The organism is Kibdelosporangium philippinense, from assembly GCF_021390435.2.
GTDB lineage: Bacteria > Actinomycetota > Actinomycetes > Mycobacteriales > Pseudonocardiaceae > Kibdelosporangium > Kibdelosporangium philippinense.
In genome coordinates, this window is the sequence record NZ_JAJVCN010000004.1 from 582,700 (window position 1) to 813,385 (window position 230,686).

205 protein-coding genes and 8 pseudogenes (2 of these 213 running past the window's edge) are annotated in these 230,686 nt (G+C 64.4%); 108 read left to right on the forward strand and 105 right to left on the reverse strand.

What is annotated here, in order from left to right; genetic code table 11:
- Positions 1-329 carry the 5' portion of a hypothetical protein gene (locus LWC34_RS45535; protein ID WP_233731510.1) on the reverse strand. It extends 385 nt beyond the left edge of the window, so only the first 329 of its 714 coding nucleotides appear in the window; its start codon is at positions 327-329; the stop codon falls past the left edge of the window.
- A 186-nt stretch (positions 330-515) separates the two neighbouring features.
- On the opposite strand from LWC34_RS45535, the gene LWC34_RS45540 reads away from it, so the two are divergent.
- Together LWC34_RS45540 and LWC34_RS45545 are read left to right on the forward strand one after the other, a co-directional pair.
- Positions 516-1,379, forward strand: coding sequence for a helix-turn-helix domain-containing protein (locus LWC34_RS45540; protein ID WP_233731511.1), 864 nt, complete (start codon positions 516-518; stop codon positions 1,377-1,379).
- 5 nt (positions 1,380-1,384) lie between these two features.
- A complete protein-coding gene (locus tag LWC34_RS45545; RefSeq protein ID WP_233731512.1) occupies positions 1,385-1,597 on the forward strand; it encodes a DUF397 domain-containing protein in 213 nt (70 codons plus the stop codon).
- Between the two features lie 86 nt (positions 1,598-1,683).
- Here LWC34_RS45545 and LWC34_RS45550 read toward each other — a convergent pair whose 3' ends face one another.
- A complete protein-coding gene (locus tag LWC34_RS45550) occupies positions 1,684-2,241 on the reverse strand; it encodes a hypothetical protein (RefSeq protein ID WP_233731513.1) in 558 nt (185 codons plus the stop codon).
- A 409-nt stretch (positions 2,242-2,650) separates the two neighbouring features.
- On the opposite strand from LWC34_RS45550, the gene LWC34_RS45555 reads away from it, so the two are divergent.
- On the forward strand, positions 2,651-3,772 hold the full coding sequence (locus LWC34_RS45555; protein WP_233726403.1) for an IS701 family transposase: 1,122 nt from the start codon (positions 2,651-2,653) through the stop codon (positions 3,770-3,772).
- Between the two features lie 84 nt (positions 3,773-3,856).
- On the opposite strand, the gene LWC34_RS45560 is transcribed toward LWC34_RS45555, so the two are convergent.
- From LWC34_RS45560 to LWC34_RS45575, 4 genes are all read right to left on the reverse strand, one after another.
- Positions 3,857-4,693, reverse strand: coding sequence for a hypothetical protein (locus LWC34_RS45560; RefSeq protein WP_233731514.1), 837 nt, complete (start codon positions 4,691-4,693; stop codon positions 3,857-3,859).
- Between the two features lie 501 nt (positions 4,694-5,194).
- Positions 5,195-6,136, reverse strand: coding sequence for a hypothetical protein (locus LWC34_RS45565; RefSeq protein ID WP_233731515.1), 942 nt, complete (start codon positions 6,134-6,136; stop codon positions 5,195-5,197).
- On the reverse strand, positions 6,133-6,759 hold the full coding sequence (locus tag LWC34_RS45570; protein WP_233731516.1) for a helix-turn-helix domain-containing protein: 627 nt from the start codon (positions 6,757-6,759) through the stop codon (positions 6,133-6,135). The genes LWC34_RS45565 and LWC34_RS45570 overlap by 4 nt, the downstream gene beginning before the upstream one ends.
- Positions 6,756-7,055, reverse strand: a complete 300-nt coding sequence (locus LWC34_RS45575; RefSeq protein ID WP_233731517.1) for a hypothetical protein — start codon at positions 7,053-7,055, stop codon at positions 6,756-6,758. The genes LWC34_RS45570 and LWC34_RS45575 overlap by 4 nt, the downstream gene beginning before the upstream one ends.
- A 542-nt stretch (positions 7,056-7,597) precedes the next feature.
- On the opposite strand from LWC34_RS45575, the gene LWC34_RS45580 reads away from it, so the two are divergent.
- A protein-coding gene (locus LWC34_RS45580; RefSeq protein WP_417448671.1) for an IS5 family transposase occupies positions 7,598-8,499 on the forward strand; the annotation gives its coding sequence in 2 pieces (ribosomal slippage) (positions 7,598-7,960 and positions 7,963-8,499; 900 coding nt in all).
- Positions 8,500-8,640: 141 nt separating this feature from the next.
- Positions 8,641-9,540 carry a DUF4238 domain-containing protein gene (locus LWC34_RS45585; RefSeq protein ID WP_233731518.1) on the forward strand — a complete coding sequence of 300 codons (900 nt, stop codon included), beginning with the start codon at positions 8,641-8,643 and terminating at the stop codon, positions 9,538-9,540.
- 61 nt (positions 9,541-9,601) lie between these two features.
- Here LWC34_RS45585 and LWC34_RS45590 read toward each other — a convergent pair whose 3' ends face one another.
- Positions 9,602-10,345 carry a TatD family hydrolase gene (locus LWC34_RS45590; RefSeq protein WP_233731519.1) on the reverse strand — a complete coding sequence of 248 codons (744 nt, stop codon included), beginning with the start codon at positions 10,343-10,345 and terminating at the stop codon, positions 9,602-9,604.
- Positions 10,342-12,441, reverse strand: a complete 2,100-nt coding sequence (qatC, locus tag LWC34_RS45595) for a Qat anti-phage system QueC-like protein QatC (RefSeq protein WP_380210970.1) — start codon at positions 12,439-12,441, stop codon at positions 10,342-10,344. Before qatC ends, LWC34_RS45590 begins: the two co-directional genes overlap by 4 nt.
- A 467-nt stretch (positions 12,442-12,908) precedes the next feature.
- Between qatC and LWC34_RS45600 the strand changes: the two genes are divergently transcribed.
- On the forward strand, positions 12,909-14,297 hold the full coding sequence (locus LWC34_RS45600) for an IS1380 family transposase (protein WP_233722400.1): 1,389 nt from the start codon (positions 12,909-12,911) through the stop codon (positions 14,295-14,297).
- Between the two features lie 8 nt (positions 14,298-14,305).
- Here LWC34_RS45600 and LWC34_RS45605 read toward each other — a convergent pair whose 3' ends face one another.
- Together LWC34_RS45605 and LWC34_RS45610 are read right to left on the reverse strand one after the other, a co-directional pair.
- Complete coding sequence (locus LWC34_RS45605; RefSeq protein ID WP_233731521.1) at positions 14,306-16,105, reverse strand: KAP family P-loop NTPase fold protein; 1,800 nt, start codon at positions 16,103-16,105, stop codon at positions 14,306-14,308.
- Between the two features lie 227 nt (positions 16,106-16,332).
- Positions 16,333-17,289, reverse strand: a complete 957-nt coding sequence (locus LWC34_RS45610; RefSeq protein ID WP_233731522.1) for a hypothetical protein — start codon at positions 17,287-17,289, stop codon at positions 16,333-16,335.
- A gap of 793 nt (positions 17,290-18,082) precedes the next feature.
- Between LWC34_RS45610 and LWC34_RS45615 the strand changes: the two genes are divergently transcribed.
- Entirely contained in the window at positions 18,083-18,331 is a 249-nt protein-coding gene (locus LWC34_RS45615) for a hypothetical protein (protein ID WP_233731523.1), read from the forward strand.
- A 206-nt stretch (positions 18,332-18,537) separates the two neighbouring features.
- A pseudogene (locus LWC34_RS45620) lies at positions 18,538-19,764 on the forward strand (IS4 family transposase); the annotation flags it as partial.
- A 195-nt stretch (positions 19,765-19,959) separates the two neighbouring features.
- Here LWC34_RS45620 and LWC34_RS45625 read toward each other — a convergent pair.
- The 5 genes from LWC34_RS45625 to LWC34_RS45645 form a co-directional block, all read right to left on the reverse strand.
- Positions 19,960-20,172, reverse strand: a complete 213-nt coding sequence (locus LWC34_RS45625) for a site-specific integrase (RefSeq protein ID WP_233731524.1) — start codon at positions 20,170-20,172, stop codon at positions 19,960-19,962.
- The gene (locus LWC34_RS45630) at positions 20,169-20,747 is read right to left on the reverse strand and encodes a tyrosine-type recombinase/integrase (RefSeq protein WP_233731525.1); all 579 of its coding nucleotides are present in this window, start codon (positions 20,745-20,747) and stop codon (positions 20,169-20,171) included. The genes LWC34_RS45625 and LWC34_RS45630 overlap by 4 nt, the downstream gene beginning before the upstream one ends.
- A 110-nt stretch (positions 20,748-20,857) precedes the next feature.
- A complete protein-coding gene (locus tag LWC34_RS45635) occupies positions 20,858-21,154 on the reverse strand; it encodes a helix-turn-helix domain-containing protein (RefSeq protein ID WP_233731526.1) in 297 nt (98 codons plus the stop codon).
- Positions 21,151-21,435, reverse strand: a complete 285-nt coding sequence (locus LWC34_RS45640; protein ID WP_233731527.1) for a hypothetical protein — start codon at positions 21,433-21,435, stop codon at positions 21,151-21,153. Before LWC34_RS45640 ends, LWC34_RS45635 begins: the two co-directional genes overlap by 4 nt.
- Positions 21,432-22,355, reverse strand: coding sequence for a TRM11 family SAM-dependent methyltransferase (locus LWC34_RS45645; protein ID WP_233731528.1), 924 nt, complete (start codon positions 22,353-22,355; stop codon positions 21,432-21,434). Before LWC34_RS45645 ends, LWC34_RS45640 begins: the two co-directional genes overlap by 4 nt.
- Before the next feature lie 258 nt (positions 22,356-22,613).
- Here LWC34_RS45645 and LWC34_RS45650 point away from each other — a divergent pair, with 258 nt between their 5' ends.
- The 12 genes and pseudogenes from LWC34_RS45650 (at position 22,614) to LWC34_RS45710 (ending at position 37,496) form a co-directional block, all read left to right on the forward strand.
- Positions 22,614-23,642 carry a tyrosine-type recombinase/integrase gene (locus LWC34_RS45650; RefSeq protein WP_233731529.1) on the forward strand — a complete coding sequence of 343 codons (1,029 nt, stop codon included), beginning with the start codon at positions 22,614-22,616 and terminating at the stop codon, positions 23,640-23,642.
- Between the two features lie 129 nt (positions 23,643-23,771).
- Entirely contained in the window at positions 23,772-24,455 is a 684-nt protein-coding gene (locus LWC34_RS58415) for a site-specific integrase (RefSeq protein ID WP_308200244.1), read from the forward strand.
- A 173-nt stretch (positions 24,456-24,628) separates the two neighbouring features.
- Positions 24,629-27,223, forward strand: a pseudogene (locus tag LWC34_RS45665) (type IV secretory system conjugative DNA transfer family protein).
- Positions 27,224-27,277: 54 nt separating this feature from the next.
- Positions 27,278-28,333: a replication-relaxation family protein gene (locus tag LWC34_RS45670; protein WP_233731530.1), complete on the forward strand. Its 1,056-nt coding sequence runs from the start codon at positions 27,278-27,280 to the stop codon at positions 28,331-28,333.
- On the forward strand, positions 28,330-29,316 hold the full coding sequence (locus tag LWC34_RS45675; RefSeq protein ID WP_233731531.1) for a C40 family peptidase: 987 nt from the start codon (positions 28,330-28,332) through the stop codon (positions 29,314-29,316). Before LWC34_RS45670 ends, LWC34_RS45675 begins: the two co-directional genes overlap by 4 nt.
- 152 nt (positions 29,317-29,468) lie before the next feature.
- Positions 29,469-30,587: a tyrosine-type recombinase/integrase gene (locus LWC34_RS45680; RefSeq protein ID WP_233731532.1), complete on the forward strand. Its 1,119-nt coding sequence runs from the start codon at positions 29,469-29,471 to the stop codon at positions 30,585-30,587.
- Positions 30,584-30,910: a helix-turn-helix domain-containing protein gene (locus tag LWC34_RS45685; protein ID WP_233731533.1), complete on the forward strand. Its 327-nt coding sequence runs from the start codon at positions 30,584-30,586 to the stop codon at positions 30,908-30,910. The genes LWC34_RS45680 and LWC34_RS45685 overlap by 4 nt, the downstream gene beginning before the upstream one ends.
- A gap of 988 nt (positions 30,911-31,898) precedes the next feature.
- A complete protein-coding gene (locus tag LWC34_RS45690) occupies positions 31,899-33,275 on the forward strand; it encodes a hypothetical protein (RefSeq protein ID WP_233731534.1) in 1,377 nt (458 codons plus the stop codon).
- 229 nt (positions 33,276-33,504) lie between these two features.
- Positions 33,505-33,918 (forward strand): hypothetical protein, encoded by a 414-nt coding sequence (locus LWC34_RS45695; protein WP_233731535.1) that lies wholly within the window; start codon positions 33,505-33,507, stop codon positions 33,916-33,918.
- 3 nt (positions 33,919-33,921) lie between these two features.
- Entirely contained in the window at positions 33,922-34,986 is a 1,065-nt protein-coding gene (locus LWC34_RS45700; protein WP_233731536.1) for a WXG100-like domain-containing protein, read from the forward strand.
- Between the two features lie 537 nt (positions 34,987-35,523).
- The gene (locus LWC34_RS45705; protein WP_233731537.1) at positions 35,524-36,294 is read left to right on the forward strand and encodes a TnsA-like heteromeric transposase endonuclease subunit; all 771 of its coding nucleotides are present in this window, start codon (positions 35,524-35,526) and stop codon (positions 36,292-36,294) included.
- The gene (locus LWC34_RS45710; RefSeq protein WP_233731538.1) at positions 36,291-37,496 is read left to right on the forward strand and encodes a COG3415 family protein; all 1,206 of its coding nucleotides are present in this window, start codon (positions 36,291-36,293) and stop codon (positions 37,494-37,496) included. The genes LWC34_RS45705 and LWC34_RS45710 overlap by 4 nt, the downstream gene beginning before the upstream one ends.
- Here the strand turns inward: LWC34_RS45710 and LWC34_RS45715 are convergent.
- The 4 genes and pseudogenes from LWC34_RS45715 to LWC34_RS45730 form a co-directional block, all read right to left on the reverse strand.
- Positions 37,473-39,080 carry a recombinase family protein gene (locus LWC34_RS45715; protein WP_233728362.1) on the reverse strand — a complete coding sequence of 536 codons (1,608 nt, stop codon included), beginning with the start codon at positions 39,078-39,080 and terminating at the stop codon, positions 37,473-37,475. The genes LWC34_RS45710 and LWC34_RS45715 overlap by 24 nt on opposite strands.
- A 127-nt stretch (positions 39,081-39,207) precedes the next feature.
- A complete protein-coding gene (locus tag LWC34_RS45720; RefSeq protein ID WP_233724684.1) occupies positions 39,208-40,200 on the reverse strand; it encodes a tyrosine-type recombinase/integrase in 993 nt (330 codons plus the stop codon).
- Complete coding sequence (locus tag LWC34_RS45725; RefSeq protein WP_233724685.1) at positions 40,197-41,138, reverse strand: tyrosine-type recombinase/integrase; 942 nt, start codon at positions 41,136-41,138, stop codon at positions 40,197-40,199. Before LWC34_RS45725 ends, LWC34_RS45720 begins: the two co-directional genes overlap by 4 nt.
- Positions 41,135-41,629, reverse strand: a pseudogene (locus LWC34_RS45730) (tyrosine-type recombinase/integrase); the annotation flags it as partial. The gene LWC34_RS45725 and the pseudogene LWC34_RS45730, both read right to left, overlap by 4 nt.
- Before the next feature lie 154 nt (positions 41,630-41,783).
- Here LWC34_RS45730 and istA point away from each other — a divergent pair.
- Positions 41,784-43,250 (forward strand): IS21 family transposase, encoded by a 1,467-nt coding sequence (gene istA, locus LWC34_RS45735; protein ID WP_233723026.1) that lies wholly within the window; start codon positions 41,784-41,786, stop codon positions 43,248-43,250.
- Positions 43,247-44,017 carry an IS21-like element helper ATPase IstB gene (gene istB, locus LWC34_RS45740; protein WP_233723025.1) on the forward strand — a complete coding sequence of 257 codons (771 nt, stop codon included), beginning with the start codon at positions 43,247-43,249 and terminating at the stop codon, positions 44,015-44,017. The genes istA and istB overlap by 4 nt, the downstream gene beginning before the upstream one ends.
- Here istB and LWC34_RS45745 read toward each other — a convergent pair.
- Together LWC34_RS45745 and LWC34_RS45750 are read right to left on the reverse strand one after the other, a co-directional pair.
- The gene (locus tag LWC34_RS45745) at positions 43,992-44,780 is read right to left on the reverse strand and encodes a site-specific integrase (protein ID WP_233731408.1); all 789 of its coding nucleotides are present in this window, start codon (positions 44,778-44,780) and stop codon (positions 43,992-43,994) included. The two genes, istB and LWC34_RS45745, sit on opposite strands and share 26 nt — an antisense overlap.
- 59 nt (positions 44,781-44,839) lie before the next feature.
- Complete coding sequence (locus LWC34_RS45750; protein ID WP_233731539.1) at positions 44,840-45,400, reverse strand: recombinase family protein; 561 nt, start codon at positions 45,398-45,400, stop codon at positions 44,840-44,842.
- Here LWC34_RS45750 and LWC34_RS45755 point away from each other — a divergent pair.
- Positions 45,363-45,662, forward strand: coding sequence for a hypothetical protein (locus LWC34_RS45755; protein ID WP_233724682.1), 300 nt, complete (start codon positions 45,363-45,365; stop codon positions 45,660-45,662). The genes LWC34_RS45750 and LWC34_RS45755 overlap by 38 nt on opposite strands.
- Before the next feature lie 43 nt (positions 45,663-45,705).
- Here LWC34_RS45755 and LWC34_RS45760 read toward each other — a convergent pair whose 3' ends face one another.
- The gene (locus tag LWC34_RS45760) at positions 45,706-46,191 is read right to left on the reverse strand and encodes a helix-turn-helix domain-containing protein (RefSeq protein WP_233724681.1); all 486 of its coding nucleotides are present in this window, start codon (positions 46,189-46,191) and stop codon (positions 45,706-45,708) included.
- A 206-nt stretch (positions 46,192-46,397) separates the two neighbouring features.
- On the reverse strand, positions 46,398-46,637 hold the full coding sequence (locus LWC34_RS45765) for a DUF5372 family protein (RefSeq protein WP_233724680.1): 240 nt from the start codon (positions 46,635-46,637) through the stop codon (positions 46,398-46,400).
- Positions 46,638-46,699: 62 nt separating this feature from the next.
- Here LWC34_RS45765 and LWC34_RS45770 point away from each other — a divergent pair, with 62 nt between their 5' ends.
- From LWC34_RS45770 to LWC34_RS45780, 3 genes are read left to right on the forward strand one after another with little or no spacing between them, the layout of a single operon-like run.
- Positions 46,700-47,587 carry a Mu transposase C-terminal domain-containing protein gene (locus tag LWC34_RS45770; protein ID WP_233731540.1) on the forward strand — a complete coding sequence of 296 codons (888 nt, stop codon included), beginning with the start codon at positions 46,700-46,702 and terminating at the stop codon, positions 47,585-47,587.
- Positions 47,584-48,663, forward strand: a complete 1,080-nt coding sequence (locus LWC34_RS45775) for a TniB family NTP-binding protein (protein ID WP_233731541.1) — start codon at positions 47,584-47,586, stop codon at positions 48,661-48,663. The genes LWC34_RS45770 and LWC34_RS45775 overlap by 4 nt, the downstream gene beginning before the upstream one ends.
- Positions 48,660-51,608, forward strand: coding sequence for a TniQ family protein (locus LWC34_RS45780; RefSeq protein ID WP_233731542.1), 2,949 nt, complete (start codon positions 48,660-48,662; stop codon positions 51,606-51,608). The genes LWC34_RS45775 and LWC34_RS45780 overlap by 4 nt, the downstream gene beginning before the upstream one ends.
- A gap of 3 nt (positions 51,609-51,611) precedes the next feature.
- Here the strand turns inward: LWC34_RS45780 and LWC34_RS45785 are convergent, their stop codons facing one another.
- The gene (locus LWC34_RS45785) at positions 51,612-52,856 is read right to left on the reverse strand and encodes an IS701 family transposase (protein WP_233726375.1); all 1,245 of its coding nucleotides are present in this window, start codon (positions 52,854-52,856) and stop codon (positions 51,612-51,614) included.
- Positions 52,857-53,043: 187 nt separating this feature from the next.
- Positions 53,044-54,372, reverse strand: coding sequence for an IS630 family transposase (locus tag LWC34_RS45790; RefSeq protein WP_233731543.1), 1,329 nt, complete (start codon positions 54,370-54,372; stop codon positions 53,044-53,046).
- Positions 54,373-54,924: 552 nt separating this feature from the next.
- Between LWC34_RS45790 and LWC34_RS45795 the strand changes: the two genes are divergently transcribed.
- Positions 54,925-55,545, forward strand: coding sequence for a hypothetical protein (locus tag LWC34_RS45795; protein WP_233731544.1), 621 nt, complete (start codon positions 54,925-54,927; stop codon positions 55,543-55,545).
- 155 nt (positions 55,546-55,700) lie between these two features.
- The gene (locus LWC34_RS45800) at positions 55,701-55,805 is read left to right on the forward strand and encodes a methylenetetrahydrofolate reductase (RefSeq protein WP_233731545.1); all 105 of its coding nucleotides are present in this window, start codon (positions 55,701-55,703) and stop codon (positions 55,803-55,805) included.
- A gap of 189 nt (positions 55,806-55,994) precedes the next feature.
- On the opposite strand, the gene LWC34_RS45805 is transcribed toward LWC34_RS45800, so the two are convergent.
- Both LWC34_RS45805 and LWC34_RS45810 read right to left on the reverse strand, forming a co-directional pair.
- Positions 55,995-56,927, reverse strand: coding sequence for a hypothetical protein (locus LWC34_RS45805; protein ID WP_233731546.1), 933 nt, complete (start codon positions 56,925-56,927; stop codon positions 55,995-55,997).
- Between the two features lie 1,098 nt (positions 56,928-58,025).
- Positions 58,026-58,349 carry a peptidase inhibitor family I36 protein gene (locus LWC34_RS45810; protein ID WP_233731547.1) on the reverse strand — a complete coding sequence of 108 codons (324 nt, stop codon included), beginning with the start codon at positions 58,347-58,349 and terminating at the stop codon, positions 58,026-58,028.
- Positions 58,350-59,066: 717 nt separating this feature from the next.
- Between LWC34_RS45810 and LWC34_RS45815 the strand changes: the two genes are divergently transcribed.
- Positions 59,067-60,314, forward strand: coding sequence for an IS701 family transposase (locus LWC34_RS45815; protein ID WP_233726421.1), 1,248 nt, complete (start codon positions 59,067-59,069; stop codon positions 60,312-60,314).
- A gap of 513 nt (positions 60,315-60,827) precedes the next feature.
- Here LWC34_RS45815 and LWC34_RS45820 read toward each other — a convergent pair.
- The 3 genes from LWC34_RS45820 to LWC34_RS45830 form a co-directional block, all read right to left on the reverse strand.
- On the reverse strand, positions 60,828-61,064 hold the full coding sequence (locus LWC34_RS45820; RefSeq protein ID WP_233731548.1) for a hypothetical protein: 237 nt from the start codon (positions 61,062-61,064) through the stop codon (positions 60,828-60,830).
- Positions 61,065-61,676: 612 nt separating this feature from the next.
- Entirely contained in the window at positions 61,677-63,134 is a 1,458-nt protein-coding gene (locus LWC34_RS45825; RefSeq protein WP_233722402.1) for an IS1380 family transposase, read from the reverse strand.
- Positions 63,131-63,511, reverse strand: a complete 381-nt coding sequence (locus LWC34_RS45830; protein ID WP_233731549.1) for a hypothetical protein — start codon at positions 63,509-63,511, stop codon at positions 63,131-63,133. Before LWC34_RS45830 ends, LWC34_RS45825 begins: the two co-directional genes overlap by 4 nt.
- 474 nt (positions 63,512-63,985) lie before the next feature.
- On the opposite strand from LWC34_RS45830, the gene LWC34_RS45835 reads away from it, so the two are divergent.
- Entirely contained in the window at positions 63,986-64,939 is a 954-nt protein-coding gene (locus LWC34_RS45835; protein ID WP_233731550.1) for a MarR family transcriptional regulator, read from the forward strand.
- Positions 64,940-65,378: 439 nt separating this feature from the next.
- Here LWC34_RS45835 and LWC34_RS45840 read toward each other — a convergent pair whose 3' ends face one another.
- Positions 65,379-66,104, reverse strand: a complete 726-nt coding sequence (locus LWC34_RS45840) for a DDE-type integrase/transposase/recombinase (RefSeq protein ID WP_233734076.1) — start codon at positions 66,102-66,104, stop codon at positions 65,379-65,381.
- An 18-nt stretch (positions 66,105-66,122) separates the two neighbouring features.
- Complete coding sequence (locus LWC34_RS45845) at positions 66,123-66,317, reverse strand: hypothetical protein (protein ID WP_233731551.1); 195 nt, start codon at positions 66,315-66,317, stop codon at positions 66,123-66,125.
- 345 nt (positions 66,318-66,662) lie between these two features.
- Here LWC34_RS45845 and LWC34_RS45850 point away from each other — a divergent pair, with 345 nt between their 5' ends.
- From LWC34_RS45850 to LWC34_RS59170, 6 genes and pseudogenes are all read left to right on the forward strand, one after another.
- Positions 66,663-67,493 carry a transposase family protein gene (locus LWC34_RS45850; protein ID WP_233728168.1) on the forward strand — a complete coding sequence of 277 codons (831 nt, stop codon included), beginning with the start codon at positions 66,663-66,665 and terminating at the stop codon, positions 67,491-67,493.
- Between the two features lie 183 nt (positions 67,494-67,676).
- On the forward strand, positions 67,677-68,993 hold the full coding sequence (locus tag LWC34_RS45855) for an ISL3 family transposase (protein ID WP_233724452.1): 1,317 nt from the start codon (positions 67,677-67,679) through the stop codon (positions 68,991-68,993).
- A gap of 227 nt (positions 68,994-69,220) precedes the next feature.
- Positions 69,221-69,712: pseudogene (locus tag LWC34_RS45860) on the forward strand (transposase); the annotation flags it as partial.
- Positions 69,713-70,010: 298 nt separating this feature from the next.
- Positions 70,011-70,358 carry a hypothetical protein gene (locus LWC34_RS45865; protein WP_233731552.1) on the forward strand — a complete coding sequence of 116 codons (348 nt, stop codon included), beginning with the start codon at positions 70,011-70,013 and terminating at the stop codon, positions 70,356-70,358.
- Positions 70,359-70,487, forward strand: coding sequence for a hypothetical protein (locus LWC34_RS57490; RefSeq protein WP_284051888.1), 129 nt, complete (start codon positions 70,359-70,361; stop codon positions 70,485-70,487).
- Between the two features lie 231 nt (positions 70,488-70,718).
- Positions 70,719-71,036, forward strand: a complete 318-nt coding sequence (locus LWC34_RS59170) for a helix-turn-helix domain-containing protein (RefSeq protein WP_372496782.1) — start codon at positions 70,719-70,721, stop codon at positions 71,034-71,036.
- Between the two features lie 212 nt (positions 71,037-71,248).
- Here LWC34_RS59170 and LWC34_RS58420 read toward each other — a convergent pair whose 3' ends face one another.
- The 8 genes from LWC34_RS58420 to LWC34_RS45900 form a co-directional block, all read right to left on the reverse strand.
- Complete coding sequence (locus LWC34_RS58420; RefSeq protein ID WP_233731553.1) at positions 71,249-72,292, reverse strand: type VII secretion system-associated protein; 1,044 nt, start codon at positions 72,290-72,292, stop codon at positions 71,249-71,251.
- The gene (locus tag LWC34_RS45875; RefSeq protein WP_233731554.1) at positions 72,289-88,011 is read right to left on the reverse strand and encodes a hypothetical protein; all 15,723 of its coding nucleotides are present in this window, start codon (positions 88,009-88,011) and stop codon (positions 72,289-72,291) included. Before LWC34_RS45875 ends, LWC34_RS58420 begins: the two co-directional genes overlap by 4 nt.
- Before the next feature lie 76 nt (positions 88,012-88,087).
- Positions 88,088-88,267, reverse strand: a complete 180-nt coding sequence (locus LWC34_RS59175; protein ID WP_372496783.1) for a ubiquitin-like protein Pup — start codon at positions 88,265-88,267, stop codon at positions 88,088-88,090.
- A 14-nt stretch (positions 88,268-88,281) separates the two neighbouring features.
- Positions 88,282-88,737, reverse strand: coding sequence for a hypothetical protein (locus LWC34_RS45880; RefSeq protein ID WP_233731555.1), 456 nt, complete (start codon positions 88,735-88,737; stop codon positions 88,282-88,284).
- Positions 88,738-90,486: 1,749 nt separating this feature from the next.
- A complete protein-coding gene (locus LWC34_RS45885) occupies positions 90,487-91,578 on the reverse strand; it encodes an IS701 family transposase (protein WP_443667746.1) in 1,092 nt (363 codons plus the stop codon).
- Between the two features lie 123 nt (positions 91,579-91,701).
- On the reverse strand, positions 91,702-93,315 hold the full coding sequence (locus tag LWC34_RS45890) for a hypothetical protein (RefSeq protein WP_233731556.1): 1,614 nt from the start codon (positions 93,313-93,315) through the stop codon (positions 91,702-91,704).
- A 90-nt stretch (positions 93,316-93,405) separates the two neighbouring features.
- A complete protein-coding gene (locus LWC34_RS45895; RefSeq protein ID WP_233731557.1) occupies positions 93,406-95,409 on the reverse strand; it encodes a hypothetical protein in 2,004 nt (667 codons plus the stop codon).
- A complete protein-coding gene (locus tag LWC34_RS45900; protein ID WP_233731558.1) occupies positions 95,406-96,122 on the reverse strand; it encodes a hypothetical protein in 717 nt (238 codons plus the stop codon). The genes LWC34_RS45895 and LWC34_RS45900 overlap by 4 nt, the downstream gene beginning before the upstream one ends.
- A gap of 250 nt (positions 96,123-96,372) precedes the next feature.
- On the opposite strand from LWC34_RS45900, the gene LWC34_RS45905 reads away from it, so the two are divergent.
- From LWC34_RS45905 to LWC34_RS57510, 5 genes and pseudogenes are all read left to right on the forward strand, one after another.
- The gene (locus LWC34_RS45905; RefSeq protein ID WP_233731559.1) at positions 96,373-96,918 is read left to right on the forward strand and encodes a hypothetical protein; all 546 of its coding nucleotides are present in this window, start codon (positions 96,373-96,375) and stop codon (positions 96,916-96,918) included.
- 66 nt (positions 96,919-96,984) lie between these two features.
- Positions 96,985-98,199 (forward strand): site-specific integrase, encoded by a 1,215-nt coding sequence (locus LWC34_RS58425; protein ID WP_233726034.1) that lies wholly within the window; start codon positions 96,985-96,987, stop codon positions 98,197-98,199.
- Positions 98,196-99,155 (forward strand): tyrosine-type recombinase/integrase, encoded by a 960-nt coding sequence (locus LWC34_RS45915; RefSeq protein WP_233726033.1) that lies wholly within the window; start codon positions 98,196-98,198, stop codon positions 99,153-99,155. Before LWC34_RS58425 ends, LWC34_RS45915 begins: the two co-directional genes overlap by 4 nt.
- Positions 99,152-99,658 (forward strand): annotated as a pseudogene (locus LWC34_RS58430) (tyrosine-type recombinase/integrase); the annotation flags it as partial. The gene LWC34_RS45915 and the pseudogene LWC34_RS58430, both read left to right, overlap by 4 nt.
- A 101-nt stretch (positions 99,659-99,759) precedes the next feature.
- On the forward strand, positions 99,760-100,140 hold the full coding sequence (locus LWC34_RS57510; protein ID WP_235729526.1) for a tyrosine-type recombinase/integrase: 381 nt from the start codon (positions 99,760-99,762) through the stop codon (positions 100,138-100,140).
- 32 nt (positions 100,141-100,172) lie between these two features.
- Here LWC34_RS57510 and LWC34_RS45925 read toward each other — a convergent pair whose 3' ends face one another.
- From LWC34_RS45925 to LWC34_RS45935, 3 genes are all read right to left on the reverse strand, one after another.
- A complete protein-coding gene (locus LWC34_RS45925; protein ID WP_233731560.1) occupies positions 100,173-100,628 on the reverse strand; it encodes a helix-turn-helix domain-containing protein in 456 nt (151 codons plus the stop codon).
- A 221-nt stretch (positions 100,629-100,849) separates the two neighbouring features.
- Positions 100,850-101,422 carry a hypothetical protein gene (locus LWC34_RS45930; RefSeq protein ID WP_233726036.1) on the reverse strand — a complete coding sequence of 191 codons (573 nt, stop codon included), beginning with the start codon at positions 101,420-101,422 and terminating at the stop codon, positions 100,850-100,852.
- A 147-nt stretch (positions 101,423-101,569) separates the two neighbouring features.
- Positions 101,570-102,457 carry an ISL3 family transposase gene (locus LWC34_RS45935; RefSeq protein WP_233731561.1) on the reverse strand — a complete coding sequence of 296 codons (888 nt, stop codon included), beginning with the start codon at positions 102,455-102,457 and terminating at the stop codon, positions 101,570-101,572.
- Positions 102,458-102,577: 120 nt separating this feature from the next.
- Here LWC34_RS45935 and LWC34_RS45940 point away from each other — a divergent pair.
- From LWC34_RS45940 to LWC34_RS45950, 3 genes and pseudogenes are all read left to right on the forward strand, one after another.
- A pseudogene (locus LWC34_RS45940) lies at positions 102,578-103,123 on the forward strand (transposase); the annotation flags it as partial.
- Between the two features lie 455 nt (positions 103,124-103,578).
- The gene (locus LWC34_RS45945; protein ID WP_233731562.1) at positions 103,579-103,776 is read left to right on the forward strand and encodes a hypothetical protein; all 198 of its coding nucleotides are present in this window, start codon (positions 103,579-103,581) and stop codon (positions 103,774-103,776) included.
- Positions 103,777-104,046: 270 nt separating this feature from the next.
- A complete protein-coding gene (locus LWC34_RS45950; protein WP_233724674.1) occupies positions 104,047-104,811 on the forward strand; it encodes a transposase family protein in 765 nt (254 codons plus the stop codon).
- A gap of 88 nt (positions 104,812-104,899) precedes the next feature.
- Here the strand turns inward: LWC34_RS45950 and LWC34_RS45955 are convergent, their stop codons facing one another.
- The 5 genes from LWC34_RS45955 to LWC34_RS45975 form a co-directional block, all read right to left on the reverse strand.
- On the reverse strand, positions 104,900-105,328 hold the full coding sequence (locus LWC34_RS45955) for a hypothetical protein (RefSeq protein WP_233731563.1): 429 nt from the start codon (positions 105,326-105,328) through the stop codon (positions 104,900-104,902).
- Positions 105,329-105,559: 231 nt separating this feature from the next.
- Positions 105,560-106,762 (reverse strand): MFS transporter, encoded by a 1,203-nt coding sequence (locus LWC34_RS45960; protein WP_233734079.1) that lies wholly within the window; start codon positions 106,760-106,762, stop codon positions 105,560-105,562.
- Positions 106,763-107,015: 253 nt separating this feature from the next.
- Positions 107,016-107,672 (reverse strand): transposase family protein, encoded by a 657-nt coding sequence (locus tag LWC34_RS45965; RefSeq protein WP_233731564.1) that lies wholly within the window; start codon positions 107,670-107,672, stop codon positions 107,016-107,018.
- 117 nt (positions 107,673-107,789) lie between these two features.
- Positions 107,790-108,620 (reverse strand): transposase family protein, encoded by an 831-nt coding sequence (locus LWC34_RS45970; protein ID WP_233722715.1) that lies wholly within the window; start codon positions 108,618-108,620, stop codon positions 107,790-107,792.
- A gap of 239 nt (positions 108,621-108,859) precedes the next feature.
- Positions 108,860-109,162 carry a hypothetical protein gene (locus LWC34_RS45975; RefSeq protein WP_233731565.1) on the reverse strand — a complete coding sequence of 101 codons (303 nt, stop codon included), beginning with the start codon at positions 109,160-109,162 and terminating at the stop codon, positions 108,860-108,862.
- Between the two features lie 174 nt (positions 109,163-109,336).
- Here LWC34_RS45975 and LWC34_RS45980 point away from each other — a divergent pair, with 174 nt between their 5' ends.
- On the forward strand, positions 109,337-109,807 hold the full coding sequence (locus tag LWC34_RS45980; protein WP_233731566.1) for a hypothetical protein: 471 nt from the start codon (positions 109,337-109,339) through the stop codon (positions 109,805-109,807).
- Between the two features lie 46 nt (positions 109,808-109,853).
- Here LWC34_RS45980 and LWC34_RS45985 read toward each other — a convergent pair whose 3' ends face one another.
- From LWC34_RS45985 to LWC34_RS46010, 6 genes and pseudogenes are all read right to left on the reverse strand, one after another.
- Positions 109,854-110,807 (reverse strand): ABC transporter permease, encoded by a 954-nt coding sequence (locus tag LWC34_RS45985; RefSeq protein WP_233731567.1) that lies wholly within the window; start codon positions 110,805-110,807, stop codon positions 109,854-109,856.
- A complete protein-coding gene (locus LWC34_RS45990) occupies positions 110,804-111,769 on the reverse strand; it encodes an ABC transporter permease (protein ID WP_233731568.1) in 966 nt (321 codons plus the stop codon). The genes LWC34_RS45985 and LWC34_RS45990 overlap by 4 nt, the downstream gene beginning before the upstream one ends.
- On the reverse strand, positions 111,766-113,094 hold the full coding sequence (locus LWC34_RS45995; protein WP_233731569.1) for a sugar ABC transporter ATP-binding protein: 1,329 nt from the start codon (positions 113,092-113,094) through the stop codon (positions 111,766-111,768). The genes LWC34_RS45990 and LWC34_RS45995 overlap by 4 nt, the downstream gene beginning before the upstream one ends.
- A 16-nt stretch (positions 113,095-113,110) precedes the next feature.
- Positions 113,111-113,224: pseudogene (locus tag LWC34_RS57515) on the reverse strand (ATP-binding cassette domain-containing protein); the annotation flags it as partial.
- 52 nt (positions 113,225-113,276) lie between these two features.
- Complete coding sequence (locus LWC34_RS46005; protein ID WP_233731570.1) at positions 113,277-114,332, reverse strand: ABC transporter substrate-binding protein; 1,056 nt, start codon at positions 114,330-114,332, stop codon at positions 113,277-113,279.
- A gap of 75 nt (positions 114,333-114,407) precedes the next feature.
- Positions 114,408-115,709 carry a Gfo/Idh/MocA family protein gene (locus LWC34_RS46010; RefSeq protein WP_233731571.1) on the reverse strand — a complete coding sequence of 434 codons (1,302 nt, stop codon included), beginning with the start codon at positions 115,707-115,709 and terminating at the stop codon, positions 114,408-114,410.
- A gap of 146 nt (positions 115,710-115,855) precedes the next feature.
- On the opposite strand from LWC34_RS46010, the gene LWC34_RS46015 reads away from it, so the two are divergent.
- The 4 genes from LWC34_RS46015 (at position 115,856) to LWC34_RS46030 (ending at position 119,039) form a co-directional block, all read left to right on the forward strand.
- Positions 115,856-116,962 carry a sensor histidine kinase gene (locus LWC34_RS46015; protein ID WP_233731572.1) on the forward strand — a complete coding sequence of 369 codons (1,107 nt, stop codon included), beginning with the start codon at positions 115,856-115,858 and terminating at the stop codon, positions 116,960-116,962.
- Positions 116,959-117,654, forward strand: coding sequence for a response regulator (locus tag LWC34_RS46020; RefSeq protein WP_233731573.1), 696 nt, complete (start codon positions 116,959-116,961; stop codon positions 117,652-117,654). Before LWC34_RS46015 ends, LWC34_RS46020 begins: the two co-directional genes overlap by 4 nt.
- Positions 117,655-117,892: 238 nt before the next feature.
- A complete protein-coding gene (locus LWC34_RS46025) occupies positions 117,893-118,258 on the forward strand; it encodes a hypothetical protein (protein ID WP_233731574.1) in 366 nt (121 codons plus the stop codon).
- Between the two features lie 223 nt (positions 118,259-118,481).
- Positions 118,482-119,039 carry an RICIN domain-containing protein gene (locus LWC34_RS46030; protein WP_233731575.1) on the forward strand — a complete coding sequence of 186 codons (558 nt, stop codon included), beginning with the start codon at positions 118,482-118,484 and terminating at the stop codon, positions 119,037-119,039.
- An 83-nt stretch (positions 119,040-119,122) separates the two neighbouring features.
- Here the strand turns inward: LWC34_RS46030 and LWC34_RS46035 are convergent, their stop codons facing one another.
- The 4 genes from LWC34_RS46035 to LWC34_RS46050 form a co-directional block, all read right to left on the reverse strand.
- The gene (locus LWC34_RS46035; RefSeq protein ID WP_233723845.1) at positions 119,123-120,391 is read right to left on the reverse strand and encodes an IS110 family RNA-guided transposase; all 1,269 of its coding nucleotides are present in this window, start codon (positions 120,389-120,391) and stop codon (positions 119,123-119,125) included.
- A 218-nt stretch (positions 120,392-120,609) separates the two neighbouring features.
- The gene (locus LWC34_RS46040) at positions 120,610-121,788 is read right to left on the reverse strand and encodes an MAB_1171c family putative transporter (RefSeq protein ID WP_233731576.1); all 1,179 of its coding nucleotides are present in this window, start codon (positions 121,786-121,788) and stop codon (positions 120,610-120,612) included.
- Between the two features lie 4 nt (positions 121,789-121,792).
- Positions 121,793-122,260, reverse strand: a complete 468-nt coding sequence (locus tag LWC34_RS46045; RefSeq protein ID WP_233731577.1) for a toxin — start codon at positions 122,258-122,260, stop codon at positions 121,793-121,795.
- A 44-nt stretch (positions 122,261-122,304) separates the two neighbouring features.
- Complete coding sequence (locus LWC34_RS46050) at positions 122,305-122,730, reverse strand: helix-turn-helix domain-containing protein (protein WP_233731578.1); 426 nt, start codon at positions 122,728-122,730, stop codon at positions 122,305-122,307.
- A 314-nt stretch (positions 122,731-123,044) separates the two neighbouring features.
- Between LWC34_RS46050 and LWC34_RS46055 the strand changes: the two genes are divergently transcribed.
- Positions 123,045-123,782 carry an AfsR/SARP family transcriptional regulator gene (locus LWC34_RS46055; protein WP_233731579.1) on the forward strand — a complete coding sequence of 246 codons (738 nt, stop codon included), beginning with the start codon at positions 123,045-123,047 and terminating at the stop codon, positions 123,780-123,782.
- A 39-nt stretch (positions 123,783-123,821) separates the two neighbouring features.
- Here the strand turns inward: LWC34_RS46055 and LWC34_RS46060 are convergent, their stop codons facing one another.
- Both LWC34_RS46060 and LWC34_RS46065 read right to left on the reverse strand, forming a co-directional pair.
- The gene (locus LWC34_RS46060) at positions 123,822-124,106 is read right to left on the reverse strand and encodes a DUF6355 family natural product biosynthesis protein (protein ID WP_233731580.1); all 285 of its coding nucleotides are present in this window, start codon (positions 124,104-124,106) and stop codon (positions 123,822-123,824) included.
- A 79-nt stretch (positions 124,107-124,185) separates the two neighbouring features.
- Positions 124,186-124,338 carry a hypothetical protein gene (locus LWC34_RS46065; protein ID WP_233731581.1) on the reverse strand — a complete coding sequence of 51 codons (153 nt, stop codon included), beginning with the start codon at positions 124,336-124,338 and terminating at the stop codon, positions 124,186-124,188.
- Positions 124,339-124,441: 103 nt separating this feature from the next.
- Here LWC34_RS46065 and LWC34_RS46070 point away from each other — a divergent pair, with 103 nt between their 5' ends.
- Complete coding sequence (locus LWC34_RS46070; protein WP_233731582.1) at positions 124,442-124,600, forward strand: hypothetical protein; 159 nt, start codon at positions 124,442-124,444, stop codon at positions 124,598-124,600.
- A 6-nt stretch (positions 124,601-124,606) separates the two neighbouring features.
- Here LWC34_RS46070 and LWC34_RS46075 read toward each other — a convergent pair whose 3' ends face one another.
- The gene (locus LWC34_RS46075) at positions 124,607-126,130 is read right to left on the reverse strand and encodes an AMP-binding protein (RefSeq protein ID WP_233731583.1); all 1,524 of its coding nucleotides are present in this window, start codon (positions 126,128-126,130) and stop codon (positions 124,607-124,609) included.
- A 9-nt stretch (positions 126,131-126,139) separates the two neighbouring features.
- On the opposite strand from LWC34_RS46075, the gene LWC34_RS46080 reads away from it, so the two are divergent.
- The 3 genes from LWC34_RS46080 (at position 126,140) to LWC34_RS46090 (ending at position 127,464) form a co-directional block, all read left to right on the forward strand.
- Positions 126,140-126,400: a molybdopterin cofactor-binding domain-containing protein gene (locus LWC34_RS46080; protein ID WP_233731584.1), complete on the forward strand. Its 261-nt coding sequence runs from the start codon at positions 126,140-126,142 to the stop codon at positions 126,398-126,400.
- Positions 126,401-126,490: 90 nt separating this feature from the next.
- Positions 126,491-126,682: a GMC oxidoreductase gene (locus LWC34_RS57520; protein WP_284051889.1), complete on the forward strand. Its 192-nt coding sequence runs from the start codon at positions 126,491-126,493 to the stop codon at positions 126,680-126,682.
- A gap of 11 nt (positions 126,683-126,693) precedes the next feature.
- Positions 126,694-127,464 carry a PIG-L deacetylase family protein gene (locus tag LWC34_RS46090; protein ID WP_372496784.1) on the forward strand — a complete coding sequence of 257 codons (771 nt, stop codon included), beginning with the start codon at positions 126,694-126,696 and terminating at the stop codon, positions 127,462-127,464.
- A 45-nt stretch (positions 127,465-127,509) separates the two neighbouring features.
- On the opposite strand, the gene LWC34_RS46095 is transcribed toward LWC34_RS46090, so the two are convergent.
- From LWC34_RS46095 to LWC34_RS46105, 3 genes are all read right to left on the reverse strand, one after another.
- Positions 127,510-127,746, reverse strand: a complete 237-nt coding sequence (locus LWC34_RS46095; RefSeq protein WP_233731586.1) for a hypothetical protein — start codon at positions 127,744-127,746, stop codon at positions 127,510-127,512.
- A 189-nt stretch (positions 127,747-127,935) separates the two neighbouring features.
- Positions 127,936-129,135 carry a hypothetical protein gene (locus tag LWC34_RS46100; protein ID WP_233731587.1) on the reverse strand — a complete coding sequence of 400 codons (1,200 nt, stop codon included), beginning with the start codon at positions 129,133-129,135 and terminating at the stop codon, positions 127,936-127,938.
- Positions 129,136-129,198: 63 nt separating this feature from the next.
- Complete coding sequence (locus LWC34_RS46105) at positions 129,199-130,254, reverse strand: glycoside hydrolase family 76 protein (RefSeq protein ID WP_233731588.1); 1,056 nt, start codon at positions 130,252-130,254, stop codon at positions 129,199-129,201.
- 461 nt (positions 130,255-130,715) lie between these two features.
- On the opposite strand from LWC34_RS46105, the gene LWC34_RS46110 reads away from it, so the two are divergent.
- Positions 130,716-131,498, forward strand: a complete 783-nt coding sequence (locus tag LWC34_RS46110; protein ID WP_233731589.1) for a DUF4142 domain-containing protein — start codon at positions 130,716-130,718, stop codon at positions 131,496-131,498.
- Positions 131,499-132,105: 607 nt separating this feature from the next.
- Here the strand turns inward: LWC34_RS46110 and LWC34_RS46115 are convergent.
- The gene (locus tag LWC34_RS46115; protein ID WP_233731590.1) at positions 132,106-132,534 is read right to left on the reverse strand and encodes a hypothetical protein; all 429 of its coding nucleotides are present in this window, start codon (positions 132,532-132,534) and stop codon (positions 132,106-132,108) included.
- 181 nt (positions 132,535-132,715) lie between these two features.
- Between LWC34_RS46115 and LWC34_RS46120 the strand changes: the two genes are divergently transcribed.
- On the forward strand, positions 132,716-133,507 hold the full coding sequence (locus LWC34_RS46120) for an SAM-dependent methyltransferase (RefSeq protein WP_233731591.1): 792 nt from the start codon (positions 132,716-132,718) through the stop codon (positions 133,505-133,507).
- Here the strand turns inward: LWC34_RS46120 and LWC34_RS46125 are convergent.
- From LWC34_RS46125 to LWC34_RS46135, 3 genes are read right to left on the reverse strand one after another with little or no spacing between them, the layout of a single operon-like run.
- Complete coding sequence (locus LWC34_RS46125; protein ID WP_233731592.1) at positions 133,504-134,337, reverse strand: DUF2705 family protein; 834 nt, start codon at positions 134,335-134,337, stop codon at positions 133,504-133,506. The genes LWC34_RS46120 and LWC34_RS46125 overlap by 4 nt on opposite strands.
- Positions 134,337-135,239, reverse strand: a complete 903-nt coding sequence (locus LWC34_RS46130; RefSeq protein WP_233731593.1) for an ABC transporter ATP-binding protein — start codon at positions 135,237-135,239, stop codon at positions 134,337-134,339. The genes LWC34_RS46125 and LWC34_RS46130 overlap by 1 nt, the downstream gene beginning before the upstream one ends.
- Positions 135,236-136,336 (reverse strand): hypothetical protein, encoded by a 1,101-nt coding sequence (locus tag LWC34_RS46135; RefSeq protein ID WP_233731594.1) that lies wholly within the window; start codon positions 136,334-136,336, stop codon positions 135,236-135,238. Before LWC34_RS46135 ends, LWC34_RS46130 begins: the two co-directional genes overlap by 4 nt.
- A gap of 34 nt (positions 136,337-136,370) precedes the next feature.
- Here LWC34_RS46135 and LWC34_RS46140 point away from each other — a divergent pair, with 34 nt between their 5' ends.
- Positions 136,371-137,147, forward strand: a complete 777-nt coding sequence (locus LWC34_RS46140; protein ID WP_233731595.1) for an alpha/beta fold hydrolase — start codon at positions 136,371-136,373, stop codon at positions 137,145-137,147.
- Here the strand turns inward: LWC34_RS46140 and LWC34_RS46145 are convergent.
- A complete protein-coding gene (locus LWC34_RS46145) occupies positions 137,144-138,358 on the reverse strand; it encodes a M14 family metallopeptidase (RefSeq protein ID WP_235731103.1) in 1,215 nt (404 codons plus the stop codon). The genes LWC34_RS46140 and LWC34_RS46145 overlap by 4 nt on opposite strands.
- Before the next feature lie 138 nt (positions 138,359-138,496).
- On the reverse strand, positions 138,497-139,825 hold the full coding sequence (locus LWC34_RS46150; RefSeq protein ID WP_233731596.1) for a PKD domain-containing protein: 1,329 nt from the start codon (positions 139,823-139,825) through the stop codon (positions 138,497-138,499).
- A gap of 303 nt (positions 139,826-140,128) precedes the next feature.
- Here LWC34_RS46150 and LWC34_RS46155 point away from each other — a divergent pair, with 303 nt between their 5' ends.
- The gene (locus LWC34_RS46155; RefSeq protein ID WP_233731597.1) at positions 140,129-140,482 is read left to right on the forward strand and encodes a hypothetical protein; all 354 of its coding nucleotides are present in this window, start codon (positions 140,129-140,131) and stop codon (positions 140,480-140,482) included.
- Positions 140,483-140,489: 7 nt separating this feature from the next.
- Here LWC34_RS46155 and LWC34_RS46160 read toward each other — a convergent pair whose 3' ends face one another.
- Both LWC34_RS46160 and LWC34_RS46165 read right to left on the reverse strand, forming a co-directional pair.
- Positions 140,490-141,215, reverse strand: a complete 726-nt coding sequence (locus LWC34_RS46160; protein ID WP_233731598.1) for an aspartate/glutamate racemase family protein — start codon at positions 141,213-141,215, stop codon at positions 140,490-140,492.
- Positions 141,212-141,919 carry a class I SAM-dependent methyltransferase gene (locus tag LWC34_RS46165; protein WP_233731599.1) on the reverse strand — a complete coding sequence of 236 codons (708 nt, stop codon included), beginning with the start codon at positions 141,917-141,919 and terminating at the stop codon, positions 141,212-141,214. Before LWC34_RS46165 ends, LWC34_RS46160 begins: the two co-directional genes overlap by 4 nt.
- Positions 141,920-141,947: 28 nt before the next feature.
- On the opposite strand from LWC34_RS46165, the gene LWC34_RS46170 reads away from it, so the two are divergent.
- On the forward strand, positions 141,948-142,865 hold the full coding sequence (locus tag LWC34_RS46170) for an NAD(P)-dependent oxidoreductase (RefSeq protein ID WP_284051890.1): 918 nt from the start codon (positions 141,948-141,950) through the stop codon (positions 142,863-142,865).
- On the opposite strand, the gene LWC34_RS46175 is transcribed toward LWC34_RS46170, so the two are convergent.
- Positions 142,836-143,828, reverse strand: coding sequence for a TerC/Alx family metal homeostasis membrane protein (locus LWC34_RS46175; RefSeq protein WP_233731601.1), 993 nt, complete (start codon positions 143,826-143,828; stop codon positions 142,836-142,838). The genes LWC34_RS46170 and LWC34_RS46175 overlap by 30 nt on opposite strands.
- 70 nt (positions 143,829-143,898) lie before the next feature.
- Here LWC34_RS46175 and LWC34_RS46180 point away from each other — a divergent pair, with 70 nt between their 5' ends.
- Complete coding sequence (locus LWC34_RS46180) at positions 143,899-144,777, forward strand: hypothetical protein (RefSeq protein ID WP_233731602.1); 879 nt, start codon at positions 143,899-143,901, stop codon at positions 144,775-144,777.
- A 228-nt stretch (positions 144,778-145,005) separates the two neighbouring features.
- Here LWC34_RS46180 and LWC34_RS46185 read toward each other — a convergent pair whose 3' ends face one another.
- Both LWC34_RS46185 and LWC34_RS46190 read right to left on the reverse strand, forming a co-directional pair.
- Positions 145,006-145,518 carry a ricin-type beta-trefoil lectin domain protein gene (locus LWC34_RS46185; RefSeq protein ID WP_233731603.1) on the reverse strand — a complete coding sequence of 171 codons (513 nt, stop codon included), beginning with the start codon at positions 145,516-145,518 and terminating at the stop codon, positions 145,006-145,008.
- 99 nt (positions 145,519-145,617) lie between these two features.
- Complete coding sequence (locus LWC34_RS46190; RefSeq protein WP_233731604.1) at positions 145,618-146,220, reverse strand: TetR/AcrR family transcriptional regulator; 603 nt, start codon at positions 146,218-146,220, stop codon at positions 145,618-145,620.
- A gap of 97 nt (positions 146,221-146,317) precedes the next feature.
- Here LWC34_RS46190 and wzt point away from each other — a divergent pair, with 97 nt between their 5' ends.
- From wzt to LWC34_RS46220, 6 genes are all read left to right on the forward strand, one after another.
- Positions 146,318-147,046 (forward strand): galactan export ABC transporter ATP-binding subunit Wzt/RfbE, encoded by a 729-nt coding sequence (gene wzt, locus LWC34_RS46195; RefSeq protein WP_443667762.1) that lies wholly within the window; start codon positions 146,318-146,320, stop codon positions 147,044-147,046.
- Positions 147,043-147,906 carry a galactan export ABC transporter permease subunit Wzm/RfbD gene (gene wzm / locus LWC34_RS46200; protein WP_233731606.1) on the forward strand — a complete coding sequence of 288 codons (864 nt, stop codon included), beginning with the start codon at positions 147,043-147,045 and terminating at the stop codon, positions 147,904-147,906. The genes wzt and wzm overlap by 4 nt, the downstream gene beginning before the upstream one ends.
- Positions 147,907-148,138: 232 nt before the next feature.
- Entirely contained in the window at positions 148,139-149,113 is a 975-nt protein-coding gene (locus LWC34_RS46205; protein ID WP_233731607.1) for a hypothetical protein, read from the forward strand.
- A 65-nt stretch (positions 149,114-149,178) separates the two neighbouring features.
- On the forward strand, positions 149,179-151,287 hold the full coding sequence (locus LWC34_RS46210; RefSeq protein WP_233731608.1) for an AbfB domain-containing protein: 2,109 nt from the start codon (positions 149,179-149,181) through the stop codon (positions 151,285-151,287).
- Positions 151,288-151,423: 136 nt separating this feature from the next.
- The gene (locus LWC34_RS46215) at positions 151,424-154,864 is read left to right on the forward strand and encodes an ALF repeat-containing protein (RefSeq protein WP_233731610.1); all 3,441 of its coding nucleotides are present in this window, start codon (positions 151,424-151,426) and stop codon (positions 154,862-154,864) included.
- A gap of 36 nt (positions 154,865-154,900) precedes the next feature.
- Positions 154,901-155,146, forward strand: a complete 246-nt coding sequence (locus LWC34_RS46220; RefSeq protein WP_233731612.1) for a hypothetical protein — start codon at positions 154,901-154,903, stop codon at positions 155,144-155,146.
- A 25-nt stretch (positions 155,147-155,171) separates the two neighbouring features.
- On the opposite strand, the gene LWC34_RS46225 is transcribed toward LWC34_RS46220, so the two are convergent.
- Both LWC34_RS46225 and LWC34_RS46230 read right to left on the reverse strand, forming a co-directional pair.
- A complete protein-coding gene (locus LWC34_RS46225; RefSeq protein ID WP_233731614.1) occupies positions 155,172-155,912 on the reverse strand; it encodes a hypothetical protein in 741 nt (246 codons plus the stop codon).
- A 60-nt stretch (positions 155,913-155,972) separates the two neighbouring features.
- A complete protein-coding gene (locus LWC34_RS46230; protein ID WP_233731616.1) occupies positions 155,973-156,299 on the reverse strand; it encodes a hypothetical protein in 327 nt (108 codons plus the stop codon).
- Positions 156,300-157,015: 716 nt separating this feature from the next.
- Here LWC34_RS46230 and rph point away from each other — a divergent pair.
- Positions 157,016-159,589: a rifamycin-inactivating phosphotransferase gene (gene rph / locus LWC34_RS46235; RefSeq protein WP_233731618.1), complete on the forward strand. Its 2,574-nt coding sequence runs from the start codon at positions 157,016-157,018 to the stop codon at positions 159,587-159,589.
- Positions 159,590-159,842: 253 nt separating this feature from the next.
- Entirely contained in the window at positions 159,843-160,100 is a 258-nt protein-coding gene (locus LWC34_RS46240; protein ID WP_233731620.1) for a PLD nuclease N-terminal domain-containing protein, read from the forward strand.
- Here LWC34_RS46240 and LWC34_RS46245 read toward each other — a convergent pair.
- From LWC34_RS46245 to LWC34_RS46260, 4 genes are read right to left on the reverse strand one after another with little or no spacing between them, the layout of a single operon-like run.
- Positions 160,092-160,727 carry a response regulator gene (locus LWC34_RS46245; protein WP_233731629.1) on the reverse strand — a complete coding sequence of 212 codons (636 nt, stop codon included), beginning with the start codon at positions 160,725-160,727 and terminating at the stop codon, positions 160,092-160,094. The genes LWC34_RS46240 and LWC34_RS46245 overlap by 9 nt on opposite strands.
- A complete protein-coding gene (locus LWC34_RS46250) occupies positions 160,724-161,857 on the reverse strand; it encodes a sensor histidine kinase (RefSeq protein WP_233731630.1) in 1,134 nt (377 codons plus the stop codon). Before LWC34_RS46250 ends, LWC34_RS46245 begins: the two co-directional genes overlap by 4 nt.
- A 21-nt stretch (positions 161,858-161,878) precedes the next feature.
- Positions 161,879-162,580 (reverse strand): hypothetical protein, encoded by a 702-nt coding sequence (locus tag LWC34_RS46255; protein ID WP_233731632.1) that lies wholly within the window; start codon positions 162,578-162,580, stop codon positions 161,879-161,881.
- Positions 162,580-163,485: an ATP-binding cassette domain-containing protein gene (locus LWC34_RS46260; protein ID WP_233731634.1), complete on the reverse strand. Its 906-nt coding sequence runs from the start codon at positions 163,483-163,485 to the stop codon at positions 162,580-162,582. Before LWC34_RS46260 ends, LWC34_RS46255 begins: the two co-directional genes overlap by 1 nt.
- A gap of 110 nt (positions 163,486-163,595) precedes the next feature.
- Here LWC34_RS46260 and LWC34_RS46265 point away from each other — a divergent pair, with 110 nt between their 5' ends.
- A complete protein-coding gene (locus LWC34_RS46265; protein WP_233731635.1) occupies positions 163,596-164,093 on the forward strand; it encodes a DUF6630 family protein in 498 nt (165 codons plus the stop codon).
- Here LWC34_RS46265 and LWC34_RS46270 read toward each other — a convergent pair.
- Positions 164,074-165,009, reverse strand: a complete 936-nt coding sequence (locus LWC34_RS46270; RefSeq protein ID WP_233731637.1) for a GlxA family transcriptional regulator — start codon at positions 165,007-165,009, stop codon at positions 164,074-164,076. The genes LWC34_RS46265 and LWC34_RS46270 overlap by 20 nt on opposite strands.
- Positions 165,010-165,128: 119 nt before the next feature.
- On the opposite strand from LWC34_RS46270, the gene LWC34_RS46275 reads away from it, so the two are divergent.
- Genes LWC34_RS46275 through LWC34_RS46285 form a run of 3 tightly spaced genes read left to right on the forward strand, consistent with a single transcriptional unit; the run spans position 165,129 to position 167,076 of the window.
- Positions 165,129-165,767, forward strand: a complete 639-nt coding sequence (locus LWC34_RS46275; RefSeq protein ID WP_233731638.1) for an HD domain-containing protein — start codon at positions 165,129-165,131, stop codon at positions 165,765-165,767.
- 17 nt (positions 165,768-165,784) lie between these two features.
- Positions 165,785-166,699 carry an NADP-dependent oxidoreductase gene (locus LWC34_RS46280; protein ID WP_233731640.1) on the forward strand — a complete coding sequence of 305 codons (915 nt, stop codon included), beginning with the start codon at positions 165,785-165,787 and terminating at the stop codon, positions 166,697-166,699.
- Between the two features lie 41 nt (positions 166,700-166,740).
- Positions 166,741-167,076, forward strand: a complete 336-nt coding sequence (locus LWC34_RS46285; RefSeq protein WP_233731642.1) for a carboxymuconolactone decarboxylase family protein — start codon at positions 166,741-166,743, stop codon at positions 167,074-167,076.
- A 210-nt stretch (positions 167,077-167,286) separates the two neighbouring features.
- Here LWC34_RS46285 and LWC34_RS46290 read toward each other — a convergent pair whose 3' ends face one another.
- A complete protein-coding gene (locus LWC34_RS46290; protein ID WP_233731643.1) occupies positions 167,287-167,787 on the reverse strand; it encodes a DUF3455 domain-containing protein in 501 nt (166 codons plus the stop codon).
- A gap of 688 nt (positions 167,788-168,475) precedes the next feature.
- On the opposite strand from LWC34_RS46290, the gene LWC34_RS46295 reads away from it, so the two are divergent.
- Both LWC34_RS46295 and LWC34_RS46300 read left to right on the forward strand, forming a co-directional pair.
- Positions 168,476-168,835: a histone-like nucleoid-structuring protein Lsr2 gene (locus LWC34_RS46295; RefSeq protein ID WP_233731644.1), complete on the forward strand. Its 360-nt coding sequence runs from the start codon at positions 168,476-168,478 to the stop codon at positions 168,833-168,835.
- Positions 168,836-169,337: 502 nt separating this feature from the next.
- Positions 169,338-170,117, forward strand: a complete 780-nt coding sequence (locus tag LWC34_RS46300; protein ID WP_233734083.1) for an alpha/beta fold hydrolase — start codon at positions 169,338-169,340, stop codon at positions 170,115-170,117.
- 43 nt (positions 170,118-170,160) lie between these two features.
- Here the strand turns inward: LWC34_RS46300 and LWC34_RS46305 are convergent, their stop codons facing one another.
- On the reverse strand, positions 170,161-171,738 hold the full coding sequence (locus tag LWC34_RS46305; protein ID WP_233731645.1) for an alpha/beta hydrolase: 1,578 nt from the start codon (positions 171,736-171,738) through the stop codon (positions 170,161-170,163).
- A 303-nt stretch (positions 171,739-172,041) separates the two neighbouring features.
- Positions 172,042-172,392: an AfsR/SARP family transcriptional regulator gene (locus tag LWC34_RS46310; RefSeq protein WP_233731646.1), complete on the reverse strand. Its 351-nt coding sequence runs from the start codon at positions 172,390-172,392 to the stop codon at positions 172,042-172,044.
- On the opposite strand from LWC34_RS46310, the gene LWC34_RS46315 reads away from it, so the two are divergent.
- The 3 genes from LWC34_RS46315 (at position 172,385) to LWC34_RS46320 (ending at position 174,430) form a co-directional block, all read left to right on the forward strand.
- Entirely contained in the window at positions 172,385-172,579 is a 195-nt protein-coding gene (locus LWC34_RS46315; protein WP_233731647.1) for a hypothetical protein, read from the forward strand. The two genes, LWC34_RS46310 and LWC34_RS46315, sit on opposite strands and share 8 nt — an antisense overlap.
- A gap of 76 nt (positions 172,580-172,655) precedes the next feature.
- Complete coding sequence (locus tag LWC34_RS57525) at positions 172,656-172,778, forward strand: hypothetical protein (protein ID WP_284051891.1); 123 nt, start codon at positions 172,656-172,658, stop codon at positions 172,776-172,778.
- Positions 172,779-172,819: 41 nt separating this feature from the next.
- Entirely contained in the window at positions 172,820-174,430 is a 1,611-nt protein-coding gene (locus tag LWC34_RS46320; protein ID WP_233731648.1) for a sigma-70 family RNA polymerase sigma factor, read from the forward strand.
- Positions 174,431-174,438: 8 nt separating this feature from the next.
- Here the strand turns inward: LWC34_RS46320 and LWC34_RS46325 are convergent, their stop codons facing one another.
- A complete protein-coding gene (locus tag LWC34_RS46325; RefSeq protein WP_233731652.1) occupies positions 174,439-175,743 on the reverse strand; it encodes a serine hydrolase domain-containing protein in 1,305 nt (434 codons plus the stop codon).
- A gap of 199 nt (positions 175,744-175,942) precedes the next feature.
- Between LWC34_RS46325 and LWC34_RS46330 the strand changes: the two genes are divergently transcribed.
- The 9 genes from LWC34_RS46330 (at position 175,943) to LWC34_RS46370 (ending at position 183,915) form a co-directional block, all read left to right on the forward strand.
- Positions 175,943-176,458, forward strand: coding sequence for a SigE family RNA polymerase sigma factor (locus tag LWC34_RS46330; RefSeq protein ID WP_233731656.1), 516 nt, complete (start codon positions 175,943-175,945; stop codon positions 176,456-176,458).
- Positions 176,455-176,811, forward strand: coding sequence for a hypothetical protein (locus LWC34_RS46335; protein ID WP_233731658.1), 357 nt, complete (start codon positions 176,455-176,457; stop codon positions 176,809-176,811). The genes LWC34_RS46330 and LWC34_RS46335 overlap by 4 nt, the downstream gene beginning before the upstream one ends.
- Positions 176,812-176,853: 42 nt before the next feature.
- On the forward strand, positions 176,854-178,026 hold the full coding sequence (locus LWC34_RS46340) for a putative hexosyltransferase (protein ID WP_233731661.1): 1,173 nt from the start codon (positions 176,854-176,856) through the stop codon (positions 178,024-178,026).
- Positions 178,027-178,767: 741 nt separating this feature from the next.
- A complete protein-coding gene (locus LWC34_RS46345; RefSeq protein ID WP_233731662.1) occupies positions 178,768-179,310 on the forward strand; it encodes a DUF4241 domain-containing protein in 543 nt (180 codons plus the stop codon).
- Positions 179,311-179,315: 5 nt separating this feature from the next.
- Positions 179,316-179,471, forward strand: coding sequence for a hypothetical protein (locus tag LWC34_RS46350; protein ID WP_233731664.1), 156 nt, complete (start codon positions 179,316-179,318; stop codon positions 179,469-179,471).
- A 15-nt stretch (positions 179,472-179,486) separates the two neighbouring features.
- Complete coding sequence (locus LWC34_RS46355) at positions 179,487-180,167, forward strand: sugar phosphate isomerase/epimerase family protein (protein ID WP_233731666.1); 681 nt, start codon at positions 179,487-179,489, stop codon at positions 180,165-180,167.
- A 102-nt stretch (positions 180,168-180,269) separates the two neighbouring features.
- Complete coding sequence (locus tag LWC34_RS46360) at positions 180,270-180,827, forward strand: RNA polymerase sigma factor (RefSeq protein WP_233731668.1); 558 nt, start codon at positions 180,270-180,272, stop codon at positions 180,825-180,827.
- A 10-nt stretch (positions 180,828-180,837) separates the two neighbouring features.
- On the forward strand, positions 180,838-181,920 hold the full coding sequence (locus LWC34_RS46365; protein WP_233731669.1) for a hypothetical protein: 1,083 nt from the start codon (positions 180,838-180,840) through the stop codon (positions 181,918-181,920).
- A 210-nt stretch (positions 181,921-182,130) separates the two neighbouring features.
- A complete protein-coding gene (locus LWC34_RS46370) occupies positions 182,131-183,915 on the forward strand; it encodes a Xaa-Pro dipeptidyl-peptidase (protein ID WP_372496785.1) in 1,785 nt (594 codons plus the stop codon).
- 6 nt (positions 183,916-183,921) lie between these two features.
- Here LWC34_RS46370 and LWC34_RS46375 read toward each other — a convergent pair whose 3' ends face one another.
- Positions 183,922-184,800, reverse strand: coding sequence for an AraC family transcriptional regulator (locus LWC34_RS46375; RefSeq protein WP_233731671.1), 879 nt, complete (start codon positions 184,798-184,800; stop codon positions 183,922-183,924).
- Between the two features lie 131 nt (positions 184,801-184,931).
- On the opposite strand from LWC34_RS46375, the gene LWC34_RS46380 reads away from it, so the two are divergent.
- A complete protein-coding gene (locus tag LWC34_RS46380) occupies positions 184,932-186,005 on the forward strand; it encodes an aldo/keto reductase (RefSeq protein WP_233731673.1) in 1,074 nt (357 codons plus the stop codon).
- 2 nt (positions 186,006-186,007) lie between these two features.
- Positions 186,008-187,648, forward strand: coding sequence for a CocE/NonD family hydrolase (locus LWC34_RS46385; protein ID WP_233731676.1), 1,641 nt, complete (start codon positions 186,008-186,010; stop codon positions 187,646-187,648).
- On the opposite strand, the gene LWC34_RS46390 is transcribed toward LWC34_RS46385, so the two are convergent.
- Positions 187,632-188,339 carry an SGNH/GDSL hydrolase family protein gene (locus LWC34_RS46390; protein ID WP_233731678.1) on the reverse strand — a complete coding sequence of 236 codons (708 nt, stop codon included), beginning with the start codon at positions 188,337-188,339 and terminating at the stop codon, positions 187,632-187,634. The genes LWC34_RS46385 and LWC34_RS46390 overlap by 17 nt on opposite strands.
- Positions 188,336-190,201, reverse strand: a complete 1,866-nt coding sequence (locus LWC34_RS46395) for a tachylectin-related carbohydrate-binding protein (protein ID WP_233734087.1) — start codon at positions 190,199-190,201, stop codon at positions 188,336-188,338. Before LWC34_RS46395 ends, LWC34_RS46390 begins: the two co-directional genes overlap by 4 nt.
- A gap of 303 nt (positions 190,202-190,504) precedes the next feature.
- Between LWC34_RS46395 and LWC34_RS46400 the strand changes: the two genes are divergently transcribed.
- From LWC34_RS46400 to LWC34_RS46410, 3 genes are all read left to right on the forward strand, one after another.
- Complete coding sequence (locus LWC34_RS46400; protein WP_233731680.1) at positions 190,505-198,826, forward strand: LamG-like jellyroll fold domain-containing protein; 8,322 nt, start codon at positions 190,505-190,507, stop codon at positions 198,824-198,826.
- 66 nt (positions 198,827-198,892) lie between these two features.
- The gene (locus LWC34_RS46405) at positions 198,893-199,744 is read left to right on the forward strand and encodes an IS5 family transposase (RefSeq protein WP_233722595.1); all 852 of its coding nucleotides are present in this window, start codon (positions 198,893-198,895) and stop codon (positions 199,742-199,744) included.
- A gap of 10 nt (positions 199,745-199,754) precedes the next feature.
- Complete coding sequence (locus tag LWC34_RS46410) at positions 199,755-201,188, forward strand: polymorphic toxin-type HINT domain-containing protein (RefSeq protein WP_233731682.1); 1,434 nt, start codon at positions 199,755-199,757, stop codon at positions 201,186-201,188.
- Between the two features lie 420 nt (positions 201,189-201,608).
- Here the strand turns inward: LWC34_RS46410 and LWC34_RS46415 are convergent, their stop codons facing one another.
- The 6 genes from LWC34_RS46415 to LWC34_RS46440 form a co-directional block, all read right to left on the reverse strand.
- On the reverse strand, positions 201,609-201,953 hold the full coding sequence (locus LWC34_RS46415; protein WP_233726031.1) for a tyrosine-type recombinase/integrase: 345 nt from the start codon (positions 201,951-201,953) through the stop codon (positions 201,609-201,611).
- Complete coding sequence (locus LWC34_RS46420) at positions 201,854-202,597, reverse strand: tyrosine-type recombinase/integrase (protein ID WP_233726032.1); 744 nt, start codon at positions 202,595-202,597, stop codon at positions 201,854-201,856. Before LWC34_RS46420 ends, LWC34_RS46415 begins: the two co-directional genes overlap by 100 nt.
- Positions 202,594-203,553, reverse strand: a complete 960-nt coding sequence (locus LWC34_RS46425; protein WP_233726033.1) for a tyrosine-type recombinase/integrase — start codon at positions 203,551-203,553, stop codon at positions 202,594-202,596. Before LWC34_RS46425 ends, LWC34_RS46420 begins: the two co-directional genes overlap by 4 nt.
- On the reverse strand, positions 203,550-204,764 hold the full coding sequence (locus tag LWC34_RS58435) for a site-specific integrase (RefSeq protein WP_233726034.1): 1,215 nt from the start codon (positions 204,762-204,764) through the stop codon (positions 203,550-203,552). Before LWC34_RS58435 ends, LWC34_RS46425 begins: the two co-directional genes overlap by 4 nt.
- A 209-nt stretch (positions 204,765-204,973) precedes the next feature.
- Positions 204,974-205,258 (reverse strand): hypothetical protein, encoded by a 285-nt coding sequence (locus LWC34_RS46435; RefSeq protein WP_233731684.1) that lies wholly within the window; start codon positions 205,256-205,258, stop codon positions 204,974-204,976.
- A gap of 679 nt (positions 205,259-205,937) precedes the next feature.
- A complete protein-coding gene (locus LWC34_RS46440) occupies positions 205,938-206,351 on the reverse strand; it encodes an STAS domain-containing protein (protein WP_233731686.1) in 414 nt (137 codons plus the stop codon).
- A gap of 86 nt (positions 206,352-206,437) precedes the next feature.
- Here LWC34_RS46440 and LWC34_RS46445 point away from each other — a divergent pair, with 86 nt between their 5' ends.
- The 3 genes from LWC34_RS46445 to LWC34_RS57535 all read left to right on the forward strand — a co-directional run bounded on the left by LWC34_RS46445 (position 206,438) and on the right by LWC34_RS57535 (position 207,522).
- A complete protein-coding gene (locus LWC34_RS46445; RefSeq protein WP_233731688.1) occupies positions 206,438-206,848 on the forward strand; it encodes a hypothetical protein in 411 nt (136 codons plus the stop codon).
- An 86-nt stretch (positions 206,849-206,934) separates the two neighbouring features.
- Entirely contained in the window at positions 206,935-207,345 is a 411-nt protein-coding gene (locus LWC34_RS46450) for an AfsR/SARP family transcriptional regulator (protein WP_233731690.1), read from the forward strand.
- A gap of 48 nt (positions 207,346-207,393) precedes the next feature.
- Positions 207,394-207,522, forward strand: a complete 129-nt coding sequence (locus LWC34_RS57535) for a hypothetical protein (RefSeq protein ID WP_284051892.1) — start codon at positions 207,394-207,396, stop codon at positions 207,520-207,522.
- Positions 207,523-207,588: 66 nt separating this feature from the next.
- Here LWC34_RS57535 and LWC34_RS46455 read toward each other — a convergent pair whose 3' ends face one another.
- The 5 genes from LWC34_RS46455 to LWC34_RS46475 all read right to left on the reverse strand — a co-directional run bounded on the left by LWC34_RS46455 (position 207,589) and on the right by LWC34_RS46475 (position 212,247).
- Positions 207,589-208,518, reverse strand: a complete 930-nt coding sequence (locus LWC34_RS46455) for a phosphotransferase (RefSeq protein WP_233731692.1) — start codon at positions 208,516-208,518, stop codon at positions 207,589-207,591.
- The gene (locus tag LWC34_RS46460; protein ID WP_233731694.1) at positions 208,515-209,810 is read right to left on the reverse strand and encodes an MFS transporter; all 1,296 of its coding nucleotides are present in this window, start codon (positions 209,808-209,810) and stop codon (positions 208,515-208,517) included. Before LWC34_RS46460 ends, LWC34_RS46455 begins: the two co-directional genes overlap by 4 nt.
- 73 nt (positions 209,811-209,883) lie before the next feature.
- Positions 209,884-210,705, reverse strand: a complete 822-nt coding sequence (locus LWC34_RS46465; RefSeq protein WP_233731697.1) for an alpha/beta hydrolase — start codon at positions 210,703-210,705, stop codon at positions 209,884-209,886.
- Positions 210,706-210,866: 161 nt separating this feature from the next.
- Positions 210,867-211,814, reverse strand: coding sequence for a proline iminopeptidase-family hydrolase (locus LWC34_RS46470; RefSeq protein WP_233731698.1), 948 nt, complete (start codon positions 211,812-211,814; stop codon positions 210,867-210,869).
- A gap of 88 nt (positions 211,815-211,902) precedes the next feature.
- Positions 211,903-212,247: a VOC family protein gene (locus LWC34_RS46475; protein ID WP_233731701.1), complete on the reverse strand. Its 345-nt coding sequence runs from the start codon at positions 212,245-212,247 to the stop codon at positions 211,903-211,905.
- A 118-nt stretch (positions 212,248-212,365) separates the two neighbouring features.
- Here LWC34_RS46475 and LWC34_RS46480 point away from each other — a divergent pair, with 118 nt between their 5' ends.
- On the forward strand, positions 212,366-212,650 hold the full coding sequence (locus tag LWC34_RS46480) for a helix-turn-helix domain-containing protein (RefSeq protein WP_233731702.1): 285 nt from the start codon (positions 212,366-212,368) through the stop codon (positions 212,648-212,650).
- Here the strand turns inward: LWC34_RS46480 and LWC34_RS46485 are convergent.
- Both LWC34_RS46485 and LWC34_RS46490 read right to left on the reverse strand, forming a co-directional pair.
- A complete protein-coding gene (locus tag LWC34_RS46485) occupies positions 212,647-213,237 on the reverse strand; it encodes a ClpP family protease (RefSeq protein ID WP_233731704.1) in 591 nt (196 codons plus the stop codon). The genes LWC34_RS46480 and LWC34_RS46485 overlap by 4 nt on opposite strands.
- Positions 213,234-213,848: a ClpP family protease gene (locus LWC34_RS46490; protein WP_233731709.1), complete on the reverse strand. Its 615-nt coding sequence runs from the start codon at positions 213,846-213,848 to the stop codon at positions 213,234-213,236. The genes LWC34_RS46485 and LWC34_RS46490 overlap by 4 nt, the downstream gene beginning before the upstream one ends.
- 349 nt (positions 213,849-214,197) lie before the next feature.
- On the opposite strand from LWC34_RS46490, the pseudogene LWC34_RS46495 reads away from it, so the two are divergent.
- The 3 genes and pseudogenes from LWC34_RS46495 to LWC34_RS46505 form a co-directional block, all read left to right on the forward strand.
- A pseudogene (locus tag LWC34_RS46495) lies at positions 214,198-214,248 on the forward strand (hypothetical protein); the annotation flags it as partial.
- Positions 214,249-214,297: 49 nt separating this feature from the next.
- Positions 214,298-214,459 carry a hypothetical protein gene (locus LWC34_RS46500; RefSeq protein ID WP_233734207.1) on the forward strand — a complete coding sequence of 54 codons (162 nt, stop codon included), beginning with the start codon at positions 214,298-214,300 and terminating at the stop codon, positions 214,457-214,459.
- A gap of 148 nt (positions 214,460-214,607) precedes the next feature.
- Positions 214,608-215,342 (forward strand): trypsin-like serine protease, encoded by a 735-nt coding sequence (locus LWC34_RS46505; protein WP_233731711.1) that lies wholly within the window; start codon positions 214,608-214,610, stop codon positions 215,340-215,342.
- A 36-nt stretch (positions 215,343-215,378) separates the two neighbouring features.
- Here the strand turns inward: LWC34_RS46505 and LWC34_RS46510 are convergent, their stop codons facing one another.
- Entirely contained in the window at positions 215,379-215,867 is a 489-nt protein-coding gene (locus tag LWC34_RS46510; RefSeq protein ID WP_233731713.1) for a MarR family winged helix-turn-helix transcriptional regulator, read from the reverse strand.
- 62 nt (positions 215,868-215,929) lie between these two features.
- Here LWC34_RS46510 and LWC34_RS46515 point away from each other — a divergent pair, with 62 nt between their 5' ends.
- From LWC34_RS46515 to LWC34_RS46545, 7 genes are all read left to right on the forward strand, one after another.
- Positions 215,930-216,274, forward strand: coding sequence for a VOC family protein (locus LWC34_RS46515; protein ID WP_233731715.1), 345 nt, complete (start codon positions 215,930-215,932; stop codon positions 216,272-216,274).
- A gap of 73 nt (positions 216,275-216,347) precedes the next feature.
- Positions 216,348-217,811, forward strand: coding sequence for a S1 family peptidase (locus LWC34_RS46520; protein WP_233731717.1), 1,464 nt, complete (start codon positions 216,348-216,350; stop codon positions 217,809-217,811).
- Between the two features lie 86 nt (positions 217,812-217,897).
- Positions 217,898-220,036 (forward strand): serine/threonine-protein kinase, encoded by a 2,139-nt coding sequence (locus tag LWC34_RS46525; protein WP_233731719.1) that lies wholly within the window; start codon positions 217,898-217,900, stop codon positions 220,034-220,036.
- Entirely contained in the window at positions 220,033-221,418 is a 1,386-nt protein-coding gene (locus LWC34_RS46530) for a vWA domain-containing protein (protein WP_233731729.1), read from the forward strand. The genes LWC34_RS46525 and LWC34_RS46530 overlap by 4 nt, the downstream gene beginning before the upstream one ends.
- Entirely contained in the window at positions 221,415-222,512 is a 1,098-nt protein-coding gene (locus LWC34_RS46535) for a GlnX family signal transduction membrane protein (protein WP_233731731.1), read from the forward strand. Before LWC34_RS46530 ends, LWC34_RS46535 begins: the two co-directional genes overlap by 4 nt.
- Positions 222,512-223,789: an ABC transporter substrate-binding protein gene (locus LWC34_RS46540; RefSeq protein ID WP_233731733.1), complete on the forward strand. Its 1,278-nt coding sequence runs from the start codon at positions 222,512-222,514 to the stop codon at positions 223,787-223,789. The genes LWC34_RS46535 and LWC34_RS46540 overlap by 1 nt, the downstream gene beginning before the upstream one ends.
- A 12-nt stretch (positions 223,790-223,801) precedes the next feature.
- On the forward strand, positions 223,802-224,152 hold the full coding sequence (locus LWC34_RS46545) for a CU044_2847 family protein (protein ID WP_233731743.1): 351 nt from the start codon (positions 223,802-223,804) through the stop codon (positions 224,150-224,152).
- On the opposite strand, the gene fxsT is transcribed toward LWC34_RS46545, so the two are convergent.
- Together fxsT and LWC34_RS46555 are read right to left on the reverse strand one after the other, a co-directional pair.
- Entirely contained in the window at positions 224,149-226,356 is a 2,208-nt protein-coding gene (gene fxsT / locus LWC34_RS46550) for an FxSxx-COOH system tetratricopeptide repeat protein (RefSeq protein WP_233731746.1), read from the reverse strand. The genes LWC34_RS46545 and fxsT overlap by 4 nt on opposite strands.
- Positions 226,357-226,401: 45 nt before the next feature.
- Positions 226,402-227,496: an alpha/beta hydrolase family protein gene (locus LWC34_RS46555; RefSeq protein ID WP_233731748.1), complete on the reverse strand. Its 1,095-nt coding sequence runs from the start codon at positions 227,494-227,496 to the stop codon at positions 226,402-226,404.
- A gap of 288 nt (positions 227,497-227,784) precedes the next feature.
- Here LWC34_RS46555 and LWC34_RS46560 point away from each other — a divergent pair, with 288 nt between their 5' ends.
- The 3 genes in view from LWC34_RS46560 to LWC34_RS46570 are tightly spaced (at most 24 nt apart) and all read left to right on the forward strand, a layout consistent with a single transcriptional unit that may run on beyond the window.
- Positions 227,785-228,603 carry an ABC transporter ATP-binding protein gene (locus LWC34_RS46560; RefSeq protein ID WP_233731750.1) on the forward strand — a complete coding sequence of 273 codons (819 nt, stop codon included), beginning with the start codon at positions 227,785-227,787 and terminating at the stop codon, positions 228,601-228,603.
- A gap of 24 nt (positions 228,604-228,627) precedes the next feature.
- Positions 228,628-229,581 (forward strand): ABC transporter substrate-binding protein, encoded by a 954-nt coding sequence (locus tag LWC34_RS46565; protein WP_233731752.1) that lies wholly within the window; start codon positions 228,628-228,630, stop codon positions 229,579-229,581.
- A 2-nt stretch (positions 229,582-229,583) separates the two neighbouring features.
- Positions 229,584-230,686, forward strand: the 5' portion of a protein-coding gene (locus LWC34_RS46570; RefSeq protein ID WP_372496787.1) for an iron ABC transporter permease. 919 nt of this gene lie beyond the right edge of the window; 1,103 of the gene's 2,022 nt are visible here — the first part of the coding sequence; its start codon is at positions 229,584-229,586; the stop codon falls past the right edge of the window.

The following is a 230,686-nucleotide window of genomic DNA, read 5'->3' on the forward strand; positions in this document are numbered from 1 at the left end:
AAGATCTCCAGGATGTCGGCGCGAATCGATGCGCCGCACAACGTTGTGAGCACAGTGGCTTCGGTGATGGCGAAGCCAGGCGTGAGCAGAAACAGGTGAGCCACCCTCTGGGACTCGGCCAGTCCGTTCAGGCGCCGGTACCGTCCACAGAACTCTGCTGGAGCCGGAGCATCCGGCGAAAGCATCCAGGAGAAGTTGCTGCCCGGGAACCGATGACGCAGCTCGTTCACCGCGCTGTGGGCTCGCTGAGCGCTCGGGGCACCAAATCGCTCGTCGTTGGCGGTGACGACGAACAGATCGTGCTGCGTGATGAGCTGGTCCTCGGCCATCACGACTCCCTGGATGTGTGGGCGGGTCCTCCCTGGCAAGGCCTCAACTACCGAGTAGCGTCACGCTAGACAGTGAGCCGAGTCATATTGAGCACGCTACAACTGAGCGCGCTCAAAATGTAAGTGCTCCGATCGGATGAAGATCGGAGCACTGCAGACCGATGCTTGAGACGAGAGGAGGTCGCAGTGGCGGCATCGCAGAGTCCGACTGCGCTCAAGTGGTGGTTCGCCGTCGAGATGCGGCGGATGCGCGACCGCAAGGGCCTCAGCCGCGAGGACGCCGCACGTGCGATCAAGGGCAGTACGCAGGGTGTCGGGCACATCGAGTCGGGTCGCTCGTTGCCGAAACCCCTGGAGCTGGACAAGCTGCTGGAGCTGTACGGCCAGACCGAGCGGGCCGAGTTCTTCCACGACTTGCGCGACATGGCGAAGAAGGGCAAGGACTGGTGGATCGGCTTCGGCCCTTCGGTCCGCAGCTACTTCAATCTGTTCCTCGGTTTGGAGTCCTCGTCACCGCAGATTGAGGGCTGGGATGCGTTGGTGCCGCCAGGGCTGTTCCAGACCGCGGACTACGCCGAGGGCGTGATCCGAGCTGGCTACGTAGATCTTCCTGGTTCGGACATCCGGCCGTTGGTTGAGTTGCGCATGGCTCGTCAACGCGAGGTTCTGGAGCGCGACCAGCCGGCACGGGTATGGAGAGTGATCGATGAAGCCGCTCTGCGGCGCATCGTGGGCAGTCGTGAGGTGACCAAGGCTCAGCTTGAGCACCTGGCTTCGCTCGCCGAGCGACCGAACGTCGATGTGCAGATCGTTCCGCTGGACGCGGGCGCGCACACTGGAACCGAGGGCACGTTCACGCTGCTGTCCGCGCCGCCGGAGCTGGAGAATTATCCGGGTTGCGTCTACGTGGAGACTCTCGTCAAGGGCTACTACTACGAGGAGTTGGAGGAGATCACCAGGTACCGCAACGCCCTGACTCGCTTGCGCGTGCAGGCCATCAAGCCCGAAGACTCCCCGGCGTTCATCCGCCAGATAGCAAAGGATTTGTGATCACCATGAGGTACGAGGACGCCATCACCGCCCTCGCCACCGCGACCAACTGGCACAAAGCCAGCTTCAGCCAGGGCCAGGAGAACGGCTGTGTCGAGGTTGGGTCTGTGACCGACGTGGTTGGTGTACGTGACACAAAACTTGGAGCTGAAAGCCCAATTCTTGCGTTCACATCTGCCGCGTGGCACTCATTCATCGATGATGTCAAGGCCCGATGACTAGATTACTAAACCGTTGGACACTCGTGGTGTATAGACGGCTTGTTATGATGATCTATACCGATGGGGTCATTTGAGGATTTTCGTCAATCGGAGCTACCAATGATAAAAAGGTCTGCTCCGACACTGGTGGTTGTCGATCGTGCAGCATTTAGCAGGCCTTCAAGTAGGTGTAGGCGCAGGGTATCTTCGCTTATCTGTTCATGATCCAACCCGTTTTCGTGAAGGTGCTTGTAGTGTGCTTCTCTGACGTGAGGTTGGACAATAATGATCTCTGTTCGACTGGTCGCGTCGCGGCGATCGAATGCGGCGAGAAATGCGCTTCGGTCTGACCCTTTGACTCCCGAGTTCCAGCAGGCTGGTTCTTCTATGGGCGGCGATTCAAGTCGTGTGCGAAGCGCAGTAAAATCCATCCATATCAGATTCTTGACGGCTTGGCCTATGACGACTTCATGCGCTGAGGCGGAGATTTTGCGCTGCTCGCTACTGCTCCCTGATTTCTTTACGTGGATGAAGCTTAGGGTTCTCGAAGAAGCTGAGATGTGAAGGAAGTCAGCCGTTTCGCCTGACTGATCGTCGCAGATCAGGTGTCCGTCTTTGTAGTTCTCTACGACCCATGCAAACAGCGACTTATCGCCGTCCACTCCTGTTTTGTTGTGGATCTCTTGCGTGCCCTGGGCGGATGGTTTTTCATGGTCGACGTAGTAGCCGTTAAAATCGCAGAATCGCCAGTTGGGGAATGATGTCCGAGGTATCCGCTCTTGGAATATTCTGCCATCTCGGTATGTGTGGCCGGAGCGGTAATATACGGCGATCAGACCTGCGTCCTGCAGTGACTCTGCTGCTTCGTGTACCGGGTTGGCTGCCCCTTCCTTGGAGTTTATGTCTAGTACGACAGCCGCACAGTGTGATCTTGGTGTGGGGTCGTGATCATGGGTGCGGCCACCGCGTGATCAACTTCGAGGTGTGATTGGACTCGAGGAAGACGCGGTGGCCGCGTCAGAGACTGTAGTAGACGAGGGTTTCGCCCGCTGGCGGGCCGGGTTTGATGACATGTTCGCGCTGGTAGCTGGCCGGTTCGCGCAGGCCGATTCGCGTGCCCGTGCTCAGAAGTACCTACTCGGGCTGCTGTCTGGTGTGGAGCGCAAGAACTCCTGGTCGTTGGCGGAGCTCGCCGGGGACAGCAGCCCGGACGGCATGCAGCGCCTGCTGAACTTCTACCGCTGGGACGCCGAGGCGGTGCGCGACGATGTGCGTGGCTACGTGCTGGCGCATCTGGATGACCCGAGTGGGGTGTTCGTCGGCGACGAGACCGGATTCATCAAGAAGGGCACCAAATCCGCGGGTGTGCAACGCCAGTACACCGGCACCTCGGGCAAGATCGACAACTGTCAGGTCGGCGTGTTTCTGACCTATGTCTCCCGGCATGGCCGGGCGTTGATCGACCGGGAGCTCTACCTGCCGCAGAAGTCCTGGTGTGCCGACCGGGATCGCTGTCGCGAGGCCGGGATCGGCGACGAGGTCGAGTTCGCGACCAAACCCGAGCTGGCCCGCCGGATGCTCGCCCGGCTGCTGGAGGCCGGGGTCACGGTGGGCTGGTTCACCGCGGACGAGCTCTACGGCGACAACCCGGCCCTGCGCGACTGGCTGGCCGAGCAGGCGGTGAACTACGTGCTGGCGGTGTCCTGCGATTACCAGGTGACCACGCCGACCGGGCCGGCGCGCGCGGACGTGCTGGCCGGCCGGGCACCGGCGCGGGGCTGGCAGCGGCTCTCGGCCGGGCGGGGCAGCAAGGGCCACCGCTTGTATGACTGGCTGCTGATCGATCCCGGTCCCGGCGAGCGGCATCAGCTGCTGGTGCGTCGCTCGATCAGCGATCCGACCGATCTGGCCTACTACGTCTGCCACACCGCCGGTCCGGTGCCACTCGCGGAACTGGTGCGCGTGGCCGGATCCCGTTGGGCGGTGGAGGAAACCTTCCAGTTCGCCAAGAACGAGACCGGGCTGGACCATTATCAAGTCCGCAAGTACATCGCGTGGTACCGGCACATCACCCTGGCCATGCTCGCCGCGGCGTTCCTGGCCGTGACCGCCCATACTGAACGCATCCGCACCCCACCACCACGCTATAGGACACCGGAAAAGGGGGCGCCAGAACCGATCCTGATCGGCTGATCCCGTTATCCTGCAACGAAATCCGACGACTCTGGGCCACCCTCACCCGTCCAGTACACCCCCGAGCACACATCCAGCACTGGTCTACCTGGCGCCGACGCCACCAGACCCGCGCCCGTCACAGCCACTACCAGCGACAACACCGCACATATCAACAGACATAACACTGTGCTGCTGCCGTACTAGGACAAAGCCGTTAGGTGCGGCTTGTGGCTGAAGAGTCAAGGTGTACTGCTCCCCGTCCGGTGTGCCGATCGTCAAGGTTGCCCTAGCGGACGATGGGTCGCCAATCACTTTAACTGCATTCTCCTGGAAAAGTCTGGCTGCGGCAAAAGTGTCATCGTCGATGTCGAGAGCCAGCATGGCGGGATCAGTGATCATAACCTCATAAGCGCTAGTTACGCGCGACAGATCGGTAATTGGTCGAGCAAGCATTGACAGGCCCGCTGGCTTCTCGTTCTTTTGATCAGCTTCGAGCGCGGCGAATAGCTCGACGTTTCCCGCGACGAAAGTTGGAAAGTCTGGTGTTGTCCTGAGCCAGACAGAGGAACTCCCCGGTGCTGCGCCGACGGTGCCGGTCAAAACTTTTCGATCGGGATGATCTGTCAATTCGGACCTGCCTGCACCCAGCGCGTAGGACGCGTCTTCATGCGGGCGGAGTGCCTCCCGTAGGTCAAGTCCATAGATATTCTTGATGTCAGCCTTTGTGTGACGCCGAGCATGGGTACCCTGCAGCCACAACGCTTTGGCTTTGCCGCTAAGCAAAGCTGCTTCTATGATCTCGGGGGTGATGCGTCGAAATGGAGCCGTCTTATCCCGATTTAGCCACCGCTGGAGCCGCGAGCGAGTGCTCTCGTCTGTATGTACGGCTACCATGCCGTTTCGTCTGAGAGCCACTGTTAGTAGATGAATCGTGTTCATGTGAGGAGAGTCGACGCTTGCCCACGGTGGTGGCTCACTGTGTTGCCGGATTGAGGCCCAGACTTGGTCTATTCCTAGGGCAGACACGGGACCGAGCCCGTTCAGAGTATCGGTGGCGAGTGGGCCAGCCGCTCCAGTTGCCACCACTCTGACAAGGCGCCCGACACGGCGACGTGCTGGTTTGGCGAGGAGTGTGGTCAGCTCTGCGAATGCCTTGACTGGATCATTAGTCGTACATTCGAGTACTACTACCGACAAGTAGGGGTTCAGGGCTGTCCAACGAAGTGGCTCCGCTGGGGGAGTGTCAGAGTCGCTCATCCGACTACCTCTTAGGCCGTTCGGTGTATTGGTGACTCGTTCGCATCGTTGTGACAGGACGTTATCTAGACGACCGAAGTGTCACCCGAATGGGCGTATGACATACCCCGAAAGGGTTACGGCTGTCCCAGTATCGGCCAGCGAAACGGTGCTGAAGATCCATCTACCCTTATTGGAGTCAGGTCATGGCAGGCCCGTCGTGCGTAGTGCGTCGCGTACTTCGCGGGCTGTGTCGGTGCCGCACCCCAAGGTGCCGCGCAGACGAGTTGCAGACGGGTCGGCTGGCAGTTGACCGGTGGCGATCATCAGTTGGGCCCGCTTCACCAGTAGGGCAGTACGGGTGTTGGTAGCTCGCTCGGTGGGTGCGCCATCTTCAGCGACGTTCTCGCTGTACTCCTGGGGTGTAGTGCCTACCGGTAGGGAATTAAGTTCGAGGCTGGCGAAGGCGCTCCAGATGATCGGCAAGACGGTGACGGCACCGATTGCGACGAGTGGGCCGATGGCGTGGGCAAGCAGTTGCATGGAATCGAAGCGGTCGACCTGCCATGGTGTGTACGGCCAGATGTTGAGCGTGAGAGTCACGGCCAGGGCGCCGAACTCGACCGCGGTCAGATGTCGGTGCTTCAACACCAGACCGTGTGTCGCGAGATAGGCCTTGGCCGTCACTATTGCCAACAGCACAGCAGAGATGACTGGCTCAACTGCCCACGCACCCCACCATGCCGCGTTGCGTTCGGTCATGGTTCGGGTAAGCGTGTAGTGCACGCCGGTAGTCGACCAACCGAGCGCGCCTACGAGCGCAGCCAACGTGACGGCGGTCAGCACGAGCCGGACGCGGGCGGCCTGCCACGCCCGCGCCGCTGGATTCCGTGCGAGCGCATGCAACTGTGCAGCTTCAGCGGCTCGTTTGCGGGAGCGCCGAACCCGATTGGTGTCGACCAACAGCGGGGCAGGGTCTCCTTGAAGTGCAAGCAAAGCGTGCGCTTCGTCGACTTCGGCGCGGAGTTCTTGAACCCGCTTGCTGTTGCCGGGCATAGCGTGGTCGGCCACGTACTTCTCTACCTGCGCCACAGCGCGCTCTACATCGTCGTCGTTTGGCTCGGGTGTCGGCGCAGTGATGGTCATCGTGAGCCTCCGAGCCGCTGCGGTGCGCAGCGCGGGCATGGGGTCGAGCGAATGTGGTCGTGATCGAGCCAGATCACGCGAGCGGAGATCGGATCACCGGGACGGGCGTCGCACTGTCCGCACTCCGATGGCACCGTCGAGCGCCCATCGGGCGCGCTCGACGCGGGATGGTTTCTTGGACGGTTAAAGGACGGTTTGTGCGTCATGCTGACGCCCCCGCTCGTCGCTGCTGACGCCCCCAGTCGCTTCTGTTGACGCCCCCTGCTGGTCAGAGGGGCGTCATGCCGACGCTCCCCGCCCGAGTCTGTGGACAACCCGGTAGACAGCACCAGGTTGTAGACCTGCGGCCGCGAATTGGCTTCCGGGATATGGGCGTCGCGTACGCGTGTGTTGCCCTGGCGGATCAAACCCAGTTCCTCCAGCGACCGCAGTGAACGTTGGACCGTGCGTCGGGACAGTCGGGTGTAGCGCATCATCCGGTCGACTGACGGGTATGCGTCACGGCCGTCGGGGCCGGCATGGTTGGCGAGCGCCAACAGAGTGATCGCCAGCGTCGAGGCGTCCTTGCGGTCGGTGGGGATGGGGGCGTGGTTGAGCGCCCAGTTGATCGCCTCGATGCTCATCGGGCACCGTCCAGGGCGCGGGCGCGGTAGAAGAGGCTGGCGACGGTGCCAACTGTCGATACGTCCCAGCCGGCCAACCATTCGATGATGCGTCGGTCGTACGTGCCCAACTCGACGCCGTCCAACGCTTCGAGCAACGCGGCGACTCGATCATTGTGACGATGAGCGCGCCATTGGTCGCCTGCGAGGTGCTCGATCGAGGGCTCGGGACTGTCCATATTGAACGGTGGGCGGATGCGGCGGGGCGCTTGCTGCAGCGACGCCATGGCCGCCGGACTTGGGGTGGTGTTCTTCATTGAAAGGACCTCTGAGGCTCGGGTCCCGTCTCACGCACGTCTCACAGACTTGTGGGACGGGACCGGATTGGAGGCCCTTCCCTGGACTTTCTCCGGACTTGACCGGCCGAAATGGACTGGGCGGGATGCCCGCGGAAACCCCTTGTCCCGCTGGGGGTCAAGGGGTCGCAGGTTCAAATCCTGTCGTCCCGACGGTCGAAGGTAAGCCCTCTGATCTGGACAATTCACCAGGTCAGAGGGCTTTTTCATGCTCGCGTTTTGATCATGCCTTGACCGTCCACAGTGGTCTGTACTGGCGGGTAACTGGGGTATTGGGAGGATTTTGGGAGGATCGCGTCGCCAGCGGCGAAATGGGGTCGCGTTCGCAAAAGCGAAACCTGCATCCAGGCGGGTGATCCTTAGGACCGCGTTTTAGGCGGTGTTTCGAAGTGCTGACCAGCTGACATGGCGAGTGGTGGCTGTGTCGGCGTGTTGTTGATCAAATAGATGAGGTCTCCGGTAGATCGGTCGTCGACCAAGAAGACCAGTACACCGGAGACCTCGTGGCCAGCGTAGCGGTGACGGGGCGGGCAGACTTGACCGACGCGCAGTGGGCGATCCTGGAACCCCTCGTGCCGGTCGGGAAGAAACCTGGCCGCCCACCACAATGGACGAAACGTCAACTCATCGACGGTATTCGATGGCGGGTCCGGGTGGGTGCGCCGTGGCGGGACGTGCCCGCGGCTTATGGTTCGTGGCAGGCGGTGTATGGGTTGTTCCGGCGCTGGCAGCGGTCGGGTGTCTGGGCTCGGATCTTGTCCCGGTTACAGGCTCGGGCCGATGCCGAAGGGCTGATTACCTGGGATGTCAGTGTCGATTCGACCGTGGCCCGCGCGCATCAGCACGCCGCCGGGGCACGGAAAAAGGGGATGCGCAGAACGAACCGCCGGGTGGTGTCGGCCACGCGGAACCGGCTGATCACGCGCTCGGACGGTCACGAGGTGGATGGACTACCAAGCTGCATCTGGCCACCGAGCAGGGACAGAAACCGTTGTCTCTGGTGGTGACGGCTGGTCAGCGGGGAGACTCGCCACAGTTTCAGGTGGTGCTGGGCCGGATTCGAGTCACTCGCGTGGGCAACGGCAGGCCTCGGACCCGGCCGCGTCGGGTGCTGGCGGACAAGGCTTATGGCTCCCGCGCCAACCGGGCCTATCTACGCGCTCGCGGCATTCGATGCACGATTCCGCAGAAGGTCGACCAGGAACGCAACCGCAAGGCCAAAGGCCGGGCGGGTGGTCGGCCACCTGCGTTCGACCCGCAGATCTACCAGCAACGTCACGCCGTGGAGTGCGGGATCAACCGCCTTAAACGCAACCGAGCCGTCGCCACACGCTACGACAAACTCGCCGTTCGCTACGAGGCCACGGTGACCGTCGCAGCGATCAACGAGTGGCTACGACTTTGAGACACGGCCTAGTAGGTGCCGTGGGCGTCAAGTTCGTGGACGGCGGGTGGGAGCCAGGGCAGCGGTCGAAATAGTCAGCGTCAACCGTGGGGAAGTAGTTACTGTCGCAGGATTTGTCTCCCAGCTTGCGTGAAGGACGCCATGTCCGTGCCGAAGAAGCATCACTACGTGCCGCAGTTCCTGTTGCGTAACTTCGCCGACGACCGCGGGCAACTTGTCGTGCACCGGACCGATCGGCCGCAGCACTTCTTTGCCAGTGCCAGAGATGTTGGGCACAGGAACTTCGGTCACAGCCTGTTCTGGCCGCACCGGGAACCTGACCACACCTCCTTGGAGATCGGGATGGCCGAGATTGAGAGCGCGGCTGCCGGAGTGGTCACGCAGCTGCGCTCCAGCCGAGTCCATTCGGTGACACCCGCTCAGCGCGAGGTATTGGGTTTCTTGATCGCGCTGCAGTGGTCACGCAGCCGGTTCCTGTTGGAGGTCGTGCGCCGAGAAGTGCTAGGGCGTGATACCCCGGTCGACGACTTCACCCGTTCGATCGGGCTGCTCAACATCGTGACTAATGTGTTGGATCCCTGGTTCGCTCGGCAGCGAGACGCGTTCGACCCGAAGGAGCGATTCTGCTCAATCGAAGGCATGCTCGCGGGCTGGCACTGGCGGGTGTATCGGCCGGCCGGACCGAAGCTGGTCGTCGCAGACAATGTGGTGTCGATGTGGGGCGTAGCTATCGGTGAGGTTGCCTCGATGCCCGAAGCATGGACGCGGCACGGCATTGGCGTTGCGCTTCACACTTGTGCTCGGATCACCGTGCCGCTCGCACCGGAGTTGGGTTTGGTTCTCACACCGCGTGGGCAACTCTCGCGAAGGATCACGCCAGTTGAGTTCAATCGGGCAACGATCTACAACTCCCGTGAGTTTGTCGCACATCACTCAGCTGGGCTGTCTGACCAGCGCCTGAAGTGCGCCTTTGACGACGATGTGGAAACACAGCGATGGATTCTGCCGACGATACGGGCGGGCACCACGATCGGCGGGTAAAGGGACAACGTGAGGTCTCGGTCGGAGTTTGTTCGGGTCCTACCCACCCACGGCTGGCTGTTCACGTGCGGTAGCCGAGGAGCCTCTGCTGGTTAGCGAGAATGGTTGCCGTGGCCTGCTGTTCTGACATCGCCCACGTGTGCGCCAGAATCCGCACGACTCTGACGAGGTCAGGTGGTCGGGCTGGTCGGCCGGTGTAAGTGGCGAACGGGCCGTCGGTTTCTAGCAGGACTCGGTCCGGGGGAAGCCGTTGGAGAAGGGCCGCGCCCTTCTGGGTGTTGACCATTGCGGGATTCACGGAGAACGAAAGCCCGGCTGCGAGTGCGTCCTCCGCAGCGCCGAGTGGTCCAGTGAACCAATGCATGATCGCGGGAACGCGTATTTGAGCGAGGCGGGTAATGACATCCCGCTCAGCGCCGCGGCTGTGGACAGTGACTGGCCTGGTTTGCAGGAGGGGTTCGGCAAGTATGGCGTCGAAAGCACGGAGTTGCTGCTGGCGACTTGCCCGCCCGACTTGGCTGAAGTCCAAGCCGATCTCGCCGATCCATGTGGCATCGGGCAGGAGACGGAAGAATCGCACGAGATCGTGCGGCGTCAGATCGCCGGCTCGGAGGGGATGATAGCCCAAAGCGACATCGACCTTAGAGCGTCGGCCCAAGCGGGTGCGCAGCAACCTGTACCTGTCAGGGCTTTCAGTCACAGCGATGATGTGTATACCAGCCGCAGCGGATTCCTCCAGTACCGCAACGGGGTCGTCGTAGGCGTCGATGTGACAATGAGTGTCGACGAGTCCTTGTGTTGTCACGCCAAGGAGTCCACGAGCGTTGCCAACTCGCCTTGGGCGCCAGCGACAAGCCAGTCACGAAGCTCCTGGGTTCCGCGGCGCCACACATCGGTAAAAGCGGACCGTTCTCCAAGTGGGAGCGGCCCGTTGAGTAGGACGTCTCGATCCGGACGTTCAGCGAATGCGCCGGTAATCACGGCCCGAAGGTCGGCGCCTCGCCGCCAGCGACGCTTACGCAAGAGCGCTTCGTCGGTGAGGACGTTCCACGGGTACTCGTTGTCATCCCACCCCACGTGTGCAAGCGAGGCACGCCTGATGAGACAAGGAAAGCAGTAGCCGCAGTTACCTTGCAGGCGACGCTGGAAGCGGGCGGTCTCTGGGTGCGAACAGGAGATGCTCATCGGCGTGAGCCGTTTGAGTAGCTCCGGGTTCCGTGATCCGGCAAGCATTTCGCCCTTGGTCTGCAGCCGGTATGGGTTGAGTATCGGATTGTCGACTCCGACAGTCCGTGCAGCTGCACCGAGTTGCGCCATGAAGTGCGGGTGGGTGGTGCGGGTGCTTGCACTTCCCACGCGTGCGCGCGTGAGGGGCACGTTGATGCCGATGAAACCGTTCTCTGGCACGTAGACCGGCACCGTGGGACCATGTGCTGCGGCGAGTGCCAGTGCTGTGGTCAGAAACAGCAAGGAGCGGGAGCGGGTGGTGTTCTCGCGAGGATGTGGCAACGGGCGTGTCTGGTAGCCGTTGGCTGGCGCTGGCCGCAGGTACAAGGGGCGCCGCGTGATACGCCCATGGCCATAGTGGGCGCCCAGTTCGCTGAAAAGATCCTGTTGGGCGGTGGATGCTTTGCCGCCTTCATTGTGGGACAGCAGACACAAGCGGCGTTGAGGGTCCTCTTCGAGGAGATCGATTACCCCGCAAAGCGAATCGAGACCTCCGGAGAACAAGCAGACGCCATCGATGTCGAGTCCGACAGGTTGCACATTTCGCGGCACACCCGGAAGACCGGCGACGGGATGCCGGGCGGCCTTGTAGGGGTTGATCTGCCAGTGGTCACCTGTGAGAAACCCCAATACTTCGCCGAAGTTGGCCTCACGCCACGCTGTGGTGTCGGCCACGGGAAGCCGTACGGTGATGTCTCTAGTCCACCAATCTGGTGTGTCGCCGCGAAGAGTGACCTTGTCCGCGCAATAGGTTGCTGCTCCCAACATCATGAGATCGGCCGCAGCACGTGGAGCGCGCCAACCCGTGAAGAACTCTACTCCCGCGTCACCGGTTTGAATGGTGGCGGCGGTACGTGCGGGCGCCCAATCGAGAAGCCTCACATCGTCCGGTTCGGTGACGGGCGTAGAGAGATCGGTGCGTACCAGGTAGATAGTCATCGCTGGCCTTCTTCCAAACTCTGGAGGGGTCTCGTATGCGATCCGAACGGCGTCCTCAGCGATCTCTTGGCCTTGCGGACCTGACCAGTCCACAGTGAACGGATCCTCGGGAAGGCGCAGCGACACAAGATCTTGGATGATTTGGCGCATGTTCTCGTCCGCTCGTCGAGCGGCCTGTGGATCGGTGATGCGGCTCAGCGCCTCGGCCACGACAGGCACGCGGTTGTAGACGTATTGAGCCAAGAACATTTCCAGCAGTGACACCAGGTTTTCCCGCGACACCGCCGTATCAGCGGCGTCGGCCAACTCATCCCACATGTCTGCGTCGACGAAGACGTGATCTAGCACGACGCACATCGCGTCACGGGCCGCTTGGGATTCGAGATCGCCGCCGTCGCCCGCCACGAAGGTGACCAGCGCGTCGAGAACGTCATACCTACTGCGCCCAATCAGACTGGCAAGGCCCAGCGATGCGAGCGTGGATTCGAGACCAGCGTCGCCAACTCCACCGAGTAGCGCCCCGAGTCGCTGAATGCCGGTTCGGCCAGCCCGAGCACTTGACGCCGCACCAGAGCTACCACCCAGCACTGGAACGTGGCGCGCGAGCACACGCAACGCGTAGTTGCGTGTGTTAGGCGAACCTGATTTCAGACCACGGATATAGGAGGCCGTCGCGTGCTTCAGAGGGGTCCACGCGCCACCGCGGCCTGCTGTGCGATCCGTCGACGTGCCCATTACCGTTGGCCACTGCGGCTTTGGGCCTCACGTGCCCGCGAGACCACGTTCTTCAAAGCTGCCACGTCGCTGGTCTCCCACTTGTCAAGAACCGCGACTGCGCCCTGGTCCGACTTGGGCAAACGCATGACTGCTCGAGCCACCCACCTCAGTGGCACTGCGTTGGGCGGAATCCGCATGAGGGCATCGCACACCGCGGTCAGGGTGTCGGAGGCGCGATCGACAAGGTCAAGGGCCGCGATGAATGCTGGCCCGCCAGGGTTGCGGTTCAACGTATCCAGCAAGGCATCCAGCAATTCCAGCCGTTCGCTGTCAGGAAGCGCTGCAATGAGGTCGCAGGCACTAAGCCTGAATCCACTGATGAGTGGGTGTTCGGGGCGGCGTGTTACAAGTGAAAGTGCCTTCTGACCTGCGATAATACGAGTTACTGAGGCTCGATTATCACCCGGGGATGGAAGGCACTTTCAGTGAAATTATCGCACAGGTGGTCGCGGGCGGCGGTGCGGTTCGATGAGGAGAATCTCGTGTCCTGCGCCGGGATCGTGCCGGTGATGGCGCTGGCCGAGCGGGCGGGCATGTCGGAACTGGTAGCGCAGAAGGTAGAGATCACGAACGCTCCGATCCCGTCGACTGGGGCCAGCCCGGCAGGCAAGGTCGCCTCGATCGTCGCGGGGATGCTCGCGGGCGCGGACTGTATCGATGACCTGGACGTGATCCGCCACGGCGGGATGAAACGTCTGTTCACCGGGGTGTACGCGCCCTCGACGCTGGGATCGTTTCTGCGCTCGTTCACCCACGGCCATGCGCTGCAACTGGCCGCGGTGCTGCGCGCGATGCTGGTGTCGCTGGCGGCGAAGACCCCGGTGCTGGCCGGGGCGGATCAGATGACCTTTGTGGACATCGACTCGCTGCTGCGCCGCGTGTACGGCACCCAGAAACGAGGTGCGCGGTTCGGGCCGGCCAAAGTCGGTGGCTACCAATTGTTGCTGCGAGGGCTCTCGCCGCTGGTGGTCACGATCTCCACCCGGCTGGCCGCACCCCTCGTCGCCGCGATCCGTCTGCGGGCAGGCAACGCCGGTTCCGCGCGGGGCGCGGCGAGGTTACTGACCCAAGCCCTGAACACTGCGAAAGCCGCCGGGGCACGCGCGGGACGGATCCTGGTCCGCGGCGATTCCGCCTACTACGCCGGCACAGTGGTCAGTGCCGCACGCCGCGCCGGGGCGATGTTCTCGATCACCGTGGCGACCAACCCGTCAATCCAGGCCGCCATCACGGCGATCGCCGAGGACGCGTGGGTCGCGGTGCGCTACCCGGGTTCGGTGGAAGATCCCGATACCGGCGAGCTGATCTCTGACGCCGAGGTCGCCGAGACCGGCTATACCGCCTTCGCCGGAACCCGCCACGTCATCACCGCCCGGCTGGTGGTACGCCGGGTGAAGGACAAGAACTCCGAGAACGCCCTGTTCCCGATCTGGCGTTACCACGCGTTCTTCACCAACACCGAACTATCCACAGTAGACGCTGATCTCGCCCACCGGCAGCACGCGATCGTCGAAACGACCTTCGCCGACCTCATCGACGGCCCGCTGGCGCATCTGCCATCGGGGCAGTTCGACGCCAACGCCGCGTGGGTCGTCTGCACCGCCCTCGCCCACAACCTGCTGCGCGCCGCAGGCAGCCTCACCAGCACCTTCCACGCCAAAGCCCGCGGCGCGACACTGCGCAAACACCTCGTCTGCGTCCCAGCCCGCCTTGCCCGCCCTCAAGGCCGCCCGGTCCTGCACCTACCCGAGCACTGGCCCTGGGCCGAGGCTTTCACCACCCTGCACACCGCCGCCAGCCCACCCGCCGCCTGACCTTTTCTTCACCACCCGCCCGCCAGGGCCCGACCGGAGACCTCCCGTGGACACGCTGGACAAGCCAGCCGTTTCACCATGCCCACCACCAAAACCCAAGATCCACACATGACCAGAACACCCCGGAAGATCAACACAAGGTCTATCGGTGGATTCAGGCTAAGCCGTGTCGCCTCCACCTCGGTTTGAACCTTGGCGAGCAACTCCTGCAGATGCTGGGGTAGGCGAGTGACCGCGACCCCGAGTGTCAGTTTGTCTCGCGAGTAAGTGAAGTAGGACCGCAAGTCGTGTTCGCCGAGCGACACACCGAGGCGCAGCCATGCGCGGACATGAGGCTTGTCCACCCACGCCTGTACATCCTCGGGCATGCCACCATCCAGACCTCGATCGGTAGTATCGGAATCGGGGTTGTCCTGCCTTGCAACGGATCTGCGTTGCCGACGGTCAGACGAAACATCCGGAGGGTCTTCCGAAGTATTCGAGGCAGTGGCAGACCCCGTTCGCGTCGCTTCTTCTGCCAGACGAAGTTCGGGGATCGGTCCTGCGGCTCCCAGCTGCCAGCTGAACAGCCGCCGGAACTCGTTGATGTGTTGCTCTTCCAGGGCCATCAACTTGGCCAGGACCGGTAGCTCCAGCTCGATACTGCGTCGTGCGGCGCTGCGTTGCTTGAGAAGCAGGTTGGTCAAGAAACGCTTGAGCTGCCTGGGGTTTCCGCGTAGTCCGCTTCCGAGCACCTCGGCGACATCAGCTGCCCACGTCAAATCCCGGACTAGAGCATCCGGTACGTCGCCGAGAACGTCCGAGCAGATGCCCAAGTTGAAGGCGACCTGCAGATTTCCCGCCGAGCGTCGCTCTCGGGTCGCGGCGACGGCCTTGGCGAACTGGTCGCCGGCAAGGTGGAGCTCAGCCAGCAGCAAGTTCATGTATGTATCGGCCTCCGGGGCGGACAGCGGCGGGATGGTTACCTTGAGCTGCAGCATCTTTTCCAGGTAGTTCGCGCCGATGCCAACCCCGTCACGGACCAGTTCGGGATACCGGGAGTCGATCGCGGATTCCACCACCGGCTGATTCGCCGCGATCACATAGGCCGTCTTCGAGGTGTTGACGAAGAGCCTGATCGCCTCAAACGTGTCCACGACTGTCTCAGGGAGACAGCGGTCGAGGTCATCGATGAACACCACGATGGCATTGACGCCTGCCAGTTCCTTCACCAAGGCTTGGAACTCGGTACGGAACTGCCCGATGTCAGTGATCGACTCCGTGCTCGCGGGATTCGCTGGCTTGTCTTGCAGAAGCTTGGCGCCCTCGGTGGCGGTCGCGTTGGCAGTTGCCTTGATCATCTCTAGCAATGCGGGAATCATTGTCGGATCAAGCCCTTGTGCGGCCAGTACCGCTGCAGTGGGCAGGACCGGCAGCCCTCCACGGACAGTTCGTCGACTTGCCCGGCCGAAGCCACGTGCCCACCTGCGCAACCGGGACACCTCCTGCTGCGCGGGTGCATCCTCTGAGATTCGAGTGCTGATCGCGTCGAGGATCGTCGTCATCAGCGCGACCTTGACGTCGTCGTAGTCCTCGTACTGCCACGGGCTGAACCACACGCACAGGTACGGAGATGCGACACCGTCACTGTCGGCCTGTTCGAGCTCGCGGCGGGTGATCGCCATCAGGCTGCTCTTACCTGAACCCCAATCACCGAGCAAACCAACCGTGACCGGCAGCAGCCTCGGCTCCGTGACCGCCACGTACAGGCTATCCACCAGGAAGTCGAACCCAAGCAGATCGACGTCAGCCTCGTTGTCCGCCCACATCGCCCGCTCCCATCTCTATAGCAAACGCCCTGCTCGCCGACGCCGCTCGACCAAAAAGGATAAATCGGCGCACGCAGTCCAGGTACACGCTCGCACTGTGTGTCGCCGAAGTGAAACTCGATCGGCACGATGGGCCTCGCACCTGGCGGACGGAAAGACACTGGACGTCGAGGCTGTCAACAGGTATTCGGGCTCGCCATGCGTCAGGCTGTCGATCGCGTTGTTGATCAGGTAATTGCTGACGATTTCGTGGGCACAGACAAAGCCACGTCGGGAGGTGCAAGACCCAAAATTCTGGCGTCCTCAGGATGTGCTTCGTACCAGGCAACAAGTCGCGCGACGAGCTCGTGGCGGAAGCTTGCGGACTGGATGGCCAGCTCACCCTGATTTTGCTGGTCGAGATAGCTGTGGAACTCGGCTGGGAGGTCGGCCAGCAGCCGCTCGACTGCCTCCAGCATCGTGAGGTGCTGCTGTAGCGCTGTGCGCCATTCGTCGGTGGCCAGGACAAGCAGGGTTGGGATGTGAACATAGAGAGTGGTGCCGTCCGCACTGGTGTCTGCAAGCCCAGGGAGGCGGGGGTTGTTCGGCCGGATAGTTGCCTCAACCCGCTGGTAACTGGCGGCGACGTGCAGGACATCTTGGAGATCCTGGCGGGCTGTGACCCAGTCGGCTGTCTGGGCCGACGCGACGGCGTCAATCAGTGCGTGCAGGTCGATCGCGGCCAGACTCTCGGCGACAGCAGCAGGGTCTTGCACGACATCGAGCCCAGCGACAATCAATGCTTCGTGTGCACCTTTCGGCGATGCCATTTCCCCTTCGATTAGGCCTGCCATCGCGGCGCTCACCGCCCCACCGAGGAACGCGCGCACGTCCGCCCGTTTTTTGCCATGTTGCATAGATTGGCGCGCTCGCTGTTCCCAGCGGTGCAGATGTGAACCACGTCGGACTTTGCCGACCACTGCGACCGCGACCGCATCCGCCCGCTCGCCGGGATCCAACGCTGCGCCCTTGATGCTGGGGGCGACGGTGTTGACTGCCTGAGATAGTCGACCAAACAAATCCAGATAGGCGGCCCGAAGCGACTCCAGTTCGATGGGATAGCCGCTGGCAAACAACACCATCGGCGCCTCGCGTAGTGACACACCTGTCGCGACGAGGTCATGGACAGCGATGACCTGATCCACGTAGCCAGGCGGGTTGGCGGTGCGTGACCCGCGAACGCCGCGGACGTACACGACCTCTCGTTGCTGCAGGCAGTGTCGCCACCGCTCCAGCTGGCGGGCCGTGACGGTCACCCCGCGGGCGCGGCATGCCTCGATGACCTCGGCATCAGCCGAGTACTCACGTCGGGGCAGCATTAGTGCAGGTTAGATCACCTACCCGCGATTTGGTCGACTTGAAGAGACGGCGGTGACGACACTGGCCCGGTGCTCGGCAGTTGCGCACCCACCTACGTGGAATGGGAGGTGAATATGATGAAGGAGCAGGTGAAAAACCTCGTGATGCTGGCCGTCGCCATCGCAGGCCTGGTCACGTCCTGGCAGCAGATCGTTACCTGCGCCCGACGACTTGGGCTCCGCTAAAACCCAACTCGATGCCGGCGGGTCGGGACGACCTCGGCCCGCCTTCACCACGTGCACAGATATGCGACAACACGCATGTTGAGAACGATTTCGTCCGGTGTCGTTGTCCATCTTGTGAGGTCTGTCGCTGTCATGCTTGCCGGAAACGGAACACTGTTCCGTGCAGTCGTCGATTGGTCGTGGAAAGCGGCCTATTTGTGCACGATGGACTGTACTTTGCGGCTCACACAGTTCGTCCGCACACGTTGCCCGCATGTCCGGCTACTAACGCGACATGGCAAGGCAGGCGTCGTCAAGTGACCGTCGCTGTCTCCCGCCAACGAGTGTCGAGTTCGGTGGTGCTGTTGGCGGTGGCTTTGTCCCAACGGTCTTGGAGGGTGTCGAGGAGGTGGTGTTGGACTTCGGGAGCGACGTGGGAGTAGACGGCGCGGATTTCGTCTTGGAGGACGTGGCCGAGGCGTTGGGCTTGGGCGATTTCGGGGACGCGGTCGGCGATCATCCAGGTTTTGTGGCTGTGGCGGAAGCCGTGGAATGTCAGGTGTGGTTTGACGGGCTGGATGAGGACGGGTGGGCGTGTGCGGTGGAGGTTGCCGTCGGTGGCGGGGCGCATGGCGCGGCGGCTGAAGTTGGAGCGTCGGAGTAGTTCGCCTTCGGCGGTGATGAATACGTGGGGTGGTTGTGGATGTCGAGGTGAGCGCTGAGGAGGTCGATCACAATGCCGCTTAGTTAAGCGGGTGGTGAGTGGTGCGGAGACATGAAATATTTCTGTCTCCTGTGGATCGATGACGTGTACGGCTTCGGAGAAAACCCCTTGTAGCGCATGGAAATAGTGGCGTATACGTTGCTCATGTGACCGTGCCCGCCACACCATCCCGGCGCTTCACCGACGGGATCAGTATCGGTGTTCTCACACGTTTGTTGGATCGTGATCTGGTGGACGAGGTGCTGGCCGACACGGGTCGACGGGAGAAGCGAACACGGTTGCTGCCAGCCAGGGTGGTTGTCTATTGGGTGTTGGCGCTATGCCTGTTCTTCGAAGACAGTTATGAAGAGGTGATGCGCAAGCTGGTCAACGGTCTGCGGTTTCTGGGTACCTGGCGGGATGACTGGCATGTGCCGACCACGAGTGCGCTTTCCCAAGCACGCCAACGGCTGGGTGCGGAACCGTTGCAGGTCTTGTTCGAGCGGGTCGCGGTGCCGATGGCTCGGCCAGGCACGAAGGGAGCCTGGTTTCACGGGTGGCGGGTGATGGCCGTGGATGGGCTGGTGCTGGACGTGCCGGATACTGATGACAACGTCGCGGTGTTCGGTAAGAAATCGCATGGTGGTGGGGAAAGCCCGTTCCCGCAGGTGCGCGTCGTCGGCTTGGGCGAGTGCGGCACCCATGCGATCGTGGCCGCGGCGATCGACTCGTGGCGGGTCTATGAGCGCGAGTTGCTGACGCGCATTCTGGATGATCTCGAGCCGGGCATGCTAGTGGTGGCTGATCGTGGTTTCTTTGGCTATGAGTTGTGGAAACAGGCGACCGAGACCGGTGCTGATTTGTTGTGGCGGTTGAAGAATAGCGTTGAGGTGCCGGTGCTGGAGTGGTTGCCGGATGGCTCGTTCCGCTCGGAGTTGTTGCCCAGACAGGTCAAGGTGGATCTCAAGCGTGGCAAGCAACGCACCGTGCGTCCAGAGATGCGGCTGCCAATCCGCGTGGTGGAGTACATGGTGACCAACCGTGGTGATCAGCCCGAGACGATCCGGTTGATCACCACGATCATGGATCACGAGTTGGCGGCCGCGGCGGAGCTAGCGGCGTTGTATCGGCAGCGATGGGAGTTCGAGTTGACACTGGACGAGGTCGAAACCCATCAGATATCCCATAGCAGGGTGCTACGGTCGAAATCGGCCGATCTAGTCCGGCAAGAAATCTGGGCTCTGCTGCTGACACATTACGCGGTGCGGGATCTGATGCATGAGGCCGCAGATGACGCCGGACCTGATGATGGGCTGGATGTCGACGAGCTGTCGTTCGTTCGCAGCCTCAACGCTGTCCGCCGCCAGGTTACCAACCAGGCGGGTTTTTCCCCTCATCGCCTGAAGAGGGCGATCATCGAGACGTGTGAAGAGATCAGACAACGCCGCACCCGTGGACGTCGACATCGCTCGTATCCCCGAGTGGTGAAACGAAGTCAGGTCGGTGACAAGCTCATCAAACGCCCCAACCACATCGGCGCACGTTACGACAAACCGGCTGAGCTGCACGTCTTCAGCAAGATCGCTTAACTAAGCGGCATTGAGGTCGATCAGGAACGGTGGGAGGGTGATGGTGCGGGCGGATTCGGCGGTTTTGGGTGGGCCGAGTTCGAGATGGCCGTTGATTTCGTGCAGGGCGCCGATGTCGGGGTCGATGACGATGGTGCCGTCGTCGAGGTGGGTGTTGATGCGTTGGAGTCCGGTTAGTTCGCCCCAGCGTGCGCCGGTCCATGCGGCCGTCACCATGAGGACCCCAGCCCAACTACCGACGAGTGCGGCGGCGTTGTCGGCGATGCGGAGTGCTTGTTCGGGTGTGGCCCAGAGGCGTTCGCGTTTCTTGATGTGGTGGCGTTTGCCGCGCCTGTTGGGGCGGATGGGTTGGTGTGGATGAGTTTTTCGTCGGCTGCGTCGGCGAGCAGCATGGACAGGATTTTGGTCATGGTGGACACGGTGGTGGTGGCGTAGCCGGCGGCGCGGGTTTTCTTTTTCCAGGCGGCGACGGCGATGCCGGTGATGTTGGCGATGGGTGTGGTTCCCCAGCGGGGGAGGATGTGGTTTTTGATGAGGCTGCGGTATTGGGCTTCGGTGGTGCGTGCGACGTCGAGGGCGTCGAGCCAGTCGACGGTCCATTCGGCGAGGGTGATTTTTCCTGCTGCGGGGTCGATCCAGGTGCCTTGGCGTTGTTCGGATTCGAGGGTTCCGGCGTGGGCTTCGGCGGCGGTTTTGGTGGGGAAGCCGGGGATGGATCCGAGGGTGCTGTCGTCGCGCCAGTAGCGGACTCGCCATGACTTGGGGCCGCGTTGTTCTACCCAGGCCATTTGGTTCTCCTTGGAGTGGTTGGGCGGGGTTGTTTGACGGACATATGGACGCTCCATTGCGGACAGAGAGCAAGGGGATCCGGCGAAGTTGTTGTCGCACGAATGGGTTGTCAGCGGCGGCGTGGTCGTCCTGCCGGTGCGCGGGTGGGGCGTGCGCTCGCGGTCACGATCGCGCGGATGTCTGCTGTGGAGAAGCGGAGATGTTTGCCGAGGAAGGTGCACGGGATGGCGCGTGCGCTTGCCTTCCTTCGCAGCCAGCTTTCCTTGACGGCTAGGAGCTGGGCCGCTTGTGCGGGCGTGTAGAGCGGCACAATCGGCTCGTTCGAATCGCCGGTTTCCGGAGTGTCCGTCGCTTGGTGCTGGTGCCCTCTCAGCGGCGTCGTGTCTCGGGGTCGTTCGGTGCTCATGCCGCGTCCTTGAAAGCCAGTGGAGCGGCGGCGAGCAGCTCGTGAAGGTCGTTCAGCAACAGTGTGATCGCGTGGACGGCTAGCTGGGGTACGACACCGTTGTCGAGCGCTCGGAGTTGTGCGGTGCGGGGCAATGGAAGCGTCGTGACCCACCCTGGCCGGCAACCGCCGCCGGGAGCAGCGAGCACACCGATATCCAAGCCGCCATAGCCGGTGCGCAGCGATCCCAGGATCGGTCCAGGGCGCATGGTGATGGCGAGCGTGTCGAGTCCTGGTTTCATGCCGCCCAGCTCGCAGGGGCGTCTGCTGTCGCTTCGCGACACCCGGTTGGGCGTTGAAGCGGTGAGCGGAAGACGAGGACGTCTTCGTGCGCAATCAAATGCAGTGGCAGTCCGGCGTCGCGCTGTTTGCGCACGAAGTCGCGTTGGAAGAAGCTTCCACGCGCGACGAGGTCGTGTTCGGCTGCCCTGGCGAGTAGGGCGACGCAACGCTCGACCGGGATCAGGCCGGCGTCGCGGCCGCAATCGAGGATCTGGGCGGGCAGGTCGATGAGTTCGGCATGCTCGCGCCAAGGACGGATCGTGATGACGATGTGCCCGCCTGGCCGGAGGAACACGGTGGCGTTGGTCAGGACGCGCATGAAGCCGGCGAGGAGTCGATGGTGGCCGATGTTGGCGAGGTTTCCGCGGTCGAGAGTGTTGCCGTAGAGGTGATAGTACTTCTGGATTCCCTCGCCGGGCGCCACGGCGACTCGTCCGTGGGTGGATGGCCCATACGGGGGTGAGGTGACGACGAGCGCGGCCTGCCCGATGTACTCCGGCGGCAGCAGCGCTGTGAGTTGGCGGGCGTCACCGCGGAACACCCGTGCGTTGTGCTTGACGCCGTGCTCGGCAGCGAGCTGAAGGTTGGCGCGAGAGACGTCGGCCCAGTGAGGCTCGTACTCCACACCGGCGGCGCGGCGTCCAAGGTGGACAGCTTCGACGAGGGTGGTGCCGATGCCGCACATCGGGTCCAGAACCAACTCGCCGGGGTGCGTGTAGTGGCTGATGGCGTAGGCCGCGACGGCCGGAAGCATCTTGGCCGGGTGAGGAGTTGACTCGGGTACATAGCGGCCTTTGCGCTGAGTCGTTGGTGCGGTTTGCGCCGTAGTCCACACCGACAGCGCGGGGGCCGGCGTCACGGGTTCGGGCGTTGTCCTCATTGGATGACTCCCGTCTCAAGGGCGGCAGCAGCGGGGGTCGTTGGTCGCGGCTCGTGGTCGTGTTCGGCATCCCGCGAGTTCGTGTGTCCCTGCTGTGAGCCGATGGGGCGGAATATGTCTTGGGCCAAGGGCTTCGTGCCCGATTGGGTGATCTTGGTATGCGTTGACTCAATTTCAAGATTCATGAGCCGATCTCCGTGAAGTCGAAAGGATCACTGGGGTTGTGAAGGCGAGGAACCTGGGTTGGCGCTAGCCGTGGTGAGCGACCTGAGCCAGATGCGGTCGCTAGCGGGCGAGGAGGAACTCGCAGATTTCGAGACCGACGTGCTGGCGGGGCTGGTACTGGCCCGCTCGTCGGCGGGGTTGGCCGACGGCACCATCCGCAAGGAAGTCGGGCAGCTGGAACAGATCCGGTCCTGGTTCGGTCGGCCGCTGTGGGAGATGGGCGCGTCGGACGCCGACGACTACTTTGGACGGATACTGCGTACTTCGCCGAGCGGGACGCGACTGGCGCGATCGCAGGCGCTGACTGTGTATTTCGCGTTCCTGGAGTTGCGCTATCAGGCCGAGTTGCATCGGATGACCGGCCGCGTCGTGACCTGCCCGCTGGATGAGATGAACCGCCCGCGCGGGCGCAAGGACGCCAAGCTGCGGATCCCGCCGAACGAGTACCAGGTTGCCGCGATGTTCACCGGGTGGGCGGCCGAGATGGCGACGTGCCGGAAGTTCGCGCCGACTGCGCGCGATTATGCGGCAGCACGGTTGATGGCTGAGGTCGGGCTGCGGGTGAACGAGCTGCGTCACCTCGACCTCGCTGACATCAAGTGGGACCTGGGCCGGTTCGGCAAGCTGCATGTCCGGCTGGGCAAGGGAGCGCGTGGGTCGGGGCCGCGGGAGCGGATGGTGCCGCTGATCAACGACGCGGGTCGTACGTTGCGCTGGTATGTCGAGGACGTGTGGGGCCACTTCGGCGGTGACCACACTCGACCCGGCGTCCCCTTGTTTCCTTCCGAACGCAAGACCCGTGACGGGTCGTGTGCCCGGCTCGGCGCCGACGCGCTGCGCACCGGGCTGGCGGAGGCCGCTGCCATGTATCTGCCGGACTGGCCGGACAAGCTGACCCCGCATGTGTTGCGACACTTCTGCGCGTCCCAGCTCTACCTGCACGGGATGGACTTGGTGGCCATCCAGGAGACGCTCGGACACGCGTGGATCGCCACCACCATGCGGTATGTGAACTCTCAGAAATTGCATCAGACGGGCGAGAAACCGCAGGTCGCCTGCTGAACGCTGCTCGGCAATGGGTTCGATTGACCGGCTCGACACGCCGTGCAGTCTGCGTGACTTGCTTGATGATCCCGTTAGATGCATGATCCTGGCCTCAGACGGTCGCGTGTGTTGTGACTGGAGGCAGGGATGAGGCGAGGAGATCTGGCGGGTGCGGCGCACCTGCAGCTCGTCTCTGGAGTCGTGCAGCTGCGGCCCGAGGACGCCATGGTGGAAGCCATGCTGAACGGTTGGCGGGCGCAGCAGACGGCGCGTGGCTTGCAGGAAGGGACGATCGTGCCGCGGGAGCGGCTGGTGCGCCGGTTCATCTCGTTCACCAACGAGTATCCGTGGCGCTGGGGTCCGTCGCATGTGGACGAGTGGACGCAGTCTTTGACCGGTGAGAAGCACCTGGCACTGTCGACAATTCGGGGCTATCAAACGGATTTGCGACTGTTCAGTGAATACCTCTGTGACGGCCGCTACGGCTGGGCTACTGCGTGCGAGCAGGAGTTCGGGCCGGGTGAGCACCCGGTGCCGATCTGCCACGAGTGGAACACCATCGCTCACCTCAACGACTACGAAGGCGATCCCGAGGCACGCCCGTTCACCCGCGAGGAATTGCAGCGGTTTCTTGACTACGCCGACGACCAGGTCGATCGCGCGGTCCGGGCCAAACGCAAGGGCGCCTTGGCCGCACCGAGGGCAAGGACTGTTGTCGGCAGGTACTCAGCGCGTGGCTTTCCAAAGCATCGCTTCACCGACCGAGCACTACCTGGTTACCAGCAACCCAGCCGAACTCGCCGGATACGCCGCCGATCCGGACGCCAGTGAATCCGACACGGAACGCCCTTTCGTCGACGTGGACTTCCCTGACGAACCGCAGTTCGCGGGTGAGGAGGACGAGTTCGGCGCATTCGGTGCGGCAGAACACATCCCGCTCGACGTCGCGTGACCCCGGCAGCCGCTTAGTCGACTAAGCAACTCCGCATTTTGGGAGAACCCCAATGCTTCCCTGGATACCGCCTGCCCTCGATCAGCCCGAATTGTCCCTGGCGTTCGGAATCGCACGAGAAGTAATGACCGACGGCTGGCTCGGCAACTATCTACGCGACCCCGGCGGCGCACTGCTGACACTGCTCGGGCACCTCCGAGAGGCGACGATCACCTGGGGGCCGATCGCCATTCCTGTGCTCGCCGTCTGTACCGCGGCACTGGTCATCGGCAGACACAAGTGGACGCGGCGTTGCCACACGCGCCTTCTCGCCGACGCCCGTCAGGTCACCGTGCTGGCCCCACCCATCGTGGATCCCGCGGGCGGCGCCGCATTGTGGTCCAACCTCGTCGGCTTGCTGCGTCCCGCCTGGCGCCGGTGGTTCACCGGCCAACCACACGTGGTGTGCGAGTACCTGTTCTCCGAGGCAGGGGTCGCCATCCGGTTGTGGGTGCCCGGCGTGATCCCACCGGGTCTGGTCGAACGCGCCATCGAGGTAGCCTGGCCCGGCGCGCACACCCGCGTCGGGAAAGCCGAACCGCCCTTGCCGCCAGCATCGGCACTCCAGAAGCGGGTGGTCGTCGGTGGCGTACTGAGGCTGGCCCGCTCCGAGGCGCTACCGATCCGTACCGACTTCGACGCCGACCCGATCCGCGCGTTGATCGGCGCCCCAGTCGGGCTCGGGCGCAACGAGTACGCCTGCGTGTAAATCCTGGCTCGCCCCGTCGCAGGCCGCCGCGCCGTGCGTGCCCGGCGCGCCGCGCGCACAGTCCACACTGGAAGCTCCAGAGGCTTCGTCGGCCGCCTGCTGGATCTTGTCACGCCCGGCGTGAGAAGCAATTCCGGCCGCACCACAACGAAATCCGGAGCACTGCACACGGATCCACAAACCTCCCTGGAATACGCCGCACAGAACCGCGCCATCGTGGCCAAACAACGCGGCTCCCAATACGAAACAGTCATCCGCTACGCCGTCGCCACCTTGCTGCCAACCGACGCCATCGAGACCGAGATCCGCACGGCCCGGGATATCGCCCGCGGACGGGCGCACGCCCTCGCCGCGTCATTCGCCTCCTATACCGAGCACAACCACTACACCCGCCTCCGCGTCCGCCACCCCGGTACAACCCTGGCCGATCGGCGCCTCGGGCGAGGCGACCTGCTGTCCGTCAAGGAACTGGCGGCACTCGCACACCTGCCTACCGACGAAGCCATCCCCGGCGTCCAGCGCGCCGGAGCCCGCGCCATCGCCCCGCCACCGGGCATCGCTACACCCGGCCCTGAGGCTAAGCCGATCGGTGTCACCGATACCGGACACGAACGGCCTGTCGCACTGCGTGTCCCGGACGCGCGCCATCACCTCCACGTCATCGGCGCGACCGGTTCGGGCAAATCCACCCTGCTGGGCAACATGATCCTTGCTGACGCGGAAGCCGGACGCGGCATCGTGCTGATCGACCCCAAAGGCGACCTTGTCACCGATGTGCTGTCCCGGTTGCCGAAATCGGCAGGCGACCGCGTCGTCATTTTCGACGCCGACTCCAAGACACGGCCACCGTGCCTGAATCCGTTGGACGGCGGAGAAACCGACTTGACCGTCGACAACCTCGTATCAGTGTTCCGACGGGTGTACAGCGCGTTCTGGGGACCACGCACCGATGACGTCATGCGCGCCGCCTGCCTGACTCTGCGGACGCAGGAAGGGGTCGCCACTCTCGCGGATCTGCCGAAGTTGCTCGCCGACCCTGCTTTCCGATCACGTGTCACGGCGGGGATCACCGATCCGGTGTTGCGCGGGTTCTGGTCCTGGTACGAGGAACTCACCGACTCTTCCCGCAGCCAAGTCATCTCACCGTTGATGAACAAGCTGCGCGCGTTCCTGCTACGCCCTTTCGTGCGCGACGCCATCGCAGGCAGACACTCCACAGTGGACATGTCTGATGTGCTCGACGGCGGGATCTGCCTCGTGCGCATCCCCAAAGGCAGTCTAGGTGAGGAAACCACCCGGCTGGTTGGATCGTTGGTCGTCGCGCGCACCTGGCAGGCCACCACAGGCCGAGCACGCACACCGCAACGTCAACGCCGGGACGCCTCGCTGGTCATCGACGAATGTCACAACTTCCTGAACCTGCCGTACCCGATCGAAGACATGCTGGCCGAGGCACGCGGCTTCCGAGTCGCGATGACGCTGGCACATCAACATCTCGGCCAGCTTCCCCGCGAGTTGCGCGAGGGCATGTCGACCAATGCCCGCAGCAAGATCTTCTTCAACGCGTCTCCAGAGGACTCCCGCGAACTATCCCGACACACCACACCTCGACTATCCGACCACGACCTCGCCCACCTTGGCGTCTACCACGCCGCTGTCCGGCTGGTGCTCAACGGCGAACAGGCACAGCCATTCACAATGCGCACACAACCGCTTCCGCGTGCGATTTCAGGCCGTGCAAAGGAAATTCGCAAAATCGCGCGACACACTTCGCGCACCAATGCGACGTCCACGGTCGGTGTCCAACCTCCCCGACGACGTCGGCCTCAACCCGCCAGCTCAGCGCAGACACAACCTGTTCGGACACAGACCGCCGACCCGCGGCGAACACAGCCCTGACAGTCCACCTGACGTAATCCTCTTTCCACACAACGACTCCCGGAAGATCGGACCATGATTACCAATCCAACCAAGCAGCGCACACTGCGCGGACACAAGGCAACCCGCCCGAACCCGCGCGCCGCGAACACCACCGACCACCAGGCAGCGCTGGCGTGGCGACTGACCCCACGCGACCGATGGATCATCCGAATGCTGCACGAGCACCGAGTGCTCACTTCCCACCAGATCACCGCCCTGGCCTTCCCGTCGTTCCGGTCCGGCCGGATGCGGCTGCGGGAGCTCTACTTGTGGAGCGTAGTGGACCGATTTCAGCCGTTCATCTCCGTAGGCACCGCACCCATGCACTACGTCCTCGCACCCGCCGGAGCATCGGTGCTGGCCGCGGAGGACGGTCTTGATGTCAAAGACCTTGGCTATCGCCATGATCGTGCCTTCGGCGTCGCGCACTCGCTGCGGCTCGCCCACACCGTCGGCGTCGCCGAATGGTTCACCGCACTGGTCGACCGAGCCCGCCACAGCGACCCGGACGAGCGCACGGCGCTCGCCGCGTGGTGGTCGGAAGCCCGCTGCGGCCGTCACTTCGGGGACCTGATCAAACCTGACGCCTACGGCCGCTGGAGCACTGCTGGCGGACAGATCGAATTCTTCCTCGAATACGACTTCGGCACCGAGGCCCTGTCCAAACTCGCCGGAAAGCTAGCCGGCTACGCGGCACTCGCCGAGGCCACTGGCATCACCACACCATTGCTGGTGTGGCTCCCGACCTCGCGACGCGAGGCCGCCGCCCGTCGACTGCTACACCGGGCCTGGCGCGAACTTGACGACCCGCAGTCCGTCCCGGTCGCCACCGCCGCGGCCGAACTACTCAACCCTCAGATCGCACATCCGAGCCCCGCAGACGAAATCTGGCTGCCCCTGGACGCCGTCGGCGGGACGAGCTATCGCCGGATGTTGCACCGGTTGCTCGATGCCTGGCCGTACGTCCCGCCTCCCAACTCGGCCCCAGGCACTGATTCCGCGGCCAGAACCGACTCGCCAGCACCCACACCGATGCCGCCGCCCGCAACCTCACGCGGCCATACATCGTCAGGCGGTGAAACCTCATGATTCTAAAAGTTGCCGGTGCCATGGTCGGCGTGATTGTGCTCATTCCAATACTGATCGGCAGCGGTGTGCAGGGTGCGATCTCCGCGGTGTTCGGAAGCAGCAGCAGCCTGGACTGCACTCCCACCGGAGACACGTCCAACGGCGTTGCCGGGTATGGCAGAGAACAACTAGCCAACGCGGCCACGATTGTCGCTGTCGGTACAAAAATGAGCGTGCCAGAACATGGACTGGTCACCGCCCTCGCCGCCGCCATGCAAGAGTCCACATTGATCAATCTCGGCCACGGCGACCGGGACAGCCTTGGCCTCTTCCAACAACGTCCGAGTCAAGGCTGGGGCACGCCAGCGCAGATCATGAACCCCACCTACGCCGCCACAAAGTTCTTCGAACACCTACTCGCCGTTCCCGGCTGGCAAAGTATGACCGTCAACGACGCCGCACAGGCGGTCCAACGATCCGGAACACCGAACGCCTACGCCAAACACGAGCCCGCAGCACGCGCCGTGCTCGCCGCGGTCCTCGGAGCAAACTGCACACCGAGCGAGAATGCCCTTGTGGGCACAGGCGATTGCAACGCGATCCAGACACCGAACCGCGCCGCGTTCGCCGCGATCAACTACGCCTGTGGACAACGAGGACTGCCCTACGTATGGGGCGGAGACGGCCCGCACGAAGGCGGCTTCGACTGTTCCGGACTGACCAAAGCCGCCTATGGTGCGGCCGGAATCACGTTGCCCCGCACCGCACACACTCAATTCCACGCCGGTCCACGCGTGCCCGTTGGGCAACCATTGCTCCCAGGCGATCTTGTGTTCTACGGCAATCCCAACACCAAGATCCGCCACGTCGGGCTCTACATCGGGGGAGGACTCATGATCGACGCGCCGGACCGAGGCCAGGTCGTGAAGATCGAGCCCTACCGGTACCCGAGCGATGACTACGCAGGTGCTACCCGCCCAGTCAACCGGGATTTATTGCATTAGATGCAACATTGCGCACGGTTGGGGACCGTTGAATAGTCCCATGTCGGGACAGTTTGACGCCTCTGGCGGTGGGTGTCGGCGTGTCGCTGACCTGCGACGGCCGTAGCGGGTGCAACGATGTTGTATCCGATACAACCTGGAGGTGGGTGATGGTGCGACAGGTTGATCTGCCGGGTGCGGCGCACCTGGTACTCGATTCGGGTGTGCGTTACTTGGATCCGGCGCCGGCGGTGTTCGAAGCGATGCTGGAAGGCTGGGCGCGGCAGCAGAAGAGTCGGTTCCTGAGCGAGGCGGGCACGATTGTTCCGCGGGTGCGGCTGGTTCGACGCTTCGCGGGGTTCACCGACCAGTACCCGTGGGAGTGGACACCGGGCGAGTTGGAGGCGTTCACGGTGGACATCATGTCGGGTGCGCATCCTGCCGTGCAGTCCACAATCCGGTCGTATCACGGGGCTTTACGGATGTTCTGTGAGTTCGTTGCCGATGCCCGGTATGGGTGGCTGGCCGAGTGTGAGCAGCGGTTCGGACAGTTTCCAGTGCAGATTGCGCATGAGTGGAACACCGTCGCACACGTGGTTGACTACGAAGGCCAGCCGGGGCGGCGAGCGCTGACCTACGACGAGGTGCAGGCGTTGTTCGACGCGGCGGACGCGCGTGTCGAACGCGTCCGCCGGCGAGGTCGCAAGGGCGTGTTGGCGGCGTGGCGGGACGCGGCGATCCTGAAGACAGTATACGCCTACGGGTTGCGCCGCCGTGAACTCGCCCGACTGGACACTGTGGACTTTCGCCGCAACCCGCGTGCCGTGCAGTATGGCACCTATGGGTCGGTGCAGGTCCGGTATGGCAAGGCATCCAAGGGAAGTCCGCCGAAGCGGCGAACGGTGTTGACCGTACCGGAGATGGATTGGATCGTCGACGTGCTCACCGAATGGTGCGAGGAGATCCGCCCGCTGTTGTTCCCGGGCTCGCATCCGGCGTTGTGGGTGACCGAGCGGCGGAGTCGGATATCGATGCGGTCGGTCAACGAGGCGTTCCGCGACGCCCGCCTGGATGCCCGGCTGCCGGAGGAACTCGACCTGCATGCGCTGCGCCACTCCTATGTCACGCATCTTCTGGAGTTCGGTTATCCGGCTTTGATGGTGCAGCAACAGGTTGGGCACGCCTGGGGTAGCACGACCGCGCTGTATACGTCGGTGTCGGACGAGTTCCGCAACCGCTTGCTGGAACAGTCCCTGCAAACCCACCCGGAGCTATGGACGGAGACAACGTGACGCGCTCCATGAGCTATGTATGGCATCTGCGCGCGAAGATGGCGGAGAGGGGCCTGTTTCAAACCTCCGAGCTGGTGCCGCTGCTGGCCGAGCGTGGTATCCAGTTGTCGAGGGAGCAGGTCTACCGGTTGGTGACCCAACCGCCGCAACGGTTGTCGATGGACACCCTCGCGGCGTTGTGCGACATCCTTGACGTCACCCCGAATGACCTGATCGAGATCACCGCGGCGGCCAACCAGGTTCGTAAGACCGCAAGCGGCCGCGGGACCCGCCGGGCGCCGACGGCCCGGCGCACCACGATCCGCCGCCCGGACGGGACGTGAGCTGGTCATGGCGCCGCGTCTGTCCTCTCAACCTGGTACTGCGACTGGGGTTGTGACCGAGTGGATCGTTACCCACGTCCGGACCGCGCTTCCCATAGCAAGTGGAGACGTGGCGCGGGCCGCAGTGAGCGTGGCGGCGAGGAGTGCGCGGGGCATGGCGGTGCTGCGCGATCATCTAAAGCAGCATCCCGACGCACTGACCTCTGGACATCCGGACGTCGCACCAGTGGTGTGCAGGTTCATCCGGGCATTGGCCGACGCTGGGACCGGCGCGGTGTTGCCGGAGTGCAGCCGCTGCCACCGGCCGGCGAGGCGTTTACCGAAGCCGGTCGATGGTGGGCGCATCTGTCCGTCTTGTGTGGACATCGAGAACGCCGAGCCGTGCAGTCGGTGCGGGCGATTGCGTCCGGTCGTCACCCGCGACAGCGATGGGCCTGTCTGCCAAACATGCCGCGCACGCGATCACGCCACACACCGCGCCTGCGGCACCTGCGGGCAGGTCGAGCGGATCGTCGCCCGATCCGCCGACGGTGCCGGGATGTGCCGACGCTGCTACCAGGCGCGGCGCGTGCCCGAGCGATGTTGCCGGTGCGGGGAGGACCGCGTGCCGGCCACCCGCACCTCGGATGGCCCAGTCTGTGAGCGCTGTTACCGCACACCCGATCAGCGTTGTGACGGATGCGGACGCATCCGGCCCTTGAAAACCCGGCGCACCGACGTGCTGCCTGCCCTGTGTTCCGGCTGCTATCGCGGACGATCTGCAACCTGTACGACGTGCGGAAGAGTCCGGCCTACCAAGCGCTGCTCCGCACGCCAAGGTGAGGCGACGTGCGCGAGTTGCTGGCCCCGTTCGAGGCGCGTCTGTGCCCGCTGTCAGCGGGTCAAGGCGATTCTGACTCGTTGGCCGATTGGCGACGTGTGCGCCGCCTGCTATGCCTGGGTCCGCAAACACCCCGCGACGTGCACCGGCTGCGGTGCGATCCGACCGTTGATCGGCACTGACTCCGCAGACACACCGATCTGTGGTCCCTGCGCCGGACAGTCCGATCGCGACTACACCTGCCCACGATGCGGCGAGTCCGGCTTCGCCCAAACCATCGGGCGCTGCCTGCGCTGCGAGGTCGGTGACCGCATTCACGAGTTGCTCGCCGACGCCGACGGCGTCCTACGACTGGATCTCCAGCCGTTCGTCACCGCCCTGGCCACAGTCGACTCCCCAAACGCCGTCCTGCAGTGGCTACGGCCGGGCCAACCCGCCGCGCACCTGCTGGAATGGATCCACGCCATCGACGTACCAGTCACCCACGACCTGCTCGACTGCCTCCCACCGGGGCTCGCGGTGCATCGGCTACGCCAAACTCTTGTACACACCGGTGTCCTACCCGAACGCGACGAGTACCTGGAACGGCTCGTGCCCTGGCTGGACAATCTGCTCGCCGACCAGCCAGCCACGCGCGCCCACCTGCTGCGCACCTACGCCACCTGGACTGTGCTGCGCCGCGCCCGCTATCGCGCCCGCAGCAAGCAGTTCACTCCCGGCGCGAACAATTGGGCTCGATCCCGTTTGCGCGCCGCGCTACGGCTGCTGTGCTGGATCGACGAGCAGGGACTGGAGCTGGGCTCGATACGCCAGGACCACATCGACCAGTGGCTGCTCACCGGCCGTCCGGAATCCACCTACCCCGCGCGGGAATTCCTGCACTGGGCCCGGCAACGACGACTTGCCGGGGCCGTAGCCATCCCGAAGAAACGCTCGCGCACCACACTGGCACCGATCACTGACGACGAACGTTGGCAACAGCTGCGGCGCTGCCTGCACGACAACACCTTGCCCACTCCGGTGCGGGCGGCCGGGGCACTGGTGTTGCTCTACGGTCTGCCGGTCAGCCGAGTCGCCCTCCTACGGTGCGACGACATCCACATCGACACCGACCAATGTGCCTGGGTGCACTACGGGCGCCACCGGCTCCGGCTGCCGCCCGCCGTTGCCGCAGTTGTGCTCGCCCAACGCGATCAAGCCACGACCGTCTCCCCGGTTGGCCGCAGCCACCCCGGCGGCGTCGCATGGCTATTCCCTGGTGGCTTTCCCGGGCGGCCCGCACGTGACGCCCTCTATCGAGGTCTCCGCCTCCATCTGCACGTTCACCTACGGCGTGCCCGCAGCGCCGCCCTCGCCGGGCTGGCCGCGGAACTTCCCGCCGCAGTCCTCGCCCAACTACTGGACATCAACATCAACACCGCCCTCACATGGACGCGCCATACGCAAGCCGACTGGACCGCCTACCTCGCCGCACGCCGCAATACCACGGACACGAAACCCTGTCTGACAAACAAAGTCGGGCTAATACGTGGGCCAGCCGAGTAGCTCAACATCGTGCAGCGCTACCGTCCCGTGCACAGCCTGATGCCGGACTGGGCGACGTGCCGCCGTTGACCGGCAAGGTCCTCTGGCAAACCGAATCAGCCCGGCACCCCGCTCATGGCTGCACGGTGGCTTGGCCACTGACATCGCGGCGTTAAGAACTGCGCTTCCGATGCCAAGGAACGGTTAAGGACAGACACCACAATGTCGTTGACCTGGTTGGCTGGTCACCATGCCGAAACCCGACATCGACGGCCCCGCCGGGGGATACCGCAACGCGCCGACTGGAGCACCGGCCGTTGGCGCTGCCGTTCCCGGAGGCTCCACGCCGTGGTCGCCAAGTGGGCAGTTCTCAGTCGATACGGGAGAACTGGCGCAAGCCGTTGCCGCGTTTCGCGGCGCTGCGGAATCAGCCGTGGCTGCCCAGGCCGGTATGCCGAGCGCAACAGGAACCCCGTGGGGCACGGATCCGTTAGGCAAGTCGTTCGAAGGGCAGTACCTCGGACCGGCCGAAGGCGTGCAGGATGCTGTCAGCGCATTGGCCCGGTTGCTTGAGGACACAGCTGACAAACTCGACGCCATCCGGCGCAATGCCGAGACGACCGAGCAGAACGCGATCACCATCGCCACGAGCCTGAGTAGCTGAAGCGTGGCCGCACAGGAGGTTCCGGACGCGGTACAGGGCTTGCTCGCCGTGGTCGTGGGCAACAACTGGCCCGAATACAACGCCGCCGACCTGCAGGCGATGGCCTCACAATGGCGAGCCGCCGGTGAGCATGTGGCCGGCGTCATCGCCCAGATCGAGGCGGGTGCGGCGCACGTCGAGCGGGGCCTGACCGGAACAGCCTACGAGGCGTTCCGCGGGTTCATCGCGCCGCTCATCGAGCCCGGGGGCCAACTGGACGTCCTGCGGCAGGTCTGCTTCGCGCTCGCTGACGCACTGGAGGCCATGCTGCTCGAAGGCGACCTGCTCCGCAAGATCATCATTATCCTGCTGGTGATCCTGCTGATCGAGTTGATGGCCGACGCCATCGCCGCGTGGTTCACCTTCGGTACGACCAGCGCGACGTCCGCAACCCGTCAACTGGCGACCCGGGCGCAGGTGTTCACCTGGATCCGGCGGGCCATCACCCGGCTGGTGACCCATTGCGCGAACTCCGTGCTCGCACAGGTTGGCGTGACGTTCTTCGCCCAGCTGATCCAATACTGGGAAGGCAAGCGGGACAGAATCGACGGCCAGCACATCCGAGCTGCGGCCATCAACGGTGCCGTCGGTGGCGCGGTGGGCTTCGGCATGGGCGGCCTGGGCAGCCTGGCCAAGATCGGCGGCACGCCCAATTCGTGGAAGGGCGCGGCGACGTCGTTCGCCGTCAACGCGCCAGCGAATGTGGGCTGGGGTGCCGCAACCGGTGCGGCGGAAGCCGCCGCCCAAGACGCCGCCACCGGACTGACCGGTGACGAGGTCTACGGTGCCCAGAACGGTGCGTTCAACGGTGTGAAAGGCGGTCTGCACACCAGTTTCAACCCGGGCAACAAGCTGTCGATTACCCCTGGCGACCATCTGAACAACGCGCTCAACAAGCCTTTCGATACACCGCCGCCACGACCGCACCGAACTGAAACAGATCCGCCTCGGCTGGAGACCGGCCCACCGGAAGACTGGGACGCCTGGGGCGCGAGCACAACCCAGGCAATTCTCGACGCAGGCCGCTGACCGAACGGCACCCGATGATATGACGATCTCCTCTGCCGCCGCAGTAACGACGCGTTATGCACCCGCAGGAGCCGCTCCTCCCAGCGGAACTGCAAGCGTGGTTCGACGAACAGCCTGCATCGTGCGCGGCACTACACGCGAAACCTGACCAGACAACAGAACACGAGCTACACGGCTACACCATTACCTTCAACTCCGCAGTCTCGCGAGTGAGCCACGAGGGGCGTTCACCGTGATTCGCGCCTCGTCCGCCGGTCGCGAGCCTGCTGGGCACAACCACTGCAATACCGTTGGAATAAGGCAGGGTTTGAATACTGCTACTTCACCAGTTAAATAGGCTTATTGTAGGTTCCCATGTTTGACTTCATTTTCCCAGTGATTCTTCGTCTGGTTTTCGTCGATGAAAGATCGGCGGGAATGTTGACGGGCGGGACAGCGATGTTGGAACCGTCGCGGACGTCATGCCGTTCGGCCGTTCGGGTGATGTTCTGCTTGTGCCTTCGACTGTTGATCGTGGTCTGGCGGGATGGTCGCCGCATGAGGCAGGTACGCAGTATGCCGGTGGGCGTTGCGTCCGTCCGGAGCGAGAGTGATCTTCTGGTGCGCTATCGCGGTAGCGATGGCGGGTTTGTGGATACGTCGCTGGATCGGCTGTCCGTGGATGACGTGTTGGCCGGGTTGCCGGTGCGGGAGTTCCGTTCGTATCGCGGCCGTCGGCACTATTCGGGCTGGTATTGGTCAGCCACAACAGGTGGCCTTGTGGTGTACGAGAGTCGGCTGGAGTTGGCTCGGATCTTGTTGGCCGACAAGGACTCCGATGTGGTGGCGATCGCGGCACAACCGTTCCTGGTGGATGGGTTTGACGGTGAGCGGACGCGGCGGCATGTGCCGGATGTGTTGCTCGGGCACGCCGATAGGGCGGTGACGGTTGTCGATGTGAAGGCCGCGTCGCGATTGGACGATCCGAAGGTGTCGGCACAGTTCGCCTGGATGAAGCGGTTGTGCGAGCAACAGGGTTTCCGGTTCGAAGTGTGGTCGGGCACGGATCCGGTGCTGTTGGAGAATGTGCGGTTCCTGGCTGGCTTCCGTCGACCGGCGTTAGTTGCTCAGGAGTTGGTGCCGCTGGTGCTGGAGGCAGCGGTGTCGCCGTGCACGATCGCCGAGCTGGAGCGGCAGCTGGCTGGCCCGGCGCGGTGGGACCGGATTCGTCCAGTAATCCTGCATTTGCTGTGGCGGTCGCGGTTGACTGCGAATCTGTTCCGCCCACTGGACGGCGATACGATCGTGCGGACGGGGGTGGCCGCGTGAGCGCACGAACGGTGACGATCGCGGTCGGTGCATCACTGTTGGTGGACGGAGAGATGGCGCGGGTCGTGGAGTTCGATGGCCGCGCAGTGACACTGCAGTTGTCCAATGGCCGCTACAGCAGCATGGCCGTGGCCGAGCTGGTGCGGCGGGCGCGTGGCCCGGATCATGTCGCCAGCGGTGCCGGTGGTGGGAACGACCCGGGTGTGGTGTTGGCCGGGTTGTCGGCGACCGAGCGCGAGCGAGTGGCACAGCGGGCCGCACACGTCCGCGAGGTGCTGACCGGGTACACCTCCGGTCATGCCGAGACAGCGCGCCCCGGTGAACCCCGGACCGCCTTCGCCAAGGGAACCCCGCTAACCGTCCGCTATGCGGCCAAGGCTACTGAGTTGTCGGTGACGGCACGGACAGTCCAGAACTGGGTAGCCGCCTACCGCGACGGCGGAGAGGCCGCGCTGGTCGACGACCGACATCGCCGTGGCTGGTCCACTGTGGATCCAAGGTGGGACGCGGCGGTGCGCTCGGAACTGGCGGCTGGTGTGTCCGCGTCGACACCGACCCGAAGCGCGGTGCTGATGCGCGCGGCAGCACGGCTGGAGCGGGAGCACGGGCCGGGCGTAGTTGCTGTCCCATCCAAGACGACGGCCTACCGTCGGCTGGCGTCGCTCACCAGGGGGACAAACGCCGTGTCCGGGTCGGCGGCGGGCCGCCGGTCGATCGCGGAGCGACCGCAAGGTGTTTATGGGCGGCTGCGGGCGACCCGTCCCGGTGAGTACTTGATTTTGGATACCCAGGATCTGGATGTGTTCGCGATGGAGCCGGTGACCTGCCGGTGGGTACGGGCGCAGTTGACCGTCGCGCAGGATTTGTTCGATCGGCAGATTCTCGGGCTGAAGGTGACCCCGGTGTCGACCAAGGCAGTCGATATCGCCGGTGTGCTGTTCGAGGCGGTGACTGGCCGTGGCTCCGGCCGCCCGGCGTTGGGCCCGATGCACGGGTTGCCGGAGCGGTTGGTGTTCATCGAGATCGGTGCGGATGAGCCGGTGTGGTGTCCACCTGAGACTCTGGTGGTCGATCACGGCAAGGCCTTCCTGTCCGCGCATGTGATCGGCGTATGCGCTCGGCTGGGGATCTCCATACAGCCCGCGCAGCCACGCAAACCTACCGATAAACAGTTGGCATCAGACTGCGCTCCTTGTGGTTGATGTGGTGGTTGTTTCGGTGGGTGGGGCTGGTTTGCGGGGTGGTCGTCCGCGTCGTGGGCGGGCGATGTCGGGGCTGGGGAGTTGGTAGAGGTATTCGTTCTTGTCGTTGGCTCGGCGGCCGGTGAGCAGCCCTTGGTTGCGCCAGGTTTTGACGGTGCTGGTGCCGACTCCGAGGTGGCGTGCGATGTCGTTGAGGGTGAGCAGTCCTTCGTCGCGCAGGCGCTGGGTGTGGCTGCGTAGGTGGTAGGCCTTGCCGATCTGGCGGATGAGTCGGGCGTGCAGGGGCTGGCCGGTGCCGCTGACCATGCCCTTGCTGGTGAGGATGGCGGCGATCTCGGAGTCGGTGTGTTCCTCCAGCAGGGTGTCGATCGCTGATACGACCTCGGCCGGTGTCTGACGGATTTGCCATGCTGCCAACGGGATCGGTAGTGACAAGGTGCGATCCTGTCCTCCTTTGAGTCTGATATGGACAGTGATGGTGCTGTCGGTCCTGGCCAGGGTGGCGTCGGTAAGCAGCAGGCGGATGACGCGTTTACGTTCCCGCATCGGGGTGGCTGGATTCGCCCAGAGTGCGGGGAAGTCGGCGGCCAGCGCGGTGACGGCGTCGCGTTGTGTTTGGCTCAGTGGTCCGGTGTGCTGTTCGCGGGCGCGTTCGTAGGTGTCGGTGGCCTCGCCGAGCTCGCGCAGGGTGGCGTTCCAGGCGGCTTCGAGTTGGTCGGCGACCAGCCGGTTGGCGGGATCGACCGCGAGGTAGCGGCGGCGGGCCAGGTCGGCGTGGTATTGGGCGCGTTTCACGGCGGCGGCGCGGATGCGGTCGGCCTCGTCGGCGCGGGCGGTGAGCTCGTCGGCGACGGCCAGAGCGGTCTCCAAGGCCAGCGGGGTGACCGTGTCCAGGAGCAATCGGCTGACGGCGGTGTCGATCCCGGCGCCGGGGATGCGTTGGCAGATCGTTTTCCCGTGCTGGATGCCCTCGGATTGGCAGACGTATTCGGGGACGTGGTTGCCTTTGCGGGTGTGGTAGCGCACGGTCATCCGGCCGCCGCACTTGCCGCAGACGACCAGCCCTTGCAGCAGGGCGGGGCCTTCGCGGGGTGGGCTGGCGCGGCGGTCGTTGCCGTGGGCGGTGGCGTTGGCGGCCAGACGGGTCTGGTTGACCTCGAACTGTTCCCAGCTGATGTAGCCGGGATGGGAGTCGGTGATCAGCACCGTCCATTCCTCGCGCGGCAGGACGCGGGTGGTCATGGTGCCGTCGGCGCGGCGGTGATCGGTGCGCCGACCGTAGAAGAACGCACCGGCGTAGCGGGGGTTGTGCAGCACCTGCAGTACCCGGGAGTGTTGCAGCTGGCCCCAGACCAGCTCGCCCTTGCGCGGGCCTGTTTTCAGCCTGCGCGGGAACAGCAGCCCGTCAGCGGCGAACGCCTTGACCACGGCCAGCGCTGAACCGGTGGTGGTGAACGTGCTGAACACGCGCGCCACTGAGCCTTGGACGCTGGTGTCGGGATCGAGCACGACGTTGCCGACGGGGTCATAGACCAGGCCGACCGGCAGGGCCTGGACCAGCTCGCCGCGTCGGGCCTTGGACAACACCCCGCCCCGCAACCGCGCTTTCAGGAAATGCAGTTCGGCCTCCTATGCGAACCCGTCCGTTATGCCGACCTGGCGGGGGAAGTTGTTTGCTCCCAGCAAAATCTGGCTACCAAGTTCGTTATAGTCACAGACCGTTGAGGAACGCGAGGATGGTGTCGGGGGGTTGGTAGCGGCCTGGTGGTGCGTCGCGGGGTGCGGTTCGGGCCAACGCCCGCTCCTTGAGTGCAAGATCGGCATGGATGTAAACCTGCGTGGTGGCCGTGTTTTCGTGTCCCATCCACAACGCGATGACGGAGATGTCAACACCGGCGTGGAGCAGCCGCATCGCGGCGGAGTGCCGCAGGACGTGAGGTGAGATCTTCTTCTCACCCAAGGTGGGACAGGATCGCGCTGCAGTGGCTGCATGTATGGAAACCCGGCGCTGCAAGGCATCCCGGCTCATGGGGCCGCCGCGGCGGGTCGGAAACAACGGGTCGGCAGGCAAACCAGCGCGTTCGGCAAGCCAGGCACGAAGCACCATGACGGCGCCAGCGGTGAGTGGGGTAATCCGCTGTTTTCTGCCCTTGCCCAGACAACTGACGTGCGCGCCGGTGCCCAGGTGGAGATCACTGATCCTCAGGCGGGTGAGTTCGGTGGCGCGCAGCCCGGTCTGGCAGGCCAGCATGAGCAGGGCGTGGTCGCGGCGTCCGGTCCAGTTGCTCGGGTCCGGGGCGGCCAGCAGCGCGGTGATCTCGTCCTCGGTGAGGTAGGTGATCAGGGTGCGGTCGAACCGTTTGGGTGGGATTGCCAGGACCCGCTGGATGACCGCGGCCTGGTCGGGATGGTGCAGCGCTGCGTAGCGGAACAGCGAGTGGATGGCTGCCAGTCGGGCGTTGCGGGTGCGGACGCTGTTGCCGCGGTCGGTTTCCAGATGGGTCAGGAACGCGCCGATCAGCGGAGCGTCCAGATCGGTGATGTCCATAGTGGAGGGTTGTTTGCCGGTCTGTTTCTCGGTGAAGATCAGCAATAGCTTGGCGGTGTCGCGGTAGGCGGCGATCGTGTGGCCGCTGGCCTGGCGTTGCCGGGCCAGTCGGTCGGTGAAGAATGCTTGCAGGGTCGGGGCCAGAGTGCCGCTCATGCGCCACCTGCCAGGTGTTCGGCCAGGCGCTGCCCGGCCAGGGCCATCAGTTCCGGTGCGGCAGAGAGGTACCAAAATGTGTGTTTCGGGTCGGTGTGGCCCAGGTAGGTCGACAGCCTGGGCATCATGGCCGGGATGTCGGCGCCCTGGCGGTACCAGTCCAGCACGGTCGCGACCGCAAAACTGTGCCGGAGGTCGTGGATTCGTGGCCGGCAGGACGCTGAGCGGCGTGTGATCCCGCACCCCTCGGCCAGGCGGGCGAAGACAAGGCTGATGTTGCTGTGTAGCAACCGTGTCCCCCTGCTGGAGAGCAACAGTGCTGGGCTGGCCGGTCGTGGCAGCCGTTCCTGCCGACACTGTCGATAGCGGGTCAGGGCTCGCATCGCGCTGGGGTGCAAGGGAACCAGGCGGTGTTTGCCGAACTTGGTGTCACGCACCATCAGCAATTCGTGCTCGACGTCGAGATCCTCGTCATCAAGGGCGATCGCTTCACTGATCCGCAGGCCGCTGATCGCCAGCAGGCTGATCAGGCTTTGGTAGGTGGCGGCCCGAAGGCGCGGACGCAGCATGGCCGCGGCCTGGATGAGTGACCGGATCTCAGCCTCGGAATACAAGTACGGAGTAGCCCGGCAGGGCCCCACGGCGTGGATCACCCCGGCCGGCGGAACCTCCACACAGGGGTCAAGGCTGTGCAGGTAGGCGGCGAAGCCGCGCACCACGCTGACGCGGATCGCCAGCCAATGCAGGGATGTCCCAGCGGGTAGCGTCGCCCAGGCCAACGCGTTCTCGGTGGTGATGGTGTCGATGCCGTCGTGTTCGAGGTAGTCGACGAACTGACCCAGCAAGCGGCCGGCGTTGGCCAAGCGGAAACCCACAGCGCGACGCAAATCCAAGTAGTCCGCGAGCGCGCGGCGCAGCGGGGGACGTGACTGTGTCATGCCGCCTCACCTGGCCAAGGCCGGGCCAGTGCCCGTAGCGCCTCGGTATCAACCTTCGCGTAAATCGCGGTGGTCAGCGGGCGAACATGTCGTAGAGCTTGGCCGATGTCGCTCAGCGAGCCACCTCCACGCAGCATGGCGGTGGCCGCCGAGTGCCGCAGCCGATGAGCGTGCACCACGCCAATACCAGCCCGTCGGCCCGCGGAGGCCACCGCAGTCGTGACAGCGCCGGTGCTCAACGCCCGATACGGAGCCTGCGCACGAACGAACACCGTCCGGCCCTGGGCAGCGGCAGGGCGTCCGTTGCGCAGATAGGCGACGATCTTCTCCCCGACATCAGCCGGCAGCGGCATCCGATCACGCCGATTACCCTTGCCCCACACCGTGATCTCACCGAGTCGCCAGTCGATGTCGTCTAATCCCAACGCGGCGACTTCACCAGCGCGCAGCCCGAGCCGAAACAGCAACGTGAGGATCGCCAGATCCCGCCGCCCTGTCGAGGTCTGCTGATGTCGGCGTACGGACTCATGTGACCAGCCACGTACGGGTTAATGTGTCCACTTTGTAGCGTGTCGGGGTGTCGGTACGCGCTGGTGATCGTCAAGCTGTCGTGCGACCTGGCGGGTGTGTATAGGGACGGCACTGGTGATCTTGGACGAGGAGCGGTGGGCGGAGCTGCGTCGCTTCCGTGGCTTGTATGAGTCCGGCGCGATGAGCATCTCTGCGATCGCGCGGGAGACCGGGCTGCACCGGCAGACTGTCCGCAAATACCTGGCCAGCGACGCGCGGCCAGGACCGCCGCGAGGCAGCAGCCGCAAGGGGACCCGCACGCCGGTGATCGCCGCGATGGCGCCGGTGATCGATGCGTGGCTGCGCTCAGAGCTGCTGCTGAAAGGCACGGTTATTCACGAGCGGCTGGTCGAGCAGTACGGGTTCACCGGCAACTATCAGCGCGTCAAGCTGTATTTGCAGGAGGCCCGTCCCAGGATCGCGGCCGAGCTGGGTATCGCCCCGGACGAGCTGGGGCTCCTGCACCGCCGGTTCGAGGTGATCCCAGGCGCGCAGGCCCAAGTGGACTGGGGGGACGAGGGTCAGATCCTCGCGCATGTCGGCATTCCGAAGGTCTACTCGTTCCACATGACCTTGTCCTATTCACGCGACCCGTTCTGCTGCTTTACCACCAGTCAGGACCTGGAGACCTTCTTCGCCTGCCATCGCCGGGCGTTCGAGCACTTCGGCGGGGTGCCTCGGGCGATCGTCTACGACCGCACCAAGACCGTGGTGCGTCGGCATGTCGCCCCAGGCAAGGCCGTTCCGTTGCATCCGGAAGCCGTGGCGTTCGCCGGGCACTACGACTTCGACATCGACGTGCTGGCCGCATACCGCCCGACCGGCAAGGGCCGGGTCGAGCGCCAAGTCGCGATCGTGCGCGATCACGTCCTGGCCGGTCGTGGGTTCGCCAGCCTGGAGGAGATGGACTCGGCGTTCACCGCCTGGGTCCCGTTGCGGCGCAAGCGCGTCCACAGCACGCACGGCGAGGTCATCGGCCACCGCGCCGCCCGTGACCACTCGGCCCTGCACCCAATCCCAGTCAGTCCGTATCTGGTCACGCAGCGGCATCTGCGGCACGTCGGCAAGGACTGCCTGGTCGCGTTCGACGCCAGCCTTTACTCAGTTCCTGCCCGCAAGGTCCGTCACCGCCAGCTGGTCGAGATCCGCGCCACCGCCGACACCATCAGCCTGCATGCCACATCCATCGACGCGGCCACGACCGGCAACCTAGCCGACGGCACCCTGCTGGCCGTCCATCCCCGGGCCACGACCAGAGGCCAGCGGGTCGTCGACGAAACCCATTGGGACGGTCTGCCCGACGGCCACACCCGCGCGGTTACCACCAGCATCGAGGACGACGACCACGACGGGAAGGTCATCCCGCTGCGGCCCAATACCGCGCCTGAACAGTCGTGGCCCCGGTCACTGGAGGCGCTGCTCACCCGCACCGCCGCCGCACAGATCAAGGTCGAACACCGCCCGCTGTCGGTCTATGAACAACTCACCGGCACCGGACCCAGCAGGACCACAGCACTACCGCAGACGAAGGATCACCGTTGAACGAGCTGGTCACCACCCGCATCCGCTCCACCGCCACCCGGCTCGGCCTGAACCACCTGCCCAGCCAGCTCGACACCTTCGCCCGCCGCGCCGAGGACAACCAGATGGGATACCTCGAGTTCCTCGACCTGGTCCTGGAAGAGGAAGCCGCCGTCCGCGACGAACGCCGCTTCCGCAGCGCCCTGCGCCTGTCGAAACTGCCGCACCACAAGACCCTGGACGACTACGACTTCTCCTTCCAGCCCGAGCTGGATCCGCGGAAGATCAAAGACTTGGCCACGCTCTCGTTCATTGAGGACAAAGGCAACGCCGCTCTGCTCGGGCCGCCCGGAGTCGGGAAAACACACATCGCCGTCGCTCTCGCGGTCGCTGCCTGCCGCGCCGGCTACACCGTCTACTTCACCACCCTGGACGACATGGTCCGCCGCCTGAAAGCCGCCGACGCGATCGGACGGCTCACCAGCACTCTGCGCACCTACCTACGGCCCAACGTCCTCGTGATCGACGAGGTGGGCTATCAGCCCCTCGAACGCGCCGAAGCCAACCTGGTCTTCCAGGTTATTTCGAAGCGCTACGAGAAAGGCTCCGTCATTCTGACCTCGAATAAGAACTTCGGGGAATGGGCCCAAGTCTTCAGCGACGAGGTCCTCGCCACCGCGATCCTCGACCGGCTCCTGCACCACTGCGACGTCATCCCCATCAACGGCCCCAGCTACCGGCTGAAGAACCGACTCGCCGCCATCACGGACACCGCCACCGTCGCTTGACACCTGGACACATCAGTTCGTACTCACCTGGACACATCACCGGATACGCCGACAGCTGATCACACGAGGCCAGCAACGCGACCACCTGGTCGGCTTCCAGCGCTTGAGGCAGACCTCTCAGCGTCCAGCCCGCTACCGAAGGCACGGCTGTGGCCAGCGGCTGGTCGATGACACCTTCCAGATACAGAAACGTAAGCAGGGACCGGAGAGCCGTCACGATCCGCTGAGCAGACCGAGGCCGCTTCCGACACTGCACCACCACGAACGCGGCCACCTCACCCGCGGTCAAGCGCTCCAGATCAACGTCATCTTCGGTCTTGTTCGCCCTCTCTAGCAGGAACGGTTGTACCAGGCGCACATTCAGCGCGACCGTCGTTTGGGCCAGTCCTCGCTCAGTGGTGAGGTAGTCGCGATAGCGGACCAGTAACTGCTCCACCGGGGTTGTCGCGGCCGCAGGGACCCACGCTGAAACCACCCCCAGATGCTGCAGGTAGCCCACCAGCGGCCGCAGCGCTCGTGCGGTGCGCTCGTTGACGTAGCCGGCCGCGCGGCGGTAAACGAAGTAGGTATCCACCGTCGCGGGGGTCAACTCCGACGTCTCCAGACCCTCCCGAGCCAGCCATCGGCTCAGGTGCGCCATCAACCGCACATGCGCCGCCGCGGTCAGCGGCGTGTAACCCAATCGCTCCAGCTCAGCCCGGTAACCATCAGCATAAGGAGCTAACGGTAGGCACACCCGAGCCCAACACGGAACTGTCGTCATGACCTTCTCCTCTCCATCAAGGTGTTGAGCGAAAAGGAGACGCTGATCAAGGACGCTGATTACGCCGAACTTGGTAGCCAGATTTTGCTGGGAGCAAACAACTTCCCCCGCCAGGTCGGCATAACGGACGGGTTCGCATAGGAGGCCTTATGTGGACGTCCACATAAGGCCTCGGACATTGTCCCTTTGAGACCGAGCAGGAGCCGGTCGTTGAAGTTCGCCGGGTCGTAGAGGCCGTCCTCGTCCAGGATGAGGGTGCCGGCCAGCGCGCAGATCTCCAGCAGCCGGTGCCAGTCGGTGTTGTTGCGGGCCAGCCGGGAGACTTCCAAACCGAGCACGATCCCGGCGTGTCCCATGCCGACATCGGCGACCAGTCGCTGGAACCCTTCCCGGTCCGCGGCTGAGGCGCCGGACTGGCCCTGGTCGGTATCGATGACGATGATCTGCGACTCGGCCCAGCCGAGTGCGACCGCCCGGCCGCGCAGCGCGTACTGCCGCGCGGTCGACTCGGTGTTGGACAGGACCTGTTTCAGCGTGGATTGACGGACATAGAGGTAGGCGTCACGCCGCAGGTGCTCGTGGGTGACCTTGCCCGCCGCGCTGGCGGCGCTGGTGTTCACAGTCTTCTCCTTGATCGCGTGCGGGGTGATCGTGTTCGGGCCGCAGCGCTGCCAGTGCCATGCCGGCCAACACCCGCACCAGTTCGGTGGCATGGCCGGTCAGCGCGGCCGTCGTCGGGGCGGGGCGAGGTTCTGGATCCTGTTGTGCGGCAACGGGAATCTGTTGTTGCGCCGTGGTCCAGGCAGCCATGCCGCGGCCGGTCAGCACGCCCCAGCCCAGCCGCCATCCCTCGCCGTGGCCGGACAGCACCGCCGCGCGTAGTTCTTCGTATCGCGCGGCGGTGTCCGCGCCGTGGGTGGGGATGTCAGGGGCTGCTTTTGGGTCGCTCCTTGGATTCCGTGTGGCGGCGAGCCAGCGCCCGCTCGATCGAGCGTGGGTGCACGCGCGTGCCGAACCGCTGCTGGATCAGCTCTGCTAGCGCCGACGATCGCAGCGTGGGGTCGGCGGCCAGGAGTTCCTCGAGATGGTCGACGACCTCGTCGGTGAGTTTGCGCGGACCCTTGGGCCCCGGTTTGGCGGGAACCAGGCCGGCTGGTCCGCTCTCGGCCACCGCGGCCGCGGCCTGGTAGTAGCTCTGCCGGGAGAACCCGAACGCCGCCGCCGCGGTCGTCACCGAGACACCGTCGACTTCGACCCGGCGCACCATCTCGTACTTGACTTGCACGAGGTCGCGGGCGTCGAAGAACTCCGAGTCGGTGAACCGCTCGTCGGCCACCGACTCCGGATGCGGGTTCAGTGTTCGCGACTCACGCAACGTCTCGGCTTTCGGGTCTGCCCGTCGCCTGCCCATGCCTGCTCCACCACCATGATCTTGTCTATCTAACTTTGACGCGATGGGCGGTGACTCTAACCATGCGATGTTGTACTTCTCCAGCAGGACAACCGCTATTCACTCGGTCGTGTGCCTCCGTGAGCAACGAATGATGACCATTGTCGGCATAGTTGCCCTGACATTCGCGGCGCAATCTGGTTGACACGTGGATCAAGCTCAGACGGTCAGGGACGCAGGCTCGCCAGCACATCGGCCAACGCGAGCAGGTCCTGGATCCGGAACGGCGAACGGCCGGCCGCCATCACCACGAACGGATCCGGCTCCACCACGTCGGTCCAAGCCGTGGGCAGGGACTTCAGCTCACCGCGCTCATCATGGAAGCAGACCCGATCCTCACCCCAGTTGTTGCGGCGCGCCACGAACTCGAACTCCTGCCCACGCAACGGATGGAACGGATGCGTCACCCGCACAACTCGTTGCTCACCGGCTCCATCGGGTGCATTCGACGACTCGGTCCAAACCAACAGTGGAACGGTTTTTCAAGTCGTTGCGGGAAGGCCTGATTCAGCATCTGCCGGCCTACAAGGGGCCGGACCTGCACAGCCGTGGACTACGGGTGGAGGAACAGGCGTTCTTGTTCCTCCACGAGTTGGAAGATGTGATTCGCGACTGGATCGTCTCGGTTTATCACCCCACTGATCACGCCGGGCTGGCAGTCGCGGACTGGCCCAATCTGGCGGTCAGTCCAAATGAGATGTTCGCGGCCGGGATCGCGAAGGCCGGCCTGCTAAGGATTCCAGCGACACCGGAGTTGGTGTTCGAGTTCCTGCGGGTGGCCTGGCGCACCATCCAGCATTACGGTGTCGAGGTCGATGGGCGCCGTTACAACGGCCCGGCGCTCGACGGGTACCGCAACGCCCCCAGCCCCCACTGCGGTGTCGCCGCGGGAAAGTGGCCGATCCGGGTCAACGACGACGATGTCCGCTTCGTCTACTTCCAAGACCCCGACGACAGCAGATGGCATCGGCTGGACTGGGAGCACTCTCCGATGCTGGGCACCCCGTTCTCAGCCGAGGCGGCCCGCTACGCCCGAACGTTGGCCACCCGGACCGACCGGCTCGCCGACCCGAATGTTGCACTCGCACAAGTATTGGAGCGGTGGAGCAGCGGCGCGGTCACCGATCGGCGAGAACGTCGCATGGCCGCTCGGCTGTCCGCCGAGCGAGCCGCGATCCCTGGCCTGGCCGACCCGAGACTCGACGGGATCGCAGCGCCACCACAGCACGAACATGACTCGGCGCCACCGGACGCGCAGCCCCATCTCGTTGCGGTGACGGGGGATGATGACGAGGAAACCGACCTTGTGGCAGACATGAACGGCTTCTACGACGACGCGCTGGAGGTGCTGGAATGACGGCACCACAGGCGGCCTACAGCCTGTCCCGCAAGGAAGGCTGGCGCCGGTTCGTCGACACCCCACCCCGCACCCGGCCAGAATCGCTCACCGCGAGTGCGTTGCTGCGACTGGGAGATGACGCTCGCCTGGACTACGACGAGGCCCGACACGACTGGCACGCCAACTTCGGCACGATCGCCACCCCACAGCTGGCCGCGGTGCGCGACGAACTGGAGTTGATCGTCGCCTCGAACCGGCAAGACCCGGATCGGGTCCGTGGTGCCGCGGTCATCGATGGGCAACCCGGGTTGGGCAAGACCACGATCGCCAACCTCTTCGGCCGAGACTTCGACCGTGCCGCGCGACGTCGACACGGACCGTTGACCGACACAGGTGACGAGCGGATTCCGGTGTTTCGGGTTGGCCTGACGTCGAACACCACCCTGCGCACGCTGAACAAGATGATCTGCGAGTTCTACGCTCATCCGGGCGCTGCCCGAGGAACCGCCGCCCAGCTGGCCACCTACGCCCTGGATTGCGTGCTGCAGTGCCAGACCCGGGTCGGGATCATCGACGACATCCACTTCATCGACCAGCACAGCAAAGACGGGCTGGCGGTCAGCAACCACCTCAAATGGTTGGCCAACGAACTGCCGATCACATTCATCTACGCCGGCGTGGGATTGTCCGAACGGCGGTTTTTCGAGGAGGGCCTGTCCGGGCCGTCGGTGGCACTGGCACAGTCCGCACGCCGCTGGACCCGCCTGGACGTCGGCCCATTCGACCGAGGCCAGCACTGGCAGGCATTGCTCAAAGCGATCGAGAAACAGCTCGTCCTGGTCCACGGGCACCCTGGGCAACTCGCACGTCTGGCCGACTACCTGTTCACCCGCACCGGCGGTCACATCGGCTCGCTGATAACCCTGATCACGCGCGGTTGCTTCAAAGCGATCAAGACCGGCGACGAGAAGCTCTCCCGTGACCTGCTCGACACGGTGCGCATCGACGAAGCATCGGAGAAAGCCCGCAAACGGCTTCAGGCAACAACATCCCGGACCCCGACCCGCACCCGCCGACAGCGGGCCGCGTCATGAACACGCACACGGCTGTCAGGGCGCTGCCACTGCGCACGGCGATTACCGATGGCGAGAGCGTGGACTCCTGGCTTGAGCAGTTGGCTCGCCGCCACCGACTCACCCCACGAGCGTTGCTGCCCGCCCTCGGGATCAGCGCTCTCCCTGCATTCACCAGCAAGCTGATCTATGGTGTCGATCCGCGGCTCTGGCGGCAGATCGAACAGGTGACCGGGCTGGTCCCCGGACGCTTGGACACAGCGGTCGGTGACCCGCGTGTCACAGCGATCCGGTTGCGGCCAGGCGGATCCCGGTACTGCCCGCGCTGCTTGGCCGACACCCACGGCCGTTGGCTGTTGTCCTGGCGGCGGACCTGGACGGTCGCCTGCCGGTCTCACCGGATGCTGTTGCACGACAGCTGTGCGGCCTGCCACGCCACGCCCCGTCGCAAACTGCCCGGAGGAGTCAAACCGATCCCGCCGGGCAGCTGCACGCACATTCTCCTGCCGTCCCGGCGACAACGATGCGGCACGGACCTGACCACCGCAGCGGTCATTCCAGTGAACGACGACGTCCTCGACGTCCAACGCTGGATCGACGATCTGATCACCCGCATCGGCCAGCCCGACGGGCATCCCAACCGCGAGTACGCGACCACCGTGCTCGCCGATCTCCCGCTCGTGGTGTCCTGGCTGCTGCTGGACCATCGCGCCGCACTGCTGGCCACCGCTGGCCGGATCAACGCGAATCGCCCCACCGACCGGGACACCGGGTGGCACAGTCTTGACAGTCTCGATGCCGCACTCACCGCAGCTGTTCTGGCGGCGGCGAGGACCATAGTGGACGGCGCAGACCAGGCGGCCGTCACCGCGCTACGTGAGATCTTCGCCAAGCTCCCCACCAAACGCCGGATTCCGCCACCGGGCATGTCCACCGCGCACTGGCAGGCCCTGTCGACCCGGTTCCGCAACCGGTATCTCCGCGCCGCGGATCCTGACCTATTGGCCACTGAACGGCTACGGCTGCGGACCGTGACTCCCGCGGCCCGCGAACCCGGCGGCAAGATCGGCGGGCGCATCCGGCAGATCCCGCAACTGTTGTGGCCCGACTGGTCCGCGCGGCTGCTGCCCGTCAGTGGGTTCCACCCCGAACTGTTCCGCGCCGCGTTCAGCATCAGCCTGCTCATCCCCGGCCATCCCGGCAAGCCCGGCCGGGACCTGCCTGCCCTGACTACCCAGTTCAACCCGCGGGTCCGCCGCGCCAACATCACCACGATGTTCGCCGAACTCGCCGACCAACTCGGATCACCCGGGTTGCGCGATGTGCTCACACTGCTGTGTCGCATCGCTGAGCACCTCGACCAGATCGGCGCACCCATTGACTACCAACGCCGCCGTGAACAGATCCTCACTGAAACGCTCACCTGGGATCAATGGCGCGACCTGGTCTGCTCCGCCGCAGCGCATCCCGGCGACCGCAACCCCAACGGACGGCTTCTGCTGGCCCAACGCCATCTCCACCAGCTGATCACCGGCGCCGATCTCTCCGACCCACGCCACCCACTGGCCTTCCGCAACGCACATGATCGCAACCGCTACATCCTTTTCACCACGAAACTGACCACACCCCTGCGCCAAGCACTGCACGAGCACGCCATTGCTGTGCTAGCCGAACTCGGGATTGACGAACCACTGCTGTGGTCACCACCAGCCGGCCTTGCCGACGGCCTGCAGCTGCCCGGAATCGACATCCACACACTCGACATGACCACCGTCAACCGGCTCGTTGTCGAACAACACCGCTCGCCCGGTGACACGGCGCGAGAATTGGGTGTCCACCTCGAACACATCCGGCTCGCACTGGAACGCCTCGACCGCCCACAACGGCAGTGGGCCCACAACTCCACGCCTACCGCCTGGCACACCGAACAACACGCCGCCCGCGTGCTCACTCGCGACTTCTTCGACCGCGAATACATCCACAAAGGACGCACACTCAATGAACTGGCCGAGACCACCGGGATCGGCCGGCACATCATCGCCCGCATCGCCAAACAACTCGACGTCCCCTTGAACAAGGGCCGCGCCCCGTTTCCCATCGACCCGGACTGGCTGCGCGAGCAGTACGGCGACCGCCTGCGTCCCACCGCCGACATCGCCGCCGAGCTCGGCACCGACCAGATGACGGTCAACCACGCCCTGCACCGGCTCGACATCCCCACTCGCCCGTCCGGCGTCGGCAGCTTCCCACAAATGATCGCCGTTCTCGACAAAGACGTTCCCCGCGATATCCGCGCCGCGGTCGAAGGCGCGTTACACGGCTGGCAACGGCTACACCGCTTCCAGATCGCCATGACGTTCCCCAGCATCGACACCGCCGCCACATACCTCGGCGCTCACCAAAGCTCCCTGGTGCACCAATTCCAGCGGCTCGAACGCGACATCGGCACCCAGCTCTACCGCCGGGCCACATTCCACAAACCCCACCGCCCCACCCCACGGGGCCAAGCACTTCTACGCCACCTCGCCCACCAGCACATCCAGCACCTGATGACCGCCGCCCTGGGCGACCAGATCCGGCCCATGCCCGCCCCGGACACGATCACCGCCGCCCACCAACACCTCTCCCGACAGCCACGCAAACCCCCACCCCGCACACCGATCCCACACACAACCACTCCACGGAAACAACCCCGCGGTACTGCCGCTCACCAGATCCGAATCACCCCCCACGTCCGCACCGTCCTGCACGACATCATCGACCACCCCGGCGAGTTCTACGGCCTAGAAGTGTTCAACCGCACCGGAATCGACCAAAGCACCCTCTACCCGATGCTCCACCGCCTGCACCGCGCTGGATGGCTCACCAGCCACCTCGAAGACGAACAATCCTGGCTCGCCGGAGCGCCACCCGGACGCGGCCCTGGACGCCGCCGCACCTACTACTACTCCAGTCGTAGATCGTGATCTTCATGGTTCCTGGAGCGATTGGTGCTGGTAGTGGGCTTGCTGGGCTCGGTATTGGTGTCGCCTGCGCCAGTGTGAGCAGTGCAGGACGTGCCGGATGTCTGTGGCCGGAGTGAGCACCAGTGCGTTGTAGAGATGGCGGATTTCGTTGAGTGTCAACGGAATCAGCCCGTCCGCAGCGGGTCTGGCGCGGGCGGTGACCGTCACGATCGCGAGGAAGACGTGGGCGAGCAGCACCAGGGTTGTCCAGCGATACCAAGATGTCCACGTGCGGACTTGGTGTTCGTCCAGACCGGTTTGGCCTTTGCCGGTTTGGAAGGACTCCTCGACGGTCCATCGGCGCCCGGCCACCCGCACCAGCGTGGCCAGCGGCACCCTTTCGGGCGCGTAGCAGCGGTAGAAGGCACGTTCGCCGGTGCGGCGGTTGCGCCGGACCAGCAGCCACCGATGCCCGGCGGGCTCGTCATCACCGCTGGTGAGACTGATCCAGGCCCAGTCGTAGAACCGGTGTCCTTTCACGCCTTTGCCCGCGGACAGTCGCTGCCAGGCACGTTTCGGTAGCCGCGCGAGCAGTTCATCGGCCCGATAGGTGCCCGTGGCGGTGCTGACCCGGTGGTCGCAGGCCACCGCGAGCACGTACCCGACCCGCCGTTTCTCCAGATCGCCACGCAGCGTCGGATTGCTGCCGTAGACCTCGTCCGCGGCGACCCACCCGGCGGGCACACCACCGTCGAGGGCACGCAGAATCATGCGCGAGGCCAGCGCGGGCTTGGTCGCGAACCCGGTGTCCTCAGGGACCCCGGCCGCCGCGCACCGATCAGGATCACCGGTCCAGGAGCGCGGCAGGTACAGCTCACGGTCGATCAGTGTGTGCCCGACCTTGGTGGTATAGGTCAGAAACACCCCGACCTGGGCGTTCTCGATCCGCCCGGCGGTACCGGTGTATTGGCGCTGGGTCGCGACCGTGCACGTCCCTTTCTTGACGTCGCCGGTCTCGTCCACGACCAGCATCGCGTCGGTGTCACCGAGATATTCCACCGCGGCATCCCGCACGTCGTCGCGCACCTCATCGGCATCCCACACCGCCCGCGACAGCAGGTGCTGCATCCCGTCCGGCGTCGCGTCCCCGGCGTGCTCGGCGATCGTCCAGCAGTTCTTGCGCGGCAGGTCGGCCAGCAGCCCCTCCACGAACGCTCGTGCTCGCCGGCGCGGTTCCACCCGCTTAAACCGCTTCGCCACCCGAGCCATCAGCCCGTCGAACTTCTCCCGCCAGCCAACGGGATCCACACCCTCAACGGGGTTTACGATGGCGCCCGCGGCCACCACACGATCTTGAGTTGTCCACACAACTGCTCATGATCAACTGGTGGCCGCGTCCGTATTCAGGGACCCTCACCAGCCAAGATCACGAAGTCCGGCTGCCGTACTAGTTGATCTAGTGTCCTGCGTCAGAAATTCGCCTGCAAAATCGGGCGAGTGATTCGAGGATCTCTTCGGCGGTCTTGGTCCAGAGGAACGGTCGTGGGTGGGTGTTCCAGTTCGCGATCCAGGCGTGGACGTCTTTTTCCAGTGCCTGAACGCTTTTGTGGACACCGCGGCGGATCATCTGGTCGGTGAGGAACCCGAACCAGCGCTCGACCTGGTTGATCCAGGACGATCCGGTGGGTGTGAAGTGCATGTGGAACCGGGGATGTTTGGCCAGCCAGGCTTTGATCGCGGGTGTCTTGTGGGTGCCGTAGTTGTCACACACCAGATGCACGTCCAGCCCGGCGGGCACGGTCTTGTCGATCGTGGTCAAGAACTTGCGGAACTCGACTGCCCGGTGCTGGCGGTGCAGTTCGCTGATCACGGTCCCATCGGTGATGTCGAAGGCAGCGAACAGGCTGGTGATGCCGTTGCGGTGATAGTCGTGCGTGCGTCGCTCGGGCATACCCGGCATCATCGGCAACACGGGCTGAGAGCGGTCCAAGGCCTGGATCTGGGACTTCTCATCGACACACAACACCACCGCCCGCTCGGGCGGATTGTGATACAGGCCAACAACATCCACGACTTTCTCGATGAACAACGGATCGGTCGAAAGCTTGAACGTGTCCGCCCGATGTGGTTTCAGCCCGAAATCACGCCAGATCCGCCCGATCGTGGACTTGCTCAACCCCGACTTCTCCGCCATCGACGTGCGCGACCAGTGCGTGGCATTACGCGGCGTCTGCTCCAGCGTCGCCACGATCACCTCTTCCACCTGATCAACGGTGATCGACGGTGGCCTGCCTGGACGCTCCTCATCGACCAACCCCTCCAGGCGCCGCTCGAGAAACCGACGACGCCATTTGGTCACGGTGGTCGGATTCACTCGCAGATCCTCAGCGATCCGCTTGTGGGACAAGCCATCCGCGCATCCCAACACAATCTTGCAGCGCAGTGCCAGCACCTGCGACGACGTCGCTCGCCGCGCCCACCGCTGCAGCGTTTCCCGCTCTTCCTCATCGAGCACCAGCTCAGCCTTCGGCCGACCACCGCGCCCACCGTCGGCAAGCCCGGCCAACCGCTGCGCGGCAAACTTTCGGCGCCATGTGGACACTGTCTTCTCGGTGACACCCACTGCCCGCGCGGCAGCCACGTTCGACATACCCTCCGCGCACGCCAGGACAATCCGAGCCCGCTCACCCGAACGTCGATCCGCCGAACCCGCACGACGCAACAGCTCAGCGCGTTCAGTCTCCGACAGCGCGATCCCCACAGCAGAAGGTCCTCTGTGCGACATGCCCGAACGGTAACAACTAATCCTTAGAATTTCAGACGCGACACACTAGCTAGGTCATCGACATGTTGTCCGTGTCCGGTCCGACATCGCAGACGGCCGAGCGTAGAGAAACCCGTGCGCACTGGGCCACAACCATCAGAGCTGGCAAAGGTTCGCCGGGTATCTGAGGGGCGCTCATCGAACAACCTGCGGGCTGAACTTCACGCGCGGCGCGGACAGCATCCCCGGTACGCCGTCGTCATTCGATGAAGTGGTCATGAGCTCCAGCCGATGTTTCGTCAGACGCATATGTGGGTTCCGCGCGAACATGAGCAGTCTTGGCGGCGTGAGGTGGTGTTTCCACGCGACGTGACCACTCGGTGCGCAGTTGATGTCCGGGGTAGTTGATCACCTTGGTGCAACGTTCAAGCTCGTTCCAGTCCTCCGCGCGGCCGTCGGCTGTCGCATACCGTCGCGGGCGGACTCGGCCGAATCTCCGGCGATCCGCAGTTCGTACCGGTAGCGTGGCCGCTGCACACCATTCGTAGCCATACGAAGACCTGGGGAACCCGAATGAGTAAGCAGGCCGTCACCTACGTGCAGCGGCTGGGCATTACTGACCAGCGGGCCGAGCAGGTGTTCCTGCTGCTAGCCGAGCGTACCAAGATCATGAGCGGCCCGTGGGGTTCGGATCTGCCCGAGGTCATGGGGCTCGAAGTCGGCCCCGCTGACATCCCCGTGCTCGCTGCCCAGATCGGCCTCGACCCGGAAGGATTCCGCGCCCAGTTGCGGAGCCTGAGGCAGCATGTGCGGATGGATGTCCTGGAGCATGACGACGGCGTGTGGGAGATCGTCTACGGGCCTTCGTACACCGACCGCCAGCTCCCAGCCCCTCTGCCCCCAGTCATCGCCGAGGGCAACGTCGGCGGGCTGAACGCCTTCTCAGTGCCGGGCTGGGACCACTTCAGCACCTGGGGTTACGAGGACCATCTCGGCCACTACTACGCGCAGCTCTACCACAACAGCGACAACCGCGATGCCGCGCCCCGGATCTGGATCATGCCGCCCAAGTACATGGTGCGGACGATCGACGAGCTGGCCCAGGCCATCGCGGAGGCCCTCGCGCCGTACGAACGCGTCCCGATGCCGGCCGTGGTCATCAGGATGTATCTGACCAAGCCCCATACCCGCTGAACCAGTAGGAGCCACTGCGCAAACAGGCGGAGCAAGCCGCCATTGGAACTTCAACGGACCCTGCTGACCAACGGGTTTCGGTGACGAACCTTGGACGATGACACCGCGCATTTCGTGGCGAATCCCGTGCCGGCGCGGACTACGCGATCACCCAGATGCTGTTCGACGCCGACGACTACTTGCGGCTACGGGATCGGGTCGTGGCGGCGGGCTGTGACACGCCGATCATCCCCGCGCTGATGCCGGTCACCACAACGTGAACCATCGCCCGCTCTGAACAGCTGTCCGGCGCGCCGTTTCCGCCGCACCTAGCCAACCAGTTCGCCGCCGTCGCCGGGTCCTTGGGCATCGGGACGCCCGCTCCCGAACCCGACACCGCCGAAGGGAAGATCATTCATGCGATGCCCTCGGAGTCGGTGTTCGCCACACCTTCTCCCGCTGCGCCGGCCTCAGCTGGTGGCGGCCGAAGCATCACCGGCTAAGTCCGATCCATCGGTTTCATCCTCCATGATGGGGATACCGGCACGATGCTTGTATAGCTGGGTCGCGGTACAGGCAAGGGACACGGTGGCATCGAGATCCTCACGCAGAACCTTCAAGTTGCATTCCAGCACCAGAAGGCCTGCCTCGTCCGGGTGCTCAGAAACGTGGACGCGATCGAAGACGCCCTGTACCCGACCGTGCGCAATCGAACTCTGATCACTGTACATCCACTGGTAGATGTGCCGAGGAATGGAGATCGGTGTTTCAGATTTCCATTCCGGAGCATTCAGTGCGGTCTCGACCTCGCTGATGATTTCGTGGATCGTGAGTTTGGGCGGAAGTCTGCCAGTGGGGACTCGCAACTCGTCCTTGATGTCGTCGCAATAGTCCTTCAACTGCTGCACGATGGTATCTGCCCCATGCGCCAGTTCTTCGCGTACATCACTGTCCTGGTTTACCTCTTCCAGGAAGGGGTATCGGCGCTCGGCAATGTAGTTGCGCCGGGTCGTGTACCGCTTGCGCTGCTGATCAGCCTCTTCCATACAGACTCGCGCGAGGTTGCGCATTCGCTGGTCATGATCATTGGATGCCAGCAACCAGATGATGCGCCAAAGGTTCTCGTTGGCCGATCGCAGCAAAGTGAACCCCGCGGCATGCGGGCGCTCCGAGTTGCGCACATCCTGGTTGAGTCGGCGAAAGGCGTTGAGATGATCGGCAGCCATGTAGAAAGCGCCGTAAACCGGCGAGGCGAGTGCAACCCCATGCGCGCTGGATCGCTTGACGTCCAACTCGCTGCCGGGCCTGGGTTCCGGGAATCTCGAAAACCAGGCATGAAACGCATGGACCCTTTCGAGGAGATCTCTGAAGATTTCCTCCTCTGCCAGCAACTCATCGTTCACTCGCTGAGTGTAACTACTCACGCAACGCTATATCTCCGAGGATCAGGACCGTTGGTCGGTGGTCGACGCCAGCGGTGCAATCGTCTCCTCCAGCATCGGTGCACGGCACCCTTTAGATCAACCCGTCAGACAATCAATCCTGTCCATTCCGCTATAAAACGGTCGATGTGCAACTTCCGCGCGGTACCTGATCAAGTGGTCACGTCGTGGTCATCTGGCCACGGAACTGGTCATCTGTGTGCGGAAGCTACAGCATAAGTGTAGGTTCCTAGGTTTTTCTTCATTTGATCTTCGATTCCGCAGGCACGATGCTGGTTTTCTCATCTAGTTTACATTGGTGCCGTTTCAACGGTTTTTCGTTTTCCTCGCAGATATCTGGCGTGTGGCGTCGACGGGTCCGTGTGGGTGAATGTGGACGCTCGGCTATCCGCTCCGGTCCTGGCGCTAGGTTCACTCTGTCGAGGGAACTCTGTTGTGCTCCCGTGGGTCCGTTCGTTCCTGACCGTGGGGCATGTGAAGGTGGCCGTCATGCATCCACGGTGTGTGATGACGGCGCTGTATGGGTAAGGTTTGTTGACTGTGCCCGAAGTGAGGGCGCGCGTTGAGGCCATCCAGTCGATGGTGGACAGCGGGGTTTGCCTTCGGTGCGGTGATTGTTTGCCCGAGTGGCCGGACATCTCTCACACGATCGGTGACGCGTGTCTGCCGATCTGCACCCCCTGTGGGAACAATGAAGCGCTTGAGCAGGTCCACAATGGCGGGTTTGTAGGACCGGTTGCGGAGTGGCCGACGTTGCCCGCGCCGCCGCGACGGAGCCGTTTGAGACTGTGAGCTGTACGAGTCTGTGTTGCTTGGTCTTCACGTGTGTGGAGATTCGGCGTGTGTTGTGTTCCACGAACGCGATCGAGGACAGCAAGCCCTGTAGTAAACTAATAACGCAACGACCCCGCTTGTAAGTTGTCTTCTGTGAGGGAAAACAATCTTACTCGACCGGGGTCGTTGCCCTATTTTGAGGCGATCAAGTCGTCAGAATAACGCTCCATGTAAGTGGCTCGCCTTACTGGCTTATTCGCGGACACGAGCCCATGGTCGCGTCATTCAGAAGCATGTATTGACCGATGAAGCCGCGTCGTTGTACCTCCCCATGTCCTTGATGGAAGTTCCACGGCCGAGGCGGGCGATCATCATGCCGTGGAAGTTTGTGTCCTTCCACAGACAAACGAAGTGATCGGTTGGAATAGATGATCCCTTGTAGTAGACAGACGAGATTTTCTCGTTCATCCCGTGCTTGGCCAAGTCCGGGATTTGGAGTGTGTTCGTATACATTCCGCCACCCTTGTAATTGGCGTCGACGTACAGACATAGGTCCCTGCCGCATTTCCACGGAGCGGCGGCGGCAGCCGGTGCCGCGACTGCAGTCATTCCCGTTAGTGTTACCACGGCAGCAGTTATAAACTTGCCGATGCGACGATTCCGATTTCGCAACACGGTCTCCTAGCGATGGTCGGTAAAGCGTGAAAAGCTAAACACCAGTGACACTTTAAGGGAGGTGCTGCTCGACAACCAGGAGGTGATTGCCTTGTTGGCGTAAGCGCGCCAACAAGCGTGTGGTGCTCTCCACACGATCTCAAGGTTGTCCTGTCATGATCAAGGGTGCTGGTCGTGGGCGGTTGAGCGGTGCTGCTTGCCGTGCGATGTGGTCGATCAGCTGGTCATGGCCAGGTTGCGCATCTGCGCCACACCGCAGGTGGCGTACCAGAACGCGTTGGGCGTGCGTTGGGTTGAGGATCAGTACGTGGTCGAGGATTTCGCGGCGTAGTGTGCCGATGACTCGTTCGCAGTGGGCGTTTGCTTCGGGGTGCTTGTGGTGGTCTTGAGGATTTTGATGTTGTTCATGGGTTCGACATTGCTTTCTGCTCGTGGAATTTGTGGTGGATTTCGTGAAGTGCCGCGCGGTGTCCTTCGGGTGTGAGGTTGTAGTACTCCAGCTGTAGTTCGTGATGTTGCTGGAGGGACCCGGTGACATGGGTGCGGCCACCACGTTGATCATGATTGTTTGTGAAGACATACCAAGATCGCGTGGTGGCCGCAGCCGCTAGCGTAGACCTGCGGATCGTGCAGGCGAGTGTGGGGCGGTTGCTGGACCAGGTCGCGGGCCGGTTCTGCCGGGTCGAGTCCCGCCGTCGTGCGGCTCGGTTCGTGACGGGATTGCTGGCGGAGTTGCCGGACAAGAACTGTTGGACCATCGCCGAGCATGTCGGTGACGCGTCGCCGGCGGGGATGCAGCATTTGCTGTCGCGGGCGGTGTGGGATGCCGATGGTGTCCGCGACGACGTTCGGGACCATGTTTTGGAGGCGTTGGCTGATCCCGGGGCGATCCTGGTGGTCGACGAGACCGGGGATCTGAAGAAGGGCACCGAATCGGTCGGGGTGCAACGCCAATACACCGGGACCGCGGGCCGTATCGAGAACTGTCAGATGTCGGTGTTCCTGGTCTACGCGAGCGACGCTGGGCACGCGCTGATCGACCGGGAGTTGTATCTGCCCGCCTCATGGGCCGCCGATCCCGCCCGGCGGGCCGGGGCCGGGGTGCCCGAGGACACGGCCTTTGCCACGAAATCGGTGCTGGCCCGAGAGATGATCACCCGGGCGATCGATGCGGGGACGCCGACGCGGTGGGCAACCGGGGACGAGGCCTACGGCAAAGACGGTCAGCTGAGGGCCTTTCTTGAACAGCAAGGGTTGGGTTATGTGTTGGCGGTGGCCTGTGATCACCAGATCACCGCTGGGCGGGTCAAGATCCGCATCGACCAGATCGCCGCGAACCTTCCCGACGCGGTATGGCAACGCCTGTCGGCCGGACCGGGCGCGAAAGGACACCGCTACTACGACTGGGCATGGATCGACCTCAACACCGAGCACCACGATCAGCCGGGGCATCGGTGGATGCTGATCCGCCGCAACCGCCGCACTCGCGAGCTGGCGTTTTACCGCTGCTACGCACCCACCCGGGTCCGGCTGGGCGAGTTGGTGCGGGTGGCCGGACGCCGCTGGAGCATCGAGGAATCCTTCCAGACCGCCAAGGGACAAGTCGGCCTGGACCAGCACCAAGTCCGTACCTGGATCTCCTGGTACCGGTGGACCACCCTGGCCGTGCTCGCCCACGCCTTCCTCGCCGTGAGCACTGCCCTGACCCGCGCCGCTGCCACTGTCGAGGGCCTGATCCCGTTGACACTCAACGAAATCAGGCGCCTCTACATCAGACTCGTTGTCGAACCAGCCCGCGCCGCCGTGGACACCGAGGCCTGGTCCCGCTGGCGACGAGAACACCAATACCGAGCCCAACAAGCCCATTACCAGCGAAAATCCGATCACGAACCCGCATGATCACGATCTACAGCTGGAGTACTAGATGGCTGCGGTTCCAGGCCAATTTCCTCGCGAGTCCTGACCAATCCGGCCTCCAGCAGTTCCCCGATACCGGCCAGCGGTCGTCAACCCCGGGCCAGTGGCTGACACGTAGCCAACGGTTTTGGTACGCAAGCAGCATCTCAACATCGGTGGTGGGGAACACCGAGCAGGATCACCGCATCCGGCGGCAGCCTTTTCCGAGCTCGCATCGCTGCCTCGCCGTACGACTGTGGGCCACGGCCATCGTCGTAGTGTGATTGGGCATTAGGCCCGATCGCAAGCCGACGACGGGCACGTCGAGGGCCGTTCGGGTGGTTCATTGGCATCATGGTCAGTCGTCATTGTCTATGTGTCCCCTGGGGTTTCCAGGTGTGATTGTTCGTGCAACCGATGTGTGGACGCGTCGTTCCCGGGGCGATCGACTCACTCGTCCGGATCCCTTGGCTGATTGACCAAATTGGTCGCGGCAGATCGGACTTGGCCGAGCGATCAAGATGGAATGTCAGGAACATGCGGGTTAGCGAACGCCACCTCGCTGATGCCTGTACCCATCAGTGCGAAAGTTGGTTGGCCGTGGGCATCAACAAGCAGGATGCGCTGGGTGAACATGGGCGGCGTGGACGCATCGAGGGGTGCCACGTTGTGCGCGCTGGCAAGTTCGAAGAGCGCGTAGGTCACTTCACGGATGGTTGTGAAGTCAGGGTCGGCATCGATCGAGAGGCCCATGACCCGGATCTCAAGCATCCGTGACTGAGGCAATACGGCAATCAAAGTCCGCGCGTGTCCAGGGGCCGCCGTCGTTGCGTAGTTCAGCAATGTCGTCCGCCAGTCGCACCGCAGCTGCCTCCACGGTGTAGCCAAGACCGACTCTGGCACACGCGCCCTGCAACACATAGCAATCCACTATGGACTCAAACCAAGTCACGACAGTTCTTCTCCCGAATGATCGTGCGGCCGTACAACGAACCCGGTGGCGCGGCTATATGGGTACAGGAAGCTTGTGTGTTAACGCCGCATGCGTGTTCCGGAACGACGTCGACGCATGCGGCGATGACATTTCAGTCCTTCGACCTTTATCCAAAAAGGATGGACGAATCCTTCTTGTTGAACAAGGGCCCGTTGCCGCGGACTCAGTGGTGTTCCTCGTGCAAGTTCATCATTGCGGCAGCTGTAAACCTTGATCATTCACGTGGGTGACGTGTCCGCCTGTGCCGGTTCGGATGTTGATCTTGAGTTGGTTGCTGTGTGGTGATGGTCAGGGTTCGAGCCCGGCCGCCGGTGTTGGCTGGGCGCCGGGTTGGGGGGCGGGCCTTTCAGGTCGAGGGGCAGGGACAGGGGTCATCGAGTTGGTGGTGGCAGGGCCAGCGCTGCCCGGAGGCAGGCGGCGAGAGGGTCGGCCCAGGGCCAGGTTTCCGGGATTTTGATCTTGCGTTTGCGTTGGCCGCGGACGATGCGGGCGGCGGTGTGCAGTAGCCGGTAGCGCAGGGTTTTGGGTTCGGCTTTGGCGAGGGTGCCCTCAAGGCAGAGCAGGCGCAGCCAGGCGAGCAGGTCGATGGCGATGGTGGCGGCCAGACACCAGGCCCGGTTGATCTCGATCTTGGTGGAGGGCAGGTGACCGAGGCCGGTTTGCTTGCCGCAGCGGACGTGGTCCTCGACTCGGGCGTGCGGGCGGTGACGGGCTTCCAGGAACTGGACGGTGGCGCCCGAACCGCTGCCCGGGGTGTTGGTGGCCACCAGTTGGTAGCGCCAGCCGTCGGCTTCTTCGAACAGGGACAACTGTGCGCCGGGGTGGGGTTTCTCACGACGACAGATGATCCGCAGATCGGCCGGCCAGTTCTCCAGTTGGTCCCCGTCGGGGTGGTGACGTAGTAGCGCGGTCAGTTCCACCACGCCGGCTTTGTCCAGCGGCCGAGGATCGCCGTGGTGATCGAGCACTGCCTGCCATGCCTTCGCGGGGACACGGCCGATCGCGGCTCGTTCCCGCGCACCGAGTTCCCAGCCGACGCTGTAGTGCGCCTGCCTGCCTGGCTTGGCGTTCAGCGCGGTGATGTACTTGATGAGACCGTGGGAGGCGCCCGCGCCGTCCACGGTGACTAGAAGGTTCCTTCGATGTTTCGCCGGGATCTGGGCGATCGCGGCGTCGAGGACCTCGAGGTGATCAGCTGTCGTGTTGGATCCGGCGCTTCCTGTGCGCAGCAACAGGGCCAGCGATTCGCCGGTGTTGTCACACATGGCCAGCAGCGGATGATGACCGAAGCTGCCCTTGTAGGTTCCCGCGGCGAGTTGTTTGTCCGAGTGCGCGATCACCAGCGAACCATCCAACCGGACCACCACGGTCGTGCCCAGATCACGGTCGGCCACCCGCGACGGCGGAATCCGGCCGTGCCGTCGCTCGATCAACGACCACACATGCTCGCGGATCCGGGCACGCACACGGGCGATCTTGTTGCGCTGCACCTGACCGACCGCGTCCAACGTGCGCCACAACGTCGGATCTGAGGCGACCGGCCCGAACAGTTCGGCCTGATCGCGCAGGACAGCCAGATCCGACAGGACCCGCCCGCCGTCAGCGATCAACACCGCGGTGTCGGCGAACACCCGGCCACGGTCATGCACCGGCATGAACCCACGCCGCGCCATCGCCCGCGACAAGCCTTCCGTCAACCCGGTGCGGTCGGCCAGCAACCGCACCGCCGCGGTCCCGGCATGACTGACCACGCCACGCCCACCGACTTCTACCGCCAGATCCCGCGACCACCCAGTAACATCCACGTCGAAAGTGCTCCAGAGCTTCATGGGTAAGAACAGGCATTAGCAACCTCATCTTCCCAGCTCAGGAGCACTTTTCCCTGTTCCGACACGGCGCCCGAATCAAGATCGCCATGAATACTCAGGGTAAATGCGACGACGCATGGCCAGCCGTCGTCGAGGCCGCGCCACTGGCCGACCCGCTGCCAACGGCCCTGGCAAGCGCGCAGCATTTCAACGTCGACCGAGCGGCTCCCTGTCACCTCATAGGCAGAACCATGCGGGGCGGTCAGACGTACCACGAGGTCGCCGTCGAACGACCTGTCGGCCGGAGTCCTTTCCTCCACCCACATTCCGGTGAACAACGCCACGTCGTCCTCGTCGGGACTGGCTTTGCCGATGATCTCGACCGCAGTTACGAGCATCGCCCAGACGTTGTCAGGGCATCGCATTGGTGGCGTTCCTTGCGACGGGACAAGGACTATCTTGTCCGATTGCAACGCTACGCGTACCTGTGTGTGGCCCTCGTGGGTTGACTGCGATGACCTAACAGGTGTTGTCGTGGGAACTTGTTCCGTCGACATGAGCGCGCGTCCCTTCGTTGCGGCGTAATGGCTTGGAAGTAGCCGACATGTATGGACGCTTCGTTGGCCCGTCGATGTCAACCCAGATGCGCGTCAACGGGCGAAATGGACCCATATGGGGCAACAGTTCCCGATTGCGTCGATCGTCTACACAAGACAGAGCGTCTTGTTTCGCACATACTGCTTGACTTCAACGGCTGAAGGAAGCGTTCATAGTCGCGTAGCCCGAACACACCGGCAGCGCACCGGGGGCCACCCACACCTACTCCGGCCGCGGCATGACAGCCACATCACCAGAAGCGAATCGAGGGAATCATGTTCAGTAAGACCCGCAACCGCGCACCACGCTCCACGGACACCCGCAAACCTGGCACTGCTGGCATCGTCTGGTCGGCCGGGCAACCCGCCGGTGAACCTGAGACCACCACGATCACCCGTACAGACGCCGAGGACAAGCTGTGGAGAACACTGCACGCCAGCCCGACCAGTACTGCCGCCGACCTGGCGGCAGCCGCGAAGATTGGGAAATCTACCGCGCAGAAGATCCTCGCCAGGTGGATTGCGGACCACCTCGTCACACGTACCACCGGAATCGCCGAAGGCACACGTCGCGCCGCCGACCTCTGGGCAATTGACGAAAGCACCACCGCGCAGCAAGCACCTGCCCCGTCGGACACGTCTTTGGCCCGCGATACCAAACCGACGGTTACTGCACATGCGGAACCGGACACCGATGCCGCCCCTACTACTGCGGTTTCAGAGACATCGTCCGCCGCCGACGTCACACCCACCGAGGGCGACGCCACATCGCCAACGGGAACTGATCCAACAGATATCGAACATCCCGACGCGACGGAGACAGACGCTTCAACCGTTGACTCGCAAGAGGCGATCGCCACCGACACTGCACCACAAATATCAACCGTTCCACTCGTCGTAGGACCGAGCGGGCCCATAGACCAGGAAGCTACGACTGGGGCCGCCGCCACCGAGCCGGAGCACCGTGCGGGAGCGGCAGCGAAGACGCCTTCGCGGTTGGCCCCCGGCGCACTGTGCGGGATGGTCGAGGACTACCTGCGTGACCATCCGAGTGAGGAGTTCGGTCCGGTCGCTGTCGCGAACGGGTTGGGTGGGAAATCATCGGGTGCAGTCAGCAACGCGCTGGACAAGCTGGTTCGAGTAGGCATTGCCGTGAAAACCAAGGACAAACCGAGGCGCTTCATGCTCAGCCCGGCTGAAGCGACGGCCCCTACGTCACCCAGTTGCTGAGTTCGGCAATGGCAAAGGATGCGGTTGTGCCGTTGACGATCACCCACCACGCCAACCGCATCCTAATGATCAGCGTCCAGACCATTCGGGTTCACGCGACGTTGCCGACCACGAAGCGCCTCGTCTGTCGGGTCGTACGCCCAGGACAAGCTGCCGCACGTCACCACCGCGAACGCGGCTCGCGATCTGGATCCGATCCGGGAGCCCTTGGCGAGCCGACGATCTCCTACCACAGATTTTCCAACGGGCATCTATCTCGGCGCGGTGTACGCGCAGCCGTTCCCGGAGCGGACCGACCGGATCATGCTCGATAGCAACCTCGGGCCATCCGGATACGACCGAACAGCCATACGGCTGCTCGGTCGTGGACAAACGGTGGCACAATCCACCTTTTCGATGGTCACGGCTGAGCGGTAGTTGTCAAGTCCAATTGAGACGGTTAGTGCCTACGGGGCTGCTGTTGCTCGATAGGCTGGTTGATCCAGGCCACCTCGGGCAACGCTGGTGGCCGAGGTCGGCGGGCGAAGCGCTCCGGATGCGCCGCGTAGGCTCGGTTGAGCGTGACCTGCCGCTGGAGGTGGATCTGCTCGGCGGTGCCGAAGTGCACCGAGGCCGGGGTGTGCATTCCGATCCCGGAATGCCGATGCTCGTGGTTGTAGGACAGGAAGAAACCCTCACAAAACGCGCGGGCGTCCGCGAGTGATCCGAATTGGTCGGGAAAATCGGGCACGTACTTCATCGTCTTGAACTGGGCTTCCGAATAAGGGTTGTCGTTCGAGGTTCGAGGGCGGGAATGAGACCGCAAGACACCGAGATCGGTCAGGAGTTCGGATACCGGTTTGGAGACCATCGCCCCGCCACGGTCGGCGTGAATGGTGTGCGGCTCGCATCTGTTACGTGCGACGGCATCGGCCAGGAAGTCCTTGGCCACGACTGCGTCCTCGGCCGCGGCGACCAGCCAGCCGGTGACATACCGGGAAAAGATATCGAGGATGACGTAGCACTTGTACCAGATCCCTTTCACGGGTCCTTTCAACGCGGTGATGTCCCAGGACCACACCTCGCTGGGGCCATGGGCGACCAGCTCCGGGCGGATCCGGGGTGGATGGGTCGCCTGGCGGCGGCGTTCGGAGACCTGGCCGGTGGCTCTGGCGATGCGGTACATCGTGGACACTGAGCACCATTACCGGCCTTCGTCCAGTTCACGGGCCCAGACTTGCGGGATGGCCAGATCCGCGTAGGCCGGGCTGGTCAGCAGGTCCAGCACCTGTATCCGCTCGGTGTCGGTCAGCGCCGCGGGCGGTAGCCGGCGGGGTAGCCACGGACCGTGTTTGGTTGCTTTCGGGTTGGTGCGTCGATAGCGGGTGGCTCGGGACATCCCGGTCAGCGCACAGGATTTCTGCACGGATATCTGGGCGTGGCGCAGTTCGGTGAACGCGGCCGTCAGGATGTCGTCGGCGGCTCGTCGTTGCCCGCACTCTCGGAAAGTTCTTCCAAGAGTGCGTGTGCTTTTCCCATGATGTCCAGCGCCAGCCGGGTTGTGGTGAGGTCGGCTTCCAGTGAGGTAATCTCACCAAGATTCTGGTTCGTTTGTTGAGCCGCGAAGCTGCTCGGACGAGCGCTGGTCGATGTGCTGGGGAGTGGTGAGACCCGGGGAAAGATGGGCGGGGAGCCCTTGGTAGAACTGGATTGCGAAGATCAAGTCCGGACCAGAAGGCTCCCCGTGATTGCGTATCGTGCCATGCTCGATGTCCCGCGTGAACTGGCCCTCTACCTCAGCCGGCTGCTGCACGCCGAACGCCGCCGACGCGGCACCCGCAAGAACAGCAGGGCGTTGACCTGCTTTCGCCACGCGGTGCTGGGCCTGCGCTGGTTCCGGCAGAACACCGACGTCCCCGCCCTGGCTCGCGATCACGGCATCTCCCGCGCCACCGGCTACCGCTACTTGGATGAGGTCGTCATCGTGCTCGCCGAGCAGGCGCCGGACCTGCATGAGGCCCTGCAGCGGGCCAAGGATGAGGGCACGGCCTACGTGATCCTCGATGGAAAGGTCTTCTCCGCCGATCGCTGTAGCGAGAAAACGTTGAGCGTGAAAGGCGAGCCGATCGACCTGTGGTACTCCGGCAAAGCCCGCGAGCACGGCGGCAACATCCAAGCGCTGTGCGCGCCGGACGGTTTTCCGTGGTGGGTCTCGGATGTCGAGCCCGGTTCACTCCATGACTTGACCGTGGCGCGCGAGCATGTGCTGGGTGCGCTGTACTGGGCCGCCTCGCACCTTGATCTGCCGACGCTGGCCGATGGCGGCTACGACGGTGCCGGCATCGGCGTGCACACCCCGGTCAAACAGCCTGCCGATGGCCAGGTCCTCGACGTGGACACCCGCACACGCAACGCTCTGCTGCGTGGCCTACGGTGTCTGGGCGAACGTGGTTTCGCCCTACTCACCGGACGCTGGCGCAGCCTGCGGCATCTCACCGCCAACCCCAGCAAGATCGGCGACATCGTCAAAGCCGCCCTTGTCCTCACGCATTTCGAACACGGCAAGATCGCGTGAAAGTCGCTGAGATCACCTCACTGTCATGCGATCCATGCCGACTGGGCCCTGTATGGCGGCTCTTCGAACTTGGCCGGGGTTTGACTGGGTCGTGAGGTTTCTGCCCAGTGTGAGGGCCCGTGGCTCTGTGCGTGATCATTTCTGTTGTCTACGCAGGAAGATCACGACAGAAGAGCCACGGGCATGGTTAACGATACGACCCGTCTGCTGGGCCTGGCCGGCCTGGTTGTCGTTCGGGTCGATGAAGCAGCACACGGTGGGCCGGTGGTCCATCTGGTCACCGCAGACGAGCAGGCCCGTGCTTGCCCGGGATGCGGCGTGACAGCGACCAGGATCAAGGAGTGGGTGACCACACAGCCGAGGGATCTGCCGGTGGTTGGCAGACAGGTCGATCTGCGGTGGCGCAAACGTCGCTGGCACTGTGACCAGCAGGACTGCGGCAGGAAGACGTTCACCGAGGCGGTCGAGCAGGTTCCGGCGCGGGCCCGGGTGACCGGTCGGTTGCGGCGGGCGGCCGGTGCGGCGGTGGCCGATGGTGGGCGCACGATCGTGCAGTCCGCTCGGGATCACGGCTTGTCCTGGCCGGTGGTGTCGGCCGCGTTCACCGCCCACGCCGCCGCGGTGCTGCCGGACAGGCCAGACCCGGTGGCGGTGCTGGGGATCGACGAGATCCGCCGGGGCCGTCCGCAGTGGACCTGGAACGACGACCAGCAGTGCTGGGAGGTCACAGTGGATCGGTGGCATGTCGGGTTCGTGGACCTCGCGGGCGGGCAGGGCCTGCTCGGGCAGGTCGAGGGCCGCACCAGCGTGGCCGTGCGGGACTGGATCACCCAGTGGGACCAGGCCTGGCGCCAGGGCATCCGGGTCGTGGCGATCGACATGTGCACCGTCTTCGCCGCCGCGGTCCGCGCCGTGTTACCACAGGCCAGGCTGGTCGTGGACCACTTCCATCTCGTGCAGTTGGCCAACCAGGCCCTCACCGAGGTCCGTCGCCGGGTCACCCTGCAGGTGCGGGGCCGGCGAGGCCGCAAAGGCAACCGGGAGTGGGAACTGCGCAACCGGCTGACCCGCTCGGCCGCCCGGATACACGAGAAACACCTCGACCCGATGATCGACGACCTGCGGGCACTCCCGACGGGGATCGGCACACCGATCCTGACCGCGTGGAACGCCAAGGAAGACCTGCTCGACCTGCTCGACCTGGCGCGCACCCACCCGGACCGGGCCGTGATCTGGCCCCGGCTGTCGCGGTTCTACGAGCGGTGCGCCACAGCCGGCCTGCCCGAACTGGAGCGACTGGCCAGCACGGTCTCGGCCTGGTGGCCCGAAATCCTCGCCTTCCTCGACACCGGCATCACCAATGCAGGATCCGAGGGCACCAACCGGGTCATCAAAACCGTCGCCCGCGACGCCTACGGCTTCCGTAACCCGGTCAGTCAACGTCTGCGCACCCGCTGCGCCACCACCCGCAAAGGCCGAGGATGCCTCAACCCCGCATAACTTCGAAGAGCCTGTATGGCTGGGTATAATAACTCAGGCGAGGCGCCTCGCTATTTATTTCGCTTTAAATATTGCTCTGCGGACCGCCACGGCTAACCGCCGCTGCCGCTCGTTCAGGTGCGGCAGCAGCACGGCGAACCGGCACTTGAGCTGGGACAGTGCCTCTTCCAAGATCGCCATACAACACCAACGAACCCAAGATCAAAAAGCAACAACTTGATCTTTTACGGCTTCACTACCTGCGTAATCTGCTGACCAAGGTGCCGAAGTCGGCGCAGCCGGGCGTGGCCACGCTGGTGCGCACGATCTTCGATCAGGCCGACGCTCAGACAGTGCGTGAGCAGTTTGGCAAGGTCGCCGATTCGCTGGCCGACAAGCTGCCGGCCGCGGCCGAGCATCTGGACGCCGCCCGGGACGAGTTGCTGGCATTCACTGTGTTTCCGCGTGAGTTGTGGAAACAGCTCTGGTCCAACAACCCGCAGGAGCGGCTGAACAAGGAGATCCGCCGCCGCACCGATGTGGTCGGGATCTTCCCGAACCGCGCGGCGATCATCCGTCTGGTCGGCGCGGTGCTGGCCGAACAGACCGACGAATGGGCCGAAGGACACCGCTACATCGGGCCGGAGTTGTTGTCCCGCAGCAGAATGCACCTGCTACCCAACGACGACACGGCCACGGAAACCAAAGAAATCATGGCCACCGAGACCATGACCGCCTAAAGTCCACACTGGATCACGCGGAGCCTTCTCTTACACCACTCCGCAGGGCATGACCGTGGTTGTGGTCGGTTGCTGCCGCTTCGATGCCGCTCCGGCAGATCGGAAGACATGAATGTCGGGCTGCTGAGTCCAGATTAGACGGGCTGCCTGGACTACCCGATCCGGCGCAGGTCCGTGACTGGCTGGCCACTGGCGAGAACGCGCCCGCGCACAGTTTCGGTGAGCGTTATCCGGCTCCATCCTTCGTCGCGAGCAAGCTCGCTCCTGCGTGATGGTGGCGATCGACAATAGTCAACTGATGGCACTCGACGTGACACACCGATTCGTGACAGAACGCGGCGAACTGTGGCCTGATCTGCGTGACACCACAGGCGTGCTCGGCGCCATGTGGGGTGCCACTCGCAGCTGGGTCGACTCCATCATCCGCACCGCGTCCGCTCAGCTGGACACGCTGCTCACGGAAAGAGAGCGCTCAGGTGGTCCCATGCTCGTGGCAGGCGACACGTCCAGGTCAGTCCAAGACTGCTCGACAAATTCACCCGAATCGGTGAACGGATTCGACGTCGTACGTCAAGCGCTCGACCGTCCCGTTGTTGAACGCACTGGGCTCTCCAGGGCATCGATATTCGACAGGAGAACCGCATAAATGCACGACCCCACCGTGCTTGCGGCGCTGATCACCGCTGGGAGCGCTGTCATCACCGCCGTTGGCGGCATCATCGCCGCGTTACTCGTGCGCCAACGTCACCGGTCAAAAGAGGATGACCAGGACTGACCTCTAACACCAAGTGATCATCTGAACAGGTCTGCGTTGTCTCTGTCGGTCGCGTCGTCAGGTCTGACCACCTGCGGCACGACCGACAGATCCACATCACGACCCCACTCGCCGTGTGACCAAGAGATTCGCGAATCTCTCGACTATTACGTCCGTTAACGCGACAATTTGAAGGGCAGTCCGACCGGCGTCAACTTCTGAAGATCAGAAACAGGAGAACAGGATAATTCGATGACTCAGTACCTTGGCGCCTCCCAGATCGCTCGTCAGCTTGGGGTCAGCACGGGCACTGTGACGAAGTGGATCACTCGGTTCGCCGCGTCCGGTGCACCATTTCCACCGCCCGATGTCGAGATCGCCGAAACCGGCGGCCGAGTCACCCGGGGCTGGTCACCCCAGCGTTGGCCCGATATACAGCAATGGGCCGCCGCTGACCGGTACACCACCCGCCGCCCAGGAAGACCACGAGGTCAGCATGCGAACTCGAAACTTCTGAATCGGCATCGAGACGCGCCCCTGCCATCGAGCGACAACGCTGCAGGCGGATAAGACGAATCGACGCCCGGATCACACCTCTTGGGTGTTCAAGGTGCACCAGATTCGCGAGCAAGGGGTGCATGCGTCAGAACCTCGCCCATCCTGATCATCCAACCTGGTCAACTTCCACTCTGCCCTGATCCGAGAGGTAATCAGCCATGTTGCTGTGACTGGCCTGCCTTGAGGAGACAGTTTCTCGATCACCGAGAAGGTTGTCGCCGGGCTCACTGGTCGCTGGTTTCCAGGGGCTGACGGGCCCGATCGTTCTCGGGGTCCTCGGCGATGCTCGTTCGCAACGTATCCGCCACCACACGGAACGGTCGCGCGCCCGCCGGGTTGAGCAGGATGTCGACGTCCTGCGGAAGCGCTTCCACGATCCGTTCCACTGTCACCTGACGCCAGTGCTCGAACGGAGTCCGCCGCCGCTGCACACCGGCGGTCGCAACCGCGACACACGAAACCCCGTCCGGCGCCGGTCCCACCAGCAACTGCCCGTCCTCGGTCACAGCCAGCTCCACGAGCGCGTCCCGCAACGTCGGAATCAACGACTCGGCGCTCTCCATCCCCTGAGTCACCAATTGGATCACCGCGTCAGTCGGATCTGTCGCCCCGTCCTGCGCCGCGGGCTCGTAGTCCGGGTTGGGCGTGAACCGTCCCGGCACCCCGTTGTCGTCCAGCAACCAGCCGCCCACCATCACCTCCGCAGGAGGCATGTCGTCCGGCGATTCCGCCTGCCATACCGGATCCACCAGCAGCGCCCAGTTCGAATCCGGGGTCATGTTCTCAGCCATCAGAAATCTCCTACCTGTTCTTCGTAACGATCGTTTCGCCCGGCTCTCAGGGACGAAAGACACCACCATTCCGCGCCGGCTCACAGTCGCACGGGCTCGCTCAGCGGACACGTCGTAGCTGGACAGCCACCTGCGTACCGTCGCCGCCTGAGCACCGATGTCAGCGGCTACGTCCTCCGCACGTTCGTGGTCCATCAGGAGGCGTCTCACGGCGTTGTAGCGCTGCCCTGCCGTGAACGCCGGCTGTTCCCGCATCCCACTCACATTCGGGTCCGCGGCGCCCTGTGGCACGAACTGAACGGCCATCGGGCCGGGGTCATCTCCCGGTCCGGGCACGGTGGCCATCCAGTGTTCGAGGTTCGGGTGGCCCGGCGGGTCGACCCGCAGCAGGCTGCCCTCCCTTGCCGGATTGGGAGCAGCGAACTCGTACGAGCGGCCGTCAGGGACATAGACGCGGATCCTCAACCCGAAGCTCACCGCGGCGATCCATGGCGCGATGCCGGGCCGTCCTCGTCGGTCAACAGCCAGCCACGCGTACGGAGACCTGGAGTCTGGCCGACTCGGACCGCGTATGCGGCCGAATCCGAATCCGAATCCCCGGCGGACGGCTCGGGCTCGGGGGCCGTGTCACCGGTCGCGATGTCACGCGCCCGGAGTGTTTCCAGGTAGATGTCACGGGCGAACGCGCCGATCTTGTCGCTGGTCGCGCGGATGTCGTCAAGAGTGCGGTGCCGCTGCCCGAACATCCGGAACTCGACGAGCGCCTGCGGGATCGGCAACCGTCCGAAGTGGTCATAGGCGTCCAGGTAGACGGAGTGCATCCGGATCGCCTCGTCCTGACCGATGACCTGGTCCTGGCTGACCGGTTGAAGGCCGTTCCGCAGGTAAAGGGCGAGCGTGTGATCCGGATGCCCCTGCCTGTCGGGATTGAGGTTGAGTGCGAGGATGCCACCTCGCTCCCGGACCGATTTCCCGTACCTATCCGCCATCTCACGCATGTGGTCTTCTCGGTGCACGGCGCGGAAATGGTCTTCGATGTCCATCAGGATCTGGTCCGCGTTGCGGGCGAGGTATTCCCGTGCCGGGGGAGGCAGTGTCTCGTAGAGCGCCGCCAACGAGGTCCGGGACGCCAACAGCGAGTAGTTCGTCCTGTTCTTGTGAGGACGCAACAACGACCTCATGACCATGTAGCCATGGGACGCGACCAGCGTGGCCATGCTTCGTACGCCGTTGACGACCTCGTCGGTGCCCCGCCGGTCAAGCTCGGTGGCCAGCGAGCGGTCGAGCGTGAAGTTCCCGGCGCGGCTGTCGATGCCCAGCATCCTGGCGGCGACGCGGTCACCGAACGCCATGGCGAAGTCGTTGGACTCCTTGACCTTCCTTGGCGCCATCGCGGCGTTGTCCCCGGCCAGCCGGAAGACGTCGCGAAGCCGGATCACCGGTGCCGACGAGGTGAAGTGCAAGGCCAGCCGGTCCCGGTCCAGGCCGGGCGCCGGTGCCGCGATCCTGACCTCGCCCGCTGTCGGCGGATGCTCGTAGCCGTCCCCGACCGGGAAGAGTTCCGTGAGCAGCTTGCGCGGCTCGGCGCCCAGCAGCAGTTCGTAGGCCTTGCGGACCTCGGCGTGCACGACACCAGGCTCGGGGAAGGCTTCTTCTTCCGGGAAGTCCTTGGCGGGATGGCTGACGATCTCCACGATGTCGTGGCTGAACCAGTCGAGCTTGATGTCGAAGTGCGGTCCCGTCACCACAGTCGCGAACTGGTCGTGCTTGTCGGCCAGGGAGACGGCGATCCCGGTCTCCAGTTCGAAGCCACCGCTGTCGGTGTCCCGCACCGGCCCGGGGACCGTGGTGTCGGGTGACGAGTCGGCAGGCCTGGTGGGATCGGCGACCGCGTGGCTGTTCGGTGTGTACAGCGTGCCCAAGTGGCCGTACGAACGCACCGAATCGACGACATCTGTGGCTACGGCGTCATGGACGGGCTCGTTCGAGCGGAGCATCACGAGTGGCCGGTTGATGTCCGAACCGGATGCCATCTGGAAGTACCCACTGGCGCTCACCAGCTTGCCGAACTCCGCGCCGGTCATCTCGACCCTCGCCTGCTGGTTCGAAGGCAGCATCACGGTGACGTCGAAGGTACGGTTGCCGCCCGTACTGGCTACGTAGAACGGGGTGGCCGAGGTGTCCTGGGCCTTGACCGCCGCCGACCGCATGTCCGCCAACTCCACCGCATCACGCGGGAACCCGATTCCGATGACGTTCTGGCGGTTGTCCCGCAACGGGCCCGACAGCACCTGGGTGGCGTCGAACGTCACCTCGGAGCCGGCGACCGTCCCGGTCAGAGATGGGTTCACCACCATCCGGTACACGCCGCTGACCGGCTGACCCGCCCGGTCCGTCGTCGCCTCCACCCCGTAGAACGAGTACTTGGCCGGTCGCTCGCCCTGGTAGTCAGGCAGCTCGCTGGAATCGTTCGGCTCGCTCATGAGCCTGATGCTCTTGCCGGTCGGCGCGTAGACAGCACCGGTGTACCCGGACTCGCGCAGCACACGGACCGACTGCATCGCCGCTTCGCCGTCCGGGTGGCCGCTCAGGCAGGACATGTAGACCAATGGCCGCCCGGGATCGGCGGACAGCGCGGCGAAATTCGTGTTGGCGGCAATCACCCTGCCGTGCTCGGCTCCCGCCATCTCGACGCTTCGCCACTGTGGCGTCGCCCCACGCGGCGCGACGTTGATCGCGCCGACGAAGCCGCCCCGGGTCGCGTGCATGTTGAGGTAGAACGGAACACGTCCGGGCTGCCGCGCGGACCAGGGAGTCGCCACCCGGGCTTCCGGCTCCAGCCACTTGTCGTCCCGGTAGTCGGGGACGTACGCGCGGTCGGACTCGCGTATCGGCCTGGAAGCCCAGTCCTGCGCCCTGCGGCCGGTCTCAGGGTCGGCGGGGAACGTTAGACCGATCAACTGGTTGTCCGCGCCGTGCAGCGGCACGGTGAGCAACTGGTCCGCGGTGAAGCTCACCGGGGTCCCGTCCTCGAATGTTCCCTGGAACCCCGTCGCCGATCCAGCGATCCGGGTGGCCGGCTCCGCGACGGCGGCGCCCGCCCCGGAACCCGCGTGATCACTGTCCCGCATCAACCAGCCGCCCAGGGCGGACTCCGGTTCCGCCAACCCGAAGGTGCTCCGCAGAGTGCCCAGCAACTGCTTGGCGTTGTTCTCCCGCCCGGTGTCGAGCGCCAACTGGCCGGCGATCACGGTGACGATGTCCTCGTGCAGCCTGGTCATCGGGTCTACGGTCACCCGAGTTGACCCAGGGGCCGGGCGCGGGATCCGGGTGCCGTTGCTCACGACGCGCCTGGCCTGGCCGACGTAAGCCCGCTGGGACATGGGACCCCGCCTGTTCTGCGCGGCCGTGGCGTCCCGCACCAGGTCCGTCCAGCGGACCGTACGACCGTCCGGCAGGGGCACTTCGATCCGCAAGTGCAGGCCGACATCGTGGACGCCACGCTGGGCCCGATGGTCCGCAGCCGCTTGAGTCAGAGCGGTATGGACACTTGTGCTCATCGTCGTCACGTCGGCCTTCGGCGCACGCCTTGACGACCTGGCGGCATCGAAGATCGCCTGCTCGTCCGGGGACATGACGGGATCGCGCGTCCACGGTGTACCCGTGTGCACGGTCTCGAAGGTTCCGGTCCTGCCCGGTGCGGGCCTGCTCACGGCATGCCACGACTGGGACCGTTCCTCGTCGATCTGTGTCGTCAGCACACCGTTGGGGGCATAGGAATTCCCGTAGTGGCCCATCGCCGACAGTTCGGACGCCGCCGCGCCAGAGATCGACGAAGCCCCGCCGAGCCCCGCCGAGGACGTCAGATACACCACCGGCCGGTCCGGCTCGACGCTCGACGCCGTCTGGAACCACGGGCTGGCGGCCACCAGCCTGCCGAACTCGGTACCGTCCAGCGTCACCACGTCGAAGCCCCGGGCGGACGTCCGGATCGACACCTGGAACCCGTTCGCACCACCATCACTGGCGACGTAGAACGGACTCTTCCCTGACCACGGCGCCCGACTCGGATCGACTCGGCCCTGTCCCGCGGAGTTCTTGATGATGTGCCGGTCTGTGCCCCGCCGCAGGACCCTGGTGAAGCGGTCGAGGTCCGTCACCCGGCCCGAGTCGTCAGTGGGGAAGGCGAGGCCGATGACGTTGTTCAGGTCGTCCGTCAACGGCTGCACGAGCACGTTCTCGTGCCGGAACCGGAACGGCTGCCCCTCTCGGGACCCCGTGATCCGGGGGTTGACCGCCAGCCGGAAGACACCCGGAACCCGGCGTCCCCGGCCATCGTTGCCCGGCTGCACCCCGGCCGCCGAGATGTTCTGCCAAGGTCCCTGGCTCTCGTTGTAGTGAATCATCTGGGCCATGCCGGTAGGCACGAACACCGGCCCGCGAACCCAGCCCCGCTCCAGGTGTTTGACCAGTTCGGCCGCCGCCTCCCCGGTCGGTGCGCCCAAGTTGCAGGACACGAACACGATCGGCCTACTGGGATCGACGCTCATCGCGCGATGGAAATGGGTGTTCGCCAGCAGTACCTTCGCGTACTCACCCGGATACAGGCCCGCGGTGGCATACGTGCCGTCCGCTTGCCGGACCGAGACCCCCAGGTTCTCCGGGTTCCCGTGTACCGACTCGTAAAGCGGTGTACTCGTGATTCCCCTTGTCGCCCATGGCGTCGCGACCAGCCGGCTCGACTGGCCGTAGTCAGGTGAGTATTTGTAGTTCGTCAACGGCAACGGCCGCGCGGCCCAGGAGACGAACTTAGTCTCTTCCTGGCCATCCTGCTTGGGAAAACCGACTCCCACCGGTTCGCCTCGGTGGTTACGCAAACCGGTGGTGAGCACATCGGCCGAGGAGAACGTCACGGCGTCGCCGGTCTCCGGATCGAATCCGGTGATCTCCACCGAGGGCACTTCTGGCTCGGCCTCGGTACCAGCCTGACTCGGCCGCACCTGCACGACCGCCGGGCTGGTCTCCTGCGCGTCGGCGGCGTCCAGAAGTGCCTGCTGCTCGGGTGAGAGCGCGGGATTGGCCGTCGCCCCTTCGCTGCGCACCGAGACGAAAGTCCCCTGCTCACCGGGCGCCGGCCTGCCCACGCCGTGCCACGACCGCGAGCCCCGCTGATCGATCTCGGTGAACAGCTCGCCGTTCGGGGCGAACGAAGCCCCGCGATGGCCGTACGACGCAACGGAAGCGGCTGCGGCACCGGCAACCGGCGAAGGCCCGTGCCCGGTTCCGGACGTCAGGTACACCACCGGCCTGACCGGGTTGGCGCCGGAAGCGATCTGGAACCACGGGCTGGCGGCGACCAGCTTCCCGAACTCCGTCCCGCTCAGCGTGACCGGCCCCGGTTGCCCGTCAGCCGGGTCCAGGGTCACCCGGAACCCGCCCGCGTCACCATAACCGGCCACGTAGAACGGCTTTTTGTTCGACCACAACGGCAAACGCGCGTCGAACTGGGGGAAACGGCCGCGGCGAGCGTAGTTCTCGAGAACCTCGATGCCCGTGTTCTGATGCGCAGTCGTGGTGAACAGGCTCAGCTCGGTGGCGTTCGCCGGATCGGCACCGGGGTACTGGACACCGATCACCTCACCAGCTCTGTTGGTCAGCACCGCCGACTTCACATCGGCTTCCCGGAAACGACGAATCTCGCCGTCCGGTCCGTGTCCCACGATCTCAGGGTCGACCACGCGCCGGTAGACACCCGGAGCCTGCTGCTCGTCGCCCTCCAGCAACGGCGGCCGGTCGACCGAAGAGAACGAGATGTCCGACCACGGCGTCTCCTCCGAGTCGAACAGCCTCCCGGTATCCGCCCCGCTGGGCGCGTAGAACGGCCCTCGTATGCCGCCGTTTTCCAGCAGCCGCGTCAGTTCCGTGGCCGCGTTCGCGTCCGGATGCGCGATGTGCCCCGACATGAAGACGATCGGCCGTGGACGCGCACCACCGGTAGCGGCGACGAAGTGCTGATCGGCCATCAGCAGCTTCGCGTATTCCGCATTGGACAGGTCTACCAGCCTGGACTGGTCCGAGCCGTCCGGCGCGGGAAGCTCCACGGTGAACACGTTCCCGTTGCCGTTCGCCCACACGTAGAACGGCTTCCCGACTCCTGTCTGCAACGCCCACGGCGTGGGAACACGACCGGTCCTGAAGCCATTGGTCTCCGCGTCGTAGTCCGGCACATACGCTGTGTCGGACAGGCGCAACGGGCGGGATGCCCATGTCGCGAGCCTGCTGTCGTCCTCGCCCCGCTGGGGGAAGCCGATGCCCACCGGTTCGGTACCGGCCTGCAGGACAATCTTGTACGCATCACCCGGCGCGAACCGCACCGCTTGCCCAGTCGCCGGGTCGTGCCCGGTGATGACCACCGGACCGGAAGGGTCGGTCAGCGACGGCATCGCGGCGTGTTGGGAGGAACGCGTGACATAGACAGCGTCACCTTCGCGATCCTCTTGCACGGCGGCGTCGACGACCTTCTGCTGCTCCGGGGGAAGGGAGAATTCGCCGTCCCACGGCACGCCGGTGTGCACCTGCTCGAAGGTTGCCTGCTCTCCCAGCGCGGGCCGGGCAACACTGTGCCACGAATCGTTGCCCGATCCGCTGGTCGGCGAGAACAACCTGCCGTTGGGCGCGAACGAGTCACCACGATGACCGGCAGCGGCCGCTTCAACGGCCGCGGCGCGAGCGATCGACGACTCGGGGTTCCGGCCCGCACCGGAAGTCAGATACACCACTGGCCGGTTCGGATTGTCACTGGACGCGATCTGGAACCACGGGTTGGCGGTCACCAGTTTCCCGAACTGTGTCCCGTCCAATGACACCATCGCTCGTGCGCCACCGCGGTTCGCCGAGACCAGGAACCCGTCCGTATCACCATGGCTGGCCACATAGAACGGCGTATCCAGAGTGGACCACGGCGTCTGAAGCGTTTCCTCCGTGGCGTTGTCGCGGAACTCCTGGCCAAGTTTGCCGTAGCCGGTTGTGGCGAACTGGCTGAGATTCACCCCTATGCCTCGATGTGGCTGGAAGGCGATGCCGATGACGTTGTTCTCATCGTCGACCAACGGCACGGTAAGCACATCGCCGGCCCGCAACGAGATATCCACCCCGCCGAAGCGGCCCACGATCGTGGGATTCGTCACCAGCCGATAAACGCCAGGCACCTCCCGGCCCGCCCGATCCCGATCCGGTTTCACCCCGGTCATCGAGATCTGCCCCCAGCTCCCCTCGCTGTCCTTCCAGCCGATTCCGGTGTCGACTCCGGCAGGGGCGTAGAACGGTCCGCCGAAACCGCGCTCATGCAGCAGTCCCACCAGACCGGATGCCGAGGTCGCGTCCGGATGCCCGGTGTAACACGACGTCAGCACGATCGGACGGCCGGTGCCACCACCCGCCGCGGCCACGAAATGCTGATCCGCCGAGATCAGCTTGGCGTATTGCGCTGAATTCAAGTAGATCTGGGTGTACTGCGGACCGGTCGGTGTCGTGCGCCGCAATTGAACACTGAAGTGCGCGCGCGTTCCATGTGCCTCCACATAGAACGGCGTACGGACACCCTGCGAAACGACCCAAGGTGCCACAACGTTGTCATCCGGGTGCTCGTACGTGTCCTCGGTGAGGTTCGACAGGTACATGGTGTCGGTCAGTCGCGCGGCACGGGAAGCCCAACGTTGCGCCCTGTCCTGCTCCACCGGTTCCAGGTAGCTGATTCCGACCTGCTCGCCATTGTGGTTCAGCAGGGGGAACTTGTGCACTTCGGCCGGCGAGAACGTCACCACGTTCCGGTCGGCGTCCTGCCCGGTGATCATGTCCGTGGTGGTACTGCCGGCGATTGGGGCGACGTCAGCGTTCGACGACCGCGTGTACGCCGTGCGGCCCGGACGTGTGCGCTGATCCCGGTCTGACTGGCTGTTGCTGGTGTACGAGCCGCTGCTGTCCGTCGCGGTCCAACTGCTGTCACTCGACTCGGCCGGCGCGAACGCCGCCCGTCCCCGGCCGCCGCCGGATCCGCCCGGTCCACCGCCAGGAGGCCTACTCGTCAACGGCCCGCCAGGTCCGCCATAGCTGCCAGAAGAAGGCCCCTGACTCGGCTGCGGCAACTGCTCGTCATTGGTCCACACGACCACTCGGCGCCGCCGGTCGGCCGCATCACCGCCGGTCGGCGGATAGGGGCTGGCCGAATTCCCGTCCGCCCGGGAAGTCGTGACATACCGCACAGCGTCCGGATCGACTCCGCGTTCTCCCAGTTGCGTGTTGACCATGTTGGTCACCGTCGTGCGGACCGAGTTCGCGCGGTTGCGTCCCTTCATCTCGGGATCGCGACCGCCGAACGTCGCCTTGTTGCCGCCGCCCTCGAAGTACACCGCAGTCCGATGCGTCCCACGCGCCGCAGCAAGAGCCGCCTGCTTCGCGACCAAGGCCACGAAGTCACGCAGTTCCGCATCCGACTGACCACTGTAGACGTCGCGCTTGTTGTTGAACGGCACCTCGATGTGCGAGGCGGCCGTAGCGGTCGGTTCGAGTCGCCTGATCCGGTCGGACAGAAGATCCGCCTGCTGGACGACGTGTTCAAGCCGCGGGTACTGGGCGCCCAGCAGGTCGGGGGCATCCGGATTCCGGTACGAATAGTTGCGCAGCTCCAACAACACCAGGCCGTCGCCTCGCCGCATGCCGTCGTTGGTGTCGAGATGGTCGAATTCCGTGTGCACATACAGCACGTCATACTGGCTGACGTGCACGGCCGGGTGCGCGCGCAAAGCGTTGTCGAGGTAGTCGCCGATGGTGAACCTGGGACCGTCACCGTGCCCGCCGGGCCACGCGAGAACATTCTGCCTCGCTGACCGCGGCCGAGCCCAGCGGTGCTGGTTGAGTCTCCGCCCGGCTTCCGCCTTGATCTCAGCCGCGTGGGCGTCGAGGAAGGCCCGGACCCTAGGCGGCAGGGCCGCCCGATAGGCCTGCAACCGCAGACGTGACGTCACCGCGGTAAAACTCTTGGGATTCGACTCGTCGACGACCACCTGAACAGCGGCAGCGGCAGCGACCTGGTTGTAAGTTACGGCGCCGAAACCACGCAGCGCCTGAACCTCCGCATCACCGCGCAGCGCTTGCAGCCCTGCTGGGTGCACGTTCGCGAAACGCGCCGCGAGCCAGTCTCCGAACTGCAGCCCGGAATTCAGGTTCTCGTACCGGTGCAGCGTCACGTCCGTTCCCAAACGGTTCGTGTTCTGCCTGAGCTCCTCAAGAATCGCCGGCACACCCGCCGGTGGCACACCCACCGTGTAATGCAGGAGAAGCCTGCGGTCCTCGACCAGGTGGCCGGCCGAGGCCTTCCGTCCGGCGTCGGTGAGTTCGTGCGCGGGAAACAGCTGCGACAGTGGCGTGCGATCCGGCGCGGTGGTGAGTCTCTTGTAGACCTCTCGTACCTTGTTCAGCGCCTCATCACGATTCAGCCTGCCGTCATCACCTCGTACCGCCCAGATCGGTTTCGTGATGATCTCGAACTTCGGGTAACCGCGACCGTCGTCGACGACGACGTCGTACCAGTCGGACCTGACGAGCAACGTCGCGTCCTCGGTGACGCCCCTGACACTCTTGCCACTCTCCGCTTCGATCCCGATCGCCCCGCCGCGCAGCCGGGACAAGCCCCTACCGAGCCGGTCGGCGAGTTCGCGAGCCCGGAGCTCGTCGCTTTCGTGCCAGCGGTGGAGCACACTCAACGCCACCTGAGCCGCGGGCTTGTCCCGGTGTTCGTCCAACCGCAGCTCGTCCGCCGTCAGCGGGCCCCGGCCCGGTGACAACCATTGGGACACCTTCTCCAGCCGCGTCCGGAAATCATCCCGGCCGCGGACCGTCTCCCAATGCCCCTGGTCCCACTCGGTGTTGCTCACTGCCCGGGGGATCGGGTTCAGCTCTGTGGGGGCCTTGATGTTCGTGTTCGCGCTTGTAGAGCTGAAGGCGGGCTTCGGGTCGGATGTCCTAGGGTCCACGTTCGCATCTGCGGAGCGATCAATGTCACTGCTTGTGGAGATGGGAGGGAGACTGGTCTCGTTCTTGATGGATTCGATTCTGGTTGCTGGCTCGGTGTCCGGCTTGCTGGGATCGACCTTCCCGGACTCGGTCTTCGGCGTCGCGTCGGTTCTCCCAGCGGTGTCAGACGTTGCCGAGGTTTCGGCTCTGGAGACTGAGCCCGGCCTTGACTCGAATTCAGCCTTCGTAACAGCTTCCGGCTTCATCGGAGTCACCGCTCGCGTCCCAGGCTCCCGAACCGACTCCGTCGTCATGTTCGGCACATAGCTGTAGTCGGCCTCCAGCACCGGTTTTGCAGCCCAAGCTTGCTTGTAGAGACCTTCATGGAGCAACTGGTCTTCAGTGAAGGTCGTCACGGAACCATCCGAGAACAATCCCTGGACAGTCTCCGCGGAACTGATCTGCGAGGTGTCCGCCGTCAGCGCCTGTTCCGTCACTCCGGTACTCGTGCTGCTGTTCGACCACGAACTCGGCGGACCACCGTCATCGGTCAGTGGCCGGCCGTGGGCGGGAAGACCCGAGGCCTGGTGCCCGTTGACCGACAGCGTTCCGCCGAAGCTGGAATCCGACGAGAACTCGACCAAGTCGTCCTCGTCAACGAGCAAACCCTGCGAATCCGCCGGATTCGGCACCGCAACACCAGCCGACCGCCCCGGCGCGCCGCTGTCAGCCTGCGAGATCGAACGGCGAACCTGTCCGGTGACCGCTGACTTCGGCGCACCGGGTACCAGGGGCACATTCCCCGAGCCCACGGCATTACCAGCCAAAGAAGGCATCACGGTGGGCTGGCCGCTGCTCGTGGTCGTCACGTTGGATTGGGCGGCGTGCCTCGACGCCTTGGCGGTCTCGAGAAGCGCTTGCTCGTCCGATTGCGTCACGGGATCGCGGTTCCACGGTGTGTGCTGCGAGAAACCGGATGGCGCTGCTGTCCATGTCCCGTCGCCGCCAAGCGTCGGACTGTATTTGCTGTCATCTCCCGTACCGAGAACGCCTGCTGGCCCTGGAGCTGCCGTGTGCGGCTCGGCATGCCGGGAAACCGAAACGAACTCACCGGGCACCACCCGTCCGTTCGGACGCCGAGTAGCCTTCACCCCGATCCACGAGTCGGTCTTGGCGCTGTTGACGTCCATATCCACGAGCCCGGTAGGCGCATAGACCACACCGAGGTGTCCCAGATCGGCGAGCACCCCGGCAGCGCGTCTTGCGGCCCCCGAACCGGGAAATCCGGACTGACCGGTCAACACCACGACCGGACGCGTGCGGTCGATGCTCGACATGATCTGGAAGTACGGGATGGCGTGCGTGAGGGTCGCGTACTGGTCACCGGACAAGACTGTCTCGACGAACTGACTATTCGTCTGGATCGTCACGCGGAAGGAATCTCCTCGGCCGGGACCAATCAGGTAAAACGGTTTACGCCCCTGCCATGGCGCCTGCGTATGGTTTTTCGTATCGCGGATTCCGCCTTGCAAGCTCAATGCATACGAGGTATCGATCACGCGGTTCTTGACGGCAAAGTACTCGTTGAACTGCTTTCGGTATTTGGGATGAGGAGGGTAGGAGACTCCAAGCACGCGGCCACGGTCGTCACGAAGCGTGCCATAAACAGCCTGTGACGCCTGGAAGGTGATCGGCGAACCATCGGCTTTACGCGACCCTGTGATCACCGGGTCGGAAACCAATCGGTACACCCCAGGAACCCACCGGCTGGACAGCGGCGGATTCGCCGCTTCGCCCTGCTCCCGACTCGCTCGCTCCGAATAGTCGAAGTTGTCGAACGCCGGGCTAGCGCCCAAGTTCGAGGTGTTCGCGTTAATCGACTGACCATATCCGATGCCAGTCGGCGCATAGACAACCGCCGGATATCCGGCTTCCGCGAGCGCGCGAACGGAATCGCGCCCGCTCGACGCCACCGGATGACCGGCCCAGCACGACATCAAGACGAAAGGCCTGTCCGGGTCCGCTCCGTACGCTTCACGGAATGCGTGCATTTGCGAAAGAATTCGGCCATATGTCTGCCCATCCACGGAAACAGATCGATAGTCGGGGAGATATTCCTCCGGCGCCACGTTGATGCGGATCACATGCGATTTCTCCACTGAATGGATGAGTGTCCAGAACGGAGTACGGCCAGGCTGGCGTACACTCCATGGGGTATCGAGAATCTGCGACCTGAGCTGCGCAGGACCGTCATCGTCAGTATTCTCGGGATAGATCTCGGCCTTGTACTTGTGATCACCCAGGCGGTGACGTTTGCTCGCCCACGTACGCAGATCACTCAGGTCGCCGTCCTTCACGGGGAAAACAAGGCCAACCACCGAGCCGTTGTGATCATTCAAAACATGGGCTTCCACCTGATCCAAGGTGAAATTCACGTTGCCGCCGGAATATGAGTACCACGTACCGGCGAAGTTCTGCGGCGGTGCTGCCTGTGCCTGCAATGAAAGCCCTGCCACTCCAGCAACGAGACCAGCCACATCCACCGGAGGCGCGGACGCCGTCCACGCCTCGCTCGTGTCGGGCGAAGCTGTTCCAGCCAGAGTGATCGGACTCCCGAACCGCCCATCCACCGGAGAGACCGGCGGAATACCGGCGGCGTGCTCAGCGAATTCAGCCTTTGCAACAGCTTCTGGCTTCACCGTGGTCCCGGTCCCTGACGGCTCGGTCTTCGGCGCGATGTTCGTCAACGCTGTGTTGGTGGCCGTCGCGAGTCCGGGGTGTGGCGAGCCAACTATTTCGGGTTCTGTGATGACGTTATCGCTCGTGGTCATCGCGGTGGTGTTCGGTGTTGCCACCGGCTTCGATTCGAGGCCCGCCGAACTGGTGCCAGCGGTAGGCAACCGGGCGCCGTGGTCGTCAGGATCGGCCGGCCGTCGGCGCGGACCGGCGCCGGCGCCGAACATCGGGCGTGGCAGTTCGGACTCCCGGCGGAACTGGTCGGCCAACTCCTGCGCGGGAGTGAGGATCGAATCGCGGTCCTGGCGCAGCTGGAACAATCGGTAGGCGACCTGCAACCGGATCTGGTTCCGCTCGTCGAGCCGCGCGGCCTGCTCCGGGTCGAGACCGACCAAGAAGTGCGGGGGTGGTGTGAACCCGGCCCGGAGCATGAGCTCGTCGGCCTGGCGCAGCAGCTCGTCCACGTCCTCCTCACGCCGCTTGCCGAACACCCGCTCGGCAGTGCGGATGAGCTCCTCCCTGACCGGATCCCGTTCGTCCTGCGCGGACTCCGTGGTGGCCGCGGCGCGCTGAGCAGCTTCGGGCGCGGGTGTTTCCATGCCAGGCCGTTCGCGGTACTGCCGCATGTTTTCCTGCGCTGGCGTAAGGCCTCGCTGCTGCGGGTTCGGTCCGTCGCCCGTCGCGGAAACATTGTCGTCCGTGCCGCCGTACCCGGCTTTGACTGGGTACGCCTGGACCGGCGGGACGTCCAACACCATCTCATCGGGGCGCTCGAATGACAGCTCGTTGCCCGGCCGGTCGCCGAGCGACTGCCCCCCCAGCACACCGAGGGGGCTTGTCGGCCCGGCTTGCGCGTCCAGGCTCTTCGACCCGGCATCCCCGACCAACGTCCGCGTTTCCGCGCCGACGTCCGGGTCCCTGTCGATGGGTTGCGGTTCCGTGCCGTTGTGATCCTCAGCGGCGTTGTCGTCATCGCCGAGGAGGGTCGAGGCGTTGTCGTCCCAGTCGGCCTCCGTTTCGGTAGTGGGCAGGTTGTCGCCGACCACCGCTGTCTCCAGCCCCGGGAGGCCGCCTTCGTCCATCGTTGGACCGTTGGCAGTCTGGGACACGGGAAGGTGCGCCGATGGCGTGGCAGTGGGGCCGCTGCCGGCTGGCGTGTTCTGTCCAGCGCTCGCGAGACCATTGCTGACGGCGTTCGTAGCCGGTCCACTGGACGGTTGTGCGACGTTGGCGGGGTTGGGATTTGCGGCCGGCGTCGCCGGAGGGCTGGTGCTCGGGTCGTTGATCGTCGTGCTCGGGCTATCGTGCGCCGGGGTCTGCGGACCGGAGGACACCGCGGGACTGCTGTTGGGATCCAGCCCTGCTAGTCCGTTGACACTCGTGGCCACGTTTCCCGGTCCATGCGCGAGCCCATTGGCTGGGTCACCGTTCGAGCCAGACATCGCAGGCGCGTTGACCGACGTGCTGACGTCACCAGCCGAGTTCGGCCCACCAGTCACCGCCGGGCCGTTCGACGACGTGCTCGGCGTACCTCCCGCGGCACCAGGCCCGCTGTCCACCGTTTGACCAGTGCCCGACGAACCCAGCCCGCCAACGGCCGCCGAACCACTGCCCGACGCATCACTCACACCAACCGGACCATTCGACAACCCCGCGGAACCACCGCCCGGCCCACCATTCCCACCCGCCGAACCGCCGAAACCACTCACCGCGGGGGCATTCGACGACGTGCCCGGCCCGCCACTCACCGCCGCGTCCGTGGACGCCGGACCAGCACTACCGTTCACCCCAGCCGGGCCACCCGACGACACCGAAGGGCTATTGCCCGACGGTCCAGGACCGCCCTGACTCCCCGACGACACGGCGGGCCCACCGGTCGAACCTGGGCCAGCACCCGACAGGCTCGTCGGCCCACTAACCGGTCCACCAATCGGGCCACCCGAATTACCAGCCGATGGCCCGACGCTTCCCTGCGGCACGACCGACGGCGCGACTGGACCGCCACCCGGAGCGGGCGGCGCCAACGGGCCAGTGCCGGGCGCGGCCGGCGTGACTGGCTGCCCACCGCCGGACAGCGGCGGCTGATTCGTCGACGCGTTGCCCGGCGCCAGCGGGCCCGTGCTGGGCGGCGAGGTGATCGGCTGGGCATGCGGCCCCACCGGACCACTTCCACTGCCACCACCAGTGCCCGACGCGCCACCGTCCGGTGGCTGGTTGCCGTCACCACTCACGTTCGACCGATTACCAGCGCTACGCACCGGGTCTGTGACACCAACTGAACCTGGACCGGCTGCGCCGACAGCGCTCAATAGGCCGAGGTTGCTGAGTGGACTGTCGGGGTTGGTCAGTGCGGGCGGTGGCCCTGCCTCACCGTGCAGGCCTGCCTGCTGTTGCCGCTCATGGACAGCGGTGTGAGCCTTCGTTTCCGCCTCGTGCATCACCGGATCGGTGGCGACACTGTTGACGATGCCGAACCCGATATCCAACGGCGAGCCACCGACACTCAACCCGGCACTACCAGCAGCCACCTCGGCCACGATCCCGGACTGAATCCCGTTGACCAGCTTCTTGTTGTGAGACCCCTTCAGACCAGCGATACGGCCACCGGTACCCGAGACAGACGCCGCGCCACCACCCACCGCGCCCAGACCCGCGGCCGTCGCCAGGTTCTTGGCGGTGAGGTTCCCACCTGCCGCTTTCATACTGATGATGTCCTGCGCTGGCTCTTCAGCGGCTTCCTCGGCCGCTTCATCGACGACATTGAGGCTGCGGCGCCACCAGCTGTCCGGTGGAATCTGTTTGATCAGCTTCGGCACCGTGTACCCCGACGTGGGAATCTCACCCAGCCCCTTCGACACCGACCTCAGCACATCGTCGAAACCGTTCTTGGTGATCTGAACGGCGACATTGTCGAAACCTTTCTTGAAGCCCTCCCATCCGACCCTCGCCGCGATGATCGCAGCGGTCTTGTAACTGATACCCATCCGCACCAACCGGACCATCAACTGCCCGAGCGCCAACACGAACGGCCACGTCGCCCACAAGAAGATATTCGCCGCGATATACGACAACTCCGTCAGCGTCCACACCACCTGGACATAGATCCCGTACCGGCCGGCGTCGATATTGGTGGCCTGCTCGTCGAGCTTCCACGCCTGCATGTTCGCGATATCCGCGATCGCCTGGCCTCTGCCGTCGTTCAGCTCAGCCATGTGCACACGGAACTTCGCCGCGACACTGGGGCTGATGTTGTCCGCGACCCCGTCCACCAGATGCTGCAGGCCTTCGCCGGCCATAAGAATCCGCTGCGCATAGGCCCGGTATGCCGCGGCCTGCTCACGCATCAGGTCGATCTGCCCAGGCGGCAACGGCCCACCGGCGATGACGATCGGCAGGCCCTGCCACCCATCCGAAACGAAATGGCTCTGATCACCAGACGGTTCTGACATAGGACGCAGCCTCAATCACCTAAAGGACGTAGTATCGCTCACGAAACCGTGAAGACAGCGAAAATAAATAACCGATCTACTCGCCACCTCTTTGAACATAGCGCTCAACCACCACAGTGTCGTCAAGGATCCGATCTATATCATTGATGAGCGCGTCGAGTTCATCGTCACCATCCTTTCTTGCAGTCACTTCAGATTCGCTCACCGGGTCTACATCTTCGCCTTTTCGCTGCCGCGTAGCAGGCCGTTGAGGCATGCAGAACACCCTTCTCAATACAGGAAATGAGAGTCATGCAGACCGTCGGACACAAAGAGAAAATCGCCCGCCACTGCCACAGTTTCGACTATTTCCGCCAGCCAGGCATCCAGCTTGACCGACGCGTCACCAACGGACACCCCCAGCTGCGCGGAGACAAGGATACGAATTTCCTGCAAAATCCATACCCATGCCACACGGCGCGCGACGTCGACCATTTCGATCACACCACCACAATCAGGCAAATCGCCGAGCAACATCGCCGCCGTGGACCGTGCCCGCTTCAGCCAATAATCAAGGCCGCCCGAAAGGTTGGCGAGCACAACCCCTAGCGCAGGATCAACCCTGTTACCACACAGCGCGCTGTCAAGTCTGCTTTGATAGTCGGTCAGCTGTCGACGCAACCACCGAACCTGTCGCGGACTGAATACCGTAATGAGCCGGTCACCGCAGTAATCCCAACTGATCATCCGAAGCGGTTCTCCTTCTTCGAGCCTTACGCCATCACAATCCGAGCACTGACCCAATCAACACGGCCCCAACACCCAGCCCATGCAGACCAAGCCCACCATGCAGACCAAGCGGGCAGACCAGGACAAATGGGCCCAGATGTAACGCCGCGAAGACATCGCATCAGGATCGCTTCGCATGCGCACCGCAACCGACAATCAGAGCGAGTCTTGCATTCACTGAATACCTGACTATAAACCCGACGTGGACGCCTCGTTGCACTCTTGGCAGACAATACCGCAGCAATACCCCCACGCGGCAAAGTTGAGTCTATCGCGCACTCCGCATGCACCAAAAGGGCAACAAGTCACGTCAGAAGATTTCAGTCAACACCACTACACCCATGACCAAAATGATTCTTTTGCACAAAACTATCGAATATTGACTGCCATGATCGGCATACTCGAGTGCAGCTTCCCTACACAACAACTGTCGACCGAATTCGGTCGACCTCCCCGTAGCTGACAGCGCGCGCTGTCGTGACGCCGCGATACGAGCCAGCATTCGGACCACCGGTGGTGAGGCAAAACCGGTTTCCCCGTGCGGCAGACAGATCCGCGATCGACAACCGGGTCGGCGCAGCTGTACATCCGTGCTGTGAAAGACCGTCTCGCGTGGCCGGCCGGCATGGATCGATACTCCCGCCGCACAAGAGCCCACCGGATTGAGCACATGGGATTGACACCCGATGATGTCGAACTCAAGCTGCTCAAGACCGTCGTTCGCCACCGGATCGCGGCCAGCCGCGAGAGGAGACTCCAGTCGAGTGGCAAGTAATGGCCGTTGACCTGACCTCACGCACATGTATGGTCATACCTGTACTCAAGATCAGCGCTGGTCAAGCGTCATTAATCGGACAGATTAACCCGATGCGGGCGGTCAACCACCCGATATGACTGACCACCACACCGATATCAAGTCCATAAGTGTCCAGACCTGCCGCACGGAGGCCTGGACACAATTCGAGACTACTGGGCAAGCGTACTCGCCGTCTCGAATCCTGATCGCCGAGCAGCTGGTCGCCTGTGCTGTGGTGACATCCCCACAGCTGCTCGGTGAGGCTCTGCTGTTCACCCCGATATCACAGCGAGCCTCGGCCCGCACCCGTTCGCAGACGGGTGCGGGCCACACACAGAACCCCTTTTATCCAGCACAACTCTTGGTCTCACTCGTCGCGAGGCCGCCTGCGTCGACGTGGTCATTCACGACCCGTTCGCCCCGTGAAGATCACGATCTACGACTGGAGTAGTAGTGAGGCTCCGCCTCGGACCGCCGAGGTGGGTGGCTGAGCTGGGCTTTTAGGTGATCGACTTGATTTTGGCCACGCTCACGCAGGGACCTGCGGTCATGATCGGCAGACCGCCGCCGCCCGCTGCGCCGAAGTCCGATCATCCGTGATGACCGGCCGCGCCACTCCAAAGTGGCTGGTCAGACAAGGAGTCTGCAGATATGGAGCGGGCACACCTGACGCTACGCCACGGAAAAACTTGACTCAAATGTCAAGATTCGATGGGCCTAGTTGATCTAGTACGGCAGCCGCACCTTGTGATATTTGAGGTGTTGTCGCTGGTAGTGGCTGCGGCGGGCTCGGGTTTGGTGGCGTCGTCGCCAGTCTGACCAGTGGTTGGTGTGGGTTTCGGGGTGGACCGGGTGGGTGAGGGTGGCCCAGAGTCGTCGAATTTCGTTACAGGACAACGGAATCAGTTGGCTTAAGGTGGCGAGATCGCCCCTTTTTGGTCATTGCGGCCGCGTTCTCGATATGCGGTGACGGCGAGGAACGCGGCGGCCAGCATCGCCAGGGTGATGTGCCGGTACCAGACGTCGTACTTGCGCACCTGATAGTGATCCAGTCCGGTCTCGTTCTTGGCGAACTGGAACGTTTCCTCGACCGCCCAACGGGATCCGGCTACCCGGACCAACTCGGCGACGGGTACTGGTTGGGTGCTGTGGCAGATGTAGTAGGCCAGCTCGCTGGGCTTGGAGATCGAGCGACGCACCAGCAGGAGGTGCTCGTCAGCGCCGGGGTCGATGAGCAGCCAATCGTAGAGGCGATGTCCCTTGCTGCCCTTACCGGCTGAGAGTCGTTGCCAGCCTCGTTTCGGCGCGGTCGCGGCGAGTTCGTCGGCTCGCTGAGGCCCGGTTGGAGTGGTGAACCGGTCGTCGCAGGAGACCGCCATGACGTAGTTGATGTCCTCGTCCTCCAGCCAGTCCCGCAGTCCGGGGTTGTCGCCGTAGGCTTCGTCGGCGGTGAACCAGCCCACCGTCTGCTTGCCGTGCTTGGCGATGAGTCGTTCGAGCATCCGCCGCGCCAGCTTCGGTTTGGTCGCGAACCCGACCGTGTCCGCGATGCCCGCCTCGGCACACCGCTCCCGGTCACCGGTCCAGGATTTCGGCAGGTAGAGCTCTCGGTCGATCAACGCCCGCCCCCGCGACGACACGTAGGTCAGGAACACGCCGAGCTGGCAGTTCTCGATACGCCCGGCAGTGCCGGAATACTGACGCTGCACGCCGGCGGATTTGGTGCCCTTCTTGAGAAAACCTGTCTCATCGCCCACCACGACCCCGCTGGGGTCGGCGAGAGTGTCCAGCACATAGGAACGTAGATCATCCCGCACCGCCTCGGCGTCCCAGCGGTAGAAGTTCAACAACCGCTGCATGCCATCCGGAGTCAGGTCACCAGCCTGCTCCGCGATGGTCCAGGAGTTCTTACGCTCGGCTGCCGAGAGCAGTCCCAGCAGGTACATCCGTGCCCGGCGACGTGAGTCCGCCTGCGCGAAACGCCCGGCCACCAGCGCGAACATCTCATCGAACCCCGCTCGCCACCGCGTGAGGCGATCATCAACTACAGTCTTCGACGCGGCCACCGCGTCTGCTTCGAGTCCTAACACACCTTGAAGTTGATCACGCGGTGGCCGCGTCCATGATCACGACCCCACACCAAGATCACACAGTGCGGTTGCCGTACTAAAGAGGAACAAGAGCGTCTGCTGGACAAGCAGGCCAAAGGTGCTCTTGGCTTCGCCAGTGAACGCTGGTGACTGGGCCAGTTCTCGGAGAATCTCGTCCAAGAGCGGATCGAGTACAGGGTGCGAGGTTCTGGACCGCGTGAGATCGCCACTGTACGCCAGTCCTTCTACGGTTCGAAGTTTGTCGTCGTCGAGCCCGTCGGCAAGCACGGCCGCCTGCTGCTCTCCGAGTACGCGGGTCAGCGCGGGAGCAAGGGCGTACAGCCTTGTGGTGTCTGGTGGGTGCGGTTCCTCGTCGCCCTGGTCGCCGTCGGCAGGACCTGACGAGGACGATCGTGGTTGCCGATCCCGAGCGCCTGTGGCGAGCACTTCGATACGGGCAAGCAGCAGTTCAGCGGTTGGCACGTCGAACGCGGGCGCCGTGGGCTTAGCGGCTTGGGTGATGGAGCGACTGAGCGCCGCGAGTTGGCTTTGCTTCTGAAGGATCGCGCCTTCGATGGCTGGTTCGATGATTGCCGCAAGGCCTGTGCTGTCCTTGCTGCTCGGTAGCGGACGCATGGAACGGGCTTGTCGATATGCCTGGAGTACCGCATCGAGTGCTTCCCACACGTTGAACCAGACGGGGTGGGACAAGTAGTCAGTGGCAGCATCCAGCACAAGGGCCAGTCTGTGCCAAGCGAGTTCGGCTGCGAGCCTGGGACGGAGCCATGAGGGTTGATGCATGGCGGTCAGCCAGGCGCCTCGCTGTTGGAGCGCCTCGGAAAGACGCTGCTTCGCATCCGTCAGGCGATATGCGTCCTGCGCGCTGAACGCGAGGATTGCATCGCAGGCTGCCGCGTAGGCGCGGGCGTCATGGCGAGCTTCTTCGGCGGCGTCCACCGTGGCGAAACCGGCTCGTGCTGTCGTGAGCGACTCCATTGCGGCGGGCAGAGTCTCGGCTGACAACGCCATACGCAGATGGTCACATGCAAGTTCGAACATCGCGTCAACGGCTGCGGCCTCGTGGTGACGGAGTTGGTCCAGAGCCTGACGGATTGGCCCCACGACAGCGGAATTGTCCGCCCAACGGTCCATCGCGGCGCCGAGTAGCCGCGGAAGTCGCTCGGCGAACTCTTCAGGTACGTCGCTGCTGAGTGACGTTATACGACCAAGTACCGCGAAGGGGTTCACTGCGTCGGCGATGGCGAGGCGAATTGCGCCCTCCAGCCGGCTAGCCGCCAAGAGAGGAGTATCGGCGATCGCGACAGTAAGTCCGTCGAGCAACGCATCGTGCAGGCGTGTACCGTACGTCTGCACTGTGATGGGGCTAGCGAGCAATTCCTCCAGGCTGCTGGCGAGTGCCAACAGGCTGGTTTGATTCGACAGTCCTGTGACGAAGTTGGCTGACGCGCCATCCCAGCCTGGTGGGCTCGCGCCCGCCGCTGCCGCAAGGGCTTGGGCGAGAACCGGTGCGAGCGGACTCGCTGCGATCTCTTCCGCGTGGTCGGCAACTGCAAGTTCGTCGAGTTCAGCCCAGGACGCGACGGCACCGTCCCCCGCGATCACGGCGAGCCGGTCAGTAAGTGCAGTCATTGGTGGCTCCAGCGGGTGGCAGCACCTGGTCTGTCCATATTCGAGCGTCGACTGCTCCCGACCGCGAGGCGCAGCCTCTTCCCGTTTGCTTCACCACAGTGGATCGCCTGGCTTGGCCGCGATGACGCACTCGGCTGGGAGCGTCTCTGCGGCAAGGTGGAAGTCGGCGGTGGTGATCAGCACCTGCAGCCCCTCAGCTGTTGCGAGGCGGTTGAGTTCACGGAAGATCACGGTGGCGTCGGCGTCTTGGATTTCTTCTGCTTTCGGGCTGTCGATGAGGATTAGACCGGGGTGCGTCGAGATGCCGTATCGTGCTCCAACCCGGAGCAAAGCAACGATCACGGCGACGCGGAGGCGAAGCTGCGCGCCCGGGTCCTGGTCCACGAATGGCTTCTCGGCGCCACCACCCTTGATCACTTTCAGCTGGGCAGCTCGGTTGATTTCCACACTCTCCAACGCGGTCATGCCGAATTGGTGCGCCAGATCCACGATCTCCGCGTTCAGGTCAGCGAAGAGCTGGGCTGCCGCGCCCTTGCTCTCGTCCTCTAGGACCTTGGACGCGGACTTCAAGACGGTGAGCGTCACATCTCCATTGTTTGTCGGCGTGTCCGGCAGATTGGGTAGCACCTGAAGTGCTCCTTCCCAGCGTGCCACCTCGATCTCCGCCGCGATCCGGTCACGCGATGCCGTCGCCGCCGTCGCGGTTCGTAGGTTGGCCTGCACTGTCTCCAGTTCAGCTGTCAAGCGGTCGAGATTCGCCTCGGCGGTACCGAGCGCTTGCTTGGCGGCTTTCTCGGCTGCTTTGCTGCCTTCGACGCGGTCCCGCGCTTCGGCCTCGACGGCTTCGTCCTCGCCCTCGGCTCCGGTGACCTCGGTGGTGCACACGGCGCAGCGATGCACATCTCGTTCAGCTTGTCGTCTGTCTCCGCTGATCGGGGTTTCGCAGCGGGGGCAAGCGCTGGGATTCAGGCCGTGGAAGAGTAGGCGTGCGACCTCGCTCTCACGTATGTCGTTGAGTGCCTTCTCGTCGAGCTGCCGGATTCGCCGAGCCTCTCGATAGCCGCGGTTAATCTCGTCCTGTTCGTCTTGGGCGTCGGCGACCTGGCGGGCTAGCCTGGCGGACTTGTCCGCGAGTTCCGTCAAGTCGGGGCCTGGCGCGGCTTTTTGAAGCTGAGTGAGTGACCTGCGCGCTTCGGCGAGGGCTTCCTCAACACGAGCGCGTTCGTCTGCACGCTCGGCGACCGCACGTTTGGTGTTCTCGGATTGTTTGTCGGCTTCGGCTTGGAGCACGTCGTACGTTGCCTTAACACGTGCGAGGACCGCGGTTGCTGGGAGGTCTAGGAAAACCTGTAGGAGCCGCCCGGCCAACCCTGCCATGTTCTGGTTGCCGAGCAGAGGACGGTCCCGGCCGAGCTGCAGATAGATCGCAGAGTAGTAGGAGGGCCAGCCGTGTGTCTGGGTTCGGACGCGTTCCTTGGTAGTCAGCTTGTTGACGATGGGTTGGAGGTCGAGGCGGTCGAGCATCAGCTCGGCCACTTTGACGGCGAAGTCATCCTGGTTATCGGCTTCGATGAGCGTCGAGACACCGCTGCCACCGGCGATCCCGTCTGTGTCAGTGAGTTGGTCGACGCTTGAAGCCGTGAATACCACCCCGGAGAGCAGAGCTTCGGGAGTCAGGCTGAGTCGAAAGCCCATGGGTTGGCCCGCGATGGTCGCGTCTAGTTCGAGCCGGGTCAGCCAGCGACGGACGTCTCCTTGCAGCTTGGCCCGAGGTGCCCCGCGGAGGCACCAGGTGATCAGTTCCAGGACGCTGGTCTTGCCTTTCAGGTTGGAGGCGACCAGGGCCGTCAGGCCGTCGTTGAAGGTGAATGTCTGGTCGATCGGGCCTTCCGGCTGGACACCGACGCGGTTTCCATCAACCCGGAGGCGATGTATACGAACAGGGCGGGGCCGAGCGGGTGGGTAGGCCAGCGGCAGTCCGCGCGTCGTGAAGACGTCCTCCACGTCCTCGCGGGTGGTTTTCGCCCGAGACGCGATCCGAGCAGCAAGAGATCCATCCTGGTGAGATGGCCTATCCGCAGCGGACGAGTTCATGCGACGACACCCTCCCGGCCCGTCGCGTCTGACTCCGACCGCAGGCGCCGCAGACGGTCACGTGCTCGGGCGCTGATGCTCCCGATCCGTGTGCCGCGCTCGGCGGTGGCGTACTCGGTTTGTAGGTACTGGCGGTCTTTCAACTCGTTGCCTCCACGCCCGTCCGCCAAGTCCAGCACCAACTCGATCCGCTCTACGTAGTATCGGAAAGGCGGTGCTTCCACTACGACCGTCCGAGCGACCTCCCGTCCGCGTTCCAGCAGGTAGTAGTCGTGACGCCAGGTCCGATCCACGGTGCCGCGGCGTCGGCGAACCACCAGACCAGCGCTGCGGAGTACCGCCAGAGCGTCGTCCAGAGGTTCGTACGCGCCAAAGTGGTGGCGAAGCATCGGATACCTGCGTACCTCTGGCTCCTCCGAATCCAAGATTTGGCCGGCCAAGTCGAGGAGCCCCGGTTCGCGGCTCGCCTCGAAGTCGTTGAGCAACTCGTCCGCAAGGAAGTCGGGATTGCGTACCCAGAAGTCCAGCTTCTGGAGACGGACCTGGCTCTCCACCACTCCGACCGCACTTGCGAGTGGTATGTCGTCGGCAACCGGCGCTGGCAGCGGTTCGGCCGCACCGTCGATCAACAGGAGGATCCGGACTGCGTCCTGTTCGCGACTCGTGACTGGACCACGGTCATTGCCCGCCTCGCCGCCGCTCAGATCATCCACAGTCCGTTAGAGTAGATGCCGGAGCGTGACGCTGGCATGCTGAATCAAGATCGCAGGTGCTTCGTTACCTGGGCGTGTACGGGCGACGCGTCTTGTGACGATGCGATTACGAAACGCACTCTGACCTGTAGGTCCGCTGATAGCGGCAGCACTACCTCGACCGTGACATGCCGTCAAATTGAGGAGCACGTGCGCCTTACGAGGCGCATACTGTTCGGTTGACTTCCACCGGACATGAACGGCTGGCCCCATGACGCTCAACCTTGCCATCACGTCGACTGAGTCACTCGTGTTTGAACCGGCTCGTCAGACACTGCGACTCTGGCCGGCCGTCGGCGGCGCGCAGATCGAGCTGAGCCTCAGTATCAGGCGAACGACCGAACGCAAGGATGCTCCTCCATACCAGATCTCGGCTGCCATGCTCGTTGGGAAGAACCCGAGCGGAGATCGTCAACTTCTGACGCCTCTCGTGGCAGGCCACCTGGTCAGCCCGGCGCAGGTGGCGACCGAGTTCAGGTTGACGGGCTACATCAGCGTCGAGCAGCTCCGTGTCGTCGAAGAACTGCGCTCGGGAGCGGATTCCATCTGGGTCATCCTCCAGTTCAGTGTGACCTGCGTTGACAGCGACCCAGCGACCCTGGCCGGCGGTACAGGGGAGCTCACGTTCGCGCTTTCCGCGGGTGATGCCTTATGCCGATATCGACATAAGGCATCTTATGCCGATGGTCTGTTTATGCCGATCTTGGTTGTGTTGTGCCTGTTCGGAAGTGCGGCCATTCGAGTGAGGTCCGCATAAGTCTGCGTCATGCGCCGTGGGTTTTCCCGCCTGGGTCAGTGCCAGGTTCAGACGGGAGGAAAGATCGTGACGTGGTCTCGTGCACGGCTGGAGATATCCGGCCCGTTGATGCCGTTTGAGGAAGGTTTCACCAAATGGTTGGGGCATAAGGGGTACGTGCCGACGGCGGTGCGGACACACCAGCGACGCGTGATCCACCTGAGTCAGTGGATGCAGACAACAGGGCTTGAGATCACCGAGTTTGGTCCGGCAACGGTGGAGGCGTTCATCGCGGCGCAGTGCGTGGACGGGCGGTTCAAGGATTGGAAGGCTGGGTCGTGGGCGGCATTGTTGGAGTATTTGCGGTCGATCGGGGTGCCGCTGGCCGCTCCGGCCGGCCACGTGGTGACGGCTGCTGACGCGCTGCTGAGGCGGTATGCGGAGTACGAGGCAGCGGAGCGAGGTCTTGCTGCTCGGTCTATCGAGCGGAACGTGTGTGCGGTCCGGCCCTTTGTGGAGTGCCGGATGCGTGATGGCCAAGGCGGGCTGGAGCAGTTGACCGCCGGTGAGATCACCGAGTTTGTGGTTGAGCAGGCGCGCCAGGCTCCTCGGTCGTTGGCGCATCTGGTGCCCGCGCTGCGATCGTTGTTGCGGTACCTGCAGGTTGCCGGGGCTATTCCGGTTGGGCTGGCTAGCGCGGTGCCGACCATGGCTCGGTGGAAGTTGGCCGGGCTGCCGAAAGCTTTGCCTAGCGGGCAGGTGAGGGCCCTGTTGGCGTCGTGTGACTTGGAAACCGAGATAGGTCAGCGAGATTTTGCGATCCTGACCATGTTGTCGCGGCTGGGGTTGCGCATCGGAGAAATCGCCGCGCTGCGGTTGGAGGATATCGATTGGCGCCGCGGCGAGCTGACCATCACGGGCAAAGGCCCACGCTGTGAGCGTCTGCCGCTGCCCAGCGATGTCGGGCAGGCGATCGTGTCATACCTAGTTGGCTGGCGCCCCAAGACCGATACCCGGCACGTGTTCGTCTGTGCTCGTGCGCCGTATGGTCACATGAGCAGCACCACGGTCACCAACGTGGTGGCCAGGGCAGCCCGCCGGGCGGGCCTGGGCGTGCTGCATGCGCATCGGTTGCGGCACAGCGCAGCCACCGCCATGCTCGGTGCTGGCGCCTCGCTGGAAGAGATCGGCCAGGTCCTACGGCATCGCACTGCCCTCACCACAACGATCTACGCGAAGGTCGACATCGGCTCGCTGCGCAGAATCGCCCGCACCTGGCCAGGATCGCAGGTCGTGGCATGAGCGCGGGCGCGACCACTGGCGTGAGCATGTTGCGGCAAGCCCTGGCCGACTACCTGCGCTTGCGCCGGGCTCTGGGGTCCACATTGGACCGCGCGGAGAAACTGCTGGCACAGTTCGTCACCTACCTAGAACAGCACGACGCGGACGTGGTCACTGTGGAGCACGCGGTGGCGTGGGCCACGCTGCCGGGCGGAAGTGGTTGGTGGCACGCACTGCGTCTGATCGCAGTACGACGGTTCGCCGTTTACCTGCGCAACCTCGACGACCGCACTCAGATCCCACCACCCGGGTTGCTTGCTCATGGCAAACACCGGGCTACGCCATACTTGTACTCCAGCAGGGAGATCGACGCCCTGATCGCGGCGGCCCGCATGCTGCCCACCCCGATCGCGGCGGCCACCTACCCTGCGATGATCGGTCTGCTCGCGGTCACCGGTATGCGATTCAGCGAGGCGATCGCCTTGGACGTCACAGACTTCGACGACCACAGCGAGACGGTGATCGTCCGGGCGGGCAAGTTTGGCAAGAGCCGCCTGCTCCCGGTGCATGCCACCACAGCCGACGGGTTGCGTCACTATCTGGTCCAACGCCAGCGGCTCCTGCGCACGAGGAAACTCGCTGACCGCGATGTCCTGTTCATCTCCGCGGCCGGCACCCGCCTGGATCACAGTGCGGCACAGAAGAAGTGGCGCACGATCCGGGACCTGGCAGGACTGACGCCGCGATCGGCCAACTGCCGACCCCGCATTCACGACCTTCGCCACAGTTTCGCCGTCGCGACTCTGCTGGACTGCTACCGCCGCGGCGCGGACATACCTACCATGCTGCCCACGCTGTCGACCTACCTCGGCCATGTCGATCCCAAGAGCACCTATTGGTACCTCTCGGCAGCACCGGAACTGCTGCAACTGGCCAGCCAACGCCTGGACACCTACCTGACAGCGGGTGACACGTGAGCGCACTGGCCCCCACGCTGCAAGCGTTCTTCACCGACCGGCTGATCCGGCAACGTCAAGCCAGCCCGCACACCATTGCCGCCTACCGCGACGCGTTCAAACTGTTGCTGGCCTTCACTTGCCATCGCACCGGCAGCACACCATCCCGGTTGCGGATCGAGGAGCTGACCGCTCCGCTGATCGGCGATTTCCTCAACCATCTAGAGACCGAGCGCGGCAACAGCGTCCGCACCCGCAACGCTCGCCTGGCTGCCATCCACTCACTGTTCCGCTACGCCGCGCTGCGCCATCCCGACCACGCCGACTCGATCCAACGCGTGCTCGCGATCCCACCCAAACGGTTCGACCGCGCTATCGTCACCTACCTCACCGAACCCGAGATCGACGCGCTGCTGCAAGCCCCAGACCGGAACACCTGGACCGGCCGCCGCGACCGGACCATGCTCGCGGTGGCGATCCAAACAGGGCTACGCGCCTCCGAGCTGACCACATTGACTATCAGTGACGTTCACCTGGGCACCGGAGCTCATATCAGCTGCCACGGCAAGGGCCGCAAACAGCGCATCACCCCCTTGACCAGCGGCACCGTCACCATGCTTCGCACCTGGCTGGCCGAGCGCGCAGCCAGCCCACCGATCCAGTGTTTCCTACCAGCCGCGGCCGTCAGCTCAGCCGCGATGCCCTGGAACGACGCGTCACAAAACACGCCCGCGCAGCCACACAAGCATGTCCCACACTGACCGGCAAGAAGATCTCGCCGCACGTGCTACGGCACTCCACCGCCATGCGACTGTTGAACGCCGGCGTTGACACCACCGTCATCGCTCTCTGGCTCGGCCACGAAAGCGTTGCCACTACACAGATTTACGTTCACGCCGACCTCGCACTGAAAGAACGCGCCCTTGCTCGCACCGCCCCGATCGAAGCAACTCCAGGCCGCTACCAGCCAACTGACACGATCATGGCGTTCCTTGACAACCTGTGATTATGTTGAACCGCAATCTTCGATCGGCCGCGTCACACCCTGATACCAACACCAGACAGCATAACGGGATAGTCCGCATAAGACGACTTATGTCGATATCGGCATAAGTCGTCTCCGGTCCATAACTCGTTGGGGCGGGCGGCTTCGAACCGGCCGAACACCGACGGGCCAGCATCGGCGGCGGGGCCGGTCAGGCCGAGGCGGGTGAAATGGCGCTGCAAGGTGCGCTCGTCCGGCGACCAGCCCAGCTGCGCGCGCAGGATCCGGCGGATCCCGGCCGCGGTCCGCTCCGGATTCTCCCGCCGCAACGCCACCGCCAGCTCCATCACCTCGACCGGGGTGCGCTGATGAGTCTGGCGGGGACTGGGCACCAGCGCGTCGAACCCGCCAGCCCGCCAGTCCCGGATCCAGCGATCCAGGGTCTGACGCGATACCCGTGTCTTTCGGCCGAATGGATCGGTGTGCTCGGCTGCCGCGATCGCCCGCACCAGCCGGCCCGTTCTTTCGTCGAGTGCGCCTCATCCGCGGCCTCGCGGATGAGTTGATAGCGAAACAGTCCGATCGCCCGCGCTCGATCGGTGCGCACCTGTTGTTCATCGTCGGCTGGCGTCACGCCGGTGCCCCTCCATTGCTCGTTCCACAAAGGACGAGCCGAAAAGGACCACGAATGATCACCCCCGCGGCAGAGGCAACTCGTGTTGATCCACAATCACGGCCAGCCCGGAGCCAGCAGCCGCCCGCCCGAGATCGCCACCGCCAGTTCCCATACCGACACCATGGGCAGCACGAACCGCCGGGCCGCAGCCCGCGCTGCCGCCTCGATCGCGCACAGCGCGTCCGCACACGAGCTTGCCGCCGGCTCGGGCATCACCGGGTCCGGATCCAACGCCCGCAACCACACCGTGAACACACCCCGCACCGGCTCGGCCCGCCCGGCAAACCGGCGGATCCAGCCCCGCACCGTGTCCACCGGCCTGCTCAACGCCGCAGCGATCGACCGATACCCGCCACCGGCAGCCTTCGCCGCCAACGCCGACCCGATCACCACCGCCGCGTCCGCCCGCCGCACCAGCAGCACTACCGGCAACAACACATGCGTCACCCCACAACCGGCGCATCGCGACCGGCGTGGCCGCACCCGCACCGGGCCGTGCGGACCGCGGACCGTCCGTTCCCGACCATGACCCCAACCGGTCAGCATCCCGCCGCAGCCTGGACAGGCCAGCCGTCCACTCACAAGCCGACGCTCGACGGCGTCCGCGTCCACCTCTACCGTGACCACAGCGCCTCCGAGCGCCACCGCACGGCCCTCCCGCGGGACTCCGGCAAGAGACACGGGAGGGCCGTCGCCTACACCGACGTGCTCACCGTGCCGCCGAACACGATCAACAGCAACCAACCCGCGCCGCACACCAACCCATGCTCACGCTCAACGCCGGAGCCCTACCCACAGGTGCTCATCTTCAACGCCGCCGAACAGCCTGCCCCGCACCTGCAGGGTGACCCTGCGACGTACCTCGGTGAGGGCCTGGTTGGCCAACTGCACGAGATGAAAGTGGTCCACGACCAGCCTGGCCTGCGGTAACGCGGCACGGGCCGCGGCCTTGAAAACCGTGCACATATCGATCGCCACGACCCGGACGCCCTGACGCCAGGCCTCATCCCACTGGGTGAGCCAGTCCCGCACGGCCACACTGGTGCGGCCCTCGACCTGCCCGAGCAGCCCCTGCCCGCCCGCCAGGTCCACGAACCCGACATGCCAGCGATCCACCGTGATCTCCCAGCACTGCTGTTCGTCGTTCCAGGTCCATTGTGGACGGCCCCGGCGGATCTCGTCGATCCCCAGCACCGCCACCGGTTGCGGCTTGTCCGGCAGCACCGCCGTGGCGTGTGCGGTGAACGCGGCCGAGACCACCGGCCAGGACAGGCCGTGATCACGCGCGGCTTGCACGATCGTGCGCCCACCATCGGCCACCGCCGCACCGGCCGCCTGCCGCAACCGAGTGGTCACCCGGGCTCGAGCCGGAATCTCCCCGATCGCCTCGGTGAACGTCTTCCTGTCGCATCCCTGCTGGTCACAGTGCCACCGACGCTTACACCACCGCAGCTCGACAGGCCGGCCGGCCACCGGCAGATCTCTCGGGCTGGTCGTCACCCACCCCTTGACCCGCCTCGCCCGCACTCCACATCCCGGGCAGATACAAGCCTGCTCGTCCGCGGTAACCAGGTGCACGACCGGCCCATCATGTACTGCGTCCTCGACCCGAACGACAGCCAGACCGGCAAGGCCCAGCAGACGGGTCGTATCGTTGACCATGCCCGTGGCTCTTCTGTTGTGATCGTTCTGCTTCGACAACAGACATGATCACTCACAGAGTCACGGGCCCTTGCCACTGGCTGCCCCCAGCAACATCACGACCAGTTCAAACCCCGGTCAAATTCGAAGAGCCGCCATGTCGTGATCGACATGTGCGCTGTGTTCAAGGCCGCTGTCGCCGTCGCTGTCACCACCGCGCTGCCGCACGCAACGCTCGTGGTCGACAACTTTCACGTGGTGCAGCTGGCCAACGCGGTGATCGACAAGGTCCGAGCTCGGCGCACTGTGCAGGCCCGGGGGCGTCGCGGCCGGAGCGGTGACCGGGAATGGGACCTGCGCAACAAGCTCAAGGCCAACGTCGAGAACCGCTCCCGCGACACGATCCACGACATGGTCGGCGAGCTGGCTGATCTGGACGAGATCGGCCCTGCGGTGTTGGCCGCCTGGGTGGCCTTATACACCGACAGCCTGCCCCTTGCCCATGGGGCGCAGCATAAGACTTTCGGGCATTCCTGTTTGTTCGAAAGTGTAGACTTGTCAGATCTAAATCGCCGATTTAGAAGCGTGCCCGTAAGATCGTTTGGAGCAATAGAGGGACTGTTGTTTCTTGTTGATCGGAGGGGCAAGATTTGTTTACCCGCCGTGTCATCTGTGCGCTCCTCGTGACATTTCTGTCATTAGGTGGTCTGACTGTCATGTCGGGCCGGGCATTCGCAGCAATCACCGCCGCTACTGGATTGCTGGTCCAGCCCGCGTCAGCCACGCTCGTACTCACCCATTTCGAAAGAGTTCGACACACGTGAAAGTCGCTGTGATTACGTCACTGAACTGGGTAAACTTACGGCTGTGGACCCGTCCGGACGGTGATCCCGAGTCCTTCGTATTATTCCTGAATTACTCCAATGACAGTGAAGGAGACGGCGTTGAGTAGGCGTTCTGGTTGGCGAGTCGCAGGTCGGAGCATCTTGGCAGTGGTTATGGCGGCAGGGACATTGTCGCTTGGCGTTGGCTCAGCCAACGCGGAACCGTCATGCCCGAGTGGGAGCACGGCGTGTGTCTGGGAGAGCCAGGGATACACCCAGCGTGTTATCTATTTCGGCAACGCTCGTGAAGAGCGGAGGATGAAGAGCCGCAAGATCGGCGCGTTCGACGACATGGACAACCGGATCTCGTCTCTGATAAGCACGTACGACGGCCATCTCTGCTTCTACGACCTCGAGGATTTCGGCGGCGTGGAGTTCAAGATCGGCCCGAAGGAAAAGTGGGCGACCATACCATGGTGGATCGACAACAAAATCTCGTCCTTCAAGGTGTGTTGACTCTTCCGACTCCAGCGTCATACAGCTTGGCTTGGACGCCCGGCTAGTGATCTTTGGTCGCAGGCTTCTTCACATCTGTGTCAAGTTTCAGGCTGCGGGTGCGAGCCGGGCCCGGTGGGCATACATAGCTACATGTAATAGGAGCACCTGACCAATCTGAGTCATTCTTAGAGCGTTATTCTGGCGACTTGATCACCTCAAAATAGGACAACGACCCCAGGCAAGTAAGATCGTTTTCCTCTCACAGAAGACAACTTACAGGCGGGGTCGTTGCGTTATCAGTCTACTACAGGGCTTGCTGCTGACCAGATCCAGGAGCTTGTCGCGCGCATCTGGCAGATCATCCAATGCCATGAGAACCAAGCGTGGCCTCCGACCGTGGGACTGTATCGCGCTGTCGTGATCACTTTGGTGTACGTCCGACAGAATCTGAACCAGGCGGCCGTGGGCGATCTGTTCGGCGTCAGTCAGTCGACCGTATCGCGGATCTATCGAGGCATTCTCCCATTGATTGGGCAGGCCCTGTGCCTGCACATTCCAAACCTCAAGGAGGCCATCCGCGGCCGGCTCGTCCTGGTCGACGGAACCGATGTCCCGACCGGCAACCGTGCTGGTCACGAAGACAACTTCTCCGGCAAGCGGCGCCGCGCGGGGCTGAACATCCAGGTCGCCGCCGATACGGAGGGAGGCCTGCTGGGAATATCCGCCCCTCTGCCTGGCTCGATGCATGACCGGAAAGCGTTCGCCGAGTGTGACTGGGAAGATCTTCTGGCCGAGACCTCAGTCATCGGTGACCCTGCCTATCAGGGCACTCACACGATTACGCCTCGCAAAAAGCCAAAGGGCGGCGAGCTCTCGGCTGGCGACAAGGTGAACAATAAATTCATCTCCTCACTTCGATCCGCCGTCGAGCGATGTATCGCGCATATCAAGAACTGGAAGATGATTGCGACCGGCTATCGAGGACGCCTTTCCGAGCTCCCCAACATCATCCGGATCATCACATCGCTCGAGTTCTATCGACTCGGCTGGTAACCCTCATGAATAACGCTCCCGGTAAAAGAAATGGTAAGATTTCAAACCGGTCGTCATCAAGTCGCGGCCGACATCGGCCTCGTCCATATCAACCTTGCTCACGGATGCACCAGCCTCCTACCCCACGAGGGCACAAGTGTCTAGTACGGCAGCCGCACCTTGTGATATTTGAGGTGTTGTCGCTGGTACCGTAGTGGTTCTGGGCTCGTTTGTGGGTGACCACGAGGTCGGTGGTGCGGGGGACGGTGGCCAGCAGGTGTGGTCCGTCGTGGACGTGGATGGTGGTCTCGTCCAGGCTGATGGTGAGGACTTTGCGGGCGTGCTGGCGGCCGATCAGGATGCGTTGACGGGCGACCATGATGCCGCCGCTGCTGGGGACGATTAGTTCGACGGTGAGCGGCTGGGCTGCTGGTGGTCCGGCTGGTCGGGCTCCGCGCAGGGAGGCCACGGCCGGGGGGTCAGCGGGGCTGGCCATAGTGCGCAGCAGGGTGCGATCGGTCGGGTCGAGCACTGACATGACACCGGCTTCGAAACGCAGGATGACCCAGCGGCCAGCCAGGGAGAACCCGACACCACCGCAGAAGCGGCGTCTGCTCGATGAGCCACCACACGGGATCTGGTGCTGGTGGCCTGGCGAGGCCAGTGGGGCAGGAGAATCTCCTCGTGGATGGCCTTCACCACGCCCGCGCGGCCGTCAAGGAATAATCTGGACCAGGACGTCGGCAATCGCCGACCTGCGTCTGCGTGGTCACACAGGGGCGAACTTCCGTAGCGGTGACCTGCACAGCCACAAGGTGGGCAATGCTGCGCCGAGTGCGGAGATGGCCAGGGTTGGGGCCAGTCCGATGGCGCTGCCGAGTGCGCCGCCGAGCAGGGCGCCAAGTGGGCGGGTACCGAAGCTGACGGCCATGAAGGCCCCCCTGACCCTGGACCGCAGCTCGTCAGGGACCCGTGCGCTAAATATCGTGCCGACGCTGATGTCCCGGATGGCGTGCCCGAAGTCGACCACTACGTATGCCATCAGAATGAGCGCCGGCCAGCCAATCAGCGGGATTGTCAACAACGGCAACGAAGACAGCAGAACCCCGGAGGTCAAGGTTCTGCCAACGCCGATGCGGCGGGCCACGCGGGCGGCGGACGCGGACGCGAGCAGGCCGCCGACCGAACCGACCGCAAGTGACAGCCCGATTAGTGTGGGGCTCAGGTGCACCTGCTCGACCAGGTACAGCACTACTATCGCGCTGAACATCATCTGGAACAGGTTAGTCGTCGCAGTCACTGACAGGACTTCGCGGATATCTCGTGTGCGCGCAATGTACCTGAACCCCGCACCGACAGATGTCCGCTCTGTTGCCTGCGGTGGCTCAAGTACTCTGATTCCACCGATCAGGAACGCGGACACCAAGAACGACACCGCGTCGAGAAGCAACGCCCCCGGGGCCGATAATGCCGAGACAGCCATCCCGCCGAGAGCTGGACCAACCAGGAATGCCAGGGATTTACTCCCCTCTGTTAGGGCCTGGCCCTCGACATACCGGTCCGGCGGTACCAACGCAACAAAAACGGTGTTCTCACTCACCGTGAAAAGCGTCGAGAAAATGCCAAACACGAAAACCGTGACGAATAGTTGCGTCATGGTTAGCACGTCGAATGCGTGGCTGATCCACAAGCTCCCCAATAGCGCGAGTCGGGCGACGTCGGATGCGATCATCACAGCCCGGCGTCGCCCGAAACGATCCGCGAGTACTCCTGCATGTACTGAGAAAAGCAGACTAGGAAACCATGCTAGGGCGGCGAGAATGCCCATTTCAGCAACACTGGCGTCAAGGGCGACCGCCGCAGTCAGTGGAACTGCGACTGTCGTCACCCCGTCCCCAATGACGGAAACGGTCGCGGCAAGCCATAGCCGCCGAAAACCACTCTCTCTGAGCAGTGGTGGAATTCTAACCATGGTTGCCCTGTCTTGAACATACAATCAGTACGTCGAATTTCACCAGCCTGGGTTCTTGCCTCCTCCGCCCATGGACTCCCACCTCCCTTGAAGGCTTCCGTGTAAAAACAATGACAAGCTACCCGAGCGTCCCTAAACTGGCAACGTCTACCGCAAGGTAATGCCCGAACAAACATTCCACTCTGCCCGAAATTCCCTGAAAGGAAAGGTGAAGGTAACAATTATCTCAAAGGTAGAGCGTTATTCATGAGGGTTACCAGCCGAGTCGATAGAACTCGAGCGATGTGATGATCCGGATGATGTTGGGGAGCTCGGAAAGGCGTCCTCGATAGCCGGTCGCAATCATCTTCCAGTTCTTGATATGCGCGATACATCGCTCGACGGCGGATCGAAGTGAGGAGATGAATTTATTGTTCACCTTGTCGCCAGCCGAGAGCTCGCCGCCCTGTGGCTTTTTGCGAGGCGTAATCGTGTGAGTGCCCTGATAGGCAGGGTCACCGATGACTGAGGTCTCGGCCAGAAGATCTTCCCAGTCACACTCGGCGAACGCTTTCCGGTCATGCATCGAGCCAGGCAGAGGGGCGGATATTCCCAGCAGGCCTCCCTCCGTATCGGCGGCGACCTGGATGTTCAGCCCCGCGCGGCGCCGCTTGCCGGAGAAGTTGTCTTCGTGACCAGCACGGTTGCCGGTCGGGACATCGGTTCCGTCGACCAGGACGAGCCGGCCGCGGATGGCCTCCTTGAGGTTTGGAATGTGCAGGCACAGGGCCTGCCCAATCAATGGGAGAATGCCTCGATAGATCCGCGATACGGTCGACTGACTGACGCCGAACAGATCGCCCACGGCCGCCTGGTTCAGATTCTGTCGGACGTACACCAAAGTGATCACGACAGCGCGATACAGTCCCACGGTCGGAGGCCACGCTTGGTTCTCATGGCATTGGATGATCTGCCAGATGCGCGCGACAAGCTCCTGGATCTGGTCAGCAGCAAGCCCTGTAGTAGACTGAGGTGATCTCAGCGACTTTCACGCGATCTTGCCGTGTTCGAAATGCGTGAGGACAAGGGCGGCTTTGACGATGTCGCCGATCTTGCTGGGGCTGGCGGTGAGATGCCGCAGGCTGCGCCAGCGTCCGGTGAGTAGGGCGAAACCACGTTCGCCCAGACACCGTAGGCCACGCAGCAGAGCGTTGCGTGTGCGGGTGTCCACGTCGAGGACCTGGCCATCGGCAGGCTGTTTGACCGGGGTGTGCACGCCGATGCCGGCACCGTCGTAGCCGCCATCGGCCAGCGTCGGCAGATCAAGGTGCGAGGCGGCCCAGTACAGCGCACCCAGCACATGCTCGCGCGCCACGGTCAAGTCATGGAGTGAACCGGGCTCGACATCCGAGACCCACCACGGAAAACCGTCCGGCGCGCACAGCGCTTGGATGTTGCCGCCGTGCTCGCGGGCTTTGCCGGAGTACCACAGGTCGATCGGCTCGCCTTTCACGCTCAACGTTTTCTCGCTACAGCGATCGGCGGAGAAGACCTTTCCATCGAGGATCACGTAGGCCGTGCCCTCATCCTTGGCCCGCTGCAGGGCCTCATGCAGGTCCGGCGCCTGCTCGGCGAGCACGATGACGACCTCATCCAAGTAGCGGTAGCCGGTGGCGCGGGAGATGCCGTGATCGCGAGCCAGGGCGGGGACGTCGGTGTTCTGCCGGAACCAGCGCAGGCCCAGCACCGCGTGGCGAAAGCAGGTCAACGCCCTGCTGTTCTTGCGGGTGCCGCGTCGGCGGCGTTCGGCGTGCAGCAGCCGGCTGAGGTAGAGGGCCAGTTCACGCGGGACATCGAGCATGGCACGATACGCAATCACGGGGAGCCTTCTGGTCCGGACTTGATCTTCGCAATCCAGTTCTACCAAGGGCTCCCCGCCCATCTTTCCCCGGGTCTCACCACTCCCCAGCACATCGACCAGCGCTCGTCCGAGCAGCTTCGCGGCTCAACAAACGAACCAGAATCTTGGTGAGATTACCTCACTGATAACGCAACGACCCCGCCTGTAAGTTGTCTTCTGCGACAGGAAAACGATCTTACTTGCCTGGGGTCGTTGTCCTATTTTGAGGTGATCAAGTCGCCAGAATGACGCTCTTTGTCTTGAACTTGCCACGACGCCATGAACGGATACTTGCCGTCTGGCACTTCCGTACCACCGACGATATTCGTCTGCGGTGGCGGGGCGGCGTGTGCGACGCCCGGCAAACCGGTGAGGCCGACAGCCACCGCGGCTGCCGCTGCGATCATCGCAAATCTTGTTCGCATATCGCGAAAATCCTCTCGTCGACGGCCCGTGCGGACCGCCGCGAGTTCTATCGGGAACGAGATAAGCGGCGGATAAGCGTTCTTCTTTATCCGCATAGCCCTTTCGGGAGTACGGCGGCGCCGTGACCTGGCGGTCGAGCGGGGCGATCAGGCGGCACGACTACGCCACGTTGACCGTTTCCCACTGCCGAGGTCGACGGGAAACCCCTCCCGCGCGCGTCCATGGCCGACGCACGCTGTCCACGATGCCAAGGGAAAGAGGTTCCGATGGTGAGGAAAGCTCTGGGATTCATGGTGATCGCGTGCCTGGCGATGATATTCAGCGCTGGTACCGCTGGCGCCACCGACACAAGCCGTCCTGCACAGGCCGATGAGGAAGTCCTGGCGTCCTCGAAGTGCTCCGGCACTGCGGGGTACGGGGTGATCCGTTACCAAGTGTGTGTCCGGTACACCTGCAACGCCAGCGCGTGTGCCCATCAGGGGTACCTCGGTGTAATCAACACCGCGTCGAGTGCCCGGACCGTCAGGTGGAACCTTGACTGGAGCCGGATCGGTGCTCCGTGGCGCGACGACGACTCGGGTTCGGTGGCGCTCGCCGCTGGTCAGCAGCAAACCATCGACTCCGACACCATCGTCCGTACCGAGCCCTGCGGTTTCACGGGGCAGCGGCTGCTGACCGTCGGATACGGCTCCGGCACGAGTGCTCCGATCCAGGTCGAACAGTTCATGGCCTGCGCCTAGTGTCGCATGCGCCCTCCGGCACGGTGGAAAAACCGGGTCGGAGGGCCTACTGCCGCAATGCTGCACTCCGCGCGTAAACCCAGGCGAGGGACAGGATGATGGCGCCGTACAGGATTTGTTTGACCGGCTCGTCGACGGTGAGCAGGTTGAGCATTGTGTCGAGTACGGCAAGGATCAGCGCGCCAAGGATCGTCCCGGTGTAGCCGCCGATGCCACCGAAGATCGACGTGCCGCCGATCACCGCGGCGGCGATGGACGGCAGCAGCGATGTTCCGGCGAGCTGAAGGTCGACTGATCCGCTGCGGCCGCCGATGAGGATCCCGGCGACCGCGGCGAGCAGGGCGCACAAGGTATAGACAGCTGTCTCAACTTGCCAGATCCGGACGCCTGCGAGCCTGCACGCTTCCCGGTTGGCGCCGACGGCGTAGATCAGCCTGCCGAGGCCCGTGCGGCGCAGTCCGACAACGAGTGCGCTTCCCAGCAGCAGCCACACCAACAGGTTCCACGGGATGGGGCCGATGATCGTGCCGCCGCCGAGTTCGAGCACGAGTTCGGACATCCGCGTCGCGCCGCCGAGGAAAGTCTGGCTGCCCACGGTCAGCAGACCCGTCAGGATGCCGGACATGCCGAGCGTCATGATCAACGGGTTGACCCCGAACACACCGATGGCCAAGCCGTTCACCAGGCCGACTCCGAGGCCGACGAGCAGCCCGGACGTGATGGCGATGGCGGGCCCCTGCGAGGATTGCACGCCCGCGACATACGCAGCCGCGGTGGCGGTCATCGCGACCGACAGGTCGATTCCGCCGGTGAGCATGCACAGCGTCTGCCCGCCGGCGAGCAACGCGAGCGGCGCGGTGACCAGCAGGGTGTTGCGGAGCTGGTCCAGGCTGAGGAAATTGCTGTCGATCAAGCCGTTGGCCACGATCAAAGCCACCAAAACCCCGGCAAGGGCAAGCATCGAACGGTCGGCGCCAGCGACTCGGTTCAGCGTGGTCATGCCGACCTCCTGGTCCGCAGGAGTCCACCGGCCAGTACGACAAGCACAAGCAGCAGCCCGTTGATGACCTGCCCATAGGATGGATCGACGCCAAGGCCGAGCATGATGTTCGGAATCAGGTACAGGCACCAGACGGCGATCACCGGCCCGAGCAGCCCGCCGACACCGCCGGTCAACGCCACTCCGCCCAAAACGATGGCGGCCACGGAGGTGAGCGTTGACGTCATCGCGATGGTCGCTTGTGGACTGCCGCCCGCTGTGAAGGCGGTGACAGCGATCCCGGCCAGCCCACTGAACAAGCCGGCTACAGTGTATGTGATCACCTTGGTACGCAAGGGATCCACACCGGACAGGTACGCGGCATCGCTGTCACTGCCGACAGCGTAGATCGCGATCCCGGCCCGGGAACGGCGCAATGGCGTCCACATCACCAGAAGCGGGACCAGCAAGCACAGCAAAGCTGGCCACCAGTCGCTGCCGGAACCGAGCACGAGTGCCTGGAATCCCTCGGAAGTTCCGCCACCAGGCGCCCGAAGTACGAACAGTGCCGCGCCGCCCCACATGAAGCTCGTTGCCAGCGTCACGATGATGTCCGGGATCCCGGAAGCGCGTATGGCCAGGCCAGTGAGCGCGCCGATCGTGGCGGCGACGACCAAGCAGCCGACCGCGATCAACAACGAACCGCTGAGGCTGGTTTCTTCCATCAACCGCGCCGACAGGCAGTTGACCAACACCATCACGGCGCCGACGGACAGGTCGATGCCGCCACCGATCACGACAATCGCCTGTGCCATGGCCAAATACGCCAATGCCAGCGTCGAAGCGAGCATTGTCTGGATCTCGAACGCGCCGAAACCTGCGGTCTGGCCAGCGTTCCACGCCAGCAGCATGGCGAACAACACGATCACGGCACCGGTCCACGCGTGCCGGTGGATGACGCGCGACGCGGCGGGGGCTGTCATCGCGGATCGGCAAGCGTGTCGGCGAGGCCGTGTGCCGCGTTGAGCAGCGTGGCCTCGTCAGCCTCGCTCGCAGGCATCTCAGCGGCGACGCGGCCATCGAAGAGCACCAGCACCCGGTCGCAAGCCAGTGGGATCTCACGTAGTTCGCTGGTGAACATCAGCACCGAATTGCCCGCGGCGGCCAGTTCGCCGAACAGGTCGTAGATCTGATGCTTGGTGCCGACATCGATGCCGCGGGTCGGGTCGTAGCACAGCAAACTGGCGAAGCCGCCGACCAGCCAGCGCCCGATGGCCACTTTCTGCTGGTTGCCGCCGGACAACCGGCGGACCTGATCCTGCGCCCTCGTGTCGATGGACAGCCGGTCGATCGTCTCGGTGACCTGCTGTCGCTCACGGTCAGCGTTGATCCATCCCCAACGGCGTGGCGCGGCGTAGCGGGCGATCGCGAGGTTTTCCCGCACCGAACGTTGGGGCAACAGCGCGTGCCGACGGTCGGACGGTACCAGGGTGAGTCCGTGCCGGATCGCTTGCCGGGGATGGCGGGCGACCAACCGTTGCCCGTCAACGAAAATCTCGCCGCCCGCGGCATGACGGTCGCCAGCCAACATCGCGAACAACTCGTCCTGGCCCTGTCCTTCCAGCCCGGTGATGCCCAGTACTTCACCTTTGGCCAACGTGAAGGACACGTCACGCACCCGCCGGCCCCCAGTAAACCCAGCACCGGACAGCTCGCGCACCCGCAACGCCGGTTCGCCTGGCAGTACATGGGAAGTACGCACCACTTGCTGTGGCTGGGTGACCGCCAACGCGGCACGCTCGCCGAGCATGGCCGCCACGATGTGCTGCTCGGTGGCTTCGGCGGTGGGATGGGTGACGACGTTGCGGCCGTCACGCAGCACGGTCACCCGGTCGCAGATCTCCTGGACCTCCAACAGCCTGTGGGAGATGAAAAGCACGGACTGGCCCGTGTCCCTGGCCCGTCGGATCGCGGTGAACACGCGGTCGGCGTAGTCGGCGGGCAGGGCAGCCGTCATCTCGTCGAGCAACAGCAACTTGGGTTCGTGTGCCAATGCGCGCGCCAGGTCGAGCATTCGCAGTAACGGCAACGGTAATCCGCGCGCCAGCGAACCAAGTTCGACATCGTCGAGGCCGAGTTCGCCAAGCCTGCGCCGAAACGCGCCCCGATCGGTACCGGTGAGCCGGAGGTTCTCGGCCACCGTGAGGTCGGGGACGAACGCCGGATCTTGGAAGACCGGCGCGATGCCGCTTGCGCGTGCCTTGGCGGGGGGAGCGGAGCCGGACCGGGCGGCCGGCGACTTCGACAACTCCGCCGTCGGGCTGCAGCACCCCGCTCAGGATTTTGACGAGCGTGCTTTTGCCACCCCCGTTGGCGCCCACCAGAGCATGGACCTCGCCCGGCGTCACTGTGAGGTCGACCGACTGCAGGGCCGCCACCGGTCCGTACCGCTTGGCGACCCCGCGAGTGTCCAAAAGTGACTCGGTGATGTCAGTCTCCCGGGCCCTTGCAAGCAAACAATTGTTCAGGCGTGTAGTCGGTGTACGGCTTCACTTCGACCTGTGAGCTGTACGTCGGATCCCGGTCGGGGAAGTAGTTCTTCCGCAACTGGTCCTTGGCCGACTGGAAGTCCCAGACCTGCGGGGTGAGCAACGCTTCGCGCGGCATCTGCTTGCCGTCCAACACATCCAGTGCGATCGACGTGCCGACCCCGCCGATGGTCGCCGGGTTGGTCACCGCGGCACCGTTGAGCCCGTTGCCGTTCAAGGTGAGCAGCTGGTTGATGAACTCGTTGTTGTCGGCGCCGACGATCGGCACGAACGGCTTGTTCAGCGTCTGGAACGACCGGACAACCGTGTAGTCGATGCCGGAGGTCCAGACACCGTCGATCTTGGTTGACGAGTTCAGCAGATCCAGCGCCTGCTGCCCGCCCTTCGAGTAGTCCCAGCCGGTGAAGACCTCCTTGACCACCTTGATGCCGGGATACTTCGCGATCGCCTCGGTGAACCCCTTGTGCCGGTCGTCATCGGCCGGGACACCGGCGATGCCGCGCATTTCGACCACGTTGCCGTTGCCGCCCAATGCTTTGGCGAGCCATTCGCCGCCGAGCCTGCCGTAGGCAACCTGGTCGTTGGTTGCCGTGTACGCGGTCGGCTCGCTGACCGCCTGGTCCACCGAGACCACCACGATGTCTTTTTCCTTGGCCTGCTTGATAACCGGGTTGAGCTTCTCCCGATCGGACGGGTTGACGATGATCGCGTTGACCCCTTGCGAGATCAGGCTGCGCAGATCGGCGATCTGTTCGGTCGGGCCGCCGTTGCGGTTGGCGACGACAACCTTGCTGACCTTGCCGCTGGCCAGTGCCTCGGCCTTGACCGCGCAGATCATCTCCTCCCGCCAGCCGTTGCCGACCAGCGTGTTGCTCACCCCGATCACGTACTTGCGGTCACCGTCAGTGCTGTTCGGTTCGCCGCAGGCCACAAGGCCTGCCGTGACGAGCCCCAAGATCGCGGGGGTGACTGCCCGACGTGCGCCATTCCAGACCATCTCCGCTTCCCTCCCTTGGGGAGCAGTTGTCCAGACCTGCGAAGCGATCAGCGTAGGGCCGGGTTTTTGAGCAGGTCAAGGACCATCTGGTTGATCGCAGACGAGGCGATCTTCGAACTCGCCGGTCTGTTCGTCCTTGAGGATCAGCTTGATTCGGCCATCCGGCAGGGTCTCCCGTTTGATCACGGTACGTCCGTCGTGCGTGGCGGCGGTGCGTGTCACCCGCGGTGTGCTGCCCGCGCGCCACTGGACATCGATGGGCTCCCATGACCGCGAGGCGACCGATCGGTAGCAGGCGTCCATGATCGCGTTGACCACGTACCCGTCGTAGAACGTCTCGGTCGGCTGGGTGCCTTGGTCGAGCGCGTCGAACATGTCCGTGAACATGTCCACGTAACCAAGTTCGCCGATCTCGTCGCCGACCGGGTAGATCCAGCCGGACTCGGACTCGGCCTTCTCGGCGACGTAACCGCCACCGCCGCTGGAGAACATCTCGAAACCGGTGCGCAGGAAGTGGTTGAGCCAGATCGTGCCCTCGCTGCCCTGCACCTCGTCGTGCAGGTCCATCCCGCCGCGGAACGTCCACGACACCTCGAACTGGCCGATCGCGCCGCTGTCGAACTTCACCAGCCCGACCGCGTTGTCCTCGGCCTCGATGGGGTGCACCAAAGTGTCCGCCCAGCACATCACCTCGACCGGCCGGTTGCCCTTGCCGACGAACCCGCGAATGATCTCGACGCAGTGGCAGCCAAGGTCAACGATCGCGCCGCCGCCTGCCTTCCGCGTGTCCCAGAACCAGGCACTGTGCGGACCAGGATGCGTTTCGCGGGAGCGCACCCACAGCACATCGCCGACCGCGCCACGGCGCACGGCTTCGACGGCCTTGAGCGTCTTCGGTGTGTAGACAAGGTCTTCGAGGTACCCAGCGAACACTCCCGCGTTCTCAACGATGTCTAGGATCCGCTTTGCCTCCTCGGCCGTGCGTCCCAACGGTTTGGTGCACAACACGGCCTTGCCTGCCGCCGCGGACAATGCGACGGCTTCCTCGTGCAGATCGTTCGGCAGGCCGATGACCACGATGTCGGTATCGGGGTGCTCGATGGCCGCGCGCAGATCCGTGGTGTGGTGCGGGATTTCCCAGCGTTGCGCGAACGCTGCGGCACGCTCCGCTGACCGGGAATATGCGACCGTGACCTGGTCCATGCCACGCCGTCCGGACAACGCCGTCGCGTAGAAGTCACCGATGAGCCCGGTGCCGAGCAAGCTGATCCGGTGTGCGCTACCCACCTGCACCTCCTGAGCCGTGTCGTACGTACCTACATACCGAGTTCTCCGTTCCAGCACAATGAGTTCGGTGCTGAACCGGAAGGTGTGCATGGCACTAAACTGATCACAAGTCGATGGCTGGTCATCTTGTTGACTGAGCGTGACGGTGGTGGCTATGCTCTCGTCACGGTCAGTTTAGTGATCAGGCTTGCCGGTCACCATTATCTTGCTGATCAGGGGGAGGTGAGGGGGCATTGTTGTTGTGCCGTCATCCGATCGTCGGCGATGTGGTGCTGACGGTCGCCGTTACGGGGGCAGCCATACAGGTCGCCGATCCAATTGGCCGTGCCCCCGCAGCCGTGGGCTATGGACTTGCCGCATTCACCGGGCTGCCGCTGTTGGTACGAAGGCGCTTTCCCGCTGTGGTCCTGGTTCTGACCGTGCTCGCGTTGAGCGCGTTCTTTGTGCTCCGGTTCCAGACTTCGGTCGGTTTCTTCGGTCCTCTTGTTGCCGCGTATACGGTTGCGGTCGATTACACGTTGCCTGTCTCGGCCGGGATGGTCGCGGTGTCGCTCGTGATCACCAAACTGAGTGTGGTGCTGGGGCATGTAGAGGGTTGGCTTGATGGACTTCCGCACCTGCTCACGCAAGGGATTCTTGCGGTCGCGATCGGACATGCGGTTCGGTCGCGTCGGCACAGCGCATCTCGTGCCAAGCGCGCGGTTACCGAGGAGCGTGCGTGGGTTGCCCGTGAATTGCACGATGTTGTCGGCCATCACATCGCGGTGGTCTCGGTACACGCGAACCTCGCGCAACGCTTGCTGGAGTCCGACTCGGGCGCGTCGAGCAGGGCGTTGCACGCGATCAGCTCCACCAGCAACGAATCGCTCGACGAGTTGCGACGTCTGCTGCACGCGCTTCGCTCGAATGACGAACTCGTCGGTCCAGCCAGTGTTTCGACCGGATTGCTCACATCGACCGTTGTCGACCGGCTCGTGCGGCGGATAAAGGCCGCAGGTGTGCCTGTGAATGTGCGAGTGGTCGGCACACCTCGTGCGTTGCCGCCAGCGCTTGAACTGTGTGCCTACCGGGTGATCCAGGAATCGCTGACGAACGTCGTCAAACACGCGGAACAGGCCACAGTGGATGTTTGTCTCGACTATCAGGACGACTTTTTCGCGGCCAGTGTGGCGAACACAGGCCTGCCGTCCTCCGCAGACCCGCGTACCGGCCGCGGTCTGGCAGGGATGCGAGAGCGGGCAAACCAGTGCGGTGGCGTCGTGCGCTGTGAACCGTTGGCAAGCGGGGGTTTCCGCGTGGACCTACGCCTGCCGCTGATGCCGGAGGCGATGAGATCCCCGTGATCAGCGTGTTGGTCGTCGACGACGAGGACCTGCTTCGGTCTGGCTTCGCGGCGCTCGTGGACACAAGCGCGGACGCGTACGTGGTCGGCGAGGCACGAAACGGCAAGGAAGCCGTGGCCATGGCGGAACAACTGACCCCGGACGTCGTGCTCATGGACATCAGGATGCCAGCGCTTGACGGAGTCGAAGCCACTGCGGAAATCCTGTCACAGTCCGGTGTGGACAAACCAGCGATCCTGATGCTGACGGTGCTGGATGTCGACCAGTATGTCTACGCCGCACTTCGCGCTGGAGCGGCGGGATTCCTGCTGAAGGATACCTCTGTCGACATGTTGCACAATGGTATTCGTGTTGTCGCGAAAGGCGAACGGCTGTTCGCGGAGACCGTCACACGACGACTCGTTGAGGCCTATACCCGGCGTGGAATCCATTCGACCGGATTCGCCGGGCGCCTGGACGTGCTGACCGAGCGAGAGCTCGAAGTGGTCCGGTTGGCCGGTATGGGCATGACCAATGGGGATATCGCGGCGAAACTGTTCATCGGTGCGGCCACCGTCAAGACACATCTCAACCGCGCCATGGCGAAGCTGCATATTTCCAGCAGGGCGCAGATTGTTGTGTTCGCCTACGAAAGCGGACTTGTCGTCCCTGGCCAGATGGAGCTGAACGCGCTCGTTCGCGACGACGGGTAAGCGGTACCGCCAAAGTTTACCTCGGCTACGACGTCGGTCTGTCGATCCTCGGCGCCGGACGCGTCCATACTGATCTCGGCCCGCCTGGCCACATCGTTTACCGGTTGATGTCGATGGAATGCCTCGCCTGTCCACAGTGGAAGGTAGTCCGCGCTGGCGACGGGAATGGCGCCTCACGAAGTCGATCGAACCGAATTGGCCGTTCACTGAGATGACACAACCAAGGAGTGGGAACACTATGAAAATGAAGATCCTTGCTGGTGTGACCACCGCGTTGGCGGCGATCGCGATCCCGGCTGCGAGCAGCGCCTCGGCAGAGCCGGCAACGGCAGGAACTCAGGTTGCCGACAACACCACACTCGCCTGCGGTGCGAATGTGACGTCATGGGGCAACGGCTGGAGACTCACCTGGCACAACTGCTGGGGCGACAACCTCTACCCGGTGGCGCCGGTCCTCTCCAACGGGAAGGGAAACACTTACACCTGGCTCCATCAGTGCAAAGCGTCTCCTGCGGGCAGCATCGTGCACTGGGACACGCCCCGTAAAGAAATCACACCAGAGCCAGCCAGCTTCGTCACCATAACCGGCTGCTCCTTCCCCTAATCGTCAGTAATCAAGGGTGTGTCTGGCGGGCGTCCGCCAGACACACCCGATCAGACGCAGATCTTCCTGGGCGCCAAGAGCATTGCGCGGACAGCGACAACGGAGCATGACCGTCGTCCGGGCCCTGGCGACGTAGCCGGCCAAACGAGTCTGCCGTCATTCCACGAACCAATGGAGGAAACCAACCATGCGAAACAGATTTCTCGCCAGCGCCGGAGCTCCCGTGGCGCTCACCGTCGCCGTGCTGGCACTGCTGTTCTCGATGAGCGGGGTCACCAGCGCTGAACCAGGCGTGCCGGGCCCCAGCGCGAGCCCGCCGGTCGGCACGTCAGACCCAAGAGTGAACAGACCGGATTGTGACTCAAGGATGCATCCGTCCTGGCGCCATTGGGAATTTGAGGCAGCCGACAGCGGCCTCGTCATGGACGTGAAAAACGCGGTCCGGGATGTCATCGTCTGGCGTGACACCAACGGGACAAATCAAACGTGGGTGGTGGAGCCTGCCGCCGAAGGTGGTTCGTACCTGCATCCGTGCTACGACCGAACGAAGTGCCTCGACGTGCCAAATGGCCAGTACGTGAACAACACCCCGCTGATCGTCTTCGCCTGTAACGGGGCGCATAACCAGCGATTCGGGTTTGCCGGTTCATGGATCGTGCCATTCCACAGTCCGACCAGTAAGTGTCTCAATGTCGACCATGGCATCGTTGAAGGACGACGGGTCATCCTGTGGAACTGTGATGGCGCCATCAACAGCCAGTGGCAGTTCCACCCAATGTAAGCACTGATCCGAAAATCGATGGTGAGTGGGCAGGCCGAAGGCACCCGGCGTAGCGCAGCGGAGCCGGGTTGGTAGTTGGGTTGTCAGGCCGCGGGTTCGAGGGTGACGCGATAGCCCAGAGCGGCCAGTTGGCTGATGTGGTTGCGGACCTTGCGTTGAGTGTTGGTGTGCTGGACGAAGTAGTCGGCGCCGAGGTCACGGAACCGGGCGTTGGGGTCGGATAACAGGTGCCACATGATCACGAGAATGGAACGGCCGACCGCGACGATGGCCTTCTTGGCGCCACTGCGGCGAGCGATGCGCCGGTAGCGTTCGCCGAGAAAAGTGTTGGTCCTGCTGGCGGACACTGCGGCCTCGCCCAGGATTCGGGCCAGGTAAGGGTTGCCGTGCCCGGTGGCAGCTTTGCCTTTCTTCTTGCCGGCCGACTCCGACACCCCGGGAGCGAACTTGGCCCAGGAACACAGGTGGCCCGGAGTTGGGAAGCGTGCCATGTCCAGCCCGATCTCGGCGATGGCTACCTGGGCGGCGGTGCGCCCGACGCCGGTGATCTCATCAAGCTGGTCGACCGCTGTGGCGAAAGGGGCGATCAACTCCTCGATCGCGGCATCCACTCGGGCGACGTCAGCGATCCCGGCATCCACCCGGGCCAGCATGGTCGACAACAGGAACGCGTGATGATCGGTGAAAAACCCGGTGAACGCCTCTTCCAGCCTGCCGATCTTGCGCCGCATCGAGGTGCGGGCCAGCTGCGCGAGTACCTTCGGGTCCCGCTGCCCGGCGACCAGCGCGGCCAGCATGGCCCGGCCGGACACCCCGAAGATGTCCGAGACCACCACCGAGAGCTTGATCTGGGCATCTTCCAGGAGCTTTTCCACCCGCTGCTTCTCCGCGGTGCAGACCTCGACCAGGTCACGCCGATACCGGGTCAGATCCCGTAGCCGGCGGATCGGTGACGGCGGGACAAAACTGGGCCGGATCATCTGCCGTTCGGCGACCTTGCACAACCACACCGCGTCCAATCGATCCGTCTTCGGCCGGCCGGGCAGATGCTTGACATCGCGGGCGTTGACCAGCCAGGTCTCGAACCCGTGCGCCTCCAACAGGTAGAACACCGGCTTCCAATAGTCCGATGTGGACTCCATGACCACCCGGGTCACGCCCAGCCCGGCCAGCCGATCAGCCAGCACCAGCAACGACCGGGTCATCGTCGAGTACGGCCGGACCTCCTGCAGCCGCTTACCCGGACGCGCCTCATCGGGCACCCGGACACAACACATCACCTCGGCCTTACCGATATCCAACGCGGCCACCCGCGCGATGATCTCCTCGTTGTCCTGTGTCTGCTCCAACATCGGCCTCTCCCCGAGCGTCCGGCGGGGCGGCTACCCGCGGGAGCCCAGGCAACAACGAATCTGATCCGCGTGCTCGAAGCAACAATCAAGGGCCCACCAAGGGCTCCCAGCGTCCGACTAACGCACGGCCTTCACAGACCATAGAGACAACGACGTCAGCGGGCAGCCAACACCGATTTTCACCCCTCAACGGGCGTCTTCACCAGAGGACAGACTGACTAACGCAGGGACTCCACGATCGCGGAGACGATGGGCGAGCGGTGGTACGCCTGACTGACCTTGACCAGCCAGGCTGTTTCCGCGTCGAAGTCCTGTGCCCAGCGCAGTTGTGGCGGTCGGTGGTCCGGGGGTGCGGCGGCCTTGCTGTTGGTGTGTGCGGACACCGCTGCCGCGATGACGGCGGCCTCAGCGACGGCCTGCGCGTCATCCTCGGTCAGGCCCGACCGCATGGCCCGCTGCTTGGCCAGATGGATGGTGTTCTCGTCCAGATGGTCGCGCAGCGGGCCTACCAGTGCGTCGCGGATGCCGATAACTCGTTGGCGTAGCCGGGAATTCCGGCTTCGCAAGGCCGCGCCTGGCATGGCCGCCCGGGCCGGGGTGAGTGCCTCCCACAGCGGCGTCAGCTGGTGATAGGCACGAAGCCGGTGCCAGTACCTGGCCACGCGTGGTCCCCATGACGGGATCGTCATACCTGTCACCAGGAAGCACACTCCCGGCGCGGAGAACAGGAACTGGATGCCATGCACCCCGTTCTCCTCGTAGGGCAAAGTGTAGCCCATGCTGACGATCGCTTGGTAAATCACCTTGTGGATCAGCATGAGCAGCCAGATAAGGCAGCCAAGACCCATGAAGCGAACGCCGACCCGCAGGAAGGTGCGCTCAATGGCCATGCTTCGCCAACGGACGAGCATGATGTCGACAAGGACGATGATGTTGTGGGTTTCCCAGATCAGGTCGTAGACGAGCACGCCTGGATCGTGCGTGCCGCTCGGCCCGACAATGGGCAGTCCGATACGCAGCGGACCGATCACGTACCCGATCAGCAGCAATGGCAGTGCCACCGCGAACAGCCCATGACCGAAGCGCAGGCGTTTGCGCATACGGCCGATGGGTGTGGACACACGGATGACGAACAGGTGGGCGTAGCAGGACATGGCCATCCACGCGATGTGCTGGATGACCTGAGGCAGGCTGGGAATTCGCCCGAGCAGGTCGTAGGCCAACCAGTAGAACGGCGCCCAGCCAAGCAGATAGACCACGAACAGGTTCACCATCGCCAGCGACAGCGCCCTGCCCGCGGGAACCTTGTGATCCTCACGCCAGGTCGTGGCTCGATAGGCGACCGCGATGGCGATGGTCACCAGCGCGACGAGATGGACAATGCTGGCCAGGGGCATTCGGTTACGGTTCCAGCGCCTGGCTCAGCCGGTCGCTCATCTCGGTGAGTTCCCCGTGCGTGCGGCGTGGCCGTGTGTCGATCTTCTCCGAGATCAGATAAGCCATGGTCTCCGCTTCGGCCTCGTGCTGGTCGGAGAAACCCGCGTGCTGCCGGGCCAGCATGATCTTGAGGGTTGCGTCGCTCAGATCGGGGAAGATGGTGGCCAGCGCCTGCTCGACGGGCTCGGATCCCGGGTGCTCGCAGAGAATATGTCCCAGTTCGTGCAACACGATGTGGTCTTGGTGGACAGGCGTGGTCTCACGCTCGTAACAGATGTAGTCCACGCCGGCTCCAGCCATCCACAGCCCGCATGCGCCCGAAGCCGACATAGGTACCGCCATCAGCACGATCGGCCTGCCCCGCCGTTCGCCGACCGAGTGGCATAACTCTTGTACGTCGCGAGTTTCCGGGAGCGCCAGTTGGCTCACCACGCGCCGGCACCGCCGTTCGACCTGGCGGAGCCCGCGGTGCCACCTCAACTTCGGCGCCTCCCAGCATGGTCAGAGTCGAGCCCTTCCAGCTTGCGAAGCTGCTCGGTCATGGCCGTGACGGTCTCAAGGCTGCCATCGGACAGACCGACCATTCTAGCGGCCACCCGAGCGATGCCGGCGTCACGCAGCAACGCGGCCAAGGCGATCTGAGCACTGACCGGTTCGGAGAGCTCGTCGTCGAGGAAGTAGGCGGCCGAGACACCGAAAAACTTCCCCAGTTTCTCCAGGGTGTCCTTGGTCGGATTGACGTTCTTGCCCGAACGCAGTGCGGAGAGCAGTCCAGTGGACAGGCCGGTCGCTTGTGCCACCTCGGGATGCGTGAAAGGTTTGCGATTACGCGGATGTACTTCCCTGAACAGGTAGTCCACCTTCTCGGCCAGGGTTTGCGGGCCCGGCTGCTTCTTGGTCACGGACTACCTCCCACCACCATGCGGATCAGTAAACTGATCGCTTCATGCAAGGTTATCACCAGCGAGTGGTGACGCGTCGCCAATGACCGCAATGCCGGGCCAGGCAATCGTCGGCCAGCGTGCGTCCTCGCCGACGAAAGCGTCAATGCCAGACCGTCCCGTGACACCTGAGTCACGCCATGGCTCGGCCTTGTGGCCCTGAACAGGCAGGTGCTTTTCGAATGGTCGCGGAAACCACTGTCAAACGCCACTTGGCTGTTTCAGCGTGGCGTGAAATGGTTGTGTACCAGGTGTTCTGTGGAACCATCTGTGACATGGCGGGAAGTCGCGCGGCTGACGTGGAATTCCGGGTACTCGGGTCCGTCCAGGTCCTGTACGGCAACCGGCCGCTGCCGCTTCCGGCAGGCCGGGTCCGGGCACTGTTGGCAGTACTCTTGTTGCGGGCCAACCAGGTGGTGACGGTGGGGGAACTGGCCGACTGCCTGTGGGAGGGAATACGGCCGGTCCATCAGCGTGGGGCCGTCCAGACACATGCTGGCCGTCTTCGCCGGGTGCTTGGCGAGGGGCTCGTGCACACCACTTCGACGGGATACGTGATCCACGTTCAGCCGGACCAGTTGGACCTGACGCGTTTCCGACGGCTGACCGAGCAAGCAGACCGTGTGGCCGATTGTGCTTCGAAGGTCGTACTTCTTGAACAAGCGCTAGCGCTGTGGCGGGACGAACCCCTGGCTGACGTTCGCTTGCTCAGGGACGCGTTTCCTCAGTTGGTCGAGGAGCGTTTGCACGCCGTGGAACGACTGATGGACGCCCGCATGCGCCTCGGGCAGCACGCTCGTGTGGTCGCGCAGTTGACATCGCTCAGCCGGGATCATCCACTGCGGGAACGGTTCTGGGCTCAGCTGATGCTGGCGCTGTACCGTTGCGACCGTCAGGCGGATGCTTTACAGGCTTACCAGACTATTTCTCGCCGTTTGGCCGACGAACTCGGCCTTGACCCTGGTGACGAGCTGCAGGCGTTGCACCATTCGATTCTTTGCCGATCGGTCTGACAACCGGCCACGGGAGCTTTCCCGTGGCCGGTTCCTATGTCAGCAGCCTACTTTCGCGAAGTGTGCGAAGCTGACAACGTTCGACGGGCCGAGATACTTGTCCTGCCACGGGGCGGAACAGTATGTCCATTCGTCTCTGTCGTTCCAGTTGTCGACCTTGATGGTCACCCAGTTGTCGCCGCAGTGGTTGTAGTAGGCGTTGATATCCTTGTAGAAGCCGCACGGTGCATCATCGGCGTTGGCAGTTGACGCCGTGACAGCGAATGGCGCGATCGTGGTAGCCAGTACAACGGCCGCAGCCGCCCACTTCCTGCCGAGTTTCATCAGGACTCCGTAATCTCAACGAACTTCGGGACTGTCCCAGCAGACCACGGGCCGTCTTCATTCCACTGTCATCCGGCCGTCACCCGCTGGCCAAGGCGCGGAGGTCGGCTTCTACGATGGTCGGCAGACCATCGGCGAAATGGGGGATGAGATGGCAGACCACTACGAGGACGTCAGTATGGCGGTCAGGTTCGAGCGGCCGTTCCAGCTCTGGTACTACAATGTCTCGCATCAGGTGTTGTTGTTGCGCAGCAACATGAGTGTCGACAGGTCAACCAGGATCGACGTGATGTTCCGTGGCGTGACGGAGATGCGGCTGCCTGCCAGACTGCTACGTGTTCTCACTGGAAGCGGACGACTTCAAAGGCGGCTACGCGGTCGCGTGGAACATGTACTTCGCTGAGGACAAGGGCATCTACGACGAGGCATCGCTGCTCGACACCGGCGTCGCCATACCGGAGGGCGCCGCCATCCGGGTCGGGCAATACCTCTGACTGAACTCACCGCGGCAGGGCGCGTTTGAGGATTTTCCCGCTGGCTGTCAGCGGCATCGTGTCGACGAATTCGATGATCCGCGGGTACTTGTAGGCCGCGAGGCGTTCTGTGGCCCACGTGCGGAGCTCGACCTCGGTCAGGTCTCCTGAGCGGACAACCACAGCCTTGATCTCTTCGCCGCGGTCTTTGTCTGGGATCCCGATCACGGCTGCCAGTGTCACATCGGGATGATCCATCAGCACCTCTTCGATCTCTCGCGGGTACACGTTGAAGCCACCGCGAATGATCAGGTCCTTCTTCCGGTCGACGAGGTAGTAGTAGCCGTCTTCGTCGCGGCGTCCGATGTCACCGGCGCGAAACCACCCGTCTGCCAACACTTCTGCCGTCTCGGCAAGGCGGCCACGGTATCCGGTGAACATACTCAGGCTACGGACCGCGATCTCACCGGGACCTTCGATCGTCGACCAGTCGTCGTCGACAAGGCGCATCCCGAAACCGGCGATCGGTACACCGACAGAGCCTTGTCGTGGCTCGATACTGGATGATGTGCAGCTCACCACACCGCACGTCTCCGAAAGGCCATATCCCTCAAGCACTTCGACACCGAAATGCTCACGCATCCGGTGGTGGACATCTGCTGGCAGCGCGGCGCCACCGGACAATGCCTTACGCAGCTGTAGTTTCTCCTGTTGTGGAACTTCGAGCACCCGCGAGTACATTGTGGGCATTCCCGCGAAAATCGTGACTTGGTGACGCGCAATCAGTTCGAGCACCACGTGCTCATCGAACCGCGGCACGAGCACGACTGTGCCACCGTAGGCGAAAGCCGCGTTCAGGACTACGGTCTGGGCGAACGAGTGGAACAACGGGAGGACACACAAGAACACGTCTGGCCGGTCCAGGTCTGCGCCAAACGTGTCGTTACCGGCGAGTGCGTTGAGGCGCATGCCACGGTGTGTCAGTTCGGCGCCCTTTGGCTGCCCGCTTGTGCCTGAAGTGTAGAGCACGACCGCAGTGTCCGTTTCGGACATGTCGACGGTGGTGAATTCTGCGGAATGTTCAGCCAACTCGCTTACGAAGTCGACGATGCCGTCAGTGGTTGCTTCGCTCGTTGCGATGTGTACGAAGTGGACACAGGTGTCGATCTTGCCGAAGGCCTTCAAGGCCTCGTCGCCGACTGGCAGCTGGGGCGATCCCTCGAAGGCCACGTAGGCCTTCGCACCCGAATCCTTCAGGTGGTAGGCGATCTCTGTGGCTTTGAGCAAGATGTTGAGGGAGACGACAGTCAGCCCGGCCTTCAGGGCTCCGAGGTAGACGACGGGGAAGTAGAACGAGTTGGGGCATGAGAGGGCCACGGTGCCGCCAGGCTGCAGACCCAACGAGCTCAACAGGTTGGCGGCGCGGTTGGTGAGGGCGTCGATCGCCGCGTAACTCAGCCGCAGCTCGCCGTCGACCACTGCGATCCGTTCTGGGACCTGCGCGGCCGTCGACTCCAGGCTGTCCGAGCGGACTGGTCGCAAGCCAGGCAAGAGTTGACAGTGTGGCTTTCCACCCAGGCGTCACAGGATGCCAGGGACCAGATCGCGGAAACCCTGCGGCTGCGGCTGTCGCAGGTTCACGTGATCACCCCGGATGTCGGCGGCGCGTTCGGGGCGAAGGTGCACGTCTATGACGACGAGTTGCTGGTCTGCCTCGCCGCCGTGCGCACCGGGCGTCCGGTGAAGTGGATCGAGGACCGCGAGGAGCACATGGTCGGTCGTTCCAGCGCGGGAGATTTGCCCCAGTATCACACGCGGTGATAGCGACCATTGCTCTCGTGATCGTCGCTGTCGTGGCCCGGTCTCCACGGACACGGCTCGATCCGCTGACTGTCCGCGATCGAGTCGGACTTGCGGCCCCAGTTCGGTGCCAAGGACATTCGTGAACACCACAACCGTACAATTGGGACATACTTTCATCCCGTAGGCACTGTACGAATGGGTGCCGTGGTGGACGCTGAGCTGCGGGTGCACGGCATCAACGCCACCGTCCTCGCCATCGCCGAGCGGGCGGCGGAGATCGTCCTAGGCGGCGGGCGCTGAAACGCGCAAAGATGGCGGACATGACATTGCCTGTCCTTCCCGAGGAGTCCTTTCAGCGTGTGCTCTGTGTCGTCGCGCATCCCGACGACATGGAGTACGGCACGTCCGCGGCCATCGCTCGCTGGACCGCGCGCGGTATCGAAGTCGGCTATCTCCTGCTCACGCGCGGCGAGGCAGGCATGCCGAACCCTCCAGAGGAGACGGCACGCTTGCGCGTCGCCGAGCAGCAGGCCGCCTGCGAAGCCGTTGGCGTCAAGCATCTGACTGTTCTCGAACATCCGGACGGTGTGCTCGTCTACGGCCTGGACCTGCGGCGGGACATCTGCCGGGAGATCCGCCGGTTCAAGCCTGACGTCGTGCTCGGCGGGAGTTTTGACATCGAGACACCGTTTGGGTTCGACCAGGCCGACCACCGCGCGGTCGGGCTCGCGACGCTCGACGCCTTGCGTGACGCGGGCAACCGGTGGGTCTTCCCGGAACAGATCGACGAAGAGGACCTCGAACCGCACTCTGTGCGCTGGTTCATCATTCCCAAGGCCGCCGGGTCCGGCGCGACCCACGGTGTCGAGGTCACCGGCGAACCGCTGCGCCGTGGGGTCGCCTCGCTCGAGGCCCACGCCGCCTATCTGGCCGCGCTGCCGAACCACCCCGCCCCCAAGGACTTCATCCCGATCCTCGCCGCGATGAACGGCAAGGCCATGGGGGTCAAGCACGCGGTCTTGTTCCGTGCACACGATCTACAGGCACCACCGGAGTTGCCCACCGAAGCCGACTTGGCCTGAGGCAGCAGCCCTTGGGATCATTCCCAAGGGCTGCTTGTGTTCTAGCTAACCGCGGTCGCACTTGGGCAGCCTGAACAGCACCTGAAGCACGACCGGGGTATCGTAGTAATGCCAACCGGTTGTGCCGCCGGGTTGCAGTGTCACCTCGGCGACGACGAAGTTGGTCTCACCCACGCTCTGTTGCGAGATCACGGTGATGGACATGCCTGACCCGGGTGTCGCGGACGCCGCCGTCGTGAGCGAACCCACGGCGGCGATGGTGGCGGCGAACACCGCGATCACCCTGAGGATTGTGGACAACATCACTCCTGTTCCGTTGCGCTGGAAGGGTGCTGGTCGCAGTCAGCCCGACCATCCACCGCAACGGCCAGCGATGCACCATGCGAAAACAGTGAACCCCGGTAGTCCGGTGCGCTGGATGGTCCAGACAACGGTTGAGTTCTGCGCCGATCAATGTCGCGACGTCACGGATCACGTCACGCATCTTGCGGACGTAGTTGTCCCTTGCCCGCGTGACGATGTCGTTCGCTTCGTCGGGCATGCCGAACAGCTTGTCCTTGACCCACTTGAAGGCGCCCCATGGCGACATCGGTGAGCCGTAGAGGTCCGCTTTGTACTTCCGCGTTCCTTCGCGGTCTTCTTGCCGCCGCCCACTTTCTGCCCGGTTCGCACGCGTTGTGCGCTCATCGCGCCCATCGCTGCGGCGCCGAATTGTTTGGCGGCGGCGGTGGATTCGCGGAGTTGTGCGGTTTCGCTCTTGCGGAGTTGGCCGGGCGCCGTGTCTGAGTGCTGTTCGGCGGTCTTCTTCTCCGTCAACGCCTTGTTGAACGTGGGTTCGTTGGACTTCTGCAGCTGGGTCTCGGTGACCTGGGCGTCCGCCATCTGCTGGTTGACTCGGGCAGGCCCGGCGGACATGTCGGTCGCCGACGCCGGGAGTTTGTCCGGTACGGCGTTCGCTGGGTTGGGCGTCGCGGGTCTGCCGGGCGGGCGGTCCGGCGTCATCGGGACGACGGTTTTGATCTCCGCTTTCGACGTGTCCGGGGGAGCCGCGGTGGTGGTGGCGATCTGCTCGGCCGAGTCCTGCTTGCCTTCGCCGACCCGGTGCTGGACGTCGTTCTTGACTTCCTGTGGCTTGGTCGAGTCGGGGAAGTTGTCGGCGTCCTCCAGGGTTTTCGGTGCGTTGTCCCTGATCGCCTGCTCGACCGCCGCGATGAACGCGTCCTGGTCGAACTGCTTGGGCTCCGCCTTCTCCATCTTCTCGGAGTTCGCGGTCTTGCCCTGCGCCACCTCGTCGTCCTTGGGCGGACGTGCCGCGCCCTGCGCCGAATCCGCCTCCGCTCGGGCAGGCGGGTGTGAACGTGCGACGTTGCGCTTCTTGCGTTGCACGTCCTTCTTCAGCGACGCGAACTTCGGGTCTGCGGCAGGCCCTTGACGTTTGGCCGCTGCCCCCACGGCGCCGTTGCCTACTTGATCCTGTGCCGCGGCTGGCGCGCCTTGGAGCGGTTTCGTCCCGGTTTTGAACGCGGCCAAGGCTTGCGCGTTCGACGCCGGAAGACGGCCTGGCGTGCCACGGTGATCGCGCGGCTTGGGCCGGTCCTGTGGTTTCGCCGCAGGCGTCGTCGTGGACACCGCAGGCCGTTGCTGCAGGGCCCGTATTGGGGGCGGTGGCACTGGTTGAGGGTGGCAAGACAAGCGTGTCCCGAGCGTCACCGGCCCGTCGCGCCATCAGGTGCCTTACAAGGCGGCAGCCGCATTCAGGGCGTCCTGGGCAGAGCTCTGCCTTGCGGCGTCAGCGGAGTCGAACGGGCCGGTCCAGACCAGGCCGAGTTGGTTGGCGGAGTTCCTGTTGTGCTCCCAGATGGATGTGGCGTTGAGCCGGATGAAGTCCGCATACCGCGGGCGTGGCGAGAACTTGTTGAGGTAGCCCAAGTTTCGCATGAAGACACCCTTGAACTGCGGGCCATCCGCGCCACAGATCGCGGGTTCGCAAGGCTCACGCAGAATCCCGTTTGGATACACGATGGTTGTGATGGCGGCGTTGGCGATCCGGTGCGCTGTCTGCAGTAGTTCGGGATCCCGGGTCAATGCTGCGAGGTCGGTCAGCGCGCCGAGGATGACGCCTTGGTTGTACGTCCACGTCGGTCTGCCGTTGTTCTTGCACGAGTCGTCAAGGCCGTCGTTCACCAGACCGGCTGAGTTGATCATGCCGCTTGCCGCGAACCACTTCCAGCCTTTACGCGCCCAGTCCAGATACTCCTTGCTGGCCGTGCCCTTCGTACGGGCGGCGAGTCGTGCCGCGACTGAGATGAAAAGCTCGTTGGGAATCGCGTTCTTGTACGTTCGTTCTTTGCTCCACCAGATTCCGCCGCCGCAGACTTCGTCCCAGCCGGTTGTCATGTCGCCGAAGACTGAGCGGGCGACGGTTAGGTATCTGTTGTCTTTGGTCAGGTCGTATGCGTTGATCCAAGCTAGTGCCCACCATCCTTCGTCGTCGTAGTAGCTGTTGAAGAAGCCGCCTTCGATGTTGCGTTCGTAGGTGATTGCGGCGTGCCGGGCGCCTATGTCGAGTCGCTGCTGGCGGGAAAGGTCGATTTCGGCGTTGAACGCGTTGGCCGCGTTCCACCAGTTTGTTGTGTTGTATAGGCCGGTCTGGGGGTTGTACCAGCTGGCGAGGACCGTTCCGCTTGTTCGCGCCCAGTGGTCGTAGCGGTCTGGCTTTGCTGTGGCGACACCGGAGGCGAAGACCAGTCCGACGAGGGCGAGGACGACTGCTCTGCAGAGAGTGATCACACGATCGAGTGAATCAGGGAGGGATTACCCTGGATACCGATGTTGGAGTGAGCAATTCACCGAATTGTCCCGGTTGGGTACGGTTGTCCGTGCGGGCTCTCCCGCAGGGCTCGGCCTGCCTCGCCTGGCAACGATGTCGCCAGGTGGTGATCGCTGCAAGGTCGTCCGGCTTGTGCGTGTCGATTGCTTGACGCTGTGCGCCAAGGACTGTCGGCGGTCATCTGATCCACGGCTGGGCCGAAAGCTGATCGTAGCCGCTGGTTACCGCTGTCCAACGGGTTCCAGTGATGCCGATATCACGCTGGGTGTTCGTGATCTTGGTCTGGCCGCGGTTGAACCCGTCGGCCAGCTGGCTCGTATCCTCCGGTGAACACATGAACCAGGTCTGGCAGGGACCCAGTACGCCATGCGGATGTCCACAATGGAGTCAGCGAGGCTTGGAGCGGCAGGGAGAGGGTGCGGTGAAACGGTCACTCGCGTCGTTGTTTTTGGTGTTGGTCACGCTGTTCACAGCTGGTCAGACGGTCGCGTCCGCACAACAGGGCAACCCACCGCTCAGCCCGCTCGACGCGGAACTGCTCACCAAGGTCAAGCTGGCCGGGCTCTGGGAGATCCCGTCCGGCCAGATGGCGCAGGACCGCTCGGCCGACCCCAGGGTGCAAGAAGTCGGCCGCACGCTGGTGAGCGATCACACGATGCTCGACGACGTGACCAACCAGCTCGCGGCGCAGTACGGACACCCGTTGCCGCAGGTGCCGAACGACTCGCAGAAGAGCTGGCTCACCGAGATGGCCTCGGCGACGGGGGCGGAGTTCGAGAAGGTCTGGGCGATGCGCTTGCGTGCCGCGCACGGCATGATCTTCCCGCTGATCGCGCAGGTTCGAGCGGAGACGCAGGATCCGGTGATCCGCGACTACGCGACAACCGCGAACACGGTCGTGATGAAGCACATGACGATCCTGGAAAGCACCAACAACGTCGACTACGAGAAGCTGGCCGACGCGACCGGCCTGACAATGAACTCGGACTCCGAAGGCACGGGTCTGATCATCGCGGTCACCCTGCTGCCCCTGCTGGTAGGAGTCGCGATTTTCCTGCTGTGGATGGCCACCGGCCGCAAGCGCCGGATGCGGCAGCCAGTGTCCGAGTACTCCGAGTATGACGACGACGATGACGACGACCGCGGCCGAAACCAGAATCGTCGCGATGGCGGCGGCGAAAAGCGAAGCCGCTTGTTCGTGTGACCGGGTTGGATGCCGTGAAGGTCTTCTCACCTTCGCGGCATCCGACGCCAATGCCAGGAACTTAACCAAGTCCACGTGGGCTGCTTTCGAGCATTTCAGGGTCCACTATGGACAAAGAGTCGCCTCTTCAGTCACCTGCGTCACAGTAGCCCCATCTATCACGGAATGCGATGCCGCGAAGGCCACCTTGACTGCACTCAACGCGCTCAACTCGGCCCTCACACCCTCCAACGCCGCGCCCGTGCCACGGCAGCCGGTCCCCAGCGTCGACCTACCCGTGCCAACTACAGATACTCGCAGGTCAACGGACCGAACCTGTCTCAGTCTCGACTAAACTCCGAACTTTAAGTTCCTGGCATTGGCATCTGACGCGTCAGGGGAGGCCTTCGCGCGTCTAGGGCGTGTTTCAAATGCCCGATCGCGATAGCCAGGCCGGATGCGGCCCCTGACGCCACCGCGGCAACGCCCAAAGACAACCAGTATTCGCGGCGTCACCGCGGCGTCGCCAGGAACCACCCCGATCCTGCCTCTCATCGACCGGGACATTCGAAACACGCCCTAATGCCGATGGCCCTGCCACGCCGGTGGGTCAAAGATCTTGTCCGGGTCACTCGGCGGTGAGTTCTTCGAGTTGTTCGGCGGCGGTGCGGTTTCCTGCGGCGGCAAGGCGGCGGAGTTCGTCGAGGTCGTGGCGTTCGGTGGCGAGTTCGATGAGTTGGTCCGCTGCGTCGCTGTGGCCTGCCGCGGCGAGTTGGCGGAGTTCGTCGAGGTCTTGGCGTTCGGTGGCGAGTTCGATGAGTTGGTCTGCTGCGTCGCTGTGGCCCGCCGCGGCTAGCCGCCGCAGCTCGTCGAGGTCCTCTAGTTCTGTGGCCACTTGGATCAACTGGTCCACCGCGTCGCTGTGGCCAGCGGCGGCGAGTTGGCGGAGTTCGTCGAGGTCTTGGCGTTCTCCGGCAAGTTCGATCAGCTCGTCGGCCGCGTCTTTGTCACCTTCGTTCGCTCTGCGGCGCAGGTCGGACAATTCTGAATCGGTCATCTTGATCCCCTTCGAGTTCGGCTCCTATGTCATCGCGAACCTAAGACCCTGATCAGCCCCGCGCAAAAGCGCGCAAGGGGCAAAGTGGGTAAGTCCGAATGGCGTAGATGGGCAGACTTCCGACCGCTCACCGATTCATGCTGGGTGTATTCGGCGGAGATCACGTAGGTTCGGTCTCGCCATGAACACGTACCAGGCGAGCATCACCCGCGTGCACGACGCGATGCTCGGCGGCACGGACCACTATGCCGCCGACAAGGCGGTTCGTGATCGTTTGGTTGCCATCGATCCGGACTTTCCTCTTGCCGCGCGGGAAACCAGGGCTTTCTTGTCGCGTGCGGTCCGTTATCTGGTCGGCGAGGCCGGGTTGACGCAGTTGCTGGACTGCGGGCTCGCGCTTCCTCTTGTTGATGACACTCATCGGGTGGCGCACCTGGTCAACCCGGAATGTGTTGTTGTCTACGTATCCGTTGACCAATTCGCGTTGACGCATGCGAGGCGGTTGTTGGACGACAACGATCGGGCGCACGTGTCGGAAGTGAACCTCAGCCATGCCTACCGGGTGCTTTCCGACCCGATCGTCACGAAGTATCTGGATTTCACCAAGCCACTCGGTCTCCTTCAGGTTCTTTCGCTGCATCACGTGCCCGACCACGACGACCCTTGGCTGACGATGCAGCGATACGTCGACGCCCTCGCGCCGGGTTCGCACGTCGTGCTGATCCATTTCCTCGACCCCGGCGAAGGCCACGAACTCGCGGACACGATGGCCAAGGTCAGCGAGGTCTACCGGGCCGGTGTCGGCACTGGCTGGCCCCGGAGCGCTGAGCGGATCCGTGACCTGCTGCCCGGCCTTGACCTGCTGGAACCTGGCCTGGTCCCGGTCGGCGACTGGCGCCCGGACGCCCCGAGGACCGGTCCGCTCGGCGCGATGCAACGTCTGGTGATGGGCGCGGTCGCGCGTAAGCCCTAGCTTGTGATGTCCTTGGTGGCGAAGTTCGCCCATGCCGCCGCGAACAACAGTCCGATGTAGACCAGCTGGAGAGTCACGCCGCTTTCGATGTTCCGCCACAGAATCGGGTCACGGAAGAAGTCGATCCAGGACAGCCAGTAGTGTGTCGGCAGGTAGGGCTTGATCACGGTAGCCGCTTCGAGGGCCTCAAGGACCGAACTGGTCACCAGAACCGCCAGCGCACCCAGCGCCGCGCCAAGCGCCGAAGAGGTAAGCGTGGACAGAAAAAGCGCGATGGAACCGAAACCCAGCATCGACAGCACGATGTAGCCGACCGCGCCAGCCATCCGCAGCGCGACATCGACCGGCTCAAGTGAGGCGCCGGACAGCGAAGTCACCGCGGCGCCCGTTTGCCCGCCGATGGCCTCCGCACCCGTGCCGAACAAACTGGTTCCGATCAGGTACGAACTCAGCACAACCAGCACCACAGCGCCGAGCACGAAAGCTGCCAACGCGATCAGCTTGGCCAGCAACAACTTCGTCCGTCCAACAGGCCGGACGAGCAAGTATCGCAACGTTCCCGTGGACGCCTCGCCAGCGATCGAGTCGCCAGCGATGACCGCGACCGCAAGCGGCAGGAACACGGGCAGCACCAGAGCCAACGCGGCCGCGGGATACAGCGAACCATTCGTCAACACAGCCGACAGGAACGCGGAACCCTGCCCCGGTGGTGGCGCGATGTCTGTGGTAGCAAGGAAAACAGCCACGATCGCGGGCAAGCCGCAGAGCAACGCGACGCTGAGCCAGACCCTCGGCCGCAGGATCAGCTTGTGCAACTCGACTGTGATCATCACGCGGTCCCGTCGACTCGGTCGGCGCCGGGGCCGGTCGCGGCGAGCACGACCTGCTCGAGTGACGGGCGTTCGGCGGTGATCGATGACACCCGCACGCCGCTGCCGACGAGCCATGCGTTGAGCTCGGCCGAGTCGGCGTGCCGGATGAACAGCCGCGGTCCGTCGCGGTCGTCCAGCTGTCCGTTCAGCATTCCGGCGATCTTGTCCGCGTCCGGGCTTTCCACCACGACCCGTCCGGTCGGTGCCCGCAGTGCGGCCAACTCCTCCTGTAGCACCAGTTTGCCATGATCGACCACGCCGACCTTGGTGCACAGCTGTTCCACTTCGGACAGCAGGTGACTTGACAGGAAAACCGTTGTGCCCGATTCGTTCAGCGCGGTCAGCAGCTCGCGGATCTCACGGATCCCTTGCGGGTCAAGGCCGTTGGTCGGCTCGTCAAGGATGAGGAGCCGAGGTTGACGCAACAGCGCGGCGGCAAGACCGAGCCGCTGGCGCATGCCGAGCGAGTACGTCTTCACCGGCCGTGCATCCACCGAAGCCAGCCCGACCTGCTCAAGGACTTCCTCGATCCGGGCTTTCCGGGTCCGGCGGGCTCCGCCAGAACCGGCCCGGTCCAGCAGCGTGAGGTTGCGGCGGCCGGACAGGTGCGGATACGCGGCAGGCCCCTCGATCATCGAGCCGATCTGCGGCAGCACGTGCGCTGGGGTTTTCGAGCCGAGTACGGAGATTTCGCCGCTGGTCGGGTAGACCAGCCCGAGCAGCATGCGTACCAAGGTCGTCTTGCCTGACCCGTTCGGCCCGAGAAAGCCGTATCGGTCGCCGTCCTGGACGTCCAGGTCGACCGAATTGACCGCGACGATCGACCCGAAGCGCTTGGTCAGCGCCTTCGTGGTGATCACTGCGGGCCCCGCCGTAACGTCGCCAACTCGGCTCCTGCCTGCTCAAGCACCTTCGGAGAAACCAGACCAGCGAGCAGGTACGCCCGCCGTCCCGTGGTTGACCGGACCACAGCAAGCGACAGCGGAGGTATTTCGAGGTGAACCCCGGTGCCGACGGTCCGCGCGCCCGCATTGCTCGCCGCGTTCAACGCCGAGTTCGCGACGTCACGCGGCAGCTGCAGGACAACGAAAGACGACAAGCCCGTTCCGTACACGACAGCGATCCCGGCGAGGTCGGTCATGCGCAGCTCACGGCCGGCGAGCCGGGCAGGCGGCCGGACCACGCCGAACCGCCCAAGCGCCGCTTCGATGTCGGACGAGTCGACGCTGCCGGTGCCGACGTCAGGCGCCAAATTGGGCCGGAGCACCTCGTCGGCCGGAGGCGTCAGGCTGACTTCACGGAACTGGGTGATCAGCATCGGCTCGGCCGCGTTCTTGGCGGTCAGCTCCACGCGTAACGGCAGGCCACTGGTCGGATCGGCCCAGATATCCACATGCCCGATGGTCGTGTCCGGGTCGGTGGGGGTTAGCCGCAGGCCCGCTGCGGAGATTCCGGCGACTCGCTGGGACGGGATGCTGCTGATCGCGTCTCCCGGTGCCGCGCTGAGGATCCTGCGAGCCAGCTCGGGTGGCAGAAGATCGCCTGCTCTCGGCAAGCGGACCGGCACCTCGCCGAACAACTCGGTCGCCCGGTTGTCGCCGGAGTTGTACGTCAGCTCGCCATCAGCCGTCCGGTACACGTCCGTTTCGCCGGTCGCGGTCACCACGTCGAACCGTTCGCGGGAAGGAGCGGCGTACCAGGTGCGGATCCGGGTCGTGCCAGTCAGCAGAGACGTGACGCTGGCGAGTTTGGGCAGTTCAGGGATGGGCAACCGGCCGCTGCTCTCGGCGAAACCCTGGTGCGGCACATTCGCTGAGCGCATCACCAGGTCCCGCAATCGCTGCGGATCCAGCTCGCCCGTGCTCGCGGGCAGGGTGTCGCGGACGAACGGGACCGCGACCCCGAGCGCTGTCAACGCCGCGACCACCAGCCAGCGTCCATGTTTCGGCAGTCCCACCCCTCTTACGATCCACGCTCGACATGATGTGAGTGTGAACGCGAAGCAGTGGTGGCTCGGGTTGAGCAGTCGGCGGCGGCGCCTGCTGGCCAGTTCGGCCGTACTCCTTGTTCTGCTCGCCTGCTGGATCGCGATCCCACGGCTGCTCGATCGTCGAGCTGGCACCGACCGCTCGAAACTGGGCACAGTGCTGCTGATTCCCGGCTACGGCGGCAACCAGGGCTCGTTGCAGGCGCTCGCTGGCCTGATCCGGTCGACCGGGCGCGAAGCCGTTGTGCTGACGTTGCCCGGAGATGGAACGGGTGACCTGCGAGAACAGGTTTCCGTGCTCGAACGCGAGGTCGAGGCCGCGTACGAACGTGGCACGCCGTCCGTGGACCTGATCGGATACTCCGCTGGCGGCGTGGTCGCGCGGCTATGGGCGGCACGCTCGGAACCCCAAGCACGGCGTGTGGTGACGCTCGGATCGCCGCTACACGGAACGCGCCTCGCGACCGGCGGCAGCGCGCTCGCGCCGGACGCGTGCCCTGTCGCGTGCCAGCAACTCGCGGCCGGTAGCTCGCTGTTGCAGTCGTTCGCCCAGCAGCCCGTGCCAGTGCCGTGGATGTCGATCTGGACCGAACTGGACCAAACCGTCATTCCGCCGGAGTCGGCCAGAGTGGACGGCGCTGTCAACGTGTCCCTGCAGTCGATCTGCCCGGCTGCCCAGACCACGCATTCCCAACTGCCCGCCGATCCACTGGTGACCAAGCTGGTACTGCGCGCGATCTCCTTGGATCCGTTGGCCCCGCCCACTCCGTCCGACTGTTAGCAGGTCTGGCCGATCACCCGCTTCGGGCAGTCGGAGTGATCCAGAAGGTGCAGCACGGCCGCACGGTTGCGGGTGGTCTCCCGCGTGATCACCTCGTCTGGAGGGTAGAAGCCCGGGTTGCCGCTGGTCGGGTACATCTCGAAGGTGTACGAGTAGATCCGCTGCGAACCCCACAGGTAGTCACGGATCCCGCCATCGGTGATGTACAGGTCCGAGGCTTGCTGTGGCGTGTAACCGTTTGTCTGCGCCATTTGCTGGCCAAGCCTTGCGTGCGTGTCGTACTCGGCCTGCGTCATGCCAGGTGCGGTGTTGGCGGTGGTGTAGCCGTACGGCCACATGATCAGTTCGCCATAGGTGTGGAAGTCGATCGCGGTGGTGATCTGCTGGCGTCCGCCGACCACCCGGCTACGAACGAAGTTGGCCACGGTCCGTACCTCGGGAGCGGATTCCGCCGCGGCGCCACGGTATGTCTCGCTGCTCGGACTGCCTGAAGAGCCGCCGCAGCAACCCCACTGGTAGGCCCAGTTGCGGTTGGTGTCGGTACCGATGGCTGACGAGCCCGTGTTCGGTTGACGGTTCTTACGCCAACTGCGATACGAGCCAGTGGCGATGTCGTACTCGCCACCATCCGGGTTGACGTCCGGGACCAGCCAGATTTCCCGGCTGTCGACAAGGCCACGGATGCGGCTGTCGCTGGCGTAGCTGTCGGTGAACAAGTTGATGAGGTACAACGCCATCTCGACCGTCAGATGCTCACGGGCGTGCTGATGGTGGGTGAACAACACCTCCGGCTCGGCCTCGTCGGTCGCGACGTTGTCGGAGATCTTCACCGCCCAGATCTCCCGGCCTTGATACGACTGCCCGATCACCCGTTTGCTGATCAAAGTCGGGTGGTCGGCCAGCGCCTTGTTGATCTCCGCGGTCATCTCCGCGTAGTTGTGGTAGCCGGAGTCGGCAGGCGGGAAGTCCGGCGGGGCCGCGTCGTGCGAGCCGTGTGGATCGAGCAGATCCTGTTGCTGCACTTGATAACCGAGGGCCTGGATGTGACGGACCTCGCTCGTGGTCGCGGTGATGTTCAACCCGCCGTGCTCGGCTCCGTTGACGGCGGCACCGGTGCGGGCGATCTGGTTACGCTGCGCCAGAGTCCTGACGTTCTCGACGCGGTACTCGGCTGATGTTTCAGGCTGCGACTGGGCTTGGGCCACGGGCATCGTTGTTGTGGCCACGGCGACGAGCACGCTGGCCACAAGCGAGAAACGTGGTCGGTTCACGCTCCAACCTCCTGCAGGGGGAGGAATATTCAGCTGTCCGGACGATGTTCGCAGCGGCATCGGCCAGCTGACAACCCGTCAAAAGCAGGCCATGGGCCGGACTTTCGTGGCTAACGAGATCGCCTCGTTGTCCAGTTGCAGTGCGTCCTGGACCGGATAAGTCAGTTGGGCCACGGCACGGAACGTCACCTTGCCCGCGACAGCGTCCTCCGGAGTGAACGTGTAGGAGAAGGGGAACCGCACGGTGTTGTCGGGGTGTGCGGGCACCTCGATGGTGAGTTCACCAACGTCTGTCCACGACGACCCACTGTTCTTGTGCAGCTTGACTGTTACCCGCTCGGCGTACCGCGTGTTGGCCACGTGCACCCTGATCTGTTTGCTGACGCCGGCACGCGCTTTGTCCGGAACCTCGAACCGCTCTATGGACACGTCGTGCGTTTTCACCGTGATCTCGCGGGACACCGTGCCGGTGCGACCGTCAGGGGACGCGGCGCGCAGCGTGACTTTGTAGACGCCGTCAGCGGTGTAGCGGTGTTCGACGGCTCCAGTCGTACGTGGCGCCGTCGTGCCATCGCCGAAGTCCCACTCGCCGCTCAACGGCCGGTCGATCGCCTGCCACGACGTGGGTTCGAATCTGACTTTGTCGTAGATCGTCGCCTCGGACGAAGTGTAGATCTGCGGCTGCAGCGCAGGAGCTTCGTCGAAGGTGAACCGCACCGAATCGCCATGCCGTGAAACGACCCGGAAGTAGTAGGTGGTATCGGGATTCGCGCGGAACACAGCGGGACCGTCGCCTTGGGGCCGATGGCAGGTCGTCTCACGCAACTCCGGCAGCGAGTTCCTTGTGTACACGGCGACAACGGAGTGCAAGCTGTCGCCTTCGATCCGTGCGGTCAGCGACCTCGCCTGTCCAGACGTGGTGTACGAATACCAGACCGACGGCTGGTGCTCGTCAGCCTCGACCGAAGCCGTTGTCAGGTCAGGGTTCTGTGTGAACGGCCGCGCGGTGATGCGTTCGGCGGCAGCGAAGTTGTCGTTCGCCGCCGGTGCGATTGTGTTCACCGCGAACGACAACTGGCCGCCGACTGAACCGCGGAACCCGCTGACCATGAAGTGGTACGTCACTCCGGCTGTCGCGCGCAACAACCCGCTCTCGGCCGCTGTGTAGCTGAACCAGACGCTGTTGTCATGGTTGTAGCCATCGCACCCATAGGGATCGTCGGGCGCCTTGCTCGCTTCGCTTGTGTCCTGCTGCACGGTGTACGGCAAGGCCGTGATCGCCGTCGAGTTGTCGAAGTCGTCGTTGGACGGTGGTTTCGCGTGGGCCACTCCAGGCACCAACACCACAGCCATTACGACAGCCGCTGTGGTGATCAGAGAGCGCGCGAAGGCGCGAGCCGACAACATCCATCTTCCCCCTTAGAAACTGCTCCTCGGCAGTGGAATCGTGCGCAACGTGACCGATTCGTTCCAAGTTGCGCCATCTGTCGTGTTCCAGTTGACGTGCATTCCACAAAGGACACAAGTTCCCGGTGGGCGGGACGCTGTGGCGAAGAAGGGTGGTCTGGAGGACGATGAAGTAGCGCCTTGGGGACTTCAACCGCTGAAGCCGCGCTGTTGCCGTTCTGAAACCACGTTACGTGATCATGGTTTGCGGAAGTGTGCAGCCCATAACTGCGGGATGGGCGTCAACAAGGAGGAAGAACCCAAGTGCTTCGATCGATGAAGCGGGCAGCCGTGCTCGGCGTAATCGCGGCGAGCGTGCTGGCAATGGCACCGGCCGCGTCGGGGTCCGTCCCCACCGGCAGGACGTGCAAGAAGGAACCGATCTGCGAGATCGAGATTGACATCTTCCCCGGCGGGACGTTGTCCATCGACGCCGACGCGCACGGAACCGGCCGGGCCAGCTGGGCTGTGGACCACGGTATGCAGCCGGTCTGCTCGACGGGCTTCGACGCCGCCGCGCCCCCGCAGTCCTGGGTCTGCCACAACGTGCCTGCCGGTCACCTCCGGGCAGTGGTCAGCGGTGGAAGCAACCCGTTGAACATCGGCTTGCGCTGGTAAATGTCCGCTATGGACGTTGACCGCCACGCCAGGTAGGAAGTGCGCGTCTGCCCACGGAAACCTCGAAGGCGGCTTTGGCCAGCAGCCGCGTCGAGTCCAACGTGGGCAACGGCGAGACATCGGGGGTGACAAGGAGCGGGATCTCGGTACACACCAGCGCGACCGCGTCGCATCCTCGGTCACGCAACCCTTCGATCACGCGAACGTACTCCGCTCGCGCGGAATCGGTGAACACCCCGTTGACCAATTCGTCGAAGATGATGGTGTTGACGCGATCCCGCTCTGCCTCGGGCGGTACCTCAGCCTGGATCCCGTGCGCCCCAAGGGCGCGCGGGTAGAGCGTGCTGTCCATGGTGTATTTCGTTGCCAGCACTCCAACTCGGCGCCTGCCGTCGAGTGCGGCTCGTTCGGCAACGACCTCGGCGATGTGCAGACCGGGCAGTTCGAAGCCCTCGCCGGGGGCTTCGAGCGCGAGATGTGCGGTGTTGTCGGGGCAGGCGAAGAAGTCCGCCCCGGCAGCAGCCAGCCTGCGCACGCTGATCGCCAGCGTCGCGCGGATCGGCGAATAGTCTTCGGCGTCCCACGCCGGCATGCTGTGGCCCATCGCGATGCAGTCGAGCGTGACGTCCGGGTGCTGGTGCGCGCCGAGTTCGCGGGCGCCTTCGTTGGCGAACGTGCGCAGGCACAACGCCGCCCCTTCGACGCTGTGCGCGAGGATTCCGAAATGCTTCATCGGCGGGCGGACGCGTAGAGGCCAACCGAAGGCAGTGTCCCGGCGGCGATGCGACGTTCCTCAAACCGCCGGATGGCATCGAGGACGCCGGAAGCCCCCGCTGGCACGTTCCAGGTGCCACCGCGGCCGTCAACCAAGCGCCACAACATAGCTGTGGCCACCGTGGTCAAATCCGAGCCGACGCGGTTGAGGGCGTCGATCATGGTTGAGCCGCGGTGGAGGTGGTTGTGGCCTTCGATCCATGCGTCGAGCAGGTCACGGGCGGGGGTTTCGGCGTCGAGCAGGCCAGCCGCGACCAGCAGGGCACGATTGTCGTAGACGAAGTCGGCGGCTGCCTCATCCACGCGCTCCCACGCGAATTCCTCGATGATGATCTGTCCATTCGGGGCAAGCAGGGTGGCTGCGTGGGCCAGCGTGGCATCCAGGTCCTCGGCGTGGTGCAGAGATCGGGTGAACAGCACGACGTCGTACTCGCCGGAGATGTCGTTGACGTCGGCGTGGATGGCGGACACGCCGCGTTCGCTGGCCGCGGCGACCATCTCAGCGTTGCGGTCCACCCCAGTGACTTCGTAGCCCAGGTCGGCAAGGGCAGCGGCCAATGCGCCGCGACCGCAGCCAGCTTCGAGGATGCGTGCCGGAAGCGCCGGGAGCAGCGGCTTGAGGTGGGCGAGGGTATGGGGGACGGCAAGGGCGCTCAGATCCATTCGGCAACCCTATGACGCATGCTGTGGCATGAGCGACGGATTTCATCAGAGGAGGGCACGAATGGCGTCGGTCGGGGTGGTGGGTGTCGGCAGGATCGGTGCTCCGCTGGTGGCGCGTCTGGTCGCGGCCGGTCACGACGTGGTCGCGACGGACATTCGTCCCGAATGTCGTGCTCTGGTTGAAGAATCAGGTGCTCAGTGGGCGCCGGACGCCACAAAGGTCACGGCCAAGGTCGTCTTCACGGTAATGCCCGGAAACCAGGAGCTGCACGACCTTGCCGGAGACCTTCTGTCGCATATGGACGAAGGCAGCGTCTGGATCGACCTGACGAGCGCCTCGCTGGAACTCGGCGAGGAGTGCGCCCGAGCAGCCAGGGAGAACGGAGTCGCATACCTGGACGCTCCGATTGGCGGTGGCGTAGCGGCAATGCAAGAAGGCACGGTCACCCTGTACGTGGGCGGAGATCCGGCCGTGCTGGAGGCGAATACCCCGGTCCTGACCTCGTTCGCCAAGGCGGTCCACCACGCGGGTGCGTCCGGAATGGGCTACCTGACCAAACTGTTGATCAACCTTCTGTGGTTCGGACACGCAACCCTGACAACCGAGGTTTTGCTACTCGCGCAACGTCACGGGCAGTCCCCGGATCGGATGCGGCACCTTCTCCGAGGCAGCGCCGGTGACAGTGCCTACGTGCAACACCACCTGCCCGCGTTGCTACAGGGTGACTACCTTCGCGACTTCGGGCTTGACCGGTGCGTCGAAGAGTTGGACTCGATCGAACGAACCGCCAGTCAAGCCCGCACACCTCACCCGCTCACGTCCGTCATCGCCGAACTGCACCGGGCAGCCCTCGATCGCTATGGCCCGGTCGATGGGGAACTGATGGCGTCCGCGTTGCTCGAAGAACAGGCCCAGCTATTTCTCCGGCCGGTTCGCCCGGAGTGAGCCTGGGTGGGCTTTGGCCGATGGGTCACGCCTGGTTTTGATCAGGCTGGCCACGGTCACGATCACCAGGATTCCGATGATCACGCCGAGGCTGACCGGCGTCGAGACTTCCGGCACCCGCTCGTCGATGTCCACATGCGCCCAGTGCAGGATCAGTTTCACGCCGATGAACGCCAGGATCACCGAAAGCCCGGCCGAGAGGTACACCAGCCGGTCGAGCAGGCCTTTCACAAGGAAGAACAACGCCCGCAGGCCAAGAAGGGCGAAAGCGTTTGCGGCGAAGACGATGTAAGGCTCCTCGGTCACGCCGAACACCGCGGGAATGGAGTCGAGCGCGAACAGCAGATCCACGCCGCCGATCGCCACCAGCACGACGAACAGCGGCGTGGCCAGCCTGCGCCCGTCGACGCGGGTGAAGATCTTGCTGCCGACGTATTCGTCAGTGACCGGCACGACCCGGCGTGCCGTGTTCACGATGATGTTGTTCTCGATGTCCGGATCCTCGTTGCGGTGCCGGAACAACTGCACCGCCGTGTAGATCAGCAGCAGGCCGAACAACAGGAACATGAACGAGAACAGCGCGAGCAACGTGGCGCCGAGTGCGATGAAGATCCCGCGCATCACCAGTGCGAGCACGATGCCGAACGTGAGCACCCTGTGCTGGTGCTCCTCCGGCACCGCGAACGTGGTCATGATGATGACGAAGACGAAGAGATTGTCCACCGACAGGCTCTTCTCCACGATGTAACCGGCGAAGTACTCCGCACCGGCTCCACCGCCGTACACGGCGGCGAACCACACGCCGAAGGCGATCGCGACCAGGACGTAGAACACCGACCACAGGCTCGCTTCACGGAACCCGACCCGATGCGGCCGCACGGTTGCCAGCACCAGATCGACCGCGAGCAACACCAGGATCAGGGCAATGGTGAGGACCCATGTCAGTCCGCTGATCTCAAGCACAGTGGGCAACGGTAATCGAGAAGTGGTCCAGACGCCTGGCGGACGCGATCGACCTCGTATCGTTCGGATCGTGAAGCATCAGTTGGCGCCATCGCCATCGCCAGCGCTGGAGAAGGCATTCCCATGGCGTTCCCCGCGCGATCCCATGAACCGGGTGTACGAACCATTCGCCGACGCCAACGGCAAGGTCCATCCGATGGTCATTGCCCGCGCGGACGAGATCACCGCCAAGATGCTGCGGAACAAGGCGACGCTCAAGGCGATAGCCAGGGATCCCGACGACCACCGGCTGCCTGACACCGTGACCAACAAGCAACTCGAGGCCGTGTGGCCGGTGCTCGAAGCGTCGGTCACGACCGAGATCAAGCGGTTGACCCGCGGTCAAGCACTGAAGTCGCCGCCGGTGCGGATCGCCAGGGTGGAGCCCGAACACGTTCCCGAACACGAAAAGGTGCTTGTTGGCCAATGGGGACTGTTCCTCGCCAAGTGGCCACCGAACCGGTTAACCAGCCGTCGGCCGTCCCTCCTCAACGGACAGATCCTCGGCATGTACATGGGTGCTGTGCTTGACGACCCCGATGACCTCTACGACTGGGAGAACACCTACGAGCGGTACCCGGCGTACGCGTTGGGGCTCGGCACGGACACCAGATACGAAAGCCTGATGGGCGCCGAAGGAGCGGCCAATGCCGCCGTCTTCGCCAACACGGCCACCAAGCTCGTCCCTCGGCGTAACGGTTTCGGGCAGGAATTCGCCATCGACGATGAACGGGTCAACGCGCTGTTCATCGAGTTCCTCGTCCGGCTGCCGCTGCCCGGCGGCGGCTTCAGGTCGCAACTCATCGGTGCCGTGGTCGCACTGGAGAACGCCTTCGACCAAGAGGCCAACCCGTACGGTCTTGTCCTCGTCAGTTACGGCGACACGTATCTGCCGAACCTGAACTCCTGACATCACGTGGGCTGCCGGCGTCGACGAACCCGTGTGTCCGTTCGGCCAGTGCTTCGATCTTGACGTCGGCGGCGAGCGGCATTCGCCTGTGTGCACCGAAAGGATTTCCGCGCGGCCTGCGGTGTTCGGCACTCCAATGTGGATCTCAGCCTCGAACCGGTCCGGTTCGATGATCAGTCCCACGCCACCGACGGTAGGTCGGCGGCGTGGGGCCCTCTCAGAAGGTATCTAGACCTTGCGCCAGCTCACCCGGTTGGTGTCCGGTGGATCGCAGTAGGTCGTGGTCATCCGGCCAGTGTCCGAAGGCGACATCGCGCTCAGGCACAGTTGGCTGCCGCCGATGATCCGTGGCACCTTCGGCCGCCAAGTCCATTCGTTGCCACGGGGGACAAGCGACCACCAAAGCCGCTCGTTGGCCGGGTCGCAGGGCACCAGTTGCACAACCCTGTCCGCTGGCGGAGGCTCGGCGTGCACGCCATCGGCGTTGCGCAGGCACTGGTAGACGCTTTCCAGCATCCAGTAACCGTTGCCGAGGTCGCGCTGAGTCCACTGTTGAAACCAGTTGTCCGGGTTGCACGGAGCCTGGGTCGCGATGGACACCTTGAGCTGCTTGTCGAATGTCCCGTCGAGACACAAGTCGGTGACAACGCTGCGCCACGAGTTGGTCTCGTCTGCTGCCTCGGCCGTGCCGCCGCTGGCGAGTAGGAGCGCGGCAACGCCCACTGTCGCGAGGAATCGCATGGTTTCGCCTCCCGTTGGAACCCCTCGCCTGATGGTGCTGTGGCGTGTTCCTGATTGCCAGGGAGCAGACTCCTAGTGGGCCCGGGTGAGTTTCCCGTCCTAAGAGGACTTCAGGTACGTCATGGTCATCTCGGTGGTCGCATCCGCCCAGGCAGGCCAGGTCAGGCCGTCTGGCCACGAATGGCAGGTGGCGGCGCGGTGCACGCATGAGCCGATGATTGTGCGGGCGGCGAACTGGGCGGCCTCACGGGTGATGTCGTCCAGGTAAGGGTCGGCGGCTGCCAACACGGCCTGCTGGATGGTTTCCAGGGCTTGCAGGCCGCGTTCGAGGCCTTGCGCCGATTGGCCGTTGAGTAGTTGGGGGAAGGCGCGGGTGTAGCCGGAGAACGTGTGGGCCATGGCGTGGGTGAAGGCGCTGAATATGCCGTGGAGCCCGGCTGGGGCCGCGTGGAGTGCGTCGGTGACGCCGGTTTCCAGCTGTTCGAGCAGGTGGTGTTTGACGGCGCTGATCAGCTGTTCTTTGCCGGTGAAGCGGCGGTAGATCGCGCCGACCGACACGCCTGCGTGCTCGGCGACCGAGGCGATGGTGAATTCGTCGATGCCGCCGGTGTTCAGCACGTGTTCAGCCGCCGTCAGCACCTTTTGCAGGGATTCCTGGCTGCGGGCCTGCTGCGGGGGACGAAAGCCGGGCTGAGCGCTCACCCGGGGTACGGTACCGGCCGGGCAAATGCGAATGATAATTTCGGTTCGCATACGATCCGGTGGCGAGAGTGAGTGACAGCGCGTGGTCAATATCGAGGTGTGCGGGGCATACGTCGACTTCCCGGTCTTCGACGCCAGGACGCGATCGTTGAAGAAGGAGGTGCTCGGCAAGGTCGGCGGCACGATTGGCACAGGTGCGAAGGTCCCGATCATCGAGGCGTTGCACGACATCACGCTCTCGGTGGCCGAGGGTGACCGGGTGGCGCTGGTCGGGCACAACGGGGCAGGCAAGTCGACGTTGTTACGCCTGCTCGCGGGCATCTACGAACCCACACGCGGGACTGCGAGGGTTGACGGCAAGGTCGCGCCGGTTTTCGACCTGGGTGTCGGGATGGATCCGGAGGTCTCCGGTTACGAGAACATCATGGTCCGCGGGCTGTTCCTCGGCATGTGCCGCAAGCAGATGCACAAGCGCGCCAACGACATCGCGGAGTTCACCGAACTCGGCGACTTCCTGCACATGCCGATGCGGACGTACTCCGCGGGTATGCGGGTGCGGCTGGCGCTCGGCGTGGTCACCACGATCAACCCTGAGATCCTGATCCTCGACGAAGGACTTGGCGCGGTCGACGCGGCCTTCATCGCCAAGGCACGGCGGCGAATGGTGGAGTTGGTCAACCGGTCCGGGCTGCTGATGTTCGCCTCGCACTCCGACGAACTCCTGCTGGAGCTGTGCACCACAGCCATCTGGATGGACGAAGGCAGAATCCGGATGAGCGGCGGCGTGCACGAGGTGCTCGCCGCGTACAAAGGCGTGAGCGCGTGAACACGTTCAGCCGCGCGTTCGATGACATCAGAGAAGGTTTCGGCCAGCGAGGGCTGTGGAGTCAGCTGGGCTGGCAGGACATCAAGCAGCGCTACCGGCGTTCGGTGATCGGCCCGTTCTGGATCACGATCAGCCAGGGGATCATCGCGCTCGGCCTCGGCGTGCTGTATTCGACGCTGTGGGACCTGCACGTTGCCACGTTTCTGCCGTACATCGCGGCTGGGTTCATCGTCTGGGGCTTCATCAGCAACTGCTTGATCGAGGGTATGGAGACCTTCATCGTCAACGAAGGCCTGATCAAGCAGATCCGCGCGCCCTTGACGGTGTACGCGCTGCGTACGGTGTGGCGTCAGACATTGATGTTCGCGCACAACCTGATCGTTGTCGTCGTTGTCGTCGCGATCTTCTACTCGAGCCTGGATCATCCGTATGGCCTGCGAAACGGTATCTGTGAAGCGGGCAGCATCTGCCATCCCGGGCTTGGCTGGTACTCGCTGACCGCGATCCCCGCGTTCCTGCTGCTGGCGTTCAACGCGTGGTGGGTGACGTTGCTGCTCGGCATCATCTCGACGCGCTACCGCGACATCCCGCAGGTGATCAACGCGCTGATCCAGTTGCTGTTCTACATGACCCCGATCGTGTGGCCGATCGACCAGTTGCACGGTATCCGCTCGGAACTGGTGTCGATCGTGCAGCTGAATCCCTTGTACCACTTCGTACAGATCCTGCGCGGGCCACTGATTGGGCAGGCGGTGAACCCGTTGAACTGGGTGGTTGTCGTCGGCGTCACCGTGGTCGGCTGGCTGCTGGCGTTCGTCGCCATGCGCGGCTACCGCGCTCGCGTGTCCTATTGGGTGTGAGGCAGGAAGGAGTTTGCCTGCTGCATTTGGTGTAATTCGTCACGCGTCCATGACAGCGTCTGAGAAGTTCTTGTGCGGCGAGCACCCTGTGGGTTAACGTCCGTCCGGAACTGAGCCGGGGGGCTCTGTGATTCTGGGGGGATCAAGGGTGAGACGTGCCCTAGTTTGTGCTGCCTGCATTGTGGCGTCTTTCGCTGTGGCAGCACCGGTTGTTGCCTATGCGGGACCGTCCGTGACGATCCAGGCGCAACAGCCGTCGGACGACTGGATTTGGGTGCGGTATCTGGCCAGCGCGCATCCGTACAGCACTGTGCGGACTGCAGCCTGGTCAGCGTTGGTGAGCAGCAACCCGGACGCGGCGATCGCCGCGTTCCTGGAGTCCGGATTCGACTATGCGGTCGAACGCGCGCAGCAGCGTCGGGTACGCAATATGGACTTCATCCGCAGGGTCTACGAGACCACCACTGTGGAGTATTCGCCCGAAATCCACAACGAGGCCCAGCGGCTGTTGGGTCCGAATGCGACGGACGCTGAGCGTGAGGCGTTCGTGCGTACGGGTTATGAGGCCGCGCGATCGCGTGATCGGGTGTATCGCGACGAGATCGGTGCGCAGAAGCAAGCACTTGTTCAGCGCGACCGGGATTTTGTCCGGAACCTGTCCACGAACGACCCCGGGGAGCAGGTCCGCCTGTCGGCAGCCCACGCCGTGCGTCTGGGTGCGACGGATGACGACTTGGTCGAGTTTTTCGCCTACGGCTGGGCAACCGGGTCGCGGTTGGATCTTGAGGTTTTCCGGATGCGGCACGCGAACGACAACATGAAGTGGCGCAGCACGATCACCCGTCTGATCGCAGATGCCGAGGCTGCTGAGAACGCCGCTCGTGAGGCGTCGGAGGAGACCAAGCAGCAGGCCAAGGATGCTGCGGCGCGTGCGTGGCAGCAGGTGGGCACGCAGACGGAACCGGCCCGGTCGGGGTGGACGCAGGCGCAGGATGTCGCGGTGCGTCAGGCGGAGAACTGGCGGGCTGTGTTGGCCGCGGCGCAGGCTGCGATGGGTCCGAACTGGGAGTCGATCATCGATCCGGCGCGTTCGTCGGAGACCGCGTGGCTGGCCGAGCGTGACTCGGCGTCGCAGCAGGCGGCGTACTGGAATGCGTTGCTGCAGCAGGCAATTGACGCGGAACAGCGCGTCAAGAACATCAACTGACATATCTGTGACCGGCCTTCGCCAGTAGGTGGCGATCGCTTTGCCATGCCCAGAAAAGGAAAGTAATGCGAAGAACAACTGTCCCTGGTAGACGTTTAGCCCGCGGTCTTGCCGCCGTCGCGGTGGTCACTGGCCTGATGGCGCCGGTTGCCGCGCACGCGGCACCGTCTGACATTCCGGCAGCGGCAGGCAACCCTGCCAGCGCGCTGGCGATTCCGCAGGTCGCGGCGGACCCGGCGGCGACCGCGGTTCCTGAGTCCACTGAGGTGGAGAAGGTTCGCGCGGTCCGCGCGATCGAGGTCGGCGAGGCGACCGACGAGTGGTTGATGTTGTCGGACAAGAACTTCGTGTTCCGGGTCTTCGACAAGATCAACGCGGACAAGTACCCGCTGACCAAGGCCGAGGCCTACCGCGTCTACAAGATCGTGGTGGAGAAGGCGGACGCACCGGACGCGACCGCGTTCATCCGTACCAGCATTCACGACTTCGTTGACCGTGACCACCTTGAGTACGCCCGCCGCCAGGAAGAAGCCCGCCTGGCCCGCGAGGCTCGGCAGAAGGCCGCCGCCTTCGCTGAGATCCCAGCGGATGCGGCGATGCTGGACGGCAACGACCAGAACTTCGTGTACCAGGTGTGGCGCCGCTCCACCGGCCCGAAGGTCAAAGACGGCGCCATGACCGCGTGGGGCGGCGACTCCGCCGCATGGAAGAAGTTCATCGGCACGGACATCTTCACGCTGCACATCGCCGACCAGCGGGACGCGATCGAGAAGGCCAAGCAGGAAAGCGAAGAAGCGGCCAGGATCCTGGCGGCCAAGCAGGCCAAGAAGAACGCCGCCGCGGTGCTGGGCATTGTCGTGCCGGACGGCTGGCTTGTGCTGTCGGACGACAACTTCATCCGCCAGTTGCTGACCACGGCTGAATTGGCTGACCCGCGCCACATTGAGGTCCGCAACGCCGCCGAGGCCGCGCTGCGCAGCAGCAATCCGGCGGACTGGAAAGCCTTCATCGACACCGGCCTGAAGGCCGCCGATGACCGGGATGCCGCACGGGAGAAGGCGATCCGCGAGGAAGCCGACCGTAAGAAGGTCCGGGACATCCGGGCAAAGGCCGAGGTCAGCCTGGTCCGTCCGCGTCTGGTCGCCGCCGCGAACGCGGCACTGGCCGGGACCCCGGCCGACGTGACGAAGTTCCTGACCGAGACCCAGTACAACGTGCAGACTCAGTCGATCATGGCCACCACGGCCGCGACCGCCGCGAAGGGCTGGTACGTGCGTGCTGGCGGCGGTGACGCGTTCATCACCCCAGGTGTGCAGAGCGGCACGGTCGCTGACGCTCCCTTGGGCGAGGCCAGCTGGAAGGTCGTTCCGGGTCTGGCGGACGAGAACTGCTTCTCCCTCGAGTCCGCCACGCATGCCGGTAGCTTCGTGCGTCACCAGGACTACCGGGTGAAGCTGCACGCCAACGACGGCACCGACGCGTTCAAGGCCTCCGCCACCTGGTGTGCCAAGGCAGGCCTGGAAGGCGCCGGTGTGGCGCTGGAGTCCAAGAACGTGCCCGGCCGTTTCATGCGGCACATCAACTCGGAGATCTGGCTGGCCAACGACAGCGGCCAGTTCGCATGGGACACCCCCACGCTGTACAAGCCGGACGCCACCTGGAACATCGTCGACCCCGACCCGCTGATCAGCACCCACATCCAGCTGCGCTGGCTCAACGAAAGCGCACTGCGCACGATCGTTGGCGCCCCCAAGGCCCCTGAGGTCCTGGTTGACGGCATCCGGTACCGCGAGTACGCCAACAACGCCCGCATCTACTGGGGCAAGGACACCGGCGTGCGCAGCATCACCGGCGAGGCGCTGACCAAGTTCCTTGCCTCCGGCGCGCACAAGATGCGGATGCCGGTCATCGACACCACCCCCACCCCGGACAAGAAGGGGACCTACACCCACTTCTTCAACGGGCTGTCGATCTACTGGACCCCCGAGACGGGTGCGCACCTGGTCTACGGCGCGATCCGGGACCGTTGGCAGGCAATGGACTGGGAGCGTTCGTACCTCGGCTACCCGAAGACGGACGAGGAGCAGGTCGGAAACCTGCGCCGCAGCACCTTCCAGGGCGGCTACATCTACCACGACCCGGCGACCGGCAGGACCTGGGACACCAAGTTCTGACCGATCGTCTGACACAAGGGGCCCGGCACCACGAAAAGCCTCGTGAGTGGTTAGGCGCGTTAGAACACGCCTAACCACTCACGAGCTGTTCAAGCGCCGGGCCTCTTTTTGGCTTCTATTGGGGGTTACCCGAGCAATGAGACTTGTCCACAGAGCGATGGCGGCCGCGCTGACCGCCGTGGTGTTCACGGGACTTGTGCAGTCCGCGAACATCGCGGTCGCCGAGCCCGTCGTGTCCACACCGACGACATCAACCACACCGACCACATCGTCCACTGAGGACCCGCCGCCGTACCCGGGATGGGATGGCAAGACCGGCGTTCCCGACACCGGGGATCCGCGGATGCGGCAACTGGTGGCCGACAACGCTGAACTGGCCGAGGATGTCGAAGTCCGGGATGCCGCAAAGGCCGCGCTGGACGGCGGCCGCACGGCGATCATGGCGTTCCTCAACACGGGTTTGAAACAAGCGCAGCAGAAGGCCGCAGATCGTAAGGCCCGTGTCGCAGCTGAAAACCGCGCAGCCATCGAGCCGTTGCGTGGCACCGGTGGCCCGTACTTGCGGGCCGAAGTGGACCGTGTGCTCGCGGGAACCGATCTCGACCGATTGCAGTTCCTGGCTTACGGCAAGGCAATAGCTGAGCAACGCGACGCGGCGGCCGTCCAAAGTGCCCAACAGCGGGCTGACGAGAGCCGCGCCCGGGTCCAGCTGGTCCTTGGCGCAGGTGGTCCTGAGGTCAAGCGTGCCGCACAAGCCGCACTCGACGCTGGTGACACGGCCATCGAGCAGTTTCTGGCCACCGGATACCTCGAAGCGGCCAAAAAGGACGCTGAGGCCCGCGAGAAGGTCCTCGCCGACGAGGAAGCACGCATCAAGGCCGCCGAAGCACTGTCCGAACTGGCCAAGAAGTCCGCGCGCGCCAATGCGGCCCGCCAGATTCTGATGGTGCAGCACGGCAACGGCATCCGGGCACTGCAGCGGTCGTCCAATGCCTTGATCCTGGCCGGAAACGAGGCCCGCAAGGCCGAACAGATCCTTGCCGCGAACGATGCGGGCGGCCAGCATCCCGTCGACTCCTTCAACGGCGTGAAGGCCGAAGTCGCACGCCAGCTGAGCAACGCACGCGCAGCCACGGACGACGCGAACCGCGCAGCCGTCCAGGCCAAGGTCCAGGCTGACGTGCTGGTGGAAACTGGCCTGCCGTATGGCACGCAGTGGGCGCAGATGGCCTACGGCATGTCCCAGGCAGCCAAGGCAGCGGCCTCTGCGGTGGAGACCGCGTCGCACTCGGTCGACGCGGCCGCGTTCACCGACCAGGCTCGCAACGCCCAGGAACGCGCGGAACGCCACGCCGACCAGGCCAAGAAGTGGCGCGAGACCGCCGAAGCCCACGCCCGGGCCGCAGCTGACCTGGCCGAAGCCGCGCGCGTGCAGATGGAAGCGGCCAAGGACGCCGCAGCGCGCACCAAGGCCGCACGCCAGGCCGCGGAAGCCGCCGAGAGGCAGGCATGGGCGGCCGCGGAGCGTACCCGCCAGCAGCGGATCATCGCCGAACGCGAAGCCGCCAACGCGGCAGCGGCGCGTGCGGTTGCTGAACGGGAGCGTGCCAACGCATCGGCCGCACGGGCACGGGCCCAACAGCAAGCCGCTGTGGCCCGCGCAGCCCGAGGTGAAGCCGAGCGCCAGGCCGGAACTGCCTTGAGCGCGCGGCAGAGCGCCGAGGCACAGGACGCCATCGCAGGGCAGGCGGAAAACCGGGCGCGTGCCGAGGAACGCAACGCCACCGCGGCCCGTGACGCGGCCGTGGCAGCGCACAATGCCAACAACCACAAGGAATCCCGGGCGCGGGCGCTGGAAGCGTACGCCGCACAGGTCCGTGGCACCGACGCGGAACACGCCGCAAACCAGGCTGCGGGCCAAGCACGCACGGACGCGAACAACGCCCGTACGGCCGCAGGCGCCGCACGCAACGCAGCAAACGTCGCGACCGGTGCGGCGGCTGGTGCGCGTGGCGCAGCCAATGAGGCAACCCGTGCCGCGGCACGGGCACGCGCGGCAGCACAAGCCGCAGCTGCGGCGGCAGCACGAGCCAACGCGGCAGCAAACCGTGCCGAAGCCGAGGCAGCGGCGACGCACGCCGCCGCGATGCGGGCCGACGCAGCCGCGTCGGACGCGACGTTCGAAGAGGCCAAGGCCGCTGAGGCAGCACAGAACTCGGTGAACCTGGCCAACCAGGCCGCGTCCGAAGCGCTGCAGTCGCAGATGTCCGCCGAGCGCACCAAGTCCGAATCGGACGCGGCCGCCCAGGAGGCCGTCTCCGCCGCCACCCAGTCGGTACTGGCGACCCAGGCCGCCAGCGCGGCACAGACGTCCTCGCAGGCGATCACTGATCCGGCCAATACCGCGATCTCCGTGGTCGCGCCGTTCACCGGGCAGGACCTCGACGCGGAGTTCGTGGCCCTCGTGGCCGAGCAGGCGCAGAAGGTCGGCGTCGAACAGGCCGCGGCGGCCAAGCGTCGTGCCGACGAAGCCATGGAGGCCGCACGTCTGGCCCAGGAAGCCGCCGATCGGGCAGCAGCCGAGGTCAAGCCCGCATACGAGGCCGCCGCGGCCGCAGCGAAGTCGTCCGCCGCGGCCGCACGGTCAGCTGCCGAGGCACAGCAGGCCGCAGCCGAAGCAGCAGCCGACGGCGCGGCGGCTCGTGCCGCATCAGCTCGCGCCAACCAAGCCGACGCGCAGGCCAGGGCCGACGCGCTCCGAGCCCGTCGTGCGGCCAACTCCGCGGCGAGCAACGCGGCGATCGCGGGCAAGAACGCGACCGCAGCAGGACGGGAAGCCAGCATCGCCCGGTCCGCCGCCAGTGCCGCCGAGGCGGACGCCGCGGCCGCGCAAAACGCCGCCGGTCGTGCGGAAACCGACGCAGCAGCGGCCGAGGTCGCGGCGCAGAGCGCGGAGAAGCACGCCTTGGCCGCGGCAGAGGCAGCCCGCAACGCCATGGGCATGGCTGTCGAGGCCCAGAAGGCCGCTGAGGCCGCCGAGGCACGGGCCAGGGCAGGCATCGAGGAGGCCGAACGGCAGAAGCGGGAAGCGGGCAAGCCGGGCAGCAACCTGCGCGAGCTCTACAAGCACGGGTTCGTCGTGACCACGGACGACGACCTGCCGCTGTACGTGTCCGCCGACGAGGTGCACAAGGAGCTGCAGCGGTGCTTCAACTGCAGCTTCCCGATCAAGAACGCCCCGGCCGGCTACCCGGCCGACGGCCAGAGCATTCCGCTCGACGCGTGCCTGCCTTTGCTCGGTTTCGTCTGTATGAGCGCGCCGGTGAAGGCGTACACCATCACCGAGAACGGGAAATGGCGCGGGTTCTATTTCATCGCACAGGAAGGGCACTTCGACGGAGCCGGTTCGGTCATCGAGTTCCGGTTCTACAACAACACCCAGGGAATGCTCGTCATGCAGGTCACCGCGCACGTGGCTGACCCAGCGGCGCCCGACGTGATCAACCGGGAAGTGGCACTGGACAAATGGGACTCGTTCACGTCCGCGCTTGGCCAGAACATCCATGAACACCGTTGATAGGCTGGCGGCCGAGATGACCGAAAGGGACAGTGCGTGAACCTCGTTGTCGATGTCGCGGGTTTGCTGGCGTGGGTCGCGGCCTATGTCCTCGCCTTCGTCGCTGTCGCGAAATTCGGCCGCGCGGTGTGGCAGTACGTGGTTCCGTTCCTTGGGCTGGCGGTCGGATTCGTCGCGTATTTCGTGATCGCGTGGCGGTTCGGCCGATGGCCAGTGCTCATCGTCGGCTTGGTGTTGTGCGCTGTGGCCGTCGCCGTGCTTTCACGGCGACGGGAGCGTTGATTCGATGCCGTGAGGGGCCTCTCCCTCACGGCATCGAGTCCCAGCGAATGTGGTGCGCTGCCACGGTTTCGCGTGCCCACCGGGCGATAGTGTCGCCGTCTTCAACGGTCGGATAGATGGTGCGTCCCTCGGTGAAGCCGTTCACGGGATCGAAGGCGACACCAGCGTTTCCGTTGTCCACCGCCAGAATTCGTTGCTGGCGCAGCCATTCCGCGTGAAACCCGTATGCGGGCTGCCCTGGGCGGACGAGGTGTGCGTCGAAACCCGGAATGATCGTCGCGACATAGGGAATCCCGGAGTTCGTCCAGGTCGCCGTGATGTTGCGGGCGTAGGCCATCCGCTCGTTCTCGGTGATCTGGTTCTCGGGTTTTGGTGCGCCAGGCCCCTGCGAGGTGATGTTGTACGGGTTGATCATGACGATGCTCTCGGCATTGCGCAGCGCCACAGGGTCCGGTCCCTCGTGCGTACCGTACGGCGGCAGCGGAGTGGGATCGATTCCCCAGCCGACCAGGGCACCGGTTCGTTCACGCAGGATCCTCGCCGCCGTATCGAAACCGGCGGCGAACTGGCGTGAATCGATCGGGCTGCCGTGGATCGCCTCGATCTGCCAGATGACATGGCGTGCGGTGCCGCTTTTGTCGAACACCCGTAGGTAGTTGGGCTCGTTTCCGAAGGTTTTGAGCAACCATTCGGCTCGATGGACGAGCTCGTTGAGATTGTCCGGGAAATACGCGTAGAACTCGTTGATCGTGGTCACCTCGATCAACGGGGCGACCAGCAGGCCGAGCTGCCTGGCGATGTCGAACAGCTGCCTGACCCGATCGATCTACTCGGCCTCGGTGTACGTGCCCAGCCGCCCCTCATGTGGCCAGATCTTCTTGGAGAACAGCCATGTCGGCGCGTACAGATCGGATTCCGCGGTGTGCCCGAAATAGGAGAGCTTGACCGTATTGAGACCGGCTTTCACCAGCTGCTGCAAGGAGAACCGGATGTCGTCCGGATTAGTCCAGTCCAACTGATCGGCGTTGAGCGGATGCCGCGTGAACAGGGGAACAGAGGACGGATTGGGCGGCCCGGCGAAGTACAAACCGGTATAGATCCGCTGGCCGAGGTGCGAGCTGTTGCCAATCCGGCCCCATTGCCTGCGGGGCAACGGATGCGTCGGCTTCTTGGCCGGACACCAACGGCGCGCCGAGTACCCCGGCGCTCCCGAGGAGTGCCGCGCGTCGGCTGAACGTCGAACTGGACATGTCCCGATGATGCCGACCCGTGCGGGCGATCACATTGCCCTGCGGGGCAGGGCTAGTGGTGCGGAACGTTGCCGTCGCGACTGTTCGCGAGGGCCGCGTGAGGGGCGTTGAACGCCAATGCCAGGAGTCAGGCTTGCTGATCGGGCGTTGCTGGACCGGTGTTCGGGTCGGTGACCTGTAGGTTTCCTGGGTGACCCAGTGCGGAAGCCTGTCATGGCCGCGGTCACGCTGGCGTGCCACGGCGCCGTGTGGGCGGTAGGCCGGTGCGAGGGGAAGATTCGTGGCGTTCAACGCCGTCAAGGTGACCTTCACGGCATGAACGTGGGTAACAGGTGTGGCATGTGCGACAGGTGTGACTCAGGTGACGATTGATCATCCATTATGGACAGACCCGAAGCTCGGTTACATGGTCGACGATATGAGACGAGCTACTGGGCGCGGACGATCGCGCACGGAGTTGAAGGCGGCGAAAACGACGAATGGCAAGGAGAAGTATCTCCCTGCCATGTTTAACATATAGCAGGCCTGGGGGCTTGTGGCAAGACCCCGGTTGTGCCGCAGAATCCTCCACCGTAGCCAAGTATGACAAGTACGAACCGAAGCATGGGGGATCGAGCGAATGCAAGACACCTACGTGGCGGATCTCCAGGAAATCGACAAGACGCAGGTCGCTTTGGCCGGTGGCAAAGGTGCGAACCTCGGAGAGCTTTCACGGGTCGAGGGCATCCACGTACCGGCTGGCTATTGCGTGACCACCCAAGCCTTCCGGTGGGTCATGGCGGCGGCGTCGATCGATGAGCAGCTCGACCAGCTGTCGCGTCTGAACCCGGAAGACCGGGACGCGATCCGCACGCTGAGCGCGGAAGTCCGCAAGAGCATCGAAGAAGTAGAGATCCCTGAGAAACTAGCGGCAGCGATCACGAGGCCGCTAACCAAGGACATCGCCTACGCAGTCCGATCCAGCGCGACGGCCGAAGATCTCCCGACGGCTTCCTTTGCGGGACAACAGGATACGTACCTCAACGTGACAGGCCCCGAGGAGATCCTCAAGCACGTCAGCCGATGCTGGGCCTCATTGTTCACCGAGCGGGCCGTGACTTACCGTCTGCGCAACGGTTTCGACCACCGCAAGGTCCACATGGCCGTTGTCGTGCAGCAAATGGTCTCCTCCGAGGCTTCCGGCATTCTGTTCACGGCCGACCCCGTCACCTCGAACCGCAAGATCGTCACCATCGAGGCCAGCTTCGGCCTTGGCGAAGCCCTGGTCTCCGGCCTGGTCAACGCGGACGTCTACAAGGTCACGGGCGACCACATCGACAAGGTCATCGGCACCAAGCAACTGGCCATCCTGGCTTCACCTGATGGTGGTACGCGGGAACACACGATCGAGCCCGAGCAACGGGAGCGGCAAGCACTCACCGACGCGCAGGTGCTGCAGCTCGCACAGCTGGGCAGGCAGATCGAAGCGCATTTCGGGCGGCCGCAGGACATTGAATGGTGCCTGGCCGACGGCGGCTTCCAGATCGTTCAGAGCCGCCCGATCACCACGCTGTTCCCCATCCCCGAGACCGCGGACAGCGACAACCATGTCTACGTTTCGGTCGGCCATCAGCAGATGATGACAGACGCGATGAGGCCGCTGGGCATCTCGTTCTGGCAGATGACGACCCCAGTGCCGATGGCCGTGGCTGGTGGGCGGTTGTTCGTCGACGTCACCCCGCGCCTGGCATCCGCCACCAGCCGCAACGAACTCGTTGAGCTCATGGGGAAGTCCGACCCACTGATGGCGGACGCGATGCGGAGGGTCCTCGACCGCGACTTCGTCCCCACAGTGCCGGACCAGGCGCCTGTGCCCGTGTTGCCCGAGCAGGCTCCGATCGAGAACGACCCGGCGATCGTCGCCGAGCTGATCGCGCAGAACCAGGCGTCCGTCGCGGCCGCCAAAAACGACATCCGCGCCAAGTCCGGTGTGGAGCTGTTCGACTTCATCCTCGCTGACATGCAGGAACTGCGGCGGGTCTTGTTCGACCGGCGCAGTTACGCGGCGATCATGGCCGGGATGAACGCCACGTGGTGGCTCAACGACCACCTGCGGACGTGGCTGGGTGAGGAGAACGCCGCGGACGCGCTCGCGCAGTCAGCTCCGGACAACATCACCTCGGAGATGGGGCTCGAACTGCTGGACGTCGCCGACGTCATCCGGCCGTACCCGGATGTGGTCGCGTTTCTGCGGGATGTCGAAGACGACGGCTTCCTGGACAAAATGGACGATCTCGCGGGTGGGCCGGAAGCGCGCGACGCGATCCGGGCCTACCTCGACAAGTACGGCATGCGGTGCGTCGGCGAGATCGACATCACCAGGCCGCGCTGGAGTGAGCGTCCCACCACGCTCGTGCCCGCGATTCTGAGCAACATCGAGAACTTCGAGCCCGGTGCCAGCGAGCGCAGGTTCGAACAGGGCCGCCAGGAAGCGTCCAAAAAGGAGCAGGAGCTCTTGGAACGCCTGCGGGCGCTGCCGGACGGCGAGCAGAAAGCCGACGAGACCAAGCAGACGATTGATCGCCTCCGGACCTTCACCGGATATCGGGAATACCCGAAATACGGCATGATCGCTCGCTATTTCGTCTACAAGCAGGCTTTGTTGCAAGAGGCCGACCGTCTTGTGCAAGCAGGTGTGCTGCGTGCGCGGGAGGACATTTACTTCCTTTCATTCCAGGAGTTGCACGAAGTCGCACGAACGCACCAGGCGGACAACGAACTCATCCGCACGCGCAAGGAGGATTTCAAGGCCTACCAAGCCCTTACGCCGCCCCGCGTGCTCACGTCGGATGGTGAGGCCATCGCCGGGTCGTACCGGCGCGAAGATGCACCGGATGACGCATTGGTCGGCCTGCCGGTGTCCACCGGGATCGTCGAGGGGCGTGCCCGGGTCATCCTCGACATCACGCATGCCGACCTCGACGCGGACGACATCCTGGTCACGGCCTATACCGACCCGAGTTGGTCGCCGGTTTTCGTCTCGATCAAGGGCCTGGTGACCGAGGTCGGCGGCCAGATGACCCATGGCGCGGTGATCGCGAGGGAGTACGGCCTGCCTGCCGTCGTCGGGGTCGAACAGGCCACCCGGCTGATCAAGGATGGCCAGCGCATTCGGGTGAATGGGACGAACGGATACGTCGAGATCTTGCCGTGATCCGTGGTGGGGCAGCCCGTCAACTCGGTGCCCGTGATCACCGCGCAGGAATTGCTCGCGCCGGTCAACTGGACCGGCGCGGGTCGTCACCCGTACTGACCAGTTCCACGCACTTTCCAGGCGCTGCACCGTGACCCGGTCGCTGGTTTAGTACTTTCGTCTTACCCGGGATGCGGACAAGTCTGATGTGGACGTGCGTGCTCGACGGGCATGCTTGGTGGTGTCAGTCAGCCACCAGGAAGGGGATGGGCCGATGCCGATCCTGTTAGCCGCAGCCATGTCCCCGGAGTCGGAGAAGATCTGGGGTGTGTCGGCCGTCGTTGTGATCGGGATCGCCGCCGTGGCCTACCTGATCTTCTTCATCAGCGCGCTGATCAGCATTCTGGCCAGCAGGCAGGGCTGCGGCACGAAACTGCTCTGGGTCTTCGTCGCGTTCGCCGCGCCGTTCCTTGGGCCGTTGCTGTGGTTCGTGGTCGGCCGCAGGATCAACTATGACGGGCGGTCATACTAGGCCGCCGTCGTGCACGAGGATGGCGACCTGGGTCCGGTTCGACGCGTCGAGCTTGGCCTTGATGTGTCCGATGTGGACTTTGACGGTCGACTCGCTGAGGAACAGTTCCTTGGCGATCTCGGCGTTGCTCAGTCCGCGTCCAATGAGGATCGCGACCTCGCGTTCGCGCGGGGTCAGCGCGGCCAGCTTGCTCTGCGCCTTGTCCATCGCGCCACCAGCGGTGAAGCTGCTAAGCAAGCGTTTGGTGATGCGTGGTGAGATCATCGCGTCGCCGCGGGCGACCACACGCACCGCGGCGACAAGCTCTCGCGGCGGCGTGTCCTTGAGCAGAAACCCTGCCGCACCATGCCTTAGCGCTGCGTAGACGTACTCGTCCACGTCGAACGTGGTGAGTACGACCACGGCTGTGCGCCTGGCCAGCAGCCTGGTCACCTCGATCCCGTCGACCTTCGGCATCTGGATGTCGGTGAGCACGACGTCCGGCCGGTAGCGGTCGACCAGCTCCACCGCCTGCGAGCCGTCCGGCGCCTCGGCGACGACCTCGATGTCCTCAGCGGACTCGAGGATCATTCGGACGCCGCCGCGAACGAGTTCCTCGTCCTCCAGCAGCAACACTTTCACTGTCACAACGACTCCGGGTTGTCCAGCGGGAAACTGGCAGTGACTCGGAACCGGTTGCCGTCCGTCGGCCCGGCGCTCAGCCAGCCACCGGCGAGCTCCACCCGTTCCCGCATGCCGACAAGACCGTATCCCGCCCCGGGCACCTCCGCGGTACGCGGGGTGAGCCGGTTGACCACCTCAACCAACAGGTCGGTGGCGGTCACGTCGATCCGAACCTCGACCGCGGCGTGCGGCGCGTGCTTCCCGGCGTTGGTCAATGACTCCTGGACAACTCGGTAGACCGCGCGGCCGACCTGGCGTGGCACGTCCGGAACCGGGTTCGGCAACACCAGTTCCACCACCGCGCCGGTGGCCACGACGTCGTCGACCAACTGTCCGATCGAGGCCATCAAGTCGGTCTCGGCTGGTGTGTCCGCGTCATCGGCACCACGCAGGACGCTCAGCATCCCGCGTAGCTCGGTCAACGCGGCCGCGCTGACCGACCGGATCGTCTCCGCGAACTGCATGGTGCGTTCGTCCGGCGCGTTCACGGACAACGCCCCTGCCTGCAGCGCGATCGCTGTGACCCGATGCGCGACCACGTCGTGCATCTCGCGCGCGATGCGCCGTCGCTCGTCAGACACGGCCTGGTCGGCTACCAGCACTCGGTTGCGCTCGGCTTCCTCGGCCCGGTCACGCAGTGCGCTGATCAGGGCGATGCGTTGGTATCGCCACAACCCAGCCAACGTCGGCATGACGACGATCAACCCGAGGCCCGCGGCGAGGGCAGCAAGCTCGCCGGGGCCATTGCTGGAGAACAGAAAACCCGAGGCGCCGACTCCGGTCAGTGTCGAAGCCAGCGTCGCCCAGCTCACCCCACGTCGGGCTGGGACCGAGTACAACGCCACCATCAGCGGAACCAATGTCAGCGACGCGGCTACCGTGCCCACCGCGACGACGGCCATGACGGCAACCGGAAAAGGACGCCGTAGCAGGAAAGCCAGACTGACCACGACCATACCGACCCAGTAGCCGGACCCGTCGGGGCGATCCACTCTGGTCAGTTCGAACGAGACCACCGCGCAAAAGACGGCCACGTCGAGGAACAGCAGCCTGAGTCTGCCGTCCCACCACTTGAGCTTCTCTTTGACCTGCATCGGGGAAACGGTAGCGACCGGTCAGCTGTCCCGCCGAGCCAGTGCGACCTGTACGCCACCAAGCACCACAACAGCCAGCACAACGAAGCCAACCGCCCCAGGCCAGCCAGGGGGACCGGAGTGCAGCAGCGCCTGCGTGCCGTTGAACGGCAGCCTGCCAGGCGGCACGTTCGCCAACGACGCGAGCAACGTCTCGGCCAGCAATACCCACACAGCGAACACGCCCACTGCCACGCCGGTGTTCCGGACTAGACCACCCAGACCCACCCCGACAAGCCCGGACAGGGTCGCGAGCAACACCAGCGCCAGGGCCGAACCGACCACGTGACCGACGTCGTCAGGCAGCCGTGCTCCGCCTGCGAGAATGCCGCCCCAGGTGGACACGACCATCGCCACGCCAGCGGCGGCGCTCAGGGCACCGACGACCGCGGCCTTCGCGGCCACGATCCGGGCGGGAAACCGCACCACAAGCCGGGTGGTCGTGATGGTGCCGTGTTGGTAGTCGAGGCTGAACGCACAAACCCCGACGGACGCGATCAGCAGAACACCGAGCTTGACCGTCACCGCGAGCGATGACGAGAACCTGTCGAGGTCCCCGATATCGGTCTTCGCGCCCCAATACAGGCCCGACGCGAAGGTCAGAATCGCGCTCAACGCGAGCAACACCCATGTGGAGCGCAAGGACCGCACGCGCTGCCACTCATACGCCATCGCCAACTTCACTACGACTCCCAAATTCCTTTGTGCTGCACTGAGTCTGCGGTTGCGGCCATGAACGCGGCTTCAAGGCCGCTCCGCCGCACGAACAATTCCCTGATCGGTATTCCGGCCTTTGCGGCCACCGTCGCGACCACGTCCGAGTCGTCGGTGTCGACCACCAGTTCGTCCACTTCCTGGCGCACCCGCAAACCGGCCTGGCCCAACGTGACCATCAATGGAGTGATCTGTGCACTTCGGACCACGACCTCGCCGCGCGTGTACTGCCGCACGAACTGCGCCAAGGGCTCAGCGGCCACCAACTTCCCGGCCGCGATGACCACGAGCTCATCGGCCAGTTGGGACATCTCAGCCAATAGGTGCGATGACGCCAGCACCGTGCGCCCCTCGGCCGCCAGACGCTTGAGGAAGTGCCTGATCCACAGCACGCCTTCCGGGTCAAGACCATTGGCTGGCTCGTCAAGGATCAGGTACTCGGGGTCGCCGAGCAGGGCTGTGGCCAGACCGAGCCGTTGGCGCATGCCGAGGCTGAACTTGCCGACCGCCTTGTTCGCCACCGATTCGAGCCCGACGGTGGAAAGCACTGCGTGCACACGCTTTGCCGAGATCCCGCCGCCTGCGGCGACCATGCGCAGGTGGCCAGCTGCCGTGCGCGCCGGATGCACGGCTCCGGGATCGACGAGCACCCCGACTGTCCGCAATGGATCTGGCAAGTGCTTGTACTCGATGCCGTTGAACGTCGTTCGGCCTTCGCCGTGGATCACGCCGAGCATCAGCTTGATCGTGGTCGACTTGCCCGCGCCGTTCGGTCCGAGAAAGCCGGTCACCACCCCCGGCCGCACCTGGAACGACAAGTCCGCGATGCCGACCCCGCCCGCGTACCTCTTGGTCAACCCCTCGGCGTTGATCACCGGCGCCTCCTTCCGATCACGCTGTTCATCGTGTGCCGGAAGGGCGGCGGGCCACATCGAACCGGACGACAGTCCATGTACGACTTTCCGCCTATATATGCTGCTGTCCCGTGTCCCAAGACGCCTTAGTCGCCATTGCCGCACTGCTTGCGCCGGATGAGCCGGATGTCGCTGACCGGGTGGTGCACGCGTACACCGATCCCGATTCCTACCTGCGGGCTCACGCTGACCAGCTCGACAACCGAGGCATTGACGAGCCGATCCCCGAGCTCGCTTGGATCGCGTTGGTCGACGCCCTCGCCGACCATGGCCTGCTCGCCGAGGTCGACTGGAAGGAATCGGCTGACGAGATCGTCGCTCAGCTTCGTGGACTGCGGTCCAGCTCGGCGGCCGTGGATCGGATCACGATCACCGACCTTGACACCTACGAATTCCTTGCGCTGGCGGGTGACCAACTGCGTGCGGCAGGCACCGCCCTTGCCGTGCTCGACATCGAATCCGACTGCTATCCCTTGGTATTGCTACCAGCGGAGCGCGCGACCGAACTCGTCTCACTTGCCACAACCGCGGGCTTCACGGCTGGCATCCTCAGCGGCGAGCCGTACTGAATCTGCGTTGGTACGCGGCGGGGCTGATCGACAGCTTTCTGGCGAAAACCCGTCGCATGCTTTCGTAACCGGGGAATCCGGCGAGGATCGCCGTGTGTCCCTGGTCCAGCAAGGCTCTCGCCATGTCGAATCGGATGTTCTCCACATAGCGAGCCGGTGTGGTGGCCAGCTCGTCGTGGAAAAGCCGGGTCAGCTGCCGGGTGCTGACGTTGAGGTGTTTCGCGAGTTCACCCAGGGAATAGTTGTTACGAGGGTTCGCCGTCACCAGATCGGTGATCGTGCGAAGAGCCGGTGACCGAGGCGGCGGTCCTTGCAGCGGCGCCGAGAACTGGGACTGCCCGCCCGCACGCTGCATGTACACCACCAACGCGCGGGCGACATCGCGTGCAAGGCCGGGACCGTGGTCCTCTTCGACGAGCGCGAGCGCCAGATCGATGCCAGCCGTGACCCCTGCCGAGGTGTACGTGCCTCCGTCACGGACATAGATCGCGTCGGGTTCGACGTGACACGTCGGGCACCGGACGGCGAGCTCGTGAGTGACCTGCCAATGCGTGGTCGCACGCTTCCCATCAAGCAACCCAGCGGCCGCCAGGACGAACGCTCCCGTGCAGATCGACGCGATCCTGGTCGCCACCGGTATCCGCGCGGCCTCCGCCAACTCGCTGGGGACCCAGGCGCGCGGATAGAGGTCGGACCCGGCCACCAGGAACGTGTCGAAAGCCGGTTCAGCGGCCACGGCGCCGTCAACCGCGATCCTGACCCCGAGGCTTGACGTGACCTCCGCGCCGGTCGGGGATACCAGCTCGATCCGGTAGTCGGCGCCGAACCGGTTCGCTTCCTTGAACACTTCCGCTGGACCGGCCAGGTCCAGCAAGGTCACTCCGTCGTAGACGAGGAACGCGACGCGATGGGACACAGTCCATTGGTAGCACAACAATGTCCGGATTTAAGGGGTTCCTGTCCGGACAAAGGCAGCGCCGCGCGTCACCCCCGGCGCACCATTGTGTCCACAGAAGACATACGTGCGGGAGAGTCATGGCAGAAGTCGTCGCGGGGCTGGAGATTCCTGAGACAGTGGCGGTCGCCGAAGCGACCAGGTTCATCAAGGACACCACCAGCCCGCTCATCTACCACCACTCCAGGAGGGTGTTCCTCTTCGGCCTGATGCATGCCGAGAAGCTCGGCGTGAAACCGGATCTCGAGCTGCTCTACCTCGCGGCCATGTTCCACGACTTCGGCCTGCTGACTCCCTTTTCCGACGTCCAGCAGCGCTTCGAGGTCGACGGCGCCGACCACGCCCGCAAGTTCCTGCTGGAACGGGGTTTTCCCACGGCTTCGGCCGAGACCGTCTGGGCCGCGATCGCGCTGCACACCACGCCAGGCATCCCCGGCCGGATGGCGCCGGAAATCGCGACGACGCACCTCGGCGTGCTGACCGACGCGATCGGCTTGGGCCTTGCCGAGCTGGACCGCGATCAGCTGGACGAGATCGTCGCCGCCCATCCACGCGGGGATTTCAAGAACGAGTTTCTGGGAGTCTTCCTCGAAGGGCTCGCCAATCGCCCGGACACCACCTACGGCACCGTGAACTCGGACGTGCTCGAGCACTTCATCCCCGGGTTCCACCGTACGACGATGGTCGACCGCGTCCTCGGCTCGCCATGGCAGAGCTGACGGGAAAGGATTGGCGCATGCGAGCGATCATCGTGCGGGACCGTGACGCGGGCGTCGACGGCCTCACCCTGGCCGACATGCCCTACCCCAATGCCGCCGAGAACGACGTCATCGTGCGTGTGCACGCCGCAGGCTTCACCCCAGGCGAACTCGACTGGCCGGGGACGTGGTCAGACCGTGCTGGCCGCGACCGGACACCGAGTATCCCTGGGCACGAACTGTCCGGGGTTGTGGCCGAGCTCGGCTATGGAACCACCAGCCTGACCGTGGGCCAGCGAGTGTTCGGGCTGACGGACTGGACACGTAACGGATCCTTGGCCGAGTACACCGCCGTCGAGGCTCGTAACCTCGCCCCTCTCGCGGCTGACATCGACCACACCGTGGCCGCCGCGCTGCCCATTTCTGGACTAACCGCGTGGCAGGGGCTGTTTGACCACGCCCGTCTCATGACCGGCCAGACCGTCCTTGTGCACGGCGCCGCGGGCGGCGTGGGTTCTGTTGCCGTACAGCTGGCGCGGGAGGCGGGTGCGCGCGTAATTGGTACCGGCCGCGCCGCCGACCGTGACGTCGTGCTTGAGCTCGGCGCGGACGAGTTCGTCGACCTGGGTGCCGAGGACGTGCGGACCGTCGGCGAGGTGGATGTGGTGTTCGACGTCATTGGCGGTGACGTCCTGGAGCGTTCGACAGAACTGGTACGCGCGGGCGGCACCGTGGTCACCATCGCCGCGCCACCAACCGTGCAGCCAAAGGATGGGCGCGCCATCTTCTTCGTCGTCGAACCTGACCGCGCGCAGTTGGCCGACCTCGCGCAGCGCGTGCGGGCCGGTCGGCTCAAGCCGATCGTCGGCGCCGTACGGCCGCTGTCCGAAACCGCCTCGGCGTTCGCCCGTCACCGCCGCGTACCGGGCAAAACGATCATTCAGGTCTCTTAGGACGCGCGGCCATCTGGCTGGTCTCCGCGGCCTTCGGGACGATGGGTGCGAGGACCCGCCTGCCCGATCCGGACCCGGCCGATGTTCCCGCCGACGTCCAAGAGTTCCTTGCCCAGCTCCCGGCCGACCCGATGGTCAAGATGCTGACGCACGCCGTGACCACAGTCGAAGGGTTCATCCGGCAGGCCCAGGCGCTGTTCACGACAACCCTGCTTCCCGCGCGCTCACGTGAACTCCTGATTCTCACGGTTGCCGTGGTGACGAATTGTCCGTTTGTCACGGCCCAGCATGGGCCGATCGCCGGCGGGCCGGAGTCACGGACGCGGTGCGGGACATCATCACGCGGCAGGACTTCGACAGCGCTGACCTTGCGGTGAATGATCGGGCGCTGATCAAGTTCGCTGCCGAGGTGGTCGCTCAGCCTCGGGTTTCGGACGCGTTGTTCGCCGAGGTGCGCGGGTTTCTGAGCGACCGCGAGGTTGTCAGGCGCTTCAGGTTTGCGGCTGTTACTGGACTTTCTGCCGCATTGCCACCGTGCTCGACGTGTCCGTGACTACGGTTTACGGCCCGCTGTCAGGCTTCGATGGTCACTGAGCCACGTAGAAGGCGTAGTCAGCGGTGTAAGGGACCGAAGCTGTGGCGCCCTCGGTGCACGGGCCAGTCGGCGCGAGGCCGCCGGTGGTCTTCAGACGTTGAATGACGGTGACATCGGCCAGTTTGCCGGGACCCCGGTTGCCGACGGACCTCAGCAACAGCTGGGGAATCGCGTTGGGGACAGGGGAACTGGCCACGACCGCACCGGTCACCGAGCTCCCATCGGCCACGGACGTCCACACTGGACCCTTGGTGTGCAGGATCTCCAGCTGCCCGCGATGAGTCAGAATGGCATCAGGCTGGACGAACGTCAAAGCGTCGCCGGTGCATTGGTAGGTCTGCACGCCCCTGGCAGGCGATAACAGGATCAACTTGTTGCCAGCTGGCACTTGCAGGGCGTCCGGCACCTTCGGGGTGGCGCTCGCCGAGGCCCCGATGCCCAGCGTGGTGAAAGCGGCGACTGCCAGGCCGACCATGATGTTGCGTGCACGCATAGTCGATGACTCCATTCCGAGGTGACGATGGAGGGTCTATGTCCGATGATTCCCAGGCCGGTCGGTGCTGGCGCGTGGCGTAAGCGGGTGATGTGACGGTAGAGGTTGTCTGATGTGACCGCGTCCAATGTTCCCCACACCGTTGCTGTCAGCTGGTCGGGCAATACTTTCGTGTCCGGTGGGTACGCCAACGCCGCGATCGCCATTCCGGCCGGGCCGCCTACTACTATCGGCTGCCCGTCGTGTTCCACTTCGAACGGCCCCAGTAACCGGACATACGACCCCGACGCGGCCACGACCTGCGCTTCCCCTCGAACAGGGGTCTGATCCTAAACCCACTGTGACCGGCGCCCGGGAAACCAGTGACACTGTGTGGTCAGCCGGCAATATGGCGATCTGTTGCCACGTTGACCGTGCGCGGTAGTCGACGGGAAACCCCTCCCAGCGGCCGCCAGGGTGCTGCATCCTGTGTGTGCACAGGTGGTGCGTCGCCGAGCAGGGGTCTGAGGGGGTCTCCTACCCGGCATTTCAGGACAGCTTTGGTGCTGTTTGGCAGGCCCGCACGCCACGCCGATACAGGCATATGTCAGATCGATTCGCGGGCCCGGAATCTATAGTCTCATCGGACTTGTCCACGCTCAGTCCTGAGCGTTACTACGTAGCACCGAGCAAGAGGAAACAGCACGCCATGGCTCAGAAAGTTCTTGTCCAGCTCGTCGACGACCTTGACGGTACGGCGTCCAACGACATCAGCACGGTCACCTTTGGACTCGATGGCGTCACCTACGAGATCGACTTGACGGCCAACAACGCCGCCAAGCTGCGCAACCAGCTCGGTGACTTCGTCGACAACGCCCGCCGGACCGGTGGCCGCGTCAAGCGTGGCACGTCGCCGAAGGCCGCCGCGCCCGCTGCCAACCGTGAGCAGACCAAGGCCATCCGCGACTGGGCCAGGCAGAACGGCTACGAGCTTTCCGACCGCGGCCGGATCCCGAGCAACGTGATCGAGGCCTTCGAGGCCGCGCACGCGGGCAAGGGCAAGAAGTAGCTTGATCACCTGCCGCCCTGACAGTGAGCTGGGCGGCCATTGCTGGCAGGAGCTCGCCGATACCTTTCTGTCGGCGAGCCCTTGAGCGTGTCCTCGATCCAGCGGAACGCAGCCAAACATATATAGGAATACATGTTTGGGTGTAAACGTGTAGATGTTCGTGCCCGTCCGTGCTCTTCTCTGTTCCGATCGTGCGTTTCCTCTTACCTTCTCCGGTGGTTGCGGTATCCACTGTGAGGAGTGTCGATGAAGAGGATGAATGTGCTGACGGCTGCCGTTGTCGTCGCCCTTGGTGCGAGCATGTTGACGACGGTCCCGGCAGCGCAGGCACGTACAACGTGATGCCCACCGAGCAGTTGTTGCGTGACTCTTTCTCGCGGGGTGTGAAAGGCGTGTTGTCCCGTGTCCGATCCGGAGAACGACGTGCTGCTGTCCACCTTCGGTTTCCGTACAGTCGATACCTGGACCACCTACCGCAAAGCATCTTGATTGAGTGACGACTATGGCAACTTTCGGTGAACTGGCTGGCGACCAATACGGCGCCGCCGACGACAGGCCCGGTTTTGTACTTTTGCACGGTTTGACCTACGACCGTACGCAATGGGCACCGCTTATCAATGAACTGGCGCGTATCGATCCCGGCAGATCCGTACTCGCGCTCGACCTGCCAGGGCACGGTGAGTCACCGCCACGGGCGTCGTATGACCTCGAGGAGGTTGCCGCGGCCATCAACGACTCGGTGACCGAGGCCGGTCTGACCGCGCCTGTCGTGGTTGGTCACTCCCTCGGCGGCGCGATCATGACGATCTATGGCGGGAACTATCCGGTCCGGCGAGTGGTCAATGTGGACCAACCGCTGCGGGTCGGCGGCTTCAGCGCCATGCTCCGCTCGGTCGAGCCCGTCCTGCGCGGTCCCGGCTACCTCGAAGTGTGGGAGTCGTTGCTGAGCCGGATGGGCATCGACCAGCTTCCACCGAACCTGAGCAAGCTGGTGCGTACCGCGACGACGCCCCGGCAGGACCTGCTCCTCGGCTACTGGCACGAGTTGCTCGTCCTGTCCGCGGAGGAGCTCGACGCGCGGCGCACGGCTGAGCTGGCCCGGTTCGCGGCAGCGGGAATCCCGTACGAGTACGTGAGCGGCGGCGAACTGGATCCGGCCTACCGGGACTGGCTTGAGACAGTCAGCCCGGGCGTTGAGATCTCGATTCTTGACGGCGGCGGTGGGCATTTCCCGCACCTGGCGCGTCCGCTCGAACTGGCGAAGATACTGGCCGCCGCGTGACCGCGAGGCTGCCGGGGTTTTCCGGGCAGCCTCGCGATCGGTGTTACTTCCGCAGCGTCATCAGCAGGTCGGAGACCGCTGGCTTGGTGTTGAGCTGCGTGGTCGGGAGGAACGGGTTCGGCGCCGCCGGGCACACGGTTCCCTCCGCGGGCAACTTGCCTTCGATCAGGTAGTTGTCGATGTGGTCGGTGACGCAGTCGGTTGCGCCGTATGCGGTGTGACCCCAGCCCGCGTAGGTCAGCAACCGGCTGCCCTGCATGTAACGGGAACTCGCCTTCGCGCCGTTGTATCCGGTGACGCCGTCGAAGTAGTTGCCGACCACGAGCGCGGGGGCCGCGGTCTTGGTCATCCACGGACCAGCGAACCGGTCCTCGTTCACCGGCCAGTCAGCGCAGGCGGCGTTGCTCCACCACCAGGACGGCCCGAACCGGGAACCTGCTTCGGCCCACCGCCCGATGGCGTCGTACTCGGCGAAGTGACGCGGGTACTCGGTGTCCGCGCACTGGTTGACGTAGTACGCCTCGTTGCCGTTGTTGTACTCCTCCTGCTTCTGGCGCAGGGCTTTGATCTCCGGGTCGTTGGTGGTCACCGGCGTGCCACTCGACGCCGCCTTCTCGACCTGGACAAGGAAGTTCAGGAACGGGCGCCAGATGCCGGGCCCGTACGTGCTGTATGCGCCGAAGCCGATCAGGTAGTCGTAGTCGACCAGTTCGTCGTCCACCACGACGGGCTTTGCCCTGATCGAATCGGCGAGCTTCTCCCACCGGGCTTTGGCGGTCTGGTCCGGTGAGTGGAACACGCAGTGCGGCCCGGCCTGGTCGCACACGTTGAGCATCTCGTCGAACGAGCGGCCACTGTTGGTGCGGTCGTCGGCGATCTGCCAGCCGCTCGACCACAGCTGCGGGTCAAGAGTGCCGTCGTTGACAAGCGCCCTGACGTTCTTGCCGAACAGACTGGCGTAGGTGTTGCCGATGTACGTGCCGTAGGACAAGCCGAGGTACGAGAGTTTCTTGTCTCCGACCGCCTGCCGGAGCAAGTCCATGTCCCGTGCGACATCCGCGGTGCTCACGTGCTTCGACGCCGTTTGGGCGTTGCTGGTGCAGTGCGGCCCGAGTTTGCGGAAGTGGTCGACGTACGGGCGCTTCTGCTCCGGCTCGTACGGAACCTTGCCGATGGCCTCGTTGGTGAAGAAGGTGCGAAGCTCGGCGACCGTTTGGAAACAGCGTACCGGGCTCGATTCGTTGATACCGCGCGGATCGAAGCCGAGCAGGTCGAACCGCTCGTTGAGCTTGGCGAACGAACTGGCAGCTCCTAGCACGAAATACTTGCCGGACCCACCGGGACCGCCCGGATTCATGAACAGGGTGCCGATCCGCTTGTTCTTGTCAGTGGCGGTCTTGCGCGCCATCGCGAGCTTGGTCGTGGCGCCACGCGGCTTGTCGTAGTCGAGCGGGACTTCGACAGTCGCGCAGTCGAAACCGGGAAACTCCGGCCCGCACCCCTCCCAAGCGATGACAGGGACGGCAGGTCCGCCGTAAGCGGCAGCGGGAACGGTCAGCAGAGAGCTGCCGAGCAGCACTCCTGCGGCAACCGTGACCGCCGATCTTGTCAGTGAACGCATATGTTTGCCCCTTGAATGCGAACTTGTGACGATCGAACGATTGTCCAGTCTTGTCACGAAACGTGTTGCCGCGCACCCAGATGGCAACACCCTGGCAAAGTCTTGCCTTGCCAGTCAGCCAAAAGGGAAAAAGAAGCGACCGAAGGTGCTTGACATCGAAGGTGTTACGCCTTGGCGTTGAGCAAGAATTTGTTGAAGCGTTTACGAGCGGGGTTGTGTTTATCCATAATAGACAGTCTTCGAGGGGGCGCTGGCGGCTTGTGCCGATGGGCGGATGGAGTCAGTTGGCTCGGCACGCCAGTTTCAGTGGAAGTCGGCCCGGGTTTCGGCTGCGCGGAGCAGTTCGTCGAACTGGATGGCGTCTACTCGGTCTGGCTGGATCGGCAACCGATAACCGGGACGGTGTCCCACGATTCCCAGGCCGCTTGGGGCAAGTGCGTGGCGCAACCGCGTGATGTGTCGATACAAGTTGTCCGCCGTCACCGCGTCCGATGCTGCCCACACCGCAGTGGTCAACTGGTCGGGCAGCACCTTCGTGTCCGGGGGATATGCCAGCGCCGCCACGATCGCCATTCCGACTGGCCCGCCGACCTCCACCTGGCGCCCGTCGCGCACCACCTCGAACAGCCCCAGCAACCGGACATACGTGGCCACGACCCCCACCTCCCTCGACCAGGGGCCGATCCTATTGGGCTATGCCGCATCGCCGTGCGTGCTGGCCATCCCCATTCCACTGACCGTCGTTGCCGCGGTCGGTGCGGCCAGTGGACAGGGCGCATTGGTCAGGCTCACCGGTGACAACACCAGAACCGCCACCGCACTTGCCGTCAAACCGGCATAGCCACCGTCCATGCCGAGCTTGTGCCTGAGGACAAAGCCGAACTGGTCCAGGGCTTACGCAACAGCCGCAAGGTCGCGTGCTCATCCCGGTGGCCGCCTTCGGTCTGGCCACCGTTGTTTTCGTGCACGAACTCGCCGAGGGCTTGGTCATTCTCACCGTGATCCGCGCGGCTAGGACCACCGTAGTGGTCACCCGATAGTGTGCTCCTTCAACGGGTAGGGATCGGGAAGGAAACAGCCGGTGATCGGGCATCCCGACGAAGGTGACGTGGAACGCTGGCGGTCAAGTGACCCGGCGGTCATGCGTGCCGACCTCGACCGCGCCCTCGCCGGTGGGGCGGAGAGCGGTTCGGAGCGGCCGCCGTCGGACGCTGAGCTGATCGAAGCCGTGCGCGAGGGGACAATCGAGGCCTACGGCCAGCTGTACATGCGGCATGTGCATGCCGCGAACAACCTCGCGCGCCAGTTGTCCCGGTCGCCCATCGAGGCTGACGACCTGGTCGCGGATGCCTTCGCCAAAGTCCTTTCCGCGCTGAAGGGCGGCGGCGGGCCGGACACGGCATTCCGCGCGTATCTGCTCACTGCGTTGCGGCACACGGCTTTTGACAAGACGAAGCGGGACCGGAAACTCGAACTGGCCGACGATGTCAGCGCGATTTCGGGTGCCGAACGGGCGACCATCCTGTCGTTCAACGACCCGGCCGTGACGCAACTGGACCGGTCACTCATCGCCAAAGCGTTCGCCAGCTTGCCTGAGCGATGGCAGGCGGTGTTGTGGCACACCGAGATCGAGGGCCAGACGCCCGCCGAAGTCGCGCCGCTGCTCGGCCTGAGCGCCAATGGTGTGTCAGCGACGGCCTATCGGGCCCGCGAGGGCTTACGTAAGGCCTATCTCCAGGCCCACGTCGCGCACAACCTTCCCGAGCGTTGCCGTGCCGCGACCGCGAAGCTGGGTTCGTGGACCCGCAGCGGTCTGTCCCGGCGTGAGACCGCCCAGGTCGAGGTGCATCTGGACCAGTGTGTCGGTTGCCGGTCCGTGGCGGCGGAGTTAGCCGACGTCAACGGCGCCTTGCGCGGCGTGGTCGCGCCTTTGGTACTCGGCGCCGGTGCGGCGGGCTACCTGGCCGGGGCGGGAAAGGGGGGTGCCGCCGTATCGCTGGCGGTGAGCGGCACGTCATCAGTGGTTCCCTTGCTGGGTACGGCAATCTCGACAACGGCCGTCGTTTTCGCCGTCGTGTTGGGAACGGGCGCGCCGGATCCGGCCGTCGGCCCCACGTCCGTCGCCGAACCGCCCGCACGCAGCACCGACGCCACCACGACCTCGTCGACTCAGCCGTCTAGCTCATCCGCCCCGATCGCATCGGGATCCGCGTCCCCATCGGCATCGGCTCCGCCTGCGTCGGGCGGGACGAGCGCTGGCACGCCAACCGGTACATCGAGCGCGCGCGCCGGCGCCCCGACCCTGACACCAGACGCTCCCAGCACTTTCACCACTTCCACCGGCGGGCCGCCGTCCAGATTCCCCATCACCATCCGCAACACCGGCACGGCGCCCGCGCCACCCCCGACGCTGACGTTGTCCCTGCCCGACGACGTCAAAGTGGTCGGACCAGGCAACAACTTGCTCGGTCCGCCCTTGCTGCGGTTGAACGGCGCCCCGCAGACCATCGGCTGCCCGGCTGGCAAGGGCACGGTGGTCTGCAAGGCCGACCAGCAACTGGCGCCGGGTGACTCGGCGACGTTCGTCTTCCGGTTGCTGGCCGGTCCCAAGGCGGTCAACGGCACGATGGTCGCCACGACGGACTCCGGGCTGCGGATGGAAGTACGCGTGACCATCGAGCCGAAGAAGTAAAGAAGCCGTCAGCCGAGGCACTCTCGAACGGCCTTGGCCAGGTTCGCCGCACGCGGGTCGTCTGGCCGGAAGTTCCAGAGGTTCGTCACGTAGCCGAACCCGACCCGGGCCTCCGGGTCGGCGAAACCGACCGATCCACCGGAACCCGGGTGGCCGAACGACCCCGGACCGAGCAGCGGCGCTGGCGGGCAGGACCGCCAGAACCCGAGAGACATGTAGAAAGATCGGTCAGCCGGAACGTTGAGTCCGGGTGGCAGCCCGTGCATCGGCGTCTTGTCGGTCTGCACGGCCGTCGCCCTCCTGACGGTCGCGGGATTGAGCAGCCGCACGCCATCGACCGTGCTCACGGTGGCTGCGTACATCTTTGCGATGGACTGCGCGTCCGCGACCATGTTCGCGGCCGGGAACTCCGCCGCGCGCCAGGCACGCGTGGTGAAGTACGGGGTCGCGGGATCCAACGCGCCGCCGAGTTCACCGGCGCGGGCCTGCACCGAACCCGGCTCCCACAGGGCCGTGACCCATTTGGTGACCGTGTCCGCGTCGAGCCCGGTCAGCTTGATCATTCCGGCGATCAGCTCGTCGAGGCTGAACGGCGCCGCGTAGTGGATCTTGGAGACCCGGTGCTCGTGCTGCTCCGGCAGCCCGATCCAGGCGCTCAGCCGCAGCGGACGGGCGACCTCGTCGGCGAAGAACGTGCCGAGCGACTTGCCGGTGATCCGGCGCACGAACTCGCCGACCAGGAACCCGTAGGTGACGGAGTGGTAGACGTGCTCGGTTCCCGGCGTCCACAACGGTTTCTGTGCCTCGAGCGCACGGATGACCGGGTCCCACGCGCAGACCTGCTCGAACGTCAGCGGTCCGTCCACGATGGGCAGACCGGCCTGGTGCGAGAGCAGCCAGCGGACCTTGATGTTCTGCTTGCCGTTGGCGCCGAACTCCGGCCAGTACCTGGTCACCGGGGCGTCCAGGTCCAGCAGGCCGCGCTGCACCAGCATGTGGGCGCAGATGGCCGTGGCGCCCTTCGTGGTGGACGCGACCTGGGCGATCGTGCTCTTGCGCCACGGTTGGTTCGCCTCACGGTCGGCCAGGCCGTCCCACAGGTTGACGACCTGGCGTCCGCCTGCGTAAACGCTGACGGCCGCGCCCACCTCGCCGGAATCCTTGAAGTTCGCGCGGAACACGTCGGCGACCTTGCCCCAGCCGCGCTCTACACAGTCCCCACCTGCCGAGGCGGTACTGGCCAGGCCAGCGAGCGCGCCGACACCCAGTGCACCGGTGAGAAGAGTCCTGCGTCGAACGTTTCCCTCTGCCATTTCGAGTCCCTCTCCAGCGGTCTTCGGTACGGCGATGACGTTCGCCGAGGGCACTGACGCGGCCCCGCCACCGTGCTGACATGGGCCCTGACATGGTGTGATCTGGATCTCGCCGACCGGATGCAACCGATAGTGGGGCTTGGGGCCTGTTCGGGGTGAGAGCACTCGCCGTGCCGGGCGGGAGCTGATGGGAGCGTCTGTGTTCGAAGGTCCGCCGAAGCGTGGTGCGCGCTGGGAGGCTGATTACGCATCATTCGTACGGTCGCGCACACCGGCACTGCGCTCGACCGCGTACGTGTTGTGCGGTGACTGGCACCGGGCCGACGACCTGCTGCAGACCACGCTGCTCAAGCTCTACCTCGTGTGGCCACGCCTCGTGCGCCACGGCGAGTTGGACGGCTACGCGCGCCGCGTGCTCGTGCGGGCGTTCCTGCACGAGAACCGGCGGAAATGGCGCTCGCGTGAGCACAGCGCTGCGGAGCTACCGGACATACAGGCCGAACGGGACCCGGATCACGAGCAACGCATGGTGGTCAGAGCAGCGCTGGCGTCGGTGCCGCCGAAACAGCGTGCCGTGCTCGTGCTCAGGTACTGGAACGACCTGAGCGTGGAGGACACCGCGGCGGCACTGGGGTGTTCCGAGGGAAACGTGAAGAGTCAGTCGGCACGCGGGCTCTCGACGCTGCGGAAAGCACTGAAGGGGGCCTACGCATGAACGACGACGAAGCGCGCGCAGTGCTCAGACTCGCTGGGCCCACGTCCGAACCCGGTCCCGCACCCGACCTAGACCTGATCATCGCGCGTGGACGACGGTCCCGCGCGACCCGTACAACCGCGTTGGTGGCAGGCAGTGCCGTCGCGACGGCCGCTGCGGTCCTGCTCGTCGTCCTGGTCGCCATGCAGCGGCCCGTGCCGCAGTACATCGACCCAGCGACGCCCCCGTCCGACAGACCCGTGCCGACCCCGTCGGTTACCCCGACGGTGGGCAGGACCTGGACAACTCCTCCGCCCACGGCGGGCACGACCCAGTCCACCAACTCTCCGACGTTCACCGCTACTGGTCGTTGAGGCGGTTGCTGCTTCGCAGCGATCCACACTAGAAAGACCACGATGACAACCCTCGCAGAACCTGTTGTGCTCGCACGCGCCCGTTTCCTGACACGCCCGTACGTTCGGGCGGTTGCCGCGTACCTCGCCGTGCGCGCGTTCGGAGTGCTTGTTCTGGCGTTATTCGCTGACACGACCGAGCACTCGTTGCTCGACCGGCTGACGGCCTGGGACGGCCAGTGGTACCTCGCGATCGCTGACGACGGCTACGGCGGTATCACCAAAGGACTGGTTGACGCGGAGGGAAAACTCGCGCCACACACGCCGCTGGCGTTCTTTCCCTTGTACCCGTTGCTGCTTCGTGTGGTCGCTGCGTTGACCGGTACGAGCACGGTGTTCGCTGGGTTGCTGGTTAGCGTTCTGGCTGGGGTGGCTGCGGCGTGTGCCTTGTTCCGGCTGGGCAGGATGGCTGGCGGTAACCCGCGTGTGGGCCTGTTGTTGGTGGTGCTGTGGGCAGGCGCGCCGATGGCGATCACGCTGTCCATGGTGTACACCGAAGCGCTGTTCACGGCCTTTGCCGCTTGGGCGTTGGTCGGTGTGGTCGAGCGGCGTTGGTTACTGGCGGCGCTTTGCTGCATTGGTGCCGGGCTCACGCGACCGTCCGCCGCGGTGCTGATCGGCGTGGTCGCGCTCGCCGCGGTGGTTGTTTTCCTTCGTTCGCAGGACAAATGGCAGCCGCTGGCGTGTGCTGTGGTGTGCCCGTCGGGATTACTCGGCTATTGGGCGTGGGTCGCCGACCGGACCGGCGACATCCGCGGGTGGTTCAACCTCGAATGGGACGGCTGGCGAACCAAGTTCGACGCGGGCGCCGAGAGCGCGGAGTTCATCTGGGACAAGCTGGTGACTGGGGCGTCCGTCATGGAGACGTTGACCGTGTTCATCCTGCTCCTCGCCGCGGTGTCCGCCGCACTGCTGCCTTTCGTGCTGCGGTCGCGACCAGGTCGATGGCCGCTTGCCCTCTTCGGCATCGGCATGGTGATTCTGGTTGCTGGGACTGCCGGTCTTCCGTTCGCGAAGACACGGTTCCTGCTGCCTGGCTTCGTTCTCCTGCTGCCCTTGGCAATCGGGCTCGCCAACCGTCGGCCCGCGACCGCTATCGCCGGTGCTGCGGCGTTTGTGTTGGTAGGCAGCTGGTTCAGCGCCTATTCACTGACAGGGTGGCATTACGCGATCTGAGGCTCGACCGTTGCCCGAATCACCAGTTCGCGGAACATCCTGTCGATGGCTCGTCGGCTCGCTTCGGTCATAGCCCCTACCGCGCCGAAGTCCTTACAAGCCGCATGCTCGTCGCGGTGATCAGGCTTGTCGAAGTAGGGTCGCAGTCCGCTGGCATTACAGGGGGCGAGATGGCGGGGCGGATAAGGCGACGAACATTGCTGGTGTCCAGCGCTGTCGCGGCGCTGGCGGCGGGTGGAGCCATAGCGGTGGCGAATTTTCGCAAGCCGCCGGTCGAGGACCCGTTCCTCAACGGGGAACTGCCGGTCGCGCCCGTGCCCGACCCGACAGACGAGCCGGTAGAGGTCGTGTACTGCGCCGGGTGGGACTACAAAGCGCGTGTCCCGGTCTCACCGACGTCCGAATCGGTCGCACGCGCACAGGACACCGCAAGCGCCCAGTACGCGGCGGTCCTGCTCGTCGGCGGGGTGGTCAGGGCGGTCGTGGAAGTGTGCTGGTCAGCCCACCACGCCGAGCTGTGGAACGTCGACTCCGACGGCCGCAGATACCGTGGGGTCTCCTATCGGCGTTGGCCGGACGGGCACCTGCGGCTGTTCCTGGTCCGCAGCTGGAACTACCCCGCGCGGGACACCCCCGAATTGCACAGCGAACAGCCGACGTTCAAGGCCCAGCTCCAGCGCGACCCCGCTGCCGCGATCCAATCGATCGCCGTACCCACTGCGTCCGCAGAACGTCACCGAGATGGTCACCGACGGCGCGCGACTGCGCACAGAGGACGGTCGCATCCTGACCATCAAACGAACCTCTGCCGGCACGATTCGGTTGCCCAGCGGGAAATTGCTCGTCGCGGACGCAGCATGGCTGCACACCGATCCCAAACCACTGGCCGCGACGGCGACACCTGGCACGTACCCGGTGGATGTGTTCCAGGTGATCGTGGACGGGAAGCCAGGGGAGACCGCCGCGTGCCGAGTGACCGTGGCCGATGTGCCGGTCGCTACGTGGAAACTCGCGCTGCGCGATGGGGACCATGAACTGGACCTTGGCGAAGGGCAGTTCGCGGGCAACCCGGTGAACACGGCCACCATCTCGTTGATCGACGCCACCGGCATCGTGGCTCGGGTACGGCAAGGACGGCACGCTCGCCTGTTTCGTCGCCGACCTCTTCGCGCCCGGCGTGGCGGAAGCCAAACCCATCTGACCCTTTGTGGACACAACGGCCAAACGGCGAATTGCAGCCACTCGGTCACCATAGCGACCGGCCTTGTCGGATACGAGGATTGAGGGTTATGACTCACAACCCCAGCCGACGCGCCGTCCTGATGGCGCTCGTCGCCGCAGGCGCCACTCTGCCGTACGCGACCGCCAACGCAAGTACCTGCAAGCCCGCGCCAATCGCGTTGCAGATGTGGTCTCTGCACGAACAGGCCGAAAAGGACTTGTAGGGCGTTCTGGAACGGGTGGCGGACATCGGTTACGTAGCCATCGAGTCCTACGACCTCTATGGACATTCGCCCAAAGCGGTCAAAGCCCGCCTCAACGCACTCGGGCTCGGCCTGTGCAGCTCCCACGCGCCTTTCCCGTCAGGAGAAGACGCCAAAGAGATCCTCGACCAATATGCCGAGCTGGGCGCGCGCACGCTCGTGTGGAGCCTGGAACCGGAGGAATTCACCTCCCTGGACGCGATTCGACGAGGCGCGGACCGGATCAACAAGGCTGTGGACAACGCTGCCGCGTACGGCATGCGGATCGGCTATCACAACCACTTCGCCGAGTTCCGCAATTCCTTCAACGGACGCAAGGCTTATCGGATCCTGCTTGACGAACTGGACCCGCGGGTCGTCATCGAACTCGACACCTACTGGGCACAGACCGGCGGCGTCGACCCCGCGGCCGTCTCCGCGTCGCTTGGCAGGCGGCTCGAGTTCACCCACCTCAAGGACGGGCCTGCCCTCGGCATGGACGACTACATGGTTCCCTACGGCGAAGGCGTGATCGACATCCCGAGGGTGGTCCGCGCCAATCCTTCCGTCCGGTGGAACATCGTCGAGATGGACCGCTCGCACCACGACATGTTCGAGCTGCTTCGCGGCTGCTACGACTACCTCGTCAGCCGGGGCCTGGCCACCGGGAGGCGCTGACGCCTCATCGTTTCCGACCTGCTGTTCGTCTCCACTCTGAACGCTTTTGCCGCCAGCTGGCAATGGCGGGGTGGAAGGGGCAAGGCAGCAGCGAGGAGCGTGATGACGTCAGACGCGGAACTGATCCGCAGATCGCTGACCGGGGACACGGAAGCGTTCGTGGAGGTGATCTGCCGCCACGAGCAGGCGATCGGGGCCTACCTCGCGCGGCGAGTCGGCTCAGCGGCGGCGGAGGACCTGCTCGGCGAGGTGTGGGTAGCAGCGGCCTTCGAGTCCCGGAGAACCTTCAACCGGTCGTTCCATGAGGCACGGCCGTGGTTATACGGGGTGGCGCTGAACAAGCTGAGACGTCATTGGCGGGATCGTCCGGCCGAGGACCTCGTGCCGGACGCGACCAGCATGGTGACCGGGTGGGATCCCTGGCCCGCGGTTGAGGCCAGAGTGGACACCCAGTCGTCGCTGCGGGCGGCATTGGCGAAGCTCAAGCCGGAGGAACGAGAGGTACTGACCCTCGTCGCCTGGGAGGACTTGACCGTCGCCGATGCCGCACGCGTGCTTGGCATTCCTGCCGGAACGGCGCGCAGGCTGATGCACCAGGCCCGCAAAGCGCTGCGCAACGCGCCCGAAGTGGCTGCCTTAGTCAACATTCCAGCAGTGTGAAAGAGAGCTCGTGATCATGGATGAGTTGGACCTGGTCAAGCAGTTGAAAGATGTCCCGCCGCTGCGACCAGAGGCGTACGAGCGCGCCAGGGCGACGCTGGGCACGGCAATGGCGCAGACACAGACCTTGCAGCGGCCGGACGCCGCTGTGTTATCGAGGAAGTGGTTTTCGTTGGCACGCTTGGGAATTAAGGGCCGGATCGGCATCGGTGTGGCTGGCGCCGTCGCCGCGGGTGCTGCCGTCGTAATGGTGGCGTCGACCTCGGTGCCCACCCCCGCACCGACCGAGGCGACCGCTCAGGAAGCCGTCGTCGAAGCCCCGCTGATGAAGCTGGCGACCAGCATCAAGGCGAGTGGCGGCCAGTTGCCGGGAGACGCGTCGCTGGTCATCAGGTCGACGACCGCGCCGGACGGAAAGCCTTACGTCGTCTACAGTCTCTACACCGACAAGGGCGCGGTCTTCTTCGCGGAGTCCAAAAAGGATCTCCCAGGGGCGGTTTCCCGTGGCGCCGACCTCGCCGACCCGTCGGACGCCCGGACTCTGGCGGCGGCGCGTGCGGCGGCATCCGGTGACCTCGACAAGGCTCGTGTGCAGATGGTCAACGCCACGAAGAACGTGTGGGGGCTGGACCTCAGCCCAGCCGAGCAGCAGAAGATCTGGGACGCGGCCCAGGCCGAGACGATGAAGCTGCTGAAGGAGAAGGGGGTCGCCAACCCGCAGCCGAAGCCGCGCCCCACTGGCAAGGCACTGGAAGAGGCGATCAGCAACAACGTCCGGACCAACGCGACCAACGCGCTGTTCCTCGGTGCGGCCAACCCGGAGGTTCGGGCGGGCGTGCTGCGCCTGATCTCGTCCATTTCGGACGTCAAGGTGGACAAGTCGACGGTCAAGGACCGTCCGACGCTGGTCATCACGGCTGGTCCTTCGGTGTTCGGCGGCCACAGCGAGGGAATCCTGACCATCGACGCCGAGACGGGACTGCCGCTGCGCTCCGACACGAAGCCTGCCCCGAAGTCGGACGGCCCCGCGGCCGTGGCGACGTACGACTCGAAGCGAGTCACGGTGGCTGACGTGGTGGCTGGCAAGTTCTGACACACCTGGTAATCGAGCAGGGGCCTGACCCGTCTGGGGCAGGCCCCCGTGTCTGTTCAGGACCAACTGGTCGGGCGTTCTGGCGGCCGAGGATTCACACACTTGTGGCTGTTTTACGTCATTGCGCACCGCTGCCAGTCGATGACTGACAGTATATCCGTGATCCACGGTCGTAGTTGCCGCAACAGTGAATCCCACGGAGGTCCTGCGGTGCGGTTCGGGTCTTGGTCTCTCTTTCCTGTTGTCACGGCGATTTTGCTGGCATCGGCGACGCCGGGCCGTGCTGAGCCGCAGGAGCCGGTCTTCCAGGATGGTCAGGCGCAGCCGGTGTTCGATCCGGCCGATGTGGTGCGCGACGACCTGTGGGTGACCGCGCCGGTGGACAGCGATCGTGACGGCGAGGACGACCTCGTGCATGTCCAGGTCGTCCGGCCACGCGCAACTGAGCAGGGGCTGAAGGTCCCGGTCGTGTACGAGGCCTCGCCGTACTATGGCGGGTTCAAGAATCTCCCGAACCACAATGTGGATGTCGAGCTGTATTCGCCTGGGTATCAGACAACCGCGACCGGCGACGGCCGGGTCGGTCCGACCCCGGAGATGACTTCGCACTACGAGGAGTTCTTCACTTCACGTGGCTACGCCATGGTTTACTCGGAATCATTGGGCAGTGGTCAGTCGACCGGGTGCCCGACCGTGGGCGGGCGCAACGAAACCATCGGTGCGAAGTCCGTTGTGGACTGGTTGAACGGCAGGGCCGAAGCGCAGGACGCCGCCGGTGCTCCGGTCAGTGCCAAGTGGACGACCGGAAGTGTTGGCATGATGGGTGTTTCCTACAACGGAACGCTCCCCAACGCGGTGGCGACGACCGGTGTGCGAGGCCTCGACGCGATTGTCCCGATCGCCGCGATCTCCAGTTGGTACGACTACTACCGCGCTGACGGCGCGGTCGTCGCGCCCGGCACGTTCCAGGGCGAAGACGTCGATGTGCTCGCCGGATCGGATTACACCCGAGCGGACCAAGAAATCTGCAAGCCGCTCATCGAGCAGCTCCGGAAGGACCAAGACCGCGTCACCGGCGACTTCAGTCCGTTCTGGCAGGAACGCGACTACCTCAAGGACGCGCACAACGTTCGTGCCGCGACCCTTGTCGTGCACGGCCTGAACGACTGGAACGTGAAGGGCTTGCAGGCAGCGCAGTGGTACGAGGCAATCAAGAAAGCCGGTGCGCCACACAAGATCTGGTGGCATCAGAAGGACCACACCGACCCCGTCACCGTCCGCAAGGACGAATGGTTGAAGACGCTGAACCGCTGGTTCACCCGTTACCTGTACAAGCAGCAGAACGGCGTGGAAACCGAGCCCCGCGCGACAATCCAGCGCGAGGACGGGTCCTGGGTGGACGAAGCCGAATGGCCCGCACCCGGTACCTCCACCGGTTCGCTGTACCTCGGCGCCGGCGGTCCCGCACACGGAACCCTTGGTGTGCAGAGAAAGCACGACTCGATCGTCGAATCGTTGACCGACGATGCGTCGAAGAAAGCCGAGACTCTCGTCAACGAGGCCAGTTCGCCCAACCGTCTGTCCTATTCGACCAGTGCGACGCGTAAGTCAATCCGGTTGTCCGGCCAGGCAAAAGTCGACCTGCGTGTGTCGTTCAGCCGCCCGGCCGCGAACGTGACGGCACTGCTCGTCGATCGAGCACCCGACGGAACGAGCAAGATCGTCACCAGGGGCTGGACCGACCCACAGAACCGGATCAGCCCGTGGCTGACCGTGCCGATCACGCCGGGCCAGCGCTATTCGGTCGAGGTTCAGTTCGAACCGAAGGACTACGTCTTCGCGGCAGGCCACAAGGTCGAGTTCGTCCTGTTGTCCAGCGACTACGACTACACCTTGCGGCCGAAACCCGGTGCGGGCATTTCTCTGAAGGTCGACGACACCGCCCTTCAGCTGCCGATCGTCGGTGGAAAGCGCGCATTGGCCGACGCTCTGTAGAGTGGTTTACTCCTGGACGATCGCCATCGTCTGCAGGCGGATCGCGTCCTGTCCCGGCGGTGCGCCGTACATGCGCCGGTACTCGCGGCTGAACTGCGAGGGATTGTCGTATCCGACGGAGTATCCGATCGCGGCCACGTCGTGCGGCGCCGCGATGAGGTGCAGGCGAGCCTTCTGCAACCGGATCTGTTTCTGGTACTGCAGCGGGCTCATCGCGGTCACCGCGCGGAAATGCCGGTTGAGCGAGGACACGCTCGTACCGATGTCCGAGGCGAGGTCGTCGATCCGGATCACCCGGTCGTAGCGGGTCCTGATCCACGCGATCGCCCTGGCCACGAGGGCCAGCCTGCTGTCGGCGATCCCGGCCTGCCTGATCATCGGCCCCTGCGGCCCGTTCAGCAGCCACCAGTGGATCTCCCTGCGCACCGCGGGGCCGAGCACCCGCAGGTCACGGGGGTCGTCCAGCAGTCGCATCAGGCGCACGATGGCGTCGAGCAGCTTCTCGTCCGCGTCGCTCACCGCCATGCCAGGACCCTCATGTGGGCGGATCGTGGTCGGGCCACCGTCCACCATCAGCTGCGCGATGGTCGCGGGTTCGAGCCGGATCCCGAGCGCGAGAAACGGTGCCTCGACGATCTGCCCGATCAGCGGGAGCTCGACGGTCACCACCGCGGCCTTGCCCGCGCCGTGCTCGAAGACATGGTCACCGAGGATGGTGCGCTTCGCTCCCCGCACGACCAGCGTGAACATCGGTTCGGTCACCGAGCCCATCGGGGCGGTCACCTGCTTGGCCGAGAACACAAGGATCCCCTCGATCCACTGTGGACGTGAATCGGTCACGGCGTGTCGTGCGATCCGGCTGGCGAGCTCGGCTAGCTGGCTCATCGGCCGAGTGAACCACGGGCACGATGATCCAGGCAAGATTGAGCGGATCGTGCACTCGATCGCGCGCATCGGTCTAGGTGATCACGAGATCTCGGCCTTGAATGGAGGTATCCGAGATTGGAGAACCAAGCATGTCGCTCGATTCCTACGTCACCCTTGGCCGCTCTGGCCTGCGCGTCAGCCCGATCACGCTCGGCACCATGACCTTCGGCGAGGATTGGGGCTGGGGCGCCAGTGCCGGGGAGTCCGAGAAGATGCTCGCGGCCTATGTGGACCGTGGCGGCAACTCGATCGACACCGCGAACACGTACACCAATGGCCACGCCGAGAAAATCATCGGCGACTACCTCGCCGGACGGCCGTCGTCGCGTGAGCGGCTCGTGCTCGCGACGAAGTTCTTCGGCAATATGTACGAGAAGGACCCGAACGGCGGCGGACCCAGCCGTAAGGCGATCGTGCAACAGCTGGAGAACTCGCTACGGCGCCTGCAGACGGACTATGTGGACATCTACTGGCTGCACAACTTCGACCCGGTCACCCCGGTCGAGGAGACCATGCGAGCGCTGGACGACCAGGTCAGGGCGGGCAAGATCCGGTATGTCGGCTTCTCCGACGTGCCCGCGTGGGCGACAGCCGAAGCGGCAACGCTCGCACGCTGGCACGGCTGGTCGCCGATCATCGCGCTGCAGGTGGAGTATTCCCTGCTCGAGCGCACCGCGGAGGGAGAGCTGATCCCGATGGCGCAGGCCATGGGCATGGGCGTGCTGCCATGGTCGCCGTTGCGGGGTGGGTTCCTGTCGGGCAAGTACTCCAGCGCCAACACCACGCCGGACGACGCCACTCGCGGGCGGGTGCCGGACGAGGCGTCCCTGGTGGTGATCGATGCCGTCAACGCCATCGCCGAGGAGCTCGGGGTGTCTTCGGCCCAGGTTGCCTTGGCTTGGTTGCATGGACGGCCGGGCGTGAGCTCGATCGTGATCGGCGCGCGCCGGATGGACCAGTTCGAGGCCAACCTGGGTGCCTTGGACGTGACGCTCACCGATGCCCACCGTGCCACACTGGATGACGTGTCCGTTCCCGCATTGAACTTCCCGGCCGAGAACAACAGGCTGCTCGCGCCGACCCTGCAGTTCGCTGGCGCCACAGTGGACGGTCGGCCGTCGGCGATGTTGCCCCTGTTCCAGACCTCCACCACCCGATACTGATGATGAGCACTGTGGCCGAGGCGGCAGTCGGCAAGCTGTGGCGGTTGCCAGCAAGGCGCAACCGCGTCAAGGTGGAACGAGCCGTCAAAGTGCCGATGCGGGACGGTGTGACGCTGCTGGCCGACCACTACATCCCGGTCACCGATTCGCCCATGCCCACCATTCTGGTGCGTTGTCCGTACGGCAGAGGATTTCCGTACAGCCTGATGTCGGCTCAGCTCTTTGCCTCACGTGGCTATCACGTGTTGTTCCAGAGCACCCGTGGTACGTATGGATCCGGCGGCACGTTCGTGCCCGCAGTCAGCGAACCCGCTGATGCGCAGGACACCGTTGCTTGGCTGCGTGAACAAGAATGGTTCGACGGTCGGCTGGCGACGGCTGGTGGCAGCTATCTCGGCTATACGCAGTGGGCGCTCGCGATGGACCCGCCGCCGGAGCTGACCGCGATGGTCGTCATGGTTGGCGTGCACGACATCAGCCTCGCTGCCTATCAGCAGGGGCCGATGGACCTGTACAACGCGCTCAGCTGGTCCGATCTGTTGTCACATCAGGAAACTGTCAGCCCGGCGGTTGGTCTGATCAGGACATTCCTTGCCGAACGCAGGCTCGCCGGGGCACTGAAACGGTTGCCGTTGCGCGGGACTGTCGATGGTCTCGGCGGCGCTGGGGCGCCATGGTACGACGACTGGGTCGACCATCCTGATAGGACCGACTCGTATTGGGACTCCTTCCGGGTCACGGATGCCCTGCATCGCGTCGAGGTGCCGACCTTGCTGATCGGTGGGTGGCACGACTACTTCATCCAGCAGACGTTGGCGCAGTACGACGCCTTGCGCGCACGGAACGTCCAAGTCGCGGTGACCATCGGACCGTGGACACATCTCACAGTCGACAACAAGATCGCGATGCCACAAGCCATTTCGTGGCTGGACGAGCACGCCGCGGGCCGTGCCCCGGTCCATCGCGCAGCTCCGGTGCAGGTGTTCGTTAGCGGGCAATGGCAGAACCACCAGACATGGCCACCCGCGGACATGAGAACCGAGACCTGGTACTTGCAATCGGACAATCGGCTCGCCGGTTCAGTGTCCACTGAGGAATCATCGGGCACGGGATTCCGGTACGACCCCGAGAATCCCACGCCCTCAGTGGGTGGACGAGTGATGGCATTGAGCGGTGGGGCGAAGGACAACCGGAAACTGGAAGCACGGGATGATGTCGTCGTCTTCACGACGGAACCACTGGCCGAAGCGGTGGAGGTGCACGGCGAACCGGTGGTGGAGCTGCATGTCACGTCGGACAACGCCAATGCCGACCTGTTCGCCAGGATCTGCGATGTCGATCCAAGCGGTCGCTCGGTCAACGTCACCGATCGGATCGTCCGATGTACCGAGCGGGACACCGTCGCGGGCGAGGTCCGGACCGTCCGGATGACCCTTGACCCGACGGCACATCGGTTCGAGCCCGGTCACCGCATCCGGCTGCAGATCTCCGGCGGGGCGTTTCCACGGTTCGCGCGAAACCTCGGCACCGGTGAGAATCCGGGAACCGGCACAGCGATGAAGGCCGCGTCGCACGTCATCCAGCACGATGCGACGCAGCCATCCCGCATCTCCTTGCCGAGACGCCTCAACCGTTCTCGATAGCGTCGGCGATGAGCTCGTTGCGGGCAGCCTGACCCTCTGGCACCGACGTGTGCACGCCGTCCCGCAGATAGGCCGTAAGGCGGGACGGCTTTCCGGCAAGGAACTCGGCCCAGCGGATGATCTCCAGGTTCGGGTACTTGCGCTGGGCGTCGGCCAGCTGGAGGTTGATCCACGCACTGTTGCGCTGATCGGCCAGTTGCACCGCCGTCGACTGCGAGGTACGGGCGACCTGCACGTTGACCCAGAAGACCTTGCGGTTCGGGCCGACGATGCTCATCGTACGGGCCACCTGTGCGCCGAACACCGGTGGCGTGAAGATGTCGTTCGAGCCGGTCGCCATCAGGATCCGGGTCGGCAGGCCGTACGCCTGCGCCCACTGCTCCAACGCGTCGACCGCGGGCTCGGTCGGCCTGCCGGACCAGTTGTGCACCGCGATCTGGTTGTTGGGCAACAGCCTCTCGGCCAGCGCCCGTCCATCCTGGACTGAGATGCTGTCGCCGAACATGAACAAGCCGTTGGATCGCAGCACTGGGCCGATCTGGTCCATAGTGGAGATCTGCTTGGACAGGTTCTGCCACGGCCCCAACGCACCGGAGCCGTAGCCGTCAGCAAACGCTTGCTCGGCCGTCAGGAACGTGGTCCCGATGGCTGCCGCGCCGATCGTGAACAGCCGCCGACGTGTCGTGTTCATCGTGATTCCCCTGTCTGGCCGGTGAATGTGCGCGCGGTGACGTCTCGATCCTTGACCGTCTGGATGGTCCCGTTCGGTGAACGCCACGTGAAGATCGGGGTTCCGTTGGTGAGCAGCAGGGATGACGGGTCGGTCGCCGCTTCTTCGACGTGCCAGACCTTCCAGTCACCGAAACCGCCCGCGGGTGCCACCTGGCTGGTTTGGTGCACAAGGTTGTTCTCACCGCGAGCGGCGATGTCGATGAGGCCGGACGTACGCAGCGCCGCCGCGGGCGAACCGATCGCGGTCAGGCCCGGGATCGCCTGCCAGGTCTGCGGGAACGTGTTGTTCGTCTCGCGCTGCGTGGAGATCACGCCATCTGCGGTGCGCACGAACACCTGCAGGTCGCCATTCACGTGGGCGACAGCCGAGGGACGGCCGGTGCCGTTGGTTCCGATGGTCCGCCATGCACTGAGCGCGTTGGCCGCGTACGTCGCTGTCTGAATGGTGCCATCGTTCGTGCGCGCCACGATGTCGACCGCGGTGCCGTTGAGGATGGCCGTGAAGTCCGCGGTCAGGCCAACAGGTGCGGAGATCTGGCGCCACGCGCTGAGGTCGTTCGCCTTGCGCCACAACGCTCCGGCACTGTCCACAGCGTACGTGGTCAGCGACTTGTTCGGTTCACGAACGATCACCGGGTCGCTGATCATCCAGCCCCTGTAGGCACTGACAGCCGAGATCGGCTCCCACGTGCCGTTGGCCGTTGGCTGCACCCTGCCTCGGTAGGTGCCCAGGTTGTAGCTGTTGGCCAGTACTTCGAGCTTGTTGTCGGCACGGACCGCCGCGCCTGGCTTGCCGTTGAATCCGTCGACGTTCGCGATGACCTGGTACTCAAGGATGTCGTAGTCGCCGGGATTCCGTTGTTTCGCCGCGGTCAGCTGGCCTGCCGTGTTCACGTAGAAGAACGTCACGAACCCGTCGGAGCCTTGCACAGCGGTATTCGCCCCGTCATGGCGCTGCACGACCAGCGGCTGGACCGGCCGGGGGAAGCCGGTGATCCGGCAGGCGTTGGGGTCGGCGACCACGTCGAGCTCGTCATCCCAGCCGCTGCCAACGACTTTGCGCGCGTCCCACGTGTTGGTGTCTTCGTGGTAGCGATACCAGAGAAGGTCGCCTTTGTCGACGCCGCCGCCAGCCGCGGCGCGCACGCCGTAGAGAACGTCGGCCCCTGCAGAGGCTATCCGGGTGAACGCGTTCCACGAGGACCCGACGAGCTTGCCGTACTGGGTGAACCGGTCGGAGTTGGCGTCCCAGCGGTATCGGTAGAGCTCGCCGTCGGTTTCACGGGCGTAGAGCACACCATCACCCGCGGCGACGATCAGGTTGTACTTGGCCCAGCCGGTGTCCAGGACCTGGGCGGCACTCCACTTGCCAGTCGCGTTGTCGCCTATCCACTCGAACACGCGCAGCCGGCCTTCGGCGTCGATGTGGTACAGCCTGCCCTTCTCATCGACGGTGACCTGGTTGCGGCCTGTCGCGTCGGTGGCGTGCCGGGCCCAGCCGCTGCCGACCAGGCGCGACTGGTCGCCGCCCCAGCTGTCCCACCCGGTGCCGTTGTAGCGGTACCGGAACATCTGGCCGGTGGTCTTGCTCAGCAGGTACATCACGCCGTTCGGCGCCGCCAGGGCCTTCGCGTCGTCCCAGCCGCTGCCGATGTGGTTCACCGTGCCCCACTCGGCCACACCGGTCTCGGGCTCCTCATGCGGATAGAGATACAGACCGCCGCCTGGCCGCACGCTGAACACATTCGCCGCCGTGTTGCAGGTGAATGTGGGTGCCGCCTGGCCATTTGCCTGCGTTGCGACAACCGAAACAGCGGCCATGGCCACGGTCGTGAGAATAAGTCTTGTTCTGGACAGTCTGATCCCACGTATCCGCATTATGAAATACCCCCTCAAAAAGGTGACCGGCGCCGAGGATGCTAACCGCGTGTCCCGCACGCACGCCAGACGCGCCGCTTGCGATGCTCTTGCGGAATTCTTGCGGAATGCCTCAGATTAGTCCGGACGGCCTACATCGACGGCCCCTGAAATGCTGGGATGTGGTTGCCGAAATTGATATTCCGTGGAATCGTGCCTCCTCGGTCTGGGTTTTCTGTAGCTGTTGTCCTGATGGGGAGTCGACCAATGGCTGCTATTCGTTCGCGCCGGGTGATCAATTTTCTGCGAGTCAGACGCACCCGTGTCGCGATAACGCTCGCCGTGGTTATCGCGCTGATCGCCGGTACCACGGTGGCTGGTGGGTTCGGCTTGCTGCCGTGGCAGAACTCGGCAAGCCAGCAACCGCCGAAAACGCCAGACCAGGTCTGGGGCAGCGCGGAAGGCCAGTCCGGCGAGGTCGCCACGGACACGGCGAACCGCGACCTGCCCCTGTCGGAGATGGCGAAGTACCCTCAGCCCGCCTTCTTCGACACGAAGGCACCGGCCAACCCGGTGAGCGAAGGCGACGCGCCGACGTCCTTCCGTGGCTTCGACGCGGCGACCTCCAAAGAGGACATTGGCAACCGGCGGGCGGACTCGCGCACGTTCACCAACGCCGACGGCACCCAGACCACCGAGTTCAGCCAGACGCCGATGAACTACCGGCGGCCGGACGGATCCTGGCACCCGATCGACACCACGCTGGCCAAGGACGGCGACGGCTGGCGTAACACCGCCGACGAGGTCGAAACCCGGTTCGGCGGACACGCTTCGGCCGAGCCGTTCGTGAGCCTGCGCTGGCCAGGCAACCAGGAGATGTCCTTCGGTCTGGCCGGTTCGGCACGTTCCGCCGCGCAGGTCACCGGGAGCACGATCACCTACCCGGGTGCGGCCGACAAGACTGACCTGCGGATCGACGTGCTTCCCGGCGGTATCAAGGAAACCCTCGTCCTCGCATCGCCGGACGCGCCGCACAGCTGGGTGTTCCCGTTGCGTCTCAACGGGCTCACCGCGCGCATTGTGGACGGTGCGGTCGCGCTCATCGGCGCCGAGGGTCGTGAGCGTGCACGGATCCCCGCGGGCTTCATGGTCGACAGCGCGGGGACTCCCGCGGCCTCGAATGGCGTGCGCTACGAGCTGATCGACGGCGGCACGGCGTTGCGGATGTCGGCTGATTCGGCCTGGCTACGTGATCCGGCCCGGGTGTACCCGGTCAACGTCGACCCGACAGTGCAGGAGCTGACCGCGAACGCGGCCATGTCCACTTCGGGCGGGGCGCGTACCACTGGCAGCGAACTGTTGGTGAACAGCGCCAGTGACATGTACCTGAGGTTCCCGACGACCGGCCTGACCAACCACAAGATCTTCGATGCACAGCTGTACCTGACCAGCTTCGGGGCGACGTCGTGCCGTCCTGAGCCGGTCACAGTGCATCCAGTGACCGAGGACTGGACCGAGACCGGTTCTGGCAAGCCGTCGACAGGTGGATCCATAGCCACCGCGTCGTTCGCGCACGGCTATGTCGCTTTGGGGCAGTCCCAGTCGGCCTGCCCGATGGGGCCGGACATGATCCCGCTCGGTGAGGCTGGCCGCAATCTCGTGCAGAGCTGGGTTCGTGGCGGGGCCAACAACGGGTTGGCGGTCAAGGCCAGCAGCGGCACGAAAATCTTCGTCGGCAGGACGGCTGCCGCGAACAAGCCGCGGCTGTACGTGACCCATACGCCCTACGACGCCTCCTACCGGATCGTGCGCGGCGTGCCCGAACCGCCGGTGCACCGCCAGCAGGACGGCAAGATCAGCATCGAGGTCACCAACCGGGGTGCCCAGACGTGGACCAAGAACGACTTCAAGCTGGCCTATCGCGCGTTCACCTCGCAGGGCAAGCCGGTGACGTCCCGGATTTCCGCCTTGCTCACCAAGGATGTGCCGCCAGGCAAGACCGTGACGCTGGAAGCGTGGATCTACCGGTTCGCCAACCCCGGTGACTACATCCTCGACTTCAGCATGGTCGACAAGAACGTCTACTTCACCGACCAGCAGATCAAACCGGCCCGCATCACGATCACGATGTTCGAGCTGCCGCCGGTGCTCACCAAGCAGTACCCGCCATCCGGGCAGACAGTGCCGACCCTGACGCCGCAGCTGTGGGCCGAGGCGGTCGACGTCGACGCGCCGATCGGCGCCGGTATCAAGTACCGGTTCGAGATCTGTGACAGCAAGGACGACGGCACTCCGGACACCGTGTGTACCAACAGCACTCCGGCGCCGAGCAAGACGTTCACCGTTCCAAAGGGACGGTTGGACTGGAGCGAGACATACCACTGGCGGGCGTTCGCGATCGACGCGAGTGGGAAGACCAGTGAGGCAGTGCCGTTCAGCGCGCTGCTGCCTGCCGTGCCACAGCCGGACATCACCGCGCACCTTGGCGGAGCTCCTTACAGCGCGGGCGATCTGGACTTCGACCCGCAGACCGGCAACTACGTCAGCGGAGCGGTCGACGCCACGGTCAGCGTGACCGGCCCGGAACTGAACGTCGCCCGGACGTACAACAGCCTTGACCCGCGAACCGACAACCTGTTCGGCTCTGGCTGGTCCACGCGCTACGACATGCGGGTCGTGCCTGACCAGGACGGGTCGGGCAACGTGGTGGTGACCTATCCGGACGGTCAGCAGGTTCGGTTCGGCCGCAACAACAACGGCACCTTCGACCCGCCACCTGGCCGCGCCGCCACCTTCTATCAGGAGACGGGCACCACGCGTAACTACGTGTTGGTGGACAAGGCGAACTCGGTCTACAAGTTCCGTGACTTCGACGGCAGGCTGATCACGGTCGCCGACAACGCGGGGCGAATCCTTGAGCTTGACTATGGCGAGAACGGCCAGATCAAGCGTGCGATCAGCCGGGCGAGCGCCAACCGCACGCTGTACTTCACGTGGACCGGAAAGCACGTCACCGAGGTCCGCACCGACGCGCCGGTCGCCGGTGGCACCCCGATCGTGTGGAAGTACATCTACCAGGGCGACCGGCTGACGTCAGTCTGTGACCCGAAGAACGGCTGCACCAAGTACGAATACGCGGCGGGCTCGCACTATCGGACCGCTGTGCTCGACACGGCTCCGGAGTCGTACTGGCGGCTCGGTGAACCCGTCGAACCACCGAGCGACGATCCCGTTGAGGCAGTCAGCCAGATCCAGACGAACCTGAACATGGACAAGGGGATCTACCGCAACGTCACACGCGGCACGCCAGGACCGTTCGCGGGTGGTACGGACACGGCCGCTACTTTCAACGGCACCGATTCGTACGTGAAACTGGCCGAAGGAACGCTGAAGAAGAGCCGCGATCTCGCCATTGAGCTGTGGTTCCGTACCACCTCCGGCGGTCCGCTGATCGGGTTCCAGACCAAGCCGTACGACTCTCAGGAGACCCAGGGCGGCGCGATTCCCGCGCTGTACGTGGACAAGGACGGCAAGCTGCGCGGTCAGTTCTGGCACGGCAGCGTCGCGCCGATCACCACGCCCGGCAAGGTGAACGACGGGCAATGGCACCACGTCGTGCTGTCCGGTTCGCTTGCAACGCAGGCGCTTTACCTCGATGGCCGCAAGGTCGGCACGCTCTCCGGGGAGATCGTCAACGCTCCGTTCAACTCCGGCCAGATCGGTGCCGCGCACGCGGTCGGTCCGTCGGCATGGGAACCGGCTGGCTGGTGGACGGGCCAGCGGACGAAGCATTTCGCCGGTGACATCGACGAAGTAGCCATCTACCAGCACCCAGTGAGCGAAGAGACGGCACGGGCCCACTTCAACGCCAAGGCGCCGGCTGACCAGCTCACGAAGATCACTGTCCCCAGTGGACGTGTCGCGGCGACGCTGGCGTACGACACGGTCAACGACCGCGTCCGTGAGTACACCGACGACAACGGCGGGCTGTGGAAGCTGAGCGTCCCGCATGTCAGTGGCACGGAGAAGAAGGACGCGTCCGGCCGTGTGATTCGTAACCTGGTTCGGACCATCGAGGTCACCGACCCGGGCAACCGTTCGCGGTTCTATGACTACGACGGGTTCCGCGGGCGGATCATCCGGTTCGTCGCGCCGTTGGGAACCGGTGCGCGGCTGGAGGATCGGCCTGATCCGTCGATCGTGCCGACAACGCCTCCCACTGCGCCGCCGTGCTCCGAGCAACCTCCGACGGATCCCGATGGTGGCCCGACGTATTGCGGTGGCAACGGTGAGAACGACCCTAACTGGCAGGGTGGTCCGGTCCAGGGAGTCGGTGTGCGGACGTACGACTACGACGCCTCTGGCTTCACGCAAGGGATCGTGGACGAGAACGGTCACCGCGTCGAGTTGCGCAATGACGAGCGCGGCAACATCGTCTGGCGCAAGACATGCCGCGAACCGGGCGTCTGCGACACCGAGTACTTCACTTACTACACGCCGGTTGCGGGCAACGACACCGACCCGCGTATCGACAAGCAACTCACCGCACGCGATGGGCGTTCGTCCAGCAGTACGGACAACCGCTATCTGACGACGTCCGAGTACGACGATCGTGGCGAGCTGAAGAAGCAGACGATGCCGGACGGTAAGTCCGTCTCCCACACGTACACCGACGGCGGGTCGGCCGCTGACGGTGGAGGCAACGAGCCCGCCGGGTTGCTCAAGTCGACAACCGACGCGCGCGGCAAGGTGACGACGTACCGCTACTTCAGCACCGGCGACCTGTCGTACACGACCGAGCCGGAAGGCCTGATCACGAAGTACCGCTACGACCTGCTCGGCAGGCAGGTCGCGGAGATAGAGATCTCCGACACCTTCCCGCAGGGCCTGGAGACCAAGTTCGTGTACGACGAGCTCAACCGGCTCGTCGAGGTGACCGATCCGCAGGCCACCAACGCCGTGACCAACGCGAAGCACACCAAGCTGACCCGCACGACGTACAACGCCGACGGGCAGCCGGAGAAGGTCGAGATCAGCGATCTGACCGGCGGCGACGCGCCTCGTACGATCGCGTACACCTATGACGAGTTCGGTCGGCAGGACTCCGTCACGGACGCTGAAGGCGCGAAGACGACTTATGGCTTCGACGTGTTCGGCAACCGTATGTGGGTTGTCGACGCCAACGGCACGCGCATCGAGTACGCGTACACGGCTCGTAACAACATCGCTGAAGTACGCATCCGTGGCTGGCATGGCAAACCCGTCACCGGCGGCAACCGTGAAGGCGACGCGCGCGACGACGGCAAGTTGCTGACGGTCGAGGCGAACACGTATGACCTTGGCGGCAGGCTGATCCGTCAGGTCGACGCGATGGGCCGCAAGACCATCTACGACTACACGCCCAATGGCCTGGTGTTCCGTGTGCTGGCCGAGGTTCCGGGGGCTTCTGGGCCGCGCCGGATCGTGCTTGAGCAGAACACGTATGACGGCGCGGGCAACCTCGTCAAACGCGTCGGCGCGAACGGCGTGGCCACGCAGTACACGGTGGACGCTGTCGGCCGTGAGACCGAGGTGCTCGAAGACCCGACCGGTCTGGCTCGCCGGACCAAGTACACCTATGACGAGAACGGCAACATCACGCAGGTCGCCACCTCGGGCAACGGGTCGAACACGCCGGGCATGCAGACGACGGCCGGTTCGGTTGTCGACTACGCGTACGACGCGGTCGGCAACGAGATCCGTGAGGAAGTCCAATACGGCGGCACGAACAAGCTGACCACCACACGCCGTTACGACAAGCGCGGTCTGCTCGTCGCCGAGACAGACCCGCGCGGCAACGTCGCTGGTGCCGACCCTGCGGCGTTCACCACGGAGTACCGCTACGACGAGGCTGAGCGGCAGGTCGCGGTGACCATGCCCGCGGTCAAGACGGAAAGCGGCGGCGGCGCGGCGGCCACAACCCGGCCGCAAGCACTCGTCGGGTTCAACGTCTTCGGCGACGAGGTCCAGAACAAGGACGAGAACGGCCGCGTCAGCACGGTGGCGTACGACAAGGTCAGCAGGCCGGTACGGGTCGAGACACCGGACTACACCCCACCGGGCGCCGCACAGCCCATCAAGGGCGTCATCACGACGAAGTACGACGCGCTGGGCAACGCCATCGAGGTGACCAACCCGCGTGGTGCCGTGTCGCGGATGCGCTATGACCAGATGAGCAGGCTTGTCGAGCGCCAGGACCCCAAGGCCGACAACGGAACTGAGATCGGCGGCGTCTGGAAGTACACCTACACGCACAACAACGAGCCGCTGTCGGTCACCGACCCGACCGGCGCGCGCCGCGAGACCACGTATGACGCGCTTGGTCGCGTCGACACCACTACGGTCCTGGAAACCAAGCCGTCGTCGGCCGCGTATACGACGAAGTACGAGTACAACGACGCTGGCGACCTGCTCAAGACGACGGCTCCGTCAGGCGATGTCGTATCGCTCGGGTATGACTCGCTGCAGCAGCAGACCTCGGTGACTGACCCGAGCGGCGGCGTCACGCAACTCGGTTACGACGGCTTGGGCCGCTCGGTCTGGCAGCGAGACCCATTGGGACGTACGAGCTTCGCGCGTCTCGACGCTGCCGGTCGTGTCACCGGCGAGTTCGACCTCGACGGCCAGGCGCGGATCCTGCGTAACAGCAGCTACACGCACGACGCCGCAGGCAATGTGCTGACCGCGACCAACCCGCTCAACCGCACGGTCCGTTACCAATACGACGCGCTGAACCGGCTTACCACGCAGACGGAACCCGTCTCCGACACGGAGTCGATCACCACGTCGTTTGGCTATGACAGCAAGGGCAACCAGACCCGCTACACCGACGGCCGCGGCAACAACTTCATCACCACGTACAACGCATGGTCGTTGCCCGAGTCGGTGATCGAACCCGCGACCACCGCACACCCGGCTGCCGCGGACCGTACGTGGACTGGGTCGTATGACGTCGCAGGCAACGCGACGCGCATCACCGCGCCAGGCGGCATCGCGCGCACCCGTGAATACGACGCGCTTGACCGTATGACCAAGGAAGTCGGTACGGGTGCTAACACCGTTGAGCGCACGCGTACCTATGACGAGGTTGACCGGGTTCGCGAGGTTGGCTCGTCTGGGGTCAAGAACGTCTACTCGTACAACGACCGTGGCGCTTTGCTGTGGGCCGGTGGATCGTCAGGCGAGTCAACGTATGCCTATGACGCCGATGGGCGGTTGACGAGTCGTACGGACGCCGCAGGCACCACCGCGTTCACGTACCTGAAGGGCCGCATCAACACGGCCGTCGATGGCGTGACCGGCGTCAGCATGTCGTTCGACTACAACGCCGCCAGCGACCTCAAGTCCATGCGCTACGGAACAACGCGCACACGGACATTCGAGTACGACAACCTCGGCCGCGAGACCTCCGACGTGATCGCCGAGGGCGCCACGACCGTCTCGTCGCTGACGTATGGCTATGACAACAACGACCAACTGACCCGCAAGACCACAGCTGGCCTCGCGGGCGCAGGCGACAACACATACACCTATGACCACGCCAGCCGCCTCAAGACATGGACGGTCGGCGGAAACACAACGGAATACGCGTGGGACGCCTCAGGCAACCGCGTCCGTAACGGCGCCAAGACCGCGCAGTACGACGAACGCAACCGCATCATGGGCGACGGCGACTACACGTACAAGCACACGCCCGGTGGCGCTATGGCGTCCCGTACATCGTCCGGCTTCGAGGAGAAGTTCACCTTCGACTCGTTCGACCGCTTGATCAAGGTCGGCCAAACCACGTACGCATATGACGGCAACGACCGCCTGTTGTCCCGCGGCTCAGACTCGTTCGCCTACGCCGGATTCGAAATCGACCCCGTCAAGGACAGCACCTCGACCTACGGCCGCGACGCGTCCGGAGGCCTGCTGTCGATCGGTTCGAACGCCAACAAACGCCTGGCGGTATCCGACCGGCACGGTGACGTGGTCGGCGCGATGAACCCATCCGGCACCGGAATGGCAGACTCGGCCGCATTCGACCCCTTCGGAATGTCAACGGCGACAACAGGAACGCAGCACAAGGTCGGCTTCCAGGGCGACTGGACAGACCCAGACACAGATCTGGTGAACATGGGAGCCCGCTGGTACCAACCAGGCGGCTTCATCTCCCGCGACTCGGTAACGGCAGCATCCGGACCGTCCATTGCGTACAACCGATACGCCTACGCCGCCGGTCGCCCAATGGACATGAACGACCCAGACGGCCACTGGCCAAAGTGGATGAAGAAAGCGGCATCCATCACGGTGTCGGTGGTGAAGGAGGTCTCGGGCTACAACGACGTAGCGAACTTCATCCGTAACCCCTCACTCGGGAACTTCCTCTGGGCGGCATCGAACTTCGTCCCATTCGGAAAACTGGCGAAGGGCGCGAAGTACCTCTACAAGGGAGCGAAGGCGCTCAAGAAGTCCCGCGCAGCAAGCAACGCGGCATCGGCAGCCCGTAGATTCGGCGACGACGCAGCATCCGGAGCGCGCCGTTACGGAGACGATGTCGCCTCTTAGAGGGCATCTGATCTTGGTTGGGGCGATATGTCTGTGTCGGGTGACGGCTGATACCTTGATCAACTTGTGGGGTCCCGGCGTGCGTACCGCAGCGACTTGTCCGATGCTCGCTGGGCGTTGATCGAGCCAACGCTGACGGCGTGGCGTGCTGCCCGGCGTGGGCCGGGAACCGTGATGCGCGTGCATGACTTGCGGGAGATCGTGAACGCGATCCTGTACGTGTGCCGGACCGGGATCGCCTGGGAGTATCTGCCGCACGACTTCCCGCCCTGCAAGACGGTTTATGACTACTACGCCAAGTGGGAAGCCGATGGCACAACGGAAACGCTGCATGACCTGTTGCGTGACCAAGTCCGCGTCGCGAAAGGCCGCGCTGCTGCCCCGACGGCGGCGATCATCGACTCGCAGAGCGTGAAAACCTCCTGCAATGTCAGCGAATCCAGTCAGGGTATCGACGCGGGCAAGAAGATCAAGGGCCGCAAACGGCACATCGCCACCGATGTGCTCGGCCTGCTGCTGGCGGTAATCGTGACCGCGGCGTCGGTGCAGGATTCCGCTGGCGGGCAACAGGTTCTCGATCATCTCGCCGCTGCGCATCCGACCGTGTCGGCGGCATGGGTGGACGGTGGCTACAACAACACAGTCATCCGTCATGGAGCCCAGCGGGGTATCCGGGTTGAGGTCGTCAAACGCCCTTCTGCCAAGGGATTCCACGTGTTGCCCCGGCGGTGGGTAGTGGAGCGCAGTCTGGGCTGGCTGATGCAACACCGCCGACTCGCGCGCGACTACGAAGCCCTGCCCCAGCGGTCGCGCACGATGGTCCACTGGGCGATGACTAACATAATGAGCCGCACCCTGACCGGGGAATCCACCCAAACCTGGCGAAACGATCCACCCAAAGCAGACATTCTTGCCTAACTAAGATCAGATGCCCTCTTACAGCCGGAAGTACGGAGACGACGTAGGCTCCTCCGGCCGTAAATACGGAAGTAACAGCAAATGGGGCAGAGGCTCAGACTTCAAGAGCGCCTCAGGCAGATACTTCGCCATCTCAGCAGCCGAACGCGCCGCGGAAAGAGCGGCAGCAGCGGCAAGGGCAGCGGCAGCCCGCAGGGCCGCGATGAAAGCGGTCACGGACAAGGCAAAGGCAGCAATCGCCCACGCCGCGAAGAACAACCCCCTGCCCGTGCTGAAAGCGGCGACGACACCGAAGATCGCGGCAAAGGACCTGATCTCCTCGGCAGCAACCCTGCCAGCGCGGAAGGTCGCATCGATCGCCGAGAACGTCCAAGACGGCAACAAAGTCTGGGCGATCGTGAAGGCAACGATCATCAAGCCAGGCACGGTGGTCGTCCAGTCGGTGGCCGAACAGGCCGTGACGGACTACGCCAACTCCCAACAGCCAGGTCTGGGCGACGCCCTAGCATTCGCCGGCCCAGCCCTGCACCGAGGAAACATAGCTGCGTCCGCAGCGGGTCTACGCGCCAAGGGCAAGGCGAAGAAGACTTCCTGCGACAGCAACAGCTTCGACCCGAACACCCCGGTCCTGATGGCCGACGGATCGCAGAAGGCAATCAGCGACATCAAGGTCGGCGACCGTGTGCTGGCAACAGATCCCACGACCGGCCGGACCGCGAGCCGTGAGGTCACGGATGTCCGCTCACACGTGAGCGAACGCCAACTGGTGGAAGTCAATGTGGGCGATGGCAAGGTTGTCGCTACCGATGAACACCCGTTCTGGGTGGCTTCGGACAACCGTTGGTCCCACGCCATCGACCTCAAACCCGGCCACCGCCTGGAAACTGCCGACCACCGCGACGCCACCGTCACTGGCACACGGTCTTGGTCCGAGGTTCGCCTCGTCTACAACCTCACCGTCGACACCGACCACACGTACTACGTGGTCGCTGGCACACAGTCTGTCCTTGTCCACAATGACGATGAGGGATCTGGTCCAGCAGACTGCGACGTCAAGGCTGCAGCAATGTTCCACGCGGACATACTGGCGAAAGTGCCCAACTCAAAGCGCTCTGGGGCAAGTGAAGTGGTGATCGCGGTCACCGGCGAGCAGTACGAAGCCGGCAGTGCGACGGGATTCAAGCCCTACCTGGTGCCCAAGGTTAGCGATATTCTGGATCGTCACACCGGGCCACGAGGAAACGGGCATGGGCAATGTGGCCTTGTGCAATGTCTCTCCGCGATGTATGAAGATGGCGTCGACCCGAGAGGCGCGACCGTCGCTGCCTATATGGTGAGATCTCCAGGCAATCGGAATTACGGTCATGAGATGGGGCCATGCGATAGTTGCGCCCCGTTCGTCGAAGCTTTGGACCTCAAATTTGTCACCAAGTGGAAAGAGTGATTGTCGGGCTCCTCTGGTTCGGAGTTCAGAGGAGCCCGGTCCCTCACCCCACTGCTGGCTAGCGTCCGCCCTCTTGCGTAACGCGTAACCGGGGATGAGCTGGTCCCGCAACTCAAGCCTGGCCTGGCGTCCGTCGGCATAAGGGATGGCGTAGTTCACGACGCCAAGCCAGTCACCTGAAACGGTGCGCCACCAGCCAGAGACATGACCATGCACCTGGCCGGTCATGTCGAGGCCGTCGGTGACAGTGCTGACGGGAGCCCCTGGCGTGCGAAGGCAAATCGCGTCCAGCCGCACCCAGGCGGGTTTCACCTCGGCGTGCCAGCCGTGTAAGTCGTCTTATGCGGACTATCCCGTTATGCTGTCTGGTGTTGGTATCAGGGTGTGACGCGGCCGATCGAAGATTGCGGTTCAACATAATCACAGGTTGTCAAGGAACGCCATGATCGTGTCAGTTGGCTGGTAGCGGCCTGGAGTTGCTTCGATCGGGGCGGTGCGAGCAAGGGCGCGTTCTTTCAGTGCGAGGTCGGCGTGAACGTAAATCTGTGTAGTGGCAACGCTTTCGTGGCCGAGCCAGAGAGCGATGACGGTGGTGTCAACGCCGGCGTTCAACAGTCGCATGGCGGTGGAGTGCCGTAGCACGTGCGGCGAGATCTTCTTGCCGGTCAGTGTGGGACATGCTTGTGTGGCTGCGCGGGCGTGTTTTGTGACGCGTCGTTCCAGGGCATCGCGGCTGAGCTGACGGCCGCGGCTGGTAGGAAACACTGGATCGGTGGGCTGGCTGCGCGCTCGGCCAGCCAGGTGCGAAGCATGGTGACGGTGCCGCTGGTCAAGGGGGTGATGCGCTGTTTGCGGCCCTTGCCGTGGCAGCTGATATGAGCTCCGGTGCCCAGGTGAACGTCACTGATAGTCAATGTGGTCAGCTCGGAGGCGCGTAGCCCTGTTTGGATCGCCACCGCGAGCATGGTCCGGTCGCGGCGGCCGGTCCAGGTGTTCCGGTCTGGGGCTTGCAGCAGCGCGTCGATCTCGGGTTCGGTGAGGTAGGTGACGATAGCGCGGTCGAACCGTTTGGGTGGGATCGCGAGCACGCGTTGGATCGAGTCGGCGTGGTCGGGATGGCGCAGCGCGGCGTAGCGGAACAGTGAGTGGATGGCAGCCAGGCGAGCGTTGCGGGTGCGGACGCTGTTGCCGCGCTCGGTCTCTAGATGGTTGAGGAAATCGCCGATCAGCGGAGCGGTCAGCTCCTCGATCCGCAACCGGGATGGTGTGCTGCCGGTGCGATGGCAAGTGAAGGCCAGCAACAGTTTGAACGCGTCGCGGTAGGCGGCAATGGTGTGCGGGCTGGCTTGACGTTGCCGGATCAGCCGGTCGGTGAAGAACGCTTGCAGCGTGGGGGCCAGTGCGCTCACGTGTCACCCGCTGTCAGGTAGGTGTCCAGGCGTTGGCTGGCCAGTTGCAGCAGTTCCGGTGCTGCCGAGAGGTACCAATAGGTGCTCTTGGGATCGACATGGCCGAGGTAGGTCGACAGCGTGGGCAGCATGGTAGGTATGTCCGCGCCGCGGCGGTAGCAGTCCAGCAGAGTCGCGACGGCGAAACTGTGGCGAAGGTCGTGAATGCGGGGTCGGCAGTTGGCCGATCGCGGCGTCAGTCCTGCCAGGTCCCGGATCGTGCGCCACTTCTTCTGTGCCGCACTGTGATCCAGGCGGGTGCCGGCCGCGGAGATGAACAGGACATCGCGGTCAGCGAGTTTCCTCGTGCGCAGGAGCCGCTGGCGTTGGACCAGATAGTGACGCAACCCGTCGGCTGTGGTGGCATGCACCGGGAGCAGGCGGCTCTTGCCAAACTTGCCCGCCCGGACGATCACCGTCTCGCTGTGGTCGTCGAAGTCTGTGACGTCCAAGGCGATCGCCTCGCTGAATCGCATACCGGTGACCGCGAGCAGACCGATCATCGCAGGGTAGGTGGCCGCCGCGATCGGGGTGGGCAGCATGCGGGCCGCCGCGATCAGGGCGTCGATCTCCCTGCTGGAGTACAAGTATGGCGTAGCCCGGTGTTTGCCATGAGCAAGCAACCCGGGTGGTGGGATCTGAGTGCGGTCGTCGAGGTTGCGCAGGTAAACGGCGAACCGTCGTACTGCGATCAGACGCAGTGCGTGCCACCAACCACTTCCGCCCGGCAGCGTGGCCCACGCCACCGCGTGCTCCACAGTGACCACGTCCGCGTCGTGCTGTTCTAGGTAGGTGACGAACTGTGCCAGCAGTTTCTCCGCGCGGTCCAATGTGGACCCCAGAGCCCGGCGCAAGCGCAGGTAGTCGGCCAGGGCTTGCCGCAACATGCTCACGCCAGTGGTCGCGCCCGCGCTCATGCCACGACCTGCGATCCTGGCCAGGTGCGGGCGATTCTGCGCAGCGAGCCGATGTCGACCTTCGCGTAGATCGTTGTGGTGAGGGCAGTGCGATGCCGTAGGACCTGGCCGATCTCTTCCAGCGAGGCGCCAGCACCGAGCATGGCGGTGGCTGCGCTGTGCCGCAACCGATGCGCATGCAGCACGCCCAGGCCCGCCCGGCGGGCTGCCCTGGCCACCACGTTGGTGACCGTGGTGCTGCTCATGTGACCATACGGCGCACGAGCACAGACGAACACGTGCCGGGTATCGGTCTTGGGGCGCCAGCCAACTAGGTATGACACGATCGCCTGCCCGACATCGCTGGGCAGCGGCAGACGCTCACAGCGTGGGCCTTTGCCCGTGATGGTCAGCTCGCCGCGGCGCCAATCGATATCCTCCAACCGCAGCGCGGCGATTTCTCCGATGCGCAACCCCAGCCGCGACAACATGGTCAGGATCGCAAAATCTCGCTGACCTATCTCGGTTTCCAAGTCACACGACGCCAACAGGGCCCTCACCTGCCCGCTAGGCAAAGCTTTCGGCAGCCCGGCCAACTTCCACCGAGCCATGGTCGGCACCGCGCTAGCCAGCCCAACCGGAATAGCCCCGGCAACCTGCAGGTACCGCAACAACGATCGCAGCGCGGGCACCAGATGCGCCAACGACCGAGGAGCCTGGCGCGCCTGCTCAACCACAAACTCGGTGATCTCACCGGCGGTCAACTGCTCCAGCCCGCCTTGGCCATCACGCATCCGGCACTCCACAAAGGGCCGGACCGCACACACGTTCCGCTCGATAGACCGAGCAGCAAGACCTCGCTCCGCTGCCTCGTACTCCGCATACCGCCTCAGCAGCGCGTCAGCAGCCGTCACCACGTGGCCGGCCGGAGCGGCCAGCGGCACCCCGATCGACCGCAAATACTCCAACAATGCCGCCCACGACCCAGCCTTCCAATCCTTGAACCGCCCGTCCACGCACTGCGCCGCGATGAACGCCTCCACCGTTGCCGGACCAAACTCGGTGATCTCAAGCCCTGTTGTCTGCATCCACTGACTCAGGTGGATCACGCGTCGCTGGTGTGTCCGCACCGCCGTCGGCACGTACCCCTTATGCCCCAACCATTTGGTGAAACCTTCCTCAAACGGCATCAACGGGCCGGATATCTCCAGCCGTGCACGAGACCACGTCACGATCTTTCCTCCCGTCTGAACCTGGCACTGACCCAGGCGGGAAAACCCACGGCGCATGACGCAGACTTATGCGGACCTCACTCGAATGGCCGCACTTCCGAACAGGCACAACACAACCAAGATCGGCATAAACAGACCATCGGCATAAGATGCCTTATGCCGATATCGACATAAGTCGTCGCCGGTGAGGCGGCTGTAGGGGCTGTTGATCATCGCGCGGTCCGGATGATGTCGTGGTAGGGCTGGTCGTCGAACTCGGCCGAAATGGCCTTCCGGCCATGGGTTGCCAGTGACCACGTGTGGTCGGTTTCGGCGTTGGCCAGGCATGCGAGACAGGTGACGTGAAGCTGGTCATCGGTCTCGCGGATGCGGCTGGTCTCGGCGGAAAGTGTGTGTTGGCCGCGGCGGCAGCGGGTGGGTATGACGACTTGGGTTCCGTGCGCCGTGGTGCGGTAGCGGGCGGTAGCATGCGGTGTGGTGGCGGAGGTCGTCATGGGGATGGATCGTAGCGGCTGTCGAACATACGTTCTAGGTGATCCGGTGTGTCGTGAACGCCGTGCAGGCCTGTCGGCGTGTCGTGCTTAGCGGGTGCACGGCCGGGTGATGTCGACCAGCGGTCCTGCGGTACTTCTTTGTCCTGTGTGGAGAGTTGGATTTCGGCTCTGGTTTATTGGGATCAGCGGTGGTGGTCTGCGGTTGCCGTTGGTGACCTCTGTGTTACCCGCGTGGGTCTGGATGTGGCGCCCCATCTTCGGGACGTGAAATGGGAGCGACGATTCGCAGTCCGAAGTAGACAGTGGAGATGGATTGCGCAGTCCATCCGTGGCCAAAAGCGGGCGGAAAACCCAGCCGTCAGGCTTCTACAAGACTGTCGCAAGGGCGCTCCTGGACGATTGCTGAAACCGTTTTTGGCGTCAATGTCAGGAGCTTGAAGTCCTGCTAGCATGGAAGGTTGGGTTGCTCCGCGTAGCTGGGGGGTTGCGGGGAGCGAATGACCTAAGGGGGTGCGTTGCCATGACGCTTATCTCGGGCACTCGAAGCAGACATCCATCCACGTTCGGGATTCTGGGCCCGTTACGCGTCATGAACGCCGCGGCGGGTGTTCGAAGCCTGGCTGGATGATATCGGGCCGAAAAGGACCTTCGGACATCAGCTCAGCGATGACCGAAGTGGCTACAAGGCGCCGGATTCAAGACGCAGGGCCGCGCCGACGTCCGGCACCAAAGAAAGAATCTGCCCCAGTCCGGTCACGTCGATCGACCGTTTCACGGCCGCACTGCCCACCGCGATATGCAGCTTCTTTCGCAGCCGCATCGCTTTCTCCTGCGCCTCAACCAAAACCGCGAGGCCGGGCGAGGCAAGGAAGGTGACGCCGGCGAGGTCGATCACCACTGAAGTCGGCTGCCGGTGCAAAGCCTCGTGCACCTTCTCGGCAAAGGTGGTCTGGGTGGCCAGATCGATGGCTCCACTCGCGGACACGACGACCGCGTGCTCCTGCTGCTCGACCACGCAGTCAAAGTTCGCGCGTTTCGCCTGCTCAGTCACGATGTTGTCCCGTCTGGTCGGCGCACGGCGATCGGTAGACACTGATTATCCCCGAAACATCCGAGGATCACACCGTCGTTTGGCTGACAGGGCTCTGACCTGGGGCAAGCCCGGGTATTCTGCGTTGCGTGAAACGGGCGGATGTCGACGCGGTGCTGCGCGAGTTCGAGGATGTCGTGCGGGACTCCGGTTTCACCGGCAGCCGTGGGAACTACCGAACCGCTGACGGGGTGCACGTCAAGGTGCTGCTCGACAAGTTCGGCTGGGATCCCGAGCTCGGGTGGGGGTTCTTGCTGGATGTCGAGGACCGGTCCCGCCGGGATGAGTGGGGCAATGTTCCTCCTGAGGCCCGGTTTCAGATTCAGCCGCACAGCTTGGCGAAGGGGCGTAAGGCTCTTGGAGAGTTGTACGCGGACAATCCCGTGCTTCGCAGCCGGTTGAAGAGTGGCTGGTTCGCTTTTGATCACGCGGAACGGTTGCGGGCCGTTCTTGGGCTGGTTCTCGGCCCTGCTTTGACGCTGGCTGCTCGCCCTGCGTGAGCCGGTGCCGAGATTCCGCTGACCGCCCGCCCGGCCGGGGGAAACGACCTTGCGGTGGGGAATTAGGCGGCATCGGAGGGTTCGGCGTGCTTGGCCTGACGATCACCTGGAGCCCACCGCATGGAGTTCCGGCTGTTGGGGGGGTACAGCTGCAGGCAGGCGGCAGGTTGCTGGATGTGGGAACGCCGCGGCAACAGGCTGTTCTGGCTGTGCTCGCGGTCGACGTGGGCCGCCCTGTGCCGGTCGAGACGTTGGTCGACCGGGTATGGAGCGGCGCGCCGCCGGTCGAGGCCCGTAACGTCCTCCACTCGCATCTCAGCCGGATCCGGGCGCTGTTGAAGAACACTGGGGCCGCGGCGAGGATCGAGCGCAGGAACGCGGGTTACGTGCTGGACATCGATCCGGACGTGGTGGACACGCACAGGTTCGCCCGTCTGGTGGACACGCGCGGAACCGACGCGGACCGGGCGGCGGCGTTGACCGAGGCGCTCAGCTAATGGCGCGGAACGCCGCTTGCCGGGCTATCCGGCGAGTGGGTGACGCAGGTGCGGGAGAGCTGGTACTGGCGCCGCCTTGACGCGATCGTCCGATGGGGTGAGGTCGAACTGAAACAAGGGCGACCCGGTGCCGTGATCGCCACGATCCCGGATCTGATTGTTCGACCAGTTCCGTGACCGCGGCCTGATGTTCCTCGACGACGTATTCGCGCTTTCCCTTGCTCTCCCCGCGACACCAGGACGCTAGGCGTTCGCACGCCGCAGGCGTTCGGCAGCTTGCTCTCGGACGGCCTCACGGGACACCGGGGCGGTACCGTGCAGTGACTCCCAACGGGCGTTGTGCACTGGCGTCCACAGGCTGGCCGCCCACGCGATTTCCTGCTCTTCCGCAGTGAACCGGCGACCCCGAAGGTCCTGATAGGTCGCAAGGAACGCGGCCGAACTCTCGATCGGAGCAAGCGTCGGTGGCCCGGAGTTGGCGAAAGCGCCAGACGCCGCACCCACCAAGGCCGCCTCTGGCTGCCATGCCAGACTGTCCCAGTCATGGACGGCCCACAGGTCACCATTGCGCCAGCGGAGGTTCTGCGCTTCGAAGTCGCCGTGACCCAGCACGCACGGCAGGTCCGCGGCCAGCAGCCGCTTGCGGACCCGGTTGGCCGTCTCGATCACGTGCTCGGGCACCACGCTCTGGTCCTGCTCATCCAGGAAACCAATCGCGGGCCACAGCTCGGAATCCGCGTGATCCCACCGTATCCAGCGAGGATTCGGCAGCGGCGGATCGACAGCCAGGTCAGCCAGTTCGGTCATCAGCCGCGCGAACACAGCCGCGTAACGCTCGGCGACATCCGAGGACTCGCCGAGCAGCATTTCGCCGCCAGGCAACGACTCCTCGGCATGGACAACCAACGTGCCGACGCTAACGGCGAGCGTGATCGGCCGTGCGCAAGGAAATCCTCGTTCCGCCAGCCAGGCTTGCGCGGCGACGCACGACGCCTCGCGGCCCTCGTCCTCGCGCGCTTTCACCACGATGTCGCGCCCACCCGCTAACCGAAGCCCGTAGACCGCTGAAATCGACCGCAGCTCGAACAGGACGCTGATCGGCTCGTGTCCTAACTGGTCAACGCACCAGGACCGCAGCCAGTCCGGTAGATCGGTCCCCGGGCCTGCGTTCATGGACTGGCCACGGCTGGCTGCGTGGTCAGCTGGTTGTCCTTGCTCTCCGCGATAGCCAGCATGCACACGAGGCTGAGCAGGCCGGTCGCGGACAGGTAGACGCCGATCGAATAGCTGCCGAACGAACTCGCCAGCTGGGTGGCCAGCAGTGGAGTGATCGCGCCGCCGAGCACACCGGCCAGGTTGTACGCCATCCCAGCGCCGGTGTACCGGTACTGCGTCGCGAAGATCTCCGGCAGCAAAGCACCGGCGGGACCGTAGGCCACGCCGACAACTCCGAGTGCGAGGCAGACCCCAAGGCCGAAAGACCATGCTGTCCCGATGTCCATGATGGGGAACAGCACGAACCCAAGCGCGACCGCCATTCCATTGCCCAGCAGCATGAGTTTGCGGCGACCTACCCGGTCGGAGTAGATGGCCGAAACGACAGTCGTGGCCGCGAAACACAACCCGCCCACGATGCCGACAACGAGCACGGTCGGGCGGGACAGCTGCAGCTGCTGGGTTCCATAGCTCGTCAAGTACGTCACGCCGATGTAGAAGAACGCGAACAACATCGTCAACGCGCCCGCGCCAAGAATGATCTCCTTCGGCTGCTTGCCAAGCACATCCACGAGCGGAATGCGCCGCGAAACAGGCTTGGCCTGACGGAAAACCGGAGTCTCCTCAATCGACAGACGCACGTAAAGCCCAAGCCCGACAAGCAGAACACTGGCCAGGAACGGAATCCGCCATCCCCAAGCAAGGAAACTCGCGGTGCTCATGGACAAGCTAGTGTCCAGGAACGTCGCACTGGCAAGGATAAAGGCCAGGGATGGACCCAGTTGCGGGTACAACGCATACTTGCCACGCTGATTCGACGGCGCGTTCTCGGCGGCCAGCAGCGTCGCACCAGCCCATTCCCCGCCCACAGCGAGCCCCTGGCAGATACGCAGGATCACCAGCAACACAGGCGCCAGTCCGCCAATCGCCGACGTACTCGGCAACAGGCCGACAGCGACCGTGGCGATGCCCATCAGCAGCAGAGTCGAGATGAGCGTGCGTTTACGGCCGATCCGGTCGCCGAAGTGTCCGAACAGGATCGACCCGAATGGGCGAGCCACAAAGGCCACGCCGAACGTGGCGAAAGCGAGCGCGGTGCCCGCGGCCGCGCCGAGGGCAGGGAAGAAGATCTGGTTGAACACCAGTGCGGCCGCGGTACCGTAGATGAAGAAGTCGTAGAACTCGATCGTCGTGCCGGTGAGGCTGGCGAACGCGACCCGCCTCATGGTCCTTGCCTGCTGCTCAGCCATGGGTCACTCCTTCTGACCCGTTGAATGGTCGCACGGCCGTCCAGCCCCGGCACCCTCGAACGTCTGTGCGGCCTTACAGGGTCTTGAGGACCCGGATGCGGTCGGCCCTGATGCGCTTGGCGACCGCTGAGTCGAACGCGACGGTTTCGAATCCGTGCGGCACCGACGGGTGCAGGCGCAGTTCGGTGCTGATTCCGGCGGCCATCGTGCGGCTGGCGTACTCGATGTTCTCGTTACGGAAGATGTCCAGCTCCAGTGCCTCCATGTAGAGCGGTGGCATGCCGGTCGCGTCGTTCATCCGGGCCGGGGCCGCGTAGGGGGAGAGGTCCGAGCTGCCGAACGCGTCCCCGAGCAGCGCTTGCCATGCGGTGATGTTGTCGTCGTAGGACCACGTCGTCAGGCCCTCCAACACCGGGTCTGGTGTGGTGGTCCGGTCGTCGAGCATCGGGTAGATCAGGATCTGCTTGGCGATCGCTGGCCCGCCACGGTCGCGGGCCAGCAGAGCGAGCCCAGCGGCGACGCCTCCGCCACCGCTGTCGCCCATCACAGCGATCCGATTGGTGTCCACGCCAAGCTCGTCGGCATGATCCACGAGCCAGGTCAGGCCCGCGTAAGCGTCCTCGAGCGGCTTGGGATGCGGGTACTCCGGTGCGAGCCGGTAGTCGACCGACAGGAACGAGACGCCGCTGGCGGAGACGTAGCGGCTGACCGTGCCGTCGTAAAGTTCGAGGCTGCTCAGGATCATGCCGCTGCCGTGCAGGAATACGACGGCAGGGCCAGGCTCGGCTCCGTCCTTTGTGTACCAACGGACCAGGATGGACGAACCGTCCGCCGACTTGGCGTGATAGTCGGTCTTCGTGACGTCCTTGGGAATCGGCTGGGCGACGTCGATCATGGCGTGAACGGCGTTCATCGCGGTCCGTCGCGTGTAGACATCCCGACCGGTACGGGCTTGAGCTCGACGCCCTCACCGAAGAGTCGCACGGTTGCCGCGACGACCTCCGGGTCGATCTCAAGTGGCACAGTGACTCCTTTGTCTCCGTGCTGAGCTGGCAATCACTCAGCATCGGCCAGAAATGACGACAGCGCATTGATGTACGCCTGTTGGTCCTCCCACATCGCCATATGCGCGCTGTTCGGGAACTCGACCCGCTTGGTGTGCGGAATGCCCTGTTCCAACGTGTCCGTGCACGGTTCGGCGAACTCGTCGTAGCGTCCACGCGTCAGCAGTACGGGATTTTTGATCTGGCCAAGCTGTGCCGTGCGGTCCCAGTCTTTGAGGGTGCCATTCACCACGAACTCGTTCGGGCCGTTCATCGTGGCGTACACCTGATTGCCGTCGAGATTGTCGAAACTCCGCTGTAGCGGCGCTGGATACGGTTGTGGCAGGCGGCACAAGAAGTTCGCGTAGAACACATTCACCGCATCGAGGTATTCAGGCGCGGTGAACTCGCCCTTCGCTTCGTAGTAATCCAGAGTTTGTTGTACGTCCTGCGGCAGAAGTGTGCGCAAATACCTGGTGCCCGCGACGAACTCCTCCATGCTGGACGACGTGCTGGCCAGCACAACGGCATGCACGCCACGGTGTTTACGCGCCAGGTATTCGATGGCCAGCCAACCGCCCCACGAGTGTCCATACAGGTGGCACCGGTCCAAATTGAGCGCACACCTGACCGCGTCGAGCTCGGCGATGGACCGGTCCAGCGTCCACAGCGACGGGTCGTCAGGTTTGTCCGAACGTCCGCAGCCGAGCTGGTCGTAGAACACGACAGTCCGGTCTTCGCCGAGCTGGCCTAGCGGTTCCAGGTAGTCGTGCCCGGCGCCTGGACCGCCGTGCAGAAGCAGCAACGGCGGGCGCCGGCCACTTCCGACGACGTTCACCCAGACTTTGCCGCCCGGAACCTCGACATATCGCTCGGACGACGCGAACGCGGATGTTGCTGTGGCAGCAGGCACGACCGCGAGGCTGGCGGCCGCGGTGAGTATTTTGCGGCGATTGAGCACTGTCCACTCCCGACACTCGGTTTCACCCGCGAATCTATGACAATGTTTCACGGGGTGCAGGATCAACCGTGCGGCGAGAACTGGCCGTTCAGTCCTGCGGCGCCTGCGCGAGAGACACCGCGTTCCCATCTGGGTCAAGGACAACGACGTGGCGCACGCCATTGCTGTACGTCTCCACCGGTTCGTGCGCGATGTCGTTTTTGGCGAGGCGCGCAAGGATTTCGTCGAGGTCGGTCACGCCAAGTGTGATCATGGCCTTGCCGACGCCGTCCGCCCGTACTTCTCGATCATCGAGTACGACCCACGCGTTTTCGCCTACCTGCCACAGGTACTCCTCGCCGATGACCTCATCCGCGGGCCGCCCGAAGAAAACCTCGAACCACGGCAGTGTCCTCGTCAGGTCGCTCGCCGGGATGATGCTGTACAAGTCCACTTCGATCACTCCTTCTGGTCGCGTCGACAGATGGACCACTCGGCGCGCAGAAACTCATCGCTGTCCGCCGACAGCGGAATCCTCGGAGCCGAAGGCGTCAAGATGCCACGATGGGACCATGGCGGACATCCTCCCCTTCCACCAGCCGGAACCCCTGTGGCGTGAACTGCTGGGCAGTGCCCTCCGCTCAACGAGAGAGGACCAGGGTGGCCGCCTGATCGACATCGCCGAGCGAGCAGGCATCTCACCCCAGTACCTCTCGGAAATCGAGCGCGGCCGCAAAGAACCCTCCAGTGAGATGATCGCCGCCGTCACCGGAGCCCTTGGCATTGACCTGGCCGACCTCCTCATCGACATCGCGAATACCGCCCGCCCGGCAGGCCCCGTGCTGCTGGCCGCCTAGGACCGGTTTTCGAGCACACGGTCGGCAAGGCCATACCCAACCGCGCCGGTAGCGTCGAACACTCGGTCCCGATCGGTGTCATGCCGCAAGGTCGCAGCATCCTGGCCGGTGTGCTTGGCGAGAATCTCCTCCAGCTGAGTACGCACCCGCACAACCTCGTCGGCCTGCAGAATCAAATCCGGAATGGCCCCACGCCCCTGAGCGGCGGGTTGATGCAGCACCACGCGAGTGTGCGGCAGCACGAAGCGATGCCCAGCCTCGCCCGCGGCCAACAACACCGCGCCCGCCGCAACCGCCTGGCCGACGCACGTCGTCGCCACCGGCGCCCGGACGAAACGCATGGTGTCGTACAACGCGAGCATCGCGGACGGATCGCCGCCCTCGGAGTTGATGTACAGGTTGATTTCCCGTTCAGGGTTGTCCGCGTCCAGGAACAACAACTGGGCGATCAACGCGTTCGCCACGCCTGAGTCGATCGCGGTGCCGAGGTAGACGATCCGTTCCGCCAGCAGGTGCGAGTAGATGTCCATGATCCGCTCGCCCGCCGGGCTGCGCGTGATGACGTTGGGAATGGTGTAAGTGCTCATGCGCGTGCTCCAAGCCCCAGCCCGTGCGTGCGCACGGGAACAACCTGCTCCATGGCCTCGACGACGTGGTCGATGAAGCCGTATTCACGTGCTTCCGCCGTGGTGAACCAGCGGTCGTGCAGCGAGTCGGTGAAGATCCGTTCGATCGGCTGGCCGGTGTCCTGCGCGATGAGCCCGAGCACCGTGTCCCTGGTGTGCCGCAGGTCGTCCGCCTGAACCTCCACCTCGACGGCCGACCCGCTGATTCCCGCCGAGCCCTGGTGCATCAGGATCCGCGCGTGCGGCAGGGCGAAACGTTTGCCCGGCGTGCCCGCGGACAGCAGGAACTGCCCCGCGCTGCACGCCAGCCCCAGCGCGAGCGTGGCCACGTCGCACGGCACCAGCCGCATCACGTCACGAATGGCCAGCATCGCCGGGACCGAGCCGCCGGGCGAGTGGATCCACAACGCGATGTCCTTCTTGGGATCCTCACTGGCCAGCGACAGCAGTTGGGTGGCAAGCACGGTCCCGTTGTCGTCGTCGAGTGGGCCGTCCAGGACCAGCACCCGCTGGCTGAAGAAGCGTTCGCGGAGCCGATGGTCGAACAGCGGCTGCTTGTCGTGGTTCGTCATGTTCATGACGATGCCGCCGCCGCGGTGCTATCCGCAGGCCTCGCTGCTGTGGGCAGATCAGCCGACAGCGGATACCTCAACGTTCGCTTGTTTGACATCAAAGCGAACCCGGCGGCCACTGCATCCGCCGACGGCGACTTCGGTCTGTACCGCGTCGACATGCCGCAGGGTGGCGGGCCTGGCTTTCCGATTCCATCGCCAATCCCAGGAACTTAACCTCCCGTGGTAGGTGGGGCTGGTGTGGCACGTGTGGCTGACGCGGCGGATCGTTGTCCTTAGTGGACCTTGAGCTGGCCGGAAGCGGACAGCCCCGCGTGGTTAAGTTCCTGGCGTTGACCTCCATCGCACGATGTCCGAGTCGTTCTTCGTCCTGTCCGGCACGCTTCGCTCGCACGACGGGGAAAAGTGGCGCGACGGAAGCGCTGGCGACTTTTTCTACGTCCCGCCCGGTGGGGCTGCACGCGTGCCGCAAGGAGACCGACGAACCCGTGTCCATGCTGATGCTCTTCGCCCCGGGCGCGCCAAGGGAAAGCTACTTCGAGGGGCTGGCCGGACTCGCCGATATCGAACGGACGCAGTTCTTCGTCGACCACGACAGTTACTTTGTCTAATACGGCCCGTCCGGGGCAAATCACCGGTTTTCCACTTGGCGTGCAGCGCGCGATGTACTTTCGCGCAGGGATGGTTGCTGTCGATTCACCCATGGGCGTTCAGTTATTCCTGACGGGTATCTTCTCGTGAAGGAATGAGGTTCGACGAATGCGATTCATGAAATCGATTCCAATGCTGGCCGCGGCTCTGGCGTTCGGTGGTGTGATGGCGGCGCCACCTGCGCAGGCCATCGTCGACGGCGTCGAGAGCAGGCACCTGCAAGGGGCGGTTCAGATATTCAACGGCCAGAATCTCACCTGCGGCGGAACGCTCGTGGCCCGGCGTTTTGTGGTCACCGCGCGGCATTGTTTCTTCAGCTCGGCGGGCCGGCGGCTGTCGTTGCGGAATTTCCGGGTCCGCGTCGGGGACCATCGTTTGGGGCAGGGCGATCAGCATAATGTCTGCGAGACCTACGAGAAGGTCGGTGTATCGACTGGCGACGGGCCTGGCGGACAGGCGCAGGGTGCGTTCTCGGACATTCTCGTGATCCAGCTCAGGGAGGATGTCAACCAAGCCAACCAGATCGCACCGGTCGGTAATCAGCTCCCAGCGGTCAACGACAATGTCGCGGTCAAGGGTTGGGGCCATCGCGGCGACATGAAGGTCGCGACCATGCGAGTCCAGGCGCTGAACCGGGAAATAGACAACGTTCCGGACGCGATGGATCTGCGCCGCGGCAACGGAATCACCCAGAACGGCGATTCCGGCGGTCCGGTGATGCTTGGAAACCAGTTGGTCGGCGTCATCTCCGAGTTTGAGGACAATCCCCAGTCCACCCTCGCCGTCGAAGTCCAGCCCTACCACGACTGGATCGAGCAAACCTTGCACAGCAACGCCTGCTGACCGGGCCTGGCCGCGAAGCCCTGCCCTCGCGGCGAGCTAAGGGGATTCTTCAAACGGGTCAAGCAGTTGGGACAGCAGGGAAACCAGAGCGCGTTGGTCGGGTCCCGAAAGATTCTCGATAAGGCGCTTCTCATTGGCCAGGTGCAGCGGGAGAACCCCGTCGATCACGGCCAATCCCGTTGCGGTGAGCCGGATCCGGACCGATCGTCGATCGGCTTCATCCCGCGTTCGCGTCACCAAACCCTTGGCCTGCATACGATCGATCCGGTTGGTGATCGCGCCGGACGTGACCAGCGAGGTCTTCATGAACGCGCTGGCCGTCAGCTCGTGCGGCTGGCCGATCCGGCGCAGCGTGGACAGCACGTCGAACTCGCCAGGTTCCAAACCATGTCCGGCGAGGAAGGACTTGATTTCGGCGTCCCAGAACCGGGAAAGCCGCATCACCCGGCCGACCACGGCGATCGGCGACGAGTCGAGATCCGGTCGTTCCGCGCGCCACTGCGCGATCACCGCGTCGACGCCCATTCCGCACTTCCGGCCGCCGGCAGTATGTATCTCAACGTTGAACTATATCGAAAGAGTGGCTGGTGGAGATCATCGGTTTAGGTTGGCTTGGCACGCGGACCAAGCACGCGAGCGAACTCGCGGAGTTCTACGGCACTGTGCTCGGGCTGCCGCTGACCCACCATTCGCCGGGTTTCTGGGTGGTCGACCTGCCCGACGGTCGCAACGTCGAGGTGTTCAGCGATGACTACGAAGGCAAGGAACACTTCGACACCGGCCCTGTCGCCGGGTTCGCGGTCCGCGACCTGCCCGCGGCCGTGGCGGAACTACGCGCGAAGGGCGTGGAACTGCTCGGCGAGCCCGGTCCGACATGGCAGCACTTCCGTGGACCGGACGGCAACGTCTACGAACTGGTAGCGGTTGCATAGCGTGCGCCATTTGGGTGGCGGTTAGCCAAAACACGGCCACGACCTGGGCGACCCTCATAAGGTTCGATGTGTTGTGAGTAACACAGGGGAGAACGCCTCAGGCCCGCAACGGGACGAATCGGAACCCTGGCGTGCGTGCCTGCGCGACACAGACACGGGGGAGATCCTGGGCGCGGGGGTCGTCCTCAGTGACCGCGTGGTGTTGACATGCGCCCACGTCATCCCGGACGCGCGCAGCCCGGTCCACGTCGAATTGGTCGGGCAGCAACAGCTGATCACGGCCATTGTCCTGCCCGACTGCTGGGCGCCGCCGCAGCATGACGAGCGGGCGGATCTGGCCCTGCTGCGCCTTGATCGTCCAGTGTGGCTGCGATCGCGGCCGCGACTGCGTAACCTGCGTTGCCCACGTGGCCGAGCCGTGCACGCATACGGTTTCCCCGCGCCCCTTGATTACGGCGTTTTCGCCTCGGCTGAGTTGTCTGGCACAGCGGGTCCTGGCGGCGAATGGGTTCAGATCGATTCACAGGCCCACCGGGAGTTGCTGCGCAAAGGGTTCAGCGGCGCGGGCGTGGTCGATGAGGAAACCGGTGCTGTGGTCGGCATTGTGACCATGGCCTATCACGACGACGTTTCCCATCTGGCGTGGATGATCCCGGTCGAGGTGGTCGCGAAGTACCTGCCGAAGATCCGCTCGTTCATCGGCAAGGAGATCCCGTGCGGGCAGCGGACCGCGGGCGGCGATCTGCTGATCGAGTTCAGTCCCAACGGCATCGCCGAGATCAAGATGAAGGTGGACCTGACCAAGAAGTCGCCCGACGAGGCGTATCGCGACCTGCGCCATCTCCCACCGCCGGTGGACAAACCACGCGGCTCCGAGCCGGTCGGGGTGACCGGCATCGAGCAATCTCAAGACCCAAAAGAGACATTCACCGCCGCGGTGGCTCCCTTTGTCCGCGACGGAAACACTGTCGTGCTGCACCTGAGCGACGCGGACTCGCCCGTGGCCCAACTCGTTCGGCAAACGCAGCGGGAAGCGCTGCTGGCCCGGATCGAGGCCCTCACCGAAGGCGTCACGGACCTTGCCCAGCGCGAAGACCTTGCCAGAACACATCGTCGCCGTGCACGATCACGGCTGCTTCCGCCGCCTGAGATCACCGAGTTACCCGCGCTGTCCGCTGAGTTTCAACTGCCCGTCGCCGCATTGCGTGGCAGCGTTGAAGAGAAGGACCCAGACCGCGTGCGGCGCGCCGTGGAACGCTACGAGCGCAAGCTCGACCGCAGCCGTGACCTCGTCGATCAGGTCGATAAGGAAGCTGACGCGGCCATGCTCGTGCACGAACGTCTGCGCGGCTTGTTGGCCAGCTACAACGCCAGGGCCGTACAGCACGGTCTGGTGGAGGACAAAGAACTCGACGCCCTCTTGCTCGCCGCGCGCACTGCGCTTGAGGCGCATCCGTGCGAGCTGAGAACAGCGGAAGCGCGTGTTGACGTCTACGTGGGTGCCGTGCGACGCCGTCTTGGGGGAGAGCGGGCATGACTTGTTGCGGTATGCCAGTTGGTGCAACGGGGTTCTGTGATGTCTGTGGCCGCCGCAGGGTCGTGCCACCGGAGAGCCAGACGGAAGTGACGTCGGCGCCGACCGAGGCCAGACGGACCGACCCGAGCCAGTACAGTGGCACGTTCGCGGCGGATGAGCTGTACTCGTTGCCTTCCGTCGACGGCATCGATCCGGAAAGCGCCCCCGAGATCAGCCCGGATTACCCGGAGAACCGCCAGTTCTGCGCCAATCCTGTCTGCCGCGAGCCGGTTGGCAGGCGGATCGGCAGCCAGCCGAGGATGAAACGTGGGTTCTGCCCGTTCTGCCAAACGCCGTTCTGCTTCGAGGTCAAGCTGAAACAGGGCGACATGATCGGCAACCGCTACGAGGTGTGCCGCTTGCAGGCCGTCGGTGGGATGGGCTGGATCTACCTCGCCAAAGACCGCGAACTGAACGACACCTACGTTGCGCTCAAGGGAATGATCAACCCGACGCACGTGCAGAGGCTGAACCTCGCGCACGTCGAACGCGACGCGCTGACCCGGCTCGATCACCCGAACATCGTGCGGATCGTCGGCTACGCCGAGCATCCCGACCCGCGGACCGGCGATCCGGATCACTACATCGTGATGGAGTGCGTGGTCGGCGAGACCTTGCAGCATCGCCTCGATGGCGGGATCACCAAGCTGGAAGAGGTGACCGCTTACGGCCAGAGCATCCTCGCCGCACTGGCGTACATGCATGATGAGGGCTTGCTCTACTGCGACATGAAGCCGGAAAACGTGATGCACGCTGGAAAGCGCGTCAAGATCATCGACTTCGGTGGGACACGGGCGATCGACGACCAAGCAAGCGAATGGGTCTCCACGCGCGGCTTCGCGGTGCCACTGGCGGAGAAGAAACGAAAGGGGCTCGACGCCCGGTCCGATGTGTACACCGTGGGCAAGACGCTGGCGAAGCTGCTTGAGGTCGCCATGCAACGGGAACCGGAGTACGACCGGATGCGCGTGGGACTGGAGTCGCTCGAGCACCTGATCGCCAGGGCAACGGCGCCGTATGACGCCAGATTCGTGTCCGCGAAGGAAATGCTCGAACAGCTGGATGGCGTGCACCGCGAGCTGCTTTCGTTGCGTGACGGCCAACCGCGGGCGGTGCCGTCTGCCCGGTTCGAGGATATGGTCGAGCTGCTGGACGCCAGTCTCGGCGCGGTGCCGAGCGCGGAGCGGTGGACTGCGGGCCTTGACCGGAAGGTCGATGACGGTGTGCCAGATGACGTGATCAGTGACGGTCTGCCCGGCCCTGCTTCGGCCGCGAGCGGCCTGCCACTGCCCAGGATCGACGAGAACGATCCAGCAGCCGACCTTCTTGCCGACACTCGGGTGCTTGCCGAGCCCAGGAAGCGTTTGCGTGAGTATTTCGAGCGCGGAGAACACTTGTGGCGCTCTGTCGAGCTCAATCTCGCGGCAGCGAGGGCGTATCTGGAACTGGACGAGCCAGCCGAGGCCGACCGATGCATCCTGCAGGCACAGGAAAGACTCGGTGACCGGGTGGCTTACGACTGGCGCATTGCCTGGCACCAAGGCTTGTTACGGCTGGCGAAGGGCGAAGTGGACGCTGCCGAGCGATGGTTCCACGCCTGCTACCGGCTGCTGCCCGGCGAGGAGATCCCCAAGCTGGCCATCGGATTCTGCTTGGAGCAACGCGGAGACACCGTAGGCGCCCACCGGTATTACGAAGCCGTGCGGTGCCGTGACGACCGGCAGGCGAGTGTCGTGTTCGGACTGACCAGAATCGCTCTGCGACAGGGCGAACGGCGTGAGGCGGTGTCTATATTGGACAGACTGCCACGGGTCTCCCGGCACTACTACGCGACCAAGATCGCGGCGGTCCGCATCCTGCTCGCCCGTTTGGCTGACCAGGCGCCAGATTCCGAGGACGTCAATGAGGCCGCGGATCGGTTGCCGAAGCTGTTCCTCGACGGTGGTGAGGAGAACGGCGACGCCCGGCAGCGGATGGTGGCTTTGTTGCATGAGGCCGCGTTGAGGCGGGTTTGGCGCGGCGCGTCGCGGCTCAGCGACGCCGTGGCTGAGGATGTCCGCGAGGATGGGTTGCGCAATCTGCTGGAAAGGTCCTATCAGGAACTCGCCAAGCACGCCCGCGATCAGCAGGCGCACGACGTGTTGATCGACCGTGCCAACTCGATTCGACCGTGGAGCTGGTGGTGACCTCCTTCTCCGTTGATCTGTACCAGAACAAGTATCTGTCGACTTCAGATCGATACCTGCACGCGGTTCTCGTTGTGCGCATCGACGGCGTGGCGAAGCAGTCAGTTGCCGCGGCCGAAGTGTTGCTTGTGGACTGTTCGAGCTCGATGGACTGGCCGCCAACGAAGATCGCGAACGCCCGCAAGGCCGCTGAAGCGGCGATCGACTCGCTCAGGGACGGCACGATGTTCGCGATCGTGTCGGGCACCGCGACTGCGACAATGCGATTCCCTGCCACTGAAGAGCTGTGCGCGGCCAATCCGGACACACGCGCGCGGGCCAAAGCCGTCGCCGCGAACCTGGTCGCCAACGGCGGAACCGCGATGAGCACCTGGCTGGCCTTGGCCAACCGCTTGCTTGGCCAGCATCCGCACGCGATCAGGCACGCCTTGCTGCTGACCGACGGGGTCAACCAGGGCGAGGCTCCCGCGGACCTGCACCGGGTGCTTGACCAATGCAGGGGCCGGTTTACCTGTGACGCAAGGGGAATCGGCGACGACTGGAAGCCGGAGGAACTGCGGACGATCGCGTCAGTGTTGCAGGGCACTGCGGACGCGGTGGTCGAGGACGAGGAACTGGTGGCGGACTTCGGCCAGATCATCCAGTCGTCCATGGGCAAAGTAGTCCGTGACCTGCGACTGCGGATTCACACTCCGCCGTTCGTCGAGGTCGACTTCGTCTGGCAGGTCGCGCCGACCCGGCTTCCGCTTGTCAGTGCGGACGTGGCCGACGGCGGCGTCGAGGTGGCCACCGGGCCGTGGGGCGAGGAGACCAGGGAATTCCTGATCGGCCTGCGGCTTGACGATCTGAGCGGCCGTCCGCAGCTGGAGGACTTGCAGCTGGGCCGGGTGGGACTGGCGACCGAAGACGCGATCGGCACGCTGCCAGCCGAGTTGCCGATACTCGGGCACATCACCGGCGACGTGACGCTGTCCACCCAGATCCATGACCTGGTCTCGCGGCACACCGTGCAGGCCAAGCTCACCGAGAAGCTCGGCGAGGGCTGGGCCAACTTCGGCGAAGGCGATCGCGACGCCGCAGCCAGAGCATGGGGCGAAGCCGCGAAGATGGCGACGGAACTGGGCAACGAGGAAGTCCTGCGCAGGCTGCGGCGGCTGGTGGACATCGAGGACGCGGCACGCGGGCTCGTCCACCTCAAGGAGTCGGTGCGGCCGAGGGACGGGTTCTCGCTGATCCTGTCGGATCTTTCGTGGCAGTCCGACGCGGCGCGCGAACCTGTGCCTGTCGGTGAACCCGTGAAGTGTCCACAGTGTAAAACGCTGTCCCCGGCGGGCTCCGCGGTATGTATGGCCAACGGGCACCCACTTGGTGGTGCTTCGTGAAGTGGGTCCGCCGCTTCGGCCAGGTGGCGCGGTCTGCTGTTGGCGTCGACGACAGTACCCGGCGCGCCATGCACGGTATGCGGATCACGTTGTTCGTGCTCTCCCTCGTTGTTCTGGTGACTACGGTCTGGTCGACGGCAGGGCTTCGCTCCACAGTGGATGAAGTACGGACGCGGACCGCGCCGGGACTGCTTGACGTCGCGTCGGCCCGCGAAGCGCTTGTCACGGCTGATCAAGCCGCTGTCGACAGTTTCAGAAGTGGGACAGCCCAACAGGTTGGGCCGGGCAGCGAGTATCAGAACGCGCTGGCTGTCGCGAACCAGGACCTGGCTCGTGCGGCTCAGAACGGCGTTGCGGGTGGGGCTGGAGTGCAGTTCCTTGCCGGGCTGCTGACTGTCTACAGTGGTTGGATGGGCGAGGCGGACGCTTATTCCCGCGGTTCGGGAGACTCTCTCGCTGGCTTGGTGAATCTGTGGTACGCCTCAAGATTGCTGCACAACGACGATGAGGGAATCCTGAAGTATCTGGACGAGCTGGCCGCCAGTCAGAGCGCCACAATGGACCAGCAGCTGACGACCGGGTGGTTGGACCCGTTGACGGCGTTGATCTGGTTGGTGCCCGCACTTTTGTTGCTGGCAGCGCTGATCCGTGCTCAGGTGTTTCTGGCTCGGCGGTTCCGGCGGCGACTGAGTCCTTGGCTGGTTGGCGCGACCGCCTTGTTGATCGCGCTGATGCTGTCGAGTGCTCCATGGGCGCAGCCTGGCGGCGATACCCGTGCTGCGGCCGAAGCGCTCAAAAACCTGGTTCCAGACCCGCAGAAACCGGAAGTGCTCGCGCCTGGCGAGGCTGCGGCACTGCAATGGGTGAGCAGTCGTTGCGTTGCGGAATGCGGGGACACAGTGGCATTGCAGGGAACCGTTGCGGCCGCGACACCGCAGATCGATCCGGCTGAAGCCGCGGCAGTGACTGCCGGGTTCTCGGAGGCGGGCGACGCGGGATGGCTTCCTGTCCTGATCCCAGTGCTCGGCAGTGCGGTCGTCCTTTTTGCACTGCTTGGGTTTCAGCGTAGGATCAGCGAATACGGGTACCCGTGATGAAGGTGCTCATCGCTGTTTTGTTGCTGTGCGCCGGTATGGTAACCGGATGCGGTGCGTTCGCGGCGCCAACGATCACCATGATCGGGCCGTGGACCGGACCCGAGGAGCGCACTTTCCTCGCGGTACTCGGCAAATTCACCACGCAGACCGGGATCCAGGTGCGGTATCAGGGAACCAGGGCGGTGAACCAGGTTCTGCGCGCCGACGTCCAAAAAGGACGCGCGCCGGACGTTGCCGCGTTGTCGAGCCCAGGAGAGCTGGCCCGCTACGCGCAGTCGAATGACCTGATCGCGCTCAGGGACGTGGCCACCTCCGAGCAAGAGTACGGTCCACAGTGGCAGGAACTGCTCAACCTGGGTACTCCTGAACGGTATGCGGTACCGGTGAAGGCGGACCTGAAAAGTGTGGTGTGGTTCAACGCCGGCGCGTTGCCCGGTGCCGATCCGAAGACGTGGCCAGAGTTGCAGCAGCTGACTCGCGACTTGGCCGGTCAGGGCCGTACTCCATGGTGTCTTGGCCTTGAGGCGAATTCGACGTCCGGCTGGCCGGGAACCGACTGGATCGAGGACATCCTGTTGCGCCAGGCCGGATTGGAGACCTACCGCCGATGGGCCGCCGGGCAACTGCCGTGGACATCGGGCGTGGTCCGTGACGCGTGGCTGCGGTGGGGTGAGCTGATCGCCGTGCCTGGCGCGGTGCGCGGCGGCCGGACTGGCGCTTTGCTGACGTACTTCCGGGACGCCCGCAAGACGATGTTCGACTCGGAACCCGGTTGCCTGATGGAACACTTGCCATCGTTCGCGATGGGCGACTATCCGCCAGAAGATCAAGGAAGATTCGACTTCTTCCCATTCCCAGCGGCCAGCGCGAACTCCGCGTTTCACGTCGGCGTGAACCTGGCCGGGTTGTTCAGGGATAGTGAAGCGGCAAGGCAACTGATGACTTTCCTTGCCTCGCGTGAGGCCCAGACCATTTGGCCACAGCTCAGCGGCACCGCGTTCTCCGTGAACAAGCTTGTGCGCCAAGGCGGTCTGTACGCCAACCGGCCGGTGAGCTCACGCGTCGCGACGATCCTCGCGGAGAGCGAGTTGTGCCTTGACGCCTCGGACGTGATGCCAAGCGAGCTTGCTGAGGCTTTCGCCCGTGGCGTGCTCGCATACGTGGCCGACCCCAACCAGTTGGGCGAAGTCCTTGAAGGACTGGACAAGATCCAGTCCGAACTGTCCAAAAAGGAAACGGCCGCGACCGAACGGCTGACTGTCTCGTGTGGATGAATAGGAGGATAGATGCCGGAACTGGTGCGGTTTCCGCTTGAAGTCGGTGGATCGGTGCTGGTGGAGGTGGAACCGGAACCAGGCCCCCACCGCGCAGCACGACCAGGCGGAGTGCTCAGAGAAGCCTCAGCGACCCTGGAACGCGCGGTACAGCAAGTCCGGGACGCCGCCGCGGCAGCGGTGGCGGAGTTCCTCGAGATGCCCCGCCGTCCCGACGAACTGGAAATCAAGTTCGGCCTGAAACTAGACGCCCAAGCAGGCGCGGTGATCGCACGAACAGGAATGCAGGGCCAATTCGAAATCAAGCTGAAGTGGATCAGCGACCGCCTGGTGCCAGCCGACGAACCCCCACCCGAGCCCTAGGCCCTCGCGCGGCCCAGATCCTCAGCCAACCTGAAGGCTTCCTCGGTCTTAGGATGCGTCTTCCCGAGTTGACCGTGCAAAATCCGCGCACCCCGGCGCGCGAGCTCGGCGGCCGCCGGATCGTTCAACGCGTGCACGGCCCGCGCCTTCAGCAACAAGACGTACCCGATGTACAGGTGGTCAGGCGCGTACTTTCCCTCCCGGATCCGCAACGCCCGATCGATCAACGGCACAGCCGTCGCGTAGTCATCTCGCGCGAGATGCACATTCGCCAACGCCACCAAGTCGAAGCTGACGTACGGGTCGTCCGGCCCGTACGCCGCTTCGTCAATCTCCAACGCCCGCTCAGCAAACGGCAAAGCGGCCGCGTAGTCACCAGCAAGGTGCAGAATCCGCGCCAGCGTGGCCAAATCCGTCGCGATAGCGGGACTGTTCGCCGGCAGGGACTCCTCGTGCAGGCGTAGGGCGCGCTCCGCCAGAGGACGCGCCTTCTCAAACTCACCCAAGTCCCGGTAGATCTGCGCAAGAACAATCAGGTCGAAGCCTCTCTCCGCGTCCCTGCCCGCAAGAGACTCGTCGATCGCCAAAGCCCGCTCGCCCAAAGGCAGCGCCATCGCCCGATCCCCGATACGCAGCACGAACTCCGACGCCAACCTCAGCAACACTGCCGTGTTCGCGGCCCGCTCCGCCCCCGCCGGAGGCTCACCCTTGGTCACCGCCAGCACGTGCGGAAGCAGCTCCTGCCACCGCGCCCCCGCATCCGGATCGCCGTGAATATCATGAGGAACAGCCGAAAGCAAGATGATCGACAAAATTGCCCGCGTTTCGGCGTGCGTTTCCGGCGACATCCCAGCTCGGACGGCAGCCTGCACCAGCCGGTGGAGGAGTAGGTAGGATTTGCTGGAACCGAATGGCGGCCGCGTTCGTTGCCGAGTCGGAAGGCGTGCGGGTGGCAGCGGAGCATCAGTGCGCTTCGCGAGCCCAAGGCCAGCCAGTGCACCGACCGTCCGGTCCCACGCAACCGGGTCAGCAAAGCCCGCAACCAGGCCAGAGCTCGCGGGAAGGGCACCGGAGCTGCCTCGGGCAGCAGGGCCGTCGGCCACGTCCAGCGGGGTCGAGCCGTCGACAAGGCTCAGCGGGTCAGGGCCCGAAGTGGAAGAACCATCGAACAGGTTCAGCGGAATCGGCTCCGGCGCCAGCAAAGCGCACAACTCCAGCAGCCGCACGGCATCCGGCAGCTCTGCGGCCAACGTACGCACGCTGAGCTGCCACAGCGTCGAGACCACCACGCTGGGCCGGTCGGCCAGCTCGCCGTGCCCGATCATCTCCTCCAACCGGGACGTCAGCAGGGCCAGGTAATCCTCAGGCGCCGTCTGGTTGTAGTCCATGTACCCGGCGGCCTGCTCCAGGCCAAGGGGGAGGTCGCCCAGTTGCTCGGCGATCCGGTCGGCGACGGCGTCGGTCATCCCGGGCACCCGCCGGACCAGCAAATCCACCGACTCCCGCCGGGTGAACACATCCAGGTCAATGACCCCGGCCCTGCTCGACCAGCCGCTGACCCTGGTGGTGACGATGATGTGCCCGTTGCTCACCAGGTCGCCCGTTGGCAACGCGTGCGTGAGGGTGCTCGGCTTCTCGCCATTGTCGAAGATGATCAGCCAAGGCCTGCGGTCAAGCAGCTTGCCGTAAACCTGCGGAATGGCCTGCTCAGCACTCACCTCCGTCAGCCCGAGCTCCCTGGCCAACGCGGTGAACTGGGGCGCCACCAAGTCGGGCTCCTCGGCGTCCACGAAAGCGACGAACCGGTACTTCTGCCGGTAGCGGTAGGCGTACTCGACGGCGAGCTGTGTCTTGCCGACGCCGCCTAACCCGTGCACGACCTGCGTCGAGACATCGTTCGTCGAGGTCAGACGCTGTCGAAGCTCGCGTAAGGCGGCGTCGCGGCCGGTGAAGTTGGGGTTGCGCGGTGGCAGCCGGTAGGTCGCGGGCGCGGGCAGTTCCTTGGCCTTACGCTCGCGGCGAGGTGCCTGCCAAAATCCCAGCAACGCCAACGGAATCAGCAGAAGCAGCACTACCCACGGGTTCGTCCGGACGAAGTCGAGCGGGCCTGGCCAGCGGCTTTGCCCCGATGCGGCGTTGAACGCGAGACTGCCGAGGAAAAGCACGAGCAGCGCGGCCACCGCACTGACCAGCGTCCGCCACATGGCTCCCTTTCTGCGACGGCGATAGCGATAGACAGCCAGCGGATCCTAACCCAGGGGCGGCCGTTGAAAAGTGATCTCAGGGAACTCCGCGGCCGGACCCGTGAACAGGCGCTGAGGCACGCCGCGAAGATGCTGGTCGAGGAAAGCGGCGACATAAGTACGCGTGATCCGCAGACCTCGAACAGGTTCCACGGGCATGTCCACCTCGATACCAGACTGTTTCACGAGCAGATTCAGGTCCGTGAAAATGTTGTGATCCGACTTGGTGACGTGCAGCCACCGCTTCCACCCGGACATCCGCGGCCACACGGCATCCCACGACGGATCGCGAACGTTGCCAGGCTCATGGTTCTCATCGGTGCCGATCAGCAGGAACGGCCGGTCCAAAGGATCGGACGGCAGCATCGGCCCATCGAGGTTGACGCCGGCATCGATGCGGGAATCGGCGCGCATCGCGGTCGCGGCGCCCGCGCCACCCATTGAATGCCCGACAGCCGCGACATGGCGTTGATCGACCAGCGGGTGCCCGCGCAATTCATTGAGCACGAAGGACAAGTCGGTCCCTCGGTTGAGCGCGATCGGCGCATGGCCGATCTTGCCGGGCAGCTCGCAGGCTGTGCAGGGCAAGATCCCACCGGGGAACCGAACGCCGACGGACTCGTAGGCATGGTCGACCGCGGCGGTCACGTAGCCGCGGGACGCGAGGTCCTCGGCCAGTGCGGTGATTGTGTGGCGGGAGAACAGGAAGCCGGGGGAGAGCAGGACCAGCGGGCGTCGGCCGGGAAGCGGCACTGCCTCGGTACGCGACCACGTGCGCGTGTTGGCCAGTTGTGAGGCGGTGAACTTCGGGTCGAGTTGGGCCCAGTCCACGAACGCGGTCGCCTCGGTCAGGTCCATATAGGGCGAACGGCCGCCGGTATGCGGCACAGCCGGGTAGTACATGGTGACCATGAGCTGCCGCGGGCCGGATTCGGGCACCCAGGGATCGGCACGTCCGCGGTCGGTGAGCGCGAACGTGTTGCGCCCAACCGCGTATGGCCCTGTGGGCGCGGGCAGTGACAAGTCCACAGTGGCCACAGCGGCGGTGGGAATGGACAGTCCGAGCGCGGTGACCGCAGTGGCTACCAACATACGACGCATAAGATCAACTTTGCCGTGCCAAAAGTCGCGGGACATCGGGAACCGCCCGGAGTCAGGCCCTGAGATCTGCCACCAAGGGGCCTCGGGGGAAGACAGTCCACAAGGGATACGTGAGGCATTCGCCGCCAGCGGCAGCAGTCCACCTGATCGGCCCGCGGTCCCACACGACGGCTGTGGATCCGATCTGACCTGACCTCGCGGGCTCACGATCAAGGCATGAAGGATTACGCCAGGTGAGTGGACTAGATCACTCATTGTGGATGATGGAAGTTAGGCTAGGCTGCCCTCATGTCACGGGCTGCTGGGGCGCTGCTGGCTGGCCAAGAGCTGGTACTCGCCCATCACGACCACGAAGTCGTGCACGGTGTCTCCCTCGAGCTGACGCCGGGCACGATTCTGGCACTCGTCGGCCCGAACGGATCCGGCAAGTCCACGGTCCTGCGGTCCTTGGCGCGCTTGCACAAGCCCAAGAGCGGTGACGTCCAGCTCGGCGATCAGGCCGTCTGGCACAAGTCCGCGTTGTCTGGCAAAGAGTTCGCGCGCAACGTCACATTGCTGACCCAGCAACGGCCGACGCCTGCTGGAGTGTCCGTGAAGGACGTTGTCGGCTATGGGCGGCATCCGTATCGCGCTGGTTGGCGTGGCGTCGATCCCGATGGTCCGGCAGCTGTGGCAACCGCGATGGAAATGACTGGTGTCACTGAAATGGCTGACCGTGGCGTGGATGAGCTGTCCGGTGGCGAGCTGCAACGCGTCTGGCTCGCGTCCTGTCTTGCCCAGCAGACATCCGTTTTGCTGCTCGACGAGCCGACCAATCACCTCGATCTGCGCTATCAGGTCGAAATTCTCGATGTCGTACGTGACCTCGCCGTCGATCACCAGGTCGCGGTCGGTGTCGTGCTGCACGACCTTGACCACGCCGCGATCATCGCCGACCGCGTCGTCCTGCTGTCCCAAGGGAAAGCTCTGGCGAGCGGTGCCGTGAAGGACGTGTTCACGGCCGAGAACCTCACTGCGGCCTACGGTGTGGCGGTGCGGGTCGCGGACGATCCGGTGACTGGCTCGCTGCACTGCCGCCCGGTCGGCAGGCACACGCCCAGAGTTTGACCCAGAACACGGAGAAACAAAGCCATGCGCATCCCCGTCCTGATCGCCGCCGCGGCGATCCTGTTGTCTGCCTGTGGAACCACGGAGACACCGACCACTCAGCCCGCTGAAAACACTGGTGGGCCCGTCAAAGTCACCGACGCGCGTGGCAAGGTCGTCGAGCTGAAGTCCGCGGCCAAGCGCGTTGTCGCGCTGGAGTGGGGCGAGATCGAGATGGTCGCCTCGCTTGGCGTGATGCCGGTCGGCGTCGCTGATGTCCAGGGTTTCAAGACGTGGAATTCCATTGTGCCGCTTGATGCTTCGGTCAAGGACATCGGCAAGCGCAGTGAGCCGAGCGTCGACGCGATCGTGGCGCTGAACCCGGACGTCGTGATCATGGCGCACGAAGGTGACTCGGCGCTGGTTCCGCAGCTGGAGAAGTACGTGCCGGTCGTGCTCACGAAGACCAGCGACGCGAGCCGCAACTTCGACCGGCTGCGTGAGGACATGAAGCTGATCGCGCAGACCGTCGGCAAACCAGCGGAAGCGGACAAGCTTCTGTCCGAAATGGATGCCAAGCTGGCGCAGGCGAAGACCGCGCTGGCAAGCAAAGCAGGCACGCCGTTCTTCATGGCCGACGGTTGGCTGGAGGGCAGTACGGTCAGCATCCGCCCGTTCGGCAAGGGATCGCTGGTTTCTGACATCGCCGAGCATGTTGGGTTGCGCAACGCGTGGACCGGCAAGGTTGACGCGCAGTGGGGGCTTGGCCAGACCGACGTCGAAGGCCTGTCCGCGCTGAGCGACCCGAACACCGTCATGTTCTACAGCGCTTCCGAAGACGACGTTTTCACCACCGGGCTGGCGCAGAATGCCGTGTGGCAGCGGCTTCCGTTCGTGACGTCCAAGAAGATCTACAAGCTTCAGCCAGGCACGTGGACCTTCGGCGGCCCGAAGTCCGTCGGCTACATCGCTGACCAGTTCACGAAGGCACTCGGCTGACCGTGCGCAGCGCCGTTGTGACGGCGGTGACCGTGGTGGCAATCGCCGCGCTCGCCGCTGTCCATCTCACTCAAGGCACAGCCGACGCGGGCGTGCTCGATGTGCTCAAAGCCATCTTCAGCGATGGCGACGAGCAAACGCGCGCAGTGCTCTCCGGCTCCCGCGTGCCGCGCCTGCTGACGGCGTTGCTGCTCGGCGTCGCGCTGGGTGTCGCGGGCGCTGGTATGCAGTCCGTGGCACGCAACCCGCTCGCCGCGCCCGACACGCTCGCGGTCAACGCGGGCGCATGGCTGGCCGTCGCCGGAGTCGCGGCGTTCGGCATCACGCTGCCGACATTGCCAGCGGGCGCGACGGCGTTCGTCGGGGCGCTCGCCGCGGCCACTGTCGTGCTTGGACTGTCCGGTGCGGGCTCGACCACGCCACGGCTGATCCTGGTCGGCTCGGCCGTCACGCTGGCCTTGCAGTCACTTACGATCCTGCTGATTTTGATGTACGAGCAGGAGACGTCCGGTCTGTTCGCCTGGGGCAGCGGGTCGCTGAGTGTGGCGAACCTCGATGCCACGGCACAGATGGCGCCCATTGTGCTGGCCGCGACGATCGCGTTGGTCGTGATGGGACGGTCGCTGGACCTGCTCGCGTTGGGTGATGACAACGCGACCGTGCTGGGGCTGAACGTGCAGCGCACGCGTATCGGCGCCGTGTTGCTGACCGTGGCACTGACCGCCGCGGCTGTGACGGTCGCGGGACCGGTTGGCTTCGTAGGCTTGTGCGCCCCGGTGATCACGCGCCTGCTGACACGCGGAGAGGGCCGACACCGCGTGCTCTTGCCGTTGTCCGGGTTGGTCGGTGTCGTGCTTGTGCTTGGCGCGGACGTATTGCTGCGTGCCCTGATGGGCTCGGCGCAGGCCGTACGCGTGCCCACCGGAGTCACGACAACCGTCGTGGGGGCGGTTGTACTGATATGGCTGGCGCGTCGTGGCCGATCAAGCGGTTCCCGGCCGCAGGCCCCGGCCGGACGGGTGGGCGTCGCGGGTTCGCGGCGGCGCCTTGCTGTCACGAGCACGGTCATCGTGGCTCTGCTGGTGATCGCGCCGATCGTAGGCAT

Excerpts from the sequence above, each read along its gene's own strand:
- LWC34_RS46250 (WP_233731630.1), bottom strand. The coding sequence starts at position 161,857 with ATGCAGGTCAAAGAGAAGCTCAAGTGGTGGGACGGCAGACTCAGGCTG.
- LWC34_RS45545 (WP_233731512.1), top strand. The coding sequence starts at position 1,385 with ATGAGGTACGAGGACGCCATCACCGCCCTCGCCACCGCGACCAACTGG.
- LWC34_RS46360 (WP_233731668.1), top strand. The coding sequence starts at position 180,270 with ATGACGTCAGACGCGGAACTGATCCGCAGATCGCTGACCGGGGACACG.
- LWC34_RS45635 (WP_233731526.1), bottom strand. The coding sequence starts at position 21,154 with ATGAGCACCGAACGACCCCGAGACACGACGCCGCTGAGAGGGCACCAG.
- LWC34_RS46565 (WP_233731752.1), top strand. The coding sequence starts at position 228,628 with ATGCGCATCCCCGTCCTGATCGCCGCCGCGGCGATCCTGTTGTCTGCC.
- LWC34_RS46510 (WP_233731713.1), bottom strand. The coding sequence starts at position 215,867 with ATGGGCGTCGACGCGGTGATCGCGCAGTGGCGCGCGGAACGACCGGAT.
- LWC34_RS46485 (WP_233731704.1), bottom strand. The coding sequence starts at position 213,237 with ATGAGCACTTACACCATTCCCAACGTCATCACGCGCAGCCCGGCGGGC.
- LWC34_RS45645 (WP_233731528.1), bottom strand. The coding sequence starts at position 22,355 with ATGAGGACAACGCCCGAACCCGTGACGCCGGCCCCCGCGCTGTCGGTG.
- LWC34_RS46305 (WP_233731645.1), bottom strand. The coding sequence starts at position 171,738 with ATGCGTTCACTGACAAGATCGGCGGTCACGGTTGCCGCAGGAGTGCTG.
- LWC34_RS45670 (WP_233731530.1), top strand. The coding sequence starts at position 27,278 with ATGATTACCAATCCAACCAAGCAGCGCACACTGCGCGGACACAAGGCA.
- LWC34_RS46300 (WP_233734083.1), top strand. The coding sequence starts at position 169,338 with ATGGCAACTTTCGGTGAACTGGCTGGCGACCAATACGGCGCCGCCGAC.
- LWC34_RS45825 (WP_233722402.1), bottom strand. The coding sequence starts at position 63,134 with ATGAAGCTCTGGAGCACTTTCGACGTGGATGTTACTGGGTGGTCGCGG.
- LWC34_RS59175 (WP_372496783.1), bottom strand. The coding sequence starts at position 88,267 with ATGCCTCAACGGCCTGCTACGCGGCAGCGAAAAGGCGAAGATGTAGAC.
- LWC34_RS46065 (WP_233731581.1), bottom strand. The coding sequence starts at position 124,338 with ATGCGAGACATTGTAGTACCAGAGCTGGAACGGCCGCTCGAACCTGAC.
- LWC34_RS45875 (WP_233731554.1), bottom strand. The coding sequence starts at position 88,011 with ATGTCAGAACCGTCTGGTGATCAGAGCCATTTCGTTTCGGATGGGTGG.
- LWC34_RS45895 (WP_233731557.1), bottom strand. The coding sequence starts at position 95,409 with ATGAACTCGTCCGCTGCGGATAGGCCATCTCACCAGGATGGATCTCTT.
- LWC34_RS46335 (WP_233731658.1), top strand. The coding sequence starts at position 176,455 with ATGAACGACGACGAAGCGCGCGCAGTGCTCAGACTCGCTGGGCCCACG.
- LWC34_RS45555 (WP_233726403.1), top strand. The coding sequence starts at position 2,651 with ATGTTCGCGCTGGTAGCTGGCCGGTTCGCGCAGGCCGATTCGCGTGCC.
- LWC34_RS46375 (WP_233731671.1), bottom strand. The coding sequence starts at position 184,800 with ATGAGCCAGCTAGCCGAGCTCGCCAGCCGGATCGCACGACACGCCGTG.
- LWC34_RS45570 (WP_233731516.1), bottom strand. The coding sequence starts at position 6,759 with ATGAGCATCGAGGCGATCAACTGGGCGCTCAACCACGCCCCCATCCCC.
- LWC34_RS45640 (WP_233731527.1), bottom strand. The coding sequence starts at position 21,435 with ATGAAACCAGGACTCGACACGCTCGCCATCACCATGCGCCCTGGACCG.
- LWC34_RS46005 (WP_233731570.1), bottom strand. The coding sequence starts at position 114,332 with ATGGTCTGGAATGGCGCACGTCGGGCAGTCACCCCCGCGATCTTGGGG.
- LWC34_RS45820 (WP_233731548.1), bottom strand. The coding sequence starts at position 61,064 with ATGGGCCTCTCGATCGATGCCGACCCTGACTTCACAACCATCCGTGAA.
- LWC34_RS46400 (WP_233731680.1), top strand. The coding sequence starts at position 190,505 with ATGGCTGCTATTCGTTCGCGCCGGGTGATCAATTTTCTGCGAGTCAGA.
- LWC34_RS46555 (WP_233731748.1), bottom strand. The coding sequence starts at position 227,496 with ATGCGTCGTATGTTGGTAGCCACTGCGGTCACCGCGCTCGGACTGTCC.
- LWC34_RS46545 (WP_233731743.1), top strand. The coding sequence starts at position 223,802 with ATGCCGGAACTGGTGCGGTTTCCGCTTGAAGTCGGTGGATCGGTGCTG.
- LWC34_RS45790 (WP_233731543.1), bottom strand. The coding sequence starts at position 54,372 with ATGTCGCACAGAGGACCTTCTGCTGTGGGGATCGCGCTGTCGGAGACT.
- LWC34_RS45890 (WP_233731556.1), bottom strand. The coding sequence starts at position 93,315 with ATGACTGCACTTACTGACCGGCTCGCCGTGATCGCGGGGGACGGTGCC.
- LWC34_RS46455 (WP_233731692.1), bottom strand. The coding sequence starts at position 208,518 with ATGAACGCAGGCCCGGGGACCGATCTACCGGACTGGCTGCGGTCCTGG.
- LWC34_RS46350 (WP_233731664.1), top strand. The coding sequence starts at position 179,316 with ATGACTCACAACCCCAGCCGACGCGCCGTCCTGATGGCGCTCGTCGCC.
- LWC34_RS45880 (WP_233731555.1), bottom strand. The coding sequence starts at position 88,737 with ATGATCAGTTGGGATTACTGCGGTGACCGGCTCATTACGGTATTCAGT.
- LWC34_RS45865 (WP_233731552.1), top strand. The coding sequence starts at position 70,011 with ATGGCACTCGACGTGACACACCGATTCGTGACAGAACGCGGCGAACTG.
- LWC34_RS46460 (WP_233731694.1), bottom strand. The coding sequence starts at position 209,810 with ATGGCTGAGCAGCAGGCAAGGACCATGAGGCGGGTCGCGTTCGCCAGC.
- LWC34_RS46040 (WP_233731576.1), bottom strand. The coding sequence starts at position 121,788 with ATGCCCCTGGCCAGCATTGTCCATCTCGTCGCGCTGGTGACCATCGCC.
- LWC34_RS58415 (WP_308200244.1), top strand. The coding sequence starts at position 23,772 with ATGAGGCGAGGAGATCTGGCGGGTGCGGCGCACCTGCAGCTCGTCTCT.
- LWC34_RS46390 (WP_233731678.1), bottom strand. The coding sequence starts at position 188,339 with ATGAACACGACACGTCGGCGGCTGTTCACGATCGGCGCGGCAGCCATC.
- LWC34_RS45835 (WP_233731550.1), top strand. The coding sequence starts at position 63,986 with ATGTTCAGTAAGACCCGCAACCGCGCACCACGCTCCACGGACACCCGC.
- LWC34_RS46560 (WP_233731750.1), top strand. The coding sequence starts at position 227,785 with ATGTCACGGGCTGCTGGGGCGCTGCTGGCTGGCCAAGAGCTGGTACTC.
- LWC34_RS45855 (WP_233724452.1), top strand. The coding sequence starts at position 67,677 with ATGGTTAACGATACGACCCGTCTGCTGGGCCTGGCCGGCCTGGTTGTC.
- LWC34_RS46010 (WP_233731571.1), bottom strand. The coding sequence starts at position 115,709 with ATGCACACCTTCCGGTTCAGCACCGAACTCATTGTGCTGGAACGGAGA.
- LWC34_RS46345 (WP_233731662.1), top strand. The coding sequence starts at position 178,768 with ATGGTCACCGACGGCGCGCGACTGCGCACAGAGGACGGTCGCATCCTG.
- LWC34_RS46035 (WP_233723845.1), bottom strand. The coding sequence starts at position 120,391 with ATGTTGGAGCAGACACAGGACAACGAGGAGATCATCGCGCGGGTGGCC.
- LWC34_RS46215 (WP_233731610.1), top strand. The coding sequence starts at position 151,424 with ATGAGACTTGTCCACAGAGCGATGGCGGCCGCGCTGACCGCCGTGGTG.
- LWC34_RS45605 (WP_233731521.1), bottom strand. The coding sequence starts at position 16,105 with ATGTGGGCGGACAACGAGGCTGACGTCGATCTGCTTGGGTTCGACTTC.
- LWC34_RS46480 (WP_233731702.1), top strand. The coding sequence starts at position 212,366 with ATGGCGGACATCCTCCCCTTCCACCAGCCGGAACCCCTGTGGCGTGAA.
- LWC34_RS45705 (WP_233731537.1), top strand. The coding sequence starts at position 35,524 with ATGAGGCAGGTACGCAGTATGCCGGTGGGCGTTGCGTCCGTCCGGAGC.
- LWC34_RS45695 (WP_233731535.1), top strand. The coding sequence starts at position 33,505 with ATGCCGAAACCCGACATCGACGGCCCCGCCGGGGGATACCGCAACGCG.
- LWC34_RS46380 (WP_233731673.1), top strand. The coding sequence starts at position 184,932 with ATGTCGCTCGATTCCTACGTCACCCTTGGCCGCTCTGGCCTGCGCGTC.
- LWC34_RS45975 (WP_233731565.1), bottom strand. The coding sequence starts at position 109,162 with ATGCGGATAAAGAAGAACGCTTATCCGCCGCTTATCTCGTTCCCGATA.
- LWC34_RS46115 (WP_233731590.1), bottom strand. The coding sequence starts at position 132,534 with ATGACCGATTCAGAATTGTCCGACCTGCGCCGCAGAGCGAACGAAGGT.
- LWC34_RS45840 (WP_233734076.1), bottom strand. The coding sequence starts at position 66,104 with ATGTACCGCATCGCCAGAGCCACCGGCCAGGTCTCCGAACGCCGCCGC.
- LWC34_RS45745 (WP_233731408.1), bottom strand. The coding sequence starts at position 44,780 with ATGACGACAGTTCCGTGTTGGGCTCGGGTGTGCCTACCGTTAGCTCCT.
- LWC34_RS46055 (WP_233731579.1), top strand. The coding sequence starts at position 123,045 with ATGGCGGGAAGTCGCGCGGCTGACGTGGAATTCCGGGTACTCGGGTCC.
- LWC34_RS46385 (WP_233731676.1), top strand. The coding sequence starts at position 186,008 with ATGAGCACTGTGGCCGAGGCGGCAGTCGGCAAGCTGTGGCGGTTGCCA.
- LWC34_RS46435 (WP_233731684.1), bottom strand. The coding sequence starts at position 205,258 with ATGACGACCTCCGCCACCACACCGCATGCTACCGCCCGCTACCGCACC.
- LWC34_RS46295 (WP_233731644.1), top strand. The coding sequence starts at position 168,476 with ATGGCTCAGAAAGTTCTTGTCCAGCTCGTCGACGACCTTGACGGTACG.
- LWC34_RS45960 (WP_233734079.1), bottom strand. The coding sequence starts at position 106,762 with ATGGTTAGAATTCCACCACTGCTCAGAGAGAGTGGTTTTCGGCGGCTA.
- LWC34_RS45915 (WP_233726033.1), top strand. The coding sequence starts at position 98,196 with ATGAGCGCGGGCGCGACCACTGGCGTGAGCATGTTGCGGCAAGCCCTG.
- qatC (WP_380210970.1), bottom strand. The coding sequence starts at position 12,441 with ATGGGCACGTCGACGGATCGCACAGCAGGCCGCGGTGGCGCGTGGACC.
- LWC34_RS46125 (WP_233731592.1), bottom strand. The coding sequence starts at position 134,337 with ATGATCACAGTCGAGTTGCACAAGCTGATCCTGCGGCCGAGGGTCTGG.
- LWC34_RS45675 (WP_233731531.1), top strand. The coding sequence starts at position 28,330 with ATGATTCTAAAAGTTGCCGGTGCCATGGTCGGCGTGATTGTGCTCATT.
- LWC34_RS45845 (WP_233731551.1), bottom strand. The coding sequence starts at position 66,317 with ATGTCCCGAGCCACCCGCTATCGACGCACCAACCCGAAAGCAACCAAA.
- LWC34_RS45785 (WP_233726375.1), bottom strand. The coding sequence starts at position 52,856 with ATGGCTCGGGTGGCGAAGCGGTTTAAGCGGGTGGAACCGCGCCGGCGA.
- LWC34_RS46505 (WP_233731711.1), top strand. The coding sequence starts at position 214,608 with ATGCGATTCATGAAATCGATTCCAATGCTGGCCGCGGCTCTGGCGTTC.
- LWC34_RS46290 (WP_233731643.1), bottom strand. The coding sequence starts at position 167,787 with ATGCGTGCACGCAACATCATGGTCGGCCTGGCAGTCGCCGCTTTCACC.
- rph (WP_233731618.1), top strand. The coding sequence starts at position 157,016 with ATGCAAGACACCTACGTGGCGGATCTCCAGGAAATCGACAAGACGCAG.
- LWC34_RS45585 (WP_233731518.1), top strand. The coding sequence starts at position 8,641 with ATGTCCGTGCCGAAGAAGCATCACTACGTGCCGCAGTTCCTGTTGCGT.
- LWC34_RS46490 (WP_233731709.1), bottom strand. The coding sequence starts at position 213,848 with ATGACGAACCACGACAAGCAGCCGCTGTTCGACCATCGGCTCCGCGAA.
- LWC34_RS46395 (WP_233734087.1), bottom strand. The coding sequence starts at position 190,201 with ATGGCCGCTGTTTCGGTTGTCGCAACGCAGGCAAATGGCCAGGCGGCA.
- LWC34_RS46165 (WP_233731599.1), bottom strand. The coding sequence starts at position 141,919 with ATGGATCTGAGCGCCCTTGCCGTCCCCCATACCCTCGCCCACCTCAAG.
- LWC34_RS46325 (WP_233731652.1), bottom strand. The coding sequence starts at position 175,743 with ATGGCAGAGGGAAACGTTCGACGCAGGACTCTTCTCACCGGTGCACTG.
- LWC34_RS46145 (WP_235731103.1), bottom strand. The coding sequence starts at position 138,358 with ATGCCCGTGGCCCAAGCCCAGTCGCAGCCTGAAACATCAGCCGAGTAC.
- LWC34_RS45630 (WP_233731525.1), bottom strand. The coding sequence starts at position 20,747 with ATGGCCTGGGTAGAACAACGCGGCCCCAAGTCATGGCGAGTCCGCTAC.
- LWC34_RS45945 (WP_233731562.1), top strand. The coding sequence starts at position 103,579 with ATGAAGAGCCGCAAGATCGGCGCGTTCGACGACATGGACAACCGGATC.
- LWC34_RS46280 (WP_233731640.1), top strand. The coding sequence starts at position 165,785 with ATGCGAGCGATCATCGTGCGGGACCGTGACGCGGGCGTCGACGGCCTC.
- LWC34_RS46185 (WP_233731603.1), bottom strand. The coding sequence starts at position 145,518 with ATGCGATTCCTCGCGACAGTGGGCGTTGCCGCGCTCCTACTCGCCAGC.
- fxsT (WP_233731746.1), bottom strand. The coding sequence starts at position 226,356 with ATGTGGCGGACGCTGGTCAGTGCGGTGGCCGCGCTGCTCGTGCTTTTC.
- LWC34_RS46210 (WP_233731608.1), top strand. The coding sequence starts at position 149,179 with ATGCGAAGAACAACTGTCCCTGGTAGACGTTTAGCCCGCGGTCTTGCC.
- LWC34_RS46275 (WP_233731638.1), top strand. The coding sequence starts at position 165,129 with ATGGCAGAAGTCGTCGCGGGGCTGGAGATTCCTGAGACAGTGGCGGTC.
- LWC34_RS45760 (WP_233724681.1), bottom strand. The coding sequence starts at position 46,191 with ATGGGCAGGCGACGGGCAGACCCGAAAGCCGAGACGTTGCGTGAGTCG.
- LWC34_RS46240 (WP_233731620.1), top strand. The coding sequence starts at position 159,843 with ATGCCGATCCTGTTAGCCGCAGCCATGTCCCCGGAGTCGGAGAAGATC.
- LWC34_RS46465 (WP_233731697.1), bottom strand. The coding sequence starts at position 210,705 with ATGATCGACGTCGCCCAGCCGATTCCCAAGGACGTCACGAAGACCGAC.
- LWC34_RS45800 (WP_233731545.1), top strand. The coding sequence starts at position 55,701 with ATGCTGTTCGACGCCGACGACTACTTGCGGCTACGGGATCGGGTCGTG.
- LWC34_RS45810 (WP_233731547.1), bottom strand. The coding sequence starts at position 58,349 with ATGACTGCAGTCGCGGCACCGGCTGCCGCCGCCGCTCCGTGGAAATGC.
- LWC34_RS46540 (WP_233731733.1), top strand. The coding sequence starts at position 222,512 with ATGAAGGTGCTCATCGCTGTTTTGTTGCTGTGCGCCGGTATGGTAACC.
- LWC34_RS46170 (WP_284051890.1), top strand. The coding sequence starts at position 141,948 with ATGAGCGACGGATTTCATCAGAGGAGGGCACGAATGGCGTCGGTCGGG.
- LWC34_RS45985 (WP_233731567.1), bottom strand. The coding sequence starts at position 110,807 with ATGACCACGCTGAACCGAGTCGCTGGCGCCGACCGTTCGATGCTTGCC.
- LWC34_RS45955 (WP_233731563.1), bottom strand. The coding sequence starts at position 105,328 with ATGTCAGTGCTCGACCCGACCGATCGCACCCTGCTGCGCACTATGGCC.
- LWC34_RS45775 (WP_233731541.1), top strand. The coding sequence starts at position 47,584 with ATGACGGCACCACAGGCGGCCTACAGCCTGTCCCGCAAGGAAGGCTGG.
- LWC34_RS45575 (WP_233731517.1), bottom strand. The coding sequence starts at position 7,055 with ATGAAGAACACCACCCCAAGTCCGGCGGCCATGGCGTCGCTGCAGCAA.
- LWC34_RS46025 (WP_233731574.1), top strand. The coding sequence starts at position 117,893 with ATGAAAATGAAGATCCTTGCTGGTGTGACCACCGCGTTGGCGGCGATC.
- LWC34_RS46410 (WP_233731682.1), top strand. The coding sequence starts at position 199,755 with ATGCCCTCTTACAGCCGGAAGTACGGAGACGACGTAGGCTCCTCCGGC.
- LWC34_RS57490 (WP_284051888.1), top strand. The coding sequence starts at position 70,359 with ATGCACGACCCCACCGTGCTTGCGGCGCTGATCACCGCTGGGAGCGCT.
- LWC34_RS45795 (WP_233731544.1), top strand. The coding sequence starts at position 54,925 with ATGAGTAAGCAGGCCGTCACCTACGTGCAGCGGCTGGGCATTACTGAC.
- LWC34_RS46340 (WP_233731661.1), top strand. The coding sequence starts at position 176,854 with ATGACAACCCTCGCAGAACCTGTTGTGCTCGCACGCGCCCGTTTCCTG.
- LWC34_RS45885 (WP_443667746.1), bottom strand. The coding sequence starts at position 91,578 with ATGTTCGCGCTGGTGGCCGGGCGTTTCGCGCAGGCGGACTCACGTCGC.
- LWC34_RS45935 (WP_233731561.1), bottom strand. The coding sequence starts at position 102,457 with ATGGTCAACGATACGACCCGTCTGCTGGGCCTTGCCGGTCTGGCTGTC.
- LWC34_RS46090 (WP_372496784.1), top strand. The coding sequence starts at position 126,694 with ATGGCGGACATGACATTGCCTGTCCTTCCCGAGGAGTCCTTTCAGCGT.
- LWC34_RS45780 (WP_233731542.1), top strand. The coding sequence starts at position 48,660 with ATGAACACGCACACGGCTGTCAGGGCGCTGCCACTGCGCACGGCGATT.
- LWC34_RS45725 (WP_233724685.1), bottom strand. The coding sequence starts at position 41,138 with ATGACACAGTCACGTCCCCCGCTGCGCCGCGCGCTCGCGGACTACTTG.
- LWC34_RS45565 (WP_233731515.1), bottom strand. The coding sequence starts at position 6,136 with ATGACCATCACTGCGCCGACACCCGAGCCAAACGACGACGATGTAGAG.
- LWC34_RS45560 (WP_233731514.1), bottom strand. The coding sequence starts at position 4,693 with ATGAACACGATTCATCTACTAACAGTGGCTCTCAGACGAAACGGCATG.
- LWC34_RS45720 (WP_233724684.1), bottom strand. The coding sequence starts at position 40,200 with ATGAGCGGCACTCTGGCCCCGACCCTGCAAGCATTCTTCACCGACCGA.
- LWC34_RS45830 (WP_233731549.1), bottom strand. The coding sequence starts at position 63,511 with ATGCTCGTAACTGCGGTCGAGATCATCGGCAAAGCCAGTCCCGACGAG.
- LWC34_RS46160 (WP_233731598.1), bottom strand. The coding sequence starts at position 141,215 with ATGAAGCATTTCGGAATCCTCGCGCACAGCGTCGAAGGGGCGGCGTTG.
- LWC34_RS45990 (WP_233731568.1), bottom strand. The coding sequence starts at position 111,769 with ATGACAGCCCCCGCCGCGTCGCGCGTCATCCACCGGCACGCGTGGACC.
- LWC34_RS46285 (WP_233731642.1), top strand. The coding sequence starts at position 166,741 with ATGGGTGCGAGGACCCGCCTGCCCGATCCGGACCCGGCCGATGTTCCC.
- LWC34_RS46150 (WP_233731596.1), bottom strand. The coding sequence starts at position 139,825 with ATGTTGTCGGCTCGCGCCTTCGCGCGCTCTCTGATCACCACAGCGGCT.
- LWC34_RS46060 (WP_233731580.1), bottom strand. The coding sequence starts at position 124,106 with ATGAAACTCGGCAGGAAGTGGGCGGCTGCGGCCGTTGTACTGGCTACC.
- LWC34_RS46120 (WP_233731591.1), top strand. The coding sequence starts at position 132,716 with ATGAACACGTACCAGGCGAGCATCACCCGCGTGCACGACGCGATGCTC.
- LWC34_RS46425 (WP_233726033.1), bottom strand. The coding sequence starts at position 203,553 with ATGAGCGCGGGCGCGACCACTGGCGTGAGCATGTTGCGGCAAGCCCTG.
- LWC34_RS59170 (WP_372496782.1), top strand. The coding sequence starts at position 70,719 with ATGACTCAGTACCTTGGCGCCTCCCAGATCGCTCGTCAGCTTGGGGTC.
- LWC34_RS45905 (WP_233731559.1), top strand. The coding sequence starts at position 96,373 with ATGACGCTCAACCTTGCCATCACGTCGACTGAGTCACTCGTGTTTGAA.